Source organism: Pseudomonas sp. GOM6, from assembly GCF_029537485.1.
Classification (GTDB): Bacteria; Pseudomonadota; Gammaproteobacteria; order Pseudomonadales; family Pseudomonadaceae; genus Aquipseudomonas.
Window position 1 is genome coordinate 55250 of record NZ_JARPUS010000007.1, and the last position, 191263, is coordinate 246512.

Below are 191263 nucleotides of genomic sequence, written 5' to 3' on the forward strand. Positions count from 1 at the left end.
GCCAGCTGCTCGCAGGCGCTGAACATGAACTGCTGCTGGGTACGCAACTCGCGCGCCTGCTCGGGCACCTGTTCGATCAGGCGACCGAGGTCACCCGGCAGCGGATGCTGGGCCAGCAACTTGGTCAGGTTCTTCTCTACCTGACCGAGCCAATCGGCGGTGCTGCGCAAACGAGTGAAATGAGCGAAGTGGCCGATGGCCTTGTCTGGCAGGTGATGGCCCTCGTCGAACACATAAAGCGTCTCGCGCGGGTCGGGCAGCACGGCGCCACCGCCCAGGGCCAGGTCGGCCAACACCATGTCGTGGTTGGTGACGATCACGTCGACCTTGGTCATACCCTCGCGCGCTTTATAGAAGGCGCACTGCTGGAAGTTCGGGCAGTGGCGGTTGGTGCACTGGCTGTGGTCGGTGGTCAGGGTGCCCCAGACCTGATCTTCCAGCTCCTCGGGCCAGCTGTCGCGGTCGCCGTCCCAGCGGTTGCCGGCGAGCTTCTCGATCATCTTGCTGTAGAGCTTCTGGCTCTGCTCGTCGACGTCGATGCGGAAGCCTTCCTCCTCGAACATCTGCGCGGTGGCACTCTGCGCCTGGCCTTCCTGCAGCAGCATGTCCAGTTTGGACAGGCACAGGTAGCGGCCCCGGCCTTTGGCCAGGGCGAAGCTGAACTGCAGGCCGGCGTTGCGCATCAGGTCAGGCAGGTCCTTGTGCACGATCTGCTCCTGCAACGCCACGGTCGCGGTGGCGATCACCAGGCGCTTGCCGGCGGCCTTGGCGGAAGGGATGGCAGCCAGGCTGTAGGCGACCGTCTTGCCGGTACCAGTACCCGCCTCCACCGCCACCACCGCCGGTTCGCCGTCACGCTGGCCTTCGTCATTGGTCTTGATCGCGCCAAGCACCTTCGCCACTTCGGCGATCATCAGGCGCTGGCCATAGCGGGCCTTGAGCCCCTTGGCTTCGAGGAAACGGCTGTAGGCGCCCTGGATCTGGGACTTGAGTTCGGAGCTGAGCATGGGCGCGAAAGGCTGGATAAATTTTCAGTAGTTTACCGATAGGTTATGCTCGCGCGCCATCGTTAACCGGAGCCTGCCGATGACCGTATTCGCTGCCCTTTACTCCCTACACACCCTGGCCGCCCTGATCTGGGTTGGCGGCATGTTCTTCGCCTGGATGATTCTGCGCCCGGCCGCGGTGGCCAAACTGCAGGCTCCGGAACGCCTGGCCCTGTGGCAGGAAGTGTTCCGCCGCTTCTTTCTGTGGGTGTGGATCGCCGTACTGGTCCTGCCGATTTCCGGCATGGGCATGCTGCATCTACGCTTCGCCGGCTTCGAAGCCGCACCGCGTTATGTACAGATCATGATGGGGCTGTACCTGGTGATGCTGGCGCTGTTCCTGCGGATCCAGTTGCTGCAATACCCTCAACTCAAGCGTGCAGTTGAGTCTCAGCAATGGCCGCAAGGTGGCGAAATATTGGGGCACATTCGCCGCCTGGTAGGCAGCAACCTGTTGGTGGGACTGGCACTGGTTGCCATTGCGGCAGCCCGACCGGGCTTCTGATCAAAAGCTCCTGCGCTACCGTGCAAGGGCAGCGCAGGAGTTACTTGCACTAACAAACGTGGCGACTCATGGCTGCGCCTCGACCGCCGCCTCCACTCGGCGATTGACGGCTCGACCCTCGTCGGTTTCATTGTCGGCAACCGGCCTGGACTCGCCATAACCCACCGACGACACCCGATCACCCTCCACGCCATACTGGTTGACCAGTACGTCACGCACCGCATTGGCACGGCGCTCGGAGAGCCCTTGGTTGTAGGCATCGGAGCCTACGGAGTCGGTATGGCCTTCGACCACGGTCGAGGTCTGCGGGTACTGCTTCATGAAGTCAGCCAGGCTCTGGATATCAGCCATGCTGTCTTCCTTGACCACAGACTTGTCGAAGTCGAATTTGACATCCAACTCGACACGTACCGCGTCAGTCGCTTCGACAATCGGCTCCATGGGCGCCGCGGTATCCGGATATTCCGGCAGCGGACAGCCGTTATGACGCACTTCAGTGTCGGGAGGCGTTTCGGGGCAACGATCACGACGGTCATGCACACCATCGCCATCCTCGTCACCATCCTGGGCATAGCAAACCAGAGTGCCAATAATGGCACCAGCCACTGCACCTCCAGCTGCCCAGGTAGAACTTTCGATTGCACCAAGACCACCGCCGGCTAAGCCGCCCAGCACGGTGCAAATAGGCCAGTTCCCTTGGTTGAGTGGCGCGTCTCCCGTACTGGAAGTCGTGGTACAACCAGAAAGAACACTGCTGACCAAGAGAAGGGGTACTGCAGCCCTTGAGAGTCTTGTTCTCATGGCGGGGATCTCCTGTGTCACCGGTTGACTACCGGTAACACAGGAGTAAAGACCCGTCCCCCAAAGTGTACAAGCCAACGCCCGGTTGACGACCTATCGACAGTCGTCATTCCGGGCCTCGGTTACTTAGGGGCGAGCTTCTACTTCGGCCTCAACGCGACGGTTGATGGCACGACCTTCAGCAGTGGCGTTGTCAGCCACCGGACGGCTTTCGCCATAACCCACCGAGCTCACACGATCGGCACCTACGCCATACTGATCGACCAGTACGTCGCGCACGGCGTTGGCACGGCGCTCGGACAGGCCCTGGTTGTAGGCATCGGTACCGACGGAGTCAGTGTGACCTTCAACCACGGTAGTGGTTTGCGGGTACTGGCTCATGAAGTCGGCCAGGGACTTGATGTCGCCTTGGCTTTCTTCCTTGACCACGGCCTTGTCGAAGTCGAACTTGACGTCCAGCTCGACACGTACCGGCTCGGCAGGCTCAGGAACAACTTCTTCAACCACCACTTCCTCGACAACAACCTGCTCCTCGGCGCCATGCACCCAGCAATAGGCTGCGGCCAGGCCAGCACCCAACAGGGCACCACCACCCGCCCATTCGGAACTTTCAATAGCGCCCAGCGCTGCGCCTGTCACACCGCCAACGGCGGCGCAGGTTGGCCAATCGGTTTTCTGAATACCGGCACAACCGGTCAACAGGCCGCTTGCCAGGATCAGAGGTACTGCTTTCCTTGTGATACTCATTTCTTAGGTCTCCTGAGGGAAATCGGCATGGAACCGACAGCAAAGAAGTAAAGATTGCTTCCTTACTATCCGCTAGTTATAGGCAGTTTCCGGGCCTACTTCCACAGCTAGGCCAAATTTTCTCGACGCGATAGGCTTGCTGTTCGCTTTAGGGAACCCGTCGATGAGTCAGAACCTATCCCCCCGCACCCCCCAACAGTCAATTGCAGCGTTGCTCGATCACCACATGCCGCAGCGCGTGCTACTGGTAGGCGCCAGCCAATTGCCTGCCCTGGAGGCATTTCACCAGGCTCACCCAGGGTCCGTACTGGCCCATGCCGATGCCGGCGCATTGCCGGCTGAACTGGCAGCCCAGCGCTACGACCTGGCACTGATCGTGGACTGCCTGGAGCACCTGCCCAAACGCACCGCATTGGAACTGCTGGGTGGTATTCGCAACCTCAATGCCAGCAGGCTGGCCGTGCTGGTCGACCTGGACGCCTGCGACTGGGAAGAAACCGATTTCTTCGCCCTGGCCCTGCAAGACAGCGAGCGCTTCAAGCGGGACGAGCAGGTGCTGCACCTGTTCACCTACGACCTGCATGATTACAAACAGGTACCTGACTGGCTGAATGCCAAGTTCTGGGCCAACCCGGAAAACTTTGGCAAATACTGGTGGTAACTCCATGAACCAGACGTGCCACTGCGGTAGCGGCGACCCGCTGGAAGCCTGTTGCGACAAATATCACCAGGGCACTCCCGCTCCCAGCGCAGAGGCCCTGATGCGCTCACGCTACAGCGCCTATGTGCTGGGCCTGATCGACTACCTGCGCGACACCACCCTGCCCGCCCAGCAGAGCGGTCTGGATCTGGCCGGCATTCGCGCCTGGAGCCTGGGCAGTACCTGGCTCGGGCTCGAGGTGGAAAGCAGCGAGGTGATTGGCGCACAACCAGAGCACGCCTTCGTCACGTTCACCGCCAGCTGGCACGACGGCACCAGCCAACACAGTCATCGCGAACGCTCAGCCTTCGTGCAGCGCAACGGGCGCTGGTATTTCATTGATCCAACCGTCGCCCTCAAGGTGGGCCGCAATGACGCCTGCCCCTGCGGCAGCGGGCAGAAATTCAAGAAGTGCTGCAGCGCTTATATGAGCTAAAAGAAAAGTCTTCGGGAGTCGAAAACAACAGAGAGAAGTGCATGCGCCAGCAACGACAGATGGCCGCGGTGCACACCGGCATAGACCAGACCACGCCATAGCACGAGGCCCGCATCAGCGGGCCTCGGTGTTTATTCCTGCAGCTTGAGGTGCGAAGTATCCGGTGGAGGCGCTGGCGGAGCATTCTTGGCCTGGCCCATATCACTGCCGACCGGAGCCAGACTGAATTGCGACATATCGACCTGCGGCGCCTGCGCTGGTGGCTTGGCATCCTGCAAATCGGCACCGACCGGGGCAATGCCGAAATCCGGTGCTTCGACTTCACTAAAAGCCGCCATGTATTCATCGCGGGGGATCACCCGGGTACTGCCACTCGTCGAAGCAGGAGCAGGGGCGGGGACGGGGACGGGGACGGGAGCTGGTGCAGGCTCCGGCACGGCAGGTGGCGGCGCCATATCCACCTCCTCCACCTGCAGGGCCTGTACCAGGGCTATTGCACCGGCGCGCTCCATGGTCGAGCGATACTTCTCGGCACCCGCCGCATCCAGCCCGCTTTTGATCACGATGCGCCGTCCGGAGAACAGCAAGGCAATGCGCTGCTCGTCAGCCTGAAACAGCCGCGCCAGGTTCGCCTTCACCTGCTCTACGGCAGCTCCGGGCACCACCTGCCCGGAGAAGGCAATCTCGTAAAGACTCATGGTCACACTCCCGTCCAATTCGGGCCTCAGTATGGCGCAGTTTTTCCCCGCACTGCAGCTAGCCAGCCAGTACACGCTTGTTACACTGCGGCAACCATTGGAGTTTCTCGATGCTTATACGGGCGCCACATACAACAACTATCGCCCTGACATTGCTGATGCTACTGGCCACCAGCCTAAGTGGTTGTGCCAGTTGGTTTGCCAGCGATTTTCAGGACCCTCACGTCCATCTGGTCAAGGTCGACGTGATTAAAGCGCGCCTGCACGAGCAACGCTTCAGCCTGCGCTTTCGCATCGACAACCCCAACGACACGGCGCTAGCTATTCGCGGCCTGATCTACGACATTCAGCTCAACGGTGTACCGCTAGCAAACGGCAAGTCCAGCCACTCCATCGAAGTACCTGCCCACGGCCGCAGCGACTACGAGGTGGCGGTGCGCACCAATCTCTGGCGTCACCTCAAAAAACTGGTCAAGTCCCTGGAAAACCCCGAACAAGCCATTCGCTACCAGCTGCGCGGCGAGGTCAAGGCCGGTAGCTGGCTGTTTGGCCGCAACGTGCATCTACAGCGCAATGGCGAGATAATCCCCGGCGATTACATCCCGGAGTGAGCGTCATGACTCAGCAACCCCACGTCCACGGCCCCGATTGCAACCACGACCACGATCATCATCACGATGACGGTCATGTGCACGGCCCGCACTGCAACCATCATCACCAGGAGCCGGTGCGCAATCCGCTGAAGGAAGTCGGCCGCAACGACCCCTGCCCCTGCGGCAGCCAGAAGAAGTTCAAGAAGTGCCACGGCGCCTGATCTGAACTGATGGTCGACAGGGCTTACCGCCCTGTCGCGCCCCTACTCTGCTTCACGTTCGCCCTCTACAATTCGCACCCATCATCCGTCTCCCGCGCCAGGAGCCAGTCATGGGTTCGCGCTTCCTTCGTCTTACCGTCCTCGCCACCCTGGGTAGCAGCCTGCTGCTCGGTGGCTGCCAGTCATTTCTCAACAGTCGTTATGCCGACAGCGTGCACCCAGACCAGGGCATCGTCCGCGTCCAGGGTCTGGCGCAGAGCGTGGTGGTACGGCGCAACGCGCTGGGCATGCCGCTGATCGAGACCACCACCTTCCATGATGCCCTGTTCACCCTGGGCTACGTGCATGCTGCCGACCGCCTGAGCCAGATGGTCGGCATGCGCCTGTTGGCCGAGGGCCGCCTGGCGGAGATGAACGGCCCAGGCGTGCTGGAAATCGACCGCTTCATGCGCACGGTCAACCTGCGTGCCCAGTCCGAGGTGCTATACAAAAATGCCTCACCGCGGATCAAGAAGTTCTTCGAGGTCTACGCCCGCGGCGTCAACGCCTACCTGTTCCGCTACCGGGACAAGTTGCCGATGGACCTGGCCGAGAGCGGCTACCGCCCGGCCTACTGGAAGCCGGAAGACTCGGTACTGCTGTTCAGCCTGCTCAACTTCGGTCTGTCAGTGAACCTGCAGGAAGAAATCGCCGCCCTCACCCTGGCAGGCAAGGTCGGCGCAGACAAGCTGGCCTGGCTGCTGCCCACCTACCCCGACGAGCCGCTGCCCTTCGAGGAAGCCGAAAAACTGCGCGGCCTGAGCCTGGCCGGCAAGATTCCGGGACTGGCCGCAGTGAATGACGCCGCCGGCCAGGTCGCGGCACTGAACATGCTCGGCGTTGCCGCTTCCAACAACTGGGCCATCGCCCCGCAGAACAGCCGCAGCGGCAAGAGCCTGCTGGCCAACGATACCCACCTGCCGCTGTCGATGCCCTCGGTGTGGAATTTCGTGCAGATCCGCTCGCCGAAATTCCAGGCCGCCGGCGTCTCCATCGCCGGGGTGCCGGCGGTGGTCGCCGGCTTCAACGGCAAGCTCGCCTGGGGCATGACCATGGTCATGGGCGACAACCAGGACCTGTACCTGGAAAAGGTCAAACAGGAAGGTGGCCGCCTCTATTACCTGGCAGACGGCAAATGGCAGCCGGCGCGCGAGCGCCAGGAGACTTTCTTTATCCGTGGCCAGCGGCCAATCCGTGAGACTGTCTGGGAAACCCGCCACGGCCCACTGCTCAACTCCGCCCTGGGCGAGCGCAAGATGCCGCTGCAGCCGCTGCCCTTCGCCAGCGGCTACGGCCTGGCCCTGCGCAGCATCCAGAGCGAGGCAGACCGCTCGATCGATGCCTTCTTCGACCTGTCCCGCGCGCAGTCGGTGGAGCAGGCCTTCGAAGCCACCCGCGACGTGCGCGCTATGGCCCTGAACATCGTGTTCGCCGACGCCCAGCACATCGGCTGGCAGGTCACTGGCCGCTACCCCAACCGCAAACAGGGCACGGGGCTGGTGCCCTCGCCCGGCTGGGACGGTGCCTATGACTGGGACGGCTACGCTGACCCCATGCTGCACCCTTATGATCAGGACCCGATGCAGGGCTGGCTGGGCACCGCCAACCACCGCACCGTGCCGCGTGGCTACGGCATGCAGCTGTCCAATTCCTGGTTCTACCCGGAGCGCGCCGAGCGCATCGCGCAACTGGCGGGGACCGGCAGACATGACCAGAAAAGCATGATCGCCATGCAGTACGACCAGACCACGCCTTTCGCCGGCAAGCTGCAGGCAATGCTCGACGCCCCAGGCATGGCCGCGCCACTGAAAAAAGCCATCGCCGCCCTGCCGGCCACCGAGCGCAGCAAGGCCGACGAAGCTTACAAGCGTCTGATGGCCTTCGACGGTCGCATGGCTGCCACCTCGGCCGATGCCGCGCTGTACAGCGCCTTCCTGCAGGAAAGCGCACGGCAGACTTTCCTCGACGAACTGGGCTCGGAAACCTCGCCGGCCTGGCAAGCCCTGGTGGACACCGCCAACAACAGCTACTCGGCCCAGGCCGACCACCTGCTCGGCCGCGACGACAGTCCGTTCTGGGACGATGTGAAGACCGCGCAGAAGGAAGACAAGCCGGCGATCATGGCGCGCAGCCTGGCCGCTGCCGTCACCTACCTGGAAGGCAAACTCGGCACCAACCGCAGCGCCTGGCAGTGGGGGGCGCTGCACCAGTACAGCTGGACCAGCAACGCGACCAAGATGGCGCCCTACCTGAGCGCCAGCCAGCGCAGCGCGATCGGCTCGATCAAGGGCTACCTGGACCGCGGCCCCTTCCCGGCCGGCGGCGACCACGGCACCCTCAACGTGGCGGCATACGAGTGGGGCAACAACTTTGACGTGTGGCTGATCCCCGCCATGCGCATCATCGTCGACTTCGGGCTGCCCGAGCCGATGATCGGCGTCAACAGCTCCGGCCAGTCCGGCAACCCGGCCAGCCCCCACTACGCCGACGGCATCGACGCCTGGCTCAAAGGCGGCTACATGAGTTTCCCCTTCCAGAGCGGTAACCTCGACAAGGTCTACGGCAGTAAGCGGCTCATGTTGATGCCAGGGCGCTGAGCCAACCCGCGAGATTGATCGCAGCAGCGCATCGCCGCTGCGATCAACTGCCAAGTGCCCGCGCCGTATCCCGACGGTCAGCCCGGCAACTGGAGGCAGCGCAAAGCCGGCTCCTGTGTGCAGCAAACGTCGGCAACAACACCAAAGCCGGCCCAGTGGCCTTCACCCACCTGAAGGTCGAACCCATCAAGTCCCTCATACCCAACAGGCGGCCAGCCCTTATGCAAAAGACGGCTCACTAATCACCAGCCGGTATATAAGCCTCAACCAAAAGCCTTAAACAGTTTAAAAACAGCCCTTTACAACCGATTTGTAGCACTACACTTCAAATCGAGCGGCTAACCCCGCTCCCGGTGGGGCCTTTATTAGAATCAAGAACAGCTGCCAGGCACTGGCCCCACCGGCACCCTAAGCGAGGGGATCATGGGAATTGCCGCCAGCGAACTACGCCAACATGTCATCCGCCCTACCCTGCTCTATCTAGGGCGCCACTCAGCCAGCGCCGAAGCCCTTCTGCTTGGCAGTGCCGCGAGCCAGTCCGCGCTCGGTCATGCCCTCAGTGACCCGCACGGACACGGCCTCTACCACATCAGCGAAACACGCCATCACCGGCTCTGGGACCAACACCTGGCGCACGACCCGGATCTGGCCAGCTTGGTACGTGGTCTAGCCAGTCAGCACGCCTTTCTCGCCGCCCCCCACTTGGAGCTGGCCGTCAACCTGCGTTACGCCACCGCCATCGCCTGGCTACTGATCGAAACCGAGCAGGCTCCACTGCCAGCCGCCGATGATCTGCACGGCATGGCCCGGGTCTGGCGCCAGGTCTTCCGCCCGCATGGCCGCTTGCGCGACTTCATTCAGGCCTGGCAGCACTGCGTTGCCGAACAGTACCGCGCCGCCTGAACGACCACTGACTAATCGGTCAACAAAAAGACCAGCAGCACATCCCCAATACGATTACGAATCTTCACGAAAAAGGCATTCCAGAGCGGTTGGCAAGCCCTGGCAAAACCTATAGTTTGCCGCCCCTTGTTCCAGCCGTTCGTGAGCACCCTAATGAAAAACCTCTGGTTGAAGACCTCTCTCGCCCTGACCGTCAGTGCGATCTCCACTCACAGCCTGGGCAACGGAATTGCCATCAACGAACAAAGCGTTAGCGGCATGGGTACCTCCTTCGCCGGCCGCGCCTCCGCCGCCCAGGACGCCACCGTGCTGTTCGGCAACCCAGCGGGCATCAGCAAGCTGGATCGTCCACAAGTGGTTGGCGGCTTCGCAGTCATCAAGGCCGATATCGATATCGATGACGCCAGCGCCGGTACCAGTGACGGCGACATGGTGCCCACCTCTGCAGTGCCCTTTGCCTACTACACCAGTCCGATCAATGAGCAATGGAGCTGGGGTATCGGCATGTACGTGCCCTATGCCCTGGTCAGCGATTACGAGAAGAGCTTCGGCGGCCGCTACAAGGGCCTTTACAGCAAGGTGGAAATAGTTACTCTGCAACCGACCCTGAGCTACAAGATCAATGATCGCGTCTCCGTCGGTTTCGGCCCGACCATTAACAAGATCAAAGGCAAGCTGACCAGCAACCTAAATGATGGCGCCCTGGCCGCAGTGGGTGGCTCTGGCGACTCAAAAGTCAACATCAAGGGCGACGATACTGCCGTTGGCTTCAATCTCGGCGTGATGGTCGACGTCACCGACAGCCTAACCTGGGGACTGACCTACCACTCCAAGGTCGACTACACCCTAGAAGGACGCACCAAAGTCAGCAGTTTCAACGGCACGGTACTCGGCGCCCTGAACGGCGAGTACGACGCCAGCCTGGACTTCACCACGCCTGAGACCGTCGACACTTCCATCAGCTACAAGCTGGGCGACAAGTGGACTGTCTATGTGGGTTCGACCTGGACGCGCTGGAGCCGCTTGGAAGCCATCGTCGTCGAGAACGAGAATTCGCCAAACTTGACCATTCCAGGCATCGGCACCCTGCCGGCACCGCTGGGTACTGTTAGCGAAGAGCTGAAGTGGCACGACACTTGGTCCTACGCCATCGGCACCTCGTACCAGTTGACTCCGGAAGTGGTACTGCGCACAGGCTTGGCCTTTGACCCGTCGCCGGCCGAGAATGCCCACCGTACAGTGCGCATTCCAGTGGGTAACCGCAAAGTGTTCTCTCTGGGTGCGGGCTGGTCGCCAAGTGACGACCTGACTATTGATGTAGCCTATTCCTACCTACGCGAGAGCAAAACCTCGGTCAATCAGCCAGACCGCACCCTATCTGCGGGCCCAGTGAGCGCCAACATTGCACCCGGCTACAGCGCCGAGTACCGCAACAGCGCCCACGGCCTGGGTGTGCAGGCCACCTATCGCTTCTAAGCGCGTTTCACGGCCACAAAAAAGCCGGGCAGTAGCCCGGCTTTTTCTTGCCTGGAAACTACTGAGCCGCCTCCGTCTGCGGCTGAGCGATGGCCTGTTCCACCGCGGCGATCAGATCCTCGTCGTCCGGCTTGGTCAGGCTGGAAAAGCTGGCGATCACCTTGCCGTCACGCCCCACCACGTACTTGTAAAAGTTCCAGCGTGGCGCGCTGCTCTGTTCGGCCAGCTCGCGGAACAGCGGCACCGCATCCGCACCGCTGACCGGCTGCGGCTCGCTCATGGCAAAGGTCACGCCGTAGTTGATGAAGCACACCTTGGCGGTTTCCTCGGTGGTATCGGCCTCCTGGCGGAAGTCATCGGAAGGCACGCCCAATACTTCCAAGCCCTGATCCTTGTAGCGCTGGTAGAGCGCTTCGAGCCCTTTGAACTGCGGCGTGAAACCACAGTGGCTGGCGGTATTGACCACCACCAGCGGCTTGCCGGCGAAGCGCTGGCACAGATCAATCTGCTCCTTGCTGCGCAACTGCTGCAGTGGCGCCTGATCCTTCAGCAAGGGCGGACACTCGGCCGCCCACAGCGGCATGGCAGACAGAGATAGAGCAAGCGCGGCGAATCGCGTCATCATCGGGACAACCTCAAAGGCAGCAAGGCCTCCACGCTACTCGTCCAGGCGCTCTCGGGCAATCCTCAGCACAGGCTCATACCCATCTGCAGCAAGGCCAGGCCGCCTTGGCGCCATCCCCACCAGGCCAGCACCAGCAGGGCAGCGAGCAGAAGCAGGCCACCGCCGGCAAGGGCCTTGCGACTCACACCAGCTCCCCAGCGCGCAGGCGCGCTACCGGCTGCTCACGCACCGGCCAGTTGAGCGCCGCGGCCAGCAGGCCGAAGAGGATCGCCAGCTGCCAGACCATGTCGTAACTGCCGGTGTGATCGTACAGATAGCCGCCCAGCCAGCCACCGAGGAAAGAGCCGAGCTGGTGGAACAGGAACACGATGCCGCCGAGCATGGACAGGTTGCGTACGCCGAACAGGGTGGCCACCGTGCCATTGGTCAACGGCACCGTGGACAGCCAGAGAAAGCCCATGGCCATACCGAAGGCATAGGCGCTCCACTCGGTCAGCGGCGAGTAGACGAAGGCGACGATCACCAGCGTGCGCAGCAGGTACAGGCCGCTGAGCAAACGCGGCTTGGACATACGCCCACCGAGCCAACCTGCCACGTAGGTGCCGAAGATATTGAACAGCCCCACCAGCGCCAGCACCGTGGTGCCGACCGAGGCCGGCAGATGCTGATCGACCAGATACGAGGGCAGGTGCACGCCGATGAATACCACCTGGAAACCACAGACGAAAAAGCCCAGGGCAAGCAACCAGAACCCCGAGTGACTGCAGGCCTCGCGCAATGCCTCGCCGAGGCTCTGTTCGGTGCCGGCCACAGCCGGTAGCGGCTGGTCGCGGATCATCAGCGCCAGCGGCGCGATCAAGGCCACCAGCAGCCCCAGCGCCAACAGCGCCGACGACCAGCCCAGCCAGCCGATCAACCCCAGACTGCCCGGCAGCATGGCGAACTGGCCGAAAGAGCCGGCCGCCGCGGCAACGCCCATGCCCAGGCTGCGTTTCTCCGGTGGTAGGGCACGCCCCACCACGCCAAGCAGCACGGAGAACGAAGTGCCGGACAGGCCGATACCGATCAGCAGGCCGGCACTGAGCGACAGCGACCAGGCCGAGTCCGAGCTGGCCATCAGTCCCAGGCCGACGGCATACAGCAGCCCGCCCACTACGATTACTCGCCGCGCGCCGAAACGGTCGGCGATGGCGCCGGTCACCGGCTGGGCCAGCCCCCAGATCAGGTTCTGCAGAGCGATGGCGAAGGCAAAGGTCTCGCGGCCCCAGCCGTACTCACTGCTCATCGGTGCCAGGAACAGGCCGAAGCCGTGGCGAATGCCCAGGGACAGGGCCAACACCAGCGATGCGCCGAGGAGCACCCAGCCCGCCGTGCGCCAGGATGCGCCGTGCGTGGAATCATTCATCTGCGTCGTCTCCGCGGGCCGCGCCCGTCAATCGATGGTTTCCAGATCATCGAGCAGCATCATCAGCTCCGCCCGCTTGTCCGCGCCCAGGCGCTTCGCCAGTGCCTGTTGAGCCTGCTCCCACAGCGGTGCGCCATGCTCCAGCACCCGCAGGCCAGCCTCACTCAGCGCCACTTGCCGGCTACGCTGGTCGCTGCCCTCGCCCAGCGCCACCAACCCCATGCCCTGCACCACCTTGAGGTTGCGCCCCAGGGTGCTGCGGTCCAGGCCCATGGCCTCGGCCAGGCAGGTGATGCTCGGCTGCCCGAGGCGCTGCAGGTTGCGCAGCAGGGAAAATTGCGCGGCATTCAGCCCGACCAGCGCCAGGGCGTCGTCGTAGAGGCGGGTCACACCACGGCTGGCGCGGCGCAATTTGGTACAGAGGCAATGGGTCGGCAACATGAATACAGGTATATACCCGCATCGACCGAACAGACAGATACAGTTAGCGGGCAAGCCGACAGCACAGATGGCAAACCCGTGTTTGAACCGCGAACTTAGAACAGTGCCAGGACCAGCAGCACTGCACACTCGACCAGCTCCAGCAGTGCACCGGCCGTATCCCCCGTGGTGCCTCCCAGGCGGGCGAGAAAGGCACGCCGCAGCAGCCAGAACACCAGGGCCGCCGCCAGCAGCGCAAGCACTGCACTCCAGCTCAGCAGCAGCATGGCCAGCCCGTGCGTCGCCAACACCCAGGGCAGGCGCTCGCGGGGCAGATGTTCGCTCAGCGCCGCCCCCAGACCGCCGGCACGCACATAGGGCGTGGTCATCAGCAACAGTGGCAGCACTGACCGCCCCAGCCAGGGAGCCAGCAACAAGCCGGCCCAGGCGCCCTGCTCCAGCAGCACCACCAGCGCGGCGAACTTGAGCAGCAACACCAGCACCAGCAGCACCACGGCAATCGGCCCGCTGCGCGGGTCCTTCATGATCGCCAGGGTGCGCTCACGGTCGCCATAGCCGCCCACCCAGGCATCCGCCGTGTCGGCCAGACCATCGAGATGCAGGCCACCGGAGAGTCCGACCCAGACCGCCAGCAGAATCGCCGCCTGCAGCAAGGGCAGTGTCATGCCGAGCACGACATGCAACCCCAGTAGCAGTGCGCCAATCAGCACCCCGACCGCCGGATACCAGAGCAGCGAGCGGCCGACCTGCTCGGGCGCAGGCATGCCCGGCAGGCTCACTGGCAGGCGGGTAAGGAACTGCAGGGCAATGAGCGCCGGCAGCGGCAACATCAGGCTTCGCTCAGGGCCAGATTGGCGCCGACCTGCAGGCCATGCAGCGCGCCGTACCCGACCTCCACCTGCAGCAGCTGGCTCTCCGGCAGGCCACGGGCGCGCGCCAGCAGCAGGCGCATCACCCCGCCATGGGTCACCAGCAGCACGCGCTGGCCCGCCAGCTCAACCTGCAGACGCTCGACAGCGCCGAGTACGCGGTTGGCGAAGTCACGCACCGGCTCGGCTTCGGGCGGTGTGAAACCATAGGGATCGTTCCAGAACTGGCCCAGGGCCTCGGGATCTTCCAGAAGGATTTCCGCCGAGTTGCGCCCTTCCCAGGCGCCGAAATGCAGCTCGCGCAGGTCCGCGTCGATGCGCAGCGGCAGGCTATTGCCTTCGGCATATTGCGCGGCGAAGACGGCGCAGCGCTGCAGCGGCGAGCTGATCACCAGGTCCCAGCCAGCCTGGCCGGCCAACGCATCGTGCATTTGTTGGTAGCCCTGCTCGCTCAGGGCATCGTCGCTGCTGCCGCGAAAACCGGGGCCAGCCACGGTGGTGCCGTGACGCAGCATATCCAGGAAAAGAGTCATGAACGGTCCTCGACCAGTGCTTCGGAAAAGGTTGCCATGCTGCCGTGCAGCGCACAGGCCAGCTTGATCAGCGGCAGTGCCAGGGCCGCGCCACTGCCCTCGCCCAGGCGCAGGCCAAGGTCGAGCAACGGCTCGGCACCCAGCTCGGCAAGCACGGCGGCATGGCCCGGCTCGGCGCCGGCATGGGCGAACAGCAGCCAGGGTTGCACACCGGGGTTCAGGCGTAGCGCGCAGAGCGCCGCGGCCGAGCAGATAAAGCCATCGACCACGGCCGCAATGCCGAGCTGGGCGCAGGTCAGGTAGGCACCGGTCAGGGCCGCCAGCTCGAAGCCACCAACCCGGCGCAAGGCTTCGAACGGCTCACCCAGCTGCGCGCCGTGCAGCGCCAGGGCGCGCTCGATCACGGCCTGCTTGTGACGGACGCCGGCGCTATCCAGCCCGGTGCCGGGGCCGGTCAGCTGCACCGGCGTCAGATCACTCAGGGCGCAAGCCAACGCCGTGGCGGCGCTGGTATTGCCGATGCCCATCTCGCCGGCGAGGAACAGGTCGCAGCCGGCGGCCTGGGCCTCCAGCACGCTATCGCGACCGGCCTGCAGCGCGGCCCTGCATTGCTCGGCAGTCATCGCCGCGTCGACGGCGAAGTTGGCGGTGCCGGAGCCCAGGCGCAGGTGGCGCACACCGGGCAGCTCCAGCTCGGGATCGATGGTGCCCAGATCGATCAGGCGCAGCGGCATGCCCTGCTCGCGCGCCAGCACGCTGACGGCCGCACCACCGCTGACAAAGTTGGCCAGCATCTGCGCGGTGACTGCCTGCGGGTAGGCAGACACACCCTCGGCCACCACCCCGTGGTCGCCGGCGAACAGGGCCAGCTGCGGGTTGCTGATCACCGGCTTCTCCCGCCCCTGCAACGCGGCCAGGCGCACGGCCAGCGTCTCCAGCGCACCGAGGGCGCCGGTCGGTTTGGTCAGCTGCGCCTGGCGCGCCAGGGCGGCGGCCTCAGCTATGGCATCAGGCTGGCGGCAAGGTTCTTGCCACCAGATTGCAGCGGTCATAACGGCTCTCCTTTGAGCAACATGGGCAGGCCGGCCACGCAGAACTGCACGCGCTCGGCGCGCTCGGCCACCGCCTGGTGCAGCCAGCCGGCCTCATCGACATAGCGGCGGGTCAGCTCGCCCAGCGGTACCACGCCCAGGCCGGTCTCGTTGCTGACCAGGACGATGCGACCCGGCAGCTCGCCCAGGCTCTCCAGAAAGGCATCGCGCTGCATGGCCAGGCGAGTGTCGTCGTCCAGCATCAGCAGATTGGTCAGCCACAGGGTCAGGCAGTCGACCAGCAGGCAGCGCTCGGGCGCGGCGTGCTCGCGCAGCACCCGGCCCAGCTCGATGGGCTCCTCGACCAGTGCCCACTCGGCCGGACGCCGTTCGCGGTGATGGGCGATGCGAGCGCTCATTTCGCCATCCAGCGCCTGGCTGGTGGCGATATAGGTGACGGCCAGGCCGCTTTGAATGGCCAGCTTCTCGGCCAGGCGGCTCTTGCCGGAGCGTGCGCCACCGAGGATCAGATCAAGCATGAAGAGCCCTCTCGGAAAACAGCGGGGGCGGGTTCTGCCAGCATCGCGGCTGAAGCCGCTCCCACAACAGCTACAGCCCGCATAGCTCGCGGAGCTTGCGGGTGTCCAGATGCGCCTCGACCAGATCGGCCAGGCGCTCGATATCGCGTTCGCGGCGGGCATGGTAATCCACCTGCCGCGCCTCGCGCAGGCCGGCCCAGCGCAGCAACGCAGCACAGGCCGCCGGTTGTTCGAATACGCCATGCAGGTAGGTGGCCATGACCTGGCAGTCGGCGCTGATGGCGCCATCACAGCGACCATCGTCCAGTTGCACCGCGGGCGAAGCGAGCGCCGGGCCATGGCTGACCCCGGCATGAATCTCGTAGCCGCTGACCGCCAGCCCCTCCAGCGTCAGTTGCCCACGCACATTGCGCAGCTGCTTCTCCGGCTCCAGCACCGTGGTGTAGTCGAGCAGGCCGAGACCAGTGCTGCTGCCAGCCTCGCCTTCCAGGCCATGGGGATCATCGATGCGCATGCCGAGCATCTGCAGGCCGCCGCAGATACCGAGAACCTTGCCGCCGTAGCGCAGGTGGCGGGCGATGGCGGCGTCCCAACCCTGCTCGCGCAGGCGCGCCAGGTCGGCACGCACGCTCTTCGAGCCGGGCAGGATGATCAGGTCGGCCGGCGGGATGGCCTGACCGGGGCCGATGAACTGCAGATCCACCTGCGGGTGCAGGCGCAGCGGGTCGAAGTCGGTGTGGTTGCTGATCCGCGGCAGCACCGGCACGGCCACGCGCAGGACTTCCTGTTCCTTGTCCGGCTGCAGCACCTGCACCGCATCCTCAGCTTCCAGATGGAAGTCCATAAGGTACGGCAGCACGCCGAGCACCGGCTTGCCGGTGCGTTGCTCCAGCCAGTCCAGCCCGGGCTGCAGCAGGGCGATGTCACCGCGAAAGCGGTTGATGACGAAGCCCTTGATCCGCGCCTGCTCACTCGGCGCAAGCAGTTCCAGGGTGCCGACCAGGTGGGCGAACACGCCGCCCTTGTCGATATCGGCGATCAGTATCACCGGACAATCCACCGCCTCGGCAAAGCCCATATTGGCGATATCGCCTTCGCGCAGATTGATCTCGGCCGGCGAGCCGGCGCCCTCCACCATCACCACCGGGTACTGTGCGGCCAGGCGCGCATGGGATTCGAGCACCGCCTCGCGAGCGACCCGTTTGTAGTCGTGGTAGGCCACGGCATGCATGTTGCCGATGGCGCGACCGTGGATGATCACCTGGGCGCCGGTGTCGGAATTGGGCTTGAGCAACACCGGGTTCATATCGGTGTGTGCTTGCAGCCCTGCGGCCTGGGCCTGCACCGCCTGAGCACGGCCTATTTCGCCGCCATCGGCGGTCACCGCGCTGTTCAGCGCCATGTTCTGCGGCTTGAACGGCACCACGCTGACGCCCTGGCGCTTGAGCCAGCGGCACAGGGCGGTCACCAGGGTGCTCTTTCCGGCATCGGAGGTGGTGCCCTGGACCATGAGTGTCGCAGTCACGAACGGTACTCCTTGAGTGCCTGCTCCAGCCGGGCCCAACCCGCCTCGTCGCCCGGCAGACCGAAACGCAGTCCTGGCGGCGCAGTGATCAGCCGCACCAGAATGCCGCGCCGGGCGAGGAACGCGTGCAGCTCGGGCGGCCGCTCGTGCAGCACCAACTGGAACAGCGAGGTGCCGCCCGCCGGAGGCAGGCCGAACTGGCTGAGCAGCACCGCCAGGCGCAGCCCGTCGGCCTGCAGGCGCTGGCGCTGATACGCCTGTTGCGCACCATCCAGCAACGCAGCACGCGCCACCTCGCGGGTCGGCCCGGCCACAGCCCAGGGGCCAAGCTGTTCATCCAGCCGCGCCAGCAGTGCCGGCTCGGCCAGCACAAAGCCCAGGCGCATACCGGCCAGGCCGAAGAACTTGCCGAACGAGCGCAGCACGATCAGCCCCGGCAGCTGGCTATGGGCAGCCATGCTCAGCTCGGGCGTACAGTCGATAAAGGCTTCGTCCACCAGCAGCCAGCCACCGCGCGCGGCCAGCTGCGCCTGCCAGCTCAGCAAGAGTTCCGGCTCGATCCGCCGCCCAGCAGGGTTGCCGGGGTTGACCACGACCAGCACGTCCAGGCGCTCCAGCGCACGATGCACGGAGCCTTCGCTGATCTCCTGCAGGCGATGGCCCTCGCGGCGCCAGGCCTGGGCATGTTCGGCATAGGCCGGTGCGACGATGCCGACCCGCGACTCGCCACGCAGCCGCGGCAGCACCTGGATGGCCGCCTGCGAGCCGGCGACCGGCAGCAGCGCCTGCACGCCGTAGTAGTCGCGCGCGGCGGCTTCCAGGCCATCGTCCAGTTCCGGCAGGCGATTCCAGGCGCCCGCCGAAATCGTCGGCAGCGGCCAGGGATAGGGCGCGATGCCGGTGGACAGGTCCAGCCACTGGTTCAGTTCGATGCCGAATTGCTGCGCCGCCAGGCGCAAACGACCGCCATGCTCAAGCAAGCCAGGCTCCTCCCACGCTCAATACCAGCAGCCACAGGCCCACGCCGGCATACACCAGATTCAGTGCCCGGTCGATATCCCGCGCCTGCGCCTCGGTACCCTCGCCCAGCTGCGGGCGCTGTTCCTCGATGCCGTGGTAGACCGCCGCGCCCCCCAGGCGCACTCCCAGCGCGCCGGCACCGGCAGCCATCACCGGGCCGGCGTTGGGGCTGTCCCACAGCGGCGCCTGAACGCGCCAGCAACGCAGCGCGCGGGCAGTCTGGCCGAGCAGCGCATAGGTCAGTGCCACCAGGCGTGCCGGCACGTAATTGAGCACATCGTCGATCTTCGCCGCCACCCAGCCGAAGCGTTCGAAACGCTCGTTGCGATAGCCCCACATGGCGTCCAGGGTATTGCTCAGGCGATACAGCACCACGCCCGGCGCACCGAGCAGGCAGAACCAGAACAGCGCGGCGAAGACGGCATCGGAACCGTTCTCCAGCACCGACTCGGTGCCGGCGCGGGCCACGGCGGTGGCGTCCAGCTCGCGGGTGCGGCGGCTGACCAGGTAGCCGACGCGCTGGCGCGCCTCGTCCAGCTGTCCCAGGCGCAGGGCCTGGGCCACCGGCAGCGCGTGCTGGGCCAGGCTTTTAAGACCCACGGCGAAATACAGGGCAAGGACCTCGACCAGCCAGCCCAGGCTGGAAAGACTCAGCAGCCAGACCAGCGCCACCGCCGGCAGCACGGCCAGGCACCAGCCGGTGACACCGTGGCTGCGCCAGCCACGCCCGCCGGCATTGAGACGCTGCTCGATACGCTGGGCCAGGTTGCCGAAACCCACCAGCGGGTGCCAGCGTCGTAGCTCGCCGAGCCAGGCATCCAGGCCCAGCCCGGCCAGTACCGCCAGTACCAGGCTCATCGCTGTCCCCAGCTGTCGGTGAACAGCAGCTCCGCCAGCGGTCGCTCCTCGGCCCAGCCCTCCTCCACCAGCATCGGCCGCTCATAGAACTCATGCACCGGCCCCAGGCACAGCACCGCCACCGGCTGGCTGCCGGCCGGCATGCCGAGCAGCTCGCCCAGGGCCTCGGGCTCGAACAGCGACACCCAGCCCATGCCCAGACCCTCGGCACGCGCCGCCAGCCAGAGGTTCTGGATGGCGCAGCTGAGCGAGGCCAGGTCCATCTGCGGCAAGGTCCGGCGGCCGAACACATGGGCCTCGCGGCCGTCCATCAGCGCCGCCACCAGCAGTTCGGCGCAATCGCGGATGCCCTCGACCTTGAGCCGCATGAATTCGTCGCTGCGCTCGCCCAGGGCCTCGGCGGTGCGTACACGCTCGGCCTCGGCCAGGCCATGAATGGCCTCGCGCAGCGGCGGTCGGGTAATGCGAATAAAGCGCCAGGGCTGCATCAGGCCGACGCTGGGCGCCTGGTGCGCCGCCGCCAGCAGGCGCTGCAGCAGCTCCGGCGCCACCTTGCCACCGGCGAAGTGGCGCATGTCGCGGCGCTCGGCAATGGCGCGGTAGATGGCGGCGCGCTCCTCGGGGCGGTAGGCGTGATCGGTCATGGCAGCAATAGCTCGGCCGCCGCCCGCGGGTTGGACGGCAGGTAGAAGTGGATGTAGGACGCGGTGAGGCGCCCTATCTGGTAGACCGCTTCGGCTGTGCGTCGCTGATTGGGGCAGGCGCCCCTGGCGCTGGGCTGCAACCGGCAGTCCAGCGTCGAATGGTGGTAAGTATGCCCGCGCAGGCGGCCCTGCGGCAGCTCGACTTGCTGCAACGCCAGCGCGGCCAGGCGCGGCTGCATCCTCGCCGCGCCCGGTAGCAGCCCGACCAGTTCGGCACGTTCGCCCTGTTTGTCAGTCAGTGCCTGCAGCAGATAGAGCATGCCGCCGCACTCGGCGAGGATGGGTTTGCCCGCCCTGTGATGCTCACGAATCGCCGCCAGCATCGGCTGGTTACCGGCCAGCTGTTGCAGGTGCAGTTCCGGGTAGCCGCCGGGCAGGTACAGGCTATCCACCGCCGGCAGGGTAGCGTCCGTCAGCGGCGAGAAGCACACCAGTTCGGCGCCGAGCGCCTGCAGCAGGTCGAGGTTGGCCTGGTAGAGGAAGGCGAAACTGCTGTCGCGCGCCACGCCGATGCGCACACCGCGCAGCCAGGGTTCAAGCGGTGCGGCGGATGGCGCGGCAAAGTTCACCGGCGCCGGCAGCACGGCCCCGGCGCTGGCCAGCAGGGCGTCGGCGGCGGCATCCAGACGCGCATCCAGATCAGGCAGCTCCTCGGCCTGCACCAGGCCCAGGTGGCGGCTCGGCAGTTCCATCTCGCCGCTGCGCGGCAAGGCGCCATACCAGGACAGCGCCTCTGGCAGACAGGCACGCAGCAGCTCGGCATGCGTGGCGCTGCCGGTGCGATTGGCCAGCACGCCGGCAAAGGGCAGGTCCGGCTGGAAACTGGCCAGACCATGGGCCACGGCGGCGAAAGTCTGCGCCATGGCGCTGGCGTCGATCACGCCGAGTACCGGCACGCCGAAACGCCGCGCCAGGTCGGCTGCCGAGGGCTGGCCGTCGAACAGCCCCATCACGCCTTCGATCAGGATCAGGTCGGCCTCCCCCGCCGCCTGCCAGAGCAGACGCCGCGACTCGGCCTCGCCGACCATCCACAGGTCGAGCTGGTACACCGGCGCGCCGCTGGCGCGCTGCAGGATCATCGGGTCGAGAAAATCCGGGCCGCACTTGAACACCCGCACCCGCCGCCCGGCCCGCACATGCAGACGCGCCAGTGCGGCGGTGACGGTGGTCTTGCCCTGACCGGATGCCGGGGCGGCAATCAGCAGGGCCGGGCACGCGCGCACCGCCATCAGCCGACGACTCGTGGCTTCACGCCGCCAGCCGCGCGCCAGCCGACATACAGCAGGCTCGCCATGCCGACATACAGCGCCATGTTGCCGAGAAAGCGCGGGTAGTAATGGCCGATGCGCGGCAGGAAGCCGGCCAGGCTCGGCTCCGGGTAACGCCCGGAGACGAAGTAGAAACCGCCGCTGGACAGCAGGTGGCAGATGAAGGCGGCCACCAGCACGGTCACCGCCAATACCACCAGGCTGGCGGCCTGCTCGCGATGCCAGCCGGCATACAGCCGGCCGCCCAGCCATAACGCGGCGTAGGCCGGCACCAGCATCCAGTAGGCGGACGAGGTGCACCAGTCACTGACGCTGCCGCTGGCGACCATGCCGAAGTCCAGCAGCGTCGCCAGGGCGAACAGCGCCGGGAACACCCAGCGCGGGCGCAGCAGGACGCCGGCAAGGAAGAACACCGCCCAGCTGGCGCTGGGCAGGTTCAGCGTGGCGAAGTGCTGGCCGCGGGTCACAGCCATCAGCAGGGCCAGCAGCAGGCCAATCAGCAGCTGGTTGCGAGTGGAAAGTACCGGCATGACGGATCTCCTAACTTAGAGCGCTTGGTAGCGCAGGGTGACATAGAAGACACGACCGGGCTGTTCGTAGGTCTGCGCGGTTTCGTAGTCGCGGTCGAACAGGTTGCTGATCTTGGCCTGCATGCGCCATTCGGCATCGATGTGGTATTCGCCACGCAGGTCCACCAGGGCATAGCCCGGCAGGCGCGATTCCTCGTCGTTGCTGGCGGAGTCGAAGCGCTGGCTGGCGGCGAACAGGGTCGCGCCGACGCCGAAGTCACCCAAACGGCGATCCGCATCCAGGTTGAAGGTGCGCTTGGCCCGCCGCGCCAACTGGTGGCCGTGGTTCTGCGCGCTGCGGTCCTGCGGGTCGAGCAGGGTCAGGGTGGCGGCCAAGTCCCAGTCCGCCAGTTGTGTGCGGGCCATGGACTCCAGCCCGCGAATGCGCGCGGACTCGACGTTCTCTGGGCGCATCGGGCTGCTGCCGGCCCAGACGATCAGGTCGTCGATCTGGTTCTCGAAGGCGTTCAGGCTCCACTCGCCCCACCCTGCGGTACCTCGCAGGCCGATCTCATAGTTTTCCGACTCCTCCGGTTTGAGCTCCGGGTTGCCGGCGGTATAGCTGCTGGCCGGGTAATAGAGGTCGTTGAAGGTCGGTGCACGGAAGGCCGTGCCATAGGCGGCGCTGAGGGTCAGGCTGTCGCTGAGGTCGTAGCTCCAGCCGAGGTTGCCGGTATCGTGGTCGCCGTACTGCTGGTTGTCGTCGCGACGCAGGCCGAGAGTCAGGCCATGGCGACCAAAACGGCCCTGATACTGGGTGTAATAACCGCGATTGAAGCGCGAATCTTCGGCATAGACGTCCGAGGTGTCGATGCGGTCCTGCTGGTAGTCGAAGCCCAGGGTCAGCAGCTGATCGTCGCTCAGGCCGAAATCGTTCTGCCAGCCCAGCGAGTCGCGCTCGCTATCGAAGCGCGAGTAGAAACGGCCATCCTGGTAGTTGTCGCTGCGCTCTTCGCTATGCCCGGCCTGCAAGGTGACCTTCCAGGCGTCAAGGGGGTTGAAGCGGGCACGCCCGCCGAGCACCTGTTGCTCGCCATCTGAGTATGCGTCGCGACCGCTGGTGCCGCGCGAACTGCGACTGTCGAAGTCGCTGTGGGTATCGCCCTGCAACCAGTTGCCGTCCAGCTCCAGGCCGTTATCGAAGCGCAAGCCGCCACGCAGTGAGGCAGAAAGCTGGCGGTAGCCATCGTTGTCCGCCTCGTAGGCGTTAGGCGCTGTGGATCGATAGGCACGGGCGTTGATGCCAGCGGTATCCTCGCTACTGACCCCCAGGTCGAACCAGCCACGGCCATTCCCCCCGGCCACGCCGGCAGTACCGCTGTAACTGGAGCGGCTGCCCGCACCCAGCGAAAGGTAGGGTTTGAAACCCTCGCCCTGACCACGCCGGGTGAAAAGCTGGATCACCCCACCCAGCGCCTCTGAACCATAGAGTGCCGAGCGCGGGCCGCGCACCACTTCGATACGCTCGATCAGTCCCAGGGGAATGTCCTGCAATGCAGCACTGCCGGAAGTAGCAGAGCCGATCCTGACGCCATCGACCAGCACCAGCAGTTGTTTGTCGCTGGCGCCACGCAGGTATAGCGAGGTGCTCTTGCCGCGCCCGCCATTGCTGGCGATCTGCACACCAGCCAGGCCACGCAGCACTTCGGGCACCGAGGTGGCCTGGCTGCGCTCGATGTCGTCACGGGTGATCACGCTGCTGGAAGCAATTGCCACCAGCGGGGTCGCGGTACGGGTAGCAGTGACCACCTGCCGATCGAGATTGAGAGGGTTCGCCTGCACGGCAAAGGGGGCAAGGCTGAACAGCGCGCACGCCGCCAGCCGCAAATCGGACTTGCTCAAGTTGTCGTTCTCCGTCGCGCCACCCGCGCGACACTGCGGGATAAGGCGTTGGGAGAACGAACGGAAACGCGGCAGCCGCGCCCGGCGCCGCCCTCCGCAATGCCGTGGATTGCGACAGGCCGGTCTCCGGGCTCGTGAGCCAAGCCATGCGGCTTGCGGGCCGCGCCTTCCCATGCCGGAGCACAGTGGCGGGATGCGACCTTTGACTCACCTACCGTTGCGGGGGCAGCGCCGGAATGGTGTTGCGATTACGCAGCACGCACCGGCTTCCCTGTTTCACCCCTCGACCGCATGCGGCGGGGGCACCTGAAGCAGGCGCGCAGCTTAGTGGCCGAGCCTGACGCGGTCAATGCGCCAGCTCTAGAACGGGCGCTCAGGGTCGCGGGGTAAAACCGGCAGGTTTGCTGGCCAGCCAGTCGACGAAGGTGCGCAGGCGCTCATCGCCCAGCAGTGCCTCACGGCTGTTGTAGGTCAGCGCCAGCTCCTTCTCGGAAAACAACCGGTGGATCTGGTTATGGCAGGCACGGCAGACCCAGAGGGTGGCAGTAATACGCTCGCTCTTGGCATAACGTTTCTGCACATAAGGTTTGTCGTGCAGCGCCTTGGGGATCAGATGGTGGCGGGTCAGCGGCAGCGCCCTCTGGCACAGCTCACAGACATCCGGTTGCGGAGGTAGGCGTATCACTATCAGCGCTTGCGGCACAGTGTCAGGCCGTCGCCCAATGGCAGCAGGCTGAAATCGATGCGGCTGTCGCGCTTGAGTGCCCGATTGAGCGACTGGATGGCTCGGGTGTCCTGGCTGTCCGGACTCTGCTCCAGCACCCGCCCGCTCCACAGGGTGTTGTCGAACAGAATCAGGCCGCCCTGACGCGCCAGCACCAGGGCGTGCTCCAGGTACACCGGATAATTGGCCTTGTCGGCGTCGATGAAGATCAGGTCGAAGCTCTCGCCCTGCCCACCGCGCTCCAGCGCGTTGAGGGTTTCCAGGGCCGGCGCCAGGCGCAGCTCGATGCGCTCGCTGACCCCGGCCTCGTACCAGTAACGCTCAGCGATGACGTTGTACGCGCCAGGCAGATCGCAGCAGATCAAGCGGCCATCGGCGGGCATGGCCTGGGCCATGCACAGCGCGCTGTAGCCGGTGAAGGTGCCGATTTCGAGAATCCTGCGCGCACCACTGATCTGCACCAGCAGGGCCATGAACTGCCCCTGCTCCGGAGCGATCTGCCAGTGCGCCGTGGCCAGCTGGGCGGTTTCCTCGCGCAAGCGCTTGAGCAGCGGCGACTCGCGCAGCGAAACGTCCAGCAGGTACTGGTACAGCGCGTCGTCGAGAGTGAGCGTGCGATTGGTCATGGCTGCTGGGCCAGATGGCTCGGCGCCAGGACCCGCTTGGCTCCCAGGTAGCTCTTCTGCCAATAGGTCTGGCTCAGATAATCCAGACGTACCGTACCGCCACTGGAAGGGGCATGCACGAAGCGCCCTTCGCCGACATAAATGCCGGCATGACTGACCTGGCCGCCACCACTGGTGGCGAAGAACACCAGGTCGCCGCTTTGCAGCTGATCGCGCCCCACGTTGGGCGCACGCAGCTGGATCATCTCGCGGGTCGAGCGCGGCAGGCTGATGCCCGCCGAATTGCGATAGACGTAGCCGATCAGACCGCTGCAGTCGAAACCGCTGTCCGGCGTGTTGCCGCCATAGCGATAGGGGGTTCCCACCAGCCCGATGGCACTGATCAGCACATCGTTGGCGCTGGCGTCGACGATAGGTGGGGGGCTGTAGTCTGGGGCGGAGGGGGGGCTGCTGGCGCAGGCGGTCAACAGCGCGACGAAGGCAAGCAGGGTGAGGCGAGCCGTAGAGTGCATGGGCGGGCGTCCTGGCCGGAATGCGCCCTACTCTGCCGGCTCACTGCCGCGGGCGCAAGCCCGCGACAAGTTCAGCGGGACTGAGTGGTGGCTACGCTCTGCTCGGGCGCCAGGGCCAGTACGCGTTTGGCTTCCATGTAGCTGCGCTTCCAGTAGCTGTCTTCCAGGCTGTCCACCCGTACACCGCCGCTGCGGCTGCTGCTGGAGTGAATGAACTGGTCGTCGCCCAGGTAAATGCCGGCGTGGCTGACGCGGCCACGGCCACGGTTGTTGAAGAAGATCACATCGCCCGGCTCAAGCTCGTCACGCGCCACCAGCGGCGCATCGAGATTGATCATCTCGCGGGTCGAGCGTGGCAGCTGCATGCCCGCCTCTTCCTTGAACAGGTAACCGATGAAGCCGCTGCAGTCGAAGCCGGTCTTGATCGAGGTGCCGCCGAAACGGTAGCGGGTGCCGACCAGGGACAGGCCTTCGCTGAGGATGCTGTCCGCCAGCTGCGGCAGCTCGTAAGGCTGGTCGTCGGTCACATCGCTGAAGTCTTCTTCAGGCAGGTACTCGACCGGGGATTGCGGCTCCACCACGCTGACTTGTGGCTGCGGAGCCTGGCTGGCGCAGGCCGCCAGCAGGACTGTGAGTGCAATGGGCACGAGGGGTGCGAAGCGCTTGAGCATGGGCACGACCGTGTCTAATAGTTATCTGATGGCGGGGGAATATGCCGTCTGCTTCGATGAATTGCAAATTCAATGCCCAGAAATGTGACCCAATAGTTCCGGCAAAACGTCTGAGGCCCTCGCCAATAGTCGGGCGTCAACCCAACGACTTACATCGGTGTGCTGCGGGTTCACTTCGACCGTGAATCCGCCGTTCCTACGGGCTTCGGCCAGGGGCTCTACGATGTAGGGGAAGCTCGCCGTAGTCCCTACGGCCATGACCACCTCGAAGCCCTGACGCACCTGATCATAAAGCCGACCAATGGCATCTTCCGGCAGCATTTCCTCGAACAGCACCACCGGTGGGCGCAGCACGCCCCCACATCGAGCACAACGGGGAGGCAGCGGCCTGCTCAGATGCTCCGCCAGTTGCGCATCCGCCGCACCACAGGACTGGCAGAACAGCGGCGCCAGCTCGCCATGGATCTCGATCAGCCGCTGCGCCGGGGAGCCGGCCTGGCGGTGATAGCCGTCGATGTTCTGGGTCAGCACCCAGCACTCAGGCTTGAGGCGTTGCAGCTCGGCGATGGCGAAGTGCCCAGCATTAGGCTGCGCGCCCAGGCAGGCCTCGCCGAGTTGGGCCAGGTATTTCCAGCACAGCGCCGGATTGCGCTGCAGCATGGGCCCGGACAGCGCCGCCTCGATCGGTAGTCCCTCGGCAGTCAGGCCGTTGTACAGTCCGCCAAGGCCGCGGTAGGTCGGCAACCCAGAATCCGCCGACAGCCCGGCGCCGGTGATGATCAGGATGCGTTCGGCACGCTGGATGGCCTGGGCGACGCGGAGAATATCGCTCACCATGGCGTAGCCTCCTGCTGGCTCAATGGTTGACGGTGTAGGCCAGCATCATCGACAGCTGGCAGAGAGGTCGCCCGCTCTGTTCGTGCCAGTAGTTGAAGGCAGCCTGCACGGCGGCCAGCTCTTTCAGGCTGGTCGGCGCCTTGTCGAGGATCTGCTGGGCCTTGAGCGCGGCGACCATGTCCTCGGTGGCGATGAAGGTGTCCTTGCCGGCCATGCGCAGCAGGCGCGGCGCCGATTGCCCGCCGAGCTGGCTGCCGTGCTTGGCCAGGTACTTCCACAGCCCGACGATATCGCTCACCGGCCAGTCGGCGATCAGCGCGCCAAAGCTGCCCCTCTCCTTCTGCACATCGAGCACGAACTGGGCATTGCGCGGCACGCTTTTGAGCTTGCCCAGGTGACGGATCAGTCGCGCGTCCTGCATCAGCCGCTCCAGGTGCTCGGCGCCCATCAGCACCACCTTTTCCGGATCAAAACCGAAGAAGGCCTGTTCGAACGCCGGCCACTTGGCATCGACCAGGCTGTGCTTGAGGCCGGCACGAAAGATGCGCAGCGAGATCAGCGACAGGTAACGGTCATCGCTCAGGTCGAGCAGCTCCTGCGCGCTCCTCGGCTGCGGCAGGCGCGCTTCCAGGGCTTCGACCGAGCCGAAACGGTTCAGGCAGTATTCGTAAATCCACTGGTAGTCGCGCATGTCTCGTCCTTGAAAAGGCGGGTCAGAGGCTCATCACGTCAAGGAAACGCGGTGTGGCGCTGTCGTCAATCTTCAGGCTCTGGAAGTCGAACAGGTTGCGGTCGGCCAGTTGCGACGGCACCACATTCTGCAGTGCGCGGAACATGATCTCGGTGCGGCCCGGGCTCTTGCGCTCCCAGTCGTTGAGCATCTCCTTGACCACCTGGCGCTGCAGGTTCTCCTGCGAGCCGCACAGGTTGCACGGGATGATCGGGAACTCCTTCATCACCGAGTAGGCCTCGATGTCCTTCTCCTGGCAGTAGGCCAGCGGGCGGATCACCACGTTGCGACCATCGTCGGACAGCAGCTTGGGCGGCATGGCCTTCAGCGTGCCGCCGTAGAACATGTTGAGGAAGAAGGTTTCCAGGATGTCGTCGCGGTGGTGACCGAGGGCCATCTTGGTCGCGCCGATCTCGTCGGCGTAGGTGTACAGGGTGCCGCGACGCAGGCGCGAGCACAGCGAACAGGTGGTCTTGCCCTCCGGGATCTTCTCCTTCACCACCGAGTAGGTGTCCTTCTCGATGATGTGGTACGGCACGCCGATGGACTCCAGATAGGCGGGAAGCACGTGCTCGGGGAAACCGGGCTGCTTCTGGTCCATGTTGACCGCGACGATCTCGAACTGGATAGGCGCGACCTTCTGCAGGTACAGCAGGATGTCCAGCAGGGTGTAGCTGTCCTTGCCGCCGGACAGGCAGACCATCACCTTGTCGCCGTCCTCGATCATGTTGAAGTCGGCAATGGCCTCGCCGACCTGGCGACGCAGGCGCTTCTGCAGTTTGTTCTGGTTGACCGAGAGGGTGCTGGGCATGATGCGGGAAAATCCGGGAGGTGAAGGCGAAAAGCTGGCTATTTTACGCACAAAGGCCGGCCACGACAGCCCGTGTTAGGCTCAGCCGATGAACAACGACCTAGACCCTGCACTCGACCTGGCCGAGCAACTTCACCAACTGCTGCGAGCAGAACCCGCCGGCATCAGCGAATTCCAGCTGATCCAGCAGCTCAAGGCCCGCCATTGCACGCACATTCCCAGCCTGGGCCTGGACGACAAGCTGGTGCTGTTTCGCACCCATTTCCTGTTGTTCAACGCCCTGTACCGGCTACGCGATCACCTGTGGCATAGCCAGGTCGCGCACCTGGATATCAACCCGCTCTGCGTACGCTTGCAACCCTGGCAGCCCGGATGCCAGGGCCTGGCCGAGCATGACCCGCTGCGAGACTACTACCTCGATCTGCAGCAGTTGCGCGACACCAGCGCAGACGACGTGGAAAAGCTGCTGGCCAGCTTCTGGACGCGCATGCAGGGCGGTGACGAGAAGCGCGCGGCGCTGGAGTTGTTCGAATTGAACGACGGGCAACCGCTCAAGCTGGCCACCATCAAGCAACGCTATCGCCAACTGGTGAGCCAGCATCATCCGGATCGGGGCGGCAGTACCAGCCGCCTGCAATCGATCAACCTGGCGATGGAAATACTTGAGCGTTATTACGGCTGAGCTGTAGAGAGCGATTCACTCTAAAGCCACGACTCACGCGGGCTGCAGCCTTCTCCTATACTGCGGCATACGGTCGCACTTAACTCGGCCCGCACCCGGCGACGCTGCTCACGCACACCGGGCGCCACCGCGGGGCGATCGACAATAAAAAGAGGAGGTGTCTGCATGATCCACCATGTTTGGGGGCTCTTCACCCATCCCGACCAAGAGTGGCAGGAAATCCGTGGCGAGGAAGAAACCATCAGCCACATGTACCTGACCCACGTCCTGATTCTCGCAGCCATACCGGCCATCTGCGCCTACTTCGGCACTACCGAAGTGGGGTGGCGCATCGGCGACGGCGAGGCGGTCAAACTCACCGCAACCAGCGCACTACAGATGACGGTCATGTCCTACCTGGCAATGCTTGCCGGCGTAGCCGTGATGGGGGCGTTCATCCACTGGATGGCGCGCACCTATGACTCCAACCCGAGCCTGACCCAGTGCGTGGTATTCGCCGCGTACTGCGCCACCCCCCTGTTCGTCGGCGGTGTCGCGGCGCTGTATCCCAGCCTGTGGCTGGGCATGTTCGTCGGTACGGCAGCAATCTGCTACACGGTCTACCTGCTCTATGCGGGCATTCCGACCTTCATGAACATCCCTTCCGATGAGGGCTTCATGTTCTCCAGCTCGGTACTGGCCGTTGGCCTGGTCGTGCTGGTGGCAATGATTGCCTGCTCGGTCATCCTCTGGGGCTTCGGTGTAGGGCCTGTCTACACCAACTGAGTGTTCTCCGGCCTGCCGCCACAGGGAGCCGCCTTCGGGCGGCTTCGTGTTTTATCGGGCGCAGCGGCCCGGCATAATCCGCACATGCCCGAATTGCTCCATGCCCGCGTCGAAGCCTGCTACCAGCTGGCCGAGGACTTTTTCAAACGTACCTTCCCGCGCCCAGAGGTCAGCTTCAAGCTGCGTGGGCAGAAGGCTGGTGTCGCGCATCTGCAGGAAAACCTGCTGCGCTTCAATCCCAAGCTGTATGCGGAGAACCGCGAGCACTTCCTCAAGCAGACCGTGGCCCACGAAGTCGCCCACCTGGTCGCGCACCAGCTGTTCGGCCCACGCATCCAGCCGCATGGCGAGGAGTGGCAGCTGATCATGCGCGGGGTCTACGAGCTGCCACCGGATCGTTGCCACAGCTACGACGTTGGCGGGCGCAAGGTCACCCGCTACCTTTATCTATGCCAGTGTCCGGACGGTGAGTTCCCCTTCTCCGCCCAACGCCACGGCTTGGTAAGCAAGGGCCGGCGCTACTTCTGCCGGCGTTGCCGCGCGACGCTGGTGTTTAGCGGCGAGCAGCGGGTGGAATAGGTACCTGCTCCCCCCTATCAGGGAAACAGGCCGTAGCCCGGATGTAATCCGGAAAACCCGCAGCCCCGCTCCCGGATTGCATCCGGGCTACCCCAGCGCCTTGCTGGCCTTGAGCACGGCGATTTCGTCATCGCCATAACCCAGCTCACGCAGCACCTCATCATTGTGCTCGCCAACCGCAGCCCCGATATGCTGGGGCGACGCCAATCCCTCGGAGAAGCGGATCGGGCAGGCCAGCTGGCGTTGCGCTGCCCTGCCCTCGCGCGGCACCTCGGTGACCACGCCACGGGCCTTGAGCTGCGGGTGCTCGACCGCCTCGGACAGCTTGAGCACCGGTTCGACGCAGGCATCCAGGGCGGCGAAACGCTGCTGCCAGTCGGCCAGGTCGTGCTTCTCGATCTCGATCTCGATCTCGCGCTTGAGCGCCTTCTGATCCTTGGGCGACAGGCCCAGGGCGGCCAGTTCCGGGCGGCCGATGGCGGCACAGAACTGCTGCATGAACTGCGGCTCCAGGCTGCCCACCGACAACCAGCGGCCGTCGCGGGTACGGTAGTAGTCATAGAAACTGCCGCCGTTGAGCGCCTGGTTCTCCATGTCCGGCTCCTGGCCGGCGGCGAGGAAGCCGGCACCGGCCATGGCGTGCAGGCTGAAGGCGCAGTCGGTCATGCTGATGTCGACGTGCTGCCCCAGCCCCGTGCTGTGCCGGGCGATGACCGCGGCAAGCAGGCCGATCACCCCATGCAGCGAGCCACCGGCGATATCCGCCACCTGCACACCCAGCGGCAGTGGCCCCGTCTCGCGGCGCCCGGTGTAACTGGCCAGGCCGCTCAGCGCCAGGTAATTGAGGTCGTGTCCGGCGCGGTCCTTGTACGGTCCGGTCTGGCCATAGCCAGTGATGGACACATAGATCAGCCGCGGATTGATGGCCTTCAGTGCCTCGTAACCGAGACCGAGCCTGTCCATCACCCCCGGACGGAACTGCTCCAGCACGATGTCGTACTCGGCCACCAGGCGCCGCACCACCTCCAGCGCCTCGGGCAGCTTCAGGTCCAGCGCCAGCGAGCGCTTGTTGCGGTTTAGGTAGGCATGACTGGCGGACACGCCGTCGACATGCGGCGGCAGCACGCGCACCAGGTCCATGCGCGTCGGCGATTCGATGCGCAGCACCTCGGCACCCATATCGGCCAGCAACAACGAGGCGAACGGCCCCGGCAGCAGGGTGGAGAAATCCAGGACTTTGAGCGAAGACAGCGGGCCTTTCATCGTCAGCTTCCAGTGCAGTGAGTCTCTGGCAGGTTATCCTCGCGCTTCGCACGCACTCAATGACCCCTGCGCTCGGCGCCATTGACCCAATCGACCATCAGGCACATGCAACTGTATGGTCCATTTGAAAACCATCTGAGGATTGCGCCGCTCGACCGGCGGCGTAATCTTGCGGCTCCTGCCTGGAGCCGTCCATGAGACCCGCTGACCTGCTTCGCCTACTGCTGCTCGCCGCCATCTGGGGCGCCAGCTTCCTGTTCATGCGCATCGCCGTGCCGGAACTGGGCAGCCTGCCCACCGCCTTCCTGCGCGCCTCACTTGGCGCCCTCGGCCTGCTGGTGTTTCTCCTGGTGCTGCGCCCGGTCTGGCAATTCCACGGCAAGTTCAGGGCCTGCCTGCTGCTGGGCGTGATCAACGCCGGTCTGCCGTCGGTGATGTACTGCCTGGCCGCTCTTGTGCTGCCGGCCGGCTACTCGTCGATCTTCAACGCCACCACGCCACTGATGGGCGTACTGATCGGCGCGCTGTTCTTCAGCGAAAAAATGACCACCAGCAAAGCCGCCGGCGTGGCCATCGGCCTGTTCGGCGTGGCCGTGCTGACCCGCACCGGCCCGGTCGCCTTCGACCTGCCCCTGCTGCTTGGCGCGGCCGCCTGTCTGGTAGCCACCACCTGCTACGGCTTCGCGGGCTTCCTCACCCGCAACTGGATCGGCCCACTGGGCCTGGACAACCGCTTGGTGGCCTTTGCCAGCCTGCTCGGTGCCAGCCTGTTCCAGCTGCCATTGTTCGCCGGCAGCCTGGCCTGGCAGCCGCCGGCCAATTGGGGCGGGCCGGCACTCTGGTTATCGCTGGCCGGCCTCGGCCTGGTCTGCACTGCCTTCGCCTACGTCCTGTACTTCCGCTTGCTGGCCGACATTGGTCCGATCAAGGCCAGCACCACCACCTTCCTGATACCGCCGTTCGGCGTACTCTGGGGCGCCCTGCTGCTCGGCGAACCGCTGTCCTGGGACTATCTGCCGGGCTGCGCACTGATCGGCGTGGCGCTGTGGCTGGTGGTGCGACAGCCGCGAACGCTCGTCAGCCGGCATACCGCCTGAGGTGCAATCCAAACCCTTTAAATGCAATATTTTTGATTGAAAGAGGCAAAATTATTAGTTTGTCTTGATCAAGAGCGATCTTCACACTTCGCCAGCCCGTTAAATGCCCCAATAAGAGGCATTTTACAGGCCGGATGCGCGCTTTTCGTGCAGCAGCCGAACCCGCGCAATGTTTGGTCGATGATGAATCCCTCTGCCTCCCTGCTCAACCGGCTTGCGAGCCTTGCCCCAGGCGCGTCGCCGACTCGCCCTCGCGAGTGGCTGCGCATTTCCTTCGGCGTCGCCCTGGGGCTTTCGCTAAGTCTGCTGCTCAGCCTGCAACTGTTCCCGGAGCAGACGCTTATCCACCTGCTCGGCCCGCTGGCAGCCACCGCCGTGCTGCTGTTCGCGGTGCCCTCTGGTGCCCTGGCGCAACCCTGGTCGGTGCTGGTCAGTTACCTCAGCGTGTCGGCCCTGGCGATTGTCGTGCAGCAGCAGTTGGGCTATTCCCTGCTGGCATGCGCCCTGACCCTGGGCTTGAGCGCCCTGACCATGAACATGCTGCGCTGTCTGCATCCGCCGGCAGGCGCCCTTTCGCTGTGCGTGCTGCTCAGCGATGAACTGATCCGCCAGCAGGGCTTCCTGTTGCTGCTGCCGATTTTCGGTACGGTCACCTGTCTGCTGGTGTGTGCGCTGATCTACAACAACCTCACCGGCGTGCGCTACCCGAAACGCGCCGAGCGCACTGAACTGCACCACACTCGCGATGCACTGCCAGATTATCGGGTCGGTATCTCCGACGCCGACCTGGATCAGGCCCTGGAAGATTTCGGCGAATTCGTCGACATCACCCGCGATGATCTGGCCCAGTTGATCCACGCCACTGAACGCCACGCCCTCAAACGCGGCATGGGCACCCTGCTGGCCGGGCAGATCATGTCCCGCGACCTGCGCTGGGTGCCCCCCGAGGCCACGCGTGAACAGGCGCTGGAGATGCTGCGCCACCACCGTCTGCGCAGCCTGCCGGTGCTCGACGCGCAGCAGCAACTGGTCGGTATCCTCAGCCTGGTGGATCTGGTCGAAACAGCACCACGCGCCCGCCTGTTGCGATGGCGACCAGGGCGCAGCGCCAGGGTGGCGGAGCTGATGAGCAGCCCGGTGCACCATGTCGACAGCCAGGCCCATGTGGCCGAGCTGATTCCCCTGCTATCCAGCCAAGGCCTGCATTGCCTGCCAGTGCTGGAGAATGGCGTGCTGGTCGGCATCATCACCCAGACCGACCTGATCGCCGCCCTGCAGCGCGATGTACTGGAGCGCCTGGGCTGACTAAATCATCGGGTTCCAGCGCTGCGACCAGTCGCTGTCGGAGATGGCCACCCGGCGCAGGCACTCGAACGCCTGCTGCAACGCAGGTGAAACCCGCTCGCGGGCATAGACCAGATACACCGGATACATGAACTCCGGTGCCTGTTCCACCAGCTCCAGCAGGCCGTGATCCAGGTAGCTCTGCACCACGCGACGACGGAAGTAGCCGCTGCCGCCGACCTCCAGAATGTACTGCAGCGCCAGCGGGCCAAGGTTGAAGCTGACTGACGCCCGCGCATGGCCCGGCAGCGCCGCGTTGTGGCGCTGCCGAAACTCCTCGCCCCAATCGACATAGACATAGGGCGCGGGCTGACGCGGATTGCGCACCTGCACCAGGCGCTCCTCCATCAGCAACTCAACCTGCAGACCCGGCCAATACTGCGCCTGGTAGACCAGAATGGCGTCCAGCCCGCCCTGCTCCAGACGCTGCAAGAGGTTGCCTCCATCGCCGATATGGCTGTGTACGGCATGCTTGGTCAGAGTCTGACGCAGTTCACACACCCATTTGAGCATCAGCGGGTTGCACAGGCTCGGCTCGGCACCGATGTGCAGAATCTCCGCGCAGTCCTCCGGCAGCGGCAGCTCCTGCTGCGCCGCTTCCCAGGCCTGCACCATGCGGTTGGCGAAATCGACGAAAGCCTCGCCATTGGACGTCAACTTGGCACCGGAGCGGTTGCGCACGAACAGGCTGCAGTTGAGTTGGCTTTCCAGGCTCTGAATGCGCGCGGTGACAGCAGTCTGGGTCAGATGCAGGCGCTCCGCCGCGCCAACGAAGCTGCCGCAGCGGACGATTTCAAGAAAGGTACGGGCCAGGTCGACGGACATCGCAATTACCGAGCTGCACAGAGGGCGCGAGTATAGCGCCCGTGCTCCCCTGCCCTGCCCCGTCGTGACCTTATTGCTGCAGCTCCTGCTCGGTGAACAGATCGCTGAACAGCATGCTCGACAGGTAGCGCTCGCCCGAGTCCGGCAGCACCACGACGATGGTCTTGCCCTGCATCTCCGGCTTCTCGGCCAGACGCACGGCGACGGCCATGGCCGCGCCGCAGGAAATGCCGCAGAGAATGCCCTCTTCCTGCATCAGACGCAGGGCCATGGCCTTGGCCTCGTCGTCGGTCACCTGTTCAACCTTGTCGACCAGGGACAGGTCGAGGTTCTTCGGCACGAAGCCGGCGCCGATGCCCTGAATCTTGTGCGGGCTCGGCTTGACCTCGTCGCCGGCCAGGGTCTGGCTGATGACCGGCGACGACACCGGCTCCACCGCTACCGAGAGAATCGGCTTGTGCCGGGTGTTCTTGATGTAGCGCGAAACGCCGGTGATGGTGCCGCCGGTGCCAACACCCGCCACCAGCACATCGATGGCGCCGTCGGTGTCGTTCCAGATTTCCGGGCCGGTGGTCTTCTCGTGAATGGCCGGGTTGGCCGGGTTGTCGAACTGCGCCGGCATGAAGTGGGTCGTGGGGTTGGCCGCCACCAGGGCCTCAGCCTCCACGATGGCGCCCTTCATGCCCTTGGCCGGCTCGGTCAGGACCAGCTCGGCCCCCAGGGCCTTGAGCACCTTGCGCCGCTCCAGGCTCATGGAAGCCGGCATGGTCAGCACCAGCTTGTAGCCACGCGCTGCGGCGACGAAGGCCAGGCCAATGCCGGTATTGCCCGAGGTCGGCTCGACCAGGGTCATGCCCGGTTTGAGTACACCGCGCGACTCGGCGTCCCAGATCATGTTGGCGCCAATCCGGCATTTGACCGAATAGCCCGGGTTGCGCCCCTCGATCTTGGCCAGGATGGTCACGCCCTTGGGACCCAGACGGTTGATCTGCACCAGCGGCGTGTTACCGATGGACTGGGCGTTGTCGGAAAAGATGCGACTCATGACAGGATCCTTGTGCAGGGCAGAAGCGAGACCGCCAAGCCTATGCCCGGCCCATGTCGGCGTCCAGCCTGGCATGCCGCATGAGCAATTGACTCGTGACCCGCCATTCAGTGACTGAATAGCGCGTATTCGTTCACAGTCCGCCGGGGTGCGGGGTATAGTCGGGCTTTCCGTTTTCGCCGTGACGGGCACTGCCCGCGCGTTACCGTTCGAGGAACACAAGATGAAGTTCGAAGGCACTCAGTCCTACGTCGCCACCGACGATCTCAAGCTCGCGGTCAACGCCGCCATCACCCTGCAGCGCCCGTTGCTGGTCAAGGGCGAGCCTGGCACCGGCAAGACCATGCTCGCCGAGCAGCTGTCGGAAGCCTTCGGCGCCAAGCTGATCACCTGGCACATCAAGTCCACTACCAAGGCCCACCAGGGCCTGTACGAGTACGACGCGGTCAGCCGCCTGCGCGACTCGCAGCTGAACTCGGAGAAGGTTCACGACGTTCGCAACTACATCAAGAAAGGCAAACTCTGGGAGGCCTTCGAGGCCGAAGAGCGGGTGATCCTGCTGATCGACGAGATCGACAAGGCCGACATCGAGTTCCCCAACGACCTGCTGCAAGAACTCGACAAGATGGAGTTCTACGTTTACGAGACCGACGAGACGATCAAGGCCAAGCAGCGCCCGATCATCATCATCACCTCGAACAACGAGAAGGAACTGCCGGACGCCTTCCTGCGTCGCTGCTTCTTCCACTACATCGCCTTCCCCGACCGCGACACCCTGAAGAAGATCGTCGACGTGCACTACCCGAACATCAGCGGTGAGCTGGTGGCCGAGGCGCTCGACGTGTTCTTCGACGTGCGCAAGGTGCCGGGCCTGAAGAAGAAGCCGTCCACCAGCGAGCTGGTCGACTGGCTCAAGCTGCTGATGGCCGACAACATCGGCGAAGCCGTGCTGCGCGAGCGCGATCCGACCAAGGCCATCCCGCCGCTGGCCGGTGCCCTGGTGAAGAACGAGCAGGACGTGCAGCTGCTCGAGCGCCTGGCCTTTATGGCGCGCCGCGCCGGGCGCTAAGGCTTATCTCCCCTCTCCTGCCGGGAGAGGGGCCGGGGGTGAGGGATCAGCGGGCCGCTGCGAGTTGTCTGTTAGCCCCTCACCCTAACCCTCTCCCAGTGGGAGAGGGAATTGTCCGTACATCCCGAGAGGTCCGCAGCCATGCTGCTCAACCTGTTCAATGAAATGCGCGCGGCCAAGGTGCCGGTGTCGGTGCGCGAACTGCTCGACCTGATCAACGCGCTCAAGCACAACGTCGTGTTCGCCGACATGGACGAGTTCTACTTCCTGGCGCGCGCCATTCTGGTCAAGGACGAGCGTCACTTCGACAAGTTCGACCGGGCCTTCGGTGCCTACTTCAAGGGCCTGGAGAACCTCAACGAACACATCGAGGCGCTGATACCCGAAGACTGGCTGCGCAAGGAGTTCGAGCGCCTGCTGACCGACGAGGAGCGCGCACAGATCCAGTCCCTCGGCGGACTGGACAAGCTGATCGAGGAATTCAAGAAGCGCCTCGAGGAGCAGAAGGAACGCCACGCAGGTGGCAACAAGTGGATCGGCACCGGCGGCACCAGCCCGTTCGGCTCCGGCGGTTACAACCCCGAGGGCATCCGTGTCGGCGATGCCGGCAAGCGCCAGGGCAAGGCCGTGAAGGTGTGGGACCAGCGCGAGTACAAGAACCTCGACGACCAGGTCGAGCTGGGTACGCGCAACATCAAGGTGGCCCTGCGCCGCCTGCGCAAGTTCGCCCGCGAAGGTGCGGCGGAAGAATTCGATCTGGGCGGCACCATCGACCACACGGCCAAAGATGGTGGCCTGCTCAATATCCAGATGCGTCCGGAACGCCGGAATACGGTAAAGCTGCTGATCCTGTTCGACATCGGCGGCTCAATGGATGCGCATGTGAAGGTGTGCGAAGAGCTGTTCTCGGCGTGCAAGACCGAGTTCAAGCACCTGGAGTACTTCTACTTCCACAACTTCATCTACGAGAGCGTGTGGAAGAACAACCTGCGCCGCACCAGCGAACGCTTCTCCACCAACGACCTGCTGCACAAGTACGGCCCGGACTGGAAAGTGGTGTTCGTCGGCGATGCGGCCATGGCGCCCTACGAAATCACCCAGCCCGGCGGCAGCGTCGAGCACTGGAACGAGGAAGCCGGCTACGTCTGGATGAAGCGCTTCATGGACAAGTACAAAAAGCTCATCTGGATCAACCCCTACCCCAAGGACGCCTGGAACTACACGGCCTCCACCAACATCGTCCGCGAGCTGATCAACGATCAGATGCACCCGCTGACGCTGCGCGGGCTGGAAGAAGGCATGCGCTTCCTCTCCAAGTAACCACACAACGGGCCCGACTGGGCCCGTTGTGTCATTCGGTGCCGGCCGTGGACGGCTCGCTCTCGCCGACCTCCTGCCAGCTGCTGTCCGGGTCGAAACGCTGCATGGCGGTGGCGATCTGGCCGCCGTCCGGGCCCAGGTCTTTCTCGAACACCTGGCCGTCATGGCTGATCATGAAGCTCATCACCCCGCTGTCGGCATACTCCGCCGGCCAGGCCACCAGGGCGAAACCCCGGCTCATGTTGTCGCCAAGCCGATAATCGTAAGAGCCGCCCGGCGCCGAGGGCCCCTGTGCAGCAAGGATACGGTAGTGATAGCCATGCCACTGGCCGTCGGGCAGCTCGTCACCGAACAACGGGCCCAGCGGGCTCTGCTCGGTATCGGGGGCGTCCGGCCAGTAGAGGCCATCATGCAGACCATCGCTGCTGACGAACTGTTGCGCATATTCGAGCACCCCGTCGTCATCGCGGTCGACTTCGGCGTAATCCATCTGTGCGTCGTGATAGGCACGTACCGCCTGGATGGCTGACGCTTCGTTGCGACCGATACGGCGTACGCGAATTTCCTCGGCAGCGGCCTGAGTATCGAAGTGCCAGCCACCCGCTTCCTTCTGCAAGGGTAACGGCAACACCCAGCCCACCTCCCCCACCAACAGGTGGGCCTGGCCCTGTCCGTCCTCCTGGATGTGGTGCGCCTCGCGATAGAGGGCGAGGAAGGCCTCGACATCCTTGCGTTCGATGGCATCGGTGGGGATGTATTGCTGCCAGTCGGCGCCCAACAGTTGCTCCAGCTTGGTCGCATCGGCCTTGTCGGTTCCCAACGCGTCGATCAGCGCTTCGGCAGCGCTTTGCGGGCTGGAAAAGAGTTGCTGCGCCTGAGCGCCAGAAAGCACAGAGGTCAACAGCAACGCCAGCAGGGTACGGGGCAGGAACGTCATGAGGATTCTCCTGTCAGCGCCGACGCATGCCGCCGCCGGCATGTGCCCGAGGCGCACGCTGCACCTGCTGGCCGGTAGCGCGCGCAGTTTGTGGCCGGCTGGCTGCTGCACGACTGAGCTGACCACGGTTGATTTGTTGTTTGGCCTGAACGGGACTGCGCGCACCGGCAAAGGCGTTGTCGCGGGTACGCGGAACCGACGCCTGTGCCTGACGCACCTGCTGGCGAACCTGCGGATTGTTCTGCAGTTTCTGTCGTGCCTGGGGATTGTTGTTCAGTTCGCGGCGGGCGTTATCCAGCCCATTGGCTGGGCGCTGCTCCAGGCGCTGCCGGGCCTGGTCACGGTCGATCGCCTGAACCCGTTCGCGGGCTTCTCGATTGTTGCTGGCGGGCGCTGCGATACCCCGTTTGTTGAGCGCCTGGCGCGCCCGCTCGCGCTCGGCGAGGCGATCTGGCTCATGCCCGCGCAAAGCATCGCGCTGCTGCGCGCCATCCAGGCGCCGGGAGAACTGCTCGCGGCTTGCCCGGTCGCGGTAGGGCACACCATTGCGATTGAGCGAATTGTGCTGCCACTTGTTCTGATTGATCTCCAGCTTGCGGTTGATATTGAGATCGTTATAGCGATGGACGTCGATATCGATATCGTGGTCGTTCCAGTCGCAGTCGCCCCACAACGAATTGACGATCGCCACCCCGGCGCCGAAGGCCAATCCGGCGGCCAATGCATGACCAACGTAATAGCCCGGCGGCGGCGGGTAATAGACTGGAGGGTACGAGGGGTAAGACCAGGTGCCGTAGACCACGCTGGGGTTGTAGCTGGGCACATAGACCACCTGCGGATCGGCCGGCTCGATGATGATGGTCTGTGCCGGTGCCTGCTGCATATCGGCCGCCGAAGCGGTGCTGCCGGCTGGAGCGGTCTGCACGCTGACCTTCTGCTGCTCGTTGGACTCCAGATTGCCGGCTGCCTTGGCCTTGCTGCGCAGGCGCTGCACCGAATCCATGACCGCATCCGGTTGGGCCAGGAAGGCATCGCCCACCCGCTGTACCCAGGCCGGGTCCTGCCCCAGGGTAGCCAGGACGGCCGGGAAGGCCACCAGCGATTGCACACTGGGATCCCAGGGCTGATCCGCCACCTGGCGTACGGCGTCATCGCCGCTGGCATCCGGGTGCTCCATCGACCAGGACGCCGCATCGGCGACATTGCCCGGGTAGGTGGTCGCCATCAGTACCTGGGCCAGCAGGCTGTCCGGATACAAGGCCAGCGGCGCCAGCATCTGGTCGAGCTCCTCCGTGCTGAACACGGCCTCGCCGGCCTGCGTGGGGGCCGGCGCAGCAGGGGCCGTATCGCTGGGTGCGGTAGCCTGGTTGGCCGGGCTGCTGGCAGGCGGCGCATTGTCCTCTTCGGAGCAGCCGGCAAGAATCAGCAGGGCAAGAAACCAGGAGCCGAATCGATGAAGAGCAGGCATGACGCTTCTCCCTGCAGGGCAGGTCAGAACGGGTCAACTTAGCCTAGCCAAACCACCGGACTTTGCCGTGTGCATTATCAGACGGGAGGTAAAGCGTTAGGCTGGCCAGGTTATTTCCGGAGTTCCCTGATCATGCACAACCTTTCCCTGCAGGACGCCGCCGCACCGGACGGCGTCTGCTACGGCTGTGGCAGCCGCAACCCGCATGGCCTGCACGTCAAGAGCCGCTGGCACGAGGACGGCATTCACGTCGTCGCCGAACATCTGCCAGACCCCATGCACTGCGGCTGGCCGGAACTGGTCTACGGCGGTCTGATCGCCATGCTGGTGGACTGTCATTCGAACTGGACGGCCATGGCCTACCACTACCGCGCCGAAGGCCGCGAGCCGGGCAGCCTGCCACGCATCGACTGCGTTACCGGCAACCTTGGCATCAAGTTCATCAAGCCCACGCCCATGGGCGTGCCGCTGCAGCTGCGCGCCCGTATCGAGGGTGATGTGGGGCGCAAGACCCAGGTCATCTGCGAGGTCTACGCCGGCGACCAGCTGACGGCGATCGGCGACTCCACCTTTGTCAGGGTCGATACCAGCCAGCTGGCGGCTGCCGCCCATGGCCGCGGGGACTGATCAGCTCTCCAGCCGCTGCACTGCGCCCGGGTCGATATCGGCACTGCCCTGCTCGGCCCGCTCGCGCGCCAGTCGCGCCCCTTCGGCGGCGGTCAGGGCGAACAGCCGCTCCGGATCGGCAGCGCGCAGTTGCAGAGCCATTTTCTCGGTGCCTTCGGCCACGTCGATGGTGCGCTGGCCCGCCGCCAGACCGGCAATGATGCGCTACGCGGCTTCTTCGGCGGGCATACCGTTGTCGATATTCACATCGCTGCGGCCACGCCTCTGGCCAGCGCCACCGAGCGCATTGGTCGCCACCCCGGTGCGCACCGAGCCCGGCAGAATCACGCTGACGCTGATGCCGTGGGCCTGCTCGACCTCGGCACGCAGCGCCTCGAAATAGCCGATCACCGCATGCTTGGCGCCGCAGTAGCCGGTACGCAGTGGCGCACCGACCTTGCCAGCTACCGAGCTGACCACCGCCAGCTGGCCGCTGCCACGGGCCGTCATGCGCGGCAGCAGTGCCTGAGTCAGCGCCACCGGCGCCAGGTAGTCGACCTCCATGAGCTGGCGATAGACCTCAAAGCGGGTGTCCAGCGCCAGGCTGCGCTGGCTGATGCCGGCATTGTTGACCAGGCAGTCGATGTGCCCCTGCCAGGCCCAGGCCTGCTCGACCAGGCCGGCAAGCGCGGCGTAATCGGTCGTTTCGAAGGGCAACACCAGGCAACGCTGCGGCGCCAGGGCGGCCAACGCCTGCAGCGCTTCGGCACGTCGGCCAGACAGGATCACCAAGGCCCCCTGCTGCAACAACCCACGCGCCAGCGCCTCGCCGATTCCCGACGAGGCGCCGGTGATCCACACCACACGATTGTCAAACGTCATGCGCACACCCTCTTGTTGTTTCGCCTCAGGCTAGCCGCTCAGCACGAGGACGCCCATGACCGAGCGCGCCAAGCGGCTGGCTTCACTGCGAAACAAACAAGGGGTCAACGCCAGTGGCGTTTCTCGTAGGCAATTGGCTTGTGCCGACGGCCGACGCCAAAGGTCCAGCCAATGCCCAGAGCCAGCAGCTCGGCCAGCCAGGCCAGCATCAGACCAGCCCCCAGGGCCCAGGCGATGGCCTGCGGCGCCAGCAGCACCTGGTAGCTGTAGGCATCCAGGGTTTCCTGCAGCAATTGCGAGTCGGCATCCGTGGTCAGGTGCAGCACCTGGGCATACCAAGGGCCCTGCATAGCCAGCCACTCGGCTTCCAGCAACTGCGAGCGACTCACCAGGTGATTGAGGCTCTCGGCATCGCTGCGCATCACCTCGTCCGTGCTGGCCCGGTAATGCGCAACCAGAGCATTGAGATCGCCATTGAAGAATTTCGCGGCCGTCTCGCGAAAGCCCTGCAGGCTCTGCTCGGACTCGGCCAGGTGGGCGCTCACCCGCTTGGCGTAGTCGTCGATGAAGCCCGGTACCTGCACGCCGACCAGCAGGCCGAAGGCGAACACCAGCAGACGCAAGTAACCTCGAAACATCCTTACCCCTCCATCTGCCCATGGGCGATACGCTCGCCGCGCCGCCACAGGCTCCATTGCCCCGGCTGGAACAGGTTCCAGCGCTCATTCTCGGTCAAAGGCTCGGTGGCAATCACCGTCACCACATCATTCGGCGTGGTTTCCGCCTGGAAGTCCACCGTCAGGTCCGCATCCTTGAGCCGCGCCGGGCCGAAGGGTGCACGCCGGGTGATCTGCGCCAGCTTGGTCGAGCAGAAGCAGAACAGCCAGTCGCCGTCGCTGAGCAGGCAATTGAACACGCCCTTGCCACGGTATTCCTGCGCGGCCTGCACCAGCACCGGTAGCAGCACTTCGACCGGCACCGGCTCGGGGAAGGCACCACGCACGCGATTGAGCAGGTCGCAGAAGGCCGCCTCGCTGTCGGTGCCCCCCACCGGCCGATAGAAGCTGAACGCCGGTGCGAAGCCAGCCAACTGGCCGTTGTGGGCGAAACACCAGTTGCGCCCCCACAGCTCGCGCACGAAGGGATGAGTGTTGGCCAGGCAGACCTTGCCGACGTTGGCCTGACGGATATGGCCGATTACCGTCTCGCTCTTGATCGGATAGCGCTGCACCAGCCGCGCCACCTCGGAGTCGACGCTGGCCAGCGGGTCCTGGAACAGACGCAGCCCGCGCCCTTCATAGAAGGCAATGCCCCAGCCATCGCGGTGCGGGCCGCTGCCACCACCGCGCTGCATCAGCCCGGTGAAGCTGAAAACGATATCGGTCGGCACATTGGCACTCATGCCAAGCAGCTCGCACATACTTCAGACCTCCTGCAACGCCGCGCGCAGACAATCGGCCTCACGCGCCAGGCGGGCCTCCAGGCGCTTGCGCCCCAGCGGCAGAAAACGCGTGAGGATACGCCAGCACAGCGCCGGCAAGTCGCCATGGCGGCGCGGGATCAGGTGCAGATGCAGGTGTGGCACATGCTGGTTGGCAACCGGCCCATCATTGAGCAGCAGGTTGATACCCAGCACACCGGGGTCACTGCGGTACAGGGCCCTGGCCACTCGGTCGGCCAGATCCAGCAGGGCCTGCCTGGGTGGCACAGGCAAATCCGCGAGAAAGGGAGCGTGACCTTGGGCGACTATCAGCACATGGCTGGGGCGTAACGGAAAAATATCCAGCAGCACCAGAAAGTGCTGATCCTGATGCAGGATATGCGCTGGCTGCCGGCCGTCGGCGATAGCGCAGAACACACAGGTCATGAGCTCTCCTTGGCATTTCACCGCCGGCTGAACATCCGCCCCAGCAGCCGGGACTAAAGGCGCGGCTCGATGCGCAGACGCCGCTCGCCCTGGGCATCCATGCGCGTACCGACTTCGTCGTAGCGCTCATCACGACTCATCAGCTCACGCAGGGTCGGCTCGTCTTCCTCGGCCACCTGCGGCGCCGTGGCTGCGGTGCGCCGCCCTTGCCACCAGCGCTCGAGCGGCCAGCGCAGTGCACAGAAGGCCAGCCACACAGCGAAGGCGATGGCACCGTAGATCGCCAGGTCGGCCACTGCACGCCAGGCGTTGTTGCCGACCTTGAACAGCATGTCCAGGGCCGTAATGGCGATGGCCGGGGCGAACAGCTCCTTGGCGGGGTCGACAATGGTCGGGGTCAGCAGCAGCACGGCCACCAGCACGCGCAGCGGCTCGCGCAGCCAGCGCCACATCCAGCGGGTCATGCGGCACCACACCAGCAGGCAGCCAAGCGCGGCAACGGCGTAGGCGCCCCAGGCGAGCAGATAGTCTTGTTCGGTCATGGTGTGTCGTGGCCTGGCCGGCAAAGGGGCGCTTATGATAACGGCTTTTGCGCGACCTGCGCCTCCCCGTGGTCGCCCTGCAGCCGAGAACCCGCATGACCGACGCCCCGATTGCCCGCCGCGAGACCGGCACCGACCCCTACCGCTGGCTGGAACAGCGCGATGCCGCTGAGGTACTCGACCACCTCAAGGCCGAGAACGCCTACCTCGAAGCCCAGCTGGCCGAGCAGGCCGCACTGCGCGAAAGCCTGTTCCAGGAAATCAAGGGGCGCATCCGCGAGACCGACCTGTCCCTGCCCGTGCCCTGGGGCCCCTGGCTGTACTACCAGCGCACCACCGCGGGGGATGAATACCCGCGCCACTACCGCTGCCCGCGCCCGGCCGACGGCTCGCTGAGTGTGGACGAACACGCCGAACAGCTGCTGCTCGACCCCAACGCCCTGGCCGGTGACGGCTACCTGGCCCTCGGCGCCTTCACCGTCAGTCCGGATCACCGCCTGCTCGGCTACAGCCTGGACACCGCCGGCGACGAAATCTACCGCCTGTTCGTCAAGGATCTCGGCACTGGTGAGGTCAACGAACTGCCGTTCGACGACTGTGACGGCCAGATGACCTGGGCCAACGACAACCAGACCCTGTTCTTCGTCACCCTCGACGACACCCACCGGCCGCACCGCCTGTACCGCCACTGCCTTGGCAGCGAAAGCGCCGAACCGGTGTTCGAAGAGGCCGACGGCCGCTTCTTCCTCAGCTGCTACCGCTCCAGCTCCGAGCGCCAACTGATCCTCAGCCTCGGCAGCAAGACCACCAGCGAGGCCTGGGTACTCGACGCTGACACGCCGGCCGGCGAGTTCCGCTGCCTGGCACCGCGCCAGGAAGACCACGAGTACGACGTCGATCACGGCCTGCTGGACGGCCAATGGACCTGGTTCATCCGCAGCAACCAGGCTGGCATCAACTTCGCCCTGTATGTCGCCGACGAAGCCCAGCCCGGCCGCGCCCACTGGCGCGAGCTGATCGGCCACGACCCGCAGCGCATGCTCGAAGGTCTCAGCCTCAACCAGCAGGCTTTCGTCCTCAGCCTGCGCGAGGGCGGCCTGCCGATCATCGAAGTCCACCCGCAAGGCGCCGCGCCCTACCCCGTGCAGCTGCCGGATGCCGCCTACAGTCTCTATGTGCAGGACAGCCTGGAATTTCACAGCCCGACCATCCGCCTGCGCTACGAAGCGCTCAACCGCCCGGCCCAGGTGCGCCAGCTGGAGCTGGCCACGGGTGAGCAACAGGTGCTCAAGCAGACGCCGGTAGAAGGCCCGTTCGATGCCGACGCCTACGAAAGCCGTCGCCTCTGGGCCACCGCCGCCGATGGCACCCAGGTGCCGGTCAGCCTGGTGGCACGCCGCGAGGTGTTCGCCGCAGGCAAGCCCGCCCCGCTCTACCTCTATGGCTACGGCGCCTATGGTGAGAGCCTCGACCCCTGGTTCAGCCACGCACGCCTGAGTCTGCTGGAGCGCGGCTTCGTCTTCGCCATCGCCCACGTACGCGGCGGCGGCGAGCTGGGCGAGGCCTGGTACCGCGCCGGCAAGCTGGAGCACAAGCAGAACACCTTCGGCGACTTCATCGCCTGTGCCGAGCAGCTGATCGCCGACGGTCTGACCACGCCGGCGCAGCTGGCCATCAGCGGCGGCAGCGCCGGCGGCCTGCTGATCGGTGCCGTGCTCAACCAGCGTCCGGAGCTGTTCGCCGCCGCCATCGCCGAAGTGCCCTTCGTCGACGTGCTCAACACCATGCAGAACCCCGACCTGCCGCTGACCGTGACCGAATACGACGAGTGGGGCGACCCCAGCCAGCCCGAGGTGTACGCGCGGATCAAGGCCTACGCCCCCTACGAAAACGTGCGGGCGCAAGGCTACCCGGCGATCCTCGCAGTGGCCGGCTACAACGACAGTCGCGTGCAGTACTGGGAAGCGGCGAAATGGGTGGCGCGCCTGCGTGAACTGAAAACCGACGCCAACCTGTTGTTGCTCAAGACCGACCTCGGCGCTGGTCACGGCGGCATGAGCGGCCGTTATCAGGCCCTGAAGGATGTGGCGCTGGAGTACGCCTTCCTGCTCAAGGTGCTGCAGTAACTCAGCTTGGCAGCGCACGCCCCACTGTTTATGGTGCGTGCTCTACAGCAGTGCCCCCACGTGTTGAAAAGGACTTCCACAATGCCCAGCTACAAATTGCTTCCCGCACTCCTCCTGGGTCTGAGCCTGCCGCTGCAGGCTCAGGTCTACACCTGGGTGGACGAGAACGGCCAGAAGCATTTCGGCAGCCAGCCGCCAACGCCGGAACAACAGGTCGAAACGGTCAATATCCGCCAGGGCTACAGCAGCGACGGGCAACAGCCCGCCGTCGTGGAAGCCGCGCCCGACTTCGCCTCGGAGCCCGAAGCAGAAAAAAAACCGGCCAAAAGGTCTGCCTCCAATAAAGAGATGTGCAGTGAAGCGATGCGCTGGACAGCCATCGACATCCCCAACCTCAAGGAAATCGCCGGCGAGCGCAAGAAAGACGGCAAGATCACCGCAGATCAACACAGACAAGCCCTCAAAGGCCTGGACGAGGTCAAGAAACACATTACCCTGCAGAACTGCCTCGCCAGCAAGGGCGAGGACCGCGAACGCTTCGAATGCCTCTCCAAGGGTTTGGGCATCGCCGTCTGCTCCGGGGCGCTGGAAGCCGCCCTGAAGAACCTCTAGCCACCATGCAAACGCTGCTCTATCGCTGGCTGCTTGCCATAGCCCTGGGCCATGTGGCACTGGGCATCGTACTGGCCTTCGCCGTGCATACCTCGCTGACCCAGAGCTACTTTGACTATCTCTACGCCAGCGTCGCCCACAGCCCTCCCCCGGCCGAGTTCCAGGGCCTGCTGCGAACCATGGTTGGCCTGCTCGGCCCGACGGTGGCCAGCTGGGGCCTGCTGTTCTGCGCTCTGCTGATGCTTTACCGCCAACACGGACATCGCCTGATCAAACCGGCGCTGTTCGCTGCGCTCTTGGTCTGGTGTGCGTTGGACAGCGGTATTTCCGCCTACTTCGGACTGTCCTGGCACGTCTACCTGAACCTGAGCGCCGCCCTGAGCCTTGCCCTGCCCTTACTGCTGCTGAAACCCATCAGGGCTTGTCGATAGACTCCGCAGGGTGGCTTTGCTGGCTGCGCCGCTGAGTCTCCAGTGCCGGTAACGGCTGGTCCTTGGGCAAGGGTCGGGGAGCGGCCGTGGGCACCCGCACGGAGGGCTGGCCAGGGTTGACCAGCAAGGGCGGGCTGCCCTGCGGCGTCATCGGCAGGCTGCGAATTGGCGGCTGGGCGTAGGGCTGCGGCGTCGGCGTGCCAGGCATGCCGGGCTGCTGAGCCTGGGCGACCTGGCTCAGGCAAAGGAAAGGAATCATCCATAGGGCACGCATCGCAAGCTCCATTGGCGGCGGTTTGCCTTTATTCTGGCAGGGCCGCCAACCCGCAGCGGCTCAGCCGACCACAGGTAAGACCATGACCAGCAAGCTCGACCAGATCCTCGCCGAGGCCCAGCGCCGCCGCGAGACCAGCTACCGCGAAAAAGCCCTGCGCATGTACCCGCACATCTGCGGGCGCTGCGGCCGCGAATTCAGCGGCAAGCGCCTGAGCGAGCTGACCGTGCACCACCGCGACCACAACCACGACAACAACCCGGAAGACGGCTCCAACTGGGAGCTACTGTGTCTGTATTGCCATGACAACGAGCACCAGCGCCAGGTCGACCTGCACTACCAGAAGGAAGAAGCGGCGACCGGCGGCAATGGCAGCAAGGTGACACACAAGGGCCTGGCCGGGCTGGCCGCGCTGCTCAACAAGGCCAGTCCCGAGAGCTGACACAAAAACGCCCGCAGCAACGCGGGCGTTTCGGACCATCAGGGCATCAGCGCAGCAGCTTGCTGTCGAGCACCTCGGAGCCCCGACCCATGACGTTCTCGCTGATCTCGATGAAGTCCTGGGTACTGGCCTTGTCCAGGCGCATCAGCCCCCGGGTCACGTCGTCCAGCGAGCGCTGATTGTCGGTGGCCTTGCGGATTTCCCGATCCAGCTCCTGCAACAGCAGCACCGCACGGGCGGTGACCGGGCCGGTGGAACGCTCGGTTCGCAGGCTGCCGACTTTCTTGCTCCACTTCATCAGCTTCTTGCGGATGATCTGGTAGCGATCCTCGCTCATGCCGCCGGCACGGCGTACCAACTCGATGGCGTAGTACTCGGCCAGGCCCTCGCTGATCCAGTCGCTTTTATCCTTGTCGCTGATGCGACTGAACACATGAACCAGCTCATGCACCAGTGAGCTGGTACCGTTCTCGCTGACCAGTGGACGCTCGGCCTGGAAGTAGTAGGAGTTGGGGGCCGACAGGCCGCCCCGCCACATGGGGTCACCAGCACCGACGATCAGCAGCTTGGCCGGATCACGCGGAAAAACCGCTTGCGCTTCGGGCCAGACGAAGGTCAACAGGGTGAGGATATCCATACGACGCATGCCCTCACCGACCGGCGCGGCTACCGTCACGTCGGTTTCGCCCAGCTGAGCGCGGCGGCTACCGATCTTGCCGGCCAGAATCCAGCCGGTCGGGCGGTCGAACTTGCGACTGGGGTTGTCGATACGGAATTTGTTGTCGCCGATCTTCGGCCAGCCAGTCTCGACGCCGTTCCAGCCCTTGGGCAGCTCGAACTGCAGGCGCGCCACCAGCTCGAACTTGTCGTCGCTGTTCATGCGCGCGCTGGGCACCAGATCGTCGCCGCGCAGTAGAGCCCAGTCCGGGGTCATGCGTGCGTCGAAGGTCCCGTTGTCGCGTTCGTGGCTGACACGCACTTTGTAGCTGAGGCTGGCCTTGCCTTTGGCCGGCTTCCAGATGGCGCTTTCAGGGCCGGCCTGCTGCCACTCACCGTCGGCCTTGAAATCACTGTAATACCCCTTGCTGCCCAGGTTGAACGCGAAGCTGTGCACCGCTTCACCCTTCTCCAGGGTCAGGCGCACCTCGGCCTGATCGCTCTCTGGCAAAAAACGCACGTGATAGTCCAGATCGACATGCTTGGCCGCCCATGACGGCGAACTCAAGCCCAGCAGAAAAGCAGCGGTCAACAGCTTGCGGGCAGGCATCGTAAAGCTCCATGCAGATGACAATGAATCGGTTTGGACACTGGGCGAGGGTAAAGACTCAACCGGCGCGAAAAATCAGATGATCCTCCCAGTCTTCTTCGGCCACGCTGCCTTCGGCGAGCATGCGACCGGACTGGGAAATGCGTTCATGGTGCACGGCATCGGGATCGCCGCTGACCAGGTGGTGCCACAAGGGTAGATCCTTACCCTCGCTGACCAGGCGGTAGGCACAGGTCGGTGGCAGCCACTTAAATTGGTCGGCCTGGGCCGGAGTGAGCTGCACGCAGTCAGGCACATGCTGGCGGCGATTGGGGTAATCGCTGCAGCGACAGGTTTTCAGGTCAAGCAATTTACAGGCGATGCGCGTGTAGTAGACGCTGCCGTCGTCCTCGTCTTCGAGCTTCTGCAGGCAGCACAGGCCGCAGCCGTCGCACAGGGATTCCCACTCGTCCTGATTGAGCTGGGCGAGTGTCTTGCGTTTCCAGAAGGGTTGAACGATAGCGGCCATGATCATGAGTACAGCGGGTAAAGGCGCGGCAGTCTAGCCCCAGGCCGTGGCCGGGCCAAGAGCAGCCGGTCAGTAGCCGCGGCTGAAGTCGACGGCACCGCGCAGCGCCTGGTGGGTACGGTAGCGCTGCAGGTTGTCGAGGAACAACCTGGCCATGGCGGCCGGCTCGGTCGGCGCCGAGCTGTGCCCGGTCAGCAGCAGGCGCGGCGCCTCCCAGAACGGGTGCCCCGCCGGCAACGGCTCCTCGCGACAGACATCGATCACCGCGCCCGCCAACTGGCCCGCTATCAGGGCCTGCACCAGGTCGCCTTCGACCACGGCTGAGCCACGTCCGCTGTTGATGAACAGCGCCTCGGAACGCATGCGGGCGAACAGCGCAGCATCGTAGAGATCGCGGCTGGCCGGCGTATCCGGCAGCAGGTTGACCAGGCAATCGGCCCAGGCGGCCTGCTCGGGCAAATCCTGTAGGCCGTGCACCTCAGCGAAGGGGTCGATCTTGCGCGGCTCTCGGGCAATGCCGCGCAGCTCCACGCCAAAGGGCACCAATAGGCGCGCCACCTCGCTACCGATATCGCCAGCACCGACGATCAACACTCGGCAACCCCGCAGGCTGGGCGGCGCCTGGTTGTCCCATTGCTGCGCCACCTGGCTGGCCAGGCGTGGCAACAGGCGCCGACGATGCGCCAGCAGGTAGGTCAGCACGTATTCGGCCATGACCTGACCGAAGATGCCCACCGCCCGGCTTAGCCGGTAATCGCGCGGCAGATCACGAGCCAGCAGCGGCGTGATGCCGGCCCAGGTGGATTGCAGCCACTCGGGGCGCAGGCCCTGACGCAGCAGCGGCACGGCCAGGTCCGGTTCGGCCAGCCACACCGGGCAGCTGGCGGCCTCGGCCACGTCCGTACACAGTTCCAGCTCGGGTAGCCGCTCGGCGTAGTGGGCGTGGTCGCGCGCCAGCAGCAGGATGCGCATCAGACCGGGTCGTTGCGGCGCAGCAGTTCTTCCGGCAGGTGCTCGATGTAGTCGTCTTCGGGCGGCGGCATCTGCAGGTGATAGCCCTGCTTGTCGAGGTTTTCCAGCACCTGGGTAATGTCCTCGCGGGCCAGCTGCTTCTCCGGCGTGAGGATCATTTCGAAGCACAGCTGCGGGGCACCGAAGGCGGCTAGCAGGCCCTCCGGTACGCGCTTAAGGGCATCGGCCTTGAGCACGTAGAGGTACATCTCGTTCTTGCGCGGGCTCTTGTAGATGGAGCAGATCTTCTTCATTGCAGTACGTCCAGCAGGGCTTGGCCCATCAGTTCGCGGCGCCAGCCGCGCAGGTTGTCCGGCAGCGTCCATGGGCCGTTGGGGAAGCCGCTCTTGAGCAGAGCTTCCAGGGATTTCTTGCGCAGCATCAGCTCGGGGGCAATCTGCAGGCGCTCGGCCTCGCGCTGGCCGACAGCACGCAGCTTCTTCAGCAGAGCGCCGGCCTCGATTGGCAGCGGCATGGGCAATGGCTCGGGCCATTGCTCGGGCGGCAGCGCGGCAGCTTCGCGGATCAGCTTGAGAATGGTCTCTCCATCCTGGCGCACGGTGCGCGGGTGCATGTCCTCGATGCGCGCCAGGGCCACCGTGTTGTCCGGCTGGAAGCGGGCCAGCGGCCACAGCGAATGCTCGCGCAGGATGCGATTGCGCGGCTGGTTGCGCGCTCGCGCCTGGCGTTCGCGCCAGGCACACAGGGCGCGCAGCACGGCCAGTTGCTGGGGCGAGAGTTTCCAGGCCAGCTTGGCATCCAGATAAGCCTCGTCCGGGTCGATCTCGCGACGCAGGTTGCTCACCAGCTCGGCACCGTCCTCCAGCAGCCAGGCCAGCTTGTCGGCAGGCAGCTGCGGCTGCAGCGCCTGGTACAGCTCGGCCAGGTGCACGGCATCCTCGGCGGCGTAGCTGACCTGGGTTTCGGAGAGCGGGCGCTGCAGCCAGTCGGAACGCGTCTCGCCCTTGGGCAGCTCGATGTTCAGCACCTCCTGCACCAGGCGCGAATAGCCCATGGAGAAGCCGATACCTAGGTAACCGGCCGCCAACTGGGTGTCGAACAGCGGCGCCGGCAGGGCTCCGGTCAGGCGCAGAAAGACTTCCAGGTCCTCGCTGCAGGAGTGCAGCACCTTGGTCACCGCCGGGTCTTCCAGCAGCTCGGCGAACGGCGTCCAATCCTTCACTTCGAGCGGGTCGATCAGGTAGGCGCGTTGGCCATCACCGACCTGCAACAGGCCGGCAATCGGATAGAAGGTATCGACCCGCATGAATTCGGTATCGAGGGCGACGTAGGGCAGTTGTCGCCACTCGGCGCAGTGACGCGCCAGGCTGGCGTCGTCGAGGATCCATTGAATATCGATAGCCACGCGGCTCTCCTTCGGCAATGCCGCGCAGTATATATGCCCGGCGCTGATGCGGGGCATTCACGCCCCGCATGGCCGGCACGTGTACACTGCCGCCACCTCACCACAAGGAAGAACAACAATGAAGAAGCTCCTGGGTTTGCTGGCGCTGATCCTTGTCGCGACCGCAGCCTATCTCGCAGTCACCCCCAGTCCCATCGAGCCGCTGGCCTGGCAGCCCGACCCTGCCCCGAAAATGACCGGCGTGCTGGAACCCAACGACACCCTGATGAAAGCCGAGCTGCTCGGCAAAGGGCAGATCCACGGCCCGGAAGACACCGCAGTAGACGCCCAGGGGCGGGTCTATGGCGGCCTGCATGACGGCCGGATCATCCGCATCACCGACGGCCAGGTGGAAACCTTCGTCAGCACCGGCGGTCGCCCGCTAGGCATGGACTTCGACGCCCAGGGCAACCTGATCGTCGCCGATGCCTACAAGGGCCTGCTGAGCATCGACCCGGCCGGCAAGATCAGCGTGCTGGCCACCGAAGCCGAGGGTGTGCCCTTCGCCTTCACCGACGACCTCGACATCGCCAGTGACGGGCGCATCTACTTCACCGACGCCTCCAGCAAGTTCCAGCAGCCGGACTACCTGCTAGACCTGCTCGAAGGTCGCCCCTATGGGCGCCTGATGGTGTTCGACCCGGCCAGCGGCAAGACCGAAGTGCTGCTCAAGGACCTGTACTTCGCCAACGGCGTGGCACTGTCGCAGCACGAGGACTTCGTACTGGTCAACGAGACCTACCGCTACCGCATCCAGCGCTACTGGCTGAAGGGCGACAAGGCCGGCAGCCACGAGGTCTTCGCCGACAACCTGCCAGGCATGCCGGACAACCTGCAAGGCGACCGTGCCGGCACCTTCTGGGTGGCCCTGCCGACCCCACGCAAGGGCGACGCCGACTTCCTGCAGAACCAGCCCTGGATCAAGGCCCAGCTGGCCAAGCTGCCACGCGCTCTGTGGCCCAAACCGGCCTCCTACGGCCTGGCCATCGCCCTCAACGAGAAAGGTGAGATCGTGCAGAGCCTGCATGACACCAGCGGCACCCACCTGCGCATGGTCACTTCGGTCAAGCCGGTGGGCGATTACCTGTACCTGGGCAGCCTGGACAACGACAGGATCGGCAAGCTGAAGATTCGCTGATTGCCCGCAACTGAAGACGCCCGCCTTTCGGCGGGCGTCTTCGTTATCGGTGCGGCATATCGTTCAACCCGTTCCAGCCCCGGCAAGACACGAGGCTAATCCCGTAGGCGTAGCCCGGATTGCCAGAAACGGAAAAGCCCGACAAATGGCGGGCTTTTTATTGCGCGAGTCAGGCTGGCTGCTGAGTGAACGAAGGGCTGGGCGCCTGCTGGATCGTATCGCCCAACAGCTCCTGCATGCTCTGGCGGGTCTGCGCCATCAGCTCGGGCAACTGCTCCGGGCTGTAGCGGCTGGTATCGATGGGCTTGCCGATATGCAGCTGCACCGGCTTGCCCAGGTTGAAGCGCCAGGTGCGCGCCGGCAGCACGTCATGGATGCCACGGAAGGCGATGGGCAGGATGATCGCGTTGGTATCCAGAGCCAGGTGGAAGCAGCCTTTCTTGAACGGCAGCAGCTGACCGTCCCTGGAGCGCGTGCCTTCCGGCGCTGCCCACAGGACGATACCGCTCTCCATCATGCGTCGGGCCTTGTCCAGGTCCTGCAGCGCCTGGTGGCGATTGTGTCGATCTACCGAGGGGAACTCGGCCGCGCGAATCGCCGCGCCGAACACCGGAATGCCGAACAGTTCCTTCTTCGCCAGCATGCGGATCGAACCCGGCATCGCGGCAAAGGTGGCGGGAATGTCGTAGTGACTTGCATGCGTGCTGAGCAGGATATAGCGACGGCCGTCGCGAAAATCCGGGACCTGGCCATGCACGCTCAGGTTCATGCGCACCAGGCGCAGCAACAGCCCCGACCAGCGCCGGGTATAACGATCGACATCGGCGCGCTTCAACCGCCCGCAGAGGGCGCGCAACAGCACTTTGCTGCAGAAGTACAGAGTGACCAGCGCCGAGCCCAGGATCACGCCGATACGGCGCGCCAGGTTGGCACTTTCAATGACAGGGTGCAGGCCGGACATGGATACTTCCTCGTCTGGCGCTCGCCGAGACGGCTGGGAGCGCTTCTCTTCATAGGCACGACAGGTCGTGCGCGTGTTCTTATGATGCCCATAGTCCCGAATTCGACACAGGAGTTCCCATGCCGCTCGCCCAATTGATCAGTGCCGATCAGCTGCAGGCCCGCCTGGATGACCCGACGCTGGTGATCCTCGACTGCCGTTTCGCCCTGGACGCCCCGGATTACGGCGCCCGCAGCTATGCCGAGGGGCATATCCCCGGCGCCCACTTCGCCGACCTGGAAAAAGACCTGTCCGGCCCGGTAAGCAGGGGCGTGACCGGCCGCCACCCGCTGCCGGACGCCCACGAGCTGGTGGAAAAACTGCGCGCCTGGGGCATCTGCAACGACTCGCCGGTGGTGCTCTACGACGACGCGCCCGGCGCCTTCGCTGCCCGCGCCTGGTGGCTGCTGGCCTGGCTGGGCAAGCGCGAGGGTGTTTACCTGCTCGATGGTGGCCTCAAGGCCTGGAAAGAAGCCGGCTTGCCGGTTGATACGCAACAACCTGCCGTAGCGCCTGGCAATTTCAGCGGCAAAGCCGACAGTCGCTTACTGCTCAACGCCAGCGAGCTGCAGCAGCGCCTGGACAGCGCGGAGCTGACCTTGCTGGACGCCCGCGCCCTGCCCCGTTTCAAGGGCGAAGTGGAACCGCTCGACCCGGTGGCCGGGCATATTCCCGGCGCCCAGTGCGCGGTGTTCAGCGACAACCTGGGCGCCGACGGCCGCTTCCTGCCCGCCGAGCAGTTGCGTGCGCGCTTCGACGCACTGCGCGGCCATCGACCAGTTGAAGCAGTGGTGGCTTACTGCGGCTCCGGCGTCACCGCCTGCCACAACCTGTTCGCCATGAGCCTGGCCGGCTACCCGCTGGCACCGCTGTACGCCGGCTCGTGGAGCGAGTGGATCACCGACCCGACAAGGCCGGTGGCAACTGGCGATTGAGACAGGCGGGAGGGAGCTTGGCCGCGACGACTCGATCACACGCCCCGGAGAGTCGCGGTCAGGGCGGAGTTCCGCCCAGCCCCTCCTACAAACCGCGCAACCGTTTGGGCGTCAGCCCCATATAGCGGCGCATGGCGGTGGTCAGCGCGCTCTGGCTGGAAAAGCCGCACTCTTCAGCGATCCGCACTAGCGCCAGCGGGCTCTCGCGCAGCAGGCGCGCGGCGTGGTCGAGGCGAGTCTTGAGCAGATACTGATGCGGGGTCAGGCCGACACTGTCCTTGAACTGGGCGTGGAAATGGCTGGGACTCAGGCAGGCCACCTGGGCCAGTTCGACCACCGTGATACGCCGCGCCATGTGTTCGGCGATATAGGCATCCAGCCGGGCCACATCCAGGCTGGCCACGGGTTGCTTGCGGCCCTGGCCGAACAGACGCAAGTGCAGGGCCCGCAACAACACGCCACCCAGCGCACGGGCCAGATGCACATCGCTGCCATAGCGAGCCAGCTCGGCACCTGCATAGCTCAGCAAGTGCTGGAAGTCGGCATCCAGGGTGGGGTAACGCGGGCTTTCGAAGAGTTCGGCCAGCAGGCTGAGGTCTTCGGCCGGCGTGCCACGCCCGTCCAGGTCAAGGATCAGCATGCGGTTGTCGCCCACGCCGGCGAATTCATGGGCCGCATCCCCCGGCACCAGGCAGGCACGCATGCGGCATACCTCGCCGCCGCGCCCGTCTACCTCGAATTCGGCGCGCCCGGCCAACGACAGCACCAGCTGATGGTGATCGTGAGCATGGACGTGGGCCTGGTCATCCAGGCGCATCAGGCGCGCTGCAAGCATCTCGGCATACCGGCAAAGGACAAGCGCGCACTTTACCGGGTTGCACCCTTAAACAACATGGGTTGCGACGAGTGACACCAAGCCCTTGCTTCGCCTCGGTCACCCAATACCGCCTGTCTGCAGCGCCGCCCACGCCTTGCAGCCCCCGTACACCGGCGGCCTTCACGAGCAAGCCCTGCAGGCTTTCGCGCAGACGCACCAAATAAGTGAGCCCTAACGCCTGGGCGCACAAAGCCTGGGCAACGATATGCGCAGCCTCGACCACCGCTGATGCTGCCTGTCAGTCGGCTCAAGCTAGCGCGACTGACGAGCAAGCCACGCAGCCGAGCCAGGCACTGAACGCCGCGCGCTGGCGAACAGCCCGAAGAAGCTGGCAAAGGACTTGCTTGATCCAGTCACCACCCCGATGAGCCAAACCGCATGAGCCCCGAACTGTTTTTCGCCGTTGGCCTGGGCATCGCCCTGCTGGTACTGGGCCAGCTGCTGACCCGCCGGGCCAGCCAGCTTCACCGCGCCACCCTCAATGAATTGCAGGGCCAGTGCCTGCAGCGCAGCCTGGAACTGTTGCGCGCCCTGCAAAAGCACCGCGGCCTCGGCGCCCAGTACGACGTCGCCAGCGTCAGCCAACGCAATGCCCTGGCCCGCCAGCTCGACCAGCTGTGGCTGAACTGGCCCGGAGAAAGCCTGGAACTGGCGCCGCTGCACCAAGAGTGGCCGCGCCTGCGCATGAAACCCGCCGATTTCGACGCCCACAGCCAGGTGATCGCCGAGCTGCTGCAGGTCATCGAGCAGCTGGAGGCTCGCCTGCAGCACAATGGCATTCAGGGCCTGGCCCTGGCCTGTCGCAACCTCGAAGACCTGGCTCGCCTGCGCGGCCTGGCCGTGCGGGCGGCCAACTACGACAAGTGCCCGCCCGTGCTGCAGGAACAGATGCGCAAGCTCTGCCTGCAGATCGCCGCCAGCGACGCCGACCAGCAACTGCAGGCCTTGCTGCAGCGCCTGAGCGCCGAGCTGATCGAGGCGCAGACCACCCGCCTCGGCCCGGCCGACTGTTTTGCCCTGCTCACTCCGGTGATCGAACAACGCCTGCAGAGCCTGCCCGCGCACCAGCAGATCCTCGGTTGAAAACCCCGGAGCACCGCCCCATCTAGCACTGAACAGTGCAAACCAAGGTGCTCCATGAACGATCAGGACTCGCAAGAACACGCCACCGGCCTGGTACTGCCCGCCGAACGCCTGCCGGACAAACTGTACATCCTGCCCATCCACAACCGCCCGTTCTTCCCGGCCCAGGTGCTGCCGGTGATCGTCAACGAGGAGCACTGGGCAGAAACTCTGGAGCTGGTGGCCAACACCGAGCACAAGAGCCTGGCACTGTTCTACGTCGACCAGCCGGTGACCGACCCGCGCCACTTCGACACCGCCAGCCTGCCCGAGCACGGCACCCTGGTGCGCCTGCACCACATCAGCCGTGAAGACGGCAAGCTGCAGTTCGTCGCCCAGGGGCTGACCCGGGTGCGTGTACGCGGCTGGCTCAAGCGCCATCGCCCGCCCTACCTGGCCGAAGTGGAATACCCGCGCAGCGCCGATGACCCGCGCGACGAGGTCAAGGCCTATGCCATGGCGCTGATCAACGCGATCAAGGAGCTGCTGCCGCTCAACCCGCTCTACAGCGAGGAGCTGAAGAACTACCTCAACCGCTTCAGCCCGAATGATCCGTCGCCGCTGACCGACTTCGCCGCTGCCCTGACCACCGCGCCGGCGGCCGAGTTGCAGGAGGTGCTGGACTGTGTGCCGATCCTGCGGCGCATGGAGAAGGTCCTGCCGCTACTGCGCAAGGAAGTGGAAGTGGCGCGCCTGCAGAACGAGCTGTCCGCCGAGGTCAACCGCAAGATCGGCGAGCACCAACGGCAGTTTTTCCTCAAGGAACAGCTCAAGGTCATCCAGCAGGAGCTGGGCCTGAGCAAGGACGACCGCAGCGCCGACCTCGACGAGTTCCGTGCCCGTCTGCACGGCAAGACCCTCTCCGAGCAGGCGCGCAAACGCATCGACGAAGAACTGAACAAGCTGGCCATCCTCGAAACCGGCTCGCCGGAATATGCGGTCACCCGCAATTACCTGGACTGGGCCACCAGCCTGCCCTGGGGCGTGCTCGGCCAGGACAAGCTCGACCTCGGCCATGCGCGCAAGGTGCTGGACAAGCACCACGCCGGCATGGACGACATCAAGGCGCGCATCACCGAATTCCTCGCCGTCGGCGCCTTCAAGGGCGAGATCGCCGGCAGCATCGTGTTGCTGGTCGGCCCGCCTGGGGTGGGCAAGACCAGCATCGGCAAGTCCATCGCCGAATCCCTCGGCCGGCCGTTCTACCGCTTCAGCGTCGGCGGCATGCGCGACGAGGCGGAGATCAAGGGCCACCGCCGCACCTATATCGGCGCCCTGCCCGGCAAGCTGGTGCAGGCGCTCAAGGAAGTCGAGGTGATGAACCCGGTGATCATGCTCGACGAGATCGACAAGATGGGCGCCAGCTACCAGGGCGACCCGGCCTCGGCTCTGCTGGAGACCCTCGACCCGGAGCAGAACGTCGAATTCCTCGACCACTACCTGGACCTGCGCCTGGACCTGTCCAAGGTGCTGTTCGTCTGCACCGCCAACACCCTCGACTCCATCCCCGGCCCGCTGCTGGACCGCATGGAGGTAATCCGCCTGTCCGGCTACATCACCGAGGAAAAACTGGCTATTGCCAAGAAGCACCTGTGGCCGCGCCAGCTGGAAAAGGCCGGGGTGAAGAAGCGTCAGCTGAGCATCAGCGACGCCGCGCTCAAGGCGGTAATCGAGGGCTATGCCCGCGAGGCCGGCGTGCGCCAGCTGGAGAAACAGCTCGGCAAGCTGGTACGCAAGGCCGTGGTCAAGCTGCTCGACGCACCGGACAGCAAGGTGAAGATCGGCCCCAAGGATCTGGAGGCCTACCTGGGCATGCCGCATTTCCGCAGCGAACAGGTACTCAGCGGCATCGGCGTGATCACCGGCCTGGCCTGGACCAGCATGGGCGGCGCCACCCTACCCATCGAAGCCACGCACATCCACAGCCTAAACCGCGGTTTCAAACTCACCGGCCAGCTGGGTGACGTGATGAAGGAGTCGGCGGAGATCGCCTACAGCTACATCGCCGCCAACCTGCCACAGTACGGCGGCAGCCCCGGCTACTTCGACCAGGCCTTCGTCCACCTGCATGTGCCGGAAGGCGCCACCCCCAAGGACGGCCCCAGCGCCGGCATCAGCATGGCCAGCACCCTGCTGTCCCTGGCGCGCCAGCAGGCGCCTAAGCAAGGTGTGGCCATGACCGGCGAACTGACCCTGACCGGCCAGGTGCTGGCCATCGGCGGCGTGCGCGAGAAGGTGATCGCCGCGCGCCGGCAGAAGATCCACGAACTGATCCTGCCGGAGGCCAACCGTGGCGACTTCGCCGAGCTGCCGGACTATCTAAAGGCAGGTATTACCGTGCACTTCGCCAAGCGCTACAGCGATGTCGCCAAGGTGCTGTTCGACTGATACCTGCGGGCAGGCGCATGCGCACCTCGCCCACGGGTCGATTCAACCGCTATGCTGTGCGGGTTTGCGCACAACAGGAGCCCGCCATGAACCTCGCTCAACGCCTGCTGCTTCCCGCCAGCCTTGCCCTGCTGGCGGCCTGTTCCAGCCAGCCTGGTAGCGTGATCCTGCAGGAGAAACAGTTGGGCAACTGCCCGATGGAGCTGCGCAAGGGCCAGACCCTCAACATCAGCCTGCCGAGCAACCCCACCACCGGCTTTCGCTGGGTCGTGGCCGACGCCGCACCGGGCGTGCTGCGCAGCCTCGGTCCGGAGGTGTACACCACACCGGAAGACGCCGGTGTAGTCGGCGGCGCCGGCAAGTCCACCTGGCGCTACGAGGTCTACCAGAAAGGCGACGGTCGCCTGCTGATGGAGTACCGCCGCCCATGGGAAGTGGAAGTGGCACCAGCCAAGGTCATCGACTGCCCGCTCAGCGCACGCTGATGGCGCCATAGGCTGGGCGTACTGGCATCCCGCGCCAGGCGGCCAAGCCACGTGCAGGAAATAATCGGCGCATACCACAACCAGAGAAAACCCTATGCGCCCTCTGCTCAGCCTGCTCGCCCTGGCCGGTGTCGGCCTGTTCCTGCTCGGCCTGCACCTCGAACTCAAGTGGCTGACATTGCTCAGCAAACCCCTGCCGGTAGTCTGCCTGCTGCTGTGGCTGCGCAGTGCACCAGCCTCCACGTACCGCAACTGGGTTGCCATCGGCCTGGGCTTTTCCCTATTGGGTGACATGCTGCTGGAGTGGCCGGCGGATCTGTTCGTCTTCGGCCTTGGTGCCTTCCTGCTCGCCCACCTGGCCTATCTGGTGGCCTACCTGGGCGACAGCCGCCGCCTGGCGCCTGGCGCCCTGCTGATCGCCGCTGTGGTGGCTGGCAGCATGTTCGCCCTGTTGGCCAGTGCCGGGCTGGGCCCTCTGCTGCTGCCCGTGGCGCTGTACAGCCTGGCCATCGGCTGCATGCTATGGCGCGCCCTCGCCCGCCTGGGTTCGCCCGACATCGCCAGCCGCTCGGCCTGGCTGGCGGCAGTCGGCGCAGCGCTGTTCGTCCTGTCGGACAGCCTGATCGGCCTCAACCGCTTTGTCGCGCCGTTCGAGGGCGCCCGCTACGCCATCATCCTCACCTACTGGCTGGGGCAATTCGGCATCGCGGCCTCGGTGCTGGCCCTGCGCCCTCAGTCGCGACTGTAGAACCCGCTGCGCCTGGCGACGGCGGGACGGTCACAGACTTCAAGATACGGACGGCAGCCCGGCGCCAAATCGACTATAGAAAGAAAGCGGTTCAGACATAAGGAGTCCGTCATGCGCAGTACCCGCTGGATTACGCTGCTCCTCCCATTGCTGCTGGCCGGTTGCGGCAGCCTTCTACCCAGCGAGCGCGCCGAAGTGCTCTCACCGTTCAACGACTACCTGGATGCGGAAATCCGCTACTCCCAGGCCCAGCCGGGCACCACCACGCGCTCCGAGCTGTTTTCCCTGGGCTTCGACCCACTGAGCCAGGGCAACGGCAAGATGCTCTCGTTCATCGACCTGCGCGTGATGTTCGTCCAGCCCAACGTGCCTATCGAGTACCTGCCGGACGGCCTGCTCAAGTGCCTGGAGGCCAAGGATCGCTGCATCGGCTACGCCTTCGACTTCAACAAGACCGATACACAGCGGGTCGGCAGCTTCTGGGCCGACGTGTTCAATTTCCGCAAGAAGCGCGAGTTGCAGGGCTGGGCCTTCCGCGCCGTGTTCGTACTGGTCGATGACACCCTGGTGCACAAGGTCAGCAATGGCGAACCGAACATCCGCCGCTACGAGGTCAAGCGCAACCCGCTGGGCCCGCTGCAGGGCGCCGGCGAGTTCTTTTCCGACCAGCTGAAGTGATGATGGTTGGGCGTCGCCACGCTCTTGGCTAGAATGCCGGCCTTTGAGCCGCCGACCCCAGCCCCGTGAAACAGACTCCCGACCGCATCTTCGCCCAGCCTCTGGAACAGGTACCCGACTTCGTCTTCAACGAGGACGTGGCCAAGGTCTTTCCGGACATGATCAAGCGCTCGGTGCCGGGCTACCCGACCATTGTCGAGAACCTCGGCGTGCTGGCCGGGCAATTCGCCCAGCCCCACTCGGTGCTGTACGACCTCGGCTGCTCCCTCGGCGCAGTGACCCAGGCCCTGCGCCGCCATGTGCGCAGTGACGGTTGCCGGGTGATCGCGGTGGACAACTCGCATGCCATGGTCGAACGCTGCAGCGAATACCTGCACGCTCAGGACGCCATGTTCCAGGAGCTGCTGCCGGTGCAGGTGATCGAGGCAGACATCCTCAGCCTGGAGTTCCAGCCCGCCTCGCTGGTGGCGCTGAACTTCACCCTGCAGTTCATCGCCCCCGAGCAGCGCCTGGCGTTGCTGAGCCGCATTCGCCAAACCCTGCTGCCCGGCGGCGCGCTGATCCTCTCGGAAAAGCTGCGCTTCGAAGACACCGAAGAGCACGCACTGCTGGGCGAGCTGCACCTGGCCTTCAAACGCGCCAACGGCTACAGCGAGCTGGAAATCGCCCAGAAGCGCAGCGCCATAGAGAACGTGATGAAGCCGGACAGCCTGGAGCAGCACCGCGAGCGCCTGCTGGCCGCCGGCTTCTCCAAAGTCGTGCCCTGGTTCCAGTGCCTCAACTTCGCCTCGCTGATTGCCCTGCCATGATTTTTCGCCGCCTCGACCTCGACACCCTGCAACAAGAACTGGCCAGCACGCCGCTGCAAGACTGGGCCGCCGACCTGCCCGCCCAGCTCGACGCCAAACTGGCCATCGGCCATGGCGACCTGGAGCGCTGGTATGCCGCCGTTGAGGCGCTGCCGCCGCTCACGGCCGAACACATCGAACTGCGCGACGAACTGCGCCTGCTCGGTACCTGCGACGACACCTCCCGCGCCGCGCTGAAAACTGCCCTGCAGGGCCTGATTCCCTGGCGCAAGGGTCCCTTCCACCTGTTCGACGTACACATCGACACCGAATGGCGTTCGGACTGGAAATGGTCGCGCGTCGCCCCGCATCTGGACCTGGCCGGCAAACGCATCCTCGATGTCGGCTGCGGCAACGGCTACTACATGTGGCGCATGCTTGGCGCTGGCGCCAGGGCCGTGGTCGGCGTCGACCCCAACTGGCTGTTCCTCAACCAGTTCCTCGCGGTGAAGAACTACCTGCCGGATGCCGCGGCCTGGCACCTGCCGCTGGCCCTGGAAGAACTGCCGGCCAAGCTGGAAGGCTTCGACACCGTGTTCTCCATGGGCGTGCTCTACCACCGCCGCTCGCCCATCGACCACCTGCTCGACCTCAAGGACAAGCTGCGGCGCGGTGGCGAACTGGTGCTGGAAACCCTGGTGGTCGAAGGCGACAACCAGCAGGTGCTGGTACCCGAGGATCGCTATGCGCAGATGCGCAACGTCTGGTTCCTGCCCTCGGTGCCGGCGCTGGAGCTGTGGCTGCGCCGTGCCGGCTTCGTCGACGTGCGCTGCGTGGATGTCTCCACCACCAGCGTCGAGGAACAACGCAGCACCGACTGGATGCGCTACCAGTCGCTCCCCGAATTCCTCGACCCGGCCGACCACAGCCGCACCATCGAAGGCCTGCCCGCCCCGACCCGCGCCGTGCTGCTGGCGCGCAAGCCCTGAGCAACACTGCACAGACCTGCCGCCGGGGCCCCCCGCTAGCGTAGGCTGGGTAGAGGCGCCATACGCCTAAACCCAGCGCCCCTCAGCTGCTCGCTGGGTTTCGCCAACTAGTGGCTCTACCCAGCCTACAGGACCGGAGCAGACCCGGAAGCGCTCCACGGCGCCTGGTGCAGCACCTCGGCACAGCGTGTCTGGAGAAACTCGCGCAGCAGCCGCACCGGCTGGCTGAGCTGGTCGCGGTGGGCGCAGATCAGGTTGAGCGGGGTCGGCTCACCCAGCCAGTCATGCATCACCACCTGTAGCCGTCCCGCCGTCACATCGCCGGCTACGTCGAGCCAGGACTTGTACACCAGACCCTGCCCCGCCACAGCCCAGCGCCGCACCACATCGGCGTCGTCGCTGACCCGGTTGCCGCTCACCGTCAGCACCTGAACCTGCTTACCCTGGGTGAAACTCCAGCGCTCATGCACCCGCCCGCCGAGCATGTATTGCAGGCAGTTGTGCCGGCGCAGATCGTCCAGCTGCTGTGGCGTGCCATGCCGCGCCAGGTAGCCGGGCGCCGCGCACAGTACCCGGCGGTTGCCGCTGGCCACGGGCAAGGCCACCAGGCTGGAGTCCTCCGGCGCGCCATAGCGCAGGGCCAAGTCCACCGGCTGACGTAGCAGGTCGGTGACCCGGTCGCTGAGCAGCAGACGCAGGTCGAGCTGCGGGTGCTCGGCCTGAAACTCGTCGAGCCAGGGCAGCAAGACATTGCGGCCGAAGTCCGACGGCGCGGCCAGTTGCAGCACGCCATCGAGCCGGTCGCGCCCGCCGGCCAGCTGCTGGCGTCCCGCCTCCAGGCTGGCCAGCGCCGCCCGCGCATGGTTGAGGTACTGCTCGCCCTCCAGGGTCAGGCGCAGGCTGCGGGTCGAGCGCAATAACAGGCGCGCCTGCACCTGTTGCTCCAGGCGCTTGAGCGCCGCGCTGGCCACGGCGGGCGAGCAGTCCAGTTCGCGGGCAGCGGCGGACAGGCTACCCAGCTCGGCCGTGCGCACGAACAGCTGCAGATCATCGAGGCGCAGCATGGCCCTTCCTTTTTCAAAAAAATATTGAAAGAGACTCTATTGCAGTCGGCTTTTTCTCGCCAGACAGATAAAAGACCATGCCAACCACGCAGACTAAGCTGCATGCCACCGACTTCGCGGAGAGCCCGGATGAAAGCCATCGCCTACTATCAGAACCTGCCCATCGACCAGCCCGAGGCTCTCATCGACGTCGAACTGCCAGCCCCGCAGCCCAGCCCACGCGACTTGCTGGTGGAAGTCAGGGCCATCTCGGTCAACCCGGTGGACACCAAGATCCGCCGCAACGTGGCGCCGGAGGCCGGCCAGGCCAAGGTGCTGGGCTGGGACGTGGCCGGGGTGGTGCGCGCGGTGGGCAACGAAGTCAAACAGTTCCGCCCCGGAGACAAGGTGTTCTATGCCGGCGCCATCGACCGTGCCGGCGGCAACAGCGAACTGCACCTGGTGGATGAACGCATCGTCGGGCGCATGCCCGGCTCGCTCGATTTCGCCCGCGCCGCCGCCCTGCCGCTGACCGCCATTACCGCCTGGGAACTGCTGTTCGAACGTCTACAGGTGCGTGAGGGCCAGGGCGACGACCAGAACCTGCTGGTGATGGGCGCCGCAGGCGGGGTCGGCTCGATCCTGCTGCAACTGGCACGCAAACTCACCAACCTGACGGTAATCGGCACCGCCTCGCGTCCGGAAACCCAGGCCTGGGTCACTGAGCTGGGCGCGCACCATGTCATCGACCACAGCCAGCCGCTGCTGCCGCAACTGCAGGCCCTCGGCATCGAGCAGGTAGACATGGTGGCCAGCCTGACCCACACCGATCTGCACTTCGACGCCCTGGTCGAAGCCCTGCGCCCGCAGGGCCGCCTGGCGCTGATCGACGACCCGGCGCAGCTGGACGTGATCAAGCTCAAACGCAAGAGCCTGTCGCTGCACTGGGAATTCATGTACACCCGCTCGCTGTTCCAGACCGCCGACATGGTCGAGCAGCACCGCCTGCTCAACCGGGTCGCGCAACTGATCGACGATGGCGTGCTGCGCACCACTCTGGGCGAGCATTTCGGCAGCATCAACGCCGCAAACCTGCGCAAGGCCCACAGCCTGCTGGAAAGCGGCCGGGCCAAGGGCAAGATCGTGCTGGAGGGGTTCTGAATTCCCGTCCATACGAGCTGGCACCACGACCGTCCATGACAAAGTGCCAGCAGGCACGACGGTAGCGACTAGACTGAAACCAGCCCGGCCAACAGGAGTTCCGGGTCGGTTTCAGTGTGTGTTTGTCGAGGGTTCAGGATGCAACCCAACCTCTCCCGCCCGCTGCGTGTCGCCGGGGCCTATTTGGCCTTCAGCATCGCCTGGATCTTGCTCAGCGACCTGCTGCTGCAGGCGCTGCCGTTCGACGATGCCACCCTGCACAGGCTGCAAACCGTCAAAGGGCTGGCCTTCGTCGCCCTCAGCAGCCTGCTGATTCTGTTGCTGTGCCGTTATGAACTGCGCACCCAGCAACATCTGGAGCAGCGAATGCGCCAGCGTTTGCTGCTGTTGCAACAGACCCAGCGCGATGTCGGCCTGGGCAGCTGGGAATACGATGGTCAGCAGTTCGCCTGGTCTGCCGAGGCACTCCACCTGTTCGAACGCCCGGATAGAGACAATCGCAGCACACTCGACGAACTGCTGAGCTGGCTCCATCCGGCCGACCGCAATGCCGTGCAACGGGCCCTGGAGGCCACCCTGAAAGATGGGGCGCCATTGCTGGTCAATGCCCGCCTCAACCGCCCAAGTAGCGAAACGTCGGTATGGTTGATGCTACGCGGTAGCGCGGATGCCGGCGGTACGGCGCATGGCAGCGTGCAGAATATCAGCAGCCAGAAACGCGACGAACAGGCCCTGCGCGAAAGCGAACAGCGCTTCCGCCAGTTGTTCGAACAGACCCCGCACATCGCCGTGCAGGGCTACGACCGGGAACGTCGGGTGATTTTCTGGAACCAGGCCAGCACCCAGCTCTACGGCTACAGCGTGGCCGAGGCCATGGGCCGGCGTCTTGAAGAGCTGATCATCCCGCCGGCGCACCAGGCCCAAGTGATCAGCAATATCAACGCCTGGATGATCGGCGGTCCGGCCATACCGGCCAGCGAGATCACTCTGCGCCACCGCGACGGCAGCGCAGTTCACGTCTACTCCAGCCACCTGATCATCCACAACGCACGCAATCAGCTGGAGATGTACTGCGTCGATATCGACCTGAGGCAACAGAAGCGCGCGCATCAGTCCCTGGAGGCCAGCGAAGCGCGCTATCGCGAACTGGTCGAACAGCTGCACGAAGCCATCTTCCTCACCGACACCAGCGGGCGCCTGACCTTCCTCAACCCGGCGTGGGAGTCCATCACCGGCTACAGCATCCAGGAAAGCCTGGGCACCCCACTGCTCGACTTCATCGAGGATAACCACCGGGAACGGCTCGCCGAGCAGATGTCCGCCATCTTCTCGCACCAGAGCAGCACCTGGCTCGGCGAGTTGCGCCTGCGCAACGCCAGCGGCCGTCAGCTTTGGGTCGCCCTGCGTCTGGCCACGGAGGTCAGTCCGGAACTGGGCCTGCGCGGCAGCCTCAGCGACATCGACGAGCACCGCCATAGCCTGGCCCTGCAGCAAGCTCGTAATGCTGTACTCGACCGCATGCTGGCGCAGCGCCCGCTGCATGAAACGCTAGGCGACATGGCCCAGCGCCTGGAGCAGATCAGCCCACAGATGATGATCTCCGTCCTCAGCCTGGAGTACGGCAAGCTGCGCGTAATGGCCGCCCCCAGCCTGCCGACCGACTACATCGCGCTCATTGATGGTCTCCCTGCCCAGCTCGGTTTGGGCAGCTGCAGCCATGCCGCCGCCAGCGGCGAGCTGACCGTGACCGACGACATTCTCAAGGACCCTTACTGGGCGGAATATCGTGATGCGGCCCTGCAAGCGGGGCTGCGCGCCTGCTGGTCCCTGCCGTTCAAGAACGACCAGGGCCAGGTGCTCGGCGTATTCGGCATCTACTCCCGCCACCCAACCCGCCCGGCGCAGGAGGACGTGGCCCTGGTCACCGAATTCACCCGCCTGGCCGGGCTCGCGGTACGCCAGCATCAGCGCGACAGCGAACGTCTGCAGAGCGAACTGCGCTTTCGCGCCACCTTCGAGCAGGCCGCCGTCGGCATCGCCCATCTGGCGCCGGATGGGCAGTGGCTGCGCGTCAACCAGCGGCTGTGCCAGATGCTCGGTTACCAGCGTGAGCAGTTGCTGCAACTGACCTTCCAGGACATCACCCACCCAGACGATCTGCTCAAGGATCTGGAGCAAACCCAGCGCCTGCTGAACAACGACATCAACCGCCTGACCCTGGAGAAGCGCTACCTGCGCCACGACGGCAGCATCCTGTGGGCCAAGCTCAATGCCACCCTGGTACGGCATACCAACGGCGAGCCGCACTACTTCATTTCAGTGCTCGAGGATATTGGCCTGCATAAGCAGCATGAGCTGGCTCTGCGCCAGGCGGCCGCGGTGTTCGAAAGCACTCAGGAGGCAGTGGTGATACTCGATGCCAGACGGCGCATCATTACCTGCAACCCGGCCTTCAGCCTGATCACCGGCCTGGGTCCGCAACAGGCCATCGGCGGGCGCCTGCCCCTCAAACCCGGCACCAGCGTGGAGCGCATGCGTTACCGCGATCTGTGGCGCCGGGTACAACGCAGTGGCAGCTGGCAAGGTGAACTCAGTGGACGCAAGGCGGACGGCTCGTCCTTTCCCTTCTGGCTGACGGTCAGCCGGATACGTGACTGCGACCCCAGCCAGCCGCAATACGTCATGACCTTCACCGATCTCAGCCAGTACCGCGAAAGCCAGGAACGGCTGGCCCACCTGGCCCACTTCGACCCCCTCACCGACCTGCCCAACCGGCTCTACGCCCTGGAACGCTTGAACCACGCGCTGGAACATGCCCAACGCCACGGGGAACGGGTAGCGTTGCTGTATTTCGACCTGGACAACTTCAAGACCATCAACGAGAGCCTCAGTCACAAGGTCGGCGACGAGTTGCTGATCGCCGTGGCCCGGCGCCTGCAAAAACGGTTGCGCAACGAAGACACCCTGGCCCGCCTGAGCAGCGACGAGTTTCTGGTGGTGCTGGAGAACCTGCAGCGCCCGGAGGAAGCCGCCGGCATTGCCCGCACCCTGATCGAACTGCTGGAGCGCCCCCTGCCATTGGGCAGCGGTCACGAGGCCTATCTGAGTGCCAGTATCGGCATCAGCCTGTACCCGGACGACGGTACGAGCAGTGACGATCTGCTGCGCAATGCCGACAGCGCCCTGCACCAGGCCAAGCAGGAAGGACGCAACACCTTCCGCTTCTATACCCAGGGGCTGACTCATCAAGCGCACACCCGTCTGAGCCTCGAAGGCCGACTGCGCCAGGCGCTTAAACGCAATGAATTCACCCTGCACTACCAGCCGCTGGTCAGCGCCAGCGACGGCAGTGCCATCGGCGTGGAAGCGCTGCTGCGCTGGAACAGCCACGAGGGCATGGTTTCCCCCGCCCAATTCATCCCCCTGGCCGAAGACACCGGACTGATAGTCCCCATCGGCACCTGGGTACTGCGCGAGGCCTGCCGGCAGATGCAGTTCTGGCGCCAGCAAGGCCTGAGCCTGCAAACCCTGGCCGTCAACCTGTCGCCGCGCCAGTTCCGCCAGGCCGACCTAGTGCAACAGGTGCGCGACGCCCTGCACGACAGCGGCCTGCCGGCCGAATACCTGGAGCTGGAAATAACCGAAGGGGCGCTGATGGAGAACCTAGAACAGGCCCAGGCAACACTGGCCGCGCTGAAGGCGCTGGGCATCAAACTGGCCATCGATGACTTTGGCACCGGCTACTCATCCCTTGCCTACCTGCGACGCTTCCCCCTGGACAAGCTGAAGATCGACCAGAGCTTCATGCAGGGCGTGCCCCAGGATCAGGCCAATCTGGAGATCACTGCTACCATCATCGGCCTGGCCCGTAGCCTCAAGCTGAACGTGCTGGCCGAGGGTGTGGAAACCCGCGAGCAGCTGCAGGCCCTGCGTCAGCTGGGATGCGAACAATGTCAGGGCTATCTGTTCAGCCGTCCGCTGAGTGCACTGCAGCTGGCCCACTGGCTACGTAGCAGCGAGCAATCGGCGAGTTGATCCAGATCATGGCGAGCAGCCGATTCGCGCCTAGACTGCAATCTCCGGTTCAATCTGGAGAGCAGCGATGAACATCCTCATCCGCCCCATGCAAAGTGCCAGCGGGACACGCTGGCAGGTGTGCCTGGATCAGCACGGCGTGAGTTTCCGCAGTGAAGCCGAAGCGCAGGAGTTCGTCCGCATCCTGCGCGCGCGCCTGCAGGCACCGCACCCCCTGCCCTGGCGCAATACGCCGGCGGTACGCAGCGCCAGCTGAGCTGACTCAGAACTCCAGCGACAGCTTGCGCGCGTGGCGAGTGGTCAACAGCGCCAGCACGACGGTCAGCGCCCCGCACAGCATGATGACCAGCGCCATCGGCCGGGCCGTGCCGTCGTGCAGCACGCCGACCACAATCGACGCGCCGGCCGCCACGCAGAATTGCAAGGAACCGATCAACGCCGAAGCGCTACCGGCCTGCGCGCCCTGTCCAGCCATGGCGCAGGCAGTGGCATTAGGCAGAATGCACGACAGGCTGGCCATGCAAACGAACAGCGGCAGCAGCAACGGCCAGAGCTGCTCCGGCTGCTGCATAGCCACCAACAGCAACGCCAGCGCCGACGCCAGGTAGACCCAGACAGTGCGCTTGAGCCAGTAGCCGGGGCCGTGATGGCGTAACAACCAGCCATTGAACTGGGCGGTGATGATGAAACCGGCGGCATTCATGCCGAACAGCCAACCGTAGATCTCCGCCGACACGCCATAGAGCTCGATGAAGACGAAGGGTGAACCGGAGATGTAGGCGAACATGCCGGCCATGGCCACCCCTCCCGTGATGCCATAACCGATAAGCAGAGGGTCGTGCAGCAGACGCCAGTAGCGCCCGAGCGCACCGCGCAGAGGTTGCGCCGGCAGCGAGGGCGAACGGGTTTCCGGCAGCCAGAGCAGCACGCCAATCAGGCAGAGCGCACCGAACAGCATCAGCCCATAAAAGATCGACTGCCAACCGAACAGGTGCAGCAAAATACCGCCGCCCAGGGGCGCCAGGATAGGCGCCACGCCCATCACCAGCATCAGCTTGGAAAACGCCTTGGCCGAAGCCAGCGGGTCGCACAAATCACGCACCACCGCGCGCGAGATGACCATGCCGGCACAGCCGCCCAGCGCCTGCACGGAGCGCGCGACGATCAACCACTCCAGACTCTGTGCCAGGGCACAGGCCAGCGACGCCAGCACGAACAGCACCACGCCCGCCAGCAGCGGACGGCGCCGGCCGAAACGATCGGCCAGGGGGCCATAGATCAACTGCCCCAGCGCAACACCGGCGAAGTAGGACGCCAGCGACAGCTGTATATGTTCGACATCCGTGCTGAACGCCTTAGCCAAGGCAGGAAAGCTCGGCAGGTAAAAGTCGATGGCCATGGGCCCGAAAGCACTCAGAGCGCCAAGGATCAACAAAATACGAAAGCTCATGAGTCATCCAGTGCAGGGTTGCCCCCGAAAAAACCAAGGGCGCCCAATGGGCGCCCGCTTACAGGCTGACAGATTGTCGCTGTCAGTGCGGCTCGTGGGGGCTCGCCGTTTTCTTGTTGCGCCCCAGCTTTTCTCCCAGCGACTCCACCAGCAGGTAGAACATCGGGATCATGAAGGTTGCCAGCAGGGTGGCAGCGAGCATGCCGCCAATCACCCCGGTACCGATGGAATGACGGCTGGCGGAACCAGCCCCGGTGCTGATGGCCAGTGGCACGCAGCCGAGGATGAAGGCCAGCGAGGTCATCACGATGGGACGGAAGCGCAGTTTGGCCGCCTCGAACGCCGATTCGAAGATACCCTTGCCCTCGGCACGCAGCAGCACGGCGAACTCGACGATAAGAATGGCGTTCTTCGCCGCCAGGCCGATCAGGGTGACCAGACCAACCTGGAAGTACACATCGTTCTGGATACCACGCAGCCATACGGCAAGGATCGCGCCGAACACGGCGAAGGGCACCGCGGTGACTACCGCCAGCGGGAGCGTCCAGCGCTCGTACTGGGCCGCGAGGATCAGGAACACCATGATCAGACCGAAGACGAACGCCGTGCTGCCCGAACCCTGGGTCGCCACTTCCTGGTAGGCCGAGCCGATCCAGCCCAGGCTGTATTCGCTGCCCAGCACCTCATCGGCCACCTCCTGGATGGCCGTCAGCGCCTGCCCGGAGCTGTAACCCGGCGCCGGGCCGCCGAGGATCTTCGCCGCCGGATAGACGTTGAAGCGCGCGTAGGTATCCGGGCCGAGGATACGCTTGACCTTGATCAGGGTAGTCAGCGGCACCAGGTCGCCACCCGAAGCGCGTACATAGACCTGCGACAGGTCTTCCGGCTTGCGACGGAACTCCGACTCCGACTGCAGGCTGACCTGCCAAGTGCGGCCGTACAGGGTGAAGTCGTTGACGTAGTAGCTGCCGAAGGTGGCCTGCATGGCGGTGAACACATCGCTGATCGACACGCCCAGGGCACGCGCCTTGGTGCGGTCCAGGTCGATGTAGTACTGCGGCACATTGGCACTGAAGGTACTCTGCACCCCGGCCAGCTCCGGGCGTTTCTGGGCCGCGGCGAGGAATTCCTGCACCTTGGCCGCCATCTGCTCGACGCCGGCGCCACCACGGTCCTGGATATAGCCCTCGAAACCACCGGTAGTGCTCATGCCGGTAATCGGCGGCGGGTTGAAACTCATGACCACGCCGTCCTTCTCGGACAACCCCATGCCCATGAACTCACGGGTCAGATTACGCGCGTCCAACTCCGGCGTGGTGCGCTCGGACCAGTCCTTGAGCGGTACGAAGCTCACCCCGGCGTTGGTGCGCTGGCCGGAGGTCAGCACGTCAAAACCGGCGAACGTCACCACATCCTCCACCGCGGGATGCTTCATCAGCTGCTCGGTGAAGTCGTGGGTCAGCGCATCGGTACGGTTGATCGAGGCCGCCGGCGGCAGGAAGTAGGCGTTGATCACATAGCCCTGATCCTCGTCAGGCACCAACGACCCCGGCACGCGAGCAAACAGTCCGATGGTCAGGACAATCATGCCGCCGAACAACAGCAGGCCAATCAGCGAGCGCTTGAGGAAGAAGGCCACGCCGGCGCCATAGCCGTCGGTCAACTTATCGAAGAAGCGGTTGAAGGCCCGGAACGGTGCCGCCGGTTCCCTGTGCTCATCCTTCAGCAGCAAGGCGCAGAGGGCTGGCGACAAGGTCAAAGCGACAATCCCGGAAATCACCACCGACACGGCGATGGTGATGGCGAACTGTTTGTACATCTCGCCCGCCAACCCGCCGAGGAAACCCACCGGCACGAACACGGCGCACAGCACCAGGACGATGGCGATGATCGGCCCCGTGACCTCTTCCATCGCCTCGATGGCGGCTTCGCGGGCAGCCAGCTTCTTGGTACGCATTACCCGCTCAACGTTCTCGATCACCACGATGGCGTCGTCCACCACGATGCCGATGGCCAGCACCAGGCCGAACAGGGTCAGCAGGTTGATGGAAAAACCCAGGGCATACATGCCGGCGAAGGTGCCGACCAGCGATACCGGGATGGCCAGCACCGGGATCAGCGTGGCGCGCCAGTTCTGCAGGAACACGAACACGACCAGCACCACCAGCACCAGCGCTTCGCCGAAGGTGTGGACCACCTCCTCGATCGAGACCTTCACGAACTTGGTGGTGTCGTAGGGGATCTTGTAGGTGATGCCTTCGGGGAAACGCTTGGACAGCCGCTCCAGGGTGTTCTGTACCGCCTCGGCGGTATCCAGCGCATTGGCGCCCGGCTGCAGATAGACACCGAACGCGGCGTTCTGCTGGCCGTTAAGGCTGGTCACCAGGGCATAGTCCTGGGCGCCCAGTTCGATGCGGGCGACGTCCCTGAGCAACAGGCTGGCGCCGGTGGCATCCGAGCGCAGAATCACGCTCTCGAACTCCTTGGGATCGGTGAAACGCCCTTGAGTGGTCACCGTGTAGGTAAAGTCCTGCGGCGTCTGCAGCGGCTGCTGACCGAAGCTACCGGCGGCGAACTGCGAGTTCTGCTCGCGGATGGCGTTGACCACATCGGTCGGCGTCAGGTCGAACTGGGCCAGCTTGTCCGGCCGCAGCCAGATGCGCATCGAGTAGTCCTTGGAGCCGAACTGACTGACATCACCGACGCCGGGCAGACGCTTGAGCTCGTCGATGACATTGATCAGCGCGTAGTTGGAAATGAAGATCGGGTCTTTTGAATTGTCCGGCGAGTAGAGGGTGACCACCTGGAGAATGTCCGAAGACTTCTTCTCCACCTTCACCCCCTGCCGGCGCACTTCCTCCGGCAGCTTGGCCAGGGCGGCCTGCACCCGGTTGTTGACGTCGATGGTGGCCTGGTCCGGGTCTCGACCCACCGCGAAGTACACCGACAGGCTCATGGCGCCGCTGGCGGCCGAGTTGGAGAGCTGGTAGATCATGCCCTCGACGCCATTGATTTCCTGCTCCAGCGGCGCGGCCACGGTCTCGGCAATGACCTGGGCGCTGGCGCCCGGATAGCTGGCCGACACCGACACCTGCGGCGGCAGAATCTGCGGATACTGGGCCACGGGCAGCGCCTTCATCGCCGACAGACCGGCCAGAATGATGACGATGGAGATGACCGCGGCGAATACCGGCCGGTCGATGAAGAACTTGGAGATCATGGCCAGGCCCTCTTACTGCTGTGCAGCGGCAGCGGGCTTGTCGACCACCTTGACCGGCGAGTTAGGCCGCACCTTGGGCAGCCCTTCGACGATGACCTTGTCGCCGGCCTCGATACCGCTTTCCACCACCCAGCGCCCCTCGGCGGTATGTGCGGTGCTCACGGGCCGCACGCGGGCCAGGCCTTCCTGGTCCACTACATAAACGAAGGTGCCGTTCGGCCCCTGGGAAATCGCGCGCTCCGGAACGGTGACGGCGTTGGGTTTGCTGATGCCCTTGACCACCACGCGCACGAACTGCCCCGGCATCAGCGCCTGGTCCGGGTTGGGCACCACGGCGCGCACGCTGACGGTGCCGGTGCTGCGATCGATAGTGCTGTCGGTGAAATCCACCTTGCCTTGCAGCGGGTAGCTGCTGCCATCGCCGTACTTGATCTCCACGCTCATCTCCTGGCCGCCCTCGCGCACCAGCGCGCCGCTCTGCAGGCCACTGCGCACATCGGATACCTCACGGTCGGGCGCCGCGAAATTGACGTAGATAGGGTCGAGCTGGGTGATCTGGGTCAGCAGACTGGCATTGGGATCGCCGGCCACCATGAGGCTGCCTTCGGACACCGTTTCCTTGCTGGTGATGCCGGAAATCGGTGCCTCCACCGTGGTGTAGTCAAGGTCGATCTGCTTGGCCTGCACCTCGGCCTTGGCCGCTTCGATGTTGGCTTTGCTCTGCTCGAAGTTGGAGATGGCGTTGTCCAGTTCGCTCTCGCTGGCGAAGCCCTTCTTCTGAAGCTCACGGATACGCTTGAGGTCGCGCTCGGTCTGCCGGTAGCGCGCCTGCTCCTGGGCCAGCGCGCCCTTGGCTCGCGCCAGGGCAGCCTGATAAGGGCGCGGATCGATGCGGAACAGCACCTGCCCCTGCTTGACCTGGCTGCCCTCCTGATAGGTGCGCTCCTGCAGAATGCCGCTGACCTGGGCCCTTACCTGAACCTCGCGGAAGCCCGCGGTACGCGCCGGATATTCGAACTGCAGCGGCAGCGACTCGACCTTGACCGCCTCCACCACCACTTCTGGCGGCGGCATCTGCTGGCCACCGCTCTCTGCGGCTTGCGCCTGTGCGCCAAGCAGCAGCCCGATGCCAAGGATTGCGAGCGGGAGGGAGGGTTGGCGAGCAGGCATATGTCGTCTCCGTGACGTTCAATTCGGGCGGCCGGGAATGCTAATTACATACATACATGACTGTAAACAAATGAATGGCGCAAATATCGCTACACTGCGTTCCCCAGCACAGAGCCTAGTCCGAATCCGTCTACCCGACATGCGCAGAACCAAAGAACAAGCAGAACAAACCCGCGTCGCCATCCTCGCCGCCGCCGAACAACTGTTTCTGGAAAAAGGTGTGGCCCACTGCAGCCTGGAGCAGATCGCCAGCGCCGCCGGCGTGACCCGCGGCGCCGTGTACTGGCACTTCGAGAACAAGGCGCACCTGTTCCACGAAATGCTCAATCAGATACGCCTGCCGCCAGAACAGATGGCCGAACGCTTGTGCGCCTGTACCGATGGCGACGCCCTGCTGGCCCTGCGCGAACTCTGCGTGGAAGCCATCGAGAACCTGGCCCGTGATGAACAGAAACGCCGTGTCTTCACCATCCTGCTGCACCGCTGCGAATTCACCGATGAACTGCGCGAAGCCAAGGAGCGCCACGACGCCTTCATCAACCAGTTCATCGAACTGGTTGAGAACCTGATGGCTCAACCCGCCAACCGCGCGCGCCTGCGCCAGGGCATCACCCCGCGCCTGGCCGCCCGCGCCCTGCACGCCTTGATTGTCGGCCTGTTCACCGACTGGACCCGCGACCCCAGCCTGTTCGACCCGTTGACCGATACAGGCCCCATGATCGACGCGCAGTTGCAGGGCCTGCTGCACGACTGGCAGGCACCGGCCTGAACCGAACAGGCTCAGCCGGCGGCTGCAAAAGCGCCCGGGGTCAGGCAGCCTCGGCCTGGTAACCCCGATCGCGAACCGCCTGCAGCAGTTGCTCCAGGCTCTGCACACTGATGACCCGTACTTCACCCGCACCGAGATCGACCTGGATCTGAGCCGCCGGGTCACCGGCCTGCAGAGCACGGGTAATGGCGCGGACACAATGACCGCAGGTCATGCCGGACACTTTCAGAATATGCATGGTGGTGCCTCCTCATCTGGTTGACCTCTTCACCGTGGGGCCTGCCACCGTGGCAAGGTCAAGCCGCAAACTTGTCCTGCGCGCTCGACTGACCCAAGCTGCAGACAGACCAAGGAGATAGCCGCATGCGCCTTTCCCTCACCCTGCTCTGCCTGCTCAGCCTCGCCGCCCACGCCGACGAGGCCCCGCCTGAACCTCCCGTCGCGCCGGCCAACCCGGTACAGATGGCGCCCACTCCGCACGCCACGATGACCCTGCCGACGCCTATCGACTATGGCGTGCTGACGGTGTCACGCGAGCGTCTGGAAGTTTCCACGCCCTGTGATATCGGCCTGTACCTGCAGGGCAACCTGACTGCGCGCCTGTACCAGGGACAATCGGTCACTCTCAACCTGCCGCCAGGCGAGATCCAGGTGCGCCTTGGCCAGCTCGGCGGTGGCGGCTGCCAGCCACGCTTCGAGCAACTGCGCAGCCAAACCCTGCGGATCACTGTCGGCGAAGTACAGAAGTACCGGATCGCCATGGACAATCAGGGTATTCGCCTGATTCCGGCGCCCCTCAACTACTGAGCGCGACACTCGGGTGCTTGACCTTACCCTGGCGTCAAGGTTGATCCTAGGGACGAATCCGGAGGAGTCGCCCCGATGAGCACGCTGCAGACTTTCGACATTCCCATCCAAGGCATGACCTGCGCCGGTTGCGCTGGCCGCGTCGAGCGCGCCCTGGCCAAGGTGCCCGACGTGCAGCAGAGCAGCGTCAACCTGGCCAGCGAACAGGCGCGGGTCACGGCACCGCCCGAACGCCTGGGCGAGCTGCTGGCAGCCGTCGAACAGGCCGGCTACCAGGTGCCCTCGCAACGCCTGGAGCTGGCCATCAGCGGCATGACCTGCGCCAGCTGCGTCGGCCGTATCGAGCGGGCACTGGGCAAGGTGCCGGGGGTCCGTAGCGTGAGCGTCAACCTGGCCAGCGAACAGGCCCGTGTCGAACTGCTCGCCGGTACCAGCGGCCGTGCCCTGCTCGATGCGGTCGAAGACGCGGGATACAGCGCCCGCCTGGTCGATTCCGCACCTACTCAGGCGCCCCAGGCGGCCCTGCGCCGTGAACGCCTGGCCGTGCTGGCCGCCCTGCTGCTGGCGGCCCCTCTGGTGCTACCGATGTTCGCCGAGTGGGCCGGCCTGCACTGGATGCTGCCAGCCTGGGTACAGTTCGCCCTGGCCACGCCGGTGCAATTCGTGCTCGGCGCGCGCTTCTACCGTGCCGCCTGGAAAGCCGTGCGCGCCGGCAGTGGCAACATGGATCTGCTGGTGGCACTGGGCACCAGCGCCGCCTATGGCCTGAGCCTGTACCTGTGGGCAACCGCTGGTGACCACCATCCGCCGCATCTGTATTTCGAAGCCTCTTCCGTGGTCATCGCCCTGGTACTGCTCGGCAAGTACCTGGAAAGCCGCGCCAAACGCCAGACCGGCGCCGCCATCCGCGCCCTCGAAGCCCTGCGCCCGGATCAGGCCAAGCGCCTGGTCGATGGCCGCGAAGAAAGCGTCGCCATCGCCGACCTGCGCCGGGGCGACCAGGTAGTAGTCAGACCCGGCGAGCGCTTCCCGGTCGACGGCGAAGTGCTCGAAGGCCACAGCCAGGCCGACGAAGCGCTGATCAGCGGCGAGAGCCTGCCGCAGGCCAAGGGCCCGGGTGATCGGGTGATCGGCGGGGCCATCAACGGCGATGGCCGGCTGATCGTGCGTACCACGGCCCTGGGCGGGGAAAGCGTGCTGGCGCGCATCATCCGCCTGGTGGAAGACGCCCAGGCGGCCAAGGCACCGATCCAGAAGCTGGTGGATCGGATCAGCGCCGTGTTCGTGCCGGTCGTGTTGCTGATCGCCCTGGCCACCCTGGCGGGCTGGTGGCTGGCGGGTGCCGGCATCGAACAGGCACTGATCAACGCCGTGGCGGTGCTGGTGATCGCCTGCCCCTGTGCGCTGGGCCTGGCCACGCCCGCGGCGATCATGGCAGGCACAGGAGTCGCCGCCCGCCACGGCATCCTGATCAAGGATGCCGAAGCCCTGGAGCTGGCCCAACAGGTTTCCGTGGTGGCCTTCGACAAGACCGGCACGCTCACCTCGGGCCAGCCGCGCGTCGTACATCTGGCCACGGTGGGAATCGACGAAGCCGAGTTGCTGCGCCTGGCCGGCGCCCTGCAGCAAGGCAGCGAACACCCACTGGCGCATGCCGTGCTGGCCGCCGCCAAGGAGCGCGAAATCGCCCTGCCCGGCATCAGCGCCAGCCAGGTGCTGGCCGGGCGCGGCATTCGCGGCGAGGTGAAAGGTCTGACGCTGGCCCTGGGCAACCAACGCCTACTCGAAGAACAGCAGCTCAACAGCGACCTGCAGCAACAGGCCACGGCCTGGGAAGCCGAGGGGCGCACCCTGTCCTGGCTGCTGCAGTTGCAGCCGCAGCCCCAGGTACTGGGCCTGCTGGCCTTCGGTGACAGCCTCAAGGATGGATCACGGCAGGCCATTCAGACCCTGCATGAGCGCGACATCGAGTGCCACCTGATCAGTGGCGACAATGCCGGCAGCGCCGGGGCCGTTGGCCAGGCACTGGGCATCGACCGGGTGCATGCCCAGGTACTGCCGGAAGAGAAGGCCGCGCATATCGTTGCCCTCAAGCAGAACGGCGCCCACGTGGCCATGGTCGGTGACGGCATCAACGACGCACCGGCTCTGGCCGCCGCCGATGTCGGCATCGCCATGGGCGGCGGCACCGACGTGGCCATGCACGCCGCCGGCATCACCCTGATGCGCGGCGACCCGCGCCTGGTGCCGGCCGCCCTGGAGATCAGTCAGCGCACCTGGCACAAGATTCGTCAAAATCTGTTCTGGGCCTTCGCCTACAACGCCGTGGGCATTCCGCTGGCGGCCTTCGGCCTGCTCAACCCCATGCTCGCCGGCGCCGCCATGGCCCTGTCCAGCGTTAGCGTGGTCAGCAACGCGCTGCTGCTCAATACCTGGAAGCCCAAGAAACAGTGATGACGTAGCCCGGATGCAATCCAGGGCCAGCCATACCCGGGTTTCACCCGGGCTACGAGACAGTGGAGAGCGACCATGAATATCGGCCAAGCCGCCAAACAAAGCGGTCTGAGCGCCAAGATGATCCGCTACTACGAGGCCACCGGCCTGCTGCGACCAGCCGGACGCACGGTCAGCGGCTACCGGCAGTACGCTGAGCAGGACCTGCACGTACTGGCCTTTATCAAGCGCTCGCGCGACTTGGGGTTTTCCCTGGAGGAAGTCGGCAAGCTGCTGGCCCTGTGGCAGGACCGCGAGCGCGCCAGTGCCGACGTGAAGGCGCTGGCGCAGGGCCATGTCGACGAGCTCAACCGCAAGATCGCCGAACTTACCGCCCTGCGCGACACCCTGGACGAGCTGGTGCAGCACTGCCAGGGCGACCACCGGCCGGACTGCCCGATCTTGCGCGACCTGGCAACCGGCAGCCGCTGCTGCACAAAACCCTGATAACAGAAAGCCCAACGCCGGCGTGGGGCCGACGTTGGGCTTATCGGTGGACGACAGGCCAGACCTGTCGTCGTTAACGCGATTTAGAAGCTGTACTTCGCCGACGCGGTGAAGCTGCGCGGAGCACCGTAGGTCATGGCGCCGTAGGCGTCGAAGATGTCGAAGTACTTCTCGTCGGTCACGTTGTTGGCGTTCAGCTGCGCCGAGAGGTTCTCGGTGATCTGGTAACGCGCCATCAGGTTGACCAGGGCGTAGGCGTCCTGCTCGATCTTCTCCGAGTTGCCAGCCGGGTTGGTGGCGTAGGTGTAGATGGCATCCTGCCAGTTCACGCCGCCGCCGATGGTCAGCTTGTCGTTGAAGATGCCCGGCACACGGTAGGTGGTGAAGGTCCGTACCAGCTTGGTCGGATACAGCGTATTGACGTCGTCGCCCTCGGCGTCTTCCAGGTCGAACTGGGTGTAGCCCGCCATCAGGTTCCAGCCCGGAGCCAGCTCGCCATTCACTTCCAGCTCGAAGCCCTTGCTGGTTGCACCCTCGGTAGCCTCGTAGGCGTAGCCACCCACCGGATCGGTAGGATCAATCAGTTGACCGGTGCTCTGGCCCAGATTGTCCTGCTTGATCTGGAAGATCGCAGCAGAAGCATTCAAGCGGCCGTCGAAGAACTCGAACTTCAGACCGGTTTCGTAGCTTTCGCCGGTAATCGGATCCAGCTGTTGCCCGTTGCTGTCGCGCACCGACTGCGGCAGGAAGATTTCCGTGTAACTGGCATAGGCCGAGACGGTTTCGGTGAGGTCGTAGACGATACCGGCGTAGGGCGTGATTTCGTTGTCGACGTCGGTCTTGCTGACTGCCGAGTAGATGTCATCGCTGGTCTTCTCGTAGAAGCTGTCACGCGCACCGAGGATCAACTTGAGGTCGTCGCTCAGGTTCAGGCGGGTCGCCGCATAGACACCGCGCTGCTCGACCTCACCGTAGCCGTAGTCGCCGCGCGGGCCCCAGACGGGCTCGGCGAAATCACCCTTGTAGGCATCGAAATTCGCTACCCCACCGAAGCCGCTCAGCGCGGGCACCTGATCGGCGTCGAAGTCCTGCTCGCTGTGGACATAGCCGAAGGCCAGGTCGTGGTCACGCCCCATCAGGGCGAACGGGCCACTGAAGCGGATGCTGTAGTCGTCCTGGGTGGTTTCCGTCTTATAGGTCGCCGGGAACGAGGACATGCCGCTGGCGCCATCACGGCCAGGATTGCCGGAGAGATACAGCAGGGCGGAATCGCCGGTCCGCTCGCCGCGGTTGTAGCTGAGGTTGACCTGCCAGTCGTTGGCGAAGGTGTGGTCCAGGTTGACGAAGTAGGTTTCGTAAGTGGTATCCCACTGGCTCCAATTCGCCGAAGAGGTCTTGGAGCGGCTCCAGTTGGTGCGGCCACCGTCGGCATACCAGACGGGCAGGCCACCCCACATCGGCGAGTCGGACTTATTTTCCTGCCGGCTGGCGCCGAACCACAGGGTGGTATCGGGCGTCAGGTCGATATCCATGGTGCCGTAGAAGGTTTCACGCTGGTTGGAGTGCAGGTCGATCCAGCTGTCACCTTCGTTGTACTCGCCGACCAGGCGCGCACGGATGGTGCCTTCTTCGTTGAGCGCCATGGACAGATCACCGAGGGTTCCATAGGTATCCCAGGTGCCGGCCTTGACCTCGACCGAACCGGTCAGCTCGCGGCTGCTGGCACGCTTGCGCACCATGTTGAGCGAAGCGGAAGGGTCGCCGGCACCGGTCATCAAACCGTTGGCGCCGCGCACCACTTCGACGCGGTCGTACATGGCCAGACTGCTGAAGATCTCACCCGAACTCCACGGCTGCTCGTAGATGGTCGGCACGCCGTCGATCATCAGCGAGTTGAGCTCGAAACCGCGGGCATTGATCTGGCCACGGCTGGTTTCGTAGCGGTTCAGGGAAATACCGGTGGTGTTGTTGACCACGTCGGTGATGGTCTGCAGATCCTGATCCTGAATACGCTGCTGCGTCACCACGGTGACCGACTGCGGCGTCTCGCGCAGAGACATCTTCAGCGGAGTGGCCGTCTTGGCGGCACTGGTGGTGTAGGACTGGGTGCCCTCGGTAACCTCACCCAGGCCAGTGTCGGCCTCGCCAGTAATTGCTACGGCGTCCAGCGTCACGGCCTCCCCGGAGGTATCAGCGGCATACACCGGCAAGGCAGCTAAAACGCTACCAGCAGCGAGCAGGTGTACAGCCATGGCCAGCGGGCGCAGAGCCATGGGCGAACGAACAGCAGCGGCGTCTTGAGAACGCAGGGGAGTCAGGGACATGGGGGTACTTCCGAACAACTGGAGTTATATGAGAATACTTATCATAACAACTCAGCAACCATTATTGCGAAATATTTTCAAAAGCTAATGAACCTTGATAGCGAACGAGAGTCGTAAACTAATTCGTACAGCCCGCTACTAAGGCTTCGTGCCGGTCATGCGGAAATGAGCCCATAAAAAAGGGGAGCCTGAGGCTCCCCTTCTGTTGACACCTGAACGGCTCAGGACGCTTGTGACTGCAGGTAGTTCTGCAAACCAATGCGATCAATCAGCCCAAGTTGCTGCTCCAGCCAGTAGGCATGGTCTTCCTCGGTGTCGTGCAGCTGCACTTCAAGCATTTCGCGGCTGACGAAGTCACCGTGCTTCTCGCACAGCTCGATACCCTTGGCCAGGGCCTCGCGCACTTCATACTCCAGCTTGAGATCGGCACGTAGCATGTCCGGTACGGTGGCGCCGGGGTGAATCTTCTTCGGCGTCATGTTCGGCGTGGCTTCGAGGAACAGGATGCGCTTGAGCAGGGCATCGGCGTGCTCGGTCTCCTCCTCCATCTCATGGTTGAGGCGCTCGTAGAGCTTGGTGAAGCCCCAGTCCTCGTACATCCGCGAGTGGAGGAAATACTGATCACGCGCAGCCAACTCGCCACGCAGCAGATCCTTCAGGTAATCGACAACCTCTGTCGATCCTTTCATGAGCGCCTCTCCAAAAACATCAGTGCAGGCTGAAAGCTTCGACCTTCACATCGCTGCGGTCAAGGCTAGAAATCAAACAGCCCACGAAGCGATTCGCATTAGCCAAAGCCGCATCGTTGCGGACTCCAGGTAATTCTGGAACTAACGAAAATCACTCGTATCACAGCCCTCTACTGACCGAAAAAAACCTGTAGCCAGCCTCCCGGGAAAGCGCGCAAAACCTGTCAAACAGCCGCTGAACATACTGTCGCAGTCGCTATCCACGGGGATTGATCCAGCGCCGTCAGCGCGGGGATGGCTGCATTGAGCTCAGCACCACCACACATCACTGCAACCCGGCGAAAGACGCTCATAGACGGGCTGACTGCGCAGGGATGCCCTTACGTCGCAGAGCAGCCACCGGCAGCACGGTAATCAGTAGCCCGCCAAAGACCAGTGCGCAGGCCAGCCAGCCCAACGGTGTCAGCGCCTCGCCCAGCAGCAGCCAGCCGGACAGCAGGCCGGACACCGGCACCGCCAGGGCGAATGGTGTCACCAGGCTGGCCGGGTAGCGGCGCAACAGGAAGCTCCACAGGGCGAAGCCGACCGTGGTGGCGAGAAAAGCGATGTACAGCAGCGCGCCGACACCGCGCCAGCTCAGGTGCTCGACAGCCGCGCTCATTGCCTGCGGCCCCTCGAAGACATAGGACAACCCCAGCAGCGGCAACACCGGCACCAGGCTGACCCAGCAGATCAGGCGCAGCATGTCGCTGGCCCCGGAGCGCTTGGTGGCGATATTGGAGAAGGCCCAGGCCAGCGCCGCAGCCACCACCAGCAGGAAGCCGACCAGGCTATCACCCAGGCTGCGCTCGCTACCGATCAGCAACAGCCCCGTGGCCGCCAGGGCCAGACCAGTCAGGGCCCGCAAGGTCGGACGCTCGCCGAGCACCAGCGCAGCGATCAGCACGGTGAAGAACACCTGGCTCTGCAGCACCAGCGACGACAACCCGGCCGGCATGCCCAGGTGCATGCCGACGAACAGCAGACCGAACTTGACCACCCCGAGCAGTACGCCGATCTGCAGGATGCGCCACCCGGGCGCCGGTAGCGGCCCGCGCAGGAACAGCAGCGGCAGCGCCGCCAAGGCAAAGCGCAAGGCGCAGAACAGCAGCGGCGGAAAGTCCTCCAGACCGACCTTGATCACCACGAAATTGACGCCCCAGATCAGGGTGACCAGCAGGGCAAGAAAAATGTGCGAAAGCGGCATGGCAAGGCTCCGGCATGACTCTGCGCACCCTAGCAGCGCGACCGCGGAGCGGATCGGTACAGTTGCCAAGCAACAATATGAAACACCTTGCTCACAAGCCACACGCAAGACGCTCGCAGTAAGCCTACTGCTCGATCCGAGAAGACAGGGGCGCCTCACTATAAGAGAGGGACAAAGTCTCGGGAGTACTTCGCTTCCAGCCCGCAAGTGGCTCTTTGTGGGAGCCAATCGCGGCTAAAGCCGCTCCCATAGAAGTAGTGCAGGTAGGCGCAGATGAGCTTGCGTGGGAGCGGCTTCAGCCGCGATCAACGCAGGCAACACCGCACTGTAGGAGGGGCCTTGGCCGCGACGCTTATGACAGCGCCTGGATTGCGGCAAAGACCTCTACTAGACGCAGCGTGTTCGATTATCCACCCCCGGCCCACGCAAAAACGCCCGCAGCATGCGGGCGTTCGGTTCAAAGCGCTCAGCGCTCCCAAGGCGGCGGTGGCGGCTCGTCGCGCGGGGCGTCTTCGGCGTTGCGCACGGCGTCACGGCGCGCCTGTTCGGCCAGGGCGGCCTTGATCTCGCGCATCACCGAGTCGACGTCCGCTTCACTCTCCGACTCAGCGTACAAACCGGTGAGCTGGGTCTCGGGGGTCAGCTTGCCGTCTTCGAACAACGCCCACATTTCCTTGGCATAGCGAGTGTCGAGCAGCTCCGGAGCGAACTGGCCGAAGTACTCGGCCATGTTGCGCACATCGCGCTCCAGCATGCGGAAGGCGTGGTTGTTGGCCGCAGCATCCACCGCCTGCGGCAGGTCGATGATTACCGGGCCATAGGGGTCGAGCAGCACGTTGAATTCCGACAGGTCGCCATGTACCAGGCCGGCACAGAGCATCTTGACGATCTCGCCGATCATGAAGGCGTGAAATTCGCGGGCATCCTCGGGCAGCAGGTCGACATCATTGAGACGTGGCGCGGCATCTCCGTGACCGTCGTCGACCATTTCCATCAGCAGCACGCCGTCGAGGTAGTCGTAGGGCTTGGGTACCCGCACGCCGGCATTGGCCAGGCGGAACAGGGCCGACACCTCGGCGTTCTGCCAGGCCTCTTCCTGCTCCTTGCGTCCGTACTTGCTGCCCTTGGCCATGGCGCGGGCGTCGCGGCTGTTGCGGGTTTTGCGCCCTTCCTGATATTCGGCGGCCTGACGGAAGCCACGCTTGTTGGCCTCCTTGTACACCTTGGCGCAGCGCAGTTCACTGCCACAGCGCACCACGTAAACCGAGGCTTCCTTGCCGCTCATCAGCGGCCGTACCACCTCGTCGATCAACCCATCTTCGAGCAACGGTTCCAGGCGTTTCGGGGTTTTCATCGAGCTGAACGGGCCTCCATCGGTGTTTTCACGCCCTTATACGGCAATCCGAGCGAACTAGCACCCAGTGCACGGCGCAGCGCCTCGATGGCATAACGCACCTTGGCCGGCTGGGCGTCGCGGCGTGGGGTTACCAGGTAGACGCCGATGCCGCTTGGCTGCCACTGCGGCAGCAGCACCAGCAACTCGCCGCGCGCCAGCAGGTCGCGCACTTCCGGCTCCGGCTGCAGGGAGACGCCCATGCCGGCCAGGGTGAACTCGCGCACCGAGAGAATGTTGTTGCACACCACCCTGCCCTCCACCCGCAGACGCTGCAAAGCACCGCCCGGGCCGTGCAGGGTCAGCTGGCCGCCACGTTCGTGACCCAGGCTCAGCCAATCCAGGCCGCTCAGGTGCTCCGGCCCGTCGATACGGGCGCAGCGAGCCAGGTAACTGGGCGCTGCGCACAGCAGCATTGGCCAGTCACCGACGTGGCGGGCGACCAGGCTGGAGTCTTCCTGACTGCCCACGCGGATGGCCAGGTCGATGCGCTGCTCGACCAGATCGATCTGCTCGTCCTGAAAGAACAGACGCAGGCTCAACTGCGGATGGGCCAGCAGCAAAGGTGCCAGGGCACTGGTTACCAGGTGCCCGGAAAAACCCACTGGCGCGGCGATGCGCAACTCGCCCACCGGGGCATCCCGCAATTCGGCCAGGCGCTGTTCGGCCTGCTCGGCCAATTCGACGATCTGCCGGCAGCTCTGGTACAGCTGCGCGCCGGCCTCGGTCAGGGTCAGGCGCCGGGTGGTGCGGTGCAACAGGCTGAGCTGGGTGCTCTCTTCCAGGCGGCGAATCTGCTGGCTGACCGCCGAGGCCGTCATGCCCAGGGCGTCAGCGGCGGCCACCATGGAGCCCTTGTCCACCACGGTAGCGAACAGGGCCATGCGTTTGAGCTGTTCCATTATTAAGCTCCGCTTAATTGTCAAAGCGGATTAGGCGTCTTTTTCCCACCTTTATCCAGCTGCAATTATGGCGACACCCATAACGCACCGAGACACTCCCATGAAAATCGCCCTGATCGGCGCCACCGGCTTTGTCGGCAGCGCCCTGCTGGAAGAAGCCCTGAACCGCGGCCACCAAGTCACCGCCCTGGTTCGCCACCCGGAAAAACTGCCGACCCATGAACGACTCAGCGCGTTGCGCGCCGATGTGCGTGACGCAGCCGCCCTCACTGAGCAACTGCGTGGCCACGACGCCGTGCTCAGTGCCTTCAACCCTGGCTGGGAACAGGCTGACATCCGCGAGCAGTTCATCGCCGGTTCGCAGGCCATCGTCGCAGCGAGTAAGGCGGCCGGCGTCAAACGCCTGCTGGTGGTCGGTGGTGCCGGCAGCCTGTATGTCGCCCCAGGTCTGCAGCTGATCGACACGCCGGACTTTCCCGCCGAGTACAAGGAAGGGGCTGAGGGCGCACGGCAGGCCCTGAACCAGCTGCGCGACGAACAGGAACTGGAATGGACCTTCCTCTCCCCGGCCGCCCTGCTCCAGCCGGGTCCACGCACCGGTCAGTTCCGTCTTGGCGGCGAGCAGTTGCTGATGAACGGCAATGCCCCCGGGCACATCTCCGTGGCCGATCTGGCCGTGGCCCTGCTCGACGAGACCGAGCAGCCACAGCACATCCGCCAGCGTTTCACGCTCGCCTACTAAACATTCCGCTAACAGGAAGCCTTATGACCACTTACCGCAGCAGCGCCTTCGTCGCTACCGAAACACCAGCCCGCTATATCAGCCGCCTGTGCAAACACTTCGCCCACAAGATCCCGGTCAATTTCGACGAGCAGCAGGGCCGCATCCAGTTCGACAGCGGCCTGTCACTGCTGCAGGCCGAGGAAGGCGGCCTGCGCCTGCGCGTGGAGACCCAGGATCAGGAAAGCCTGGAACGCCTACAGAACGTGGTGGCCAGCCACTTCGAGCGCTTCGCCTGGCAGGAAGCCCTGACCCTGAGCTGGCAGGCAGAGGCCTGAGGGCCTGCTCACAACCACTGATCGTTGCGCTTGCGCCGCACCCGCAGCATGGTCGGCAGGATCAGGCCGGCAAACAAACCCGCTCCGGCGATGCCGCCGCCGTAGACCATGTAGGTCATCAGCACCTGCTGGCGCTCTTCACCCAGCTGGGCTCGGGCCTCGCGCAGTTCGGCCTGAGCCTGGTTCAACTGGCTGTCCAGATCACTGCGCGCAGCCTGCAGTTCGTCGATCAGCGCCTTGCGTGAGTCCAGGGTCTCCTGCATGCCCTGCACCCGGGTTTTCCAGGTGTCATCGATACCCTTCAGCTCGGCACTCAGATCGGCGACCTTCTGCTGCAGCTGCGGCAGGCGCTCGGCCTGGCCGGGCATGTCCTGCAGGTCGCGGGTAGGAATCCACACCGCGTCGCCATTTTCCCCGCGCACCTGGCTGTAATCGCCCTGACTGCGCAGCAACTCGACCTTCTGCCCAGAACTGAGCGTACCGACGATGCGATAGCCATCGGTGGGGCCGCTGCGTACATAGGTATTGAGGCTGTCGCTGACCCAGCGGCTATTGCCGCCCTTCTCCTGCGCCCAGGCCGGACTGGCGGCGCTCAGCAAGCCGCCGAGCAGACTGGCGCACAGGGCACGCAACTGAAACGAGGAGAAACAGGCAAGGGAAGGAAGGGATCGGGACATTGGACAATCTTCATCTGGCGGGAACACAACACCCGGTCAACGGGCACGACAAGAGGTCGGCCAGGCACACGGGCTGAGCTAGCCATGCGGCAAATGGCCATGCCACCGCCACCGACTAGGCCGACAGCAGACAGACCCCGAGAGGCTGGATCGGTTCACTCACCCGCGCCAAGGGGCAGCCTTTGAGTGCGAAAACAGGAACAGGACGGCAGTCTGACCGCTGGAGTGAGGTCCAGAAAAGCAAAAGCCCGACGGACGCCGGGCTTTTTGCTGGCCGGGCTTGTGGCCTGGCCGGGTGCCGCACGAGTCGGCTCGAGGTAGGAAGCGCCAGATACCGGGCGGGTAGCCCCCTTGCGGTGTATCCGACGTGGCCGCGGGCTTGCGCCCTGGGCCGGGTCAGGCGCCCTGGGAGAGCTCCTGGGAGCGGACAAAGGCCGCCCGGGCTGCTGCTTCGACCAGCTGGCGCAGGGCCTGGTCCTGCTCGAAGCGGGCAATCGCGGCCGCCGTGGTGCCATTCGGCGAGGTCACGGCGGTACGCAGTTCTACGAAATCGGCCTGCGGCTGCACCTGCAACGAGGCGGCGCCGAAAGCGGTTTGTGCCGCCAGGGCCTTGGCCAGCTCGGCCGGCAGGCCCAGAGCCACCCCCGCATTGGCCAGCGCCTCGCTGAACAGATGGTAGTAGGCCGGACCACTGCCGGACAGCGCAGTGACCGCATCCAGCTGGCCTTCCTGTGCGACCCAATAGGCCTTACCCACCGCATTGAACAGGTGGGCGATCTGCTCGCGACGCTCCGCCTCCAGCGCATCGGCGCTGAACATGCCGGTGCAACCGGCGCCGACCAGCACCGGCGTGTTGGGCATCACCCGCACCACCGGGCAACGCTGGCGCAGCCCCTGACTGAGGCTGGCGCAGGTCACGCCGGCCGCCACGGAAATCACCACCGCGCCCTGGCAAACAGCGTTCGGCAACTCGCCCAGCACCTGGCAGGCATAACCCGGCTTGGTCGCCACCACGATCAGCTCGAAGGGCTGCTGCGGCAGCGTCTCCAGGCTGGAATACAGGGTGGCGCTTCTGGATGACTGCAGGTATGGGTCGACGGCACTGATGCTGTCCACCAGCTTGGCGGCCAGCCAGGCCTCGCCGATGGCGCTGCCCATACGGCCATAACCGATAAAGAGTGCGTTCATGCTGTTCCTTTCAGGCGTTTTAGCCCGTGGCCGAAGCATGCCCGGGAAAGCTTTCAGTCAGCTTTCCAAGGCAATATTTCGGACTCGCGTTTGAGAGCAAGCCGGCCGCCTTGCGGCGACCGGGCACAGGCCGTCAGCCGATGGTCATCAGGCTGGCGTTGCCGCCGGCCGCTGCGGTGTTGACCGATAGGGCATGCTCGATCAGCAGACGCTCCAGCGGAATGTCGGTCTCGCCCTTGTTCAGGCCGTGCACGCTGACGATGGCGCCCTTGCGCTGCGCGGCCAGCTGACAGACTTCACGCAGCTGATCGGAGTCGCCGTGGTGCAGGATGGCGTCGAACTCGGCGTCGACCGTGCTCCAGTCGGCGACCAGTTCGATACGCTTCTGCACCTCTTTCGGCAGCTCGGCGTACAGCGCGCGCTGGCTTTCCAGCCACAGCGCGTGGCTGCCCACCGCCAGGGTCGCGGCCAGTTGTGCCAGCAGGTCGCTGCGCTCGTCGGCCAGGCCCAGCACACGCTCACGCGGCAGCAGGGTGTAGCTGTTGCGCTCGCCGGTCGGGCCGGTCAGCAGGTGGCTGCTGAAGCTCTGGGTCAGGCCCAGGTACTGCTCGAACAGCGCGGCGACAGCCGGCTCCTGCTTGGTCGCCCACTCGGCAAACGCCGCGCGCGCCTTGGCCAGCTCGGCCGGCACGTCCAGCGCCTGCACGTTGTCGCCCTTGAGCTGCTGGGCCACGGCTTCCTGCGGACGGGTCGACAGCAGGCGGTACAGGTACAGCGGGCCGCCGGCCTTCGGACCGGTGCCGGACAGACCCTCGCCGCCGAACGGCTGCACGCCGACCACGGCGCCAACCACGTTGCGGTTGACGTACAGGTTGCCGACCTTGGCGCTGCCGACCACCTGGTTGATGGTTTCGTCGATGCGGGTGTGCACGCCGAGAGTCAGACCATAGCCACTGTCGTTGATCTGCTGCAGCAGCTTGCCCAGATCGGCACGCTGGTAGCGCACCACGTGCAGCACCGGGCCGAAGATCTCGCGCTTGAGCTCGTCGAAGCTGTCCAGCTCAATCAGGGTCGGCACCACGAAGGTACCGCGCTTGATCTCGTCGGCCTCGGAACGGGCGCACTGGAACACCTTGCGGCCCTTCTCGCGCAGCTTGGCGATGTGGGTATCGATATTGTCCTTGGCCTCGGCGTCGATCACCGGGCCGATGTCGGTGTGCAGGCGCTCCGGCGCACCGACGCGGTATTCGGCCATGGCGCCCTTGAGCATCTCCACCACGCGGTCTGCCACATCAGCCTGCACGCACAGCACGCGCAGGGCCGAGCAACGCTGACCGGCGCTGTCGAAAGCAGAGTTGACCACGTCGACTACTACCTGCTCGGCGAGCGCCGAGGAGTCGACGATCATGGCGTTGAGGCCGCCGGTTTCGGCAATCAGCGGAATGCTGCGGCCCTGGGCGTCGAGACGACCGGCGATGTTGCGCTGGAGGATGCCGGCCACTTCGGTGGAGCCGGTGAACATCACGCCACGCACGCGCTCGTCACCCACCAGGCGGGCACCAACGGTTTCACCACGGCCCGGCAGCAGCTGCACGGCACCGCCGGGCACGCCGGCTTCCAGCAGGATGCGCACAGCTTGCGCTGCGATCAACGGAGTCTGCTCGGCCGGCTTGGCCAGCACGGTGTTACCGGCGGCCAGCGCGGCGCAGACCTGACCGGTGAAGATCGCCAGCGGGAAGTTCCACGGGCTGATGCACACCACCGGCCCCAGCGGGCGGTGGCTGTCGTTGCCAAAACTGCGCGCCTGGGCGGCGTAGTAACGCAGGAAGTCGACCGCCTCACGCACCTCGGCGATGGCGTTGGCGAAGGTCTTGCCGGACTCGCGCACCAGCAGGCCCATCAGCTGCTGCATCTCGCCTTCCATCTGGTCGGCGGCGCGCTCCAGTACGGCGGCACGCTCGGCCGGCTGAGTCGACTGCCAGATCTGTCCGCTGGACAGGGCGCAGAGAATCGCGCTCTTGACGTCGGCCTCGCTGGCCTCATGCACATGGCCCACCACATCGCGATGATCGGCCGGGTTGCGCACCGGCTCGGCCGGGCCCGGGTTCGGTGTGTCGCAGCCGAGGATCGGGCCGGCGACGTAGACGGTGTTGGTCGACGACAGCAGCGCCGAGGATAACGAGCCCAGGCGGTGTTCGTTGGCCAGGTCGATGCCCTCGGAGTTCAGACGGTCCTCGCCATACAGGTCACGCGGCAGCGGGATGCGCGGATGCGGCAGACCGAGGGTGCCTTCCTGAGCCGCCATCTGCTCGACCTGCTCGACCGGGTCGAGCACCAGGTCCTTCAGCGAGATGCTGTGGTCAGCGATGCGGTTGACGAAACTGGTGTTGGCGCCGTTTTCCAGCAGGCGACGCACCAGGTAGGCCAGCAGGGTTTCGTGGCTGCCGACCGGGGCGTAGATGCGGCACGGACGCGCGTACTTGCCGTCCTTCACCGAACCGACCACCTGCTCGTACAGCGGCTCGCCCATGCCGTGCAGGCACTGGAACTCGTACTGGCCCGGGTAGTAGTTCTGCCCGGCCAGCTGGTAGATGGCCGACAGCGAGTGGGCGTTGTGGGTGGCGAACTGCGGGTAGATGGCTTCCGGCACGGCCAGCAGCTTGCGCGCGCAGGCAACGTAGGAAACGTCGGTGTACGGCTTGCGGGTGTACACCGGGTAACCTTCCAGGCCGTTGACCTGCGCCAGCTTGATCTCGCTGTCCCAGTAGGCGCCTTTGACCAGGCGGATCATCAGGCGGTGGCGGCTGCGCTTGGCCAGGTCGATGACGTAGTCGATCACGTACGGGCAGCGCTTCTGGTAGGCCTGGATGACGAAGCCGATACCGTTCCAGCCGGCCAGTTCCGGGGCAAAGCACAGGCGCTCGAGCAGGTCGAGGGAGATTTCCAGGCGGTCGGCTTCCTCGGCGTCGATGTTGATGCCGATGTCGTACTGCTTGGCCAGCTTGGTCAGGTTCAGCAGGATCGGGAACAGCTCGTCCATCACCCGGTCGTACTGCGCGCGGCTGTAGCGCGGGTGCAGGGCGGAGAGCTTGATCGAGATGCCCGGGCCTTCGTAGATGCCGCGGCCGTGGGACGCCTTACCGATGGCATGGATGGCCTGCTCGTAGGAAGCCAGGTAGCACTTGGCGTCTTCCTCGGTCAGCGCCGCTTCACCGAGCATGTCGTAGGAGTAGCGGAAGCCCTTGGCTTCCATGTTGCTGGCGTTGGCCAGCGCCTCGCCGATGGTCTCGCCGGTGACGAACTGCTCGCCCATCAGGCGCATGGCCATGTCCACACCCTTGCGGATCACCGGCTCGCCGCTCTTGCCGATCAGGCGGTTGAGCGAAGAGGACAGGCCTTCTTCATTGTGCGTCGACACCAGCTTGCCGGTGATCAGCAGACCCCAGCTGGCGGCGTTGACGAACATCGACGAACTCTGGCCCAGGTGCTGGCTCCAGTTGCCGTTGGCGATCTTGTCGCGAATCAGGGCGTCGCGGGTGGCCTTGTCCGGGATGCGCAGCAGCGCCTCGGCCAGGCACATCAGCGCCACGCCTTCCTGGGACGACAGCGAGAATTCCTGCAGCAGGCCCTGCACCAGGCCCTGACGGCCGCCGGCACTCTTCTGGTTGCGCAGCTTCTCGGCAATCCCTAAGGCCATCTTGTTGGCGGCGTCGGCCTGCTCTTTCGGCAGACGCGCCTGCTCCAGCAGCATCGGTAGCGCCTCGGTTTCAGGGCGGCGATAAGCGCTGGTGATGGCGGCACGCAGCACCGACTGCGGCAGGATGCTCTCGGCGAAATCGAGGAACACCTGTAGCCCCTGTTCGGTCAGGTTCTCCACCGACTCTTCACCGGCGGCAGCGGCCAGACCGGAGTGCTCGGCCGGGGTCAGGCCAGCTTCGACCTGCTCCAGGTAATTGAAGATCGCCTGCTTGATCAGCCAGTGGGGGGTGCGATCCAGCGACTGCGCGGCCTGCTTCAGACGTTCGCGGGTGGCGTCGTCGAGTTTCACGCCGAGGGTGGTAGTAGCCATCTGGGTATTCCTATCTGGTGGAGCGTCAAAACGCGTGGCGGGAGATTACTCTCACAGCCAGAAAAGGTGCAACCTAGTGCAACCACCAAAAACAACCACTCAAGCAGGTTGCACCTCGCACAGCGCGACTCTATTGAGCATAGAAGCACCGGCTCTTGCAGGCCGCCGAGTGGGGGCGTCGCCGGGATGTCCCGACGAACGGGCACCTTACGAATAACTTTGGCCGGAGCCGGCAGTTCGATAAGCTCCCCCCACTCCACCCAATAAGGATGTCTCCATGCTCCGCCTCACCACCCTGACCGCCGGCCTGCTGCTGTCGGCCAGCGCCTTTGCCCTGTCCCTTGCCGACCTGACCCAGAGCGACGCCAGCGGCGGCCTCAAGGACGCCCTGACCCAGGGCGCGCAGATTGCCGTCAAACAGCTCGGTCAGCCGGGCGGCTTCAGCAACAACGACGAAGTGCGTATCGAATTGCCTGGCAAGCTGGGCAAGGCCGCCAAAACCATGAAGATGATGGGCATGGGGGCCGAAGTGGAGGAACTGGAAGCCAGCATGAACCAGGCCGCCGAAGCCGCCGTGCCGCAGGCGCAGGCGATCCTGCTCGACTCGGTGAAGAAGATGACCGTCACCGACGCCAAGGCCATCCTCGCCGGCGGCGACGATTCGGCCACCCAGTACCTGAACCAGAGCAGCCGCGAGGCGATCCGTGCCAAGTTCCTGCCCATCGTCAAGCAGGCCACCGACAAGGTCGGCCTGGTGCAGCAGTACAACAGCTTCGCCGGCCAGGCGGCGGCCTTCGGCGTGGTCGACGCGAAAAGCGCCAAGGTCGAGGACTACGTGACCGAGAAGGCCCTGGACGGTCTGTTCAAGGTGATCGCCGAACAGGAAGTCAGCATCCGCCAGAACCCGGCCGGCGCCGCCACCAGCCTGGCCAAGAAGGTGTTTGGCGCGCTTTGAGCGCTGCAGTAACTATCGTTACAGGCCCCGTTAATCGCGGCTGAAGCCGCTCCCACAAGCAGTGCCTGATATTTTGTGGGAGCGGCTTCAGCCGCGAAATCCCCTGCGAGTGCAACAGGTTACCGCCCCAACCAGCTCGACCCGAGCACGCAATAAAAAAGCCCGGCACATAGGCCGGGCTTTTTCATTCACGCCACACTTAGCGTGCCTCGCTTTCCTTGACTCTGAACCAGGCCGCATACAGTGCCGGCAGGAACAGCAGGGTCAGCGCCGTGGCCACCACCAGCCCACCCATGATGGCCACCGCCATCGGCCCGAAGAACACGCTGCGCGACATCGGAATCATCGCCAGCACCGCCGCCAGCGCGGTCAGCACGATGGGACGGAAGCGCCGCACGGTGGCCTCGATAATGGCGTGCCAGCGATCCATACCGGCTGCGATGTCCTGCTCGATCTGGTCAACCAGAATCACCGAGTTGCGCATGATCATGCCGCTCAGGGCAATGGTGCCGAGCATGGCGACGAAGCCGAACGGCTGCTGGAAGATCAACAGGAACAGGGTCACGCCGATCAGCCCCAGCGGCGCGGTGAGGAACACCATGGCCGAACGCGACATACTCTTCAGCTGCAGCATCAGCAAACTGAGCACCACCAGAATGAACAGTGGTACGCCGGCATTCACCGACTTCTGACCTCGCGAAGAGTCCTCCACCGTGCCGCCCACTTCCAGCAGATAGCCACTGGGCAGCGCCGCGCGAATCGGCTCCAGGGTCGGCAGGATCTGCTTGACCAGACTGGCAGGCTGCTCGCCACCGTAGATATCGCCGTACACAGTGACGGTTGGCAAGCGGTCGCGATGCCAGATCACACCTTCCTCGAAACCGTATTCCAGGGTCGCCACCTGCGACAGCGGCACACTCTTGCCACTGCTGGTGGGTACCGCCAGGCTCGGCAGCAATTCCAGGGCCTGACGCTCGCGCACGGTGCCGCGCAGGAGAATCTCGATCAGCTCGTTGTCCTCGCGGAACTGGCTGACGCTGGAGCCGGTCAGCGAGCTCTGCAGGAACCGCGACAGGTCGGCGCTGCTCACGCCCAGGGCGCGGGCGCGCTCCTGGTCGATGTTCAGGTAGACCACCTTGCTCGGCTCTTCCCAGTTCAGGTGCACGTTGGTGACATGCGGGTTCTCACGCACCTTGGCCGCCACCTGGCGGGCGTAGTCACGCACTTCGCTGATGTGCTCGCCGCTGATGCGGAACTGGATCGGGAAGCCCACGGGCGGGCCGTTCTCCAGGCGCGACACACGGGTACGGGCGTGGGGGAAGTCCTCATCCATCACCTGGATCAGCCACTTGCGGACCTCTTCGCGCTCCTTGATCGACTTGGTCAGGATGACGAACTGGGAGAAGCGCGTGGCCGCCAACTGCTGGTCCAGCGGCAGGTAGAAACGCGGCGAGCCGCTACCGACATAGGCCACGTAGTTGTCGATACCCGGATGATCCTTGAGCTTGGCTTCCAGACGCTTGACCTGCTCCTCGGTGGCCTTGAGCGACGAGCCTTCGGTGAGCTTGATGTCGACCATCAACTCCAGCCGCCCGGAAGCCGGGAAGAACTGTTGCGGCACGAAGCGGAACAGCACCAGCGAGACGATGAACAGGCCGACCGTCACCAGAATTACCGTCTTGCGCCGACGTACGCACCACTCCACGACTTCGCGCACGGTCTGATAGAAGGTCGTGGAATACGGGTCATGCCCCTCGGCGCTACCGCCGTGCTTCTTGGCGTGCAGCTTGGCCAGGTCCGGCAACAGGCGATCACCGAGGTAGGGCACGAAGACCACGGCCGCAATCCAGGACACCAGCAAGGCGATGGTCACCACCTGGAAGATCGAGCGGGTGTACTCACCGGTGCCGGACTGCGCGGTGGCAATCGGCAGGAAGCCGGCGGCGGTGATCAGGGTACCGGTGAGCATGGGGAACGCCGTGCTGCTCCAGGCGTAGCTGGCCGCACGGAAGCGGTCGTAGCCCTGCTCCATCTTGATCGCCATCATCTCCACGGCGATGATCGCATCGTCCACCAGCAGTCCCAGCGCCAGCACCAAGGCACCGAGGGAAATCTTGTGCAGACCGATGCCGAAGTAGTGCATCAGGGCGAACGTCATCGCCAACACCAGCGGAATGGACAGCGCCACCACCAGGCCGGTACGCAGGCCGAGGGAGAAGAAGCTGACCAGCAGCACGATCACCAGCGCCTCGACCAACACCCGGACGAACTCGCCCACGCCGGCCTTCACCGCCGCCGGCTGATCCGACACTTTACGCAGCTCCATGCCCACCGGCAGGTCGTTCTGCATACGAGCGAATTCTTGCTCCAGCGCCTCGCCCAGCTGCAGGATGTCCCCCCCCGCCTTCATCGACACAGCCAGACCGATGGCATCCTCGCCCATAAAACGCATGCGCGGCGCGGGCGGGTCGTTGAAGCCACGATACACCTCGGCTACGTCGCCGATACGGATGGTGCGGTCACCGATACGGATGGGAAAATCGCGAATCTGCTCCACCGTCTCGAAACGCCCGGAGACGCGCAGCTGCACGCGATCGGTCGGCGCCTCAAAGAAGCCGGAATAGCTGATCGCGTTCTGCTCATCCAGCGCCTGCTGTACCGCCGCCAAGGGCAATCCAAGGGTGGCCAGCTTGACGTTGGACAGCTCGATCCAGATCTTCTCGTCCTGTAGGCCGAGCAGCTCGACCTTGCCTACGTCCTTGACCCGCTGCAACTGCAGCTGCAGGCGGTCGGCGTAGTCCTTCATCACCGCGTAATCGAAGCCCTTGCCGGTCAACGCGTAGATGTTGCCGTAGGTGGTGCCAAACTCGTCGTTGAAGAAGGGGCCGCGAATGCCTGGCGGCAGCGTGTGGCGAATGTCGCCGACCTTCTTGCGGATCTGGTACCAGAGCTCGGGGATATTCTTCGACACGATATCGTCGCGCGCGATGAAGGTAACCACCGACTCGCCAGGCCGTGAATAGGACATGACGAACTGGTAGTCGCCGGTCTCCATCACCTTCTTCTCGATGCGCTCGCTGATCTGCCGGGAGACTTCCTCGGCAGTGGCACCCGGCCAGTCGGTGCGCACCACCATGGCCTTGAAGGTGAAGGGCGGGTCCTCGCTCTGACCCAGCTTGGTGTAGGACAGCGCACCGATCACCGCCAGTACGATCATCAGGTAACGGACGATACTGCGATTGCGCAACGCCCATTCGGACAGGTTGAAGGACATGGCTTACTCCTTGCCCGCCAGCGCAACCATGCGGTTGTCGCGATCCACCGGGCGCACCTTTTGCCCGTCGAGCAGCACCTGCACGCCGGCAGCAACCACCCAGTCGCTTTCCTTCAGGCCCTCGAGGATCGACACCCGCTCCTGACCGTAGGCACCGACGCGTACCGGCGTGCGCACCACCGTAGAAGTCTTGGGATCGATGACCCAGACGTAAGGACTGCCCTTCTCCGCAGTCAGCGCCGACATCGGCACCGACAGCGGCACCTCGCCCTGGGAGCGAATCGACACACGAGCGCTCTGCCCGACATCGGCCTTGACCTTGGCATCGCTGAAGGTCACCCGTGCGGCGAAGGTACGCGACTGCGCATCGGCGGCCTGGGACAGTTCGCGAATAGTGCCGGGGTATTGTTTATCCGGTTGCGACCACAGCTCGATGCTGACCTCCTGGCCAATGCGGAATCGTTCCAGCGCCTGCTCCGGCAGGTTGATCAGCACCTCGCGCTCGCCATCGGCGGCCAGGGTGAACACGGTCTGCCCCGCCGCAACAACCTGGCCCACTTCGCCCAGGCGCCGTGCAATCAGACCGTCCTGCGAGGCCCGCAATACGGCATAGCCGGCCTGATTGTTGGCCACATCGAACTCGGCACGAATCTGCCGTACCCGCGCTTCGCCGGCGCGGTACTGGTTTTCCACGTTATCGAACTGCGACTGGCTGATCAGCTCGCGCTCACGCAGCGCCTTGTAGCGATCGCGCTCGGCGCGCACCAGCTTGAGGTTGGCCTCGGCGGCATGTACCTGGGCGCGCGCGGCCTCCAGTTGCAGCTTCACGTCTTCGGCATCCAGCTCGGCCAGAGGCTGATCCTTGCGTACCCGATCACCGGCATCCACCAAGCGCTTACTGATCTTGCCGCCGATACGGAAAGCCAGCTCCGGCTCGTAGCGGGCCCGTACTTCACCGGGGTAGGTGTCCACTGCATCAGCCGCCGGCTGCGGCTGCACCACCATGGCCGGGCGCGGCGGCGCCTCGACGGTTTCACCATTGCCGCACGCGGCGAGCAGGGAGATCAGGGATAACGACGCAGCAAGGGACAAGGCACGGCGGGACATGACGGATGACCTTTCGCAAAAGGAGCTTGGAATACTTATACTGCCCGGTATAGTAAAAATAGCAAACTCATCGGTCCAGTATTAAAGGTGCGAATGTCCGACAAACTGTTACAGCCAACCAGTGGCCCCGGACGGCCCAAGGACCCCGCCAAACGCCTGGCCATTCTCGAAGCAGCCAAGCGTTTGTTCATGCAGAAGGGGTACGAAGGCAGCAGCATGGACGCCATCGCCGCCGAAGCCGGCGTCTCCAAGCTCACGGTGTACAGCCACTTCACCGACAAGGAGACCCTGTTCGCCTGCGCGGTGGAGTCCAAGTGCGAGGAGCAGCTACCGCCGTTGTATTTCGAACTGAAGGCGGAGGCCAGCATCGAAACGGCACTACTGGCCATCGGGCGCGGCTTCAATGGACTGGTCAACAGCGAAGAATCCCTGGCCATGCATCGCCTGATGGTTGCCCAGGGAACACAGAACCCACAGCTGGCCCGCCTGTTCTACAACGCCGGGCCGCAGCGCGTGATACAGGCCATGCAGCATCTGCTGGAACAGGCCAATGCACGGGGCCTGCTGAAGATTGGAAGCCCGGCAAGCGCCGCCGAGCACTTCTTTTGCCTGATCAAGGGCGGTGGCAACTTCCGCCTGCTGATGGGCATTAGCGAGCCCCTGGATGCCACCGCCGCAGAGGCCCATGTTCGGGAAGTCGTCGAGCTGTTCGTGCGCGCTTATCAGCCCTGAGGTTTCAGCGCCTTCTTCGGATAGATGTCGTAGCGGCTGGACTTGCCCTCCAACGCATAGCTCGGCTTGGCGCCTTCGATGATCGGCGCCTTGCGCGGGCGCTTGACCACCACCCGGTGGGTCGCCAAGGCCAGCGCTGCCTGAAGCAGGGCCGGAGCATCCATGTCATCGCCCACCAGCGGGCGGAACAGGCGCATTTCCTTCTTCACCAGCGCACTCTTGTCGCGGTGCGGGAACATCGGATCCAGGTAGATCACCTGAGGCGCCTCGCCCTGCCACTGCTGCATCAGCTCGATGGCATTGCCGGTCAGCAGACGCATCTGCGCAGTGATCGGGCCGACCTCACTGTCGCGCGCGGCACGGGCAAGCCCGTCTTCCAGCAACGCGGCGATGATTGGCTGACGCTCGATCAGAGTCATCTCGCAGCCCAGCGTCGCCAGCACGAAAGCGTCACGACCCAGCCCCGCCGTGGCGTCCAGCACCTGAGGGCGAACCCCGGACTGCACGCCGACCGCCTTGGCGATCATCTGCCCGCTGCCGCCGCCGTAGAGCCGACGGTGCGCCACCGCACCCTCGACGAAATCCACCCGCACCGGCCCCGGTGCCTGCGGCCCCAGTTCGGCGAGCTGTAGCCCCTCGTCACCCAATTGCAAGGCGAACTCAGCCTCCCCCTGCAATGGCAGGCCCAGGCGCACGGCCCAGGCGGCGGCCGCGTCAGCGCAGCCGGGCTGCAGGGCCTCGACACGAATTCTGGTTATAGGCCGCTCATCACTCATCAGAAAATATGCTCAAAAAACGCTCAATCGAAACGGCACATGGCCGATAGCAGGGTGATGCCTATTCTGCCAGACGTGGCCCGTGCCGGCCGCACCGAGTTCCAGCATGATCGACGCCCTCTCCGCCCCCCGCCCCACGACCCTGGACCAGCAACTTGACGCTGGGTTGCGCGACTCCCTCGACTACCAGATTCTGCGCCGCACGCTGATGCCCAAGGGCGAGGTGCCACCTTCCGAGCAGGCCGCCGGCAAGATCGAAGAGGCCAGCCAACCGGCGCCGACCGCCGCCACGGTGGTCGATAGCGGCGCCCAGCTCGCCAGCTTCCAGCAGGTTTTGCAACAGCGCGAACTGCAGCTGAACGTCACCGCCAATCCTCCGCCGCAGAAGACCGACCCACTGGTGCTGGACCTGGCCGGCAATGGCTTCACGACGCGCGGCCTGAATGATGCAGTGCGCTTCGACCTTGACGCCGACGGCCGCAGCGACCAGATCAGCGCCCCCAGCGGCGACGATGCCCTGCTGGCGCTGGACCGCAACGGCAATGGCCGCATCGACGACGGCCGCGAGCTGTTCGGCGACCAGAACGGTGCCGCCAATGGTTTCGCCGAGCTGGCCAAGTACGATGACAACCGCGATGGCCGCATTGATGCTGCAGATGCCGTATTCGAACGCCTACGCCTGCTGCGCTTCGACGCCGAGGGCCGCCAGCAGACCCAAAGCCTGAGCCAGGCCGGCGTCGCCGCCATCGAACTGCAGGCCAGCGACGTCAAGCTGGCTCTAGGCGCCTACGATGAGATCGCCCAGCTCGGCCGCTTCGAGTTCACCGACGGTCGCAACGGCCAGGCCGCCGACCTGCTGCTGGCACGGCGTTAGCAGCACATACGCAACAGCACCCCAGTCCAGCGAATGTTGATCAGCAGCCCCAAGGTCCGCTATTGCATCCGCTCAACGGAGCAGCTCGTTGATCTCGTCAAAGGGCATCGCCTCACCCATGGCGATCAGGCTGCCACGTGCCAGCTCTCCGGCGGCGATGAAGAACTCGCCGTAGGCAACCCGCGCCAGGTTGGAGCCGACGCTGACCCTTTTCACCCCCAGCTCGATCAGCTCGGCCATGGACAGGTGCAGGCTCGGCGAGCCGACCAGCACATTGACCGGCCTGGGCGCTACGGCGCTGACCACTGCACGAATCTGCTCACGCGTGGTCAGGCCCGGTGCATAGAGCACATCGGCCCCCGCTTCGGCATAAGCCACCAGTCGACGGATGGTATCGTCAAGGTCCGCACGGCCGTTCAGGAAGTTCTCGGCACGGGCGGTCAGGGTGAAGGGAACGTCCAGCGCCCGAACAGCCCCGGCCGCAGCACGAATGCGCGCAACGGCCAGGTCGAGCGGGTAGATCGGGGCCGCGGCGCGCCCACTGGCATCTTCGATGGAGCCGCCGACCAGGCCTATCTCGGCAGCGAGGCGAATGGTTTCAGCACAGGCCTCGGGGCTGTCGCCGTAGCCATTTTCCAGATCAGCAGTCACCGGTAGCGGCGTCGCCGCGACGATGGCACGGGCGTTGGCCAGCGCCTCATCACGGCTGACCGCGCCTTCGGCATCGCACCGCCCCAGGGCAAACGCCAGGCCCGCACTGGTCGTGGCCAGCGCCTGGAAGCCCAGGTGAGCGAGCATCTTGGCCGAGCCTGCATCCCAGGGGTTGGGCAGAATCAGCAGACCCTCACCCTGGTGCAACCGCTGGAAGGCCTCACCACGCTCTCGTTGCGCACTCATATCGATGCTCCTTGCCCGGATGGATAAAGCAACCCTAGCCGCATTCATGCGATTGAGCCTTGCTTTCAGAGCAGACCGAGCTGTTCGACCTCAGGCTCAACCTGCGCCAGCGCCGGCAAGCCAGGTAGGCGCAGCATCAGCGCATGGTGAAAACGCTGCGCCTGAGCGGCGGCCAGGTGGTTGTCCGGCGTGTGCAGGAACACGTAGGGGCATAGCCCCTGCTCGATCCAGGCGGCCACCTTGTCCAGCCAGGGTTCGAGGAAGGCCTGGTTGGCATCCAAATCCGGCCCGCCGATGAAGCGCAGCTGCGGGCTGGCGCTGAAAGCGGTCGGCCGCACCGGCAAACGCGGCTTCTTGGCCTGGGCATGCAGCACCGCCGCATCACGCGAAGTGCAGGCAAACAGCGCCCGTGAGTCCAGGCAGATGCGCTCCACCGCGCGCGCCTGCAGCTCGCGGTTGAGCAGGCGTTCCTCTTCGTCCTTGGCGAAGAAGGCCGGGTGGCGCAGCTCCACGGCGACAGTGCGCCCAGAGAGTTCGTCCAGCCAGGTCAACAGCTCAACCAAACGATCCGGCCCGAAACTGGCCGGCAGCTGCAGCCACAGCGGCGCGACGCGTTCGCCCAACGGCGCCAGCAGTTGGAGGAAGTCGACAGTGGCATCCAGGTGATCACGCAAATCGCCACCGTGGCTGATGTCACGTGGCAGCTTGGCGCAAAAGCGGAAATGCATCGGCATCTGCTCGGCCCAGCGCTGCACGGTCTGCAGCGACGGACGGGCATAGAAGGTGGTATTACCCTCGACCGCGTTGAAGGTGGCGGCGTAGTGCGCCAAGGTTTGCCCTGGGCGCAGGTCGGCCGGGTAGAAGGAGCCGCGCCAGGCAGGCTCGTTCCAGGACGGGCAGCCGAGGAAATACGGCAGCATCAGGCGTAGAGATCGAGCCCGAGAATTTCGCTGGCGTCGCGATCGGAGGTATAGCTGGCAGTGTTGCCATAGGCAGCCAGGGCCTGATTGGCGCGGGCGCTGAGGTTGCGCGGCTGTTCGTAGGCATCCTGGTTGCGGGCCGGCAGATTTTCACTGGAGGAGGTGCCAGCCTGAACCCGGCGAGGTTGGGCGATCTGCTCAAATCCCTGGCTGGCCGATGCGGAGCTGGGTTGCTCGCGACGCTCCTCAACCTCGCGCTGGCTTTCACGCAAAGGCGTGACCGCACTGCCCGGTCGTGGGCTGCGATCCAGCGGATAGGAAAAGTTAAGACCGTCGATGCGCATCGCTTACTGCTCGGAACACGTGGGTGGCAATGTAGCGGCGGTGAATGCAAATGGCAATTTTACCCCCCCGGGCAACAGACCAAAGGTGTCGGCTCAAACCGGGTGCTTCGGTGTGGCGACGTTGTCACGCAGATAGACGGGCTGCGCCTGATCGGCAGGCACCGCCTCGCCACGCTGCCAGGCAAATCCGGCAAGGGCGAGCAGATCCTCGGCATGCGGCAGCATGGCACCGTCGCAGGCAATGGGTTTCAGGGCAATACGAGAGCCGTAAGCACCCCAGCCTGTTCCAGCGGCAAACCAGTCGCCCTCGGCATTGCGCGGCAACAGCGCCTGTTCCGGCGGCAACACCGCCTCGACGCCTTGCAGGCGCATCTCGCCCTGCTCGGCGGCATAACAGCCCCAGTAGACCTCATCCATGCGCGCGTCGATGGCGGCTGCGACCTGCTGTGCACCGTGTTCACGCAAGGCGCGCTGGGCCAGCACGGCCAGATTGGACACCGGCAACACCGGCTTATCCAGGGCGAAAGCCAGCCCCTGCACCACGCCGATGGCGATACGCACGCCGGTAAACGCGCCAGGACCTCGGCCAAAGGCAATGGCATCCACCGCCGACAGCGCTACACCGGCTTCATCCAGAACCCGCTGCACCATCGGCAGCAGCAACTGGGCATGCAGACGCGGCGCCACCTCGTAGTGACTGAGCACCCGGCCTTCGTGCAACAGGGCAACGGAGCAGGCTTCGGTGGCGGTATCCAGGGCCAGCAGAGTGGTCATCGGCGTATCCGGTCAGAAAAAGGCGGGCATTATAAACGCCAACGACCCGCAATAGCGGGCCGTTGAAGATCTGACTGATCGAGCGAGCTAGCACAAGGCTAGGCGGGAAACGATCGACGGGAGTAACAGCCTGAGGCTGGCCCGAAGGCCGTTTCCCAACGACGCATGGCCGATCAGCTGAGGGCAGCGAGTACCTTGGCGGTGATTTCGTCTACCGAACCAACACCGGCGATGGCGCTGTACTTCGGCGTGCCTTCGGCAGCGGACAACTTCTGGTAGAAGTCCACCAGCGGTTTGGTCTGCGAATGGTAGACCGACAGGCGATGACGCACGGTTTCTTCGGTGTCGTCCTTGCGCTGCACCAGGTCTTCGCCGGTCACATCGTCCTTACCTTCGACTTTCGGCGGGTTGTAGACCACGTGGTAGACGCGGCCACTGGCCTCGTGCACACGACGGCCAGCGATACGCTGAACGATCTCTTCGTCGTCAACGGCGATTTCGACCACGTTGTCGATGGTCACGCCCGCTTCCTTCATGGCCTCGGCCTGGGGAATGGTGCGCGGGAAACCGTCGAACAGGAAACCGTTGGCGCAATCCGGCTGGGCGATGCGCTCCTTGACCAGATTGATGATCAGGTCGTCGGAGACCAGACCACCGGCATCCATCACGCTCTTGGCCTGCAGGCCCAGCTCGGTGCCCGCCTTGACGGCAGCGCGCAGCATGTCACCGGTGGAGATCTGCGGAATACCGAATTTCTTGGTGATGAAACCAGCCTGGGTACCTTTGCCGGCACCGGGCGCCCCCAGCAGAATCACGCGCATCGGAGTACTCCTCGAAAAATGACAGAAAGACGTCGGACTCGCCTCGTGGGGCCAATCTCGTTGAAATCAGGGCTTCGGCGCTATCGAGCAGCCAAAAGGGTGATCACGATACACAGCACCCCGGTACGGCACAAGCCACCGAAAGTCGGAGATCCGGGGCCCTTCAACCGGTATTGCGCAGGCCCGCCGCGATGCCAGCAACACTGACCAGCAGCGCCTGTTCCAGAGGGCTGTCCACCTCATCCACCCGCTGCCTGGAACGGGCCAGAAGCTCGGCCTGGAGCAGGTGTAGCGGGTCCAGATAGATGTTGCGCACGGTGATCGCTTCGCGCGTCTCCGGGCTGTGGGTGAGCAGCTCGGACTGAGCAGTCAGCCTCAGCACCAACATGCGGCACTGCGACAATAGGTCGCGCAAATCCGCACCTAATGGTCGCAGTTGTGCGTCGACAAGGCGCTCATCATACAGCTCGGCGATGCCCAACTCGACCTTGGCCAGCACCATCTCCAGCATATCGATACGAGTGCGGAAGAACGGCCAGGCCTCGCGCATTTCCTCCAGCAGTGCCGTTTCACCACGTTGAATCGCGTTGCCAAGTGCGCGCTCCCAGCCCAGCCAAGCCGGCAGCATCAGACGAGTCTGGGTCCAGGCGAAGATCCAGGGGATGGCGCGCAAGCTCTCCACACCGCCGGCGCGGCGCTTGGCCGGCCGACTGCCCAACGGCAAGCGCCCCAACTCCTGCTCTGGCGTGGCCTGGCGGAAATACTCGACGAACTGCGGATGCTCGCGCACCACGCCGCGATAGGCCGCCACGCCCTCCTCGGCCAGACGATCCATGACCGCACGCCAGCTGGGCTTGGGCACAGGCGGCGGTTGCAAGGTGGCCTCCAGCACCGCGGCCAGGTAAAGGTTGAGATTCTGCTCGGCCAGGCGTGGCAGACCGAACTTGAAGCGGATCATCTCGCCCTGCTCGGTGATGCGGAACCGCCCGGCTACCGAGCCGGGTGCCTGCGACAGGATGGCCGCATGAGCCGGACCACCGCCACGCCCGACCGTGCCGCCGCGACCATGGAACAGCAACAGCTCGACATTGTGCTGGCGACATACCTCGACCAGGGCTTCCTGCGCTCGATACTGGGCCCAGGCGGCGGCCGTGGTGCCGGCATCCTTGGCCGAGTCGGAGTAACCGATCATGACTTCCTGCGGGCCGTGCAGGCGCGCACGGTAGCCATGCAGACCAAGCAGCCGGTCAATGGCCGGGCCGGCATGATTGAGGTCGTCCAGCGTCTCGAAAAGCGGTGCAACCCGCATCGGCCGTTGCACACCAGCTTCCTTCAATAGCAGTTGCACCGCCAGCACATCGGAGGGCGCGCCGGCCATGGAAATCACATAGGTGCCCAGCGAAGCGGCTGGCGCAGCGGCGATCACCTTGCAGGTGGCCAGCACCTCGGCGGTCTCGGCCGACAGGCGATGCTGGGGGGGCAGTAACGGACGACGACTGTCCAACTCGCGCAGGAGAAACTCCACGCGTCGCTCTTCATCCCACTCGGCGTAGTTGCCCAGCCCGAGAAAGTCGGTGATCTCGCCCAGTGCTGCGGCATGCCGAGCGGCATCCTGACGGATGTCCAGACGACCGAGGAACAGGCCAAAACAGGCGGCACGACGCAGGCAGTCGAGCAGCGCTCCTTCGGCAATCACGCCCATGCCGCAGGCGTGCAGCGAGTGGTAACACAGCTCCAGTGGATCAAGCAGCTCGCGGTTGTCATGCAGCACAGCTTCGTCGGCCGCAATATCGTCCTGTAATGCCGCCTGGGCCCAGGCACGCGTGGCGCGCAGGCGTTCGCGCAACTGCTTGAGCAGTGCTCGATAGGGCTCGGGATGGACGCCAACCACCAGGCGCAGCTCATCGCTGGCCTGGTGCATGGACAGCTCGGCAGCCAGCTGATCGACATCGCGCAGGTACAGGTCCGCGGCCATCCAGCGCGCCAGCAGCAGTACCTCGCGCGTCACACTGGCAGTGACATTGGGATTGCCGTCGCGGTCGCCCCCCATCCATGAAGCAAAGCGCACCGGCGCCGCCTCTAGTGGCAGGCGCAGGCCGCAGGCCTCTTGCAGGGCCCGGTCGGCCTTGCGCAAAAAACTCGGCACGGCGTGCCACAGCGAATGCTCGATCACCGCGAAGCCCCACTTGGCTTCATCTACCGGGGTGGGCCGGCTGCGGCGGATTTCCTCGGTGTGCCAAGCCTCGGCGATCAGACGGCGCAGACCGAGTTGCACCTCATCACGCTCGGCGGGCGACAGATCCGTGTGATCGAGCTCGCCCAGGCGGGCAGCAATGGCATCGTACTTCTGGATCAGGGTGCGCCGCGCCACTTCGGTGGGATGGGCGGTGAGCACCAGTTCGATATCCAGCCGGGCAATCTGTCGGGCCAGTTGTTCCGGCTTGTGCCCGTCGGCGACCAGGCGTTGCAGCAACTCGGCCAGCACCCGGTCGTCGAAGGGTTGCGCCTCGCCCGGGCGGCGCCGACGAATACGGTGGTACTGCTCGGCGATATTGGCCAGGTTGAGGAACTGGTTGAAGGCCCGCGCCACCGGCAGAAGCTCGTCATCGTCCAGGCTGGCAAGGGTTTCGCGCAGTTGCTGTTCTCCGGCCGAGGAGCCCTGGCGCCCTGCCTTGGCCCCCTGTCGGATCAGCTCGATCTTGTCGAGAAAGGCCTCACCAAGCTGACTGCGAATACAGTCGCCCAGCAACTCGCCGAGCAGGTGAACGTCTTCGCGCAGGCGCGCATCGATTTCCGCCATGACCCTTTTCTCCGGCACCGGATTGAACTCCAGCTTGCACAGGGCGTCCTGTTCTTTCAAGCAAGCGACAAATCTGCCCTAGCTTGCGCACGGCGGTCTAGGCTCTAGAGGACGAGGCTACAAGCCCCGTGGGCCGGGATGCAGACCTACCCGGCAGGATTGCCGCCCACCACGAATGGGCAACCGAGGTGACTATGAAGATCAGGGAACTCGTGCGCCATTGGGAACAGAACGCCAAGGGTCGCCTGACCCGCAGCCAATTCCACATCCACCTCGACCTGGAGTCCGCGGCACGCCTGGCGGCCCTGGCCGAGATGTACCCCAAGCGCAGCACGGAAGAGCTGCTTGGTGAACTCATCGGCGCCGCGCTGGAGGAACTGGAAGCCAGCCTGCCCTATGTGAAGGGCAGCAAAGTGGTGGCTACCGACGAGCAAGGCGACCCGTTGTTCGAGGATATTGGCCCTACGCCACGCTTTCTGGCCCTGTCACGACGCTACCTGCAGGACATGCTGTCGCAGCAAGACAGCGCCAAGCACTGAGTGTGGGTGTTACTGCGCCTGCGGGGTTTCCTGCCCCATGCAGCGCACTGCCTGCTTCTTGCTGTCCACCAGCACGCCGGTCAGGCCCTTTTGCTGGGTATCGAACAGCACCAGCACGCCATCAATGCACTGCGCCACCTGGTTGGCCGGCTTCAGAGAGACTTTGTAGTCCTCACCGGGAATGGTCTTGAGCATGGTGAAGTCCGCCAGCAACAGGGCGTCCTCCTCCTTGGCGAAATGCACGTAACCGTAGTACCAGAGCACCGCCACGGTGCCAACGATGCTGGCGATGCCGGTGAGGATCAGGGGAATGGCGTTGCGTTCTTCACTCATGGCGTTCATCACTTACTGGGGTGAGTTGGGATCGGGAACCTCGACCAGGCGCCGCAGGCCGACGAAACTGCGTGGATCTTCGAGGTAACGCAGCATCACCTCGCGCCAGGTCGGGTCGGCAAAGGTCTGCACATGGCCACCGCGGGTCGGCTGAAAAGCCCGCGGCGGGGGCGCAGCCTGATACAGGCGTACGCCATTGGCAAGGGGTACGACCTCATCATCCAGGCTGTGGTAGATCAGCATCGGCACGCCAGTCACTTGCGGCATGGCGCGGATGGCGCTGTCGCCATCCGGCACCAGCCAGGACAGGGGAATCTGCAGCGGCCAGGTCAGCCAGGCATTGCCCAGCGCATAGCGGCCGACTTCGCGATAGCTGGCCGGTACGCCGTCGAGCACCAGCGCGTGGAGCTTGGCCCGGCTGTCGGCATGCCCGGCCAGGTAATGCACCGCCAGCGCGCCCCCCAGGCTCTGGCCCAGTAGCACCAACGGCTTGCCCTGGGTTTCCGGCGCCTTATTCAGCCAGGCAAAAGCGGCGTCGATATCCTCATACAGCTCGGGCAACAGCGGCTCGCCTTCGGACAGGCCATAGCCACGGTAGTCGAGTAGCAGAACCTGGTAACCCTGCTCCGGCAGCCAGTAACTGCCGCCCAAGTGCCAGGCCAGATTGCCGCCGTTGCCGTGCAGATGTAGCACGGTGCCCTTGACCTCGACGCCCTCCTTCGCCGGCAGCCACCAGGCATGCAGACGCGTGCCGTCAGCGGCCTGCAACCAAATATCACGGTATTCCAACCCGGCTTTTTCAGGCGTGATCGGTAACCCCTTGACCGGGTAGAACAACCAGGTGCTGCAGCCCTGAAGTAGCAAAAACAGCACCAGCAGTGCAGCGCGCATCACTTGCCTCCGGCGCGGACTTCCTCGCGCGCCTTGAAGGTGGCCTCGTAGACGCGCTCCGCCAGTCGCGAGAACGGCAGACTCTGAACCCACACAGTCCCAGTGCCCTTGAGGGTGGCCAGGAGGATGCCCTCGCCACCGAACAGCATGCTCTTCAACCCTCCAGCCAGGCCGATGTCGTAATCGATGCCGCTGGTGAACGCCACCAGGCAGCCGGTGTCCAGGCGCAGGGTCTCGTTGTTCAACTCCTTGCGGATCACCGTGCCGCCGGCGTGCACGAAAGCCAAACCATCGCCTTCCAGCTTCTGCAGGATGAATCCTTCGCCACCGAAGAAGCCGGCGCCCAGGCGCTTGCTGAAGCTGATACCAACCGAAGTGCCATGGGCGGCACAGAGAAAGGCATCTTTCTGGCAGATCAGCCGGCCACCGACCTGACCCAGATCGATGGGCACCACGGTGCCCGGGTAAGGCGCGGCGAAGCCAACCCGCTGGCGATCCTGGCCGGCATTGCTGAAGTGGGTCATAAACAGTGACTCCCCCGTGAGCAGGCGCTTGCCGGCCCCCCACAGCTTGCCCAGCATGCCAGTGCTAGCACCATCACCCATGCGCGTCTCGAAGCGGATACCCTCGGTCATGTAGTTCATCACGCCCGCCTCGGCGATCACCGTCTCGCCAGGATCGAGAATGATCTCCACGGCCTGCGCCGAAGCGCCAAGGATTTCGTAGTCGAGTTGATGGCTGGGCATGCGTGGGGGCTCCTTGATCGGTAGTCCGGATGCAATCCGGGATGGGCGCCCCCGGATTGCATCCGGACTACGGGCTGTGGGTAATCACCCCCCTCTCCCGTTTACGGGAGAGGGCTGGGGAGAGGGCCGCGCCCCACCCTCTCCCCCGGCCCCTCTCCCACAAGTGGGCGAGGGGAGCAGAGCGCTCAGACCTAGAGGATATTCGCATAGTCCGCCTCGATGCGATCCAGGCTCAGGTGGTTGAGGAAGTTGGAGAAACACATCCAGGCAGACAGCGCATTGAGATCGCTGAACTGCGGCGGCAGGTACTTGGGTGGCACCACCAGCCCCTCGTCCACCAGCTGGCGCAGGGTGCGCATGTCTTCCAGGGTGGTCTTGCCGCAGAACAGCAGCGGAATCTGCTCCAGCTTGCCTTTACGCACGGCCAGCTGGATGTAGTTGTAGATGAGGATGAAGCCCTTCAGGTAGGACAGATCCTTGGTGAACGGCAGTCCGGTCGGAGTCGAGCCCCGGAAGGCACGGTAAGCATTGCTGTAGGCGTACTCCAGACTGAAGCCCTGCTCACGGTAGAACTGGCAGACCTCGATGAAGTCGGCACCCTCCTCGGCCATATGGATGGCACGGGTGCGGTTGGTCAGCTTGCGCAGGCGAGTCGGGTAGGAGGCGAAGGCGATCACCTCCATGAGGATGGCCAGACCCTCCTGGGTCACGGTCGACGAGGGCGGCCCCTTGGCCAGAAAGGTGCAGATCGGCTGATTGAGGCCGTTGAGCGTGGTGCCCACATGCACCAGCCCCTCGTGCACTTCCAGCGCACGCACATCGCGCTCGTTGAACAGGGCGTCGGCGCGGATCTTGATGTAATCAGCGCCAGCGGCAGCGTCGGCGACTATGCCGTCGGACTCGAACACCCGCACGGTGTCATCACCAAACACCCTCGCCAGGCGCTGCTGAAGGATATCCACGGCATCCTTGGCAGTGAGCATCTTGGGCTCGGCCTCAAGGTCACCGCGCTCGGCGATGTTGTTCAGGTACTCGGACAGCATCACGCCCAGGTCGGCCAGGGTCGGATCACCAGCGTGGAAAGCGTCGGAGGCGGCGCCGTACAGCTCCTGGGAGATCACCCCGAAGTCAGCGGTACCGCGGGCTTCGAGCATGCGAATGACCATGCGGTATTCCTTGCACATGCGCCGCATGATCTGTCCGGCCGGGTTGAACTGGCCGAGCTGACGGGTGATATCGCGCTCGATGCTCTGGAATTCCAGCTTCTTCTGCGTCGGATCGAACGCCAACGGGCGGCTGTCGTAATAGCCACGATCGACCGCTGGCAGCGCCTTGCCCTTGGCCGCGAGAAAGGCCTCCCGCACCCCGTCGTCCCACTTCACCGCATCGAGCACACGGATCGGCGTCTGCGCCTCTACCAGGCGCCCGGACAAGGCTCGGATGATGTCGTGGTAATCCTCCTGCCGACTCATGGACGCCCCTTATTCGGCGCTGCGCTGGTAACGCGCAACCTCGACGAAGACATCCGAGTTGGCCTGGTCGTCCAGGTAGGCGAAGACCTTGTCCAGATTGCTGGTGACCAGCACGCCCTCTCCTTCAGGCGTTTCTACCGGCTGACCTTGCAGCACACCGCTGTCCATTTCCTGAAGGATACGCTCGACGTCCAGGTTGTAGATCACCAGCTCATTCTTCGCCGTCAGCTCGAAGCCGGCGATCGCGAAGTTAGCACCCATGCGCTTTGGCAGGCCGGCGGAAACGTACCAGCGACGACCATGATGGGAAACGGTGAAGCCATATTCCTCAGGCTCTTCGACTTCCGCGTCGACTTCACTCCAGACCCTGGCTCGGTAGAGGTTGGAGCCTGCGCGGGAGATGCTCAGATACTGCTGGTCACCCCATTCGTCCTGGCGCTCCCAGTCACCAAGTAGTGGAATCGGCGCTGCTTCGTTGGCAGGAATCGGTTCCTTGAAAGTCACCAGACAACCGTTCAACAGCAGGCAACTCAGGGCGGCTATCGCCACGCGCCAGGCAATCATTTCGCACTCCTTGTGAGAATTCGGGCAGGCCAGAAACACAAAGCCCCGCCGAAGCAGGGCTGGGACTCATTGCCCGATAACCAGATCCAGAAAACGCTGCAGAACAGCGCGCTGGGCCTCTAGATCAAAGTCGTCCACCCCGTCGACAACGGCATGATATTCCATCCGCAAAATAAGCGTAGTCAACACCTGGGCATCCTCGAAAGGCGCGCCAGAGCCGATTGCCCGCAAAGCACGCTCGGCAAAGCGAAAACGCAGGCTCTGGTGAGCCAGGGCCAGGGCGCGCAGTTCGGGGTTGGTCAGCGCCTCCTGGCGGAAGGCCAGCTCCACCAGCAACTCGTCATCATGGCTGCGGACCTTGCTTTGCACGTGTTCGACCGTCAGGTCGATGATATGGGCGGCCATGTCGCAGCGCGCCGCCGGATTCTGCTCGATGGCCGCACTGATGCGCTGGAAGTCCTCGTCCACCCCGGCCCACAGCGCCGCCAGCTTGGCCGCGCTGCGCTGCACAAACAGGGCGAAGCTGTCGGCGATCAGATCACCGATGTCCTTGAAGTAGTACGTGGTGGCCGACAGCGGCACATCGGCCTCGGCCGCTACCGCGCGGTGCCGCACGCCACGCAGCCCCTCTCGTACGACGATACGCAAGGCCGCTTCCAGGATGGCCTGGCGGCGCTGCTCGCTACCTTCGCGACTGGCCTTGCGACCACGGTACTGAACCGCGGCCGCCAGTTCGGCAGCGAGCTGAGCAGGGGACTCCAGAGCGACAAGGTTCACCAGAGCAATCCTCACACCAAGTGATGATAGAAAACAGGGGGCTGCCTCGACGGCAGCCCCCTGACTTCACACAGACACACGAGCCGCCGCAAAGTTGCTCATCGGCATCCAGGCAATCAGGCCTGTGGACGCATGTGCGGGAACAGAATCACATCACGGATCGACGGCGAGTTGGTCAGCAGCATCACCAGGCGGTCGATACCGATGCCTTCGCCGGCGGTCGGCGGCATGCCGTATTCCAGCGCGTTGACGAAGTCGGCGTCGTAGTGCATAGCCTCGTCGTCACCGGCGTCCTTCTCAGCGACCTGAGCGAGGAAGCGCTCGGCCTGGTCTTCGGCGTCGTTCAGCTCGGAGTAGGCGTTGGCGATCTCGCGGCCACCGATGAACAGCTCGAAACGGTCGGTGACGTTGGGGTTCTGGTCGTTACGACGCGCCAGCGGCGAGACCTCGAACGGATACTCGGTGATGAAGTGCGGCTGCTCCAGCTTGCTCTCCACCAGCTCCTCGAAAATCATCACCTGCAGCTTGCCCAGACCTTCGTGACCGAGCACCTTGGCGCCAGCCTTCTTGGCGATGGCACGGGCCTTCTCGACGTCGTTCAGGTCGTCGGCGGTGATGTCCGGGTTGTACTTGAGGATCGAGTCGTACACCGACAGGCGCACGAACGGCTCGCCGAAGTGGAAGACCTTGTCGCCGTAAGGCACGTCGGTGCTGCCCAGCACGGCCTGGGCCAGCTCGCGGAACAGCTCCTCGGTCAGGTCCATGTTGTCTTCGTAATCGGCGTAGGCCTGGTAGAACTCGAGCATGGTGAACTCGGGGTTGTGCCGGGTCGATACGCCTTCGTTACGGAAGTTGCGGTTGATCTCGAAGACCTTCTCGAAGCCACCGACCACCAGGCGCTTGAGATACAGCTCCGGCGCGATACGCAGGAACATGGCCATGTCCAGGGCGTTGTGGTGGGTTTCGAACGGCTTGGCCGCCGCGCCACCGGGAATGGTCTGCAGCATCGGGGTTTCCACTTCGAGGAAGCCACGTTCGCTGAGGAAACGGCGGATATGGGCAATCACCTGCGAGCGCACGCGGAAGGTGTGGCGGGTTTCCTCGTTGACGATCAGGTCGACGTAGCGCTGGCGGTAGCGCTGCTCGGTGTCGGTCAGGCCGTGGTGCTTGTCCGGAAGAGGACGCAGCGATTTGGTCAGCAGGCGCACGCTGGTCATCTCGACGTACAGGTCGCCCTTGCCGGAACGGGCCAGGGTGCCCTCGGCGCCGATGATGTCGCCCAGGTCCCAGGTCTTGATCTCGGCCAGGGTCTCTTCCGGCAGGGTCTTGCGGTTTACATACACCTGCAGGCGGCCGCTGCTGTCCTGCAGCACCATGAACGAGCCGCGATTGAGCATGATGCGACCGGCGACCTTGACCGGAATGGCCGCTGCTTCCAGCTCTTCCTTGGTCGCGCTTTCGTACTGTTTCTGCAGGTCGGCGAAGTAGTTTTCGCGGCGGAAGTCATTGGGAAAGGCGATGGCCTTGGCCTCGCGCACGGCGGCAAGTTTTTCCTTGCGCTGGGCGATCAGCTTGTTTTCTTCCTGTTGCAGTTCAGCTTGGTCGAGTTGCTCGCTCATGGTCGTCTATCTGCCTGGCGTCTAAATCAAATGGGTTACGAGCAGGGGCGCAGGCCCCTGCGGGTGCGGATCACAGGCCCTGTTTCAGGCTGGCTTCGAGGTACTGATCGAGGTCGCCGTCGAGCACCTTCTGGCAGTCGCTACGCTCGACGCCGGTACGCAGATCCTTGATGCGCGAGTCGTCGAGCACGTAGGAGCGGATCTGGTGGCCCCAGCCGATGTCGGACTTGGAGTCTTCCAGCGCCTGGGAGGCGGCCGTGCGCTTCATCATCTCCAACTCGTACAACTTGGCCCGCAGCATTTTCATGGCGGTGTCCTTGTTGGCGTGCTGCGAGCGCTCGTTCTGACAGGCCACTACGGTGTTGGTCGGCACGTGGGTGATACGCACCGCCGAATCGGTGGTGTTGACGTGCTGACCACCGGCACCGGAGGAGCGGTAGGTGTCGATGCGCAGGTCGGACGGATTGATCTCGATCTCGACCTTGTCATCGATCTCGGGGGATACGAACACCGCCGAGAACGAGGTGTGGCGGCGCGCGCCGGAGTCGAACGGGCTCTTGCGCACCAGGCGGTGTACACCGATCTCGGTGCGCAGCCAGCCGAAGGCGTACTCGCCCTTGATGTGCACGGTGGCGCCCTTGATGCCGGCCACTTCACCTTCGGACAGCTCGATGATGGTGGCGTCGAAACCGCGCTTGTCGGCCCAGCGCAGGTACATGCGCAGCAGGATGTTGGCCCAGTCCTGCGCTTCGGTACCGCCGGAGCCGGCCTGGATATCCAGGTAGCAGTTGTTCGGGTCCATCTCGCCGCTGAACATGCGGCGGAACTCCAGTTTTTCGAGGATTTCGCGCAGGCGCTCGACCTCGGCGACGATGTCGTTCACCGCGCCTTCGTCATTCTCTTCGGCTGCCATTTCCAGCAGGTCGCGCGAGTCGGCCAGGCTGCCGGTGAGGTCGTCGATGGTCTCGACGATCTGCGCCAGCATGGCGCGCTCGCGACCCAGGCTCTGCGCGTACTCGGGCTTGTTCCAGACGCTGGCATCTTCCAGCTCGCGGTTTACTTCGACCAGACGATCATGCTTCTGATCGTAGTCAAAGATACCCCCGAATAGTCTGGGTGCGCTCGGACAGGTCCTTGATGCTGTTGAGGATCGGATTGATTTCCATGGTGGGCAGCACTCTCGGGCAAGGTGGGCGCAGAACAGTCGCGCCCCTGCCAACGGGCATCAGCCCAGGCCAGGCGGCGAACGGTGCGCCGGAGTTTCTGAAAAGCCGACGAGTATAACTCAGCAGGCACGTACCTGGCATCCCGCTGCAGACCGATGCCCCAACGGTCATGCCCGACATGGCACGCCCCAAAGCAGCCATTCGCCCGCCTTAGGTCTGCCGGCGGCCTCGCAGTCACCGCAAGTCAGGGGGCAACCCGCTCAGCACTTCACCAGTCGCGCAAATACGGAATGCAGTTTGCAGACCGCATACACTTTGTGTGCAATGTGCCCGCGCAGCTTGGGCTATGCTCACAGGTGCGCCTCATTCGCCTCCTGCAACGTATTCGGAGTCGCCGCACATGCGCACCTCGACCAGCCTCCGCAGCCGCTTCGCCATCCTCATCGCCCTGTTGGTGGCGGCCCTGAGCTGGTTGCTCGGCAGCCTGATCGGCCACGACTCCAGCCAGCGCATTCGCGACGAGATTGGCCGCGATCTGGCGGAAACCTCCTTCCAGATGATCGACCGCCTGGACCGGGACATGGCCAGCCGCGCCGACTACCTGCAGGTACTCGGCAGCCTGCGCGCCCTGCGCGAGCCGAGCGACAGAGGCGAAATTCGCCGCCTGCTCGACCGTCTGCAACAGAAAATCCCCAGCATTTCCTGGATCGGCTTCACCGACCCGCAGGGCAAGGTGCTGGCCTCCAGTAACGGCATTCTCGAAGGGGTCAGCATCGCCCAGCGCCCGGTCTACCTCGAAGGGCGCAAGGGCCTGTTCATCGGCGATGTGCATGAGGCCGTGCTGCTGGCCAAACTGCTGCCCAACCCCAGCGGCGAGGCGATGAAGTTCGTCGATATCAGCCTGGCCACTTATGGCCCGACCGGCGAACTGAGTGGCGTCCTGGCCTCGCACCTGTCCTGGGGCTGGGCCGATGAGGTCCGACAGTCACTGCTCGAACCCATCCAGCAACAGCGCAATGTCGAATTTCTGGTACTGGGCCAGGATCACACCATCCTGCTCGGTCCCAAAGCGATGATCGGCCAGAAACTCGACTTGCCAGCGCTGCAGGATAACCAGGGGAACTCTCACTACTGGGCAGTGCAGCAGTGGCCGGACGGCCAGAGCTACCTCACAGGTTTCGCCAGCAGCCAGGGCCACCAGGACTATGCCGGACTGGGCTGGACGGTCGTCGCCCGCCAGCCTCAGGCCGAGGCCTACGCCCCCGCTCGTGAGCTGACCCGTAACGTGCTGCTCTGGGGCAGTGTCCTGGCACTGCTGTTTGCCTTCCTCGGCTGGCTGCTGACCGGTTACTTCACCCGACCTCTGCGCGAGATCGCCAAGGCGGCCGACCGCCTCAGTGCCGGCGAGGTGACAGCCATTCCCGACCTGCACAGCCCCAGCGAAATCGCCCGGCTCAGCCAGTCGATCCGCCAGCTGGTGGAGAGTCTGACCCACCAGCAGACGGCCCTGAATATCATGGAGGATCGCGCGCACAGCGACCCGTTGACCGGCCTGCCCAACCGCGCCGCGCTAGAGAAATACCTGCCACGCATGCAGCAAGATGCCAGTACCACGCGTACCTGCCTCGCCCTGCTCTACCTTGATCTGGACGGTTTCAAGCCGGTCAACGACCGCTTCGGCCACGCGGCCGGTGATCTGCTCCTGCAGGAAGTGGCCCAGCGCCTGCGTGGTTGCCTGCGCGACGGCGACCTGGTGGCGCGCCTGGGTGGCGACGAATTTCTCATGATCCTGCGTGTTTCGCGGGCAGACGCCCTGCCGCAGGCCCGGCAGATTGCCGAACGCACCCTGCAGGCCCTGGCCGAGCCGGTCGAACTCGGCGAACAACAAGCCAAGGTGGGCTGCAGCATTGGTGGCGCCTTCTGGCCGCTGGATCATTCCGACCTGAGCCAGGCGCTGGAACTGGCTGACCAGGCGCTGTACCGCGCCAAACATGCTGGCAAGAACCGCGCGGAGTTTCAGACCAGCGAACTGCCTGACGCCCTCGGCTCCTAACTCGCCAGCACGCCCGGCGCAGCGACAGGTTGCACCCTCTGCGCACGCTCGGCATCCGCCAGGATCATCTGCGCGGCCTTCTCCGCAATGACCAGCACCGGCGAGCAGCTATTGCCCGAGATCAGCCGGGGCATGATCGACGCATCGGCGATGCGCAGGCCCGGCATACCGTGCACCCGCAAGCGACTGTCGACCACGGCCTGTGCCCCCTGACCCATCGCGCAAGTGCCGGCGGGGTGGAAGATGGTGGTGCCAATCTCGCCCGCCGCGCGTTGCAGGTCTTCCTCACTCTGGTAATCCGGGCCCGGCTTGTACTCCTGCGGCCGGTAAGGCGCCAGCGCCGGCGCGGCGACGATGCGCCGGGTCAGGCGAATGGCGTCGGCGGCCACCTTGAGATCACGCGGGTCACTCAGGTAATTGGGTTGGATCAGCGGCTTGTCGCGGGCATCCGCCGAGCGGATGGCCACGCTGCCACGGCTGTGCGGACGCAGATCGCAGACCGACGCGGTAAAAGCCGGGAAACGGTGCAGCGGCTCACCGAAACGCTCCAGCGATAGCGGCTGCACGTGGTACTGCAGGTTGGCCGTGGCCTGGCCGGGGGCGGACTTGGCGAAGGCACCCAGCTGACTCGGCGCCATCGACAGCGGCCCGCTGCGCCGCAGCAGATACTCCAGGCCCATGCCCAGCTTGCCCCACCAGCTGTTGGCGATGTGATTGAGGGTCGGCGCTCCGCTGATACGGTAGATCAGCCGCAATTGCAGATGATCCTGCAGATTGCCACCGACACCCGGCAGTTCATGGCGCACGCCGATGCCCAGGCGTTCGAGCAACTCGCGCGGGCCGATGCCCGAGCGTTGCAGCAGGGTCGGTGAGCCGATCGAGCCGGCGCAGAGAATCACCTCGCGGCGCGCACGCCACTCGCGGCGCACGCCCTGCCAGTCCCCCTCCACGCCGCTGGCGCGGCCGTTTTCAAGCAGCAGGCGCTGCACTTCGACGCCACTCAGCACGGTGAGATTGGCCCGCCCCTGTACCGGCCGCAGAAAGGCCTTGGACGCGTTCCAGCGCACACCGCGCTGCTGGTTGACCTGGAAGTAGCCACAACCCGCATTGTCGCCACCATTGAAGTCATCCACGCTGGCAATACCGCTCTGCGCCGCGGCCTCGCGAAAAGCATCGAGAATCGACCACGACAAACGCTGGCGTTCGACCCGCCACTCTCCGCCTGCACCATGCAGGACACTACCACCGGCGTAGTGGTTCTCCATCTGCTTGAACAGTGGCAGCAGGTCGTGCCAGCCCCACCCCGGGTTGCCGGCCGCCGCCCAGCCATCGTAGTCGCCGGCCTGGCCCCGCATGTAAATCATGCCGTTGATCGACGAACTGCCGCCCAGCACCCGCCCCCGCGGATATTTCAGGCTGCGCCCGTGCAGGCCAGGCACCGCCTCGGTGTCGAAACACCAGTCGGTACGCGGGTTGCCGATGCAGTACAGGTAGCCCACCGGAATATGAATCCAGGGGTAGTTGTCCGGGCCGCCGGCTTCCAGCAGCAGCACGCGGTTGGCAGGGTCGGCGGACAGCCGGTTGGCCAACAGGCAGCCGGCCGGCCCGGCGCCGACGATCAGGTAGTCATAACTCTCCGCGGTCTCTGGCATGCAGTCCTCGCAGGGCGGTTCTTGTGGTTATGCTCAGCGAGCCTACCCGCAGTCGCAGCCCTGCGAAACCCTACCTTGGGTTAGGCCAGTTCGCGGCGTACCTGTGCCTCCAGCTCGGCCTTGAGGCCAGGCTCCAGCTTGAGCTGACGAGCCAGTTCCTCCAGGTAGGCGCGCTCCATGAAGTGCTCTTCATCGACCATCAGCACGCTGGCGATATACATCTCGGCGGCCATTTCCGGCGTGCTGGCGGCACGCGCCACATCGGCCGGGTCGAGCGGCTTGTTCAGCTCGGCATCAAGCCAGCGCAGCAGCTCGGGATCGTTGGCCAGTGCGCCGATCTGCTCCTCGATCAGCTGACGTTCCTTGGCATCCACATGGCCATCGGCCTTGGCCGCCGCCACCATCGCCTTGAGAATGGCCTGGCTGTGCAGCTCGGCCTGCGGTGCCGGCAGGCGGTCGACCGTCTGCGGCTCGATCTTCGCTTGCGCGACGCCCTGCTGCGCTTGCCAGTTGCCATAGGCCTTGTAGGCAATCACCCCGAGCGCGGCCAGGCCGCCGTAGGTCAGCGCTTTGCCGCCCAGCTTGCGCGCACTCTTGTTGCCCAGCAGCAAGCCCAGCGCGCCCGCCGCCAAGGCGCCACCACCAGCCCCCTTGAGCAGGCTGGAAAGATCGCCACCGCCCTTGCCGCCAGTGACGCCCCCCAGTAGCCCGCCCAGGCCAGGGGAAGATGCCGAGCCGCCTTGCTTCTGTTGCAGCAGGTCCTGGCCGGATTTGAGCAGTTGATCGAGCAGTCCACGCGTATTCATTGCACATTCCTCTGGTGAATAGGTCACTCCATGCTGTGACCGATTCTAGCCAGCGAGGTTGACGCCGGGCCCGCGCGCTGTGCTTCTGAATATTGCAGCCCGTCGCTTCAGCGGCTCTGAACCAGGCTGAGCACCTCGGCGCCGCGCTGCGGCCGCTGCGCCAGGTAGCGGGTGCAGCTGACCCGCAGGAAGGAAGCGAAGTTGACCACCTCGCCGCGGTACTCCATGACCTCGTCGTACAGCTTGGTAATCAGCTGGTTGGTGGTCATGCCATCGACCTCAGCGATCTCACGCAGGATGTCCCAGAACTGGTTCTCCAGGCGCAGGGTGGTGACCACCCCGCGAATGCGCAGGGAGCGCGAGCGCGACTCGTAGAGGATCGGATCGGCCTTTACATACAGCTCGCACATACCCTGCTCTCCTACTCAGCCCAGCATTTTCAGGAACGCCGCCAGCCAGGCTGGATGCGCTGGCCAGGCCGGAGCGGTGACCAGGTTACCGTCGACGTGCACGCCGTCCATCGGCACTTCCACGAACTCGCCACCGGCCAGGCGCACTTCCGGCGCACAGGCCGGGTAGGCGCTGCAGGAGCGGCCCTTGAGCACATCTGCAGCGGCCAGCAGCTGGGCGCCGTGGCAGACGGCGGCAATCGGTTTGTTCGCCTTGGCAAAAGCCTGCACCAAGGCGATCACCTCGGCATTCAGCCGCAGGTATTCGGGCGCACGGCCACCGGGGATCACCAGCGCGTCGTAATCTTCGGCACGCACCTTGGTGAAGTCGAAATTGAGCGCGAAGTTGTGCCCCGGCTTCTCGCTGTAGGTCTGGTCGCCTTCGAAATCGTGGATGGCGGTGCGCACCGTCTGTCCGGCGGTCTTGCCGGGGCACACCGCGTGCACGCTGTGGCCGACCATCTGCAGGGCCTGGAACGGCACCATGGTTTCGTAATCTTCGGCGTAATCGCCGACCAGCATCAGAATCTTCTTGGCCGTCATGGCTATGACCTCTTCTGGGTGAATGTGGCGCCAGTCTGCGCCGCCTCACCTGTCTCAGGGTAACAGCTGGCTACTACGTGCATAAAAAAGCCCCGCACTGGGCGGGGCTTTTCATCGCGACATCCGGCTTACAGCGGCTTGCCACGATTGCCGTGGCTGGCGACGAACTGCTGCACGGTCTGCAGGTCGTTGGCCAGCACGGTGCAGCGCTCCTCGCGCTGGAACAGGTCGACCAAGTGCGGCGGCAGCGCCGGCACCGCGTCGATGCCAGCCTTCTCCACCGCCTCCGGGAACTTGACCGGATGGGCGGTGCCCAGGGTCACCATGGGGATGGCCAGGCTGCGGCGGCACTCGCGCGCCGCACGCACGCCGATGGCGGTGTGCGGGTCGAGCAGCTCACCACACTCGGCGTACACCTGGGCGATGGTCTCGCAGGTCTGCTCATCGTTTACCGCCAGCGAGTCGAACAGCTTGCGCGCCTCGGTCCAGCGATCTTCCTCGACGCTAAAGCCGCCGCCCTGCTTGAAGGTGTCCATCAGCCCGGCGATGGCAGCGCCATTGCGGCCGTGCAGGTCGAACAACAGGCGCTCGAAGTTGGACGACACCATGATGTCCATGGACGGCGACAGGGTCGGGTGCAGCTCGTCCTTCACATACTGATTGCCGCTCATGAAGCGGTGCAGGATGTCGTTGCGGTTGGTGGCGACGATCAGCTGGCTAATCGGCAGGCCCATGTTGCGCGCCAGATAGCCGGCGAAGATGTCGCCGAAGTTGCCAGTCGGTACCGAGAAGGCCACGGAACGTGCCGGGCCGCCCAGCTGCAGGGCCGCGTGGAAGTAGTAGACGATCTGGGCCATGATCCGCGCCCAGTTGATCGAGTTGACCGCGACCAGCCGGGTGCCCTTGAGGAAACCCTGGTCGGCGAAGCTAGCCTTGACCATCTCCTGGCAGTCGTCGAAGTTGCCTTCGATGGCGATGTTGTGGATGTTTTCACCGAGGATGGTGGTCATCTGCCGGCGTTGCACCTCGGACACGCGGTTGTGCGGGTGCATGATGAAGATGTCGACGTGCTCGCAGGCCTTGCAGCCTTCGATGGCGGCCGAACCGGTGTCGCCGGAGGTGGCGCCCATGATCACCACACGCTCGCCGCGCTTGGACAGCACATGGTCGAGCAGGCGACCGAGCAGCTGCAGGGCGAAGTCCTTGAACGCCAGGGTCGGGCCGTGGAACAGCTCCATGACCCACTCGTTGCCGTTGAGCTGGCGCAGCGGTGCCACGGCGTTGTGGGCGAACACGCCGTAGGTCTCTTCGAGAATCTTCTTGAAATCGGCATCGGCGATGCTGCCGGCGACGAACGGGCGCATCACCCGGAAGGCCAGCTCGTGGTACGGCAGGCCGGCCCAGGAAGCGATTTCTTCCTGGGTGAAGCGCGGCAGGTTTTCCGGAACGTAGAGGCCGCCGTCGCTGGCCAGGCCGGCGAGCAGGACGTCTTCGAAATTGAGGGCCGGAGCCTGGCCGCGGGTGCTGATATAACGCATGACTTTCCTACCTCAGACCAGTTGCTCGACGCGGATACGCACGACTTTGCCGACCACATCGGCCAGCCCTTCGAGGGCGGCGATGGCGTCGTCGATGCGCGACTCGATGACCCGGTGGGTGACCAGGATCATCGGTACCAGACCGTCGTGCTCTTCGGCCTCTTTCTGCATGATCGATTCGATGTTGATACCGCGCTCGGAGAGGATACTCGCCACCTGGGCCAGCACGCCCGGATGATCCTTGGCCTGGATGCGCAGGTAGTAGGCACTCTCGCCCTGGCTGATTGGCAGGATCGGGTGATCGCTCAGCGAGTCCGGCTGGAAGGCCAGGTGCGGCACACGGTTGGTCGGGTCGCTGGTCAGCGCGCGCACCACGTCGACCAGGTCGGCAACCACGGCGGACGCGGTGGCGTCCATGCCGGCACCGGCACCGTAATAAAGAGTGGAGCCGGACGCATCACCGTTGACCATCACCGCGTTCATCACGCCGTTGACGTTGGCGATCAGACGGTCGGCCGGGATCAGGGTCGGGTGCACGCGCAGCTCGATGCCAGCCTCGGTGCGGCGGGCCACGCCGAGGTGCTTGATACGGTAGCCCAGCGCTTCGGCGTAATTCACGTCGGCGGTGGTCAGCTGGGTGATGCCTTCGGTGTAGGCCTTGTCGAACTGCAGCGGGATGCCGAAGGCGATGGAAGCGAGGATGGTCAGCTTGTGCGCGGCGTCGATACCCTCGACGTCGAAGGTCGGATCCGCCTCGGCGTAGCCCAGCGCCTGGGCTTCGGCCAGTACATCGGCGAAGTCGCGGCCCTTCTCGCGCATTTCGGTGAGGATGAAGTTGCCGGTGCCGTTGATGATGCCGGCCAGCCAGTTGATGCGGTTGCCGGCCAGGCCCTCGCGGATCGCCTTGATCACCGGGATGCCGCCGGCCACCGCGGCCTCGAAGGCCACCATGACGCCCTTCTCGCGTGCCTTGGCGAATATCTCGTTACCGTGCACGGCGATCAGCGCCTTGTTCGCGGTGACCACGTGCTTGCCGTTGTCGATGGCCTTGAGCACCAACTCATGGGCCAGGGTGTAACCGCCGATCAGCTCGACCACCACGTCGATCTCGGGGTTGTTGACCACCTCGAACACGTCGTTGGTCAGTGCGATGCCGGTCGTGTCGTACTGGGGCTTGGGCGAACGAATGGCAATCTGGGCGACCTCAATACCGCGGCCGGCGCGACGAGTAATCTCCTCGGCGTTGCGTTTGAGTACATTCAAGGTACCGCCACCGACGGTGCCCAGCCCACAGATCCCCACTTTCACCGGTTTCACGTTGTTTTCCCCATCTGCCTACACGAAACGGCCGGGGCGAACCCCGGCCGCACAAAAGAGCCGCACTTTACGAAGCGCCAGTACCCCAGGTCAATCGGCGCGAAGGCCGAATCACTTGGCCTTGAGGGCAATTTCGGCCAGTTGCGGCGCGGGCTGGTAGCCCGGAATCAGCTCGCCGTTGCCCAGAACGATGGCAGGAGTACCGTTGACGCCAATCATCTGGCCCAGTTCGTACTGTTTGGTGACCGGGTTGTCGCAGCTGGCGGCCGGCAATTCCTCGCGGGACTTGGCCTTGTCCATGGCAGCCTGGCGGTCCCTTGCGCACCAGACGCTGACCATGGTGTTGTAGCCATGACTGCCCACACCCTGACGCGGGAAGGCCATGTAGCGCACTTCGATGCCGCGGCGGTTGAGCTCCGGCACCTCACTGTGCAGCTTCTGGCAGTAACCGCAATCGGTGTCGGTGAACACGGTGATGTGCGCCTTGGCCGGTTCCTTGGGCGAGAACACCACCATTTCGCTGGCGGGCACGTCGTTAATCGCCTTGGCGATACCCTTGCTCTCGGACTGACGGGTCAGATTGACAGCATTGCCATCCTTGATCTGGTACAGGTTGCCCTGCACGAGGAACTGGCCATCAGCACTGGCGTAAAGCATACGCCCGCCCTGTAGGTGTACCTGGAACAGGCCGTTCATCGGGCTCTCGGCAATGGCCTCGATCGGCATATCGGGTTGCAGCTTGGTCAGGGTGGCGCGAATGGCCTGATCTGGATCGGCAGCGAGAGCAACAGAAGCGGCGAGACTGAGAACGGCACCGCCCAAAACACGGGAAAGGGACATGGAGCACTCCTATGAACAGTGGCGCAAGCCTACCACAGCCTCTGGCTAGAGCCGACGGCATGCGCCAGGCGGCCATGCTGGGGAGATGGGCTGTTGATTCGACACAGCATGGAGCCCGCACCTGACTCAGCCATGGCCAGGCGTTCGCCCTTTGCGACGCGCGCGGTACGCAACCCTGGTGTCGACATCCCTGTCGCGACCATGTACCGCCACCGAGCCCCGGCCTGGCCATCCATGGCCAGGCGTTCGCCCTTTGCGACGCAGTGCGTCGCAAGCGGGCTCACCCCCTCGGGTGGTGCTGGGCGTGAAGTTCCTGCAGGCGGGCACGGGCGATGTGGGTGTAGATCTGCGTGGTGGACAGGTCGCTGTGCCCCAGCAGCATCTGCACCACGCGCAAATCGGCACCGTGATTGAGCAGATGAGTGGCGAAGGCATGGCGCAGGGTATGCGGCGACAGCGGCTTGTTGATGCCCGCGACCAACGCCTGGTGCTTGATGCGGTGCCAGAAGGTCTGCCGGGTCATCTGCTCGCCGCGCAGGCTGGGGAACAATACATCGCTGGGACGCCCGCCCAGCAGCAGCCCTCGAGCCTCCTGTTGGTAGCGTTCGATCCACAAGATCGCCTCCTCCCCCAACGGCACCAGGCGCTCCTTGCTGCCCTTGCCGAACACCCGCAGCACCCCTTGACGCAGATTGACCTGCTCCAGAGTCAGCGACACCAACTCGGTCACCCGCAGGCCACAGGCATACAGCACCTCCAGCATGGCGCGATCACGCATACCAATCGGGTCGTCCAGATCCGGGGCTGCCAGCAACGCCTCGACATCCGCTTCCGACAGGGATTTAGGCAAGGGCCGACCGATCTGCGGCAGCTCGACCTGTAAAGTAGGGTCTTCGGCGATCAAGCCCTCGCGCAGCAGATAACGATAGAAACCCCGCAAGCCGGAGAGCAGGCGTGCAGTCGAGCGCGACTTGTAGCCCTGCTGCAGGCGCCAGGCCAGGTGATCGAGAATGATCTCCCGCCCGGCGTTCTCCAGCGACAGGTCACGCGCCTGCAGCCACTCGTTGAACAGACCAAGGTCGCTGCGATAAGACGCCCGGGTATGTACCGAAAGGCCTTTCTCCAGCCACAGGGCATCTAGGTAGCGGTCAATCAGAGGGTGGTCGATAACGGGCATGGCCAGGCTGTATTTGAGGAAGACAACCGCTAGTCTTCCATAGCCAACCTACCCTCACCAGAGACACGGAGTCCTGATGAACGAAACGCACGTCCTCCTCGGCATCGGCGGCATCGGGGCCGCCGCGCTGGCCAGCCAATGGCTGGCCTGGCGCCTGCGCCTGCCGGCAATCCTGTTCCTGCTCATCTGCGGCATTCTCGCCGGCCCGGTACTCGGACTGCTCGACCCCGAAGCACTCTTCGGCCCCCTGCTGTTCCCACTGGTATCGCTGTCCGTCGCCCTGATCCTGTTCGAGGGCAGCCTGACCCTGCGACTGTCGGAATGGAAGGAGATCGGCGGCGTGGTTCAGCGCATGGTCACCCTGGGAGCTCTGGCGACCTGGCTGGTGATCGCCGCCGCCACCCACTACCTGCTCGGTTTCTCCTGGGACCTGGCCGTGCTGTTCGGTACGTTGACCCTAGTCACCGGCCCTACGGTGATCGTCCCCATGCTGCGGGTGATGCGCCCCAATGCAGCGGTGGCCAACATCCTGCGCTGGGAAGGCATCGTTATCGACCCCATCGGCGCCCTGCTGGCCGTCGTGGTGTACAGCTTCATCGCCAGCCGCAGCGGCAGCACACCGCTTGGCGAGAGCATACTGACCTTCGCTCAGGTGATCGCCTGCGGCAGTTTCTTCGGCGTGGTGGGCGGCTGGTCTTTCGGCCAGGCACTGCGCCGCCACTGGCTACCGGAATACCTGGAAAATCTCGGCGCCCTGGCCGCCGTGCTGGGCATTTTCATCGCCAGCAACCTGCTGGTACACGAATCCGGACTACTGGCCGTGACCGTGATGGGCATGTGGCTGGCCAACATGCGCGGGGTAGACGTCAAGCACATCCTGCACTTCAAGGAGAACCTCAGCGTCCTGCTGATCTCCGGACTGTTCATCCTGCTGGCTGCCCGCCTAGACCTGAAAGCCCTGATCGCCCTCGGTCCGGCAACCTTGCTGCTGCTGGCGATTATCCAGTTCATCGCCCGCCCGCTCTGCGTGGCCCTGAGCACCTTCGGCTCCAACCTGAACTGGCGTGAACGCTCTCTGCTGGCCTGGATCGCCCCGCGCGGCATCGTGGCTGCCGCCGTATCGGCCATCTTTGCCGAACGGCTGGAGGCTCATGGCGTGGCCCAGGCTGAACTGCTGGTCCCTCTGACCTTTCTGGTGATCATCGGCACCGTGGTCCTGCAGAGCGCCACCGCGCGTCCGCTGGCCCAGTTGCTGAAAGTATCGGAGCCTTCACCCCGCGGTTTTCTGATCATCGGCGCCAACCCCGTGGCCCGCGCCATCGGCAAAGCCCTGCAGCAGCGCAACCACCGCATCTTGCTGACCGACTCCAGCTGGGAAAACATCAGCGCCGCACGCATGGACGGCCTGCCCACTTACTTCGGCAACCCGGCTTCCCAGCACGCCGACGCGCATCTGGACCTGATCGGACTCGGCCAACTGCTCGCCCTGTCTCCCTCCAGCGAACAGAACAGCGTGGCCTGCACGCGCTTCCGCCCCGACTTTGGCAAGGCCAACCTGTACTACCTGCCAAGCCAGCGCGAACAGCGCCTGAGCGAGAAGCACCGCACCAGCGACGAGCACCGCGGCCAGCCTTTCGGCTACCCGGCGCAAAACTATGGCCAACTGGCCAGCGCTCTGGCACGCGGTGCAGAAGTGCGCAGCACCACCCTCTCCGGCAGCTTCGGCTGGGCCGACTACCAGGCCCTGTACGGCGAACGGGCCACCTTGCTGCTGGCCTTCGACCCCAAAGGCTGGTTCCACATCGCCAGCGCCACGCTGAGCTTTACCCCGGATGCCGACTGGACGCTGGTCGCCCTGATCGAGCCCGAGGCATAACAACAAGGCGCCCCTCGGGGCGCCTTGTCATTCAGTTGAAATCGGCCAGCACCGGAATCGGCTTCTTGTCCTCGTCGATGGCGACAAAGCTGAACACGCCATTGATGGCACGCTCGCGACCGCCGCAGTACATACCCTCGACGAACACCTCCACCTCGACCTTGAGGCTGGTGTTACCCACCGCGATCACCCGGCCGATCAGCTCAACGATGGAGCCGGCGGGAATCGCATGCTTGAAGTCGATGCGGTCGGTCGACACCGTCACCAGCGGCAAACGGCAGAAGCGCGTGGCGGCGATGAATGACACTTCGTCCATCCAGGCCAGCGCCGTGCCGCCGAACAGGGTGTTGTGATGATTGGTGGTCGGCGGAAACACCGCCTTGACCACGCGGGTCTCCGACAACTCGGTTCGACGCTGGATCTCTTGCTCTCTCGGGGTCATGCCACTAATGCTCCAGATGGACTGTGGCCGCCCGTGCCGCGCTGTTGTGGTTATTGTCACGCTGCCCGTACGGCAGGGCTGGAACTCGTCGGTCAGCGAGCTCCAGAAACAAAAAAAGCAGCCCGGAGGCTGCTTTTTTCAGGTCGGAAGACCGTCCGATCAGGACAGCTTTTCCTTGATGCGCGCTGCCTTGCCGGACAGGTCGCGGAGGTAGTACAGCTTGGCCTTGCGCACGTCACCACGACGCTTCACGCTCACGCTGTCGATCAGCGGCGAGTAGGTCTGGAAGGTACGCTCAACGCCAACACCGTTGGAGATCTTACGTACGGTGAAAGCGCTGTTCAGGCCGCGGTTACGCTTGCCGATCACCACACCTTCGAAAGCCTGGAGACGGGAACGGTCGCCTTCCTTCACTTTCACTTGAACGATGATGGTGTCGCCCGGGGCGAAGGCCGGGACTTCTTTGTTCATCTGCTCGGCTTCGAGCTGCTGAATGATCTTGTTGGTCATGCTGTGCTCCTAAGACAAACCTGAGTTTGTCATCGATACGTTAACTATCGTCCCGCTGGCGGATGTATTCCTCCAGCAGCTTTTGCTCTTCTCCAGAAAGCGAGCGGCAATCCAGAAGATCGGGGCGACGCTCCCAGGTCCGACCAAGGGACTGCTGGAGGCGCCAACGCCGGATGTGTTCGTGGTTGCCACTGAGCAACACATCAGGAACACGTTTGCCCTCGTACAGCTCCGGACGGGTGTAATGAGGACAATCGAGAAGGCCGTCACTAAACGAGTCCTCCTCGGCGGAATCTGCATGCCCGAGCGCGCCCGGTAGCAGCCGCGTAACAGCATCGATCAGCACCATCGCCGGAAGCTCACCGCCGGAGAGGACATAATCGCCAATCGACCATTCCTCATCGACATGCGCTTCAATGAAACGCTCGTCGATGCCTTCGTAGCGGCCGGCGATGAGAATCAGCGCCTGCTCGCTAGCCAGTTCACGAACCCCCTGCTGACTCAGCTGGCGGCCCTGCGGCGACAGGTAGATCACCTTCGCTGCTTCCCCTGCATCCGCCTTGGCCGCAGCCAGGGCATCTTCCAGAGGCTTGATCTTCATCACCATGCCGGGGCCACCGCCGAAAGGGCGATCATCCACGGTCTGATGACGGTCGGCGGTGTAATCTCGCAACTGCCGGCAGTTCAACTGCAGCAGCCCCTGCTTCACCGCACGACTGGTAATACCGTACTGACTGATGGCAGCGAACATCTCCGGAAAGATGCTGATGACTTCAACACGCATGGTCGGGGCTCAGAAATCCGCGTCCCAGTCCACCCGCATCTCGCCAGCGGCCAGGTCGATCTGCTGCACGCACTGCTCGGTATAGGGCAGCAAACGCTCGCGATCATCCAGGCTGCCCGCACAGGGCTTGACCACCATCACATCGTTGGCGCCGGTTTCCAGCAGGTGATCGAGGCGCCCGAGCAGTTGCCCTTGCATGTCGATCACGTTCAGCCCTACCAGTTGGTACCAGTAGAACTCGCCCTCTTCGAGGTCAGGCAACTGCTCACGGGGTACACAGATCTCGAATCCTGCGTAGGTGCGGGCCACCTCGCGATCATCGAGCCCCTTGAGCTTGGCTACCAGTACCTTGCCTTGCAGGCGACCGTTGACCAGCTCCATCTGCTTGACCTCGCCATCGCGCCTGAGCGTCCAACGGCGGTAGTCGAGCAGATTGTCGATCGGGTCGGTGAAGGAGTAAATCTTCACTTCCCCACGCACGCCGTGCACCGAAGTGATTTTGCCGAGGACGACCAGGTCCTCAGCTGACGGCGTAGCGTTCATAGTGCTTAGGCAGCAGCCTTAGCAGCTTCCTTCAGCAGCTGAGCAACGCGCTCAGACGGCTGGGCGCCCTGGCTCAGCCAGTAGGTAGCGCGCTCCTGGTTTACGGAGAGCTTCACTTCGGCACCAGTGGCGATCGGGTTGAAGAAGCCGATACGCTCAACAAAGCGACCATCGCGCGCATTGCGGCTGTTGGTCACGGTCAGGTGGTAGAAGGGGCGCTTCTTGGAGCCGCCACGAGCAAGACGGATGGTTACCATTGAACTTCGTTCCTGTAATCGGTGCTAACTTAAGGCACACACTTTGAGGGGCCAAGGCCCGAAAGGCCGCATATTCTAAGGATTATCCGGCCATTTGCAAATCTCTTTTTCCGCCGCCCATCGGCAGCGGCTTACAGCTTGGGCATGCCGCCCGGCATCATCCCGCCCAGACCACGCATCATCTTGGCCATGCCGCCCTTGGCGGTGAACTTCTTCATCATCTTTTGCATCTGCTTGTGCTGCTTGATCAGCCGCCCAACATCCTGCACCTGAGTGCCGGAGCCGAGGGCGATGCGGCGCTTGCGCGAGCCGCTGATGACTTCCGGATCACGGCGCTCGGCCGGCGTCATGGAGTTGATGATGGCTTCCATCTGCTTGAACTGCTTTTCTGCCGCACCCTGCGCATTGCCCATCTGCGACAGATTGACCCCGCCGATGGACGGCAGCTTGTCCATCAGGCCACCGAGGCCACCCATGTTCTTCATCTGCTGCAGCTGATCGCGGAAGTCTTCGAGATCGAAGCCCTTGCCCTTCTTCAGCTTCTTGGTGAGTTTCTCGGCCTTCTCGCGATCGAGCGTCTGTTCGGCCTGCTCGATCAGGCTGAGCACGTCGCCCATGCCAAGGATGCGCGAAGCGATACGATCCGGATGGAAAGGCTCCAGCGCTTCGCTCTTCTCGCCCATACCGATGAACTTGATCGGCTTGCCGGTGATATGGCGCACCGACAGCGCGGCACCGCCACGCGCGTCACCGTCGACCTTGGTCAGCACCACGCCGGTCAGCGGCAGTGCATCGCCAAAGGCCTTGGCGGTATTGGCGGCGTCCTGACCGGTCATGGCATCCACCACGAACAGGGTCTCGGCCGGCTTGATCGCCGCGTGAACGGCCTGGATCTCGGCCATCATTTCTTCATCGACAGCCAGGCGACCGGCGGTATCGACAATCACCACATCGATGAACTTGAGCTTGGCCTCGGCGATCGCCGCTTGGGCAATGGCCACCGGCTTCTGACTAATGTCGGAGGGGAAAAAGGTCACACCGATGTCGCCGGCCAGGGTCTCCAGCTGCTTGATCGCCGCCGGACGGTAAACGTCGGCAGACACCACCATGACCGTCTTCTTCTTGCGCTCTTTGAGGAAGCGCGCCAGCTTGCCGGCGGTAGTGGTCTTACCGGCACCCTGCAGGCCAGCCATCAGCACCACGGCGGGCGGCGCGACATTCAGGGCGAGGTCTTCGTTAGCCGCGCCCATCAGCTCTTCCAGCTCGGCACGGACGATCTTCACGAAGGCCTGGCCAGGCGTCAGGCTCTTCGACACCTCGGCACCGACCGCGCGCTCCTTGACCTTGTTGACGAAGTCCTTGACCACCGGCAAGGCAACGTCAGCCTCGAGCAGGGCCATGCGCACCTCGCGCAGGGTGTCCTTGATGTTGTCCTCGCTCAGCTTGGCCTTGCCGGTAACATGGCGCAGCGTCTGGGACAGGCGGTCGGTTAGGTTCTCGAACATGCGCGATCCTTAAAACAGGGGGCTTGCAGCAGGTGGGCGAGTATACCCAAGAGGCGGCGACGCCGACACCGCCGGCGGTCTTTCGTGAAACGCTTCTTATGTGCCAAACTCACGGCCTTTCGGGCCCGCCGTACAAGGATTTATGCACCCTCTGCTGCCCAGCTTGGCCGCCGCAGCCATTTATGCCGGCGCCACTACATACCAAGGCATGCGCCTGGCCAAACGCGAAGCGCCGAACAAACCGCTTTTGGCGCTACTGGCCCTGATCGCCCTGTTCTTCCATGGCGGCAGCCTGTTCATGCAACTGCATGCCAGCGCCGGCCTGAGCCTCGACTTCTTCAGTGCCGCCAGCCTGATTGCCTTTGCGGTCATCGCCATCACCCTGCTGGCCTGCTCGCGCATCCCGGTCGAGAACCTGCTGCTGATCCTCATGCCCCTGGGCCTGCTGACCGTGCTGCTGGCGCAGTTCCTGCCCAGCGGCACGCTGAAGCCGATCGACGAGGAACCCGGCATCATCGCCCATATCCTGCTGTCGATCCTGGCCTACGGCCTGCTGACCATCGCCATGTTCCAGGCCCTGCTGCTGGCGCTGCAGGACCATCAGCTCAAGCACAAGCACCCGTCCGGTCTGATCCGCAACTTCCCGCCCTTGCAGACCATGGAAAGCCTGCTGTTTGGCTTCCTCTGGGCTGGCTGGCTGCTGTTGTCGTTCTCGTTGCTGTCCGGCTGGCTGTTCTTCGAGGATCTGTTCGCTCAGCATCTGGTACACAAGACCGTGCTGTCGTGCGTGGCCTGGGTGGTGTTCGCCGTGCTGCTGTGGGGCCGCCATCAACTCGGCTGGCGCGGGCACAAGGCAATCCGCTGGACCCTGGCCGGCTTCTGCCTGCTGATGCTGGCCTACTTCGGCAGCAAGCTGGTTCGCGAATTCATCCTGCACATCTGAGGCAACCCCTGTGGCAGAGCTTCATCCTGGCTTTCTCCTGGGCTTGCTGGCCTTCCTGATCCTGTGTTCGGCGTTCTTCTCCAGCTCCGAGACTGGCATCATCAGCCTCAACCGCTACCGCCTGAGGCATAAAGCCCGCGAAGGGCATCGCGGCGCCAAGCGCGCCAGCGCCCTGCTTGGTCGTCCGGACCGCCTGCTCGGCACCATTCTCATCGGCAACAACTTCGTCAACATCCTCGCCTCAGCCATCGCCACTGTGCTGGCCATGCAAATCTGGGGCGAAGCCGGCATCGCCATTGCCACGGTGGCCTTGACCATCGTGCTGCTGATCTTCGGCGAAATCACCCCCAAAACCCTGGCAGCCCTGCATCCCGAACGCATTGCCTACCCGGCCAGCCTGCCGCTGCAGATCATGCTCAAGCTGTTCTACCCGCTGGTGATCGCGCTGAACACCATCAGCAATGGTCTGCTGCGCCTGTTCGGCGTCGACCCCAATGCCCGCGGCAGTGACAGCCTGACCACCGAGGAACTGCGCAGCGTGGTGCGCGAATCCGGCCAGTCGTTGCCGAAAAATCGCCAGAACATGCTGCTCGGTGTACTGGACCTGGAAACCGTGTCGGTCAACGACATCATGATCCCACGCAGTGAGATCATCGGTATCGACCTCGAACACTCGCTCGGCCGCATCATTCAGCAGCTGCAGAGCACCCGCCACACACGCCTGCCGGTCTACCGCCAGGACATCAACCAGGTCGAAGGCGTGGTGCACATGCGCCAGCTGGCCCGGCGCCTGGCGCATAACCAACTGACCCACGAAACGCTGCTGCAGGCCTGCCAGCCCACCTACTTCGTGCCGGAAAACACCCCCCTGTCCACCCAGTTGCTGAATTTCCAGAAGGAAAAGCGGCGCATGGGCCTGGTGGTCGACGAGTATGGCGACGTGCAGGGGCTGATTACCCTGGAGGACGTGCTGGAAGAAATCGTCGGCGACCTCAGCGGCAAGGATCAGCAACAGCACACCGAAATCCAGGGCCAGGAAGACGGCAGCCAGATCGTCGAAGGCAGTGCCAACATCCGCGAGCTGAATCGTGCCCTGGGCTGGCACCTGCCCAGCGAAGGACCGAAAACCCTCAATGGCCTGATCACCGAGGCACTGGAAACCATCCCCGACTGCCCGGTATGCCTGAAGATCGGCCCCTACCGCCTGGAAATCCTCGAATCCAGTGAAAACCGGGTGAAGAGCGTGCGCCTGTGGCAGGCGCAGCTTATCCGCAGCGCGGATTGAGACGTTCGGCCAGGCCCTCGGCCCACACGCGGTAGCCCAGCGCCGAAGGGTGATAGCCGTCGCGCGCCAGATACTCCGGCGTGACCGTCAGCCCCAGCTTCACATACTCCACCCGCTCTTCCGCACAGGTACGATCCAGCACCGCATCGAGCAGGGCCGCGCGCACGCCGAGCAGGCGCCGCAGCAGCCAGGGCAAAGCGGTGAAATGCTGAATCGGCGGTACACCGGTGAACGCCACTTGTGCCCCTTGGGCCGCCAACGCCCGACTCAGATTGCGCAATGCCTCAGACCAACGTGCCTGCGAACTGAGATGAGTGGTGTCGTTGACGCCAAACACCAGCAGCACCAGATCCGCCGGCTCGCTCAGGGCCAACGGCAACAAGCGCTCACAGGCCTCTCCCGCCGTGATCCCGTTCTCGCCACAGGCACGCCAGAGCACCGGACGTTGAAGACGAACGGACAGCGCCTGCGCCAACTGACCGGCCAGCGCCTCGGTCTGCGCCTCGACGCCCACGCCAGCCACGGTGGACTCGCCAATCAGCAACAGGCGCAGCGGCTCGGCAGAAAACTCCGCGCCAGCCATTCCAGTTTGCGCACCAGCCGCCGGCGGCAGACGCAGCGCCGTACGCCGCGTCCATAGCGCCTGCGGCAAAACCACCGGCAGCAACGCCAGGGTCAGCCCCCACCACAGGCCGGCGCGCAGATGACTCACAGCTCGACCTGGACCGCCGAAGACGCCCGCACTGCCTTGGCACGCGCCGCCTCGATGCTTTCATCACGCGCCAAGGCCACGCCCATGCGTCGCTGACCGTCCACCTCAGGCTTGCCGAACAGGCGCAGCGCCGTGTCCGGCTCGGCCAGGGCAGCGCCCAGGTTGGCGAAGGCGGTCTGCTGCGAACGGCCTTCGACCAGGATCACCGAGGAGGCCGAAGGGCCGTACTGGCGAATGACAGGAATCGGCAGGCCGAGGATGGCCCGCGCGTGCAGCGCGAATTCGGACAGGTCCTGGGAAATCAGGGTTACCAGACCGGTGTCGTGCGGGCGCGGCGAGACTTCGCTGAACCACACCTGATCGCCCTTGACGAAGAGTTCCACGCCAAACAGACCACGGCCACCGAGGGCCTCGGTCACCGCCAGCGCCACCCGCTCGGACTCTGCCAGTGCCTTGCTGCTCATCGCCTGCGGCTGCCAGGACTCGTGATAGTCGCCCTTGACCTGGCGATGGCCAACCGGCGCGCAGAAGGAAGTACCGCCGATGTGGCGCACTGTCAGCAGGGTGATCTCGTAATCGAAGTCGATAAAGCCCTCGACTATCACCCGGCCCTTGCCGGCGCGCCCGCCTTCCTGGGCGTAGTCCCATGAAGCCTGCAGGTCGGCGTCGGATTTGAGCACCGACTGCCCCTTGCCGGAAGAACTCATGATCGGCTTGACCACGCAGGGGTAGCCGACCGATTTCACCGCCTCGGCATAGGCCTCGAACGTGTCGGCGAAGTGATAGGGCGAGGTCGGCAGCGCCAGCTCCTCGGCGGCCAGACGACGGATACCCTCACGGTTCATGGTCAGCCTGGCGGCACGCGCGGTAGGCACCACAGTGAAACCTTCGGCCTCCAGCTCGACCAGGGTATCGGTGGCAATGGCCTCGATCTCCGGGACGATGTAGTGCGGCTGCTCCGCCTCGATCACCGCACGCAGGGCCGCGCCGTCGAGCATGCTCAGCACATGACTGCGATGCGCTACCTGCATGGCCGGTGCATCGGCGTAACGGTCGCAGGCGATCACCTCGCAGCCCAGCCGCTGCAGCTCGATCACCACTTCCTTGCCCAGCTCGCCAGAGCCACAGAGCAGAACGCGGGTCGCGGTGGGCGACAAGGGGGTGCCGATACGGGGCATGCGGGTGTCCTCGGAGGATGAATAAAGAGAAATCAGTGCTGCGCGGGCTGCTGCAGAAACTGCCCGGCGGCGCGGGTGCGCTCGACGCAACGCGCCAGCACTTCACGGCGCTGCTCGTTGCTCATGCGCCCCCACTGGGTAATCTCGGCCGCCGTGCGCTGGCAGCCGGTGCAGATATCGTGTTCATCCAGCGCGCAGATGCTGACGCAGGGCGATTTGACCGGACGCTCGTCGCTCACGCCTCGTCCTCGGCCAGGTCGCGGGCGTAGCGCTGGGCATTGTGTACGTAGTGGGCGGCACTGCCTTCGAGCATCTTCTTCTGCTGCTCGGTGAGTTCGCGCACCACCTTGCCCGGGCTGCCCATCACCAGGCTGCCATCGGGAATCACCTTGCCTTCAGGGATCAGGCTGTTGGCGCCGATGATGCAGTACTTGCCGATCTTGGCACCGTTGAGGATCACCGCATTGATGCCGATCAGGCTGTAATCGTCCACCGTGCAGCCGTGCATCATCACGTTGTGGCCAACGGTGACGCCCTTGCCCAAGGTCAGCGGAAAGCCCATGTCGGTATGCATCACCGTGCCGTCCTGCACGTTGCTGTTTTCGCCGATATGGATCAGCTCGTTGTCGCCACGCAGCACAGCGCCGAACCAGACGTTGGCGCCCTTATCCAGTTGCACCTTGCCGATCACCGCTGCGGTCGGGGCGATCCAGCTGTCGGGATGGGCTTGCACGCGGGCATCGCCCAGGCGGTATTTCATGGCTCGCTCCTCACAGGCGAATGACTTTCACGGAAGACTGCGGCGGCTGTTCCAGGTCGATACCGGCGTCGAACACCAGGTTGACCAGCTCGACGATCATCACCGCCGTCAGCCCCCAGATCTTGTAATGCTCGTAGTGATAGCAGGGCACATACCAGCTGCGCCCTTCGTAATCGATGCGATGAGTGACCTCACGCGGCGTCTCCAGGAAAAACCGCAATGGAACGGCAAAGACTGCGGCGATCTCGCTGTCGTTAGGCCGGTACTCGACGTAATCCGGCACGACGCCGACATAGGGTGTGACCTGAATACCGAAGCGCGACACCAGCGGACTGAGCGGACCAACCACCTCCACCAGACCTGGCGGCAGGCCGACCTCTTCCTCGGCCTCGCGCAGGGCGGTGAAGGCCAGATCGGGGTCGGTGGCATCACGCCGACCACCGGGAAAGGCCACCTCGCCACCGTGGGTGGACAGGCCACTGGCGCGCAAGGTCAGCACCAGCTCAGGCTCGTCATTGCGGGTCAGCGGTACCAGCACAGCTGCCTCGGGGTAGCGCTGGTCAGTCTCCAGAATACGCGGGCTATGGCCGCGCACACGCTGCAGGAGCTCGTCGAGCATGATCGTTCTCGGTCTTTTCTTTTGCCCGGCATCATGGCACGAAGCAGCGGCCCACCCAAGACCCGAACCGCCGCCAAGCTTGCCGAGCCTCGCCAGCTGCGGCCAATATGACAGTCGATCACGGAGAGCCCGGCATGAAATTCTGCAGCCAGTGCGGCGGCCCGGTGGAGCAGCGCATCCCGCAAGGCGACAACCGCCTGCGTTATGTCTGCCCGCACTGCCACACCATTCACTACCAGAACCCACGCATCGTGGCCGGCTGCCTGCCGGTATGGGGCGAACAGGTGCTGCTGTGCCGCCGCGCCATCGAGCCACGCCGCGGCTACTGGACCCTGCCGGCCGGCTTCATGGAGAACGGCGAAACCATGGCCGAAGCCGCCATGCGCGAGACCGACGAGGAAGCCTGTGCGCGGGTGCGCGATCTGCAGCTCTACGCCCTGTTCGATCTGCCGCACATAAGCCAGCTCTACGTATTCTTTCGCGCCGAACTGATCGACCTGGACTTCCAGGCCGGCGAGGAGAGCCTCGAGGTTCAGCTGTTCCACGAATACGAAATACCCTGGCAGGAACTGGCCTTTCCCACTGTCGGTCGTACCCTCAAGTGCTTTTTCGCCGACAGGCAAGAACGCCGCTTTCCCATTCGCAACGAAGGCATCGCCGCCCTGCACCCGCTACGCTGATGGCGTCTATAGTCCTTGCGTCGCGTACTCAACCTGCAGCCGGAGGCATCATGGACACCAGCGAACACAGCCTGAGCGCCCTGTTCAAGCAACTCGGCCTGCCCAACAGCAAAGCCGAAATCGAAACGTTCCTGCGCGAACATCGCCTCGCCGAAGGTCAGGCCCTGCCCAAGGCCGCCTTCTGGAACAAGGCACAGGCTCAGTTCCTCAGCGAGGCCCTGGCTGAAGACTCTGACTGGGCCGAGGTCACCGACGAGCTGGCCGTACTGTTATCGCCATGAGGCTGGCCAGCCGCAAGACCTTTGCCGCAAGCCATCCGACCACCGAGGATTGATCATCCCTTTCGGCATAGGCAGACTCTCGCGCATAACGACCTGATCTATCAGGGCCAACAGATACGTTCGGAACATCGCAATGCGCTGGTTGCTCGCCTTTCTCTTAGTCACCCTGGCTACCCCCTCTCTCGCTTCCAGCGCGCCCACCTTGCGCGGCAAGGCCATAGACAAGGTGCTGGTGGTCAAATCCGAGCGCAAGCTCCACCTCATGGGGCGTGGCGAAGTGCTCAAGTCCTACCGCATCTCGCTGGGCAAGGTGCCCACCGGCGCCAAGGTCAGCGAAGGCGACCTGCGCACGCCGGAAGGCTTCTACTGGATCGACTGGCGCAAGACCAGCGACAAGTTCAATCTGTCGATGCACATCTCCTACCCCAACGCCCGCGACGCCGCCAATGCGCGCAAGAAAGGCGTGTCCGCCGGTGGCATGATCATGATCCATGGCACGCCACTGGATGACGAATACCCCGAGTGGTTCTTCAGCACTCTGGACTGGACCGAGGGCTGCATCGCCATGCGTAACGCCGACATGCGTGAGGTGTGGAACCTGGTGCAGGACGGCACACTGATCGAAATCCGCCCCTAATAGGCCCGAAACAACAAGCGAGGCGCCTGCGGGCGCCTTTTTTCATGGCCCACGCTACCTTTCGGGCCGTTTCGCTGAGAAAAACAGCCATCCTGCGGCTATTTCATGTGCAGAATTTGTCGGGAGATAGTTTGCACGATAAATTATTGCGCAAACATTGATCAGAGGTACTGCCATGAAAACACCTCAGTCCTGCGCGGCCTTGCAACTGGACAACCAGCTCTGCTTCGCCCTGCACTCCACCTCGCTGCTGATGACCAAGGCATACAAACCGCTGCTGCAGAGTATCGGTCTGACCTACCCGCAGTACCTGGCCATGCTGGTGCTGTGGGAAGGTGACGGCATCACCGTGGGCGAGATCAGCGCGCGCCTGCTCACTGATCCTGGCTCGCTGACTCCCCTGCTCAAACGCCTCGAGGCCGAGGGTCTGATCACTCGCACCCGCAGCAGCGCCGACGAACGGGTGGTGGAACTGCGCCTGACCGATAAGGGACGCAGCCTGCAGCAAGAGGCTGAACGCTTCCCCGCGTGCATCCTCGAAGCCAGTGGTATGACACTGGAGCAGATCAGCGCCCTCAAGGAGCAGATAGTCGCCCTGCGAACCGAGCTGCAGAAGTCCGCCTGACCCTCTCCGCCGCCCGCTCGGGCGGCGCTTGCTGCACCTTCCCGCCTCGCTTATTTCCAGTCGATCGAATTCTCAGAGCCAATTCATCTAACAGTTAACTTGCGCGCAAAATTAAATCGCACTATATTTCGCATCACGCACTTACTTAGCGCGCAAAACTTTAGACATCAAACATAATCGGAGACACCATCATGCAAACCATCAAAGCGCTCTACACCGCCACTGCCACCGCCACCGGAGGCCGCGACGGCCGTGCCGTTTCCTCCGACGGCTTCCTCGACGTCAAGCTGACCACCCCGCGTGAACTGGGCGGCGCCGGCGGCGAAGCCACCAACCCCGAGCAACTGTTCGCTGCCGGCTACTCGGCCTGCTTCATCGGTGCCCTGAAGTTCGTTGCCAGTCAGAAGAAACAAGCCTTCCCGGCAGGCGCCTCGATCACCGGCAAGGTCGGTATCGGCCAGATCCCCGGTGGTTTCGGCCTGGAGGTGGAACTGCATATCAGCCTGCCGGGCATCGACCGCGCCACCGCCGAAGAACTGATCGCCGCAGCCCACCAGGTCTGCCCTTACTCCAACGCCACCCGCGGCAACATCGACGTGCGCCTGGTACTGGCCTGAGCACGCATAGAGAGGAGAACAGCCATGTACATCCGTCATATCACCCGCAGCAGCCTCGCCGCACTCGCACTCATTGCCAGCTCGCTGACTTTCGCCGCCGAACCGGCCAACCAGTACCACTACGGTCAAACCCTGGACGTCGCCGAGGTGATCAGTCTGCAGGAAGCCGACGCACGCACCTGCGAGGTAGTCGAAGCGCGCATGGTCTACCGCGATTCCGCCGGTGCCGTGCGGGCCGTGACCTACCTCAAGCAAGCCGACAACTGCCACAACCAGGGCTAAGGCCCTGGTTCACCGAACCAACTCGATCGCCAGGAGAATGAACATGAACATCAAGCAACTCGTTGGTAGCGGCCTGCTCACCCTGGCCGCCGCACAAGCCTTCGCCGCCGGTAGTCCCGGCGTCGAGCACAACACCCAGGCTTTCCTCCAGGCCCTGGAAGCTGGCGGCGGCCAACCCCTGGAAACCCTCTCGCCACAAGACGCCCGCGCCGTGCTGGTCGGCGCCCAGGCCTCGGTCAAGGTCGATCTGTCCGGCGTGACCGTCAGCGAGAAGACCATTCAGGCCGGCGGCCAGTCGATCCCGCTGACCATCGTTCGGCCCGAAGGTGTGAAGGGTGAACTGCCGGTGTTCATGTTCTTCCATGGTGGTGGCTGGGTACTCGGCGACTATCCGACCCATGCCCGCCTGATTCGCGATCTGGTGGTGAACTCCGGCGCCGTGGCCGTCTATGTCGGCTACACGCCGTCGCCCGAGGCCAAGTATCCGACCGCCATCGACCAGGCCTACGCCGCCACCCAGTGGGTCGGCGAACATGGCCAGGAGATCAATGTGGACAGCTCACGCCTGGCCGTGGCCGGCAACAGCGTCGGTGGCAACATGGCCGCAGTGGTAGCGCTTAAGGCGAAAGAGGCCGGCACACCGAAACTGCGCTTCCAGTTGTTGCTGTGGCCGGTGACCGACGCCAGCTTCGAGACAGGCTCTTATCAGCAGTTCGCCGAAGGTCACTTCCTCACGCGCAACATGATGACGTGGTTCTGGGACAGCTACACGACCGATCCCAAACAGCGTGCCGAACGCTTTGCTTCACCACTGCGCGCCACGCCCGAGCAACTCAGAGGCCTGCCGCCAGCGCTGATCCAGACCGCCGAGCTCGACGTGTTGCGTGACGAGGGCGAAGCCTATGCGCGTAAACTGGATGCTGCCGGCGTCACCGTTACCGCCGTGCGCTACAACGGCATGATCCACGACTATGGCCTGCTCAATCCGCTGGCGCATATCCCGGCCGTGCAAGCCGCCATGCGTCAGGCCGGTAATGAGCTGAAAGAACACCTGCAGTAATACGGCAAGCGAAAACGCAGAAGCCCTGGCATGCCAGGGCTTCTTTCACAGGGGAACACTCAGAACTGCAGGTCGGACAACCGCCACACATCAAAGGCAGGCGTTTCGTAGGGGTGAGCCTTGCGCATGGCCTTGACCACATCGTGGATCAGTTCGTCGGCCACCACCAACTCGACTTTCCACTCCGCCACGTCCTCGACACGCCCGGCCTGACCGAGAAACGGATCACTGCCCGCCAACGGCCGGAACTGGCCATTACCCAGGGTCTGCCAGCAGCAGCTGTCGTACTGTCCGATGCGTCCTGCACCAGCCGCAAACACGGCGGCCTTCACTTCTTCCAGGTGACTTTCCGGCACATAGAAACAGAATTTGTACATCCAGCCCCTCCGAGCGTCGACGAATACAGCGATCAGTAGACCGCACTGCCAAAGCGATAATGGCATTTTGCCTCATCACTCTCGCGTGGCCTAGTTCGCAACTCTGCATTGGAGTGCGCGACCGCCGAATCATCCCCTTACTCAACTAGAGACTTTAGGCATAAGCAGAAGCTTTTAATCACCTTTGGTAAAGCGCTGCCAGCGCGCTCCAAGCCCCTTGGCGGGTGGGCTGTGGCTACCGTCGCAATAGGGCATGCGAGCGGACAGGCCACAAAGGCAGAGCAACAGAAGCTGCTGACGAGCGGGCTGCAGGAGCAGACCATCGGTGCAGCCAGCGGGGCAATCGGGAAGCGTGGACGAGCGCCCACAGCGGCATAGTAGATGGGTCTCGCCAGGGCAGACCTGGCGGACCTCGGGAAGCTTGGGATGGCCAGGTTCGGTCATGGGTTGTGAATCCGTAGCCCGGATGTAATCCGGGTTGCTGATGGTCCCGGATGCATCCGGGCTACCCCTCTCCCATCTTTCTGGCACCCTCTCCCGCTAACGGGAGAGGGGAAACGCGCGCTGTTAGTCCACCCAGACGCGGGCGTTGCGGAACATGCGCATCCAGCCGGCATCTTCCTGCCACTCATCCGGGCGCCAGGAGTTCTGCACGGCACGGAACACCCGCTCCGGGTGCGGCATCATGATGGTCACGCGACCGTCGCGGCTGCACAGACCGGTGATGCCGCGCGGCGAGCCGTTGGGATTGGCCGGGTAGCTTTCGGTGACCTTGCCGTGGTTGTCGATAAAACGCATGGCCACGGTGCCGGACAGATCGGCCTCCAGCAGCGCCTCCTCGCTCTCGAACTCGGCATGACCTTCACCGTGAGCAATGGCGATCGGCATGCGCGAGCCGGCCATGCCCTGCAGGAAGATCGACGCCGACTCCTGCACCTGGACCATGGCAACACGGGCCTCGAACTGCTCCGAGCGGTTGCGCACGAAGTGTGGCCAGAACTCGGTGCCGGGGATCAGTTCGTGCAGATTGCTCATCATCTGGCAACCGTTGCACACGCCGAGGGCGAAGCTGTCCTTGCGCTCGAAGAACGCCTGGAAACCGTCCCGAGCACGTGCGTTGAACAGGATCGACTTGGCCCAGCCTTCACCCGCGCCCAGTACATCACCGTAGGAGAAGCCACCGCAGGCCACCAGGCCCTTGAAGTCATCCAGGCTGACGCGGCCGGCGAGAATATCGCTCATGTGCACGTCGATCGCGGAGAACCCTGCGCGGTCGAAGGCCGCAGCCATCTCCACCTGGCCGTTGACGCCCTGCTCACGCAGGATCGCGATTTGCGGGCGCACACCCTTCTTGATGTAAGGCGCGGCGATGTCCTGGTTGACGTCGAAGGAGAGCTTGGTCGACAGACCCGGATTGTCCTCGTCGAGGATTAGATCGAACTCCTGGTCGGCGCAGTCGGCGTTGTCGCGCAGGCGCTGGATCTGGTAGCTGGTCTCGGCCCACTGGCGCTGCAGCAGACGGCGCTGACCGCCGAACACGGCTTCGCCATTGAAGCTGATGGCCACATCACTGCCATTGATCGGCTGACCGATCACCGCCACGCAATCACCGAGGCCGGCAGCGCTGAACTGGGCGAGGATTTCCGGAGTGGCATCCTGGCGCACCTGGATCACCGCACCCAGCTCTTCGTTGAACAGCACGGCGGCCAACTCGGACGCCTGGTCGGCCAGACCGTCGAGGAACAGATTGAGGCCACAGTGACCGGCAAAGGCCATCTCCAGCACAGTGGTCAGCAGACCACCGTCGGAGCGGTCGTGGTAGGCCAGCAGGTGGCCGTCGGCATTCAGGCCCTGGATTACGGCGAAGAAGGCCTTGAGGTCTTCGGCGTCGTCGACGTCCGGCACGGCCTGGCCGAGCTGGGCATAGGTCTGCGCCAGGATCGAGCCGCCCATGCGGTTCTGCCCACGACCGAGGTCGATCAGGATCAGGTCAGTCTCGCCCTTGTCCAGGCGTAGCTGCGGGGTCAGCGACTGACGCACGTCCTGCACCGGGGCGAAGCCGGTGATCACCAGGGACAGCGGCGAGGTCACGCTCTTGTCCACACCCTCGTCCTGCCAGCGGGTCTTCATGGACATGGAGTCCTTACCCACCGGGATGGTGATGCCGAGTGCCGGGCACAGTTCCATGCCAACGGCCTTGACGGTGTCGTACAGGCGCGCGTCTTCGCCCGGATGGCCGGCAGCGGCCATCCAGTTGGCGGACAGCTTGATGTCGGAAATCTTCTCGATACGCGCGGCGGCCAGGTTGGTAATGGTCTCGCCGACTGCCATGCGGCCGGAAGCCGGGGCGTCGAGCAGGGCCAGCGGGGTGCGCTCGCCCATGGCCATGGCCTCGCCGGTGTAGACGTCGAAGCTGGTGGCGGTCACGGCGCAGTCGGCCACCGGCACCTGCCAGGGGCCAACCATCTGGTCACGCGCCACCAGGCCGGTGATGGTGCGGTCGCCGATGGTGATCAGGAAACTCTTGCTGGCCACGGCAGGGTGGCGCAGCACGCGGGTCGCCGCTTCTTCGATATTGACGCTGGACGCGTCAAAGCCATCGCCCTGCTCGGCCTCGCGGGTCACGCTGCGGTGCATGCGCGGCGGCTTGCCCAGCAGCACTTCCAGCGGCATGTCCACCGGCTTGTTGCCGAAGTGGCTGTCGGATACGGTCAGGTGCGGCTCGGCGATGGCCTCGCCGACCACCGCAAACGGGCAGCGCTCACGCTCGCAGATGGCTTTGAAACGCTCGAAGTCGGCGGCGTCCACGCTCATCACGTAGCGTTCCTGCGACTCGTTGCACCAGATTTCCAGCGGGGCCATGCCCGGCTCGTCGTTGGGCACCGCGCGCAGCTCGAAGCGACCGCCACGGCCGCCGTCGTTGATCAGCTCCGGCAGGGCATTGGAGATGCCGCCAGCACCGACGTCGTGGATGAACTTGATCGGGTTGTCGGCGCCCAGCTGCCAGCAGCGGTCGATCACTTCCTGGCAACGACGCTCCATCTCGGGGTTGTCGCGCTGCACCGAAGCGAAGTCCAGGTCAGCAGAGCTGGCACCAGTAGCCATCGAGGACGCGGCACCGCCGCCAAGGCCGATCAGCATGGCCGGACCACCGAGCACGATCAGCTTGGCGCCGACCGAGATTTCACCTTTCTGCACGTGCTCGGCGCGGATGTTACCCATGCCGCCAGCCAGCATGATCGGCTTGTGGTAGCCACGCACTTCCTCACCGCGCGGGCTCTGCACGGCCTGCTCGAAGGTACGGAAGTAGCCGTTCAGGGCCGGACGGCCGAACTCGTTGTTGAACGCGGCGCCACCCAGTGGGCCTTCGATCATGATGTCCAGCGCGGTGACGATGCGCTCGGGCTTGCCGTAGGGCTTCTCCCAGGGCTGCTCGAAACCGGGGATATTCAGGTTGGACACGGTGAAACCGGTCAGGCCGGCCTTGGGCTTGGCGCCACGACCAGTAGCACCTTCGTCGCGGATCTCGCCGCCGGAGCCGGTGGAAGCACCGGGGAACGGAGCGATGGCGGTCGGGTGGTTGTGCGTCTCCACCTTCATCAGGATGTGTACAGGCTCCTGGGTGGCGCCGTACTCGCGAGTTTCACCATTGGGGAAGAAGCGCCCGGCGGTGAAGCCTTCGATGACCGAGGCGTTGTCCTTATAGGCGGACAGCACGCCCTCGCTGTGCATCTGGTAGGTGTTCTTGATCATGCCGAACAGCGACTTGTCCTGGCTCTCGCCGTCGATGTCCCAGCTGGCATTGAAGATCTTGTGGCGGCAATGCTCGGAGTTGGCCTGGGCGAACATCATCAGTTCGACGTCGTGCGGGTTGCGGCCCAGCTCGGTGAAGCTCTTCACCAGATAGTCGATCTCGTCCTCGGCCAGGGCCAGACCCAGTTGTACGTTGGCCTGCTCCAGGGCCGCGCGGCCACCACCGAGGATATCCACGGCGGTCAGCGGCTTGGGCTGGGCATGGCTGAACAGGCCCGCGGCCTCTTCCATACTGCCCAGCACCAGCTGGGTCATGCGGTCGTGCAGCAGCGCGGCGACGGCCTGCTGGTCAGCCTCGGAGAGCTCGCCACTGACGTAGTAGGCGATGCCGCGTTCCAGGCGCTCGATCTTGGCCAGGCCGCAGTTGCGAGCGATGTCGCTGGCCTTGCTCGACCAAGGGGAAATGGTGCCGAAACGCGGAATGGTCAGAAACAGCTTGCCGGCTGGCTCCTGCACCGCAACGCTCGGGCCGTATTTCAACAGTCGGGCCAGCACCTGCTCTTCGCGGGTATCGAGCACGCCGGTCACTTCGGCGAAGTGGGCGAACTCGGCGTACAGCCCAGTCACGGCAGGGACCTTGGCAGTCAGTTGCGAAAGCAGTTTGCCGTGACGGAAGGCAGAAAGAGCGGGCGCGCCGCGCAGGATCAACATCGTGAACAGCCTCGGGGAAGGGGTGTGCTTTGAGGCCGTGCATTCTAGCCTAAAGCGCCAGCAGACGGCACCTGTGGCGCATCGCCTAACAGAGCACAGAGGCCCTGTCCAGATATGGCGCCCTTTGACCTTTGCGTATACTGCGCCAATGTTTGCCCACACCGCGTTGCGCATCCGCACAGCCGCCTGGCTGTTGTCGACCGCAATCCTTCTGCTGCTCGCGGGTTGCGATGCGCCTCCAGAGGCCGCCGCGCAACCCAGCACCCTCGAGCGCATCCAGAAGGAGGGCGCGCTGCGCGTCATCACCCGCAACAGTCCCACCACCTATTTCCAGGATCGTGCAGGCGAGACCGGTTTCGAGTTCGAGCTGGCCAGAAGGTTCGCCGACAGCCTGGGGGTGGAACTGAAGATCGAAACCGCCGATAGCCTGGACGACCTGTTCACCCGTCTCAACCAGACCAATGGCCCGGTACTGGCCGCCGCCGGCCTGGTGTCGACCAACGGCCGCAAGACACAGGCGAGCTTCTCCCACGCTTACCTGGACGTCACGCCACAGGTCATCTATCGCAATGGCCAGCGTCGCCCCACCCGCCCCGAAGATCTGATCGGCCGACGCATCCTGGTGCTCAAGGGCAGCAGCCACGCCGAACAGTTGGTCGAACTCCAGAAAACCCTGCCCGATCTGCAGTTCGAGGAATCCGCCGATGTGGAAGTGGTCGACCTGCTGCGCATGGTCGATGAAGGGCAGATCGACCTGACCCTGGTCGACTCCAACGAACTGTCGATGAACCAGGTGTACTTCTCCAACGTACGGGTCGCCTTCGACCTGGGCGAGGCGCGTGGGCTGGCCTGGGCCGTGGCGGCGGGGGATGACAAGAGCCTGCTGCTGGAGGCCAACAAGTTCCTCGAGCAGGTGCAGAAGAATGGCAGCCTGCAGCGCCTCAAGGATCGCTACTACGGCCACGTCGACGTGCTTGGCTACGTTGGCGCCTACACCTTCGCCAAACACCTGCAGCAACGCCTGCCGCGCTACGAGAAGGATTTCCGCAAGGCCGCCGAGAAATACAAGGTGGACTGGCGCCTGCTGGCTGCCATCGGTTATCAGGAATCGCTGTGGACCCCGGACGCCACTTCCAAGACCGGCGTGCGCGGCCTGATGATGCTGACCCAGAACACCGCCCAGGCCATGGGCGTGGTCAACCGCCTGGACCCCAAGCAGAGCATCGCCGGCGGTGCCAAGTATTTTGCCCTGGTACACAGCGGTCTGACCGAGGACATGAGCGAACCGGACCGCACCTGGTTCGCCCTGGCCGCTTACAACATCGGCATCGCCCACCTGGCCGACGCACGCAAGCTGGCCAAGGCCGAGGGCCTGAACCCGAACAAGTGGCTGGACGTGCAAAAGATGCTGCCGCGTCTGGCGCAGAAGCAGTGGTACAGCAAGACCCGCTACGGGTATGCCCGCGGCGGCGAGACCGTGCATTTCGTGCGCAACATCCGCCGCTACTACGACATTCTCAACTGGGTGACCCAGCCACAGATGGAAGGCTCCCGTGTGGCCGAAAGCGGCCTGCATGTGCCGGGCGTCAATCGCACCATTCCGCGTGGAGAAGCCGAGGCCAACCCCACGCAACTCTGACACCCACGCCGACTACTTGGCGCCACCCCGCCTGGCCTTGAAGAAGGCACTCAACATAGCGCCGCACTCCTCGGCCAAGAGCCCGCCCTCGACCAGTACCCGGTGATTGAGAAAGTCCTGGCTGAAGAACTGGCCACGACTGACCGCCACCCCAGCCCTGGGTTCGGCAGCGCCATAGACCACGCGACTGACCCGCGAATGCACGATCAGCCCGGCACACATGCTGCACGGCTCCAGCGTTACGTAGAGGGTGCTACCGGGCAGCCGGTAATTCTGCAGCGCAGCGGCAGCAGCGCGAATCGCCACCATTTCGGCATGGGCACTGGGATCGGAGGTACTGATCGGGCAGTTGAAACCACGGCCGATCACTTCACCTTCCTGCACCAGCACCGCACCTACCGGTACCTCGCCCCGCTCGGCACCCTGCTGGGCCAGTTCCATGGCCTCACGCATGAAGCGCTCGTCCTGGCTGCGGTCGATGATTTTCACTCTCTGCATGTCATACCACGGCGATGGCGGCCATCAGGCCGGTTTCCATGTGGTCGATCACATGGCAATGGAACATCCACACCCCGGGATTATCGGCGACGAAGGCAATACGCGCCGTCTCGTTCTTGCCCAGCAGGTAAGTATCTGTGTAATAGGGCGTGATACGTTTGCGGTCGGAGTCCAACACCCTGAAGGTCATGCCGTGCAGGTGGATCGGGTGCAGGTACTGGGCCATGTTGCGCAGCTCGAAAATGTAGCTGCGATCTTTCTGCAACGTGGCGATGGGTCGCTCCGCACAGCGTTTGTCGTTGATGTCCCAGGCCTGGCCATTGATCTGCCAGTAGCTCGCCGGTCCCTGCTGCTGCGGCGACGCCAAAACAGCCGACCACTCGAAGTTGAAGCGCAGGGTCTCGGCACTGGTCAGGTCAGGCTCGGCTACCGGATTGGCCGGCAACGCTGACGGCCAGTCGCCGGGCGCCTCGGCACTGGCCACACTGCGCAGGGTGGCAAGGCGCAGCGGGCCATTGCGCAAGGATATTTCCTGCCCCGCAGCCGGCACCTTCACGGCCAGATCGATACGCATACCAGCACCGAGCAGATACTCCTTGCCCAGCGCACGCGGCGCCACCGGGTGGCCGTCCAGCGCATAGATGCGCGCCTCGCCGGCGCCCTTGAGGTTGAGCCGGTAGCTGATGGTGTTGTCCAGGTTGAGCAGGCGCAGGCGCACCACCTGGCCAGCCGGCAGGTCGAGCACCGGCAGGTGCTGGCCGTTGATGGTCGACAGCCGGCCACGGGTCCCCTCGCGCGCCGCCAGACGCGGCACCGAAAACGCAGTGAAGGCGCCCTGCTCATCCACATGCCAGGTCTTCAGGCTCAGCGTACGCTCATGGAAAAATCCTGTGGGTTCACGCTCCTCGACGATCAGCGGGCCAACCAGCCCTCGCCCCAGTTGCTCGGAGCTGGCGGTATGCGGGTGATACCAGAAGCTGCCGGCATCGTGGCAGAGGAACTGATAGTCGAAGTACTCACCCGGCTTGACCGGTGCCTGAGACACGTAGGGCACGCCATCCATCTCCAGCGGCAGGCGGATACCGTGCCAATGAATGGTGGTCTCCACCTCCAGCTGGTTGATGAAGCGCACCCGCAGACTGTCGCCCTGGCGCACGCGCAGCTCAAGGCCAGGTGCCTGGCCGCCAAACGCCCAGGCCGGGGTTTTGTGCCCCGGCACCAGCTCCATGTCCAGCGGCGCGGCGATCAGCTCGTAGTCGTGGGTTGTCACATCGGCCGGACGGCCCAGCCAATAGCGCACACCACCGGCGCCGAGCCCGGCCACGCCGAGGGCGCCAAGGCCGACCAGTATCTGTCTGCGGGTAAACGTCATGTCTCTTCCGTCGCCGGGCATTTGCGACATCTTCTCATTACCGAAAGACCGCGGCGAGCAGCCGATTGCCGCAGGCACATACGACAAGGGCAGCTCGCGCTGCCCTTGTCGGTTACATCATTCCCACTCAATAGTGGCTGGCGGCTTGCTCGACACGTCGTAGGTGACGCGGGAGATGCCGGAGATCTCGTTGATGATGCGGTTGGAGACCTTCTCCAGCAGCTCGTAGGGCAGGTGCGCCCAGCGTGCGGTCATGAAGTCGATGGTTTCCACGGCGCGCAGGGCGACGACCCAGGCGTAGCGACGGCCGTCACCGACCACGCCGACCGATTTCACCGGCTGGAACACCACGAAGGCCTGGCTGGTCTTGTGGTACCAGTCGAAGTTGCGCAGCTCCTCGATGAAGATGTGGTCGGCCAGACGCAGCAGGTCGGCGTACTCCTTCTTCACTTCGCCAAGGATGCGCACGCCCAAGCCCGGGCCCGGGAACGGGTGGCGGTAGACCATGTCGTAGGGCAGGCCCAGCTCCAGGCCGATCTTGCGCACTTCGTCTTTGAACAGCTCGCGCAGCGGCTCGACCAGTTCGAACTGCATGTCTTCCGGCAGGCCACCGACGTTGTGGTGGCTCTTGATTACGTGGGCCTTGCCAGTCTTGGCGCCGGCCGACTCGATCACGTCCGGGTAGATGGTGCCCTGGGCGAGGAACTTCACATCCTGCAGCTTGGTGGCTTCATCATCGAACACTTCGATGAAGGTACGGCCGATGATCTTGCGCTTCTCTTCCGGATCACTGACGCCGGCCAGGCGGCCGAGGAACAGGTCTTCGGCGTTGGCACGGATCACCTTGACGCCCATGTTCTCAGCGAACATGGCCATCACCTGATCGCCTTCCTTGTGACGCAGCAGACCGTTGTCGACGAACACGCAGGTCAGCTGGTCGCCGATGGCCTTGTGCAGCAGGGCCGCGACCACCGAGGAGTCGACGCCGCCGGACAGGCCCAGCAGCACCTTGGAGCTACCCACCTGGGCACGCACGGTGGCGATGGCGTCTTCGACGATGTTGGCCGGGGTCCACAGGGCTTCGCAGCCGCAGATGTCGAGGATGAAGCGCGAGAGGATGCGCCCGCCCTGCTTGGTGTGGGTCACTTCCGGGTGGAACTGCACGCCGTAGTAGGCGCGGCTGTCGTCGGCCATGGCGGCGATCGGGCAGCTCGGGGTGCTGGCCAGGATGTGGAAGCCTTGCGGCAGGGCGGTGACCTTGTCACCGTGGCTCATCCACACGTCGAGGCCCAGCACGCCATCGGTGTCCACATGATCCTCGATGCCGTCGAGCAGGCGCGCCTTGCCAACCACGTCGACGCGGGCGTAGCCGAACTCGCGCAGGTCGGAGCCTTCCACCTTGCCGCCGAGCTGCTCGGCCATAGTCTGCATGCCATAGCAGATGCCGAAGATCGGCACGTTCAGGCCGAACACTGCCTGCGGCGCGCGCGGGCTGTTCGCCTCATGCACCGACTCCGGACCACCGGCGAGGATGATGCCGCGCGGGGCGAAGGCTTGGATGGCGGCGTCGTCCATGTCGAACGGATGGATCTCGCAGTACACGCCGATTTCGCGCACGCGGCGGGCGATCAGCTGGGTGTACTGGGAACCGAAGTCGAGGATGAGGATGCGGTGGGCGTGAATGTCGTGGGCCATGGCCGTCTCTCGTAGCGTAATTCGCAAATGACACGGGGCTGATTGGAGCAGCCCCGTCTTATCAAACTTCACAAAAATCGATTTGCCACGTCGCGAGCGAAGAAGAGGCAAGCCGAAAGGTGGTGAGCAAGCGCAGTTGGCTGTAGCCAATGAGCATTTCGAACCTCCTTCCAACGCCGCCTGTTCGAGCGCAGCAGCGGCAAATCGATTTTTCAGCCGACCCGGTAGTTGGGGGCCTCTTTGGTGATCTGCACATCGTGTACGTGCGACTCGGCCATGCCGGCGCCGGTGATGCGCACGAACTCCGGCTTGGTACGCATCTCCTCGATGGTGGCGCAGCCGGTGTAGCCCATGGAGGCACGCAGGCCACCCATCAGCTGGTGAACGATGGCGGCCATGGCGCCCTTGTACGGCACGCGGCCTTCGATGCCTTCCGGCACCAGTTTCTCGGCGCCGGCCGAGGAGTCCTGGAAGTAACGATCGGAGGACCCCTGCGCCTGGGCCATGGCGCCCAGCGAGCCCATACCGCGGTAAGCCTTGTAGGAGCGGCCCTGGAACAGCTCGACCTCGCCCGGCGCCTCTTCGGTGCCGGCCAGCATGGAGCCGATCATCACGGCGGAGGCGCCGGCAACGATGGCCTTGGAAAGGTCACCGGAGAAACGGATGCCACCGTCGGCGATCAGCGGCACGCCAGTGCCGGCCAGAGCAGCAGCGACGTTGGCGACTGCGGAAATCTGCGGTACGCCGACGCCGGCGACGATACGGGTGGTGCAGATGGAGCCCGGGCCGATGCCGACCTTGACACCATCGGCGCCGGCTTCGACCAGCGCCTTGGCCGCGTCGCCGGTGGCGATGTTGCCACCGATTACCTGGACGTCCGGGAAGTTCTGCTTGACCCAGCGTACGCGGTCGATCACACCTTTGGAGTGACCGTGAGCGGTATCGACGATGATCACGTCGACGCCGGCGTGAACCAGCGCGGCCACGCGGTCACCGGTGTCGGCACCGGTACCCACGGCGGCGCCGACGCGCAGGCGACCCTGGTCGTCCTTGCTGGCCAGCGGGTAGGCCTTGGCCTTCTCGATGTCGTTGACGGTCATCATGCCCTTGAGGCGGTACTGGTCGTCGACGATCAGCACGCGCTCGATGCGGTGCTTGTGCAGCAGCTTGCGCACGGCGTCCTTGTCCTCGCCTTCCTTGACGGTGACCAGGCGCTCTTTCGGCGTCATGACTTCACGCACCTTGGCATCCATACGGCTTTCGAAGCGTACGTCACGCGAGGTGACGATGCCGACCAGGTCACCATGGTGCAGGACCGGCACGCCGGAGATGTTGTGCTGGCGGGTCAGGTCGAACAGATCGCCAACGCTGGCATCGGCCTCGATGGTGATAGGGTCTTTCACCACACCGGACTCATAGCGCTTGACCTTGCGCACTTCGGCCGCCTGCTGCTCGATGGTCATGTTCTTGTGAATGATGCCAATGCCGCCTTCCTGGGCCATGGCGATGGCCAGACGCGCTTCGGTGACGGTATCCATGGCTGCAGACAGCAGCGGGATGTTCAGCTCGATGCCACGGGTCAGGCGGGTCTTGAGACTGACGTCCTTGGGCAGGACTTCCGAATAACCGGGGATGAGCAGGACGTCGTCGAAGGTGAGTGCTTCTTGGCTGATACGCAGCATGGCGGGGCTCCCGGGAGGGAAAAATAAGAAGCGCGGCATTATACCTAGCGGGCCACCTTCGCTCAATGGCGATACGCCACTCAGTCGTGCACATGCACCAGGCGCATGGGAAAGCCCAGGCGCTCGGCAAACTGCTCCAGCAGCTGCGGCGAAAAGCACTCCGGCGGCCAGCCGTTGAACACGAAAGCCAGGTTGGAGAAAGCGCAGGGCTGGAGGAAGAGGAAGCCGTTGATGTCATCCTCATGGCCGCATTCGGGGCAAGTGAAGTTGTCACTGACCCCGGCCATCCATACGTCCAGACTCTCGAACAGCGCCACACCAACTTCCTGGCGGCACTCGGGGCAACCGGCCTCTTCGAGAAAGTCGCGGGTCGGCGTGTAGATGCTGCGCAGGGTCACCACCTGCAGACCGTTGTACGGCTGGCCGAACGGCAGGCGCTCCGCATAAGGCAAGCGCCGTGCACCTTCGCCGATGGCATGGGCCATGCCGTTGCCCAAGCGCCCACAGGTACTCAACTGGGCGTCGATCAGCCGCTGGCCGCTGAGCCAGCGCACGATCCGCTGCGAGTGCGCGCCAAGGTGCGGCAGACTGGAAATCTGCGGCACCAGGATGCTTTGTATGACGTTCATAAAAGGAAGGATGGCTGAAAAGGCGGCGCAGTCTACTGGCTTGCCGCGCTTTGGGCACGCCGGTCAACCCGCTATCATGCCGGCCATGATTACCGACCCGTTCCAGCGCCTGGGCCTCGACCGCGAGGCCCTCAGCGTCAGCCAACTGAACAACCGTGCGCGCCTGCTGCTGGAGGATGTGTTCGCCCAGGTCTGGGTCGAAGGCGAAATCTCCAACCTGGCGCGCCCGGCCTCCGGCCACCTCTACTTCACCCTCAAGGACAGCCAGGCCCAGGTGCGCTGCGCGCTGTTCCGGCAGAACGCCGCCCGCGTGCGCCAGGCGCTGCGCGACGGCCTGGCGGTAAAGGTGCGCGGCAAAGTCTCGTTGTTCGAGGGCCGCGGCGACTACCAGCTGATCCTCGATACGGTAGAGCCGGCCGGCGATGGCGCCCTGCGCCTGGCCTTCGAGGCGCTCAAAGAGAAACTCTCTGCCGAGGGCCTGTTCGCCGCCGAGCGCAAACGCGCCCTGCCTGCCCATCCGCAGCGCATCGGCATTGTCAGCTCGCCGACCGGTGCGGTGATCCGCGACATCATCAGTGTGTTCCGCCGCCGCGCGCCGCAGGTGGCGCTGACCCTGATCCCCACCGCCGTGCAGGGCCGCGAGGCCACCGCGCAGATCGTCCGCGCCCTTGAGCTGGCCGACCGCGCTGGCTTCGACGCCATCATCCTGGCCCGTGGCGGCGGCTCGCTGGAAGACTTGTGGTGCTTCAACGAGGAGGCCGTGGCGCGCGCCGTGGCCGCCTGCGTCACGCCCGTGGTTAGCGCCGTCGGCCATGAGACGGACGTGTCGATCAGCGATTTTGTCGCTGATATACGCGCGCCAACCCCCTCCGCCGCCGCTGAACTGCTGGCGCCGGACAGCTCCGACCTGCAACGTCGCCTGGACAGTCTCAAGCGCCGCCTGGCCCTAACCCTGCAAACCCGCCTGAGCCGCGAACGCCTGCGCCTTGACGGCCTGGCCCGGCGCCTGCGCCACCCCGGCGAACGCCTACGCCAGCAGGCCCAGCGCCTGGACGATCTGGACATGCGCCTGCGCCGCGCCTTCGCGCAGCAAGCCAATAGCCGTCACGAGCGCCTGGCCCGCCTGGAGGGTCGCCTCAACGCCCAGCATCCGGGGCGCGCTCTGGCCCTGCTGCGCCAGCGTCTGGACAGCCTGGCCACGCGTCTGCCCCGCGCTATCGAGCTGCAGCTGCGCCAGCAACGCCGACAGCTGGAAAACCTCGCGCAAACGCTGCATATCGTCAGCCCGCTAGCCACGCTCGGTCGCGGCTACAGCATCCTCCTCGACGAACGCGGCCAGGCCGTGCGCGCCGCCCGCCAGACCCATCCCGGCCAGCGCCTCAAGGCACGCCTGGGCGAAGGCGAGCTGGCGGTGCGGGTCGAGGACAACCATCTGGAGCCGGTGACCCTGTCACTGCTCGACTGATACCACCACACGGACAGCCCATGCGCCTCGTCAGCCTGCTCACCCTGCTCTGCCTCGCCCTTCCCGTACAAGCCGAGGGTTTCATCACGCGCCTGCTCAACAAGCCGGTGCCCGGTGGTGTAGCAGTCGTCGACCTGGGGGCTGGCTCGAGTGCGCCGCAGGTGCGCTACCAGGGCAAACCGGTACTGGTGGTGAAGGAAGATGGCCAGCGCTGGATCGCCATTGTCGGCATCCCGCTGACGGTCAAGCCCGGCCAGCAACAGATCGAGGCCGACGGTCAGAAGCTGAGTTTCCAGGTTGGCGGCAAGCACTATCGCGAGCAGCGCATCACCCTGAAGAACAAGGAGCAGGTCAACCCGAACGCCAAAAACCTGGCCCGCATCGAGCGCGAACTGGCCGAGCAGAATGCCGCCTACCGCCACTTCAGCCCACGCCAACCGAGCAACCTGCTGCTCGACAAACCGGTCAGCGGGCCACTGTCCTCGCCCTTCGGCCTGCGCCGCTTCTTCAACGGCGAGGAACGTAACCCGCACTCTGGCCTGGACTTCGCCGTGCCGGCCGGCACGCCGATCAAGGCTCCGGCCGCCGGCCGGGTGATCCTCATCGGCGACTACTTCTTCAACGGCAAGACGGTGTTCGTCGACCACGGCCAGGGCCTGATAAGCATGTTCTGCCACCTGTCAGCGGTGAGCGTTCAGCTTGGCGACGAGCTGCCGCGCGGCGGCGTACTGGGCAAAGTTGGCAGCACCGGCCGCGCCACCGGCCCGCATCTGCACTGGAACATCAGCCTCAACGATGCGCGGGTCGATCCGGCGATCTTTATCGGCGCGTTCAAGCCCTGAGCGGAAAACCGGACTTACAGTTGCAGGTTGGGCTCACGCAAGGGCTTTGCTAAGGTTCTGCAGCTTGATCCGCAGCCCACGAGGCCCTTCTTAATGCCCGCCCAACTGCAACAAGCCCTGGACTGGCTGAACCAGCATCCCCAGTTGCACACCGTCATCGCCCTTGGCTTTCTGCTGTTTATCGCCTGGCTTGCCAACTGGCTGGTCAAACGCATTCTCGTGCGCGGTCTGAATCGCGTCATGGGCGCCACCCACCTGGGGCGCACCACGAACATCAGCCACAGCGGCATGATCAAGCGCTTATCCAACATCGTGCCGGCGCTGATCCTGATCAGTGGCGTACACCTGCTACCCAACCTGCCCGACGCGGTAGCCGTGGTGGTGGTCAATGTCGCCTCCGCCTTTATCGTGGTGACCGTGGCCCTGGCACTCAGCGCCCTGCTGGACATCATCAACACCCTGTACCAGCTACGCCCCGACGCCCACATGCGGCCGATCAAGGGTTACCTGCAGGTGGTCAAGATCGCTATCTTTGCCATCGCCACCATCCTGGTCATCGCCAGCCTGATCGACCGTTCGCCGCTGATCCTGCTGTCCGGCCTCGGCGCCATGGCCGCCGTGCTGCTGCTGATCTTCCAGGACACCCTGCTGTCGCTGGTGGCCAGCGTGCAGATCAGTTCCAACGACATCATCCGCGTCGGCGACTGGGTGGAGATGCCACAGCTCAACGTCGATGGCGACGTGATCGACATCGCCCTGCACACGGTGAAGGTGCAGAACTGGGACAAGACCATCAGCACCATCCCGACCAAGCGTTTTATCACCGACGCCTTCAAAAACTGGCGCGGCATGGAGGAAAGCGGTGGTCGCCGGATCAAGCGTTGTCTGTATCTGGATCAGAACAGCGTGCACTTTCTCGACGCCGAGCAACTGCAGGAACTACGTGGTTTTGCGCTGCTGGCCGACTACCTGGACGAAAAACAGGCGGAGCTCAAAGCCAGCAACGCCGGCCATGACGACCCGCGCAACACCCGCCGCCTGACCAACCTCGGCACCTTCCGCGCCTACGTCGAACGTTACCTGCGCCAGCACCCCAGCGTGCACCAGCAGATGACCCTCATGACCCGCCAACTGCAGCCGGGTGCCGACGGCCTACCGCTGGAGATCTACTGCTTCACCAACACCACCACCTGGCTGGTCTACGAAGGCATCCAGGCCGATATCTTCGACCACCTGCTGGCGATCCTGCCGGCCTTTGGACTGCGCGTATTCCAGAGTCCCAGCGGCGCGGATTTTCGTGTACTGATCGACAATCGCCTAGCCATCGCCCAGCAGGATCGCGCAACGCCTGCAGCACACCAGTGATGCCACCGCCGGCAGGCACGCGCAGGACGTGCCCGCCAAAAAACTCAGCGCAATTTATTGCCAAAAACACCCATAAAACAGCAACCAACAACCTCAATATCGATTTAGCGGCAATTTTCAGGCGTTTTCCCCACAAGCATTGCCATCTTTCCCCCTCAACAGTAGGGTTGGCGGCATGAAAACAGCTCACACCCTCATTCTTCTGCGGCAACACGCCTGCCTGCGTCTGGTCAGCCCGCGACTGCGTAGCTGAACCCTCCTTTCGCCCCAACCCTTTCGTGTTGCCCCGGCCTGCCGCCGAACTCAAGGATTTGCCTGATGACCATGCTCAAAGACCCGTCGAAGAAATACCGCCCGTTCACCCAGATCCAGTTGCCCGACCGTACCTGGCCGGACCAGGTCATCGACAAGGCGCCGATCTGGTTGTCCACCGACCTGCGCGACGGCAACCAGTCGCTGATCGAGCCGATGGACGCCGAGAAGAAGATGCGCTTCTTCAAGTGCCTGGTCGCCGTGGGCCTGAAGGAAATCGAAGTGGGCTTCCCGTCCGCCTCGCAGACCGACTTCGACTTCGTCCGCGAGCTGATCGAGGGCGGCCATATCCCTGACGACGTGACCATCCAGGTGCTGACCCAGGCCCGCGAGGACCTGATCACCCGTACCTTCGAGTCGCTCAAGGGCGCCAAGAAGGCCATCGTCCACTACTACAACGCCACCGCGCCGAGCTTCCGCCGCATCGTCTTCAACCAGGACAAGGCCGGCGTGATCGAGATCGCCACCAGCGCCGCACGCATCATCAAGCGCCTGGCTGCCGCCCAGCCGGAGACCCAGTGGGGCTTCGAATACTCGCCGGAAGTGTTCAGCTCCACCGAAATCGACTTCGCCGTCGAGGTGTGCAACGCGGTGATCGGCGTGTTCGAGCCGACCCCGGCGCAGAAGCTGATCCTCAACCTGCCGGCCACCATCGAGTGCGCCACGCCGAACAACTACGCCGACCAGATCGAGTGGTTCGGCCGCCATGTTGATCGTCGCGATAGCGTGCTGATCAGCGTGCACACCCACAACGACCGTGGCACCGGTGTGGCCGCCTCGGAACTGGCCGTGATGGCCGGCGCCGACCGCGTCGAAGGCTGCCTGTTCGGCAACGGCGAGCGCACCGGCAACGTGTGCCTGGTGACCCTGGCGCTGAACCTCTACACCCAGGGCGTCGACCCCGAACTGGACTTCTCCGACATCGACGCCGTGCGCAAGGTAGTGGAAGAGTGCAACCAGCTGCCGGTGCACCCGCGCCATCCGTACGTCGGCGACCTGGTCCACACCGCCTTCTCCGGCTCGCACCAGGACGCCATCCGCAAGGGCTTCGCCCAGCAGGACCCGGAAGGTATCTGGGAAGTGCCCTACCTGCCGATCGACCCGGCCGATATCGGTCGCGACTACGAGGCGGTGATCCGGGTGAACAGCCAGTCCGGCAAGGGCGGTATCACCTTCCTGCTCGAGCAGGAGTACGGCATCAGCCTGCCGCGTCGCATGCAGATCGAGTTCAGCCAGGTGGTCCAGCGCGAAACCGACCGCCTCGGCCTGGAGATGACGGCCCAGCAGATCTATAGCCTGTTGCAGAGCGAATACCTCGAAGCCAACAGCCCGTACGCACTGAAGAGCCACCGCCTGCAGGAAGAGAATGGCATCTGCAGCGTCGACGTCGAAGTCGCCTACGACGGCGAAACCCGTCGCAAGCACGGCACCGGCAAGGGCCCGCTGGAGGCGCTGGTCGCCGCACTGCCGCAGAACATCGAGATCATGGACTACCACGAGCACGCCATCAGCGCCGGCACCAACGCCCAGGCCGTGGCCTATATCGAGGTACGCCTGAACGGTGGCCGCCCACTGCACGGCATCGGCATCGACGAGAACCTGACCACCGCGACCTTCCGTGCCCTGTTCAGCGCACTGAACCGGGCGCTGGAGCAGGCCGAGGCGCAAGCCGCCTGATCAGTCATAGATGAATAAAAACGCCGGGCACTTGCCCGGCGTTTTTCGTTGCGGCCCAGCCTAGAAGTGATAGGCGCCACTGATGATCAGCGCGTAGGGGTTATCGGTCTCCCCCACCACCCGCCCGCGTACGGCCGACGTGCCGGTATCGACCGGCCCTTTGCCGAAATCGACCAGATGCACATTGAATTCGACCAGTTGGCCCTTGCCATGGTCGACCTGCACCCCTGCCCCGAACCCCCAGATACGGTCTAGCGCCAGCGCCAGGGTGCGCTTGTCGTCATCCACCGGCGCCTGAACATAGAAGGCATCCAGGGTGTAGCGCAAGCCATTGTGCTCGGGGAAGCCATAGCCCAAGGCCCCCGCCCAGAAGTTGTTGAAGCCGCCCTCCTCGACATTAAGGTCTTGGCCATCGAGGGAAATCGAGTTGGCGCCGAACCGCGAGAACTCGACCCAGCCGATATCGGCCACGATGAAGTCCCCCGCCTCCAGCTCGTGATACAGGCCACCGATGATGCGCTGCGGCTGTACCTGCTCGACCTCGATCTCGTCGCTGAGGATGCCGCGTTCCAGCAACCCGCCGATCACCGGACCGGTATTGCGGAATTTCAGGTCGCCATCGATATCGGTCTTCGACTCGCTGGTGTAGGACAGCCCGAAGCGGGTCTTGTCGGTCATCTCCCACAACAACGACAGCGTGAAGTTGGTACCGACACCATCGAGCTCAGCCTTCATCCGCCCATCGGCCGCCCCCGGCACCAGGGTGTTGATGGCCACTTCCGACTCCGAGGCGATGTAGTTGATACCAACGGCCGCCCCTATCGACCACTGCTCGTTGATGCGCCAGGAAATCGCCGGCGTCAGGGCGACATAGACCAGCGAATAGCTGTCCGTGTAATAACGCCCGGCCCAGTCCGAACCGTACTCCGAGCCGAAGCCGGTGGGCACGGTCAGAGAGAGGCCGACATGCACGTCCTCGTTCAACGGCCGCACATGGTAGGCCTGAGGCAGAAATACCGGACTGGAGTCATCGTCAGGGTTACCGCCGCCAGTCGTGGTCTTGCCCTCGTCCACCTCGAACTCGCCAAAGCCCCGGGCCATCATCAGGCTGAGGCTGGTCGTCGGCTCCGCCAGGCGCGACATCCCCGCTGGGTTGCCGTTAGCAGTCTCCGCCGAATCGGCACTGGCGACGATGCCGGCGAAGCCTGCCGAACCGGCCACGACCGGCCCCGTGAAACATCCCGCCAGTGAAACCACCAGCCCCCAATGTCGTGAAGATTGCATGGCGCCCCCGTCTGCAAACCGCAATGGTGATGTGTAGCCCGGATGAGCATAGACGGTCGCCAGGACGCTTTTATGAAGGAGCCTGGCGCATGCCGTGCACCTCTGGGCATGGATTCGGCAGGATCAGGCAAGCCCTCTGTAACCTGCCTGCTTTAGCCTCTCCTGCATCCTTTGCAGACCCCAGGAGACGCCCATGAGCACCACTCTCGCCTTCGCCGCACAGAATCCAGAAACGCCACTGGCCCCCATGGAAATCCAGCGCCGCGCCGTTGGCCCGGACGATGTGGCCATCGACATCCTCTACTGCGGTGTCTGCCACTCCGACCTGCACACCGCGCGTAACGAGTGGAACAACACCCTGTATCCCTCGGTGCCGGGCCACGAGATAGTCGGCAAGGTCACGGCCGTCGGCAGCAATGTCTCGAGCTTCAAGGTCGGCGACGTCGCCGGCGTCGGCTGCATGGTCGACAGCTGCCGCCACTGCGCGTCCTGCAGTGAGAGCCTGGAGCAGTACTGCGAGAGCGGTTTCACCGGCACCTACAACGGCCCGGTATTCGGCGGCGAGAACACCTTCGGCGGCTACTCTCAGCACATCGTGGTGGACCAGCGCTTCGTCCTGCAGATTCGTCACAGCGCCGAACAGCTGGCGGCCGTGGCGCCGCTGCTGTGCGCCGGCATCACCACCTACTCGCCGCTGCGCCAGTGGAAGGTCGGCCCGGGGCAGAAGGTCGGCATCGTCGGGCTGGGCGGCCTCGGCCACATGGGTGTGAAGATCGCCGCCGCCATGGGCGCTCATGTGGTGCTGTTCACCACCTCGCCAAACAAGCGTGACGACGCCCTGCGCCTGGGCGCCAGCGAAGTGGTGGTATCGAAGAGTGCAGACGAGATGGCCGCACACGCGGGCAGCTTCGACTTCATCCTCAACACCGTGGCCGCGCCCCACGACCTCAACCCCTTCCTCAACCTGCTCAAGCGCGACGCCACCCTGTGCCTGGTCGGCGCGCCAGACTCGCCGCACCCGCCGGCGGACGTGTTCGGCCTGATCTTCAAGCGCCGCCGAATCGCCGGCTCGCTGATCGGCGGTATCGCCGAGACCCAGGAGATGCTCGACTTCTGCGCCGAGCACGGCATCGTCTCGGATATCGAGATGATCCCCATGCAGGCGATCAATGAAGCCTACGAGCGCATGCTGAAAAGCGACGTGAAATACCGTTTCGTGATCGATATGGCTTCGCTGGGCTGAGCCTGGACGCACCGGGCGGTATTCGGTGTCAGCCTCCTGGCAGTCTTTTCGCGGCTAAAGCCGCTCCCACGGACGTCCAGGACCCGTTTTTTTGTGGGAGCGGCTTCAGCCGCGAGTGACGCAGGCCAGCTCGCTTGTTGGGCTTCGCTGCGCGCAACCCAACCTATGCGCTGGCCGGGGACAACAGGAACACTCCTTAACGGGCTTGCCTCACTGCCCCGCCAGGTAGAACCGGTCCGCATCCAGATACGCAGGGAAGCGCTGCCGGTAGGCCGCCAGCTCGGCGGCCGCCAACGTCACGCGGAATACGCCTGCGGCATCACCGGGCGCCAGCAGGGCTTCGCCCTGGAAGTCCAGTACCTGGCTATCGCCGCTGTAGGGGTGGCCATTGCCGTCGTTGCCGATGCGGTTCACCGCGGCCACGTAACACAGGTTCTCGATGGCCCGTGCCGGCAGCAGGCGGTTCCAGTGGTGACGCCGCGCCGCCGGCCAGTTGGCGGTGTACAGCAGCAGGTCGGTTTTCTCGGGATCGCGGCTCCACACCGGGAAGCGCAGGTCGTAGCAGATCAGCGTGCGCACCCGCCAGCCCTTGACCTCCAGCACCACCTGCTCCTCACCCGCCGCATAGTGCTTGTGCTCGCCGGCCATGCGGAACAGGTGACGCTTGTCGTAGTGCGCCAGCGAGCCATCCGGGCGCGCCCACAGCAGGCGGTTGCGGTAGCTGCCGTCGGCAGCCTGGATGATCAGGCTGCCGGTGACCACAGCGCCGATACGCTGCGCCTGCTCGCGCAGCCAGGCCGTGGTGGGGCCGTCTTCCGGCTCGGCCAGCTCGGCCGAATGCATGGAGAAACCGGTACTGAACATCTCCGGCAGCACCACCAGGTCGGCGCCGCGCGCCTGCTCCAGCTGGGCGGCGAGGTATTCCCGGTTGGTCGCGGGGTCTTGCCAGGCCAGTTCACACTGCACCAGCGCCACTTCCAGGTCGTCGTTCTGCTCGTTCATCGCTATCCTCCGCAAGACCTGCGTAGATACCCCCGCGCCACCCCGCCTGGCAAGCCACCTCAGGAGAAAACATGGAAGTCAGCAAGACCCGCACCAGCTTCTACCGCCGCCTCTACGTCGCCTGGCTGGTCGACAGCGGCACCGCCACCAGCGTGCCGGCGTTGATCGAGGCCACCGGCATGCCCCGGCGCACCGCCCAGGACACCCTGGCGGCGCTGGCCGAGCTGGATATCCAGTGCGAGTTCATCCAGCACGATGGCGAGCGCAACAACGCCGGGCACTATGTGATTCGCGACTGGGGCGCCATCGACAAGCACTGGGTCGCTGCCCACCTGGCCCAGATCAAGGCGCTGCTGGGCTATCCGTAACCCCTGCTGTGATCACAGCTACAGGAAGCCGGAATAAATGCGCAGCGACTGGCCGTTTTTCGGCCAGCTACTCGCCTCCGTCGGACGCTTAGGACGCACCCGCCGCGCCTGGATGCAACGGTGCTGTTACTGCAGCAGGCTCGCCAATGAACCGGGTGCTGCCGGTATCGGGACCGTGGCCGCCCCTGCAAAAAGCTGTACACAAATTAATACTTGCACAACTTTTATCTCGCGTATTTACTTGTACAAGATTCAACTCAGGTACAAGTAATCGCGGGAGGTACAGGTTGTGGAACGTCTCAAGCTCGGTATCAGCGCATGCCTGATCGGCGCCCCGGTACGCTTCAATGGCGGTCACAAGGAGTCGCGTCTGTGCAGCCAGGTATTGGCCGAACACTTTGACTTCGTGGCGCTGTGCCCGGAAGCCGCCATTGGCCTGGGCACGCCCCGAGAGCCCATTCGCCTGGTCGGCGACCCCGCCGCACCGCGCGCCGTGGGCACCGTACACCCGGACCGCGACCACACCCAGGCGCTGATCGATTACGGCACGCGCATCGCCACGGAGCTGCAGGATATCTGCGGCTACATCCTCATGCAGAAATCACCCTCCTGCGGCATGGAGCGGGTCAAGGTCTATCGCGACAACGGCTACCCCGAGACAGAAGGTGGCTCCGGCATCTTCGCCGCCACCCTGGCACGCCTGCGCCCTGACCTGCCCATCGAAGAGGACGGCCGGCTGAATGACCCCGTACTGCGCGAAAACTTCCTGACCCGCGTATTTGCCTATGCCGAGTGGCAGCGTCTGCTGGCAGCAGGCCTGACCCACAAGGCGATCGGTCAATTTCACGCCCGCTACAAATACCAGCTGATGGCCAGTCATCCGCAGCAGTACAAGGCCCTTGGCCGGCTCCTGGCCGACCTGGGCAAGTACGACCCGGCCGAGTTCGGCCCGCGCTACTTCAGCCAGCTGATGGCTGCGCTGAAACGCTGCGCCACCCGTGGTACCCACAGCAATGTGCTGCAGCACCTGAGCGGCTACCTCAAGCGCGCCCTGAGCAACGAAGACCGCCAGGAGATCGCCCACATCATCGAACAGTACCGCCGCGGCATCGTGCCTCTGGTGGTGCCACTGACCCTGCTCAAGCACCACTTCCGCCGCCATCCGGATGACTACGTGGCCCGCCAGGCCTACCTGCAGCCACACCCGGAAAACCTCAGCCTGCGCAACGCCCTATGAGCCCGCCGGACGACTATCAGGACGCCCTCGCCCAGGGCTACCTGCCGATTCGTGAGGTGGCCCGCCATACCGGGGTCAATCCAGTGACCCTGCGCGCCTGGGAGCGCCGTTATGGGCTGATCGTGCCGCACCGCACGCCCAAGGGACACCGCCTGTATTCGCAGGAACACCTGACGCGCATCCACGCCATCCTCGGCTGGCTGGAGCGCGGCGTGGCCGTCAGCCAGGTCAAGGAATTGCTCAGCACCCGCAGCACGCCACCCGCGCCGGGCAGTAACCAGTGGCTAACCCTGCGCGCGCAACTGCTGCAGTGCATCGAGGATCTGCAGGAGCGCCAGCTGGACGAGCACTTCAACCGCGCCCTGGCCCTCTACCCGCCGCGCACCCTCTGCCAGCAACTGTTCCTGCCCCTGTTCGACGAGCTGCACCAGCGCTGGCAGGGCGCCCCCTTTGGCGCCCAGCTGGAGCGGGTGTTCTTTTATTCCTGGCTGCGCAGCAAGCTGGGCACGCGCCTGGCGCAGAACAACCGCCAGCTCAGCGGCGCACCGCTGTTGCTGGTCAACCTGTCCGATCTGCCGCTGGAGCCGGGCCTGTGGCTGTGCGCCTGGCTGGCCAGCTGTGCCGGCAGCCCGGTGGAAGTGTTCGACTGGCCACTGCCCCTGGTCGAACTGGCCGTGGCCCTGGAAAGCCTTACCCCTCACGCCCTGCTGCTGTACTCCAGCCAGGCGCTGGACAACAGCCTGCTGCGCCGCGAGTTGCCGCGCCTCAACAACACCTGTGCCGTGCCGCTGCTGCTGGTTGGCGCCGCTGCCCACATCCATGCCGAAGACCTGCAGCACCTGCCTGGCCTGCACCTGGCCGAAGACCCGCTGGGCGCCGACCTGCACCTGCAACAACTCAAGGCCTCCTCATGCGCCAACTGATCTGGTTCCGCACCGACCTGCGCGTGCACGACAACACCGCCCTCGCCGCCGCCATGCAGACGGGGCCGACCATTGCCCTGTTTCTGCTCAGCCCGCAGCAGTGGCTGGAGCATGACGACGCCGCCTGCAAAGTTGATTTCTGGCTACGCAACCTCAAGGAATTGCAGCAACGCCTGGCGGAGCTGAACGTACCGCTGCTGATTCGTACCGCCGCGCACTGGCGCGATGCGCCCAAGGTGCTGGCGGATGTCTGCCGTGATCAGACCATAGGTTGCGTGCAGGTCAACGAGGAATACGGCCTCAACGAAACCCGCCGCGACCGGGCGGTACGACAGCACCTGGCCCTGCAGGGCGTCGAATGGCGCAGTCATCTCGACCAACTGCTGTTCCAGCCTGGCAGTGTGCTGACCCGCAGCGGCACCTACTTCCAGGTGTTCAGCCAGTTCCGCAAGGTCTGCTACCAGCACCTGCATACGGCCATGCCCGGCCTGGTGCCGACGCCCAAGGCCCAGGCCCCGCTCGACCTGGCCAGCGACGCCATTCCCAAGGCGCTGCCGGAATTTCTCCCGCCCAGCGACAACCTGCGCCAGCTCTGGCCGGCCGGTGAGGCGCCTGTGCGCCAGCAGCTGGACGAATTCGCTGACGAGGCCCTGTTGTACTACCAGGAGCAGCGCGACTTTCCCGCCCGTCCCGGCACCAGCCGCCTGTCGCCCTACCTGGCCGCGGGCGTGGTGTCCCCGCGCCAGTGCCTGCATGCCGCCCTGCAAGGCAACCGTGGCGAATTCGACAGCGGCAACCCCGGCGCCATCACCTGGATCAACGAACTGCTCTGGCGCGAGTTCTACAAGCACATCCTTGTCGGCTATCCGCGCGTCTCGCGGCACCGTGCCTTCCGCCTGGAAACCGAGACCCTGCCCTGGCGCCAGGCGCCAGCCGAGTTGGCCGCCTGGCAGCAGGGCCGCACCGGCATCCCCATCGTCGATGCCGCCATGCGCCAGTTGCTGGCCACCGGCTGGATGCACAACCGCCTGCGCATGGTGGTGGCGATGTTCCTGAGCAAGAACCTGATGATCGACTGGCGCGAAGGTGAGCGGTTCTTCATGCGCCACCTGATCGACGGCGACCTGGCGGCCAACAACGGCGGCTGGCAGTGGAGCGCTTCCACCGGCACCGATGCGGCGCCCTACTTCCGCATCTTCAACCCGATCAGCCAGTCACAGAAGTTCGATCCGGACGGTCGCTTCATCCGTACCTGGGTGCCGGAACTGGCCGAACTGAACAAGCGCGACATCCACGACCCGGCGGCCTTGGGCGGATTGTTCGGCATGGCCAATTACCCGCGGCCCATCGTCGACCTGGCCCGTTCGCGTGAGCGTGTCCTGCAGGCCTTCAAGAGCCTGCCGCAAACGGAGGTTGCGCATGTCTGACTTTTTGCGTCATTTCGCCGAACGCTTTGCCGAGCTGGACGCCAGCAATCTGCAGCGCATCGATGAGCTGTACAGCGAGGACGTCGTGTTCCGCGACCCGCTGCATGAAGTACGCGGGCTGTCGGCACTGCAGGATTACTTCGCCGAACTGTATGCCAACGTCAGCCAGCTGCATTTCGACTTTCATAGCCACGACCAGATCAGTGACGGCGAAGGCTACCTACGCTGGACCATGACCTATCGTCATCCGCGCCTGCGCGGCGGTGCCCCGATCCGGGTTGATGGCTGCTCGCACCTGCTGTGGTGGGACAAGGTCTACCAACACCGCGACTACTTCGATGCTGGCGCCCTGCTTTACGAGCACCTGCCGCTGATGGGTGGCGCCATTGCCTGGCTGAAACGGAGACTGGCATGAACAAGCGTATCTGGCTGACCGGCGCCAGCAGCGGCATTGGCGCCGCCCTGGCGGAAATCCTCCTGCAGCAAGGCCATCGCCTGGCGGTCAGCGCACGCAATGCCCAGGCTCTGCAGAGCCTGGCCAGCCGCTACCCGCAACAGGTGTTGCTGGCACCGGGCGACCTCAGTGATCGCGAGCAGGTGCGGGCCATCGGTGAACGCATCAAGGCGCACTGGGGGGCGCTGGATCAGGTAATCCTCAATGCCGGAACCTGTGAATACATCGAGGTCGAGCACTTCGAGGCCGACATGGTCGAGCGCGTCATGCGCGCCAACCTGCTGAGCGCCAGCTACTGCGTGGAGGTCGCCCTGCCATTGCTGCGCCAGGGCCAGCGCCCGCACCTGGTGGCGGTGAGCAGCTCGGTCACCTATCTGCCCCTGCCCCGCGCCGGTGCCTACGGCGCCTCCAAGGCCGCCATGCGCTACCTGTTCGAGTCACTGCGCATCGACCTGGCGGCCAGCGGTATCGAAGTCACTCTGGTCAGTCCCGGCTTCGTCGACACGCCGCTGACGCAGAAGAACGACTTCCCCATGCCCATGCGCTGGCCGGTGGACAAAGCAGCTCGGCATATTGCCCAACGCCTGGAGAAACGCCCCTTGGAGATTGCCTTTCCGCGCCTGTTCATCGCCACCCTGATCCTGCTCTCCCACCTGCCCGGGCGCCTGCAACTGGCTCTCGGCAAACGCCTGGCCCGTTCGGAACAACAACCATGAAAATCGCCATCATCGGCAGCGGCATCGCCGGCCTGACCAGCGCCTACCTGCTCAATCGCCAGCACGACATCACCGTGTTCGAAAGCAGCGACTGGATTGGCGGCCACACCCACACCGTGGATGTCGAGGTGGCTGGCCGGCAGTACGCCATTGATACCGGCTTCATCGTGTTCAACGACTGGACCTACCCCAACTTCATCCGCCTGCTCGACCAGCTCGGCGTTGCTTCGCAACCCGCCGAAATGAGCTTCTCGGTGCACGACCCGGTCAGCGGCTGCGAGTACAACGGCAACAACCTCAACAGCCTGTTCGCCCAGCGGCGCAATCTGTTCTCGCCACGCTTTATAGGCATGTTGCGCGACATCCTGCGCTTCAACCGCGAGGCGCTGTTCGACCTGGAGCAGCAGCGTATCGGCGCCGATACCACGCTCGGCGACTACCTGCGCCAGCGCGGTTACGGTCAGCGCTTCATCGACCATTACATCGTGCCCATGGGCGCGGCCATCTGGTCCATGTCACTGGCCGACATGCTCAGCTTTCCCCTGCAATTCTTCGTGCGTTTCTTCAAGAACCACGGCCTGCTCTCGGTCAATGACCGCCCGCAATGGCGGGTTATCGCCGGTGGCTCGCGCAGCTATGTGGCGCCCCTGACGGCCAGCTTTGCCGAGCGCATTCGCCTGAGCTGCCCCGTGCAACAGGTCGAGCGTGACGCCGATGGCGTGACCATCCGGAGTGCGCACGGCACCGAACGTTTCGACAAAGTGGTTTTCGCTTGCCACAGCGACCAGGCCCTGAGCCTGCTCAGCGCACCGAGCGAGGCCGAGCGGGACATCCTCGGCGCCTTGCGCTACGCCGACAACGACGTGGTGTTGCACACCGACACCCGCCTGTTGCCGCAGCGCCGGCTGGCCTGGGCCAGCTGGAACTACCGCCTTGGTGGGCCGAGCGAGCAGCCTGCCGCCGTCACCTACAACATGAACATCCTGCAGGGCATTCGCAGCGAAACAACCTTTTGCGTCAGCCTCAACCAGACCGAAGCCATCGACCCGAGCAAGATCCTCGGCCGCTATCGCTACGCTCACCCGCAATTCAGCCTGGCCGGCATCGCGGCCCAGGCGCGCTGGCAGGAAGTCCTCGGCGCTCAGCACAGCTACTACTGTGGCGCCTATTGGGCCAATGGTTTTCACGAGGACGGCGTGGTCAGCGCACTGCGTGTGGCCCGCGCCTTCGGCGAGCAACTGTGAACAGCGCGCTCTATCAAGGCTGGGTCAGCCATCGCCGCTACCTGCCGCGCGGCCACGCCTTCCGCTATCGCATGGGCCTGCTCTACCTCGACCTGAGCGAGCAGGAGGCCGTGCTGGCGCTCTCGCCACTGGCAGGCCGCTCGCGCTGGGCCCCCTTCGCCTGGCGTGAGACAGACTTCCTGCCACAGCTCACCGGCCAGGGCGTGCGTCTGATCGATGCCGTGCGCCAACGTGTCGGCGAGGCCCTCGGCCAGACGCCTGAAGGTCGCATCTGCCTGCTGGCACAGCCGCGCAGCTGGGGCCTGGCCTTCAACCCGGCGAGCTTCTTCTACTGCTACGACGCCCAGGATCGCCTGGCCGCCATCCTCTGCGAAGTCAGCAACACCCCCTGGCGCGAGCGTTACCACTATGTGCTGCCGGCCAACGCCGAGGGTGAGTCCCGCCATCGCGTGGCCAAGAGCTTTCACGTTTCGCCCTTCCTGCCGCGTGAACTGGAGTACCGCATGCGCTACTCGCCACCTGGCGAACACCTGCATATCCGCATGGAGGACTGGCAGGGCGACGACAAGCTATTCGAAGCCGGCCTCGGCCTAAACCGTGTCGAACTCAGTCGTAGCAGCCTGCACCGGCACCTACTGGCGTTTCCCTGGATGACCGGCAAGACCCTGCTGGCCATCTACTGGCAGGCCCTGCGCCTGCTGCTCAAGCGCACCCCGATCTTTTCCCATCGCACTGCGGACGGCGAATTTCGCACCGCCCACCTGGAGCCCCGCCATGAAGAGTCCTGACCTCAGTTCCGCGAAAACCAGCGTGCGTGCTGGCAATGGCATCGGCGCCAGCTTGCTGCGCCGCGCCGTACTGCGCCAACTCGGTCAGCTGCGCCACGGCCAGTTGGCCATAATCGAGGACGGCGAACGGCAGACCTTCGGTCAGGCCGGCTCGCCATTGCACGCTGAAATCCAGGTGCAGGACGCCGCAGTCTGGGCGATGGTCGCCGGCAACGGCTCGATCGGCGCCGGCGAAGCCTATATCCACGGCTACTGGACCACCCCGGACCTGACCGCGGTGATCCGTGTATTCGTCAGCAACCTCGACGTGCTGGACGGCATGGAGCGCGGCCTGGCCCTGCTCGGCAGGCCTCTACTGCAGGGCCTGCACTGGCTCAACCGCAATACCCGCAAGGGTTCGCGCAAGAACATTGCCGCTCACTACGACCTGGGTAACAGCCTGTTCGAGCAGTTCCTCGATCCGACCATGATGTACTCGGCCGCCATGTTCCAGAGCGAGCAGGACAGCCTGGAGCAGGCCCAGCTGAACAAGCTCGAGCGCATCTGCCAGAAGCTCGACCTCAAGGCCGATGACCACCTGCTGGAGATCGGCACCGGCTGGGGCAGCATGGCCATCTACGCCGCCAGCCACTACGGCTGCCGGGTGACCACCACCACCTTGTCGCGCGAGCAGTACGAATACACGCGCCAGCGCATCGAAGAACAGGGCCTGCAGCAACGCATCACCCTGCTGCTCAAGGACTACCGCGACCTCGACGGCCAGTACGACAAACTGGTGTCGATCGAGATGATCGAGGCGGTCGGCCATCGCTTCCTGCCCACCTATTTCAAGCAGTGCTCGCACCTGCTCAAGCCCCACGGGCAGATGCTGTTGCAGGCCATCACCATCCGCGACCAGCGCTACGAACAGGCCAAACGTTCGGTGGACTTCATCCAGCGCTACATCTTCCCCGGCGGCGCGCTGCCCTCGGTGAACACGATGCTGCAGATCGTCAGCCGCGATACCGACCTCAATCTGCACCACATGGAGGACTTCGGCCTGCACTACGCCAAGACCCTGCGCCTGTGGCACGACAACCTGCGCCACGCCCGGCACCGCCTGGAGCAGCTCGGTTACGACGACTACTTCTACCGCCTGTGGGAGTTCTACCTGTGCTACTGCGAGGGCGGCTTCCTCGAGCGCACGATCGGCACCGCCCAGCTCCTGCTGGTCAAGGAAGGGGCGCGGCCGGCGCCTTTGCTGGGCCGCTTCGATGCCTGAGCACCTCCATGCTCGCCCCTTGGGCAAGGGCCAGGCTGAGGGTACCCTCAGCCTTTTGCTGACTACTGGCCGACTCGCATGCCCATGACTGCGCCCCGCTCACTGATCCTCAACGCCCTGCTGTTTCAGGCGGGCTGGTTCGCCTGCATCTTCGGCGCCACCCGGCCCTGGCTGCTGACGGTAGCGCTGGCCTGCCTGGCCGCACACTTCATCTGGATCGCCCACTGGCGCAACGAAGGGCGTCTGGTCGCCAGCGTGGCGCTATTCGGCTGCGCCCTGGACAGCTTCCTGCTCAACCTCGGCGTGTTCGACTTCGCTGGCGATAGTCGTCTGCTGCCCGCCTGGCTGGCCCTGCTCTGGTCCCTGTTCGCCACCACCCTCAACCACAGCCTGGCCTGGAGCGCCCGCCCCTGGTGGCTGGCCAGTGTACTCGGCGCCGTGGGCGGGCCACTGTCCTACTATGCCGGCGCGCAACTGGCTGGCGTCGGCCTGCCGCTGGGGCTATGGCCAACCCTGCTGTTGCTCTCCGCCATCTGGGCCGCCGTGATGCTGGTAGCACATGGCTTTGCGGGCATGTATCGGGCCAAGGCCTTGTCCGGGCACAGATCACCTGGTGGGCAGGCCTGATTAACGGCTCCTGCGCGCGCCTGTCGGCCAGGCAAGCCATCCTCGGTTGCCTGCCGTACACTGCGCGCCCATGACCCGCATCCCCCTCACCCAACTCCCCAGCGAGTCCGCCACCAGTTGCAGCACCTGCGCCGCCTGCTGCTGCCAGCTGGAAGTCATGCTGATCACCGATACCGGCGTACCGCAGCGCTTCATCGAAACCGACGACTGGGGCGGCGAAGTGATGCGCCGTCTGGACGATGGCTGGTGTGCGGCGCTGGATCGCGACAGCATGCGCTGCACCATCTACGAAGTGCGCCCGCTGATCTGCCGCGAATTCGAACTGGGCTCGCCGGAGTGCCATGACGAGCGACGCGGCATGGTCGGCATCTATCGCTGAACGGACCGCGCAGCGGACTTCACTGGCCTGTGGGAGCGGCTTCAGCCGCGATGCGCGCCTGACGAAATGACTCCGGCCAAACCGAAGTGCCGTGCGCCACTGCTGCCGGTGTTCGCAGCCGAGGTGTTGCCGACATGCCCGGAGCCCGTCTGGTTAAAGCAGTTGCGCCCCCCGTTTGGCGCATAAAAAAACCGGGCATCAGGCCCGGTTTCTCATGTCTGCAGCTCGCTCAGAAGCTGGTGCGGTAATGCAGGGTGTAGGCCTCGACACCGTCGTTGGGGTTCTTGATCCCAGCGTTGGAGTAGTGCAGCGCACGGATGCCGATTTCCTGACCGGAGAAACGCAGGCCAGCGCCGATGCGATCCTCGAACTGGAAGGACGACCCCAGGTCGTTGTCTTCCAGCTCGGTGCTGGAGAACGCCGCCACACCGATACCTGCCTCGATGTAGGGCTGTACGCTTTCACCGGAAAACTCATAAACGAAAACCGGAGCAAACGACAGGCTGTGGTTGCTGGCGGTTTCATCCCCTTCCCAATAGGTGTAGCCGGCATCCCAGTAGCCGGTCAGGCGACCGACATCACTCTGCCACCAGCTGGTATTCCAGTCCCATTGGGCGCCAAGACGGTAGACCATGGTCGAGTCACCACTCTGGCCAATGGCTGCCGTGAAATCGACAGCCTGTGCAGAGAAACTTCCCATTGCCAAAGCAGCTGCCGTAGCCAGAGAAAGGATCTTTTTCATTCTTCTAACTTCCTGTAGTGAAAAGTATCGGCGTCGTAGCGATAACCAGAGTATATAACCCCGAATTATTAAGGAAAGCCGACTAAAGCCGGATTCCTGTCTACTCGCTCAAACACAGAGCGGCTGAACGTCGGCGAGTTCAGACAATAATTTCGGCAGTACCCGGGCCATTGCCTGCGGATCGGCACTGGACCAATAGCGCGTCGCTTGCGCTGTACCGACAGCACGCAAGCCATGACGATCAAGTAGCGCCTGCAACTGACAGGCCACTGCCGCACCGGTATCCACCAGGCGCACCGACGCCGGCACCAGCTCGGCCAGCAATGGCTTGATAAAGGGATAGTGCGTGCAACCCAGGATCAACGTGTCGCAGCCCTCGGCCAGCAGCGGCTCGACCCAGCCGCGCAGCAGTTCCCGGGTGCGTGCACTGTCCAACTCACCGGCCTCGACCTGCTCCACCAATCCCGGGCAGGGCTGGGTAATCACGCGCACGTCATGGGCGAAACGGTCGAGCAAGGCTGCGAACTTGGCGCTTTTCAGTGTGCCGGTGGTGGCCAGCACCCCCACCACGCCGCTACGGGTAGCCGCTGCAGCCGGCTTCACTGCCGGCTCCATACCGACGATAGGTACCTTCGGGTAACGCTCGCGCAAATCAGCCACCGCGGCAGCCGTCGCGGTGTTGCAGGCCAGCACCAGCGCCTTGGCGCCCTGGCTCAGTAGAAACGCGGCAATCGCCTGGCTGCGTTCACGGATGAATTCCGGGCTCTTCTCGCCATAGGGCACATGACCGCTGTCGGCCACATACAGCAGTGATTCCTGCGGCAGACGGGCGCGAATCTCGCGCAGCACCGACAGGCCACCGACGCCGGAGTCGAACACACCGACCGGCGCTTCGCTCACGGGCGCGCTCCACACACCGCGCAAGCGGGATCACGTTTGACCCGCAGCTCGCGAAAGCGCGAACCCAGCGCATCGATCAGCAGCAGACGACCCACCAGCGGCTCGCCGAAACCGGCCAGCAACTTGAGCGCTTCCAGTGCCTGCAGGCTGCCCACCAGCCCGACCAGCGGGCCGACCACGCCAGCTTCGCTGCAGGTCAGCTCGGCTTCGCTGCCATGGCCATACAGGCAGTGGTAACAGGGGCTGGCCGCCTGGCGCGGATCGAACACCGCGAGCTGGCCTTCCAGGCGGATCGCCGCGCCGGACACCAGCGGCTTGCCGGCCGTCACACAGGCTGCGTTGACAGCCTCACGGGTGCCGAAGTTGTCGCTGCAGTCCAGCACCAGATCCACGGCCGCCACGGCGGCGGCCAGCGAATCCTGGTCCAGCGCCGAGCGGTGCGGCACCAGGCGGATCTGCGGGTTGATCGCGGCGAGCCGGCTCATGGCCGAATCGACCTTGGCCACGCCAACCTGGTTGCCATCGTGGATGATCTGGCGTTGCAGGTTGGTCAGGTCGACCGTATCGAAATCGGCCAGGTGCAGCTCGCCGACACCCGCCGCCGCCAGATACAGCGCCACCGGCGAGCCCAGGCCACCGAGCCCGACGATCAATGCGCAGCTGTTCTTCAGTCGCAGCTGTCCGTCCACGTCGATTTGCGGCAAAAGGATCTGCCGGCTGTAACGCAGCAGTTCGTCGTCGCTCAGTTCCATCATCATGCTGGCCATTGCCCCAGGGAAATACGTTCGTGGCCACCCAGGTCGCGGCGGCTCTCGGTCAGGTGGAAACCGGCGGCACCGAGCAATGCACGCACCGCCTCGGCCTGATCATAGCCGTGCTCCAGCAACAGCCAGCCACCCGGCTGCAGGTGCTGCGGTGCCTGGCCCACGATCAGGCGAATATCGTCCAGGCCATCGGCACCGGCGACCAGGGCACTTTGCGGCTCGAAGCGCACATCCCCCTCACCCAGGTGACGGTCATCGGCGGCGATATACGGTGGGTTGCTGACAATCAGGTCGAAACGCTCGCCGCCCAGGCTGTCGAACCAGCTGCTCAGGCGAAACTCGGCATTGCCCAACTGGAGGCGTTGGCGATTGCGCTCAGCCAGGGCCACAGCTTCCGCGATGCGATCCACGCCCATTACCTGCCAACCACCGCGCTCGCTGGCCAGGGCCAGGGCGATGGCACCGGTGCCGGTGCCCAGATCGAGCACACGCCGCGGCGTCGCAGGGGCCAGCTGCAGGGCGGTCTCCACCAGTAGCTCAGTGTCCGGGCGGGGAATCAGGGTATGCGGCGCCACTTCCAGCTCCAGGCTCCAGAAGCCCTGGTGGCCGAGGATATAAGCCACCGGCTCGCCGCTGCGGCGACGCCCGAGCATCCGGGCGAAGGCATCCAGTTGCTCGGCAGTCGGCTCGCGCTCGGGCCAGGTGCGCAGGTAGCTGCGCGGCTTGTTCAGCGCAGCGGCCAGCAGCAATTCGGCATCCAGCCGTGCGGTCGGCGAGTCGGGTAGATCGGTACTGTCGAGCAGGGTTTGGATACTGGCCATGCACAAGGTCCTATGCCTTCAACAACGCCCTCTCCCCCAGGGAGAGGGCTGGGGAGAGGGTGACATAAGCAGCTCGGAGCGGCCCGAGGATCCCTCACCCCCGCCCCTCTCCTAGAGGGAGAGGGGTGTCAATCAGTCGCCCAACGCCGCCAGCTGGTCAGCCTGGTATTCCTGCAGCAGCGGCTCGATCACCTGCTCCACGCCGCCGGCGATCACCTCGCCCAGGGAATACAGGGTCAGGTTGATGCGATGGTCGGTGACCCGGCCCTGGGGGAAGTTATAGGTGCGGATACGCTCGGAGCGGTCACCGGAGCCCACCAGCAGCTTGCGCGTGTCGGAGATTTCCTTGTGCGCGGCGGCTTCCTGCTGGTCTTTCAACTTGGCCGCCAGCCAAGCCATGGCCTTGGCGCGGTTCTTGTGCTGCGAACGTTCTTCCTGGCATTCCACCACGGTGCCGGTGGGAATGTGGGTGATCCGGATCGCCGAGTCGGTGGTGTTGACGTGCTGGCCGCCGGCGCCAGAGCTGCGGTAGGTGTCCACGCGCAGGTCGGCCGGGTTGATGTCGATCGCCGCCTGCTCGTCCGGCTCGGGCAGCACTGCCACGGTGCAAGCCGAGGTGTGGATGCGCCCCTGCGACTCGGTCTCCGGTACGCGCTGCACGCGGTGGGCGCCGGACTCGAACTTGAGTTTGGCGTAGACGTTGTCGCCCTCGACGCGCGAGATCACCTCTTTATAGCCGCCGTGCTCACCTTCGTTGGCCGAGAGAATCTCGACTCGCCAGCCCTGGCGCTCGGCATAGCGCGAGTACATACGGAACAGGTCACCGGAGAAGATCGCCGCCTCGTCGCCGCCAGTACCGGCGCGGATTTCCAGGTAGACGTTGCGGCTGTCGTTGGGGTCCTTGGGCAGCAGCATGCGCTGCAGGCTGTCTTCCAGTTCGAGCAGGCGCTGCTTGGCGCTGGCCACTTCTTCCTCGGCCATCTCGCGCAGGTCCGGGTCGCTGTCCTTGAGCAGCGCCTGGGCGCCCTCCAGATCGGACTGCACCTGGCACAACTCGCGGTAGCCCTGCACCACCGGCTCGACTTCGGCGTATTCCTTGGAATACGCGCGGAACTTGCTTTGCTCGCTGATCACCTCGGCATCGCCGAGCAGCGCGGTGAGTTCCTCGAAGCGGTCTTGGAGGAGGTCGAGTTTCTTCAGCAGGCTGGGTTTCATGACTTGCTCGGGCCCTCGTCGAGGGCAAAGAGTTCCTGGGCCACGGCCAGCGCTTCATAGCGACCGTCGGCAGATAGTTTCTTCAGTTTTACGCTGGGCGCGTGCAACAACTTGTTGGTCAGGCCACGGGCCAGCTGCGCCAGTACATCTTCGACATCAACACCATTGGCCAGCAGACGCTGGGCCCGGCTGAGTTCCTCGTCGCGCAGGCGCTCGGCCTGCTGGCGATAGGCCTTGAGCACATCCACGGCGGCCAACTCGCGCAGGCGCTGCATGAAGTCCTCGGCGCCGCTGGCCACCAGGGCTTCGGCAGCCTGGGCGGCATCCTGACGGCTCTTGAGGTTTTCCTCGATGACTTCGTGCAGGTCATCCACCGTATAGAGGTAGACGTCGTCCAGCTCGCCAACTTCAGGCTCGATATCCCGCGGCACGGCAATATCGACCATGAACATCGGCTTGTGCTTGCGCTGTTTCAGTGCCCGCTCCACCGCGCCCTTGCCGAGGATCGGCAGCTGGCTGGCGGTAGAGCTGATGACGATATCGCTGTACGCCAACTCCTGGGGAATGTCGGACAGCAGCACGGCATGAGCGCCGAACTGCTCGGCCAACTGGCTGGCGCGCTCCAAGGTGCGGTTGGCGACGACGATGCGCTTGATGCCTTGGTCGTGCAGGTGGCGGGCGACCAGGCTGATGGTCTCGCCGGCGCCGATCAGTAGCGCCTGGCTGCGGTGCAGGTCGGCGAAGATCTGCTTGGCCAGGCTGACGGCGGCAAAGGCCACGGAAACCGGGTTTTCACCAATGGCGGTATCGGTGCGCACCGTCTTGGCGGTACTGAAAGTGGCCTGGAACAGGCGCCCGAGCAGCGGGCCGACGGTACCGGCCTCGCGCGCCACGGCGTAAGCGGACTTCATCTGGCCGAGGATCTGCGGCTCGCCCAGCACCATGGAGTCCAGCCCGGAGGCGACACGCATCATGTGGCGCACCGCATCGTTGTCCTGATGCACATAGGCGCAGGCGCGCAGGTCGTCGATATTCAGGCGGTGATAGTCGGCCAGCCAGCGCAGCACGTCGTCAGCCTGCAGCTGGTCCTGCTCCAGGTACAGCTCGCTGCGGTTGCAGGTGGACAAAATCGCCGCCTCTCGGCTGGGCGTAAGACGACACAGCTGCTGCAAGGCCTCGACCAGCTGCTCGGGCGTGAACGCCACGCGCTCGCGGACGTCCACCGAGGCGGTCTTGTGATTGATGCCGAGGGCGAGGAAAGCCATGCAGGGTCGCTAAGGGAATTCGAGAGAGCGGGCGATTGTCCTACGTCGCCCATGGGAGAACAACTGTTGCGACAAATTGACCCAATAGACAAGAGCCCGAGAAAGCCCGCCACCGCGTTGGGTTTGCCTCGGGGTCTGTGTCATGATGCAAGCACGCCACGGAACGCACTTTCCCTCATGAACAGAACCCTCGCGCTGCTTACCGCCTCCCTTCTGCTCGCCGGCTGCCAGAGCCTGGCCACCAACCCGGACGGCACGCCGCCGGTCGAAGATACGGCGATCAGCCCACCACCGGCCCAGGCCAAGCAATACGCTTCCTTTAGTGAGGAAACGTTGTTCGCCCTGCTCTCCGCCGAGCTGGCCGGCCAGCGCGACCGTTTCGATATCGCCCTTGGCAACTACGTGCAGCAGGCCAATGCCACCCAGGACCCCGGCGTCGCCGAACGCGCCTTCCGCATCGCCGAATACCTGGGCGCTGAGCAGGCGGCCCTGGACAGCTCGTTGATCTGGTCGGAAAACGCACCCGACAATATCGATGCCCAGCGGGCCGTCGCCATCCAACTGGCTCGCGCCGGTCGCTACGACGAAGCCATGGGGCACATGGAAAAAGTCCTGCAGGGCCAGGGCGATACCCATTTCGACTTCCTCGCCCTGTCCGCTGCCGAAACCGACCCGGACACCCGCGCCGGCCTGCTGCAAAGCTTCGATCGCCTGCTGCAGAAGTATCCGGATAATGGCCAGCTGCTGTTCGGCAAAGCCCTGCTGCTGCACCAGGACGGCCGCCCCGAAGAAGCACTGACGCTGCTGGAGAACCACCCAGCCAGCGAGGAGCTGATCCCGCCGCTGCTGCTACGCGCCCGTCTGCTACAAGGCCTGAACCGTGGCGATGAAGCCGTGCCATTGCTGGAAAAAGGCATCGAACGCTTCCCTGAAGACAAACGCCTGCGCCTGACCTATGCGCGCCAACTGGTCGAACTGCAGAGGCTGGACGACGCCCGGAGCGAGTTCTCCGGCCTGGTTCAGCAATTCCCCGACGATGACGACCTGCGCTACTCCCTGGCGCTGATCTGCCTGGAAGCCCAGGACTGGGACGAAGCCGCCGTGCACCTGGAAGAGCTGGTAGCACGCAACGCCCACGTCGATGCCGCGCACTTCAATCTCGGCCGCCTCTACGAGCAGCGCGAAAACACCGAAAGCGCCCTGATCGAATACGCGCTGGTCGGCCCCGGCGACGACTACCTGGCCGCCCAGGTACGCCAGACCGAAATACTCTTTGATAGCGAGCGTGCTGAAGAGGCCAGCCGCCGCCTGGCCCGCGCCCGCGATAGCCAGCCCGACTATGCCATCCAGCTGTACCTGATCGAGTCCGAGGCCCTGGCCAACCGTCAGCGCGTAGACGAAGCCTGGCAAGTGGTGGACCAAGCGCTGCAGCAGTTCCCCGGCGACACCAACCTGCTCTATACCCGCGCCATGCTGGCCGAGAAGCGTGGCGACCTGGCCGGCCTGGAGCGCGACCTGCGCACTATCATCGAGCGCGAGCCGGACAATGCCACCGCGCTCAACGCCCTCGGTTACACACTGGCCGACCGCACCACCCGCTACGAAGAAGCCAAGGTGCTGATCGAGAAAGCTCACCAGCTCAACCCCGAGGACCCTGCCACCCTCGACAGCCTGGGCTGGGTTCATTATCGACTGGGCAATCTGGACGAGGCCGAGCGCTACCTGCGCGCCGCCCTGGCCAAGTTTCCGGATCACGAAGTGGCCGCCCACCTGGGTGAAGTCCTCTGGGTCCGGGGCAAACAACAGGAGGCTCGCAAAGTCTGGACAGAAGCCCTCACAGACCAACCTGACAGCCCTATCCTGCGCGCGACCATCAAGCGCCTGACCGGTTCCGAGAAGCTTTGACCATGTTGCGCCACGCCCTCGTCTTCAGCCTGATCACCCTTATAACCGGCTGCGCCGGTCTCAGCAGCCGCGAGTCTGTCGAAGGCCAGGGCGACGCCAAACTCTGGCAAGCTCACAAGGCTCAGGTCACGGCCCTCGATGGCTGGCAGATCAGCGGCAAGGTCGGCATTCGTGCCCCTAAGGACTCTGGCAGCGGCACCCTGTTCTGGCTGCAGCGCCAGGACTACTACGACATCCGCCTGTCCGGCCCCCTGGGCCGCGGCGCAGCGCGCCTCACTGGCCGCCAAGGCAATGTGCTGCTGGAGGTTGCCAACCAGGGCCGCTACGAAGCCGAATCACCCGAGGCTCTACTCGAAGAACAGTTGGGCTGGCGCCTGCCAATCTCCCACCTGCTCTGGTGGGTACGCGGCCTGCCCGCCCCCGGCAGCAAAAGCCGCGTAACCCTGGATGCCAGCAGCCACCTGGCGCAGCTGGAGCAGGACGGATGGCAACTGCAGTACCTGAGCTACGCCGAACAGAATGGCTACACCCTGCCCGAGCGCATCAAGCTGCATGGCAGTAATCTCGCCATCACCCTGGTGATCAAGGACTGGCAGCCACGCCAGCTGGGCCAGTGAACCGATGAACTTGTAGCCCGGATGCAATCCGGGACGACACCAGCAAAGCCCCGGATTGCATCCGTGCTACGACCGCCCATGACGACCCCTGCCATTCCCTCTCACGCCGAACTGATCCTGCCCGCTCCGGCCAAGCTCAACCTGATGCTGCACATCCTCGGCCGCCGTGCCGACGGTTATCACCTGCTGCAGACGCTGTTCCAGTTTCTCGACTACGGCGACGAACTGGGCTTCTCACGGCGCGATGACGGCAAAATCGTCCTGCATACCGAAATTCCAGGCGTCCCTCACGACAGCAACCTGATCGTGCGCGCCGCCCATAAGCTGCAAGGTGAGAGCGGCTGCCCACTGGGCGCCGACATCTGGCTGGACAAGCGCCTGCCCATGGGCGGCGGTATCGGCGGCGGCAGCTCGGATGCTGCCACCACCCTGCTCGGCCTCGACCACCTGTGGCAAACCCATATCGGCGAAGAACGCCTGGCGCAGCTGGGACTGGGCCTGGGCGCCGATGTGCCGGTATTCGTCCGCGGCCGCGCCGCCTTCGCCGAAGGCGTGGGCGAGCAGTTGCAGCCAGTGGAGCTTGCAGAACCCTGGTTTCTGGTCGCCATCCCCCAAGTCAACATCAGTACTGCAGAAGTTTTTGCCGACCCCGAGTTGACACGTGATACCCCCGCCATTACAGTTCGCAGCCTTCACGAGGGGGGTGGTCATAACGACTGCCAGCCAGTTGTCGAGAAACGCTACGCCGAAGTGCGTAACGCTCTGAAAACGCTCAACAAATTTGTTGATGCCAAGATGACTGGAACCGGAGCTTGTGTGTTTGGGAGCTTCCCAAACCGGGCCGATGCTGATAAAGTCTCGCGCCAACTTCCGGACACCCTGCCGAGCTTCATCGCTCGCGGCTGCAACAGGTCTCCTTTGCACCGCAGTCTTGAAACGGCAACTCGGAAGTGAATGCGGGACGCAATACAGGGGCGTCGCCAAGCGGTAAGGCAGCAGGTTTTGATCCTGCCATGCGTTGGTTCGAATCCAGCCGCCCCTGCCATACACACGGAAGCTGTTCAAGGAGCTTGGCTTTTTGAACAGCTTTTTGTTCATCGGAACCACTCCCAGGCAGGTACTGCGCGTGTCCAAGATGATGGTCTTCACGGGGAACTCCAACCCCGACCTGGCCCGGCGCATTGTGCGTCAATTGCACATCCCTCTGGGCGATGCATCCGTAGGCAAGTTCTCTGACGGCGAAATCAGCGCCGAGATCAACGAGAACGTGCGCGGCAAGGATGTTTTCATCATTCAGCCGACCTGTGCACCGACCAACGACAACCTGATGGAACTGGTGGTAATGGCTGATGCCTTCCGCCGCTCCTCGGCGACGCGTATCACTGCCGTGATCCCCTACTTCGGCTATGCCCGCCAGGATCGCCGCCCGCGCTCCGCTCGCGTGGCCATCAGCGCCAAAGTCGTGGCCGACATGCTGACTGTCGTCGGCATCGACCGCGTGCTGACCGTCGACCTGCACGCCGACCAGATCCAGGGCTTCTTCGATATTCCGGTTGACAACATCTACGGCTCCCCGGTACTGACCGACGACATCCAGGATCAACGATTCGAGAACCTGATGATCGTCTCCCCGGACATCGGCGGCGTGGTTCGAGCACGCGCCGTGGCCAAGAGCCTGGGCGTCGACCTGGCGATCATCGACAAGCGTCGTGAGAAAGCCAACCACTCCGAAGTCATGCACATCATCGGTGATGTCGAAGGCCGTACCTGCGTACTGGTCGACGACATGGTCGATACCGCCGGCACCCTCTGCCACGCCGCCAAGGCGCTGAAAGAGCACGGCGCCTCGAAGGTCTATGCCTACGCCACCCACCCGGTGCTGTCGGGCCGCGCCATCGAGAACCTGGAAAATTCCGTGCTGGACGCACTGGTGGTGACCAACACCATCCCGCTGTCCGCTGCCGCCCAAGCCTGCTCGCGCATTCGCCAGCTGGACATGGCCCCGGTGATCGCCGAAGCGGTTCGCCGCATCAGCAACGAAGAATCGATCAGCGCGATGTTCCGCTAAGCGGAACAGGCCTGAACGTGAAGCGCCCTGCCCCGTGCAGGGCTTTTTGCCCAACCGCCCATAACGCTGGTCGCAAGCGTGAACGCGGTTTGGTTATTTTGGAGAACTGTAATGACTGATTTTGCCCTGAATGCCGACGTGCGTTCCGACCTGGGGAAAGGTGCGAGCCGCCGCCTGCGTCGTAACGAAAACCTGGTTCCTGCCGTGATCTACGGTGGCGAGAAAGCCGCTCAATCCATCAGCTTGCAGGCCAAAGACCTGGCCAAGCTGCTGGAAAACGAAGCTGCCTTCAGCCATGTACTGGCCCTGAACGTTGCCGGCGCGACCGAGAACGTCCTGATCAAGGCCCTGCAGCGCCACCCGGCCAAAGGCTACGTGGTACACGCTGACTTCGTTCGCGTTGTCGCCGGCCAGAAGCTGACCGCTCACGTTCCGCTGCACTTCATCAACGAAGCAACTGCTGTTGGCGTCAAGCAGCAGGGTGGCGAGATTTCTCACACCATCAACGAAGTCGAAGTTTCCTGCCTGCCGAAAGACCTGCCGGAGTTCATCGAAGTCGACATGGCTAAAGTAGAAGTTGGCCAGACCGTTCACCTGTCCGACCTGAAACTGCCGAAAGGTATCGAGCTGGTGGCCCTGGCCCACGGCAACGACCTGGCCGTTTCCAACATTCACGCCTCCCGCGTGAAGGATGACAGCGCTGAAGGCGAAGGCGCTGCCGAGTAATACTCGCGCGCCTGGCAAGGGGCTCCCGTCGTGACTGCCGTACAACTGATCGTCGGCCTGGGTAATCCAGGCCCTGAATACGACCAGACCCGGCATAACGCGGGAGCCCTTTTTGTTGAGCGCCTGGCCGACAGCCAACGCGTCAGCCTTGCCCTCGACAAGAAATATTTTGGCCTGGTGGGTAAATTCAGCCATCAGGGCCGCGACGTTCGTCTGCTTATTCCCACCACCTACATGAACCGCAGCGGTCAAGCCGTGGCGGCACTGGCGAATTTCTTCCGCATCCCGGTAGACGCCATGCTGGTGGCCCACGACGAACTCGACATGCCTCCCGGCGTCGCCAAACTCAAGACCGGCGGCGGCCACGGCGGCCACAACGGCCTGCGCGACATCATCGCGCAGTGCGGCAATCAGAACGGCTTTCACCGCCTGCGCCTCGGCATTGGCCACCCCGGCCACGCCAGCCTGGTCTCCGGCTTCGTCCTCGGCCGCGCCCCGCGCAACGAGCAGGAGTTGCTGGACAAGAGCATCGATAACGCCCTGGGCGTGCTGCCCGAAATGCTCGCCGGCGACTGGACTAAGGCCATGCAGAAGCTGCATAGCCAGAAAGCCTGACCCTTTTTTTACGACTTCATCTCCGCGAGGGATACATCATGGGATTCAACTGCGGCATCGTCGGCCTGCCCAACGTCGGCAAGTCCACCCTGTTCAACGCCCTCACCAAATCCGGCATCGCCGCGGAGAACTTCCCCTTCTGCACCATCGAGCCGAACAGCGGCATAGTGCCGATGCCCGATCCTCGCCTGGATGCCCTGGCCGCCATCGTCAAACCGGAGAAGGTCATTCCCACGACCATGGAGTTCGTCGACATCGCCGGCCTGGTGGCGGGCGCCTCCAAAGGTGAAGGTCTGGGCAATAAATTCCTCGCCAACATCCGCGAGACCGACGCCATCGCCCACGTGGTGCGCTGCTTCGAGGACGAGAACGTCATCCACGTGGCCAACAGCGTCGATCCCAAGCGTGACATCGAGATCATCGACCTCGAACTGATCTTCGCCGACCTCGACAGCTGCGAGAAGCAACTACAGAAAGTCGCCCGCAACGCCAAGGGTGGCGACAAGGAAGCCCTGGCACAGAAGGCCATCCTCGAGAAGCTCATCCCCCACTTCAGCGAAGGCAAGCCGGCGCGCAGCCTGATGAAGAACATGAGCCCCGAGGAGAAGCTGATCGTCCGCGGCTTCCACCTGCTCACCAGCAAGCCGGTGATGTACATCGCCAACGTCGCCGAGGACGGCTTCGACAACAACCCGCATCTGGATGTGGTCAAGGCTATCGCCGAGGAAGAAGGCGCCATCGTCGTGCCGGTTTGCAACAAAATCGAGGCCGAGATCGCCGAGCTCGACGACGGCGAGGAGAAGGACATGTTCCTCGAATCTCTGGGTCTTGAAGAGCCGGGCCTGAACCGCGTGATTCGCGCCGGCTACTCTCTGCTCAACCTGCAGACCTACTTCACCGCCGGCGTGAAGGAAGTCCGCGCCTGGACCGTACGCATCGGCGCCACCGCCCCACAGGCTGCCGCAGTGATTCACACCGACTTCGAGAAAGGCTTCATCCGTGCTGAAGTCGTGGCCTACGATGACTTCATCCAGTACAAGGGCGAAGGCGGCGCCAAGGAAGCCGGCAAATGGCGCCTGGAAGGCAAGGATTACATCGTCAAGGATGGCGACGTGATGCACTTCCGCTTCAACGTCTAAACAGCAATTTGTATTTCACCGGACCTTACCGGACACAGAACCCCTTGAGAAATGAAGCCTCAAGGGGTTTTTCTTTTCCGAAAAGGTCCGACAAGAATCTATACGATCCGCATATTTACCGGGTACGCTACCGGGTATCGAAAAATTCACCTACCCATATAACCGGGTATAACAGGATTGAGCAGCCATGCCGCTTACCGATACCGAGTGCCGTACCGCCAAGCCCAAGGAAAAGCCCTACAAGCTCACAGATGGCAATGGCCTTTACCTTGAGGTGAAGCCTAACGGGGTTAAGGCATGGCGCTATCGGTTCGAGCTGAACGACGGAACCGGCAGGAAGGAAAGCGTGTTCGCGATTGGGGACTATGTAATCGCGCCCAAAGGGGAATCACCCGAGCACGCCGAAGAGCGCCGCAAAGGGCGCCGCTTCACTCTTGCGGAGGCACGCGATGAGCGCGTGAAAGCCCGCGCCCTAGTCATACAGGGCATCAATCCCGCGCACCACCGGCAACAGGAGCGGGTGAAGCGCGACCACGAGAAGGCCATTACGTTTGAAGCCGTCGCCAAAGAGTGGCTTTCACTGAAGGACTGGGAGGAGATCACCAAGTCCAGACGACTCAACATGCTTGAACGCGTCGTTTTTCCCAAAATAGGCGATCTGCCGATTAAGGCCATCACCCCCGTGCACATTCTGGAAGTGCTCAGAGCAGCTACTCAAGACAATGGCCCATCTGTTGCCCAGGAAGCCAAGCGGAGCATGTCCGGAGTTTTCGAGCTGGCAATTTCCACGCTGCGAGCCAGCACCGACCCGGTACACCCCGTTCGAAAAGCCCTGCCAGCTAACAAGACTCAGCACAAACGCCCTCTCTCCACCGAAGAAATTGGCCAACTGTTACGCGATGTCGAATCTCACGGCGGGCGCCATGAGACCCTCTGCGCTTTCCAGCTCATGTGGCTGACTCTTTGCCGCCCCAATGAAGCTGTAGAGGCTCAATGGGCAGAGTTTGACCTGGAGAAGGCGCTTTGGCGCATTCCCGCCGAACGGATGAAAAAGCGCAAAGATCACACAGTGCCACTGCCGCGACAGGCAGTCGAAATACTGCGAGGCCTGCATTCCATAACAGGAAAATACACCCACGTATTTCCTCACCGCGACGTACGCACCCGCCCAATGGTTGCGGCCTCATTCCGCCAGATGCTCAACACACTTGGCTGGGGAGGTAAATACAGCCCGCATGCCACGAGGACAACGGGCAGCACCAGACTCAATGAGATGGGCTATTCAGCAGACTGGATCGAAAGACAGCTCGCCCATACCGAGCAAAACGCTGTCCGCCGCACCTACAACCATGCCGAGTATTTGAGTGATCGAGCCATGATGATGCAGAGATGGGCGGACATGCTGGACAGCTGGAAAAAGGAAAAGCCCTTAGGCTGACTTGAAAGACACGTCCCTGACCACTTTTACACCTTTGGGCTTTTTAACCATATCAGAATCATTAACATCGCCCCCCTCATTGCCTAGGGTAAAGGACACTACCCAAACAAACTGACCGAACTCCGACTCAGCTGTGAAGGTTACTGACCACTCCTCCGAGTCATCTTTATTTTTCAGACCTGATTGCTTTTCCAGATCCCCTTGGGACAGCTGGCTGGCAGAAACTTGATGTTCAACGCCGTTCATCTCGAAAACGAGTTGACCTACTGGCTTAACTTGCATAGCTCCTCCCATGTCAAAGCAGAGGACTATAAACGAGCCGCTTAGCTGGCACTACTGAGTTAAGCGCAGACGTCCGATGATGGCTTGGTGGAGCGAACACATCCAGCAAGCAGCTACCGGCAACCTTTCAATGTCGGCCATCAAGGAAAATCGGGACAGAAAGGTCGTATCGATACGCTAACCCCTGTCGAACAAACAGAGTGGAGGACTTGGCCAAGGTGATACACACCCGTCGCATGAATGGACGCATGGTCCCGCAACACCCGATATGAACAGGCCACCCGTAGAGGTGGCCTATTCACTTTTAACTCTCGAAGGGCTTTGGATCCCGAGCAACGTGCTTTTCCAATCGCCCGTTGATCAAGGCAAACAGCGCCTCGAATTGCCCAAGGCTTTGCTCTGGCAGCACATTTTCCGGTTCCGTCGCCATTTTCTTGAGAAACAGTCGTGTTGGTCGAGTCTTATGGAAAGGGATTTCAAGATCTGCAAGGCCCGCTTCAATGCGCTTGGCGATGCGCGGGATATTGGCATTTAACTTCAACTCCTTCCCGTTCAGCTCTTTGTTATAGCTCTCTCGCACAAGAGCCTCGTAGACCGCCGGGTCGAGCAAGTCCTCGATATCTGCTTCGTTCGGTTGGGGCGAGAACGCTTCCGATACGAATACGACGTTCTGGTCACGGATAAGCTTCGCCTTGAGGAGCTCGTCCTTGGTCACCTTAGAGTCACGCTCGGTGTCGAGAAGAACCAAAACGTTGAGTGCTTCCGAAGTCAGCAACGCAACCATGTAAGAGACCTTCTGCGCGCCTCCTGCTGGAGTCATTGTGAGAGCGGTACTCAGTGCAGTTCTTCCCTTCTCGGACGCATAGCCGCTGACGGCGCTCAGGATCCAGAAGTCTGTAACTCCCTCGACAACAAGATTGTTGGGGCCGACAAAGAGGCTCTGAGCTAGGTCATAGCCTAGCGCCGCCTGGAGCGGAAACAACGTCCTAGCATCTCCCGTAGGGTCGTTCGTGACTGTGGTGCCGACTTCCTCCGCAATGTTAACGGTACGGACTGAGTCCAGCGCATGCGTCGGCACCATGAAGGGCGAATGCGTGGAGTAAAGAATCTGATTGGTGAAATCCACTTCCAGATGATGGAGGAGATCTGATTGGGACTTGGCATGCAGGTACAGGCCGGGCTCATCTAGCAGGAGTACCGCGTTCTCCGCATGGCCTCCGTCTGTATCAGCCGAAAACGTGATGTAGAAAGCGAAGAACCATTGAAAGCCTCGGCTCCTGTCGTTGAGATTTACTTCAACGTCGTATGTGCTCGTTGGATCAGAGATGATTGTGTCGATGTGTTGGCCATCAAGGTTGAAACGAATCTTAAGCGCGCGATCTTTCCACAGTCGTTTAATCTCGCCGGTGACAACAGCACTAGCACGGTTCGCGAGTTGATTCCGGGTTTCGTGATCGTTTTGCCCATGAAGCTTCTGAAGCTCTTCGGGATTGAGACCTGCAACCTTGCACAGTTTCTCAAAGTTCTGGTCCGAGTCCTCAAGCCGCCCCTGAGACTTCCGCTGGATGTAGGCGGAGATGTCTTGATGGCCATCAAGTTCTGGGTACTCATCGACATAGATGAATTTTGGAATTGCGCCAACAGCCCAGTCACGAGCCTTCTGCTGGGCAGCCTTATCGCCCACGATGCTCTCAGCCAGCTCCTCAAGCTCGGAGAGCACCTCCTCCTGCTTGTCAGTCAAATCAGCATCAGCACCAGCCAACGCAGTCCGTAAAGCCTTCGCCGCCGCCACAGTCTGGCTGGCCCATATATCACGCTGCCTCGTGGCAGATGCAGCAGTCTCGAAGGCATCGGCTGCCGCATCCAATGCACCAGGCGTTTCCTGCTTCTGCGCCGCAGCGCGCACTGCCGCAGCTACCTTTCTGACCTTGCCTTTGATGTCCGTTTCGTCGAAGGGAATCGCCTTGAGCTCGGGAAATCTCACCGTCCTAGACTTGCCATAGCTGCGCCCGATGACGACCTGGGACACCTCCGTGGCTCGCGGAAGAAGCTCAAGCAGAGCCTCTTTGTCCTCATCGTCTAACATCCATGTCGTTGACAGAACGGGCGTATCGTCTGTGCACTCCTCTAGGCGCCTGTGCCGGGGAAAATCCTTGATGGGTCTCAAAGCTTCAAACCCTGCAATCGGGTTTAGACTGTGCAACGCACGAAGCAGATTCGACTTGCCGCTCTCGTTCCGCCCCAGAAGGGCTGTAATCCGAGAGACGGCGATCTCACCACTGTCATTGATAGAGCGATAGTTACGAACTCGGAATGACTCTAGCCTCATGGCTGCCCCCAGTCTTGTTGGCCCAACTCTGTATAGGTGCGGACATTCTAGACAGAAAGCAAGTGGAATAAGGATGGCCGGACGCCGCTATCGCGAAGAGTGGGTGCATCGGGTCGCTTTCGGCCCACTCCGACAGTTAAGTACCCAGCCAAACGACAATCCGATTCCAAAAAATCTCAGTCACACATTACCGCAATGACATCAGCACCAAGGAGGTTCGTCCCATGTCATTGCAGTGCCCCCGCTGTCACTCCCCAAAAGTCGCTTCTTTCCATCACGCCATGAAAGCTGGCGCGGCCATCGGCGCAGTCGGTGGCCTCGCACGTGGCGTCAGCGCTGCAAGGCCGGCGCAGCGCTCGGCGTAATCGCCGGCCCGGTCGGCATCACCCTCGGCTCGGTATCGGGTGCCATTCTCGGCGGCCTGGCCGGCAGCGTCGGTGGCTGTGCGATCGGTGCCCAGCTCGGTGAATCGCTCGACCGTCATGTCCTGGCTCACAACCTCTGCCTGCTCTGCGGTCACCGTTTCAATCTGCCGGCCTGATCCGGTCACAGCTCT

The 191263-nt window shown here is 64.2% G+C and carries 189 protein-coding genes, 1 tRNA gene, 3 pseudogenes and 1 riboswitch (1 of these 194 only partly in view); of the genes and pseudogenes, 81 read left to right on the forward strand and 112 right to left on the reverse strand.

Annotated elements, in window-relative coordinates; all coding sequences use genetic code 11:
- Positions 1-1007, reverse strand: partial view of an ATP-dependent DNA helicase DinG gene (gene dinG / locus P7A97_RS10120; RefSeq protein ID WP_277689815.1) — the beginning only. The gene continues 1141 nt to the left of window position 1, outside the view; 1007 of the gene's 2148 nt are visible here — the first part of the coding sequence; it begins with the start codon at positions 1005-1007; its stop codon lies off the left edge, out of view.
- Positions 1008-1086: 79 nt separating this feature from the next.
- Between dinG and P7A97_RS10125 the strand changes: the two genes are divergently transcribed.
- The gene (locus tag P7A97_RS10125) at positions 1087-1551 is read left to right on the forward strand and encodes a CopD family protein (protein ID WP_277689816.1); all 465 of its coding nucleotides are present in this window, start codon (positions 1087-1089) and stop codon (positions 1549-1551) included.
- Positions 1552-1617: 66 nt separating this feature from the next.
- On the opposite strand, the gene P7A97_RS10130 is transcribed toward P7A97_RS10125, so the two are convergent.
- Both P7A97_RS10130 and P7A97_RS10135 read right to left on the reverse strand, forming a co-directional pair.
- The gene (locus tag P7A97_RS10130) at positions 1618-2352 is read right to left on the reverse strand and encodes an OmpA family protein (protein WP_277689817.1); all 735 of its coding nucleotides are present in this window, start codon (positions 2350-2352) and stop codon (positions 1618-1620) included.
- A 126-nt stretch (positions 2353-2478) separates the two neighbouring features.
- Positions 2479-2832: pseudogene (locus P7A97_RS10135) on the reverse strand (OmpA family protein); the annotation flags it as partial.
- 430 nt (positions 2833-3262) lie between these two features.
- Between P7A97_RS10135 and P7A97_RS10140 the strand changes: the two are divergent.
- Both P7A97_RS10140 and P7A97_RS10145 read left to right on the forward strand, forming a co-directional pair.
- Positions 3263-3760: a DUF6231 family protein gene (locus P7A97_RS10140; protein WP_277689818.1), complete on the forward strand. Its 498-nt coding sequence runs from the start codon at positions 3263-3265 to the stop codon at positions 3758-3760.
- Positions 3761-3764: 4 nt separating this feature from the next.
- On the forward strand, positions 3765-4235 hold the full coding sequence (locus P7A97_RS10145) for a YchJ family protein (RefSeq protein ID WP_277689819.1): 471 nt from the start codon (positions 3765-3767) through the stop codon (positions 4233-4235).
- Between the two features lie 131 nt (positions 4236-4366).
- Here P7A97_RS10145 and P7A97_RS10150 read toward each other — a convergent pair whose 3' ends face one another.
- On the reverse strand, positions 4367-4933 hold the full coding sequence (locus P7A97_RS10150; protein ID WP_277689820.1) for a hypothetical protein: 567 nt from the start codon (positions 4931-4933) through the stop codon (positions 4367-4369).
- Positions 4934-5043: 110 nt separating this feature from the next.
- Here P7A97_RS10150 and P7A97_RS10155 point away from each other — a divergent pair, with 110 nt between their 5' ends.
- The 5 genes from P7A97_RS10155 to P7A97_RS10175 all read left to right on the forward strand — a co-directional run bounded on the left by P7A97_RS10155 (position 5044) and on the right by P7A97_RS10175 (position 10762).
- Complete coding sequence (locus P7A97_RS10155) at positions 5044-5544, forward strand: LEA type 2 family protein (protein WP_277689821.1); 501 nt, start codon at positions 5044-5046, stop codon at positions 5542-5544.
- A gap of 5 nt (positions 5545-5549) precedes the next feature.
- A complete protein-coding gene (locus P7A97_RS10160) occupies positions 5550-5747 on the forward strand; it encodes an SEC-C metal-binding domain-containing protein (protein WP_021701673.1) in 198 nt (65 codons plus the stop codon).
- A gap of 110 nt (positions 5748-5857) precedes the next feature.
- Positions 5858-8383, forward strand: coding sequence for a penicillin acylase family protein (locus P7A97_RS10165; protein WP_277689822.1), 2526 nt, complete (start codon positions 5858-5860; stop codon positions 8381-8383).
- A 423-nt stretch (positions 8384-8806) separates the two neighbouring features.
- A complete protein-coding gene (locus P7A97_RS10170) occupies positions 8807-9286 on the forward strand; it encodes a hypothetical protein (RefSeq protein ID WP_277689823.1) in 480 nt (159 codons plus the stop codon).
- A gap of 153 nt (positions 9287-9439) precedes the next feature.
- Positions 9440-10762 (forward strand): outer membrane protein transport protein, encoded by a 1323-nt coding sequence (locus tag P7A97_RS10175; RefSeq protein WP_277689824.1) that lies wholly within the window; start codon positions 9440-9442, stop codon positions 10760-10762.
- Between the two features lie 58 nt (positions 10763-10820).
- Here the strand turns inward: P7A97_RS10175 and P7A97_RS10180 are convergent, their stop codons facing one another.
- From P7A97_RS10180 to ttcA, 22 genes are all read right to left on the reverse strand, one after another.
- Entirely contained in the window at positions 10821-11387 is a 567-nt protein-coding gene (locus tag P7A97_RS10180; protein WP_277689825.1) for a redoxin domain-containing protein, read from the reverse strand.
- 62 nt (positions 11388-11449) lie between these two features.
- Entirely contained in the window at positions 11450-11572 is a 123-nt protein-coding gene (locus P7A97_RS10185) for a hypothetical protein (RefSeq protein ID WP_277689826.1), read from the reverse strand.
- Complete coding sequence (locus P7A97_RS10190; RefSeq protein ID WP_277689827.1) at positions 11569-12792, reverse strand: MFS transporter; 1224 nt, start codon at positions 12790-12792, stop codon at positions 11569-11571. The genes P7A97_RS10185 and P7A97_RS10190 overlap by 4 nt, the downstream gene beginning before the upstream one ends.
- 27 nt (positions 12793-12819) lie before the next feature.
- On the reverse strand, positions 12820-13233 hold the full coding sequence (locus P7A97_RS10195) for a MarR family winged helix-turn-helix transcriptional regulator (RefSeq protein WP_277689828.1): 414 nt from the start codon (positions 13231-13233) through the stop codon (positions 12820-12822).
- A 95-nt stretch (positions 13234-13328) separates the two neighbouring features.
- The gene (locus P7A97_RS10200; protein WP_277689829.1) at positions 13329-14063 is read right to left on the reverse strand and encodes an adenosylcobinamide-GDP ribazoletransferase; all 735 of its coding nucleotides are present in this window, start codon (positions 14061-14063) and stop codon (positions 13329-13331) included.
- The gene (gene cobC, locus P7A97_RS10205) at positions 14063-14635 is read right to left on the reverse strand and encodes an alpha-ribazole phosphatase family protein (protein ID WP_277689830.1); all 573 of its coding nucleotides are present in this window, start codon (positions 14633-14635) and stop codon (positions 14063-14065) included. Before cobC ends, P7A97_RS10200 begins: the two co-directional genes overlap by 1 nt.
- Positions 14632-15687, reverse strand: a complete 1056-nt coding sequence (gene cobT / locus P7A97_RS10210) for a nicotinate-nucleotide--dimethylbenzimidazole phosphoribosyltransferase (protein ID WP_277689831.1) — start codon at positions 15685-15687, stop codon at positions 14632-14634. The genes cobC and cobT overlap by 4 nt, the downstream gene beginning before the upstream one ends.
- Positions 15684-16205, reverse strand: coding sequence for a bifunctional adenosylcobinamide kinase/adenosylcobinamide-phosphate guanylyltransferase (gene cobU, locus P7A97_RS10215; protein WP_277689832.1), 522 nt, complete (start codon positions 16203-16205; stop codon positions 15684-15686). The genes cobT and cobU overlap by 4 nt, the downstream gene beginning before the upstream one ends.
- A 70-nt stretch (positions 16206-16275) precedes the next feature.
- Positions 16276-17715 carry a cobyric acid synthase gene (locus P7A97_RS10220; RefSeq protein ID WP_277689999.1) on the reverse strand — a complete coding sequence of 480 codons (1440 nt, stop codon included), beginning with the start codon at positions 17713-17715 and terminating at the stop codon, positions 16276-16278.
- 11 nt (positions 17716-17726) lie between these two features.
- Positions 17727-18710 (reverse strand): threonine-phosphate decarboxylase CobD, encoded by a 984-nt coding sequence (cobD, locus tag P7A97_RS10225; protein WP_277689833.1) that lies wholly within the window; start codon positions 18708-18710, stop codon positions 17727-17729.
- Entirely contained in the window at positions 18703-19608 is a 906-nt protein-coding gene (cbiB, locus tag P7A97_RS10230; protein WP_277689834.1) for an adenosylcobinamide-phosphate synthase CbiB, read from the reverse strand. Before cbiB ends, cobD begins: the two co-directional genes overlap by 8 nt.
- A complete protein-coding gene (gene bluB / locus P7A97_RS10235) occupies positions 19605-20252 on the reverse strand; it encodes a 5,6-dimethylbenzimidazole synthase (protein ID WP_277689835.1) in 648 nt (215 codons plus the stop codon). The genes cbiB and bluB overlap by 4 nt, the downstream gene beginning before the upstream one ends.
- On the reverse strand, positions 20249-21541 hold the full coding sequence (locus tag P7A97_RS10240) for a cobyrinate a,c-diamide synthase (RefSeq protein WP_277689836.1): 1293 nt from the start codon (positions 21539-21541) through the stop codon (positions 20249-20251). Before P7A97_RS10240 ends, bluB begins: the two co-directional genes overlap by 4 nt.
- A complete protein-coding gene (locus P7A97_RS10245) occupies positions 21541-22110 on the reverse strand; it encodes a hypothetical protein (protein ID WP_277689837.1) in 570 nt (189 codons plus the stop codon). Before P7A97_RS10245 ends, P7A97_RS10240 begins: the two co-directional genes overlap by 1 nt.
- Before the next feature lie 15 nt (positions 22111-22125).
- Positions 22126-23976 (reverse strand): TonB-dependent vitamin B12 receptor, encoded by a 1851-nt coding sequence (btuB, locus tag P7A97_RS10250; protein ID WP_277690000.1) that lies wholly within the window; start codon positions 23974-23976, stop codon positions 22126-22128.
- Positions 23977-24090: 114 nt separating this feature from the next.
- A riboswitch (cobalamin riboswitch) is annotated at positions 24091-24316 on the reverse strand.
- Positions 24317-24364: 48 nt separating this feature from the next.
- Positions 24365-24676, reverse strand: a complete 312-nt coding sequence (locus P7A97_RS10255; RefSeq protein WP_277689838.1) for a hypothetical protein — start codon at positions 24674-24676, stop codon at positions 24365-24367.
- 2 nt (positions 24677-24678) lie between these two features.
- The gene (locus P7A97_RS10260; protein ID WP_277689839.1) at positions 24679-25341 is read right to left on the reverse strand and encodes a class I SAM-dependent methyltransferase; all 663 of its coding nucleotides are present in this window, start codon (positions 25339-25341) and stop codon (positions 24679-24681) included.
- Positions 25338-25853, reverse strand: a complete 516-nt coding sequence (locus P7A97_RS10265; RefSeq protein WP_277689840.1) for a C40 family peptidase — start codon at positions 25851-25853, stop codon at positions 25338-25340. The genes P7A97_RS10260 and P7A97_RS10265 overlap by 4 nt, the downstream gene beginning before the upstream one ends.
- 71 nt (positions 25854-25924) lie before the next feature.
- Complete coding sequence (locus tag P7A97_RS10270; RefSeq protein WP_277689841.1) at positions 25925-26524, reverse strand: C40 family peptidase; 600 nt, start codon at positions 26522-26524, stop codon at positions 25925-25927.
- 69 nt (positions 26525-26593) lie between these two features.
- Complete coding sequence (locus P7A97_RS10275) at positions 26594-27361, reverse strand: NAD-dependent deacylase (protein WP_277689842.1); 768 nt, start codon at positions 27359-27361, stop codon at positions 26594-26596.
- A 19-nt stretch (positions 27362-27380) separates the two neighbouring features.
- Positions 27381-28052 carry a DNA-3-methyladenine glycosylase I gene (locus tag P7A97_RS10280; protein ID WP_277689843.1) on the reverse strand — a complete coding sequence of 224 codons (672 nt, stop codon included), beginning with the start codon at positions 28050-28052 and terminating at the stop codon, positions 27381-27383.
- Between the two features lie 22 nt (positions 28053-28074).
- The gene (ttcA, locus tag P7A97_RS10285) at positions 28075-28902 is read right to left on the reverse strand and encodes a tRNA 2-thiocytidine(32) synthetase TtcA (protein ID WP_277689844.1); all 828 of its coding nucleotides are present in this window, start codon (positions 28900-28902) and stop codon (positions 28075-28077) included.
- Between the two features lie 88 nt (positions 28903-28990).
- On the opposite strand from ttcA, the gene P7A97_RS10290 reads away from it, so the two are divergent.
- From P7A97_RS10290 to P7A97_RS10300, 3 genes are all read left to right on the forward strand, one after another.
- Complete coding sequence (locus tag P7A97_RS10290; RefSeq protein WP_277689845.1) at positions 28991-29584, forward strand: DNA-J related domain-containing protein; 594 nt, start codon at positions 28991-28993, stop codon at positions 29582-29584.
- A 165-nt stretch (positions 29585-29749) separates the two neighbouring features.
- A complete protein-coding gene (locus P7A97_RS10295; protein ID WP_277689846.1) occupies positions 29750-30349 on the forward strand; it encodes a Yip1 family protein in 600 nt (199 codons plus the stop codon).
- A gap of 84 nt (positions 30350-30433) precedes the next feature.
- Positions 30434-30928: a SprT family zinc-dependent metalloprotease gene (locus P7A97_RS10300; protein WP_277689847.1), complete on the forward strand. Its 495-nt coding sequence runs from the start codon at positions 30434-30436 to the stop codon at positions 30926-30928.
- 87 nt (positions 30929-31015) lie between these two features.
- On the opposite strand, the gene P7A97_RS10305 is transcribed toward P7A97_RS10300, so the two are convergent.
- Entirely contained in the window at positions 31016-32191 is a 1176-nt protein-coding gene (locus P7A97_RS10305; RefSeq protein WP_277689848.1) for a CaiB/BaiF CoA-transferase family protein, read from the reverse strand.
- Between the two features lie 194 nt (positions 32192-32385).
- Here P7A97_RS10305 and P7A97_RS10310 point away from each other — a divergent pair, with 194 nt between their 5' ends.
- Entirely contained in the window at positions 32386-33288 is a 903-nt protein-coding gene (locus P7A97_RS10310; RefSeq protein WP_277689849.1) for a DMT family transporter, read from the forward strand.
- 180 nt (positions 33289-33468) lie between these two features.
- The gene (locus P7A97_RS10315; RefSeq protein ID WP_277689850.1) at positions 33469-34593 is read left to right on the forward strand and encodes an HPP family protein; all 1125 of its coding nucleotides are present in this window, start codon (positions 33469-33471) and stop codon (positions 34591-34593) included.
- Here P7A97_RS10315 and P7A97_RS10320 read toward each other — a convergent pair whose 3' ends face one another.
- Together P7A97_RS10320 and cysK are read right to left on the reverse strand one after the other, a co-directional pair.
- The gene (locus P7A97_RS10320; RefSeq protein WP_277689851.1) at positions 34594-35457 is read right to left on the reverse strand and encodes a LysR family transcriptional regulator; all 864 of its coding nucleotides are present in this window, start codon (positions 35455-35457) and stop codon (positions 34594-34596) included. It lies immediately after the preceding gene.
- 70 nt (positions 35458-35527) lie between these two features.
- Positions 35528-36502: a cysteine synthase A gene (cysK, locus tag P7A97_RS10325; RefSeq protein WP_277689852.1), complete on the reverse strand. Its 975-nt coding sequence runs from the start codon at positions 36500-36502 to the stop codon at positions 35528-35530.
- A 223-nt stretch (positions 36503-36725) separates the two neighbouring features.
- Between cysK and P7A97_RS10330 the strand changes: the two genes are divergently transcribed.
- Entirely contained in the window at positions 36726-37571 is an 846-nt protein-coding gene (locus P7A97_RS10330) for a MoxR family ATPase (RefSeq protein WP_277689853.1), read from the forward strand.
- Between the two features lie 141 nt (positions 37572-37712).
- Complete coding sequence (locus tag P7A97_RS10335) at positions 37713-38891, forward strand: VWA domain-containing protein (RefSeq protein ID WP_277689854.1); 1179 nt, start codon at positions 37713-37715, stop codon at positions 38889-38891.
- A 31-nt stretch (positions 38892-38922) separates the two neighbouring features.
- Here P7A97_RS10335 and P7A97_RS10340 read toward each other — a convergent pair whose 3' ends face one another.
- Both P7A97_RS10340 and P7A97_RS10345 read right to left on the reverse strand, forming a co-directional pair.
- Positions 38923-39828, reverse strand: a complete 906-nt coding sequence (locus tag P7A97_RS10340; RefSeq protein ID WP_277689855.1) for a DUF2950 domain-containing protein — start codon at positions 39826-39828, stop codon at positions 38923-38925.
- Positions 39829-39841: 13 nt separating this feature from the next.
- Positions 39842-41296 (reverse strand): DUF3300 domain-containing protein, encoded by a 1455-nt coding sequence (locus tag P7A97_RS10345; protein ID WP_277689856.1) that lies wholly within the window; start codon positions 41294-41296, stop codon positions 39842-39844.
- Between the two features lie 132 nt (positions 41297-41428).
- Here P7A97_RS10345 and P7A97_RS10350 point away from each other — a divergent pair, with 132 nt between their 5' ends.
- Positions 41429-41923 (forward strand): PaaI family thioesterase, encoded by a 495-nt coding sequence (locus P7A97_RS10350; RefSeq protein ID WP_277689857.1) that lies wholly within the window; start codon positions 41429-41431, stop codon positions 41921-41923.
- Here the strand turns inward: P7A97_RS10350 and P7A97_RS10355 are convergent, their stop codons facing one another.
- The 6 genes from P7A97_RS10355 to P7A97_RS10380 all read right to left on the reverse strand — a co-directional run bounded on the left by P7A97_RS10355 (position 41924) and on the right by P7A97_RS10380 (position 45193).
- Complete coding sequence (locus P7A97_RS10355) at positions 41924-42064, reverse strand: hypothetical protein (RefSeq protein WP_277689858.1); 141 nt, start codon at positions 42062-42064, stop codon at positions 41924-41926.
- 63 nt (positions 42065-42127) lie between these two features.
- A complete protein-coding gene (locus P7A97_RS10360; RefSeq protein WP_277689859.1) occupies positions 42128-42784 on the reverse strand; it encodes an SDR family NAD(P)-dependent oxidoreductase in 657 nt (218 codons plus the stop codon).
- Positions 42785-42888: 104 nt separating this feature from the next.
- Positions 42889-43422: a DUF2937 family protein gene (locus P7A97_RS10365; RefSeq protein WP_277689860.1), complete on the reverse strand. Its 534-nt coding sequence runs from the start codon at positions 43420-43422 to the stop codon at positions 42889-42891.
- 2 nt (positions 43423-43424) lie between these two features.
- Positions 43425-44204: a class II glutamine amidotransferase gene (locus P7A97_RS10370; RefSeq protein WP_277689861.1), complete on the reverse strand. Its 780-nt coding sequence runs from the start codon at positions 44202-44204 to the stop codon at positions 43425-43427.
- Between the two features lie 3 nt (positions 44205-44207).
- Positions 44208-44651 (reverse strand): HIT family protein, encoded by a 444-nt coding sequence (locus tag P7A97_RS10375; RefSeq protein ID WP_277689862.1) that lies wholly within the window; start codon positions 44649-44651, stop codon positions 44208-44210.
- 53 nt (positions 44652-44704) lie between these two features.
- Positions 44705-45193, reverse strand: a complete 489-nt coding sequence (locus P7A97_RS10380; protein WP_277689863.1) for an MFS transporter — start codon at positions 45191-45193, stop codon at positions 44705-44707.
- Positions 45194-45288: 95 nt separating this feature from the next.
- On the opposite strand from P7A97_RS10380, the gene P7A97_RS10385 reads away from it, so the two are divergent.
- From P7A97_RS10385 to P7A97_RS10395, 3 genes are all read left to right on the forward strand, one after another.
- The gene (locus tag P7A97_RS10385; protein WP_277689864.1) at positions 45289-47319 is read left to right on the forward strand and encodes a S9 family peptidase; all 2031 of its coding nucleotides are present in this window, start codon (positions 45289-45291) and stop codon (positions 47317-47319) included.
- 81 nt (positions 47320-47400) lie between these two features.
- Entirely contained in the window at positions 47401-47931 is a 531-nt protein-coding gene (locus tag P7A97_RS10390) for a DUF4124 domain-containing protein (RefSeq protein ID WP_277689865.1), read from the forward strand.
- A 5-nt stretch (positions 47932-47936) separates the two neighbouring features.
- Complete coding sequence (locus P7A97_RS10395) at positions 47937-48362, forward strand: hypothetical protein (protein ID WP_277689866.1); 426 nt, start codon at positions 47937-47939, stop codon at positions 48360-48362.
- Here the strand turns inward: P7A97_RS10395 and P7A97_RS10400 are convergent.
- Positions 48346-48636: a hypothetical protein gene (locus P7A97_RS10400; RefSeq protein WP_277689867.1), complete on the reverse strand. Its 291-nt coding sequence runs from the start codon at positions 48634-48636 to the stop codon at positions 48346-48348. The genes P7A97_RS10395 and P7A97_RS10400 overlap by 17 nt on opposite strands.
- An 82-nt stretch (positions 48637-48718) precedes the next feature.
- On the opposite strand from P7A97_RS10400, the gene P7A97_RS10405 reads away from it, so the two are divergent.
- Positions 48719-49078 carry a YajD family HNH nuclease gene (locus P7A97_RS10405; protein WP_277689868.1) on the forward strand — a complete coding sequence of 120 codons (360 nt, stop codon included), beginning with the start codon at positions 48719-48721 and terminating at the stop codon, positions 49076-49078.
- Positions 49079-49124: 46 nt separating this feature from the next.
- On the opposite strand, the gene P7A97_RS10410 is transcribed toward P7A97_RS10405, so the two are convergent.
- The 5 genes from P7A97_RS10410 to rnd all read right to left on the reverse strand — a co-directional run bounded on the left by P7A97_RS10410 (position 49125) and on the right by rnd (position 53230).
- A complete protein-coding gene (locus P7A97_RS10410) occupies positions 49125-50345 on the reverse strand; it encodes a hypothetical protein (RefSeq protein ID WP_277689869.1) in 1221 nt (406 codons plus the stop codon).
- Between the two features lie 58 nt (positions 50346-50403).
- Complete coding sequence (locus P7A97_RS10415; RefSeq protein WP_277689870.1) at positions 50404-50853, reverse strand: YcgN family cysteine cluster protein; 450 nt, start codon at positions 50851-50853, stop codon at positions 50404-50406.
- A 69-nt stretch (positions 50854-50922) separates the two neighbouring features.
- On the reverse strand, positions 50923-51825 hold the full coding sequence (locus tag P7A97_RS10420) for a D-2-hydroxyacid dehydrogenase (RefSeq protein WP_277689871.1): 903 nt from the start codon (positions 51823-51825) through the stop codon (positions 50923-50925).
- A complete protein-coding gene (locus tag P7A97_RS10425) occupies positions 51825-52118 on the reverse strand; it encodes a YcgL domain-containing protein (RefSeq protein WP_277689872.1) in 294 nt (97 codons plus the stop codon). Before P7A97_RS10425 ends, P7A97_RS10420 begins: the two co-directional genes overlap by 1 nt.
- The gene (rnd, locus tag P7A97_RS10430; protein WP_277689873.1) at positions 52115-53230 is read right to left on the reverse strand and encodes a ribonuclease D; all 1116 of its coding nucleotides are present in this window, start codon (positions 53228-53230) and stop codon (positions 52115-52117) included. Before rnd ends, P7A97_RS10425 begins: the two co-directional genes overlap by 4 nt.
- A gap of 118 nt (positions 53231-53348) precedes the next feature.
- Between rnd and P7A97_RS10435 the strand changes: the two genes are divergently transcribed.
- Positions 53349-54407, forward strand: a complete 1059-nt coding sequence (locus P7A97_RS10435; RefSeq protein WP_277689874.1) for an SMP-30/gluconolactonase/LRE family protein — start codon at positions 53349-53351, stop codon at positions 54405-54407.
- Positions 54408-54576: 169 nt separating this feature from the next.
- Here the strand turns inward: P7A97_RS10435 and P7A97_RS10440 are convergent, their stop codons facing one another.
- Complete coding sequence (locus tag P7A97_RS10440) at positions 54577-55368, reverse strand: lysophospholipid acyltransferase family protein (protein WP_277689875.1); 792 nt, start codon at positions 55366-55368, stop codon at positions 54577-54579.
- Positions 55369-55487: 119 nt separating this feature from the next.
- On the opposite strand from P7A97_RS10440, the gene P7A97_RS10445 reads away from it, so the two are divergent.
- Positions 55488-56342, forward strand: coding sequence for a sulfurtransferase (locus tag P7A97_RS10445; RefSeq protein WP_277689876.1), 855 nt, complete (start codon positions 55488-55490; stop codon positions 56340-56342).
- Between the two features lie 85 nt (positions 56343-56427).
- Here the strand turns inward: P7A97_RS10445 and P7A97_RS10450 are convergent, their stop codons facing one another.
- A complete protein-coding gene (locus tag P7A97_RS10450) occupies positions 56428-57177 on the reverse strand; it encodes an AraC family transcriptional regulator (protein WP_277689877.1) in 750 nt (249 codons plus the stop codon).
- Between the two features lie 420 nt (positions 57178-57597).
- Between P7A97_RS10450 and P7A97_RS10455 the strand changes: the two genes are divergently transcribed.
- The 7 genes from P7A97_RS10455 (at position 57598) to cmoB (ending at position 64417) form a co-directional block, all read left to right on the forward strand.
- Positions 57598-58302, forward strand: a complete 705-nt coding sequence (locus P7A97_RS10455; protein WP_277689878.1) for a hypothetical protein — start codon at positions 57598-57600, stop codon at positions 58300-58302.
- 54 nt (positions 58303-58356) lie between these two features.
- Positions 58357-60729 (forward strand): endopeptidase La, encoded by a 2373-nt coding sequence (gene lon, locus P7A97_RS10460; protein WP_277689879.1) that lies wholly within the window; start codon positions 58357-58359, stop codon positions 60727-60729.
- A gap of 86 nt (positions 60730-60815) precedes the next feature.
- A complete protein-coding gene (locus tag P7A97_RS10465) occupies positions 60816-61214 on the forward strand; it encodes a protease inhibitor I42 family protein (RefSeq protein WP_277689880.1) in 399 nt (132 codons plus the stop codon).
- A gap of 94 nt (positions 61215-61308) precedes the next feature.
- Positions 61309-61962, forward strand: a complete 654-nt coding sequence (locus tag P7A97_RS10470; RefSeq protein WP_277689881.1) for a lysoplasmalogenase — start codon at positions 61309-61311, stop codon at positions 61960-61962.
- A gap of 111 nt (positions 61963-62073) precedes the next feature.
- Positions 62074-62640 carry a hypothetical protein gene (locus tag P7A97_RS10475; RefSeq protein WP_277689882.1) on the forward strand — a complete coding sequence of 189 codons (567 nt, stop codon included), beginning with the start codon at positions 62074-62076 and terminating at the stop codon, positions 62638-62640.
- Between the two features lie 65 nt (positions 62641-62705).
- A complete protein-coding gene (gene cmoA, locus P7A97_RS10480; protein WP_277689883.1) occupies positions 62706-63449 on the forward strand; it encodes a carboxy-S-adenosyl-L-methionine synthase CmoA in 744 nt (247 codons plus the stop codon).
- Complete coding sequence (gene cmoB / locus P7A97_RS10485) at positions 63446-64417, forward strand: tRNA 5-methoxyuridine(34)/uridine 5-oxyacetic acid(34) synthase CmoB (protein WP_277689884.1); 972 nt, start codon at positions 63446-63448, stop codon at positions 64415-64417. Before cmoA ends, cmoB begins: the two co-directional genes overlap by 4 nt.
- Before the next feature lie 125 nt (positions 64418-64542).
- On the opposite strand, the gene P7A97_RS10490 is transcribed toward cmoB, so the two are convergent.
- Positions 64543-65481, reverse strand: a complete 939-nt coding sequence (locus P7A97_RS10490) for a LysR family transcriptional regulator (RefSeq protein ID WP_277689885.1) — start codon at positions 65479-65481, stop codon at positions 64543-64545.
- A gap of 129 nt (positions 65482-65610) precedes the next feature.
- Between P7A97_RS10490 and P7A97_RS10495 the strand changes: the two genes are divergently transcribed.
- From P7A97_RS10495 to P7A97_RS10505, 3 genes are all read left to right on the forward strand, one after another.
- On the forward strand, positions 65611-66621 hold the full coding sequence (locus P7A97_RS10495) for a zinc-binding alcohol dehydrogenase family protein (protein WP_277689886.1): 1011 nt from the start codon (positions 65611-65613) through the stop codon (positions 66619-66621).
- Positions 66622-66759: 138 nt separating this feature from the next.
- The gene (locus P7A97_RS10500) at positions 66760-70656 is read left to right on the forward strand and encodes an EAL domain-containing protein (RefSeq protein WP_277689887.1); all 3897 of its coding nucleotides are present in this window, start codon (positions 66760-66762) and stop codon (positions 70654-70656) included.
- Between the two features lie 67 nt (positions 70657-70723).
- Positions 70724-70912, forward strand: coding sequence for a hypothetical protein (locus P7A97_RS10505; RefSeq protein WP_277689888.1), 189 nt, complete (start codon positions 70724-70726; stop codon positions 70910-70912).
- Positions 70913-70918: 6 nt separating this feature from the next.
- Here P7A97_RS10505 and P7A97_RS10510 read toward each other — a convergent pair whose 3' ends face one another.
- From P7A97_RS10510 to P7A97_RS10520, 3 genes are all read right to left on the reverse strand, one after another.
- A complete protein-coding gene (locus tag P7A97_RS10510) occupies positions 70919-72106 on the reverse strand; it encodes a multidrug effflux MFS transporter (RefSeq protein ID WP_277689889.1) in 1188 nt (395 codons plus the stop codon).
- 82 nt (positions 72107-72188) lie between these two features.
- Positions 72189-75326, reverse strand: a complete 3138-nt coding sequence (locus P7A97_RS10515) for an efflux RND transporter permease subunit (protein WP_277689890.1) — start codon at positions 75324-75326, stop codon at positions 72189-72191.
- 12 nt (positions 75327-75338) lie between these two features.
- Entirely contained in the window at positions 75339-76496 is a 1158-nt protein-coding gene (locus tag P7A97_RS10520; RefSeq protein WP_277689891.1) for an efflux RND transporter periplasmic adaptor subunit, read from the reverse strand.
- A 139-nt stretch (positions 76497-76635) separates the two neighbouring features.
- On the opposite strand from P7A97_RS10520, the gene P7A97_RS10525 reads away from it, so the two are divergent.
- Positions 76636-77265, forward strand: a complete 630-nt coding sequence (locus P7A97_RS10525) for a TetR family transcriptional regulator (RefSeq protein WP_277689892.1) — start codon at positions 76636-76638, stop codon at positions 77263-77265.
- 40 nt (positions 77266-77305) lie between these two features.
- Here the strand turns inward: P7A97_RS10525 and P7A97_RS10530 are convergent, their stop codons facing one another.
- Positions 77306-77503 (reverse strand): cation transporter, encoded by a 198-nt coding sequence (locus P7A97_RS10530; RefSeq protein ID WP_277689893.1) that lies wholly within the window; start codon positions 77501-77503, stop codon positions 77306-77308.
- A 125-nt stretch (positions 77504-77628) separates the two neighbouring features.
- Between P7A97_RS10530 and P7A97_RS10535 the strand changes: the two genes are divergently transcribed.
- The 3 genes from P7A97_RS10535 to cueR all read left to right on the forward strand — a co-directional run bounded on the left by P7A97_RS10535 (position 77629) and on the right by cueR (position 81012).
- A complete protein-coding gene (locus P7A97_RS10535; RefSeq protein ID WP_277689894.1) occupies positions 77629-78072 on the forward strand; it encodes a hypothetical protein in 444 nt (147 codons plus the stop codon).
- Between the two features lie 75 nt (positions 78073-78147).
- Positions 78148-80526: a heavy metal translocating P-type ATPase gene (locus P7A97_RS10540; protein ID WP_277689895.1), complete on the forward strand. Its 2379-nt coding sequence runs from the start codon at positions 78148-78150 to the stop codon at positions 80524-80526.
- Between the two features lie 75 nt (positions 80527-80601).
- Positions 80602-81012 carry a Cu(I)-responsive transcriptional regulator gene (gene cueR / locus P7A97_RS10545; protein ID WP_277689896.1) on the forward strand — a complete coding sequence of 137 codons (411 nt, stop codon included), beginning with the start codon at positions 80602-80604 and terminating at the stop codon, positions 81010-81012.
- Positions 81013-81095: 83 nt separating this feature from the next.
- Here cueR and P7A97_RS10550 read toward each other — a convergent pair whose 3' ends face one another.
- The 5 genes from P7A97_RS10550 to P7A97_RS10570 all read right to left on the reverse strand — a co-directional run bounded on the left by P7A97_RS10550 (position 81096) and on the right by P7A97_RS10570 (position 87566).
- A complete protein-coding gene (locus tag P7A97_RS10550; protein ID WP_277689897.1) occupies positions 81096-83336 on the reverse strand; it encodes a TonB-dependent siderophore receptor in 2241 nt (746 codons plus the stop codon).
- A gap of 221 nt (positions 83337-83557) precedes the next feature.
- Positions 83558-84025, reverse strand: a complete 468-nt coding sequence (gene bfr / locus P7A97_RS10555; protein WP_277689898.1) for a bacterioferritin — start codon at positions 84023-84025, stop codon at positions 83558-83560.
- 349 nt (positions 84026-84374) lie between these two features.
- Positions 84375-85271, reverse strand: a complete 897-nt coding sequence (locus tag P7A97_RS10560; protein ID WP_277689899.1) for an EamA family transporter — start codon at positions 85269-85271, stop codon at positions 84375-84377.
- Positions 85272-85737: 466 nt separating this feature from the next.
- Positions 85738-86625 carry a PA4780 family RIO1-like protein kinase gene (locus P7A97_RS10565; protein ID WP_277689900.1) on the reverse strand — a complete coding sequence of 296 codons (888 nt, stop codon included), beginning with the start codon at positions 86623-86625 and terminating at the stop codon, positions 85738-85740.
- Complete coding sequence (locus P7A97_RS10570) at positions 86622-87566, reverse strand: LysR family transcriptional regulator (protein WP_277689901.1); 945 nt, start codon at positions 87564-87566, stop codon at positions 86622-86624. The genes P7A97_RS10565 and P7A97_RS10570 overlap by 4 nt, the downstream gene beginning before the upstream one ends.
- A 100-nt stretch (positions 87567-87666) precedes the next feature.
- On the opposite strand from P7A97_RS10570, the gene P7A97_RS10575 reads away from it, so the two are divergent.
- The gene (locus P7A97_RS10575; RefSeq protein ID WP_277689902.1) at positions 87667-88308 is read left to right on the forward strand and encodes an NAD(P)-dependent oxidoreductase; all 642 of its coding nucleotides are present in this window, start codon (positions 87667-87669) and stop codon (positions 88306-88308) included.
- A 23-nt stretch (positions 88309-88331) separates the two neighbouring features.
- Positions 88332-88625 carry a DUF2218 domain-containing protein gene (locus tag P7A97_RS10580; protein ID WP_277689903.1) on the forward strand — a complete coding sequence of 98 codons (294 nt, stop codon included), beginning with the start codon at positions 88332-88334 and terminating at the stop codon, positions 88623-88625.
- An 8-nt stretch (positions 88626-88633) separates the two neighbouring features.
- Here P7A97_RS10580 and P7A97_RS10585 read toward each other — a convergent pair whose 3' ends face one another.
- From P7A97_RS10585 to putA, 3 genes are all read right to left on the reverse strand, one after another.
- Positions 88634-89302, reverse strand: a complete 669-nt coding sequence (locus P7A97_RS10585; RefSeq protein ID WP_277689904.1) for a TIGR04211 family SH3 domain-containing protein — start codon at positions 89300-89302, stop codon at positions 88634-88636.
- Between the two features lie 396 nt (positions 89303-89698).
- Entirely contained in the window at positions 89699-90490 is a 792-nt protein-coding gene (gene proC, locus P7A97_RS10590) for a pyrroline-5-carboxylate reductase (protein WP_277689905.1), read from the reverse strand.
- Positions 90491-90623: 133 nt separating this feature from the next.
- A complete protein-coding gene (gene putA, locus P7A97_RS10595; RefSeq protein ID WP_277689906.1) occupies positions 90624-94559 on the reverse strand; it encodes a trifunctional transcriptional regulator/proline dehydrogenase/L-glutamate gamma-semialdehyde dehydrogenase in 3936 nt (1311 codons plus the stop codon).
- A gap of 277 nt (positions 94560-94836) precedes the next feature.
- Between putA and P7A97_RS10600 the strand changes: the two genes are divergently transcribed.
- Positions 94837-95514: a DUF4197 domain-containing protein gene (locus P7A97_RS10600; RefSeq protein ID WP_277689907.1), complete on the forward strand. Its 678-nt coding sequence runs from the start codon at positions 94837-94839 to the stop codon at positions 95512-95514.
- Positions 95515-95713: 199 nt separating this feature from the next.
- Here P7A97_RS10600 and P7A97_RS10605 read toward each other — a convergent pair whose 3' ends face one another.
- Positions 95714-98788, reverse strand: a complete 3075-nt coding sequence (locus tag P7A97_RS10605) for an efflux RND transporter permease subunit (protein WP_277689908.1) — start codon at positions 98786-98788, stop codon at positions 95714-95716.
- 3 nt (positions 98789-98791) lie between these two features.
- Positions 98792-99895 carry an efflux RND transporter periplasmic adaptor subunit gene (locus P7A97_RS10610; RefSeq protein WP_277689909.1) on the reverse strand — a complete coding sequence of 368 codons (1104 nt, stop codon included), beginning with the start codon at positions 99893-99895 and terminating at the stop codon, positions 98792-98794.
- Between the two features lie 93 nt (positions 99896-99988).
- Here P7A97_RS10610 and P7A97_RS10615 point away from each other — a divergent pair, with 93 nt between their 5' ends.
- Positions 99989-100627 (forward strand): TetR/AcrR family transcriptional regulator, encoded by a 639-nt coding sequence (locus P7A97_RS10615; RefSeq protein WP_277689910.1) that lies wholly within the window; start codon positions 99989-99991, stop codon positions 100625-100627.
- Here the strand turns inward: P7A97_RS10615 and P7A97_RS10620 are convergent.
- Positions 100618-101403, reverse strand: coding sequence for a class I SAM-dependent methyltransferase (locus P7A97_RS10620; protein ID WP_277689911.1), 786 nt, complete (start codon positions 101401-101403; stop codon positions 100618-100620). The genes P7A97_RS10615 and P7A97_RS10620 overlap by 10 nt on opposite strands.
- A gap of 106 nt (positions 101404-101509) precedes the next feature.
- Between P7A97_RS10620 and P7A97_RS10625 the strand changes: the two genes are divergently transcribed.
- The gene (locus P7A97_RS10625; protein WP_277689912.1) at positions 101510-102277 is read left to right on the forward strand and encodes a hypothetical protein; all 768 of its coding nucleotides are present in this window, start codon (positions 101510-101512) and stop codon (positions 102275-102277) included.
- Between the two features lie 72 nt (positions 102278-102349).
- On the opposite strand, the gene P7A97_RS10630 is transcribed toward P7A97_RS10625, so the two are convergent.
- The 6 genes from P7A97_RS10630 to ppc all read right to left on the reverse strand — a co-directional run bounded on the left by P7A97_RS10630 (position 102350) and on the right by ppc (position 108833).
- On the reverse strand, positions 102350-103174 hold the full coding sequence (locus tag P7A97_RS10630; protein WP_277689913.1) for an isocitrate lyase/phosphoenolpyruvate mutase family protein: 825 nt from the start codon (positions 103172-103174) through the stop codon (positions 102350-102352).
- A gap of 65 nt (positions 103175-103239) precedes the next feature.
- Positions 103240-104094: a DUF72 domain-containing protein gene (locus P7A97_RS10635; RefSeq protein ID WP_277689914.1), complete on the reverse strand. Its 855-nt coding sequence runs from the start codon at positions 104092-104094 to the stop codon at positions 103240-103242.
- A complete protein-coding gene (locus P7A97_RS10640) occupies positions 104094-104438 on the reverse strand; it encodes a hypothetical protein (RefSeq protein WP_277689915.1) in 345 nt (114 codons plus the stop codon). The genes P7A97_RS10635 and P7A97_RS10640 overlap by 1 nt, the downstream gene beginning before the upstream one ends.
- A 93-nt stretch (positions 104439-104531) precedes the next feature.
- Positions 104532-105212 (reverse strand): tRNA (adenosine(37)-N6)-threonylcarbamoyltransferase complex dimerization subunit type 1 TsaB, encoded by a 681-nt coding sequence (gene tsaB / locus P7A97_RS10645; protein ID WP_277689916.1) that lies wholly within the window; start codon positions 105210-105212, stop codon positions 104532-104534.
- Positions 105213-105385: 173 nt separating this feature from the next.
- The gene (adk, locus tag P7A97_RS10650) at positions 105386-106033 is read right to left on the reverse strand and encodes an adenylate kinase (RefSeq protein ID WP_076579664.1); all 648 of its coding nucleotides are present in this window, start codon (positions 106031-106033) and stop codon (positions 105386-105388) included.
- 163 nt (positions 106034-106196) lie between these two features.
- The gene (ppc, locus tag P7A97_RS10655) at positions 106197-108833 is read right to left on the reverse strand and encodes a phosphoenolpyruvate carboxylase (protein WP_277690001.1); all 2637 of its coding nucleotides are present in this window, start codon (positions 108831-108833) and stop codon (positions 106197-106199) included.
- Between the two features lie 194 nt (positions 108834-109027).
- Between ppc and P7A97_RS10660 the strand changes: the two genes are divergently transcribed.
- Entirely contained in the window at positions 109028-109372 is a 345-nt protein-coding gene (locus P7A97_RS10660; RefSeq protein WP_277689917.1) for a pilin assembly protein, read from the forward strand.
- A gap of 9 nt (positions 109373-109381) precedes the next feature.
- Here P7A97_RS10660 and P7A97_RS10665 read toward each other — a convergent pair whose 3' ends face one another.
- The 8 genes from P7A97_RS10665 to prfB all read right to left on the reverse strand — a co-directional run bounded on the left by P7A97_RS10665 (position 109382) and on the right by prfB (position 116940).
- Positions 109382-109705 (reverse strand): hypothetical protein, encoded by a 324-nt coding sequence (locus P7A97_RS10665; RefSeq protein WP_277689918.1) that lies wholly within the window; start codon positions 109703-109705, stop codon positions 109382-109384.
- A gap of 12 nt (positions 109706-109717) precedes the next feature.
- Positions 109718-110596 (reverse strand): alpha/beta hydrolase, encoded by an 879-nt coding sequence (locus tag P7A97_RS10670; protein WP_277689919.1) that lies wholly within the window; start codon positions 110594-110596, stop codon positions 109718-109720.
- Positions 110596-111342: a TIGR00266 family protein gene (locus tag P7A97_RS10675; RefSeq protein WP_277689920.1), complete on the reverse strand. Its 747-nt coding sequence runs from the start codon at positions 111340-111342 to the stop codon at positions 110596-110598. Before P7A97_RS10675 ends, P7A97_RS10670 begins: the two co-directional genes overlap by 1 nt.
- 191 nt (positions 111343-111533) lie before the next feature.
- Positions 111534-112814, reverse strand: a complete 1281-nt coding sequence (locus P7A97_RS10680; RefSeq protein ID WP_277689921.1) for a flavohemoglobin expression-modulating QEGLA motif protein — start codon at positions 112812-112814, stop codon at positions 111534-111536.
- A gap of 9 nt (positions 112815-112823) precedes the next feature.
- Positions 112824-113378, reverse strand: a complete 555-nt coding sequence (locus P7A97_RS10685) for a hypothetical protein (protein WP_277689922.1) — start codon at positions 113376-113378, stop codon at positions 112824-112826.
- 66 nt (positions 113379-113444) lie between these two features.
- Positions 113445-114158: a TetR family transcriptional regulator gene (locus P7A97_RS10690; protein ID WP_277690002.1), complete on the reverse strand. Its 714-nt coding sequence runs from the start codon at positions 114156-114158 to the stop codon at positions 113445-113447.
- A 113-nt stretch (positions 114159-114271) separates the two neighbouring features.
- A complete protein-coding gene (gene lysS, locus P7A97_RS10695; protein ID WP_277689923.1) occupies positions 114272-115774 on the reverse strand; it encodes a lysine--tRNA ligase in 1503 nt (500 codons plus the stop codon).
- Between the two features lie 70 nt (positions 115775-115844).
- Positions 115845-116940, reverse strand: a protein-coding gene (gene prfB, locus P7A97_RS10700; protein ID WP_277689924.1) for a peptide chain release factor 2 whose coding sequence is annotated in 2 segments (ribosomal slippage) — positions 115845-116867 and positions 116869-116940 — 1095 coding nt in all. Because the reading frame shifts where the segments join, the coding sequence is not laid out codon by codon here.
- Positions 116941-117340: 400 nt separating this feature from the next.
- Here prfB and P7A97_RS10705 point away from each other — a divergent pair.
- A complete protein-coding gene (locus P7A97_RS10705) occupies positions 117341-118993 on the forward strand; it encodes a GGDEF domain-containing protein (RefSeq protein WP_277689925.1) in 1653 nt (550 codons plus the stop codon).
- Here P7A97_RS10705 and P7A97_RS10710 read toward each other — a convergent pair.
- The 8 genes from P7A97_RS10710 to xerD all read right to left on the reverse strand — a co-directional run bounded on the left by P7A97_RS10710 (position 118990) and on the right by xerD (position 127315).
- Positions 118990-120645, reverse strand: coding sequence for a GMC family oxidoreductase N-terminal domain-containing protein (locus tag P7A97_RS10710; protein ID WP_277689926.1), 1656 nt, complete (start codon positions 120643-120645; stop codon positions 118990-118992). The two genes, P7A97_RS10705 and P7A97_RS10710, sit on opposite strands and share 4 nt — an antisense overlap.
- Before the next feature lie 80 nt (positions 120646-120725).
- Complete coding sequence (locus P7A97_RS10715; RefSeq protein ID WP_277689927.1) at positions 120726-121451, reverse strand: tellurite resistance TerB family protein; 726 nt, start codon at positions 121449-121451, stop codon at positions 120726-120728.
- Between the two features lie 107 nt (positions 121452-121558).
- A complete protein-coding gene (locus P7A97_RS10720; RefSeq protein ID WP_277689928.1) occupies positions 121559-121861 on the reverse strand; it encodes a ribbon-helix-helix domain-containing protein in 303 nt (100 codons plus the stop codon).
- 15 nt (positions 121862-121876) lie between these two features.
- The gene (locus P7A97_RS10725; protein WP_277689929.1) at positions 121877-122443 is read right to left on the reverse strand and encodes a DJ-1/PfpI family protein; all 567 of its coding nucleotides are present in this window, start codon (positions 122441-122443) and stop codon (positions 121877-121879) included.
- 128 nt (positions 122444-122571) lie between these two features.
- Positions 122572-123981, reverse strand: coding sequence for a threonine synthase (gene thrC, locus P7A97_RS10730; protein ID WP_277689930.1), 1410 nt, complete (start codon positions 123979-123981; stop codon positions 122572-122574).
- A 12-nt stretch (positions 123982-123993) separates the two neighbouring features.
- A complete protein-coding gene (locus P7A97_RS10735) occupies positions 123994-125298 on the reverse strand; it encodes a homoserine dehydrogenase (RefSeq protein ID WP_277689931.1) in 1305 nt (434 codons plus the stop codon).
- A 111-nt stretch (positions 125299-125409) separates the two neighbouring features.
- The gene (locus tag P7A97_RS10740; protein WP_277689933.1) at positions 125410-126138 is read right to left on the reverse strand and encodes a DsbC family protein; all 729 of its coding nucleotides are present in this window, start codon (positions 126136-126138) and stop codon (positions 125410-125412) included.
- Between the two features lie 280 nt (positions 126139-126418).
- Complete coding sequence (gene xerD, locus P7A97_RS10745) at positions 126419-127315, reverse strand: site-specific tyrosine recombinase XerD (RefSeq protein ID WP_277689935.1); 897 nt, start codon at positions 127313-127315, stop codon at positions 126419-126421.
- Positions 127316-127391: 76 nt separating this feature from the next.
- Between xerD and P7A97_RS10750 the strand changes: the two genes are divergently transcribed.
- Positions 127392-129191: a sodium:proton antiporter gene (locus P7A97_RS10750; protein WP_277689936.1), complete on the forward strand. Its 1800-nt coding sequence runs from the start codon at positions 127392-127394 to the stop codon at positions 129189-129191.
- A 31-nt stretch (positions 129192-129222) separates the two neighbouring features.
- Here the strand turns inward: P7A97_RS10750 and P7A97_RS10755 are convergent, their stop codons facing one another.
- The 6 genes from P7A97_RS10755 to ffh all read right to left on the reverse strand — a co-directional run bounded on the left by P7A97_RS10755 (position 129223) and on the right by ffh (position 133232).
- Entirely contained in the window at positions 129223-129633 is a 411-nt protein-coding gene (locus P7A97_RS10755) for an acyl-CoA thioesterase (RefSeq protein ID WP_277689937.1), read from the reverse strand.
- A 159-nt stretch (positions 129634-129792) separates the two neighbouring features.
- Complete coding sequence (gene rplS, locus P7A97_RS10760) at positions 129793-130143, reverse strand: 50S ribosomal protein L19 (RefSeq protein WP_277689938.1); 351 nt, start codon at positions 130141-130143, stop codon at positions 129793-129795.
- 40 nt (positions 130144-130183) lie between these two features.
- On the reverse strand, positions 130184-130927 hold the full coding sequence (gene trmD, locus P7A97_RS10765; protein WP_277689939.1) for a tRNA (guanosine(37)-N1)-methyltransferase TrmD: 744 nt from the start codon (positions 130925-130927) through the stop codon (positions 130184-130186).
- Positions 130928-130936: 9 nt separating this feature from the next.
- Complete coding sequence (gene rimM / locus P7A97_RS10770; protein ID WP_277689940.1) at positions 130937-131470, reverse strand: ribosome maturation factor RimM; 534 nt, start codon at positions 131468-131470, stop codon at positions 130937-130939.
- Positions 131471-131475: 5 nt separating this feature from the next.
- Complete coding sequence (gene rpsP / locus P7A97_RS10775) at positions 131476-131727, reverse strand: 30S ribosomal protein S16 (protein ID WP_111263569.1); 252 nt, start codon at positions 131725-131727, stop codon at positions 131476-131478.
- Between the two features lie 131 nt (positions 131728-131858).
- Positions 131859-133232: a signal recognition particle protein gene (gene ffh, locus P7A97_RS10780; RefSeq protein ID WP_277689941.1), complete on the reverse strand. Its 1374-nt coding sequence runs from the start codon at positions 133230-133232 to the stop codon at positions 131859-131861.
- Positions 133233-133374: 142 nt separating this feature from the next.
- On the opposite strand from ffh, the gene ccsA reads away from it, so the two are divergent.
- Both ccsA and P7A97_RS10790 read left to right on the forward strand, forming a co-directional pair.
- Positions 133375-134175, forward strand: coding sequence for a cytochrome c biogenesis protein CcsA (gene ccsA, locus P7A97_RS10785; RefSeq protein ID WP_277689942.1), 801 nt, complete (start codon positions 133375-133377; stop codon positions 134173-134175).
- Between the two features lie 10 nt (positions 134176-134185).
- Complete coding sequence (locus P7A97_RS10790; protein ID WP_277689943.1) at positions 134186-135460, forward strand: HlyC/CorC family transporter; 1275 nt, start codon at positions 134186-134188, stop codon at positions 135458-135460.
- Here P7A97_RS10790 and P7A97_RS10795 read toward each other — a convergent pair.
- From P7A97_RS10795 to P7A97_RS10815, 5 genes are read right to left on the reverse strand one after another with little or no spacing between them, the layout of a single operon-like run.
- Entirely contained in the window at positions 135441-136172 is a 732-nt protein-coding gene (locus tag P7A97_RS10795) for an SGNH/GDSL hydrolase family protein (protein WP_277689944.1), read from the reverse strand. The genes P7A97_RS10790 and P7A97_RS10795 overlap by 20 nt on opposite strands.
- The gene (gene purT / locus P7A97_RS10800) at positions 136169-137350 is read right to left on the reverse strand and encodes a formate-dependent phosphoribosylglycinamide formyltransferase (RefSeq protein WP_277689945.1); all 1182 of its coding nucleotides are present in this window, start codon (positions 137348-137350) and stop codon (positions 136169-136171) included. Before purT ends, P7A97_RS10795 begins: the two co-directional genes overlap by 4 nt.
- A gap of 32 nt (positions 137351-137382) precedes the next feature.
- Positions 137383-137589, reverse strand: a complete 207-nt coding sequence (locus P7A97_RS10805) for a DUF1289 domain-containing protein (protein ID WP_277689946.1) — start codon at positions 137587-137589, stop codon at positions 137383-137385.
- Positions 137586-138110, reverse strand: coding sequence for a gamma carbonic anhydrase family protein (locus tag P7A97_RS10810; protein ID WP_277689947.1), 525 nt, complete (start codon positions 138108-138110; stop codon positions 137586-137588). The genes P7A97_RS10805 and P7A97_RS10810 overlap by 4 nt, the downstream gene beginning before the upstream one ends.
- A 10-nt stretch (positions 138111-138120) precedes the next feature.
- On the reverse strand, positions 138121-138729 hold the full coding sequence (locus tag P7A97_RS10815; protein ID WP_277689948.1) for a CoA pyrophosphatase: 609 nt from the start codon (positions 138727-138729) through the stop codon (positions 138121-138123).
- A gap of 134 nt (positions 138730-138863) precedes the next feature.
- Between P7A97_RS10815 and P7A97_RS10820 the strand changes: the two genes are divergently transcribed.
- The 7 genes from P7A97_RS10820 (at position 138864) to P7A97_RS10850 (ending at position 142911) form a co-directional block, all read left to right on the forward strand.
- Positions 138864-139409 carry an NUDIX hydrolase gene (locus P7A97_RS10820; protein WP_277689949.1) on the forward strand — a complete coding sequence of 182 codons (546 nt, stop codon included), beginning with the start codon at positions 138864-138866 and terminating at the stop codon, positions 139407-139409.
- A gap of 50 nt (positions 139410-139459) precedes the next feature.
- Positions 139460-139690, forward strand: coding sequence for a DUF2789 domain-containing protein (locus P7A97_RS10825; RefSeq protein WP_277689950.1), 231 nt, complete (start codon positions 139460-139462; stop codon positions 139688-139690).
- Between the two features lie 133 nt (positions 139691-139823).
- Positions 139824-140327 carry a L,D-transpeptidase family protein gene (locus P7A97_RS10830; RefSeq protein WP_277689951.1) on the forward strand — a complete coding sequence of 168 codons (504 nt, stop codon included), beginning with the start codon at positions 139824-139826 and terminating at the stop codon, positions 140325-140327.
- 175 nt (positions 140328-140502) lie between these two features.
- On the forward strand, positions 140503-140952 hold the full coding sequence (locus P7A97_RS10835; protein WP_277689952.1) for a MarR family transcriptional regulator: 450 nt from the start codon (positions 140503-140505) through the stop codon (positions 140950-140952).
- Between the two features lie 191 nt (positions 140953-141143).
- Positions 141144-141569, forward strand: a complete 426-nt coding sequence (locus tag P7A97_RS10840) for an organic hydroperoxide resistance protein (protein ID WP_277689953.1) — start codon at positions 141144-141146, stop codon at positions 141567-141569.
- A 24-nt stretch (positions 141570-141593) separates the two neighbouring features.
- Positions 141594-141851 (forward strand): DUF2790 domain-containing protein, encoded by a 258-nt coding sequence (locus tag P7A97_RS10845; RefSeq protein ID WP_277689954.1) that lies wholly within the window; start codon positions 141594-141596, stop codon positions 141849-141851.
- A 37-nt stretch (positions 141852-141888) separates the two neighbouring features.
- Complete coding sequence (locus tag P7A97_RS10850) at positions 141889-142911, forward strand: alpha/beta hydrolase (RefSeq protein ID WP_277689955.1); 1023 nt, start codon at positions 141889-141891, stop codon at positions 142909-142911.
- Positions 142912-142970: 59 nt separating this feature from the next.
- Here the strand turns inward: P7A97_RS10850 and P7A97_RS10855 are convergent, their stop codons facing one another.
- The 3 genes from P7A97_RS10855 to purL all read right to left on the reverse strand — a co-directional run bounded on the left by P7A97_RS10855 (position 142971) and on the right by purL (position 147752).
- Entirely contained in the window at positions 142971-143288 is a 318-nt protein-coding gene (locus tag P7A97_RS10855; RefSeq protein WP_277689957.1) for a YqfO family protein, read from the reverse strand.
- A 174-nt stretch (positions 143289-143462) separates the two neighbouring features.
- On the reverse strand, positions 143463-143732 hold the full coding sequence (locus tag P7A97_RS10860) for a CDGSH iron-sulfur domain-containing protein (RefSeq protein ID WP_277689958.1): 270 nt from the start codon (positions 143730-143732) through the stop codon (positions 143463-143465).
- 123 nt (positions 143733-143855) lie between these two features.
- Positions 143856-147752 (reverse strand): phosphoribosylformylglycinamidine synthase, encoded by a 3897-nt coding sequence (gene purL, locus P7A97_RS10865; RefSeq protein WP_277689959.1) that lies wholly within the window; start codon positions 147750-147752, stop codon positions 143856-143858.
- Between the two features lie 148 nt (positions 147753-147900).
- On the opposite strand from purL, the gene mltF reads away from it, so the two are divergent.
- Complete coding sequence (gene mltF, locus P7A97_RS10870; RefSeq protein ID WP_277689960.1) at positions 147901-149391, forward strand: membrane-bound lytic murein transglycosylase MltF; 1491 nt, start codon at positions 147901-147903, stop codon at positions 149389-149391.
- 12 nt (positions 149392-149403) lie between these two features.
- On the opposite strand, the gene tadA is transcribed toward mltF, so the two are convergent.
- From tadA to P7A97_RS10895, 5 genes are all read right to left on the reverse strand, one after another.
- Positions 149404-149889 carry a tRNA adenosine(34) deaminase TadA gene (tadA, locus tag P7A97_RS10875; RefSeq protein ID WP_277689961.1) on the reverse strand — a complete coding sequence of 162 codons (486 nt, stop codon included), beginning with the start codon at positions 149887-149889 and terminating at the stop codon, positions 149404-149406.
- A gap of 1 nt (position 149890) precedes the next feature.
- Positions 149891-151261, reverse strand: coding sequence for a multicopper oxidase family protein (locus P7A97_RS10880; protein WP_277689962.1), 1371 nt, complete (start codon positions 151259-151261; stop codon positions 149891-149893).
- 117 nt (positions 151262-151378) lie between these two features.
- Positions 151379-152956 carry a glutamine-hydrolyzing GMP synthase gene (guaA, locus tag P7A97_RS10885; RefSeq protein ID WP_277689963.1) on the reverse strand — a complete coding sequence of 526 codons (1578 nt, stop codon included), beginning with the start codon at positions 152954-152956 and terminating at the stop codon, positions 151379-151381.
- Positions 152957-153168: 212 nt separating this feature from the next.
- Positions 153169-154638 carry an IMP dehydrogenase gene (gene guaB, locus P7A97_RS10890; protein ID WP_277689964.1) on the reverse strand — a complete coding sequence of 490 codons (1470 nt, stop codon included), beginning with the start codon at positions 154636-154638 and terminating at the stop codon, positions 153169-153171.
- Between the two features lie 80 nt (positions 154639-154718).
- Complete coding sequence (locus P7A97_RS10895) at positions 154719-155267, reverse strand: sugar ABC transporter ATPase (protein ID WP_277689965.1); 549 nt, start codon at positions 155265-155267, stop codon at positions 154719-154721.
- An 85-nt stretch (positions 155268-155352) separates the two neighbouring features.
- On the opposite strand from P7A97_RS10895, the gene xseA reads away from it, so the two are divergent.
- From xseA to leuA, 4 genes are all read left to right on the forward strand, one after another.
- Complete coding sequence (gene xseA / locus P7A97_RS10900; RefSeq protein ID WP_277690003.1) at positions 155353-156732, forward strand: exodeoxyribonuclease VII large subunit; 1380 nt, start codon at positions 155353-155355, stop codon at positions 156730-156732.
- A 20-nt stretch (positions 156733-156752) separates the two neighbouring features.
- Positions 156753-157574, forward strand: a complete 822-nt coding sequence (locus tag P7A97_RS10905; protein WP_277689966.1) for a peptidoglycan DD-metalloendopeptidase family protein — start codon at positions 156753-156755, stop codon at positions 157572-157574.
- A gap of 93 nt (positions 157575-157667) precedes the next feature.
- Positions 157668-158939: a mechanosensitive ion channel family protein gene (locus P7A97_RS10910; RefSeq protein ID WP_277689967.1), complete on the forward strand. Its 1272-nt coding sequence runs from the start codon at positions 157668-157670 to the stop codon at positions 158937-158939.
- A 318-nt stretch (positions 158940-159257) separates the two neighbouring features.
- Positions 159258-160928 (forward strand): 2-isopropylmalate synthase, encoded by a 1671-nt coding sequence (leuA, locus tag P7A97_RS10915; protein ID WP_277689968.1) that lies wholly within the window; start codon positions 159258-159260, stop codon positions 160926-160928.
- A gap of 60 nt (positions 160929-160988) precedes the next feature.
- On the opposite strand, the gene P7A97_RS10920 is transcribed toward leuA, so the two are convergent.
- Complete coding sequence (locus P7A97_RS10920; RefSeq protein WP_277689969.1) at positions 160989-162212, reverse strand: outer membrane protein transport protein; 1224 nt, start codon at positions 162210-162212, stop codon at positions 160989-160991.
- Positions 162213-162405: 193 nt separating this feature from the next.
- On the opposite strand from P7A97_RS10920, the gene P7A97_RS10925 reads away from it, so the two are divergent.
- Entirely contained in the window at positions 162406-163455 is a 1050-nt protein-coding gene (locus tag P7A97_RS10925; protein WP_277689970.1) for an NAD(P)-dependent alcohol dehydrogenase, read from the forward strand.
- Between the two features lie 210 nt (positions 163456-163665).
- On the opposite strand, the gene P7A97_RS10930 is transcribed toward P7A97_RS10925, so the two are convergent.
- Positions 163666-164457, reverse strand: coding sequence for an amidohydrolase (locus tag P7A97_RS10930; RefSeq protein ID WP_277689971.1), 792 nt, complete (start codon positions 164455-164457; stop codon positions 163666-163668).
- 71 nt (positions 164458-164528) lie between these two features.
- Between P7A97_RS10930 and P7A97_RS10935 the strand changes: the two genes are divergently transcribed.
- The 11 genes from P7A97_RS10935 (at position 164529) to P7A97_RS10985 (ending at position 173881) form a co-directional block, all read left to right on the forward strand.
- Positions 164529-164825 carry a winged helix-turn-helix domain-containing protein gene (locus tag P7A97_RS10935; protein ID WP_277689972.1) on the forward strand — a complete coding sequence of 99 codons (297 nt, stop codon included), beginning with the start codon at positions 164529-164531 and terminating at the stop codon, positions 164823-164825.
- A gap of 289 nt (positions 164826-165114) precedes the next feature.
- Positions 165115-166062, forward strand: coding sequence for a 2-thiouracil desulfurase family protein (locus P7A97_RS10940; protein ID WP_277689973.1), 948 nt, complete (start codon positions 165115-165117; stop codon positions 166060-166062).
- Complete coding sequence (locus tag P7A97_RS10945; RefSeq protein WP_277689974.1) at positions 166059-166985, forward strand: MerR family transcriptional regulator; 927 nt, start codon at positions 166059-166061, stop codon at positions 166983-166985. The genes P7A97_RS10940 and P7A97_RS10945 overlap by 4 nt, the downstream gene beginning before the upstream one ends.
- On the forward strand, positions 166973-168412 hold the full coding sequence (phrB, locus tag P7A97_RS10950; protein WP_277689975.1) for a deoxyribodipyrimidine photo-lyase: 1440 nt from the start codon (positions 166973-166975) through the stop codon (positions 168410-168412). Before P7A97_RS10945 ends, phrB begins: the two co-directional genes overlap by 13 nt.
- Positions 168405-168827, forward strand: coding sequence for a nuclear transport factor 2 family protein (locus P7A97_RS10955; protein WP_277689976.1), 423 nt, complete (start codon positions 168405-168407; stop codon positions 168825-168827). Before phrB ends, P7A97_RS10955 begins: the two co-directional genes overlap by 8 nt.
- The gene (locus tag P7A97_RS10960) at positions 168824-169582 is read left to right on the forward strand and encodes an SDR family NAD(P)-dependent oxidoreductase (RefSeq protein ID WP_277689977.1); all 759 of its coding nucleotides are present in this window, start codon (positions 168824-168826) and stop codon (positions 169580-169582) included. Before P7A97_RS10955 ends, P7A97_RS10960 begins: the two co-directional genes overlap by 4 nt.
- Positions 169579-170826, forward strand: coding sequence for an FAD-dependent oxidoreductase (locus P7A97_RS10965; RefSeq protein ID WP_277689978.1), 1248 nt, complete (start codon positions 169579-169581; stop codon positions 170824-170826). The genes P7A97_RS10960 and P7A97_RS10965 overlap by 4 nt, the downstream gene beginning before the upstream one ends.
- Positions 170823-171614, forward strand: a complete 792-nt coding sequence (locus tag P7A97_RS10970) for a DUF1365 domain-containing protein (protein ID WP_277689979.1) — start codon at positions 170823-170825, stop codon at positions 171612-171614. The genes P7A97_RS10965 and P7A97_RS10970 overlap by 4 nt, the downstream gene beginning before the upstream one ends.
- Complete coding sequence (locus P7A97_RS10975) at positions 171601-172875, forward strand: cyclopropane-fatty-acyl-phospholipid synthase family protein (protein ID WP_277689980.1); 1275 nt, start codon at positions 171601-171603, stop codon at positions 172873-172875. Before P7A97_RS10970 ends, P7A97_RS10975 begins: the two co-directional genes overlap by 14 nt.
- 84 nt (positions 172876-172959) lie before the next feature.
- A complete protein-coding gene (locus P7A97_RS10980; protein WP_277689981.1) occupies positions 172960-173502 on the forward strand; it encodes a DUF2878 domain-containing protein in 543 nt (180 codons plus the stop codon).
- Positions 173503-173572: 70 nt separating this feature from the next.
- Positions 173573-173881 (forward strand): YkgJ family cysteine cluster protein, encoded by a 309-nt coding sequence (locus tag P7A97_RS10985; RefSeq protein ID WP_277689982.1) that lies wholly within the window; start codon positions 173573-173575, stop codon positions 173879-173881.
- 229 nt (positions 173882-174110) lie between these two features.
- On the opposite strand, the gene P7A97_RS10990 is transcribed toward P7A97_RS10985, so the two are convergent.
- The 6 genes from P7A97_RS10990 to hemA form a co-directional block, all read right to left on the reverse strand.
- Positions 174111-174623 (reverse strand): acyloxyacyl hydrolase, encoded by a 513-nt coding sequence (locus tag P7A97_RS10990; protein ID WP_277689983.1) that lies wholly within the window; start codon positions 174621-174623, stop codon positions 174111-174113.
- Positions 174624-174731: 108 nt separating this feature from the next.
- Positions 174732-175523 (reverse strand): glutamate racemase, encoded by a 792-nt coding sequence (gene murI / locus P7A97_RS10995; protein ID WP_277689984.1) that lies wholly within the window; start codon positions 175521-175523, stop codon positions 174732-174734.
- The gene (locus tag P7A97_RS11000; RefSeq protein WP_277690004.1) at positions 175520-176275 is read right to left on the reverse strand and encodes a molybdopterin-synthase adenylyltransferase MoeB; all 756 of its coding nucleotides are present in this window, start codon (positions 176273-176275) and stop codon (positions 175520-175522) included. Before P7A97_RS11000 ends, murI begins: the two co-directional genes overlap by 4 nt.
- A gap of 2 nt (positions 176276-176277) precedes the next feature.
- Positions 176278-177108: a peptide chain release factor N(5)-glutamine methyltransferase gene (prmC, locus tag P7A97_RS11005; protein ID WP_277689985.1), complete on the reverse strand. Its 831-nt coding sequence runs from the start codon at positions 177106-177108 to the stop codon at positions 176278-176280.
- Between the two features lie 132 nt (positions 177109-177240).
- The gene (prfA, locus tag P7A97_RS11010; RefSeq protein WP_277689986.1) at positions 177241-178323 is read right to left on the reverse strand and encodes a peptide chain release factor 1; all 1083 of its coding nucleotides are present in this window, start codon (positions 178321-178323) and stop codon (positions 177241-177243) included.
- Positions 178320-179588: a glutamyl-tRNA reductase gene (gene hemA, locus P7A97_RS11015; RefSeq protein ID WP_277689987.1), complete on the reverse strand. Its 1269-nt coding sequence runs from the start codon at positions 179586-179588 to the stop codon at positions 178320-178322. Before hemA ends, prfA begins: the two co-directional genes overlap by 4 nt.
- Positions 179589-179765: 177 nt before the next feature.
- On the opposite strand from hemA, the gene P7A97_RS11020 reads away from it, so the two are divergent.
- The 9 genes from P7A97_RS11020 to P7A97_RS11060 all read left to right on the forward strand — a co-directional run bounded on the left by P7A97_RS11020 (position 179766) and on the right by P7A97_RS11060 (position 188096).
- Positions 179766-181493 carry a tetratricopeptide repeat protein gene (locus P7A97_RS11020; RefSeq protein WP_277689988.1) on the forward strand — a complete coding sequence of 576 codons (1728 nt, stop codon included), beginning with the start codon at positions 179766-179768 and terminating at the stop codon, positions 181491-181493.
- A gap of 2 nt (positions 181494-181495) precedes the next feature.
- Complete coding sequence (gene lolB, locus P7A97_RS11025; RefSeq protein WP_277689989.1) at positions 181496-182110, forward strand: lipoprotein insertase outer membrane protein LolB; 615 nt, start codon at positions 181496-181498, stop codon at positions 182108-182110.
- A 78-nt stretch (positions 182111-182188) separates the two neighbouring features.
- On the forward strand, positions 182189-183064 hold the full coding sequence (gene ispE / locus P7A97_RS11030; protein ID WP_277689990.1) for a 4-(cytidine 5'-diphospho)-2-C-methyl-D-erythritol kinase: 876 nt from the start codon (positions 182189-182191) through the stop codon (positions 183062-183064).
- Between the two features lie 16 nt (positions 183065-183080).
- A tRNA-Gln gene (locus P7A97_RS11035) sits at positions 183081-183155 on the forward strand.
- Between the two features lie 81 nt (positions 183156-183236).
- Complete coding sequence (locus tag P7A97_RS11040; RefSeq protein ID WP_277690005.1) at positions 183237-184178, forward strand: ribose-phosphate pyrophosphokinase; 942 nt, start codon at positions 183237-183239, stop codon at positions 184176-184178.
- Between the two features lie 111 nt (positions 184179-184289).
- Positions 184290-184904: a 50S ribosomal protein L25/general stress protein Ctc gene (locus P7A97_RS11045; protein WP_277689991.1), complete on the forward strand. Its 615-nt coding sequence runs from the start codon at positions 184290-184292 to the stop codon at positions 184902-184904.
- 30 nt (positions 184905-184934) lie between these two features.
- Positions 184935-185519: an aminoacyl-tRNA hydrolase gene (gene pth, locus P7A97_RS11050; protein ID WP_277689992.1), complete on the forward strand. Its 585-nt coding sequence runs from the start codon at positions 184935-184937 to the stop codon at positions 185517-185519.
- A 38-nt stretch (positions 185520-185557) separates the two neighbouring features.
- Positions 185558-186658, forward strand: coding sequence for a redox-regulated ATPase YchF (ychF, locus tag P7A97_RS11055; protein ID WP_277689993.1), 1101 nt, complete (start codon positions 185558-185560; stop codon positions 186656-186658).
- A gap of 187 nt (positions 186659-186845) precedes the next feature.
- Positions 186846-188096: a tyrosine-type recombinase/integrase gene (locus tag P7A97_RS11060; protein WP_103463255.1), complete on the forward strand. Its 1251-nt coding sequence runs from the start codon at positions 186846-186848 to the stop codon at positions 188094-188096.
- Here P7A97_RS11060 and P7A97_RS11065 read toward each other — a convergent pair.
- Positions 188088-188378 (reverse strand): hypothetical protein, encoded by a 291-nt coding sequence (locus P7A97_RS11065; RefSeq protein ID WP_103463256.1) that lies wholly within the window; start codon positions 188376-188378, stop codon positions 188088-188090. The genes P7A97_RS11060 and P7A97_RS11065 overlap by 9 nt on opposite strands.
- A 58-nt stretch (positions 188379-188436) precedes the next feature.
- Between P7A97_RS11065 and P7A97_RS11070 the strand changes: the two are divergent.
- Positions 188437-188559 (forward strand): annotated as a pseudogene (locus P7A97_RS11070) (integrase); the annotation flags it as partial.
- Positions 188560-188682: 123 nt separating this feature from the next.
- Here P7A97_RS11070 and P7A97_RS11075 read toward each other — a convergent pair.
- The gene (locus P7A97_RS11075; RefSeq protein WP_277689994.1) at positions 188683-190707 is read right to left on the reverse strand and encodes an AAA family ATPase; all 2025 of its coding nucleotides are present in this window, start codon (positions 190705-190707) and stop codon (positions 188683-188685) included.
- A gap of 281 nt (positions 190708-190988) precedes the next feature.
- Here P7A97_RS11075 and P7A97_RS11080 point away from each other — a divergent pair.
- Positions 190989-191248, forward strand: a pseudogene (locus P7A97_RS11080) (hypothetical protein).
- Positions 191249-191263: the final 15 nt, after the last annotated feature.

Bases quoted from the DNA above. Each gene is read 5' to 3' on its own strand.
- P7A97_RS10125 (WP_277689816.1), top strand. From the start codon at position 1,087: ATGACCGTATTCGCTGCCCTTTACTCCCTACACACCCTGGCCGCCCTG.
- P7A97_RS10130 (WP_277689817.1), bottom strand. From the start codon at position 2,352: ATGAGAACAAGACTCTCAAGGGCTGCAGTACCCCTTCTCTTGGTCAGC.
- P7A97_RS10140 (WP_277689818.1), top strand. From the start codon at position 3,263: ATGAGTCAGAACCTATCCCCCCGCACCCCCCAACAGTCAATTGCAGCG.
- P7A97_RS10145 (WP_277689819.1), top strand. From the start codon at position 3,765: ATGAACCAGACGTGCCACTGCGGTAGCGGCGACCCGCTGGAAGCCTGT.
- P7A97_RS10150 (WP_277689820.1), bottom strand. From the start codon at position 4,933: ATGAGTCTTTACGAGATTGCCTTCTCCGGGCAGGTGGTGCCCGGAGCT.
- P7A97_RS10155 (WP_277689821.1), top strand. From the start codon at position 5,044: ATGCTTATACGGGCGCCACATACAACAACTATCGCCCTGACATTGCTG.
- P7A97_RS10160 (WP_021701673.1), top strand. From the start codon at position 5,550: ATGACTCAGCAACCCCACGTCCACGGCCCCGATTGCAACCACGACCAC.
- P7A97_RS10165 (WP_277689822.1), top strand. From the start codon at position 5,858: ATGGGTTCGCGCTTCCTTCGTCTTACCGTCCTCGCCACCCTGGGTAGC.
- P7A97_RS10170 (WP_277689823.1), top strand. From the start codon at position 8,807: ATGGGAATTGCCGCCAGCGAACTACGCCAACATGTCATCCGCCCTACC.
- P7A97_RS10175 (WP_277689824.1), top strand. From the start codon at position 9,440: ATGAAAAACCTCTGGTTGAAGACCTCTCTCGCCCTGACCGTCAGTGCG.
- P7A97_RS10180 (WP_277689825.1), bottom strand. From the start codon at position 11,387: ATGATGACGCGATTCGCCGCGCTTGCTCTATCTCTGTCTGCCATGCCG.
- P7A97_RS10190 (WP_277689827.1), bottom strand. From the start codon at position 12,792: ATGAATGATTCCACGCACGGCGCATCCTGGCGCACGGCGGGCTGGGTG.
- P7A97_RS10195 (WP_277689828.1), bottom strand. From the start codon at position 13,233: ATGTTGCCGACCCATTGCCTCTGTACCAAATTGCGCCGCGCCAGCCGT.
- P7A97_RS10200 (WP_277689829.1), bottom strand. From the start codon at position 14,063: ATGTTGCCGCTGCCGGCGCTCATTGCCCTGCAGTTCCTTACCCGCCTG.
- cobC (WP_277689830.1), bottom strand. From the start codon at position 14,635: ATGACTCTTTTCCTGGATATGCTGCGTCACGGCACCACCGTGGCTGGC.
- cobT (WP_277689831.1), bottom strand. From the start codon at position 15,687: ATGACCGCTGCAATCTGGTGGCAAGAACCTTGCCGCCAGCCTGATGCC.
- cobU (WP_277689832.1), bottom strand. From the start codon at position 16,205: ATGCTTGATCTGATCCTCGGTGGCGCACGCTCCGGCAAGAGCCGCCTG.
- P7A97_RS10220 (WP_277689999.1), bottom strand. From the start codon at position 17,715: ATGGTCCAGGGCACCACCTCCGATGCCGGAAAGAGCACCCTGGTGACC.
- cbiB (WP_277689834.1), bottom strand. From the start codon at position 19,608: ATGAGCCTGGTACTGGCGGTACTGGCCGGGCTGGGCCTGGATGCCTGG.
- bluB (WP_277689835.1), bottom strand. From the start codon at position 20,252: ATGACCGATCACGCCTACCGCCCCGAGGAGCGCGCCGCCATCTACCGC.
- P7A97_RS10240 (WP_277689836.1), bottom strand. From the start codon at position 21,541: ATGGCGGTGCGCGCGTGCCCGGCCCTGCTGATTGCCGCCCCGGCATCC.
- P7A97_RS10245 (WP_277689837.1), bottom strand. From the start codon at position 22,110: ATGCCGGTACTTTCCACTCGCAACCAGCTGCTGATTGGCCTGCTGCTG.
- P7A97_RS10260 (WP_277689839.1), bottom strand. From the start codon at position 25,341: ATGACCAATCGCACGCTCACTCTCGACGACGCGCTGTACCAGTACCTG.
- P7A97_RS10265 (WP_277689840.1), bottom strand. From the start codon at position 25,853: ATGCACTCTACGGCTCGCCTCACCCTGCTTGCCTTCGTCGCGCTGTTG.
- P7A97_RS10270 (WP_277689841.1), bottom strand. From the start codon at position 26,524: ATGCTCAAGCGCTTCGCACCCCTCGTGCCCATTGCACTCACAGTCCTG.
- P7A97_RS10275 (WP_277689842.1), bottom strand. From the start codon at position 27,361: ATGGTGAGCGATATTCTCCGCGTCGCCCAGGCCATCCAGCGTGCCGAA.
- P7A97_RS10280 (WP_277689843.1), bottom strand. From the start codon at position 28,052: ATGCGCGACTACCAGTGGATTTACGAATACTGCCTGAACCGTTTCGGC.
- ttcA (WP_277689844.1), bottom strand. From the start codon at position 28,902: ATGCCCAGCACCCTCTCGGTCAACCAGAACAAACTGCAGAAGCGCCTG.
- P7A97_RS10290 (WP_277689845.1), top strand. From the start codon at position 28,991: ATGAACAACGACCTAGACCCTGCACTCGACCTGGCCGAGCAACTTCAC.
- P7A97_RS10295 (WP_277689846.1), top strand. From the start codon at position 29,750: ATGATCCACCATGTTTGGGGGCTCTTCACCCATCCCGACCAAGAGTGG.
- P7A97_RS10300 (WP_277689847.1), top strand. From the start codon at position 30,434: ATGCCCGAATTGCTCCATGCCCGCGTCGAAGCCTGCTACCAGCTGGCC.
- P7A97_RS10305 (WP_277689848.1), bottom strand. From the start codon at position 32,191: ATGAAAGGCCCGCTGTCTTCGCTCAAAGTCCTGGATTTCTCCACCCTG.
- P7A97_RS10310 (WP_277689849.1), top strand. From the start codon at position 32,386: ATGAGACCCGCTGACCTGCTTCGCCTACTGCTGCTCGCCGCCATCTGG.
- P7A97_RS10315 (WP_277689850.1), top strand. From the start codon at position 33,469: ATGATGAATCCCTCTGCCTCCCTGCTCAACCGGCTTGCGAGCCTTGCC.
- P7A97_RS10320 (WP_277689851.1), bottom strand. From the start codon at position 35,457: ATGTCCGTCGACCTGGCCCGTACCTTTCTTGAAATCGTCCGCTGCGGC.
- cysK (WP_277689852.1), bottom strand. From the start codon at position 36,502: ATGAGTCGCATCTTTTCCGACAACGCCCAGTCCATCGGTAACACGCCG.
- P7A97_RS10330 (WP_277689853.1), top strand. From the start codon at position 36,726: ATGAAGTTCGAAGGCACTCAGTCCTACGTCGCCACCGACGATCTCAAG.
- P7A97_RS10335 (WP_277689854.1), top strand. From the start codon at position 37,713: ATGCTGCTCAACCTGTTCAATGAAATGCGCGCGGCCAAGGTGCCGGTG.
- P7A97_RS10340 (WP_277689855.1), bottom strand. From the start codon at position 39,828: ATGACGTTCCTGCCCCGTACCCTGCTGGCGTTGCTGTTGACCTCTGTG.
- P7A97_RS10345 (WP_277689856.1), bottom strand. From the start codon at position 41,296: ATGCCTGCTCTTCATCGATTCGGCTCCTGGTTTCTTGCCCTGCTGATT.
- P7A97_RS10350 (WP_277689857.1), top strand. From the start codon at position 41,429: ATGCACAACCTTTCCCTGCAGGACGCCGCCGCACCGGACGGCGTCTGC.
- P7A97_RS10355 (WP_277689858.1), bottom strand. From the start codon at position 42,064: ATGGCTCTGCAACTGCGCGCTGCCGATCCGGAGCGGCTGTTCGCCCTG.
- P7A97_RS10360 (WP_277689859.1), bottom strand. From the start codon at position 42,784: ATGACGTTTGACAATCGTGTGGTGTGGATCACCGGCGCCTCGTCGGGA.
- P7A97_RS10365 (WP_277689860.1), bottom strand. From the start codon at position 43,422: ATGTTTCGAGGTTACTTGCGTCTGCTGGTGTTCGCCTTCGGCCTGCTG.
- P7A97_RS10370 (WP_277689861.1), bottom strand. From the start codon at position 44,204: ATGTGCGAGCTGCTTGGCATGAGTGCCAATGTGCCGACCGATATCGTT.
- P7A97_RS10375 (WP_277689862.1), bottom strand. From the start codon at position 44,651: ATGACCTGTGTGTTCTGCGCTATCGCCGACGGCCGGCAGCCAGCGCAT.
- P7A97_RS10380 (WP_277689863.1), bottom strand. From the start codon at position 45,193: ATGACCGAACAAGACTATCTGCTCGCCTGGGGCGCCTACGCCGTTGCC.
- P7A97_RS10385 (WP_277689864.1), top strand. From the start codon at position 45,289: ATGACCGACGCCCCGATTGCCCGCCGCGAGACCGGCACCGACCCCTAC.
- P7A97_RS10390 (WP_277689865.1), top strand. From the start codon at position 47,401: ATGCCCAGCTACAAATTGCTTCCCGCACTCCTCCTGGGTCTGAGCCTG.
- P7A97_RS10395 (WP_277689866.1), top strand. From the start codon at position 47,937: ATGCAAACGCTGCTCTATCGCTGGCTGCTTGCCATAGCCCTGGGCCAT.
- P7A97_RS10400 (WP_277689867.1), bottom strand. From the start codon at position 48,636: ATGCGTGCCCTATGGATGATTCCTTTCCTTTGCCTGAGCCAGGTCGCC.
- P7A97_RS10405 (WP_277689868.1), top strand. From the start codon at position 48,719: ATGACCAGCAAGCTCGACCAGATCCTCGCCGAGGCCCAGCGCCGCCGC.
- P7A97_RS10410 (WP_277689869.1), bottom strand. From the start codon at position 50,345: ATGCCTGCCCGCAAGCTGTTGACCGCTGCTTTTCTGCTGGGCTTGAGT.
- P7A97_RS10415 (WP_277689870.1), bottom strand. From the start codon at position 50,853: ATGGCCGCTATCGTTCAACCCTTCTGGAAACGCAAGACACTCGCCCAG.
- P7A97_RS10420 (WP_277689871.1), bottom strand. From the start codon at position 51,825: ATGCGCATCCTGCTGCTGGCGCGCGACCACGCCCACTACGCCGAGCGG.
- P7A97_RS10425 (WP_277689872.1), bottom strand. From the start codon at position 52,118: ATGAAGAAGATCTGCTCCATCTACAAGAGCCCGCGCAAGAACGAGATG.
- P7A97_RS10435 (WP_277689874.1), top strand. From the start codon at position 53,349: ATGAAGAAGCTCCTGGGTTTGCTGGCGCTGATCCTTGTCGCGACCGCA.
- P7A97_RS10440 (WP_277689875.1), bottom strand. From the start codon at position 55,368: ATGTCCGGCCTGCACCCTGTCATTGAAAGTGCCAACCTGGCGCGCCGT.
- P7A97_RS10445 (WP_277689876.1), top strand. From the start codon at position 55,488: ATGCCGCTCGCCCAATTGATCAGTGCCGATCAGCTGCAGGCCCGCCTG.
- P7A97_RS10450 (WP_277689877.1), bottom strand. From the start codon at position 57,177: ATGCTTGCAGCGCGCCTGATGCGCCTGGATGACCAGGCCCACGTCCAT.
- P7A97_RS10455 (WP_277689878.1), top strand. From the start codon at position 57,598: ATGAGCCCCGAACTGTTTTTCGCCGTTGGCCTGGGCATCGCCCTGCTG.
- lon (WP_277689879.1), top strand. From the start codon at position 58,357: ATGAACGATCAGGACTCGCAAGAACACGCCACCGGCCTGGTACTGCCC.
- P7A97_RS10465 (WP_277689880.1), top strand. From the start codon at position 60,816: ATGAACCTCGCTCAACGCCTGCTGCTTCCCGCCAGCCTTGCCCTGCTG.
- P7A97_RS10470 (WP_277689881.1), top strand. From the start codon at position 61,309: ATGCGCCCTCTGCTCAGCCTGCTCGCCCTGGCCGGTGTCGGCCTGTTC.
- P7A97_RS10475 (WP_277689882.1), top strand. From the start codon at position 62,074: ATGCGCAGTACCCGCTGGATTACGCTGCTCCTCCCATTGCTGCTGGCC.
- cmoB (WP_277689884.1), top strand. From the start codon at position 63,446: ATGATTTTTCGCCGCCTCGACCTCGACACCCTGCAACAAGAACTGGCC.
- P7A97_RS10490 (WP_277689885.1), bottom strand. From the start codon at position 65,481: ATGCTGCGCCTCGATGATCTGCAGCTGTTCGTGCGCACGGCCGAGCTG.
- P7A97_RS10495 (WP_277689886.1), top strand. From the start codon at position 65,611: ATGAAAGCCATCGCCTACTATCAGAACCTGCCCATCGACCAGCCCGAG.
- P7A97_RS10500 (WP_277689887.1), top strand. From the start codon at position 66,760: ATGCAACCCAACCTCTCCCGCCCGCTGCGTGTCGCCGGGGCCTATTTG.
- P7A97_RS10505 (WP_277689888.1), top strand. From the start codon at position 70,724: ATGAACATCCTCATCCGCCCCATGCAAAGTGCCAGCGGGACACGCTGG.
- P7A97_RS10510 (WP_277689889.1), bottom strand. From the start codon at position 72,106: ATGAGCTTTCGTATTTTGTTGATCCTTGGCGCTCTGAGTGCTTTCGGG.
- P7A97_RS10515 (WP_277689890.1), bottom strand. From the start codon at position 75,326: ATGATCTCCAAGTTCTTCATCGACCGGCCGGTATTCGCCGCGGTCATC.
- P7A97_RS10520 (WP_277689891.1), bottom strand. From the start codon at position 76,496: ATGCCTGCTCGCCAACCCTCCCTCCCGCTCGCAATCCTTGGCATCGGG.
- P7A97_RS10525 (WP_277689892.1), top strand. From the start codon at position 76,636: ATGCGCAGAACCAAAGAACAAGCAGAACAAACCCGCGTCGCCATCCTC.
- P7A97_RS10530 (WP_277689893.1), bottom strand. From the start codon at position 77,503: ATGCATATTCTGAAAGTGTCCGGCATGACCTGCGGTCATTGTGTCCGC.
- P7A97_RS10535 (WP_277689894.1), top strand. From the start codon at position 77,629: ATGCGCCTTTCCCTCACCCTGCTCTGCCTGCTCAGCCTCGCCGCCCAC.
- P7A97_RS10540 (WP_277689895.1), top strand. From the start codon at position 78,148: ATGAGCACGCTGCAGACTTTCGACATTCCCATCCAAGGCATGACCTGC.
- cueR (WP_277689896.1), top strand. From the start codon at position 80,602: ATGAATATCGGCCAAGCCGCCAAACAAAGCGGTCTGAGCGCCAAGATG.
- P7A97_RS10550 (WP_277689897.1), bottom strand. From the start codon at position 83,336: ATGTCCCTGACTCCCCTGCGTTCTCAAGACGCCGCTGCTGTTCGTTCG.
- bfr (WP_277689898.1), bottom strand. From the start codon at position 84,025: ATGAAAGGATCGACAGAGGTTGTCGATTACCTGAAGGATCTGCTGCGT.
- P7A97_RS10560 (WP_277689899.1), bottom strand. From the start codon at position 85,271: ATGCCGCTTTCGCACATTTTTCTTGCCCTGCTGGTCACCCTGATCTGG.
- P7A97_RS10565 (WP_277689900.1), bottom strand. From the start codon at position 86,625: ATGAAAACCCCGAAACGCCTGGAACCGTTGCTCGAAGATGGGTTGATC.
- P7A97_RS10570 (WP_277689901.1), bottom strand. From the start codon at position 87,566: ATGGAACAGCTCAAACGCATGGCCCTGTTCGCTACCGTGGTGGACAAG.
- P7A97_RS10575 (WP_277689902.1), top strand. From the start codon at position 87,667: ATGAAAATCGCCCTGATCGGCGCCACCGGCTTTGTCGGCAGCGCCCTG.
- P7A97_RS10580 (WP_277689903.1), top strand. From the start codon at position 88,332: ATGACCACTTACCGCAGCAGCGCCTTCGTCGCTACCGAAACACCAGCC.
- P7A97_RS10585 (WP_277689904.1), bottom strand. From the start codon at position 89,302: ATGTCCCGATCCCTTCCTTCCCTTGCCTGTTTCTCCTCGTTTCAGTTG.
- proC (WP_277689905.1), bottom strand. From the start codon at position 90,490: ATGAACGCACTCTTTATCGGTTATGGCCGTATGGGCAGCGCCATCGGC.
- putA (WP_277689906.1), bottom strand. From the start codon at position 94,559: ATGGCTACTACCACCCTCGGCGTGAAACTCGACGACGCCACCCGCGAA.
- P7A97_RS10600 (WP_277689907.1), top strand. From the start codon at position 94,837: ATGCTCCGCCTCACCACCCTGACCGCCGGCCTGCTGCTGTCGGCCAGC.
- P7A97_RS10605 (WP_277689908.1), bottom strand. From the start codon at position 98,788: ATGTCCTTCAACCTGTCCGAATGGGCGTTGCGCAATCGCAGTATCGTC.
- P7A97_RS10610 (WP_277689909.1), bottom strand. From the start codon at position 99,895: ATGTCCCGCCGTGCCTTGTCCCTTGCTGCGTCGTTATCCCTGATCTCC.
- P7A97_RS10615 (WP_277689910.1), top strand. From the start codon at position 99,989: ATGTCCGACAAACTGTTACAGCCAACCAGTGGCCCCGGACGGCCCAAG.
- P7A97_RS10620 (WP_277689911.1), bottom strand. From the start codon at position 101,403: ATGAGTGATGAGCGGCCTATAACCAGAATTCGTGTCGAGGCCCTGCAG.
- P7A97_RS10625 (WP_277689912.1), top strand. From the start codon at position 101,510: ATGATCGACGCCCTCTCCGCCCCCCGCCCCACGACCCTGGACCAGCAA.
- P7A97_RS10630 (WP_277689913.1), bottom strand. From the start codon at position 103,174: ATGAGTGCGCAACGAGAGCGTGGTGAGGCCTTCCAGCGGTTGCACCAG.
- P7A97_RS10635 (WP_277689914.1), bottom strand. From the start codon at position 104,094: ATGCTGCCGTATTTCCTCGGCTGCCCGTCCTGGAACGAGCCTGCCTGG.
- P7A97_RS10640 (WP_277689915.1), bottom strand. From the start codon at position 104,438: ATGCGCATCGACGGTCTTAACTTTTCCTATCCGCTGGATCGCAGCCCA.
- tsaB (WP_277689916.1), bottom strand. From the start codon at position 105,212: ATGACCACTCTGCTGGCCCTGGATACCGCCACCGAAGCCTGCTCCGTT.
- adk (WP_076579664.1), bottom strand. From the start codon at position 106,033: ATGCGCGTGATTCTGCTGGGGGCGCCCGGTGCCGGCAAAGGTACCCAG.
- ppc (WP_277690001.1), bottom strand. From the start codon at position 108,833: ATGGCGGAAATCGATGCGCGCCTGCGCGAAGACGTTCACCTGCTCGGC.
- P7A97_RS10660 (WP_277689917.1), top strand. From the start codon at position 109,028: ATGAAGATCAGGGAACTCGTGCGCCATTGGGAACAGAACGCCAAGGGT.
- P7A97_RS10665 (WP_277689918.1), bottom strand. From the start codon at position 109,705: ATGAGTGAAGAACGCAACGCCATTCCCCTGATCCTCACCGGCATCGCC.
- P7A97_RS10670 (WP_277689919.1), bottom strand. From the start codon at position 110,596: ATGCGCGCTGCACTGCTGGTGCTGTTTTTGCTACTTCAGGGCTGCAGC.
- P7A97_RS10675 (WP_277689920.1), bottom strand. From the start codon at position 111,342: ATGCCCAGCCATCAACTCGACTACGAAATCCTTGGCGCTTCGGCGCAG.
- P7A97_RS10680 (WP_277689921.1), bottom strand. From the start codon at position 112,814: ATGAGTCGGCAGGAGGATTACCACGACATCATCCGAGCCTTGTCCGGG.
- P7A97_RS10685 (WP_277689922.1), bottom strand. From the start codon at position 113,378: ATGATTGCCTGGCGCGTGGCGATAGCCGCCCTGAGTTGCCTGCTGTTG.
- lysS (WP_277689923.1), bottom strand. From the start codon at position 115,774: ATGAGCGAGCAACTCGACCAAGCTGAACTGCAACAGGAAGAAAACAAG.
- P7A97_RS10705 (WP_277689925.1), top strand. From the start codon at position 117,341: ATGCGCACCTCGACCAGCCTCCGCAGCCGCTTCGCCATCCTCATCGCC.
- P7A97_RS10710 (WP_277689926.1), bottom strand. From the start codon at position 120,645: ATGCCAGAGACCGCGGAGAGTTATGACTACCTGATCGTCGGCGCCGGG.
- P7A97_RS10715 (WP_277689927.1), bottom strand. From the start codon at position 121,451: ATGAATACGCGTGGACTGCTCGATCAACTGCTCAAATCCGGCCAGGAC.
- P7A97_RS10720 (WP_277689928.1), bottom strand. From the start codon at position 121,861: ATGTGCGAGCTGTATGTAAAGGCCGATCCGATCCTCTACGAGTCGCGC.
- P7A97_RS10725 (WP_277689929.1), bottom strand. From the start codon at position 122,443: ATGACGGCCAAGAAGATTCTGATGCTGGTCGGCGATTACGCCGAAGAT.
- thrC (WP_277689930.1), bottom strand. From the start codon at position 123,981: ATGCGTTATATCAGCACCCGCGGCCAGGCTCCGGCCCTCAATTTCGAA.
- P7A97_RS10740 (WP_277689933.1), bottom strand. From the start codon at position 126,138: ATGTCCCTTTCCCGTGTTTTGGGCGGTGCCGTTCTCAGTCTCGCCGCT.
- xerD (WP_277689935.1), bottom strand. From the start codon at position 127,315: ATGCCCGTTATCGACCACCCTCTGATTGACCGCTACCTAGATGCCCTG.
- P7A97_RS10750 (WP_277689936.1), top strand. From the start codon at position 127,392: ATGAACGAAACGCACGTCCTCCTCGGCATCGGCGGCATCGGGGCCGCC.
- P7A97_RS10755 (WP_277689937.1), bottom strand. From the start codon at position 129,633: ATGACCCCGAGAGAGCAAGAGATCCAGCGTCGAACCGAGTTGTCGGAG.
- rplS (WP_277689938.1), bottom strand. From the start codon at position 130,143: ATGACCAACAAGATCATTCAGCAGCTCGAAGCCGAGCAGATGAACAAA.
- trmD (WP_277689939.1), bottom strand. From the start codon at position 130,927: ATGCGTGTTGAAGTCATCAGCATCTTTCCGGAGATGTTCGCTGCCATC.
- rimM (WP_277689940.1), bottom strand. From the start codon at position 131,470: ATGAACGCTACGCCGTCAGCTGAGGACCTGGTCGTCCTCGGCAAAATC.
- rpsP (WP_111263569.1), bottom strand. From the start codon at position 131,727: ATGGTAACCATCCGTCTTGCTCGTGGCGGCTCCAAGAAGCGCCCCTTC.
- ffh (WP_277689941.1), bottom strand. From the start codon at position 133,232: ATGTTCGAGAACCTAACCGACCGCCTGTCCCAGACGCTGCGCCATGTT.
- ccsA (WP_277689942.1), top strand. From the start codon at position 133,375: ATGCACCCTCTGCTGCCCAGCTTGGCCGCCGCAGCCATTTATGCCGGC.
- purT (WP_277689945.1), bottom strand. From the start codon at position 137,350: ATGCCCCGTATCGGCACCCCCTTGTCGCCCACCGCGACCCGCGTTCTG.
- P7A97_RS10810 (WP_277689947.1), bottom strand. From the start codon at position 138,110: ATGAAATACCGCCTGGGCGATGCCCGCGTGCAAGCCCATCCCGACAGC.
- P7A97_RS10815 (WP_277689948.1), bottom strand. From the start codon at position 138,729: ATGCTCGACGAGCTCCTGCAGCGTGTGCGCGGCCATAGCCCGCGTATT.
- P7A97_RS10820 (WP_277689949.1), top strand. From the start codon at position 138,864: ATGAAATTCTGCAGCCAGTGCGGCGGCCCGGTGGAGCAGCGCATCCCG.
- P7A97_RS10825 (WP_277689950.1), top strand. From the start codon at position 139,460: ATGGACACCAGCGAACACAGCCTGAGCGCCCTGTTCAAGCAACTCGGC.
- P7A97_RS10830 (WP_277689951.1), top strand. From the start codon at position 139,824: ATGCGCTGGTTGCTCGCCTTTCTCTTAGTCACCCTGGCTACCCCCTCT.
- P7A97_RS10835 (WP_277689952.1), top strand. From the start codon at position 140,503: ATGAAAACACCTCAGTCCTGCGCGGCCTTGCAACTGGACAACCAGCTC.
- P7A97_RS10840 (WP_277689953.1), top strand. From the start codon at position 141,144: ATGCAAACCATCAAAGCGCTCTACACCGCCACTGCCACCGCCACCGGA.
- P7A97_RS10845 (WP_277689954.1), top strand. From the start codon at position 141,594: ATGTACATCCGTCATATCACCCGCAGCAGCCTCGCCGCACTCGCACTC.
- P7A97_RS10850 (WP_277689955.1), top strand. From the start codon at position 141,889: ATGAACATGAACATCAAGCAACTCGTTGGTAGCGGCCTGCTCACCCTG.
- P7A97_RS10855 (WP_277689957.1), bottom strand. From the start codon at position 143,288: ATGTACAAATTCTGTTTCTATGTGCCGGAAAGTCACCTGGAAGAAGTG.
- P7A97_RS10860 (WP_277689958.1), bottom strand. From the start codon at position 143,732: ATGACCGAACCTGGCCATCCCAAGCTTCCCGAGGTCCGCCAGGTCTGC.
- purL (WP_277689959.1), bottom strand. From the start codon at position 147,752: ATGTTGATCCTGCGCGGCGCGCCCGCTCTTTCTGCCTTCCGTCACGGC.
- mltF (WP_277689960.1), top strand. From the start codon at position 147,901: ATGTTTGCCCACACCGCGTTGCGCATCCGCACAGCCGCCTGGCTGTTG.
- tadA (WP_277689961.1), bottom strand. From the start codon at position 149,889: ATGCAGAGAGTGAAAATCATCGACCGCAGCCAGGACGAGCGCTTCATG.
- P7A97_RS10880 (WP_277689962.1), bottom strand. From the start codon at position 151,261: ATGACGTTTACCCGCAGACAGATACTGGTCGGCCTTGGCGCCCTCGGC.
- guaA (WP_277689963.1), bottom strand. From the start codon at position 152,956: ATGGCCCACGACATTCACGCCCACCGCATCCTCATCCTCGACTTCGGT.
- guaB (WP_277689964.1), bottom strand. From the start codon at position 154,638: ATGCTGCGTATCAGCCAAGAAGCACTCACCTTCGACGACGTCCTGCTC.
- P7A97_RS10895 (WP_277689965.1), bottom strand. From the start codon at position 155,267: ATGAACGTCATACAAAGCATCCTGGTGCCGCAGATTTCCAGTCTGCCG.
- xseA (WP_277690003.1), top strand. From the start codon at position 155,353: ATGATTACCGACCCGTTCCAGCGCCTGGGCCTCGACCGCGAGGCCCTC.
- P7A97_RS10905 (WP_277689966.1), top strand. From the start codon at position 156,753: ATGCGCCTCGTCAGCCTGCTCACCCTGCTCTGCCTCGCCCTTCCCGTA.
- P7A97_RS10910 (WP_277689967.1), top strand. From the start codon at position 157,668: ATGCCCGCCCAACTGCAACAAGCCCTGGACTGGCTGAACCAGCATCCC.
- leuA (WP_277689968.1), top strand. From the start codon at position 159,258: ATGACCATGCTCAAAGACCCGTCGAAGAAATACCGCCCGTTCACCCAG.
- P7A97_RS10920 (WP_277689969.1), bottom strand. From the start codon at position 162,212: ATGCAATCTTCACGACATTGGGGGCTGGTGGTTTCACTGGCGGGATGT.
- P7A97_RS10925 (WP_277689970.1), top strand. From the start codon at position 162,406: ATGAGCACCACTCTCGCCTTCGCCGCACAGAATCCAGAAACGCCACTG.
- P7A97_RS10930 (WP_277689971.1), bottom strand. From the start codon at position 164,457: ATGAACGAGCAGAACGACGACCTGGAAGTGGCGCTGGTGCAGTGTGAA.
- P7A97_RS10935 (WP_277689972.1), top strand. From the start codon at position 164,529: ATGGAAGTCAGCAAGACCCGCACCAGCTTCTACCGCCGCCTCTACGTC.
- P7A97_RS10945 (WP_277689974.1), top strand. From the start codon at position 166,059: ATGAGCCCGCCGGACGACTATCAGGACGCCCTCGCCCAGGGCTACCTG.
- phrB (WP_277689975.1), top strand. From the start codon at position 166,973: ATGCGCCAACTGATCTGGTTCCGCACCGACCTGCGCGTGCACGACAAC.
- P7A97_RS10955 (WP_277689976.1), top strand. From the start codon at position 168,405: ATGTCTGACTTTTTGCGTCATTTCGCCGAACGCTTTGCCGAGCTGGAC.
- P7A97_RS10960 (WP_277689977.1), top strand. From the start codon at position 168,824: ATGAACAAGCGTATCTGGCTGACCGGCGCCAGCAGCGGCATTGGCGCC.
- P7A97_RS10965 (WP_277689978.1), top strand. From the start codon at position 169,579: ATGAAAATCGCCATCATCGGCAGCGGCATCGCCGGCCTGACCAGCGCC.
- P7A97_RS10975 (WP_277689980.1), top strand. From the start codon at position 171,601: ATGAAGAGTCCTGACCTCAGTTCCGCGAAAACCAGCGTGCGTGCTGGC.
- P7A97_RS10980 (WP_277689981.1), top strand. From the start codon at position 172,960: ATGACTGCGCCCCGCTCACTGATCCTCAACGCCCTGCTGTTTCAGGCG.
- P7A97_RS10985 (WP_277689982.1), top strand. From the start codon at position 173,573: ATGACCCGCATCCCCCTCACCCAACTCCCCAGCGAGTCCGCCACCAGT.
- P7A97_RS10990 (WP_277689983.1), bottom strand. From the start codon at position 174,623: ATGAAAAAGATCCTTTCTCTGGCTACGGCAGCTGCTTTGGCAATGGGA.
- P7A97_RS11000 (WP_277690004.1), bottom strand. From the start codon at position 176,275: ATGGAACTGAGCGACGACGAACTGCTGCGTTACAGCCGGCAGATCCTT.
- prmC (WP_277689985.1), bottom strand. From the start codon at position 177,108: ATGGCCAGTATCCAAACCCTGCTCGACAGTACCGATCTACCCGACTCG.
- prfA (WP_277689986.1), bottom strand. From the start codon at position 178,323: ATGAAACCCAGCCTGCTGAAGAAACTCGACCTCCTCCAAGACCGCTTC.
- hemA (WP_277689987.1), bottom strand. From the start codon at position 179,588: ATGGCTTTCCTCGCCCTCGGCATCAATCACAAGACCGCCTCGGTGGAC.
- P7A97_RS11020 (WP_277689988.1), top strand. From the start codon at position 179,766: ATGAACAGAACCCTCGCGCTGCTTACCGCCTCCCTTCTGCTCGCCGGC.
- lolB (WP_277689989.1), top strand. From the start codon at position 181,496: ATGTTGCGCCACGCCCTCGTCTTCAGCCTGATCACCCTTATAACCGGC.
- ispE (WP_277689990.1), top strand. From the start codon at position 182,189: ATGACGACCCCTGCCATTCCCTCTCACGCCGAACTGATCCTGCCCGCT.
- P7A97_RS11045 (WP_277689991.1), top strand. From the start codon at position 184,290: ATGACTGATTTTGCCCTGAATGCCGACGTGCGTTCCGACCTGGGGAAA.
- ychF (WP_277689993.1), top strand. From the start codon at position 185,558: ATGGGATTCAACTGCGGCATCGTCGGCCTGCCCAACGTCGGCAAGTCC.
- P7A97_RS11060 (WP_103463255.1), top strand. From the start codon at position 186,846: ATGCCGCTTACCGATACCGAGTGCCGTACCGCCAAGCCCAAGGAAAAG.
- P7A97_RS11065 (WP_103463256.1), bottom strand. From the start codon at position 188,378: ATGCAAGTTAAGCCAGTAGGTCAACTCGTTTTCGAGATGAACGGCGTT.
- P7A97_RS11075 (WP_277689994.1), bottom strand. From the start codon at position 190,707: ATGAGGCTAGAGTCATTCCGAGTTCGTAACTATCGCTCTATCAATGAC.